Here is a 178,690-nt window from a genome sequence, read left to right as displayed (position 1 = left end):
CTCAAGCGCCTGAGCATCTTCTTCCATCTGTACGTTTATAGTATTGGATGCGCCCACAGTAATTTCAACTGTTTTTTGACCTATGTAGGAAAAAACCAATACGTCTCCAGAACTAGCCTGGATTGCATAATTTCCATCAAAATCAGATTGTGTTCCTGTGATTGTGCCCTTCACTAAAATGTTTACTCCAGGTAGTGGTAGTCCTTCAAAATCGGTTACAACACCCGTTACATTCTTTTGTTGTGCAAATACTGAGAAAATTCCCATTAAAAAGAGCAAGCACAACAATTTAGTCCTGTTTTTCATACTTAACTATAGTTTTGAGTTAGAATGCAGGTACAGCCCCGAAGTTTTGATGACTAATTCAAATAATTACTCTTGTAGAAAATGAGACCAAAGTCTAGTCTTTTCGTGTAAGTGCAAATGTCTCAGGGCTGCCTACATTTTTAAGTTATTAAATCAAATTAACAGAGTGGCAAGGGGTTTTCAGGAAATTCCTATAAACGTTTACCTATCCGATAAATGTTTACCGTCAATTTACGCTTGTAGTATGGGAGCTTTTCTTTGAAATTGACTTGGAGTAAGGTTTGTGTCTTTTTTAAAGGCTTTATTAAAGGTTACTTTATTGTTATAACCAACCTCATAAGCTACATCGATAATATTTAAATTACGTTGTTGATCATCAATCAATATTTTTTTGGCTTCTTCAATTCTATATTTGTTTACTAATTCATGAAAACTAAGATTAAAATGCTCATTAATAACTTGAGATGCATTATGTCTGGAAGTATTTAGTTTTTTAGCAATCATTTCAAGATTGATGTCATTTTCTTTATAAACCTTTTCGTTTTTAAAAAGGTATTCTAAATGATTCTTTAATTCAATTGACAAGCTATTTGTTAAGCCTGATTTTTCATATTTTGGAAATAAACGATTGGTATATGAAACTACCCCATTAAAAACATTTGGCTGAATATTTGCAGAATAACCTAAATAAAGAACCATTAGGGACATGCTTCCTATTTGTAAATGAATTAAAAATCCTGATGATATGGTATTTATTATGAGTATTCCATAGATAGCATAGGAGATAATGAATAGAAAATGGATATGATACACGTTTCGTTGCCACAATCTATTTGGTTTTGTAAGTGCATTTTTTCTGCTACTCTCTAAATATAATTTCCTAATAAAGAAACCATATATAACCAATGAACTTAGTTTTAAAAGAACGATTAAAATAAGCATTTGAAAATCAGATGCGCTGAGACCATTTTGAACCCTTGAAAGCATTAAATCTAATTTTTCAGTTGCACTAAGTGAATAGATTGGGGTTATATATAATAAAAGGAGCACAGTAGGAATCAAATGCAGTAGGTCACTGTATTTAAAAGAATGATTGCGAACCACTTTTTTGAAGTATAAAAAGAGCAACGGCCCATATAGAAAAGAGCAACAAGTCGTCATTAAGTATGTATGTGGGTATACATACTGATAGTTTGATATGATTAGGGCAATATGAAGAATAAAAAAAGAGTGAACAAAAATAAAACCACTTATTAAGCACCTAGCAAAAAGCCTAATTTTCTTATTGAAATTAAGGATTAAGGTAGTGTAAAAACCTACAAAAGCAATTAATAAGTAAAAAAAGGCCGAGAAACTCAGTTTAGGAGCATATTTTTTTTTTATACTTTTAAACTCCTCTGATTCCCTAATTTTGTCAAAGCCTTCATGATTTATAAAATCAGTATTAAAATCAGTAAGTAGATAAGATTCTAAGTAGGCAGTAGAATTTTCTACATTGCGTAAACCTGCTTCACTAAGCGCTAGTTTCTTAAGAAATTTTGGCTTGTCTACACCTTTTCGTTCTAATCCTTTTTCATATAATTTGATAGCTTCGTCATAACGTTGAATATTGTAAAAATAATCTGCCCAACGAATAGAGTCCTGCGGATAAGCCAATTTTTTAGATTCCCGTTCTAATATTGTATTTGTAGGTGTGATTGCACCAAATACAATTTTTGTGGCTAGCAGGAACAATAGAAACGTGTATGTTTTTAATGGTCCCATTTGATTGATGAATTAGCATTACTGAGTAGTACTACCAAACAAGTTAAAAAAAGTAAGGGATTGAAATCATAAAAAAACATTAAAAAAAGTAAACCCCGATAAGAAGTTACTTCTATGAAAGTAAATCAGCGATTTTTTCGTGGATTTGATTAAAATATTGAAGACCAGTTATTTAGTGTTGGTTGAATTAAAAAACCGGTGCGAACACCGGTTTCTAAACTAACTAACTCAAAAAAATGCTAACTCAAATAAGTTTTGTAAAATTCAATTATAACCTCTTGGGAGAGGTTAAATTAAGTTTAGCAATATGTTATAATTGCCTTATTCTGTTAAAGTTATAACGGCACTTTTTTTTAGTTATTGTTTTGTTCAAAATATTAATCTTGTAAAGCAAAAACCCTTTTTAACAAATCTGTGGTACGAGAAGAAACTTTGGTCCTGATTTCCTTTTCCTCAATTTCCACCATAGTGAATACACCAGATAAAGCCTCTTGAGTCACATAATCTGTTAAATCTGGGTTTACATCATTAGTCAAAGGCAGATTGTTATATTTGGTTATCAGGTTACTCCATATTTTATCAGCACCAACTTTTTCAAAAGAATTTTTTATAATTGGATTGAATTTATCATATAATTTAGTTTCAGTTCCTTGCTTTAAGTAAGTGGTCGCAGCGTTATCGCTACCAAGAAGTATGTTTTTGGCATCATTGAATGTTATTCCTTTCACGGCATCGACAAATATTGGTGTGGCTTCACTAACAGCATTCTCAGCTGCCCTGTTTAAAACTTTCAGACCTTCGTCCGCTAAATTTCCAAGACCAACACTCCGTAGCGTCTTATCTACTTTTTTTAGCTCTTCAGGCAGTAAAATTTTTACCAACTCATTTTTATAGAAACCATCCTTCAGTGTTAGTTTACTTACTTGTTTGTCAATACCAAAGTTCAAAGCTTCACGAAGACCTCTGGCTATCTCTTCATTACCTAAAGCTCCTCCTTGGGGTAACTGATTTACGACTTGTTGCAATTCCACACAACCTAAAAATTGAAAAACTATAATTAGAGCTACTATTCTTTTCATAAGAGAACTATTTAAGTGTAAAATTACTGTTTATCCGTTTAGACATTTGATTTTAACTAAAAACCACAGTCTTATTTTTACAGACCATTGTTTTACGGTCAATATGAAGTTTTACCGCGGTCGAAAGAATAATTTTTTCTAAGTCTCTTCCTTTGGTAATAAAATCATTAATGGTATGGGAATGGGAAACTGTGGTAACCCCTTGTTCAATAATTGGTCCTGCATCCAACTCTTCTGTTATATAGTGGCTAGTAGCGCCAATAATTTTAACCCCTCTTTTAAAAGCGGCATGATAAGGCTTTGCACCAACAAATGCAGGTAAAAATGAATGATGAATATTTATAATTTTATTTGGATAGACATTTATCAACTTAGAAGAGACAATTTGCATATACCTGGCCAGCACTATAAAGTTTATACCATGCTTTTGTAATAAGCGAAATTGTTCTTCTTCAGCTGCTACTTTAGACTCTTTGGAAACAGGAACATGGTAATACGGAATATTAAATTGTTTGGCAATGTATTCTAAGTCGTTGTGGTTACTTAAGATAAATGGTATTTCTACATCTAGCTCTCCAGAATTGTGCCTACTCAATAAATCATAAAGGCAGTGATTGTATTTTGAAACAAAAATTGCCATTCTTGGTTTTATATTATTTGAATGCGAACTCCATTCCATATTATAAGGAGTCCCAATTTCCGTTTCAAAATCTAAATCAAATTTTTTCTTCGAAAAATCCTGATTAAACTCACATTCCAATCGCATAAAAAACACGCTCGTTTCCTTGTCAACGTGTTGATCTAAATAGATTACGTTCCCGTCTTCTTTATGTAGAAATTGTGTTACAGCACTTATGATTCCAACTTGATCGGGACAATGTATTAAAATGGTAATTTTCAAAATAGCATATTTATTGTTTCAAAATTATGTTATTCTAAAAAGCGGACACTTGACATGGCATATTTTTATAAAATTCTAAATACAATCCTTTTTTCTTTGCATTTATCGTAAATTGCACTTAGAAAATTGACTCTTTTTTGCTAATGGAACAACAAGCACCATATCAACCAAAAAACAAAATAAGAATTGTTACTGCAGCTTCGCTATTCGATGGTCATGATGCGGCAATCAATATCATGCGTCGTATTATTCAGGCGACCGGAGTTGAAGTAATTCACTTGGGGCATGACCGTAGTGTTTCAGAAGTAGTTGATTGTGCCATTCAAGAAGATGCCAATGCCATTGCCATGACCTCATATCAAGGAGGACATAATGAGTATTTTAAGTATATGTATGATTTGTTAGAAGAACGAGACGCAGGTCATATTAAAATTTTTGGTGGAGGCGGAGGTGTAATACTTCCAGAGGAGATTAAGGATTTGATGGATTATGGGATTACCAAAATTTATTCCCCGGATGACGGCAGGAAAATGGGTCTCCAAGGAATGATAAATGATTTGGTGATGAAGTCGGATACGGCGGTCCCGGAATTACGATTGAAGAAGAAAGATAATTTAGAGCAACTTTTAAAGACAAAAGATTCTAACACTATTGCTAGAATGATATCATTGGCAGAAAATCGCCATGAGGAGTTTGAAGAACATTTTTCTAAAGCAAAAGCAATTGAAAATAAAGTGCCGGTATTAGGTATTACTGGAACTGGTGGTGCAGGAAAATCTAGCTTGGTAGATGAATTGGTAAGAAGGTTTTTAATAGATTTTCCAGATAAGAATTTGGGTATAATTTCAGTTGACCCATCAAAGCGAAAAACTGGTGGTGCTTTATTGGGAGACCGTATACGAATGAACGCTATAAATAATGAAAGGGTCTATATGCGTTCCTTGGCGACAAGACAATCCAATTTAGCACTTTCAAAATATGTTAGTGAAGCTGTTGATATTTTAAAAGTTTCAAATTTTGATTTGATTATTTTAGAGACTTCAGGTATAGGGCAATCTGATACTGAAATTCTGGAACACAGTGATGTTTCTCTTTACGTAATGACACCAGAATTCGGCGCGGCTACACAATTAGAAAAGATAGACATGCTAGACTTTGCTGATATTGTTGCTATCAATAAATTTGATAAAAGAGGTTCTTTGGACGCATTGCGTGATGTAAAAAAGCAATATATGCGCAATCATGGTCTTTGGGATGTTAATCAAAACGATTTACCAATATTTGGTACCATCGCCTCGCAATTTAACGACCCAGGCATGAATAGGTTGTATAAATCTATCATGAATATATTGGTTGAAAAGGCTGAAGCCAAGTTGGATTCTAGTTTTGAGGTCGGTAATGAAATGACGGAGAAAATTTTTGTAATCCCTCCCTCAAGAACAAGATATCTTTCTGAAATTTCTGAAAGTAATCGAGCTTACGATTTGCAAGTGGACCAACAGGTTAAAGTTGCCCAAAGATTGTATGGCATTTTTATGACCGTAATTTCAGTTTTAAATATAAAATCAGATAGCGAGCAATCCTTTTTGTCCAAATCAGGTTTGGATGAAGCTAAAATTACTGCCCAATCAAATACCGTAGATACTGATTTACTTAAATTATTATTGAAGGAATTTGATAAGGTAAAGATGGATTTAAATCCTCACAATTGGGATTTAATCCTAAACTGGTCAAGAAAATTGGAAAGTTATAAAGCCCCAGAATACTCATTTAAAGTTAGAGGTAAGGAAATAAAGATTGAAACGCATACGGAATCCTTGTCTCATTCAAAGATTCCTAAAGTTGCTTTGCCAAAATATAAGGCGTGGGGGGATTTACTGTGCTGGATGCTCCAGGAGAATGTGCCAGGAGACTTCCCTTACACTTCTGGATTATACCCTTTTAAAAGAACTGGTGAAGATCCCACAAGAATGTTTGCTGGGGAGGGTGGACCAGAAAGAACCAATAGAAGGTTCCATTACGTTAGTTTGGATATGGATGCCAAACGATTATCCACTGCTTTTGATTCTGTTACACTTTATGGTAATGACCCAGGACACCGACCAGATATTTATGGTAAAATTGGTAATGCTGGTGTTTCCATTTGCTGCTTGGATGATGCAAAAAAACTGTATTCAGGTTTTGATTTGAGCGACCCAATGACATCGGTGAGCATGACCATTAATGGTCCAGCTCCAATGCTTTTAGGATTTTTTATGAATGCCGCCATTGATCAGAATTGTGAAAAATATATTCTTGATAATGGGCTTGAAAAAGAAGTAGGGAAGAAAATAGAAAAAATATACAGGGACAGGGGAGTAGCAAGACCTATATATATTGGAGATTTACCAAAAGGGAATGATGGACTGGGACTTATGCTTTTAGGGGTAACCGGAGATCAAGTGTTGCCCAAAGAGGTATATGAAAAAATAAAACTACAAACTCTTGGTCAAGTTAGAGGAACAGTACAAGCAGATATATTAAAAGAAGACCAAGCACAGAATACATGCATCTTCTCTACCGAGTTTGCACTGCGTTTAATGGGTGATGTTCAAGAATATTTTATTCAAAAAAATGTAAGGAACTTTTATTCTGTCTCTATTTCTGGTTATCATATAGCCGAAGCTGGTGCAAACCCAATATCCCAATTAGCTTTCACACTGTCCAACGGATTTACTTATGTGGAGTATTATTTAAGTAGAGGAATGGATATTGATAAATTTGGACCTAACCTATCTTTCTTCTTTTCAAATGGCATAGATCCAGAATATGCTGTCATTGGTAGGGTAGCTCGTCGCATTTGGGCTAAGGCCATGAAAGAAAAGTACGGAGCAGGCCCACGAGCCCAAATGCTGAAATACCATATCCAAACCTCAGGTAGAAGCTTGCATGCCCAAGAAATAGACTTTAATGACATTAGGACCACTTTACAAGCTTTATACGCTATTTATGATAATTGTAATTCATTGCACACCAATGCTTATGATGAGGCAATAACGACCCCTACAGAAGAATCTGTAAGGCGGGCGATGGCAATACAATTGATTATTAATAAAGAACTTGGTCTGGCGAAAAATGAAAATCCTTTGCAAGGTTCTTTTATAATTGAAGAATTGACAGACCTAGTAGAAGAAGCTGTATTGCTAGAATTTGATAGAATTACCGAAAGGGGAGGAGTTCTTGGTGCAATGGAAACCATGTATCAAAGATCTAAGATTCAAGAAGAGAGTTTGCATTATGAAACTTTAAAACATTCTGGGGCATATCCAATTATAGGGGTCAATACTTTTTTAAGCTCAAAAGGGTCACCTACCATTCTTCCTGCAGAAGTAATAAGGGCTACAGAGAAAGAAAAACAAAATCAAATAACCACATTGGAAAATCTACAAAAAGGAAATCTGGAAATTGCAAACCAACTCTTAAAAGAACTACAGTTAGTGTCTATTAGGAACGAAAATATTTTTGAAAAGCTAATAGAAGTGACCAAATACTGCTCTTTAGGTCAAATAACCAATGCACTTTTTGAAGTAGGTGGACAATACCGTAGGAATATGTAGTTTTTTATTCAGAAAAAGTTATCATCGAAACTTTAGTTGAATGATTTTCTCCACTGTTTAAAGGACAGATGAAAAGACTTTAATTCCTTGCGTAATAGATTTACATATTCTTTTTCCTCAACACCATCATGTTCAAGGCCGTTGCAATAGGATAGAATATTACGGGTCATCACATTGATGAAACTTGCACTTTTTACACGAGTTTCATATGAATTACTGGTTTCTGCTTCCTCAATCTGCTTAGAAATTAGACTGGAATCAGTAAAAAGAGCACTTGCAATATGTTCTCTTAGACTAGCAGTTCGCTGTAAGTTAAAAAGGTTATTATCTTTTGAAAAATAGGTTGCAATGGCATTGCCTAAATCACGAAGCGCAAGAGATTTTTGGTATACAGGCAAAGAACTATAAGGCGTATTCTGCATCATTTTTCAATAACAATTTGTAATATAAAATTACATCTGAAAAATAAAAATTAAATTTGTAAAACAAATAGAAATAAGCTATTTGCTTAACAATAATAAAAAATAATAAATATTTGCCTTGGAATATAAAGTAGATAAATTAAATCAAAAAATTTTAGAGTGTTTACAACTAAACGCGCGCGAATCATTTGTAAGTATTGGAAAAAAAGTGGGATTAACTCCTCCAGCAGTAGCTGAGCGGGTAAAAAAGATGGAGGACCTGGGAATAATTGAAGGTTATAAAACGGTTGTCTCCCACTCCAAGATAGGGTTGCAATTAAGGGCAATAGTGGCGTTAAGGGCTTTTGTTGGTAAGCTAAGACCATTTTTAAATAAAGTGGATACTTTCGATGAAGTAGTTAATTGCTACCGCATAACTGGAAATGAAAATATAATAATGGAAGTAGTCTTAAAAGATCAATTTCATTTAGAGCAATTTATAGATAAGCTAATTACCTATGGCGAAACACGGACACATATTATTTTATCAAATGTGGTTTCTAATGTTCCTATTGCTAACGTGTTTAATAAATAAAAGCTTTAATTTTATAGCATACTCAATATCTGTTTGGCTAGATTTTTGATGTAATTGCCGTATGAAAAGAAAATGCTTTCCAATATTAATAACACTTTTTGTTTTCAATTTTTCCCTTTCTCAAAAACTCACATTACAAAAAGGAAAGATTTTAGATTCAATCTCTGTAACGGATTCAATTCAAGAAAGCTTTTCATTGTACTTGCCGTCTAAATTTGAGAACAAAGGTAAATGGCCAATACTTTTTGTTTTTGATACCAAAGGAAAGGGAAAACAAGCATTGGCAATGTTCCGTGAGATAGCGGAAAAAGAAAATTATATTCTTGCTGCCTCAAATAATATTAGTGATAGTATTCCAGTGTCAAAAAGTGTATTGATCACTGGTAGAATGATTTCAAAAGTGAATTCTATTCTACCTATTCATAAGAATCAAATTTATACCGCAGGTTTTGCTAGCGGAGGGCGTTTAGCAAATCTAATGCCCATCTTTTTTAAAGATATACAAGGGGTGATTTCTTGCGGTGCTGCTTTGGCCAATATGGAATTGCTCACAGTTAAAAATCCATTTCATTTTGTGGGAATTGTGGGAAAAGAAGATTTTAATTACACCTCATTATTGACGCATGAGAAGATTTTAAATCGACTAAAATTTCCAAATAATCTTTTGGTTTTTGATGGGGGAAGTGAGTGGCCAAGTAAGGAACAGCTTCAGAAAGCAGTGCGATTGTTTACGCTATCGGCTATGGCAAAAGGCTATGCCCCCAAAGATTCCATTTATGTGGTAAACGCTTATAAAGATGATTTAAAACAAATACACCTATTAAAAAAGGAAAAAAACCTTCTACTTGCGGATAGGGCTTTGTCCGAACTACTGAACGTTTACAGAACACACACCGATATAGATTCATTGAAAGTTATTCAGAAAGCACTTAGAAAAGATAAATTGTTTCGTAGTTTAAAGCGAAGCGAGAGCGCAACCTTATTTAAAGAAGAGCTTTTAAAGGAAGATTATGTTTATTACCTAGAAGAAGATTTGCTTACCTACAACTACAATAATTTAGGATGGTGGAATTATCAGATGATAGAGCTGAACAAGTTTATTTATGGTGATAAGAAAAGTGAGCGCCAAATGGGCAAACGTTTGTACAGTTTTGTGAATGCACTGATTGAGGATACTATTGGGGTCGTAAAAGCCGAAAAAACAGTTGATGATGAGGCACTTATTTTATTATCAATGCTAAAAACAATTACTGAATCAAAAAATTATAAGTATTATTTGGATGTAATTTCCTTAAGCTCTAAATATGAAGATTACGGAACTGCACTATTTTATTTAGAAGAAGCGTTTAAAAAAGGTTTTAAAGAAACCGAAAAACTCGACACTTTACCAAATACTGCTTTATTGCGAATAAATCCAGAATATAATAAGCTAGTGGATAAATATTTAGATGATGCCCGTTATCAAATTAATGACGAATAAAGCTAGGTACATCATCTAAATCCCAGTTAATTACCAAACCACCTGCTAAAGATTCAGCTATTTCTTTTCCATAAAGAAATTCGCACAGGTATAATGATGCTTCAAAGCTTTTTGCACCCCCCGCGGAAGTAATGTACTTTCCATCATGTACGAATAAGACGCTATCTTTTACATTTAGCTTTGGAAACAGATTCCTGTACTTGCCTATGTCGCTTGGAAAAGTTGTGGATGCAACATTGCCCAATAACCCCGCTTTTGCCAAAACAAAGGCACCATCGCAATGTGAAGTTATAAAAAGAGCATTTTTATCTATCTCTTTAACAAAATTGAGCATTACAGTATCATTTAAGTCGGTATCAAGATGATGTTCAGCGCTTGGAACAACCAGAATGTCAATTTTTGGGATAGAGTCTTGGGTATAATCAAAATCTGGTAAGATTCTAACACCTTCAAAAGATGTAATGGGATTTAAGGTATTGGCAACTGTAAAAGTGTTCATTGCTTTTATCCCTTCTCGGTATTGGGTGTGTTGAAAAATATCATAAGGAGCGGTAAACTCCGTATTGTAAACTCCATCCATAATTAGAAAAGCAACGTTATAATTTTTAGCATCTAATTTTGGGTAGTAACGAGCTGTTTTTTGGGTTAAATCATTCTTCTTTTCTTCGCATCCAAATAACAATGGAATTATTAGTAGGCCTAGAATTACATTTTTCATTTTTGAAATATTAAATAGTTTTTCAAGGTAAAAATTTAAAAAGGAAATCCTTAGTATTTTTGAATTATGAAATATATATGTTGCGTTGTTATAATCTGTAGTGTATTAGCCTGTGGTCAGGGAAAAAAATATCACGAGCCTGAAAATGAAACTGAATCGGTCAGTTCAAGTTCGGTTGCTGCAATACTAGAGTTTCAGACAGCATTAAATTTAGAATATAAAGATCCGGAAACCTCTCCTTTGCCAGACAGGTACAGAAAAGATTTTGAAGGTTTGGATTTTTTTGATCCTGATACCAATTATATTGTAAAGGCAAGGTTTGAGCGTACACCAGATGCAGTCCCATTTTTATTGGCAACTACGACGGATAGAAAAACAGAAGAACTTTTATACGGAATTGCACATTTTGAGCTTAATGGTAAAAAGCATCAATTGGAAATCTACCAAAGTTTGGGTTTATTAGACCAAGAAGAATATGAGAACTATTTGTTTCTGCCTTTTTTGGATGATACTAATGGAGAAGAAACTTATGGTGGAGGACGCTATATAGATTTAACAATTCCAGAAGGTGAAATCATCATCATCGATTTTAATAAGGCATATAACCCTTATTGCGTGTATAATAAAAAATACTCCTGCCCCTTAGTGCCAAGGCAAAATTATTTGAAAACTAAGGTGATGGCAGGAGTAAAAGATTTTGCCAAAAACTAAAAATCCCCCAACGCAATCGCTGGAGGACTTCTAAAATTTATATGCCCTCTTTAAATTAGAAAGTGTAAATAGCAGCTACTAGTAAGGAAGCTAAGCTATTTGTGAATTCTCCATCACTATCCAAAAATGGTTCGTTGTCATCACCAAAGCTATCCAAGCGAATTTCTGGCTTTATAATTAAATTGTCTTTTGTAAAACTTCCGGTAAGAGTTAGACCAAGTACTGGAACATCATCAAAACCATCAGCAGTTGCAACAAAATACTCACCTCTTAAACCAAGAGCGAAGCTATCAGAAGTAGTTATTTGTGGATACAATGCCGCACCATAGAAACCATTTCCCGCTTCAGAATTGTCATTATAGGCCGCATTGATTCCTAAGAAAAAAGTATCAGAAACATTAAAACCGCCGGTGTAGTCAATTTCAAAACCTAATCCACCGTTTCTACCGCTGTCATAATAAAGGTTTAGGTACTGGTCATAAAAACCTAACTGGCCACCTAAAGCATACTCTCCTGTGGCACTGGTATCATTAACATCCCAAGGATTGGTAATGGCAAGCATTAAACTTACATCATCAGATAAAGCAAAATCAGCTTTTACACCTAAATGTGAAAAAGGTCCGTTTGAGAACAGGTAAGACACGCTATAATTAAAATTTGCAGATGGTGCAATTACTTCATAACCTAAAAAAGTGTTGAAACGACCAACAGTTAATGTAGTTCCTTCAGATACATTCCAATATGCATATGCTTGGTTTATGATGCCATTCAAAACATCATTTTCAAAAGTCGCTTCTGTACCTCTTGGCCCAAAAACGAGATCAACCACTACACCAGTATCTCCCATTTCATAACTGCCGATTAAGTTTGCCATACCTAGGGCAAAACCAGTTTGGTTTGCAAATGAAGTTGGGGTTGCTGTTGTTGCATCACCTCCGTCACTTCCAGTGGTTCTCCAATAAGCATCAATACTACCAGATAAAGAAAATGGGCTTGATTCTTCCTCTTCTTGAGCGAAAACTCCAGTTGAAATCAAGGCTATAGCTGCAAGAGCTAAATTTTTTACGAACTTTGTATTTATAATCGTTTTCATATTTTCAATGTTTAGGCACTAAAAAAGTGCATTTTAATGTTGAGTTTAATTGTAACTGATTAAGAATTGAAAAGGTTATTTAACGGAGCGTTCTGCCAAACGCTCCGTTTCCTTTTAAAATTTTAGTGCTGATTCATCCTAAAATCTGAATAAGCATCCATTCCATGTTCATGTATGTCTAGACCTTCTAGCTCTTCTTCTTCAGAAACGCGTAGTCCAGCTACTTTCTTGATTGTAAATAGAATGATAAAGGCTGTTAGAGAGCAGAAAACTGCTGCGGCACCGACTCCAGCTAATTGTACCAAGAATTGGTCAAAACCAGCCATAGCTCCAAAAATGCCTACGGCTAAAGTTCCCCAAATACCACAAATTAAGTGAACTGCTACTGCACCTACTGGATCATCCAGTTTTAATTTATCTATAAGCGCTACGCCCAAGACAATAATAACACCAGCAAGAAGACCAATAATTACTGCTTCATTTGGAGACATTTGGTCTGCTCCAGCAGTAATGCCGACTAGACCTCCTAAAATACCGTTTAAAAACATGGTAAGATCATAATTTTTGTAAAGAACCGTTGAAGTCAAAAATGCCGCAACACCACCACCAGCTGCTGCTAGACATGTTGTGACAAGAACTAAAGAAGTTGCTGCCGGATCTGCTGACAAAACTGAACCACCGTTGAATCCAAACCATCCTAACCATAGAATAAGTACACCAGCTGCTGCTAGAGGAAGATTGTGCCCTGGTATCGCTTTTGGTTTTCCATCTTCACCAAACTTGCCAATTCTAGCACCAAGTAGATAAATGGCAATCAATGCTCCCCAGCCACCTACGGAGTGTACCAAGGTAGATCCTGCAAAATCATAAAAACCTTCTGCTTGACCGTAGGAAAGGGAAGATAAGAATCCGCCACCCCATTGCCATGATCCAACTATTGGGTATACCAAGCCTACATAAATAATGGTAAAAATCATAAAACCGCCAAGCTTAATTCTTTCTGCTACTGCTCCAGAAACAATTGTGGCTGCAGTTGCTGCAAACATACCTTGGAACAAGAAATCTGTCCACCAAGTATAACCACCATCTGCATAATCAGGAGTCATACCATTTTCTGGTGCGGCTATTCCAAATCCTGCGAATTTGAAAAATCCAGCAGCACCATCTTCAAAACCTGGGTACATTAAATTAAAACCCCCTATATAGTACAATAATAAACCTACGGTAATTATAAATACGTTCTTAAAAAGAATGTTTACCGTATTTTTTTGTCTTGTTAATCCTATTTCTAAAAAAGAAAATCCTAGATGCATGAAGAATACCAGAGCGGTACAAACCATCATCCATACGTTGTTTGCTGTAAATAATCCTGCTTCCATATTAAAATTGTTCGTTGGTTAGTTTTAGTTTATTCCTGCGTGACCGCTTTCTTTGGTTCGTATTCTGTAGGCTTCTGTAATCTCGGATACAAAAATCTTCCCATCACCAACATTACCGGTCATTGCTGATTCCAAAAGAGTGTTTACTGTTTTTTCTAAAAACTCATCAGATATCACAATGGATAGGTATCTTCTTTGAATATCTGTTGTACTGTAAGAAATGCCACGATACACATGGCCTTGTTTTTCATTACCAACTCCAGTTACATCCCAGTAACTAAAGAAGTTCACCTCAATTTCATGAAGCGCCTTTTTGACTTCATCAAATTTTGATTTTCGAATAATTGCCTCGACTTTTTTCATAATTGATTTTGTTAGTTAACGAGCCAAATATATATGATTATAAATGTATGGGTTATAAAAGAGGGGGTTTGAAATGTAATTTTTATGATATAAAAATATATACCCCTAGTTTTTTAGGGGTATGTTAATTTTTTGTTATGTAAAATGAAATATCGCTGATTTATTGATCAATCGTGATATCATTTATTTAGGATTATTGTAACAATAACTCGGGTTAAGTGTATTATTTATAACAATGGTGATGGAATAGTGTGAAAAATTGAATTAGTATAGTTTCGAAATCCAAACACCTATAAATACTGCTATAAGTCCGATAATGATACTTGAGAGTGTATAGAATGAAAAATGGAAGAATTCACCGGACTTTAATAAGGAATGTTTTTCAAATGCAAACGCGGAGAAGGTCGTAAATCCACCACAAAAACCTGTAGCTAAAAGAAGGGTGTAATTTTCGGATAGGACATTACTTCTTACTGAAAGCCCTAGGATAATGCCTATTAACAAACAACCAATACTATTGACCAGAAAAGTGCCAAGGAAGAAATGCTGAAAATAAGGGTTCAGTATTTTTGATAACATAAAACGAGCCACACTACCAAGACCGCCTCCTAAGAATACAAGGAATGCTTGTTTCATCTAATAAATTTTAGAAAATATGAATGGATAATGTAGTGATGATTAAGTAGCCAATATAAAATAGAAGACTTAACAGGCATAATTATTTGCTATGCCTTAAAGATATAAATTAAACGGCCTTTTTGTAATCTCTGTCTGAATATTGTTCTGAGAATAGTTTGGGAACAGAATTTCCCGTAAGCTTTTGTAATGGCCTTTTAACTTTTTTAGAAGGACCGTTAACACTAAAAATTAATAAGACAGCATTTATGGCAAGTAGGACAAAAAGAATACTAAAAAAGGTAGTCATAGATGAACTGTTGATTTTGTACTACAAAAGTACGTGTTTTCCTATATTATACGTTTAAAAGCATAATAATGTTGTGAAACTTACAATTTTTGTGGTGTAGGTAATTTTCTTGTTAATTTTTAAGAAAGTATTTAAATAAGAAAAGAAAAATTATGAATATGATGAAAGTAATCAGCACCCAAATGACACCCTTGTAATTCTTTAAATGCATTTTTTTGTCTTTTTTATAAGAAAAGTACATGATAACTATAAATGCTATAATAAAGAGTACTGCAAAAACTAATTGTCCAGTCGTGAACATAAATCATTTATTTTAGCGCAAATTTAATTGAATTAACTAATGAAAGATAAAATTGCAGCCGTAGAAAAATTTCATAATGCATTTGGTTTGGGAGTTAAGAATCAACCGACGGCAAACTTAGGAGAATCTAAGAATAGGCTTAGGTTTAATCTGATGGATGAAGAAAACAAAGAATATTTTGAAGCTGCTGAGAATAATGATTTAGTTGAAGTTGCTGATGCACTAGGAGATATGCTCTATATCCTTTGCGGGACAATCATAGAACATGGAATGCAATATAAGATAGAAGAAGTTTTCGAAGAAATCCAACGGAGCAATATGAGTAAGTTGGGTGCAGATGGCAAACCTATTTATAGAGAAGATGGTAAAGTTTTAAAAGGACCAAACTATTTTAAACCCAATATTGAGAGTATATTGAACAAATAAAAAAGCGCCAATGGCGCCTTTTTATTTTATAAAACCCTGTATCGCCAACCAAATTTGTCTTCGGCTCTATTATATTGTATATCGGTAATTCTCTTTTTCAATAACGATGCATAGTCGTTATCAATTTTTGGCAAATCGTAATCCTTATCTTGATAGCCAAATCCTGAAATTGGGGAAACAACTGCGGCAGTTCCAGCACCAAACATTTCTTTTAGAGAACCATTCGTTGCAGCTTCAACTACTTCGGTTACACTTATTTTTCGTACTTCTGTCTTAATACCTTCGTCCTTGGCAATATCTAGAATACTCTTTCGGGTAATACCGTCCAATATACGGTCGCTAGTGGGCCCAGTGATTAAAGTGTCATTGATTCGGACAAAAATGTTCATGGCACCTGCTTCCTCAATATACTCATGCGTATTGTCATCTGTCCAAATAACCTGTTGGTACCCTTTTTCTTTGGCCAGTTGGGTAGGGTAGAACTGACCTGCATAATTGCCTCCAGCTTTTGCAAAACCTACACCCCCATTGGCAGACCTGGAATATTTTTCTTCAATAAGTACTTTTACTTTACCAGAAAAATACGCGCCAGAAGGAGCTGTTGCTATTATGAACTTATATTCATCTGCAGGAGAGGCATGAAAACCATTGCCCGATGCGAAAATAAACGGTCTTATGTATAGTGAGCTTCCTGCTTGTGTTGGAATCCAGTCTTTATCCAATTGCAACAAAGTAGAAAGACCGTCCATAAAATGTTCTTCAGGCAATTCTGGAATTGCCATTCTTTTTGCTGAAATATTTAATCGTTTTTGGTTTTCCAAAGGTCTAAAAAGCCAAATTCCATCTTCATTGTCTTTATAGGCTTTCATTCCCTCAAAAATAGACTGTCCGTAATGAAAAATTTTTGCAGATGGGTCTAGAGTAATTGGCTGATAAGGAACAATCTTTGGAGTTTCCCATGCACCATTTTTATATGTGCATTCCAACATATGGTCAGAGAACACACTTCCAAAAGAAAGATTATTAAAATCTACGTCATGAATCTTAGAGGCTTTTACCTTTTCTACACTAATATTCTTTATTTGAACATCCATTCTAAAACTGATTATAAAAGTTAAAATTAGCTATTTATGATAAGTTTTATGCTTTTTCTTAATTTTAAATCCATTGTTTTGTTAACGTTTCACGAATTTTTAATTACTATGAAAAGATTTAACATTTTAGCTATCATTTTAATGATTGGTTTTTCCAATACTATTGTTTTTGCGCAACAGAATACTTCTTCAACTGATTACGAGTTATTTGGGGCTGATTTTGAGAAGGAAAAAGGCACTACTAAAGATGCTGAGGTTTATCAAAATATAAAGGCAAAAGATACTGTGATTACCCAATTAGTTGGTAACATTAATGAAGTATGCCAAGCAAAAGGATGTTGGATGAAAGTAAATTTGCCAAATAATGAAGAGGTTTTTGTAAAGTTTAAAGATTATGGATTTTTTGTGCCTTTGGATGCTTCTGGGAGACAGGTTGTGATGAACGGTAAAGCTTTTTTAGAAGAAGTTTCGGTTGATGAACAACGCCATTATGCAAAGGACAAAGGTGCTTCAGAAGATGAGATTTCTAGAATAACCGAGCCCAAGAAAACACTGCGGTTTGAAGCAGACGGGGTCTTAATCAAAAAATGATTTGAATCGTAAAATCATAATCACTGCAGATGGCTCCAAAACCATACAGTTAGAAGACTGGAATGAGCAATACCATTCTATCCACGGAGCTGTACAGGAAGCTTATCATGTTTTTATAAAACATGGCCTTCAACAATTTGAAAATCAAAATGTTTCCATTTTAGAAATAGGCTTTGGTACAGGATTAAATGCCCTAATAACCATGGTTGAAGCTCAAAAGCTTAGTTTGCGAGTTAATTATTGCGGTGTAGAAGCTTTTCCAGTAAGCATGGAAGAAATTAACCAACTTGATTATGTTAGGACTCTAAATTTTGAGGCACACGAAAACGAATTTTTAAATATGCATATCTCAGATTGGGGCAAAGAACAAAAAATCAACCCAAACTTCACATTACAGAAACACCAACTGGATTTTAGGGAAGTTAGTTATCAAAACTTGTTCAACCTCATTTATTTTGATGCTTTTGGACATAGGGTCCAACCAGAATTATGGTCGGAATCAATATTTAAAAAGATGTACGGTGCATTAAAGCTTGGTGGAGTATTGGTAACATATTCTGCGAAGGGGAGTGTTCGCAGGGCAATGCAAGAGGTAGGTTTTACTGTTGAACGTTTGCCGGGACCACCGGGCAAGCGTGAGATGTTAAGGGCGACCAAGTAGGAAGGAATATAAAGCTTTGTTAACGGTAACAAATCTTTTTAGATAATTTAACTTAAGGCTTAAACAATACTGTTAAACCTTTTTTAATCGTTCGTAATCAGTATTTTAAACCTATACATTTGTGAAAATTGATTGTATGAGAGTATTGATTACAGGCGCTACTGGTTTAGTGGGAAAAGCGATTGTAAAGGAGTTGCACAAGAAAGGTATCGGGATTAATTATTTAACCACTTCCAAGCAAAAATTGGTCGCTGAAGATAATTATCAAGGGTTCTATTGGAATCCAGCCGATAATGAAATTGATTTAAATTCCTTCAATGGGGTAACTGCTATTATAAATTTGGCAGGCGCAAGTATTTCAAAGCGTTGGAGTTCCGCTTATAAAGCTAAAGTGCTCGATAGTAGGATTGATAGTCTGCGAACGCTTCGCAACGGTATTAAAAAATCAGGAGTCAAAAATATTACTTCATTCGTTTCTGCATCGGCAATTGGAATTTATCCAAATTCACTTTCTTCTTTTTACTCAGTGGATGAAAAACAGGTAGATGATAGTTTTCTTGGTAAAGTCGTGGAGGCTTGGGAAAAGGAAATTGATGCATTTGAATCTTTTGATTTTAACGCGGCAAAAATTAGAATTGGGCTAGTGCTGTCGCAAGATGGTGGAGCATTACCGCAAATGGCAAAACCTATTAAAAATTACGTAGGGGCCGCATTTGGTTCTGGGGAGCAATGGCAATCATGGATTCACATAGAAGATTTAGCTAGAATGTTTGTTTACGTAATTACCAATGAACTTCAAGGAACTTACAATGGGGTAGCTCCCAACCCAGTTACAAATTCAAAATTGACAAAGGAGTTGGCCAAGGTCTTGGAACGACCTCTCTTATTACCAAACATTCCTGAATTTGTCATGAAAACAGTTTTAGGTGAGATGGCATATTTGCTTTTTGCTAGCCAAAGGGTAAGTAGTAAACGGATTGAAAAGAAAGGATTTAAGTTTAAGTTCCTAAATGTTTGTGCTGCATTGGAAGAAATATATCAAAAAGAACCAATAAAAGAAGACCCAGTTTCTTCTTACTCCAAAGAGTATGTCTAAAGACTAAATTTCTTTGAAAGTATTGATATCCGCCTTTGGGCGGATTTTTTTATAAATAGTAGTGACATTTTGACATTTTAAAGCAAATGGCAGTACTTTTGCCATCCTAAAACGAGAAATAAATTTAGAATCGCATGAGCAAGAAAAGTAAGGTTCAAGAAATGGACGAAGAAATGGAAAAATCCCAATCCGTTAATGAGACTGAACTTAACGAAGAAGTTGAAGTAGAAGAGATACAAGAAGATGAAGAGGTGTCTGAAATAGATCAACTTCGGGAAGACTTGGCAAAAGAAAAAGATAAATTTTTACGTCTTTTTGCAGAGTTTGAAAATTTTAAAAAGAGGACTTCAAAGGAACGTATGGATTTGTTTAAAACTGCAGGTCAAGATGTAATAGTTTCCTTACTGCCTGTTTTGGATGATTTTGATAGAGCCTTAAAAGAAATATCCAAATCAGATGACAAAGAGTTGTTCAAAGGAGTGGAATTAATCAATAATAAGTTTAGAGAGACTTTAAAGAATAAAGGTTTAGAAGAGGTGAAGGCTGGAGAAGGAGATGTTTTTGACGCGGAAATCCATGATGCAGTAACTCAGATACCAGCCCCAAACAAGAAAATGAAGGGCAAGATTATAGACGTGATTGAAAAAGGCTTTAAGCTAGGTGATAGAATAATTAGACATCCAAAAGTTGTTGTAGGTAATTAATACCATTGTATGAAGCAAGATTTTTATGAAATATTAGGTGTTTCCAAAAGCGCGTCTGCAGCGGAAATAAAGAAGGCTTATCGTAAAAAAGCTGTAGAGCACCATCCAGACAAAAATCCGGGCGATGAAAAGGCTGAAGAGATGTTTAAGAAAGCAGCTGAAGCTTATGAAGTTCTTGGAGACCCTGATAAACGTGCTAAATATGATCAATTTGGTCACCAAGCATTTGAAGGTGGTGGTTTTGGTGGCGGAGGTATGAATATGGATGATATATTCAGTCAGTTTGGAGATATTTTTGGTAGTCCTTTTGGCGGTGGCGGCTTTGGTGGCTTTGGCGGAGGTGGTCAAAGAAGGGTAAAAGGAAGCAACCTTCGTATTCGAGTAAAACTTACTTTGGAAGAAATTGTAAACGGGGTTGAAAAGAAAGTAAAAGTTCGCAGAAAAGTTCAAGCAGATGGTGTTACCTACAAAACATGCTCTACATGCAATGGTCAGGGACAGGTTACCAAAATTACCAACACTATTTTAGGGCGTATGCAGACTGCGGCCACTTGTAATACTTGTGGGGGAGCAGGACAAATGATAGATAAAAGACCTAGTGGTGCAGATGCACAAGGTTTAAAAGTTGTTGAAGAAACAGTATCCATAAAAATTCCTGCTGGCGTAGAAGAGGGAATGCAGTTAAAGGTTTCCGGGAAAGGAAATGGTGCCCCAGGTAATGGAATTTCAGGAGATTTATTGGTGGCAATAGAAACTGAAGAACATTCAACATTAAAGAGAGAAGGAGATAATTTGCACTATGATCTTTACATCAGTTTTTCCGAGGCTGTTTTAGGTAGCTCTAAAGAGATTGATGCCATTGGGGGGAAAGTGCGTATAAAATTAGAACCAGGAATACAATCTGGAAAGATTCTTCGACTAAGGGGAAAAGGGGTCTCCAGCATAAATGGTTATGGAAGTGGAGATCTCTTGGTACATGTAAATGTTTGGACGCCAAAAGAATTGAACAGGGAACAAAAAGAGTTTTTTGAGAAGATGCAGAATGATGATAATTTTATACCTAGACCAGAGAAATCTGACAAATCTTTTTTTGAAAAAGTAAAAGATATGTTCTCTTAACAGTTTTACTATTGCCAATTAAATAAAAAACGTATATTTGAGTCTGATACTGTTCAACAGTATCTAATTTTCTTTTTCATAGCAATTTTTTTCCCATCCTTGACTTGTTAAGGGTGGGTTTTGTTTTTATAGGGTTTGTAGACGCCTAATGTGATTTCAAAAAGCATACAATGGTTAAACAAAATTGCCCTTTTTAAAAACTACTGGTATACCTCACTAATTTGAACTATTGGTTGAATATTGGTGTAGTTTGGGATATCACCCACAATTTTTTCAGCATTTGGTCCAAAGGAATTTTCATAGTCGGAAAGCTTATCAAAATATAAATATCCAATAGCCAAATATGGAATTGGTTCGTTTGGTGTTCTTCCCGCTATTCCTTTGTCAATTTTTAAAAACTTTAATGAGCTTCCCATTAAATCTGAAAGCATGGGCATGTGTTTATTTGAATAGTAATCCATATCAAATGTTTTTCCTTCACTATTCGGATATAATATGGTTACCTTGACCATCCCTTTTTTTTCAGTGAATGTAGTTTGTTGGCAGCTAGATAAGAATATTAATAGGCCTAAGAATAAAATAGCTTTGATTTTCATTTTGTGATAGTTTATTGATTTGCTTAAAGTTACTACTTTCTCTAACTTCTAATGTGAGACATACACTATTGGAATACCCTCAATCTATTTGGAAAGTATAAATCACATCTTTATCAATATCTTTACCTTTGATAAAATTTACTGAATGAGTCATATACTTGTTGCTGATGGGGTTTCCAAAAAATTTGGGGAACACACTGCACTGAGCAACATTTCTCTCGAAATACCAAAAAACTGCATTTATGGTCTTCTTGGTCCTAACGGGGCAGGAAAGACTACTCTAATTCGTATTATAAATCAAATTTCCTTTCCAGATGCTGGTAAGGTATTTTTTGATGGAGAACCTTTGCAACCAAAGCATATTGCGGCTATAGGATATCTTCCAGAAGAACGTGGATTGTACAAAAGTATGAAGGTTGGAGAGCAGGCGTTGTATTTGGCTCAGCTAAAAGGCTTATCAAAACCTGAAGCAAAAAAACGTTTAAAATATTGGTTTGATCGTTTTGAGATTGGAGACTGGTGGAACAAAAAAATTCAAGAGCTTTCTAAGGGAATGGCACAGAAAATACAGTTTATTGTTACTGTACTGCACGAACCTAAACTATTGATTTTTGACGAACCTTTTAGTGGTTTTGATCCTATTAATGCCAATAAGATAAAAGATGAGATATTGGCTTTAAAAGAAAATGGTACTTCCATCATATTTTCCACACACCGTATGGAATCCGTAGAAGAGCTTTGCGAGTATATCACACTCATCCATGAATCTGAAAAACTATTGGATGGTAAACTATCTGATATTAAAAAGGCTTATAAAAACAATATCTTCAATATTGGATTGCAAACTAAAGAAGCTGAAGAAAGCGTACTAAATAAGTTGAACGGTAATTTTCAAATAGTACAGTCCAATTATTTGGCTACAGAAAACCAACTGAATTTTAGCATACAACTCCCTTCTACTAATACTAAAGCCATATTAAGTAAACTGTCTGCTTTGGGTAACATTAATCATTTTGAGGAAACCATTCCTTCAGCCAATGATATTTTCATACAAACCGTTAAGTCTAAAATCGTATGAGTAAGTTGAAACTTATTATAAAGCGGGAATATTTGGCAAAAGTGCGCAATAAATCTTTTGTTATCATGACTTTCTTAAGTCCTATCCTAATGGTAGGAATGATTGTATTGATTGCTTTTTTAACAGAAGTAAATGATAGCGAAAAACGTATTTTAGTTGTACTCAATGAAAGCGATTATTTTTCCAATGAGTTTAATTCTACAGAATCCATTTCCTATATAAAATTTAGAGATGTAACTCTTGGGCAAGCAAGAGATTCTACACTTTCTATGGGTTATTACGGCTTATTGCATATTCCAAAAGAAGATGGTCTTGAGAAAGTTGCAAGTGCCACTTTTTTATATACCAAAGAGAATCCTGCAAGTTATATTTTAGAACGTTTGGAACGTATTTTTGAAAATCGTTTGAGGCAGGAAAGATTACAGAAAATTGGGGTTTCTTCAAAGGAATTTGCAACCATTGAAAAAAGCTTTGAGATACATACAGCTACATTTGAAGGAGAAGAAAATGTTAAAGGCTTAAATATGATGAGGGCTTTTGTTGGTGGGGCTTTTGGATACCTTATCATGATGTTTATTATAATATACGGAGGTTTTGTTATGCGCAGTGTGATAGAAGAAAAAACCAGTAGAATCATTGAGGTCATCATATCTTCCGTTAAACCTTTTCAATTGATGTTGGGTAAGATTATTGGAACTTCATTGGCTGGGCTTACACAATTTGCTATCTGGATTTTTTCTGCTTCTTTATTATTGATAGTCGCATTATTGATATTGGATATAGATTTGGGCGTGATGGCTTCTAACCCAGCAATGACCAATAACCCAATGATGAGTATACCGGCTCCTCAAGAAAGCGAAATTGAGTTTTGGGCCAAAGAATTTTTTAATCTTCCCTTATTTTTAATGCTGGTAGGATTTGTAATCTATTTTGTTCTAGGATACTTGATATACAGCTCTATTTATGCAGCCATTGGAGCTGCAGTAGATAATGAGACTGATACACAGCAATTCATATTTCCAATTATACTACCATTAATGCTGGCTATTTACGTAGGTTTCTTTTCGGTTTTTAATAACCCTCATGGCCCAATAGCAGTAGGTTTTTCCTTATTTCCGCTAACGTCACCAATTGTGATGCTTATGCGACTACCGGGAGGGATAGGTGAGGGTGGTGTGCCTTTATGGCAATTATTGACCAGTATTTTATTTTTAATTGTTACCTTTTTGGGTATAGTATGGCTGGCGGCTAAAATATACAGAGTAGGCATTTTAATGTATGGAAAAAAACCTACTTACAAAGAATTGTTTAAGTGGTTAAGATACTGATACATGGTACTACAGGAGGAAGAAGGAATTAAAGAAATTCTAAAAGAAGATATCTGGGGCTCTATTAAAGATTTTTTAGGATGGGGTTTTCATTATGGGGAAGGTGAAAATTCTATTCATATCACGATAGGCCTCCTTTTGCTGCTCTTAGCAACAATGTTGCTGACCGGGTTTGTGCTAAAATGGATGCGCAAACTATTTACCCGAAAAATGGAAACCGAAGATAAACTTAAGTTTATCAGCATCTTTAAGTTTATCAAGTACGTTGTATATGTAGTGGTGATTCTTTTGACCATGAGCGCCGCAGGGATTAACGTAACAGTTATTCTTACAGCTTCTGCAGCTCTGTTTGTTGGATTGGGTCTTGCTTTGCAGGAGTTGTTTCAAGATATCATAGGTGGAATTTTCATTATAATTGATAAATCACTTCAGGTGGGTGACATTGTTGAGGTAAATGGTAAAGTGGGTAAGGTTTTTGAGATTAAATTGCGCACAACCAGAGCTATTACTAGAGATGACAAGGTAATAATTATTCCGAATCATCATTTTATTAGTGATATCATTTATAATTACACGCAGAATCATAAAAGTACTCGTGAAAAAGTCAGTGTTGGTGTTGCTTATGGCAGTGATGTGGAATTGGTAACACAATTGTTACTTGATACGGTCAAAGAGCAAAAAGGGGTGCTAAAAAATCCAAAACCATTTGTTCTCTTTGAAGATTTTGGTGACTCCGCATTACTTTTTTCCATCAACTTTTTTATTACTGATAGTTTTAGTGATCCTAGGACAAAAAGCGAAATACGTTATCGAATAGATAACAAGTTTAGGGCAAATAACGTTAGTATTCCATTCCCTCAACGTGATGTCCATATTTTTCAGCAGCAACCTAAGAAAGAGAATGAATAAAATTCAGGTATTTAGGCTAACATTAATAGGATTCCTATGTTTTGTTACAGCTACTTGTTTTTCTCAGAGCACTGATTTATTACGGATAGAAACTACGCATGTTCCCGAAAACGATAATGGAATTGAAACTACTAGATATAGGTTCCTAATTAACGTACCCATTAAACTAAAAAAAGACAAGTTTTTAGTTACAGGAGCAGAATTCAATCAATTTAACTTTGAGACTTCTAGGGAATTTCCATTTGACACAAGTGAATTAAATCGCTTATACGTAGTAGATTTAAATCTTGGGTATATTACAAAGTGGAATGATAACTGGCGTTTAATAACCCTTATTACACCTAGACTGGCATCAAATTTTACTGGTGAAATTTTAGCAGAAGACATGCGGTTAAATTTGACCGCGACACTATTAAAGGACGTAAAAGATGTTGAAAAACCCTTTCGTTTGGCTCTTGGTCTAGCCTATAACAGTAATGCTGGTTTACCCTTTCCACTTCCGTTGGTTAGCTATTATAAACGCTTTCATCCAAATTGGTCCTATACCCTTGGTATTCCGAGGATGAATTTTAAATATCACATTTCAAAAAGACATACGTTACAAACGGCACTATTATTGGATGGGTATTATATAAATATTCAAAATGATATTGTATTACCAGATGGCGAGTTAGGTAGTAATATTTCACTTTCTGCGTTGGTAGGAGCGTTTGGATATCAATTTAACATAACAAAGTATATATCGTTATATGGGCTTTTTGGGTATTCCATAACACAGAATGGGGTACTACGAGATGATAGAAGAAACCAAGTATTTCTCTTAAACAACGAGGGAAATATGTACTTTAGAGGAGGTTTTAAAATTGGAATTTTTTAAATAAGGAAGAATGTCAAAAATTTTGGTAATAGAGGATGAAGCAGCTATCCGAAGGGTTCTGGTAAAGATATTGAGCGAAGAAAGTGATACTTATAATGTTTCTGAAGCTGAGGACGGTTTAAAAGGTATTGAAACCATTAAAAAAGAAGATTTCGATTTAGTGCTTTGCGATATAAAAATGCCAAAAATGGATGGGGTTGAAGTTCTTGAAGCTGCCCGAAAAATAAAACCTGAGATTCCTTTTATAATGATATCTGGTCATGGAGATCTTGATACCGCCGTAAATACGATGCGATTAGGGGCTTTTGATTACATTTCAAAACCGCCAGATTTAAATAGATTGCTAACCACTGTCCGTAATGCACTGGATAGAAAAGAGCTAGTTGTAGAAAATAAAATTCTTAAGAAAAAGGTTAGTAAGAACTATGAAATGATTGGTGAAAGCAAAGAGATAGGTGCTATTCAAGATATTATAGAGAAAGTAGCTCCAACCGATGCTCGGGTATTAATTACAGGCTCCAATGGAACTGGTAAAGAACTGGTGGCTCACTGGATACATCAAAAAAGTCAGCGCTCATCTGCCCCATTTATAGAGGTAAATTGTGCCGCAATACCATCAGAACTTATAGAAAGTGAACTCTTTGGTCATGTAAAGGGTGCATTTACCTCTGCTGTAAAGGATAGAGCGGGTAAGTTTGAGGCTGCGAACAAAGGCACTATATTTTTAGATGAAATTGGGGATATGAGCCTATCCGCACAGGCAAAGGTTTTACGTGCACTGCAAGAAAATAAGATTTCCAGGGTGGGTACTGATAAAGATATTAAGGTGGATGTTAGGGTAGTTGCGGCCACCAACAAGAATTTAAAGAAAGAAATTGAAGAGGGTAAGTTTAGGGAAGATTTGTACCACCGTTTAGCTGTAATTTTAATCAAAGTACCGGCATTGAACGATCGTAGGGATGATATTCCCTTATTGATTTCTCATTTTTCAGAAAAGATTGCCTCAGAACAGGGCACAGCACCTAAAAGTTTTTCTAAAAAAGCGATAACCTTGCTAAAGGGATATGATTGGACAGGAAATGTACGGGAGTTAAGAAATGTGATTGAAAGATTGATAATTTTGGGAGGAAAGGAAGTTTCTGAGGAAGATGTTAAGCTATTTGCAAGTAAATAATACTATTTACAGTTTTCCAAATCTTTCAATGCATTGGCAGTTACCTCTTTAATTCGTTTATGATAATATCTTTTGCCAGGAGAAATTGTTTGATCTGCAGATTTTCTAACAGATAGTTCATGGGTAACCTGAACGTAGTTCAAGGCTGTAGCGCAATCATTGATTTCGATCATTCTGTCTAGCGAACTTTTAAATTTGGCTATACCAGACTCAATTTTTTCGGATAGCGTATTGCCTTCAAAATTTACAATATCATCTGTGATTAGGGCTTTGGAATTGGTATTCATGGTTAAAAAACCTTCCCCATAGGCACTATTCATGGTAGGTTCATAATCTTCCAGTGCAGCAATACTAAGATGTGTATTTTTTAAAGCAATTTTTACAAAGGTTTTGGCATCTTCCATAGTTGGTGCCTTTGTCGCACTCTTTAGATTCTCTTTAGTACGGTCAATGCTCTTGGTGGCCATATCACAACCACAGTCTTTAAAATTATCCTTTGCTCTTTCAATACCAGTTAATGCCTTGTAAGCATAATACTTTACCATCTTAAAATCACCCGCATCAAAAGCTAGTTCTGTTTGGTTTTTAATGTATACATTGTTGGTATTTGCAAATTCACAGGCGTTATAGGTAGTGAAAGAGGCCATGAGTATAAGACCAATAATACCTAATAGGGCAGCAATAAGAAGTATAATTCTTCTGTAGGTTTTCATTACTGTAAGTTTGGGATTCTAAAGTTAAATACGTATGGATGTAAAAATGGAAATGTATCGGTAGAAAGCCAGAATTTTCTTTATTCTGCACAAACACCTCTGCAAAAATCGATTAAAGACATATTTTTTGCGTGAAAAGAATTTTCAAAATTGTGTATCTTACCTCATATGGATAATATAAATGAAAATAGTTTTAAAGTTGAAGGAGAGATAAAGCTTTCAGAAGCTGCAAGAACTGAGAACTATGGTGTTACTGATAAAGAATTAAAGAAAGAACTTAAGAAGGTACGTCGCGAACTTGGAAAATTTCAAGATACTCTTTATGCGCATGGCAAGTATGCCGTGCTTATTTGTTTACAGGGGATGGATACTTCTGGTAAGGATAGCCTAATACGGGAAGTGTTTAAAGATTTTAATGTAAGGGGAGTAGAGGTTCATAGTTTTAAGGTGCCTACAGAGCTTGAGTTAAAGCATGATTACCTATGGCGCCATTATATCGCCTTGCCAGAGCGAGGCAAGTTCAGTGTTTTTAATAGAACACACTACGAAAACGTATTGGTCACCAAAGTACATCCAGAATATATTTTAGGAGAAAATATCCCTGGTATTGAATCTGTTGCAGATATTGATGCTAGCTTTTGGGAAAATAGATATCGCCAAATCAATGATTTTGAAAAACACATTGCAGAAAATGGCACCCTTATTTTTAAGTTCTTTTTAAACTTGTCAAAAGAGGAGCAACGGCAACGTTTATTGCGAAGGTTAGAGCTAAAAGAGAAAAACTGGAAGTTTTCCCCTGGAGATTTAAAAGAGCGTAAACTTTGGAATAAATACCAAGACTGTTACGAAGAGGCCATCAATAAAACATCTAAACCCCACGCACCGTGGTATGTTATTCCTGCTGATAATAAAAAAGCTGCACGTTTAACGGTAGCCAGCATTCTGTTGAAAGCGTTAAAAAAATACAAAGATGTACAAGAGCCAGAGTTGGAAGAAAAAATAAAAGCTAATTTAGAAAGCTTTAAAGAAGAATTGCAAAAAGAAAATAAATGAGAATTATAGTTCTACTGCTAGTTTTAGGCATTATTAACCCAATAATTGCCCAATCCGATGACGAAAAACAAATAAAAGCCATTTACGATAAGGCTTTGACCAAAGGTAAGGCATATGATTGGCTAAACTATCTGTCTAACCAAATAGGAGGTCGACTTTCAGGCTCGGTGGAAGCGCAGCAAGCGGTTGAATACACTAAGAGGCAATTGGATTCTTTGGGATTGGACCGTGTCTGGCTACAACCAGTCATGGTTCCTAAATGGACAAGGGGGACACCTGAATTTGCTTATATAGAGACCAAACCGGGATTAACGACCAATGTGCCAATATGTGCCTTGGGGGGATCTGTGGGAACACCTGATGGAGGTTTAAAAGGAAAGGTAATAGAAGTTCAAGGAATTGAAGACTTGGAAGCTTTGGGCAGGGATCAGATTAAAGGTAAGATTGTATTTTTTAATCGCCCAATGGATCCAACCAATATAAGTACATTTCAATCCTACTCGGGTTGTGTGGACCAACGTTACTCTGGGGCGGAAGTTGCCGGGAAATATGGAGCAGCGGGAGTAATAGTGAGATCTATGAATTTACGTTTGGATGATTATCCGCATACAGGCTCCATGAGTTATGGTGATACAGGAATCGCGGATAGGATCCCAGCTGCTGCTATAAGCACTAATGGAGCGGAATTATTGAGTACTACTTTAAAACTAAATCCAGATATAAAATTCTACTTTAAACAAAACTGTAAACAATATGCAGATGTAGAATCCTATAATGTTATTGGAGAAATAAGAGGGACTACCTATCCAAATGAAATTATGGTTGTTGGCGGACATCTGGATTCTTGGGATTTAGGTGACGGTTCACATGATGATGGAGCAGGAGTCGTACAAAGTATGGATGTACTACGTTTGATAAAGGCAAGTGGTTATAAGCCCAAACGAACTATTCGTGCTGTGCTGTTTATGAATGAAGAAAACGGTTTACGTGGAGGAAATAAATATGCTGAAGTAGCTAAAAGTAAAAATGAGAACCATGTTTTTGCTTTGGAAAGTGATGCTGGCGGATTTACACCACGTGGATTTTCCTTTGATTGTTCCGATGAGGATTTTGAAAAGGTCTTAGGTTGGAAAAAACTTTTTGAACCCTATTTAATACATATGTTTTTAAAAGGCGGAAGTGGTGCGGATATTGGCCCATTAAAAGATGAAGGTTTGGTCTTGGCAGGCTTACGCCCAGATTCACAGCGCTATTTTGACCATCATCATGCAGAGAACGACACTTTTGAGCATGTAAATAAGCGAGAATTAGAGTTGGGTGCCGCAACTATGGCTAGTTTGGTGTATTTGGTAGATAAATATGGCTTTTCTAAAGCGAAGAAAATTAAAGGATAGTAATCGCTAGTTTTTAATTCAATCAAAAATAGGTTGGTAAAATTTATATTTCATGTAAAATAGGATTTAATCTAGAATCTATGACTTCTCCTATTTTTGCACCGGGGCACCATGTTTCCCAATCATTTAATTGTCCATCGTTTTCAGGTTTTTTTAATTTCATATCCTTATCCATGTAAATAATGGTCATTACGTTTCTATTTTTTTTGGTAGTATTGGCTCCGGCTCTGTGGAAAATCCATCCTGAGTGAAAACTTACCTCACCAATATCAAATGGTTCGATGACATGGTTGAAATTATTGATCTTTAAATTTTTTCTAATTTTCTCTTCACTTTCATCACTTATGGATAATTCCCGTCCTGTAATAATTTCTTGGCTACCTTCGCTAAATTCTAAAGGTCCCATTTCAAGTGGAGTTTCTTGCAAAGGAATCCATGCGGTTATTGCTTTATCTGAAGATAAGGGCCAATAATATTGATCGGCGTGCCAAGGTGTTATTCCACCTCCAGCTTCCTTAAAAAGTGCTTGGTCGTGATAAATTCTAACACCATTAATTTGCATTAAATCTGTGGCAAGTTTTGCCAAACGTTTGCTAAAAACAAGTTGCTTAATTGTTTCGTCTTTTTCCCAAAGATTAAATAATTGCAAAAATGCCTTTCCGTAAGTGTCTCTTTTGTCTATTGGTACTTCTACATTATTTAATTCAGCAACTTTTTCTGAAATAACTGTGTTAAAGTGTTTTATTATATCGGGAGTTAAAACTTCTTTTAGCTTTATATATGCGTTTTTTTCGTAGAATTCTACTTGCGCTTTGTTTAATTGATAAGGCTCTTTTAGAAGGTTTAAATTCATTTCAAAAAGTTTTAACGGTTGAGCTATGAACAGTACGGGAGCAAAATGGGGTTTGCTTTCCGCCACGCACATGGCAAAATCTTTTTGTTTTGTTTTTTCTTTTCCTTGTTTAAAGCAAAATCCCAAAGATTTTGCGGACTTCATAAAAATACACAAACCTTTCGATTAAGCTCAAAGCCCATATTGTTTATAGGTTTTGTTACCTGCTGGCTTTTTTCAGAGTAGAAATCTATTCCATTGTGTATTTTTTTAACTGATATAAGGAAAATAGTCCAAGTAAAAGTTCCGCAATTATTCCAAAAATATAACCTCCAGTTGGAAATCCATCCATTATCATACTCAACCCTCGTCCAGTTGCCAGAGTAAGCATAAATAAAACATTCAATTGAGTGGCACTTTTCCAATATTTTGTTTTCCAGATTCCTAAAGCCCATATGAGCGAGATTCCGAGATATAAGCACATAAAAGCTTTCAGCATATTTGAAAGGTCAATAGTATCTACTTGAATATCTAAATGTTCGGGCAATACTGAAGGAGAGCCATAAATTATTGCCGTAGGAACTACTATTGATAAGGAAATGATAAGATGTGAATTTTTAAGAATCCACTTTAAATTGTTATTCATTCGTTAAGAATCAAATTGTCTTAAATGATGGTCGAAATGTTTCCATTGCGCAATTGCCCATTCATTTGGTGTTAAATTACCAAAAAATGGGTGAGGTTGTTTTGTGCATTGTTCAGGTCCATTTTCATAAAACTGCTTTATAAGTGACATAGCTTTATTTTTTTCCTCTTCAAAGTCTTTTTCACCTGTAAAAATATAATTTCTCCCTGTTGGTGAATTTTTAGAAAACTGTTTTTTACTTACATAACGTCCTTTAAAAAACCTGCCTAAAATTATGCCTATAAACATTCTTTCTTGAAAATTTATATTTAATGCGGTTTCAAGAAAAGCGTTTAAGTGAGCTAACATTTGAGCTACATTCATTTTTCCCCACTTTCTTTCTGCATTAGGAGTGAGTCTTTCTAATCTTTCTATTATTCCGTTTACATCGGATTGATTATATAAGTTATTCATGATTTTTGCAGGTCCAATTTTTAGCTTGCAGGTAACACAGTACCTATGGCAAGTAGGGCAGGCAAGGAAACTTTTCGTTTCCGTCTGGTCTGCTAGCCAGAGCTTTTTGTTTTGTAATTATTTTTTCTTTTTTAATTGCCAAACCCAAAAGATTTGGCGGACTTAGTAAATAAATGCAAGCCTTTAAACATCGAATTTTATGCCCTATTTGCTATAGGCATTGTTACATATCGTTTTTAATTTCTCTAAATTCCAAATTCGCCTCCTGATCTATTCGTTTAAACCAGATATCTCTTAGTTCATTCTTACTAAACTTTTCTAGCTGGTCTCCATAATGCTTGTTATCCGGGTTAGATGAATTTCCATAGGTCAGTAATCCCTTAGCTTTTAATTCTTCATCCATTTCAAGAACAAGAACGAAAGTATCACCAAAATAACCAATGAACTTGCCTTCTTCATTTGGATTTGCATATACAATTCTAAAAACGCCTAAATGCTGAGGACCTCCTGTTCCAGGATATTCTAAATCTCCCATTTTAAGTTTGTAATAATCTCCATAGGGAATTTCAAGTTTAGGATATTTAGCCAAATGATTTTCAGCGGACTTTTTTATAATTTTGATGACTTCGTTATTATTTACAAATCCGTCTGGCGTATTGATAGGGTTATTGTATTGCCATGTCTCTTTTAAAAGAGAACTCAATTGAAAAGGGCTTGTCTGCTTTTCAGATGCCCAAGTATTGGTAAAGGTCATAAAGAACATAGCACCTAAACTATTAGCATCAAATGAACCATCCCACTTGGTCATTACATCAATTGAGGCTAATACTAAAGAGTCTGTTGTTTCATCCTTTAAAGCAAGAAGGTCATCATGTAATCTTAATGCAAGTTCTGCTTTATTATCATGTTTTAACTCCACTAAACGGTTGAAAGAAATGCTATCCTCTTCATGCATTATCCTCGCGGCACGTTGTGGTCTGAACCTCATGTTATTTGGTGCAATGTGTGATGCGAAATCTTTAGGGTTCAAAACAGTTGGAATAGTATTGACATAAGGTGGGTCATTGGCATTTTGTAGCCAACCGGAAGGGGGATTCACAACAGTAGGCAGTTCATCACTTTCATAATAATCTGTCCAAATATCAACACTCGAATCACCCGATACTACACCTTGCCATTTGTCCCAATCGCCATTTTTTTCTGGTACAAGACCACCAAAATGATGCATTATATTCCCGTCTTGATCTGCATAGACTGTATTTAAAAAGGGCATTTGTCTCAAGGCAAGGGCATTTTTCATATCGTCTAAATTTTTCGCTTTAGACATTAAATCGTACTGCTCGACTAATGGTGATAAATCATTCATCTGAGCAAATCGAATCGCCAATGCCGTATCTTCTGTCTCCTTAATAATAATGCCATGCTTTGTACGCTTCCTTGTAAATTTATTGGTCTTTATAGAACCATCTTCCTGTAGTTCTTTAATGGAATAGTCTTGCTCTTTAAATGGAATATATTCACCATCTAGTAAATAGCTATTTCCTTGTTTTTTGATTTCGAATAAGTCGGTGTTATCTATAGTGTTTACTGTATGTGTCCACGACACATTATCATTGAAACCAAGTGTTATCGAAGGGTTTCCGATAAGGGTTGCACCGTACATATTGTATTCATTGGTAATAAATTGTTGCTCATGCCATAGGTATAAGTCTGACCAAGGTAAATGCGGATTTACCACCAACATCGCATTACCAGTAGCAGTTTTGCTTCCTGAAAGTGCCCATGAATTTGATCCGCCTTCTATTTTTTGATTGGATAAAAAAGTACCTCGAATAAGAAATTCATAGTTAACTACACGAAAACCATGAGCAATTATGTCATTTGCAGTTATGGGTAAAACCTTCTTGTATTTTTCATCTAACTCGTTGCTATTCTTCTCTGCATAGGAATTAATACCAGCTACAAATGATTGAAGCATTTCTTGATATTTAGGTGCTAAGTTGTCATAAGCAGGCTGTAATTGCTCATAAAGCCCTAAATGATGTAGTGCTTTGTTAGTTTCAAATCCTTCTCCCCATAATTCCGCACTTGTACCTCTAGCTTCTCCGTAGAGTTTTAAGATTAGATTTCCGTGGTTTTTCATCTGCCCCCAAGCAGACATGAAATACAAGTCATTATCAGAAGTGGCGTAGATATGAGGAACACCATAAGTATCCCAAAGGATTTCATTTTCGGTTATTGAAGTACTTTCTCGCTTACAAGAAGTCAAACATAATACTAGAATAAAGATTAGATAAAGGTTTTTCATAAGGTTGGTTTTAAATGATATGTAACGGTCTCGTATAACCGTCAGTTACGGGTTTATATGCGTTAGTATTCGGTTTAGCACTGATGCTCGCAATTCCGAGTGGATTCGGACGTAGTCGAATCCGCCGTAATTGCGGTTATACATTGTTGGCAACAGTTTTATTTTTTTTTAATATTAGCGAAATCCAATAGACAATAATTGTCAAAATTGAACCAATTCCGATTCCATAACTTAAGCGCCAAAACCATTTCATTGCATCCTGTCCACCTTGAAATGTTTCTTTTTCCGAAAATGAGAATGAGAGATTGCCAGCAAGTAAATATGATATTGGTACCCAAAGAATTCCCAAAATAATAATGATTTTAATGAATCCAGAGAGAATTCGGTTCTGTTTTTCCGATGGCTTTCGTAACTCTTTTATTCCCCAATATACAGATAATGGAAGTGCAATCATTCCAGCCCAAGTTATAAAAGTTCCAAGAGGAATAGAATTAGCATCATCCATTGCTATCATCAATAATGAAGAGCCCGTAACTAATAATATAATCGTGGAAAAAGTCACGATTAAAGAACTAAAAAACCAAATTTTTCTTCTATTCATTTTTTTAATTGTTGCCAACGTTGCGGCTAAGCGTAGTGCGGTAGTAAGGAAACTTTTCGTTTCCGTCTGCGCACGAAGCTAAAGCTTACTGTTTAGTTTTATTTTTTCATGTCCAAAGCTAAATCCATAAGATTTAGCGACTTCATAAATATACACAGACCTTTAGATTAAGCCCAAAAGTCCGCATTACGTTTAGGCATTGTTGTACGCAGTTTTTATTCCTCCTCGCTTATAGATTCATGATTTTCCTCCTCATAATAATGCTCTATGGTCGACTTTTTTCTTAGAAAATCTGCCACAATTTGATTTCCACAAATAAAATCAAAAAACACATTCATTTCTTTACAAAACCCTTCTGTGATTTTTTTGAGGTCAGGTACTTCTACAAATACTCTCTGGTTGTTTTCTAAAATTATTGGCGCTGGTTGTCGAGCGTTGTGGTAATGACTGAAAATAAAATCAGTATCTATTTTCACATCTTCATTTCCAATTTCAATTCCTTCATATCCTTCTATGAAATATGTCGGCCAATGTGTAAAAAGAAACTCTTTCGGATGTTTGATGAAATTAGCCCATTTATTAATTTTACGAAGAGTTTTAAAATTGTGATGTTGAAAATCATTAAAAAGTTTCGATTTACCGTCTTTATTAACAACTTCGAAAATCAAATCAACTCTTTCTACAAACAAATATAGTAGAAGGAAATAGTTCATAAAATAGAAGGAAAGATTAGTGGTTGGCGTAGAATTTTCAAACCAACCATCTTTAACGTTTTGAATTAATTGATTAAAATTTTCTCCGATACAATTGTCGCTACTATATTTCTCATCAGTTAATTTGTCATAAACTTTACATGCATTTGAGGGGCCGTATCCAAAAATCCCTGCCTCATTTGCGTTCTCCTCAAGGGGGATACTATAAAATCCATCGTGATAAATTTTACGACATTCTTTATGTATTTTTTCTAAATCCAATGTTTAAATTTTGTGAAATTGCGTACAACGGTCTCGTATATGAAACGTAGCGTGTAAAAAGACGCTAACTTTTCAGATTATGCACGAGCCAAATTTAAAAATTTGGCGTTCTTCGCAAATACACACAAACCTCTCGGAAAGCCTGTAATAGCTATGTTTTATATACATTGTTGTAAGTAGTGCTTTTTTCATTCACTTACTTAATTTCAAAATCCGAAACGCTCCTTGAATTACCAAAATAAAAACGATTGTTCCAATAATCAAATCAGGTTTGCTCGAACTTAACCAATTTACCAAAAGTCCAGCGATTATAACTCCTAAATTGATAATCACGTCATTTGAGGTGAAAATCATACTCGCTTTCATATGTGCCTCTTCTTTGCTCTTTGACTTTTGCAAAATGTAAAGACAAATTCCGTTTGCGATAAGTGCAAAAATCGAAACGATAATCATTGTCGAAAAATCGGGTAATTTCTCGTCTCCGAAAAATCTTCTTAAAACTTCCACAAATCCGATAATCGCAAGTGTAATTTGAAAATATCCAGCAAGTTTGGCAATCCGCTTTTTCTTAATCAACGTTCCGCCAACCGCAAACAAGCTAATTCCGTAAACGAAACTGTCCGCAAGCATATCCAAACTGTCGGCAACAAGTCCCATTGATTTTGAGATTATTCCCGTTGTCATTTCGATAATGAAAAAGGCAAAATTGATTGCAAGTACAGACCAAAGTAGCTTTTTTTGGTTTGCGTTTTCTTTAAATTCCGTTTGGTCGGTCTGTTCGGTCGAGATTTTTTTTCCACCTAAATTCAGTTCGATAACGGACTTTTCGATTTGGTCGGTTTCTCCGCTGTGAAAAACGGTCAGTTTTCGATTCGGAATGTCAAAGTCCAAATTCGCAATACTTGAAATTCCGTCCAATTTCATTCGGATTAGATTTTCCTCGGAAGGACAGTCCATTTTGGTAATTTCAAATATCGTTTTATTCACTCGGTTTCTGGGTTTTTCAGCATTACTTACAACGGTCTCGTGTATGTGGCGTTGCGAGCTTTTGCTCGCAATGAACATCATACACATTGTTATCATCTGGCTTCTTTTTATTCAACAATTATTTTTCCTGTCATATAGATAGTACTCCAAGTCGCAAATTGCATCTCCATTTTTTTTAGTTTACTTAAATCATCTGTTTCGTAATCTATCCTTAATCTATCTGAACCTAATGTTAGATTTTCCCTCCATTGTTTAGTTATGAATTGATAAACAGGTGCAAGGATATTTTCCTTTTTCTTTAATTTAATCGTCAGGATTTGTTTAGGATTTGATGATTCCAAAATCTCTAAACCTTCGAACAAATCTTCATTATCTAAAAAGTGGTCAAAATCTACTTTAAACCCCAAAATGTTATCTCCAAAATATGGTTTCAATTCTTTAGCTGTTGTTTCTTGAAATTTCTCTAAATTCCAATTTTCAAATTTTTGATTCAATATTTTAATTACTTGCCCTTCGGCTACAATTCTACTACCTTCTCTAATTTTTACTTCTTTTCCAATTTCAAATTTACCGAAGTGAATTTCTCTACTTGAAGTTATAAGTTTAAGTTCAACTTCTTCCCCTAGTTTAGCTTCTGATTTATCAATTATTTCATATGCCGCATCCCAATCAGAATCATTGTAATAAAATTGACCTCGATATCCATTGAAGAAAGGTGTCTTTCGTCCTCCTTCTTTTTCTGAAAGCACTTTCACCTTTATTATTAAATCGGGTCTTTTCATTTTTTGTTGAATTGTTTTTTTTTGCTTGATGATAACAATGTTATATATCGAAATTAACAAAAAACTTCTCATAACCATCTTTATTCGATGTTTATGAGTATAAATTAATGTAACTTTCGCATATACAAAGCTATTATGGTATATGAGCAGGTTTTATGATTTTGAACAACTCTTAAAAATTAAAAGATATAGTACCAATACGATAAATTCATATGTAGGTTTATTGGTAGCTTTTGACTCATTTATAGGAGAAAACCATGAGATTCATAGATTAGATAATTCTTTTTTGTTTCAAAAGTTAAGGGAAATTATTCTAAAAAGAAGTTACGCATATACAACTCAAAAACAATTATTAAGTGCTCTAAAATTATATATGCAAGAAATACATAGCGTAAACTTAGACTTAGATACGCTAAGGCCAAGAAAACCACAAAGAGTATTGCCAGACATTCTTTCGCTCAAAGAAGTTAAACTAATGTTCGATTTAACAAAGAATTTAAAGCACCGGGCAATGCTAACAACTATATATGCATTAGGGTTAAGGAGTGGGGAACTTCTTAATTTAAGAGTATCTCATATAGATAAGGATAGAGAAATCATAACTATAAAAGCAGGAAAAGGAAAGAGGGATAGACAGTTGCCATTTCCAGAATCATTGAGAATCATTTTACGTGAATATTATAAACAGTATAAACCTAAAAGTTACTTATTTGAGGGTCAGAAAAAACAATATTCATCAGCAAGCTTAAGAGCTGTATTCATCAATGCATGTAAAAGAGCAGATATAAAAAAAGACGTAACATTACATAGTCTCAGGCACGCTTATGCAACACATCTTTTAGAATCGGGAACAGATTTACGTTTAATCCAGGAACTTTTAGGACATAATAGTATAAAAACAACTATGCTATACACCCATGTGTCAAAAAGAAGTCTTTTACAAGTAAAAAGCCCGCTAGACTTTCTTCAATAATTTTAGAAGCTTCAACCTTTTACAGCAACTTATTTTCTTAAAGTGCAAAAACCCCTACCTTTGCCCCTCAATAAAAATGAGCAAGATGCAAGACGGTATTTACGCAAAATTTAATACTACAAAAGGAGAGGTTTTAGTAAAATTAACCCACGACAAAACACCAGGAACGGTTGGTAATTTTGTGGCCTTGGCGGAAGGTAATATGGAGAATAATGCCAAACCACAAGGGAAGCCTTATTATGATGGACTTAAATTTCACAGGGTGATTCCAGATTTTATGGTTCAAGGTGGATGCCCCCAGGGAACTGGAACAGGCAGTCCAGGTTATCAGTTTGATGATGAGTTCCATTCAGAATTGACACATGAAGGTCCAGGAGTGCTTTCTATGGCCAATGCTGGTCCAGGAACCAATGGCAGTCAATTTTTTATAACACATGTGGCAACGCCATGGTTAGATAATAAGCATACTGTTTTTGGTCATGTGGAACATGGACAAGAAGTTGTGGATGCCATTGCCCAAGATGATGCGATAGATACTTTAGAAATAGTTCGTGTGGGAACCGAAGCAGAAAACTGGAATGCGATTGAAGCTTTTAGAACTTTTGAAGGTTCTAGAGAAAAAAGACTTGCTGAAAAAAAAGCAAAGGCGGAAGCTGAGATGGAAAAACTTGCTGCAGGTTTTGAGAAAACTGCTTCTGGCTTACGCTATAAAATGATACAGACCGGTTCTGGTACAAAGGCTGAAAATGGAAAAACAGTATCTGTGCACTATGAAGGTAGTCTAACTAATGGACAAGTTTTTGATTCTTCTTTTAAGAGAAATCAACCCATAGATTTTCAGTTAGGTACAGGACAGGTAATTGCAGGTTGGGATGAAGGTATTGGTCTGTTAAAAGTTGGGGATAAGGCTCGTTTTGTAATTCCATCACAATTAGGCTATGGTAGTGCAGGGGCTGGAGGTGTTATTCCACCAGATGCTACCTTAATATTTGATGTGGAATTAATGGATGTCAAATAGCTACAAACTAAAAAGGCATTAAAAAAGAAAAGCTTCCAACAATGGGAGCTTTTTTATTTTGCACTGTTCACACTTATCAACAACAGGAATATGTTTATGACAAGCAAAAAAAGCAGGATTGTAAAAAATGTGTTCATTACGGTATTGGAGGTTATATTATTGAAATAACTATTTCTATTATAACAACTTAACGTAAAAATACCCTACTTATTTTTTAGACCCATTAACGCTTACAAATAATAAAAAGATATTTATTATCAATAATGTAGAAAGTATCCCGAAAAAGGTAATCATGGTTGTGTTTATTTATTGGGGTAACTTTAATTGTAATTGTTCAACCTTTAGATAGTTATTTTATGAATGGTTGCGTAAAAAGTTAAACAAAATTCAAATAAAAACCCCCGCCATTTGGCGGGGGTTTATCTTATAAAAAAGTGTGCTGTATACCTTAATCTATAACTTGTACATTTACGGCGTTCAATCCTTTTTTACCTTGTTGTAGTTCGAATTCTACAACATCACCTTCACGAATCTCATCGATTAAACCTGAAATGTGTACAAAGTGATCTGTGTTTGAACCGTCTTCAGTGATGAATCCATAACCTTTAGAATCGTTGAAGAATTTTACTGTTCCTTTACTCATAATAAATATTAAAAAAAATTAATTTGAGCGGCAAAAGTACAATTAATTTGTTGTTAATGAGGGATTTTGTCTTAATTATTTGTAATCTTTTTATTAATTAAATGGAAATTGTGTTTATCCGCTTATGATTTACACATTTACTTGTTATGTTTAATTGGACCAAAGAAGATTATTTTCACCAATGGTAACAAGCTAATTTACCTTAGGTTTACTACTTTTAATATATGGAAGAAAAGACTCTAGAACAGCTACGATATCCTATTGGCCATTATAAAATCCCTGAGAAAATTAGTGGCGAACAACTAAAAGAATGGATTTCAATTTTAGAACACTTGCCAGCCAGGTTGGAAGAAATGGTCAACACACTTTCACAACAGCAATTAGAAACTCCATACAGACCAGGAGGCTGGACAGTTAGACAACTAGTTCATCACATTTCAGATAGTCATCATCACAGTTATATACGTTTTAAGTGGGCTTTGACCGAGGATAACCCTACTATTAAACCCTATTTTGAAAAAGAATGGTCAAATCTATTTGACGCAAAAACTGCACCTATCCAAATGTCTCTGGACCATTTAAAGGCAGTACATGCCAAATTGGTGTATTTGCTAAAAGGTCTTTCAAAAGAAGACTTATTGAAAAAATTTACCCATCCAGAAGGTAATGAGGAAACCACATTGGAGGAAAACGTTGGCAGGTATGCTTGGCATGGCAGCCACCATTTTGCACATATAGAGAATCTGATAAAACGGGAAGGTTGGTAATTACAATTTTCGTTCCATTAACCACATTTCCTTTTCAGTTTCTAGAACATTAGGTAATTCTATATAGGATTCTTTGACAATTCTATATTTATGTTTTTTATAAAACCTTATAGGCTTTCCTTTTTTCATAGCATATAGCCATACAGAATCTTTTTCATGTCTTTTAGCTAATTCATGCACAAAACTTAAAGTTTTGCTGCCAATACCTTTTCCAGAATAAGATTGTAGGATATAAATCTTATTTAATAATAAATTCTTTTTAGGAATACATGGTTCCTTGTCTGAGTCTAGGGTTAGATTTAAAATACCTGCGTTAAACTCATTTGCCTTGATCAGGTAAAATAATTGTTTTGAATCATTTAGCGTTTGTACAACCGATTCTTTTGTGAGATGAGCATTTATAAAAGGAGAGGGGTCTTGGTTTTTCCAGAGGTGTAAATAATGCTCTTTATAAGATTGAATTCCTACGGAAATATAAAACTCAATATTAGATAATGTTACTGGTTCTAAGTTTACTTCCATTTTATATTGCAACCAATACTTGGTTTTTGACTTTCTACAATTGCGCCACTGGATAGTAAACTATCCATGGCATTTCTCAAATCCCAACCCGTTAACGGCAATCCATTTCCAGGCCTGGAATCATCCAATTGTCCACGATAAACCAATTTTAATTCTTCATCGAACAGATAAAAATCTGGTGTACACGCTGCATCATAAGCACGAGCAGTTTCTTGGGACTCATCATATAAATAAGGAAAAGAATACCCTTCTCGTTGAGCGACTTTTGTCATTAAATGTGGTGCATCTTGTGGATAATTGTCCACATCATTACTGGAGATTGCAATAAAACCAATTCCTTTCTTTTGATATTCCTCTCCAAGTCTTGCAATTTCTGGATTTACATGAATCACAAAAGGGCAATGATTGCAAATAAATAGTATTACAGTCCCTTTATTCCCCTTTAGTTCTTTTAGAGCTAATTTTTTATTGGTTACAGTATCCAGAAGCGTAAATTCTGGAGCTTTGGTTCCTAAGGGAAGCATATTACTGGGTGTCCTTGCCATAATAGAATACTTTTAATTCTCTGAGAAGAATTGTACATTTTATGCCACAAAGTTAAAGACTATGAGCGAAACTATACAATGGTCAGATTTTTCCAAAATTGATATGCGAGTAGGCACTATAATCCAAGTAGATGATTTTCCAAAAGCACGCAAACCCGCTTATCAAGTTAAAATTGATTTTGGATTGGGAATGGGAGTAAAAAAATCTTCTGCTCAAATTACAAAGCGTTACGCAAAAGAAGACTTGCTGGGCAAACAAATTGTTGCTGTAGTTAATTTCCCTAAAAAGCAAATTGCAGATTTTATGAGTGAATGCCTTATCTTGGGTGCTGTCGAGGATGATGATGTTATTTTATTGCAACCAAGCTTTGACATTCCTAACGGACTTAAAATCTCATAATATTTGGAACAAATCATAGATAACGTTCATATTAATTTTGATTCCAATACGCTTTGGACCTTAAACTTAGCTTTGGCTTTGGTAATGTTCGGTATCGCTTTAGAAATTTCCGTTAGTGACTTTAAACGGCTATTTCAAAAACCAAAAGCTGTACTTACTGGTGTTTTTAGTCAGTTTATACTGTTGCCCATAGTTACTTTTATATTGGTATTTATAATTGAGCCCTTACCGAGTATTGCATTGGGCATGTTTATGGTCGCTGCATGCCCAGGAGGTAATATTTCAAACTTTATTACGCACCTTGCCAAAGGTAATGCGGCACTTTCTATTACCTTAACTGCAATAGCTACACTGCTGGCAATAGTAATGACACCATTAAACCTACAGTTTTGGGGATCACTTTATGGACCAACGGCAGTTATACTCAGGGAAGTAGCGATTTCTCCATTAGAGATGATAAAATTGGTATCCTTATTGCTTGGTTTGCCCTTGGCCCTTGGGATGTTATTAAATTATATAAAGCCAAGCTTTGCTCTAAAGCTGGCAAAGTTTTTTAGGGTAGCATCTTTGATATTTTTTGTGGCACTTATATTCTTGGCACTTTATAAAAACAAAGAGATTTTTTTGGACTATGTTTTTTATGTTTTTTGGATTGTGCTACTGCATAATCTAATAGCTTTTTTAACTGGTTTTTCATTAGCAAAGGCTATGGGTTTTTCTAAGGAAAACATCAGAAGTATAACTATTGAAACTGGTATTCAAAACTCAGGATTGGGTCTTTTATTGATTTTTACTTTTTTTGATGGTCTTGGTGGCATGGCTTTATTGACTGCTTTTTGGGGCATTTGGCATTTGGTGTCCGGATTGCTTTTAGCCGGTTTCTGGGGGTATCAACCAATTAAAAAAGAAGAATTGGTTTGAAACAACTAGGGTACTATTTTTTTAAATATTGGATTTCTTTCGGACTCTTTTTTTACTTCAAAAAGATAATAGTTATTGGTTTGGAAGATATTCCCAAGAATAAGCCAATACTACTGCTTTCCAATCATCAAAATGCATTGTTGGATGTGCTGTTGATTGCCACTAGAAATAGTCTTAAGCCATGGTATTTGACACGCTCTGATGTTTTTAAAAGTAAGTTGTTTAGCCCATTATTTTATTTTTTACAAATGATTCCAATCTATCGGATGCGTGATGGAAAAGATACCTTGTCAAAAAACCAAGCAATTTTTAATCAATGTGGGGAATTATTAAATAATAATGAAACACTACTTATTTTTCCTGAAGCAGACCATAATTTAAAGCGAAGAGTCCGCCCATTGAGCAAGGGATTTACCCGTTTGCTATTTAATGCTCTAGAAGAGAACCCTAAGTTAGAAATACAACTTGTTCCTGTAGGGCATAACTATCTGAGGGCAACTAATTTCCCGGATAGTACAGCATTGTATTTTGGAAAACCCATAAGTGTTCAAGACTTTTTGAATGAGAATAAGAATGATACTGTTTCAAAAATAAAATATACTGTAGCCGAGCAGCTTAAACTTTTAACAACAAACATAGAGGATGAAGCTAACTATGACAGCATCTATAGTATTTTGGAAAATGAAGGCGTAAATTTTTTATACCCCAAAGAGGTAAACGCACGAATTAAAAGCGTTACACTCAATAGGGAGACTCAAAACCTTAAATCAAACAATGTTTTCCATAGAGGGATTATAAAATTCCTTTTTGTATTGCTAAATCTACCTATTTACCTTGTTTGGAGGGTAGTTGTTAAACCTACAGTTCCAGAACCAGAGTTCATGGGTACTTTTCGGTTTGTGTTTTCTATGCTTTTCTATCCTATTTTTTATCTTTTAATGGCAATAATAATTAGTAATAGTTATTCAATAAAAACGGCGTGCCTAGTAGTAGTTGGGCACGCCGTTTTGAATTTTATCTTTATTAAAATAGGGTTTACATCATCTGTCCAAAGAAAATAGCATTCATGAGAAGTTTGTTAGTTCCATACCAGAATGCCCTAAAATTGGTGTTGTCTGTAAATAGGATAACACGTCCTCTTCCCAACCGGCGAACTTTAAATGGAACACTATTTTTAATCAGTTCTTCATTTTCCTCAGAAATATAACCGCTTTGTAAAGGGTCGTTGGTGTATTGAATAGGGTTGTTGTAACTATTCTTGTCAGGTTTTATATAAATATTGGTATTTCTGAACAAGGATATTTTATCGTTTTTGTAACCAAAATTTATCGGATGCGAACGATCTTGTTTTGCCTCAAAAATAGCACCTCCAGTAACTTGTGCCCCTATAAAATTTCCTTTTTGGTCAAATGCTATGTTTTTGGCCACCATGGAATCTTTTTTCAACTCTAACTTCATCAACCCATTTTTCTTGTACCAATTAGCTACATTGCGATAACCAATTACAGTTCCGCCATCTTTGACCCATTCTTTTATTTTTTCAGCTCCTTTTTTATCTAGGATATTGCTCCCCCAACCACTTGGTAAAATCAAATCGGTATACTTATCCAAATCAACATTATTAAAATATTTGGTATCGATTTTTGTGATTTTCATGTTGTATCGGGTGTCAAATAAATGCCATATCTCTCCTGCATCATAGGAACGTACCCCATCGCCTACAAGGATAGCTATGTTTTGTTTTTTTATGGGGTCAAAATCATTACTTCCCAAGTCAATTCCCTTGGTGAGCCCTGTAGAAACCCCAGTAATTTGCAGTTGATTCTCTTTAGCTACCTCGTTCAAAAAAGTATATAATGCTTTAGAGTCTAATTTCTGATTTTGGACAGGAATCATTATAGTTCCGTAATCATAGTTCTTGCCTTCTAAGCTAAATGGAGACTTTGCGGTTTTTGCACGCAATCCTTTTTCTAGGATAGCATTTAAGGCACGTGGCGTATAATACTCATGCCATTCAAATAAATAGGCATAATTACTTTGTCCACTAACTGCACCTGATAATGGCTGGAAATTTGAAATTTCATTACCAGCATTTGATAATGAAGTTAACTCTGCATAATCTAAATTAAACGATAGTGGCAAAGTCCAAGCTGAAACGTCATAAAAAAGACTATCTGTAAATGTTGTTCTTTTTTCAAACATGGCGTTGATCAGCCTTGGATTTTTCTGATTTAGAGGAACTACATAGCTAGAACCTTTTTTGTATGCTTTTCCAGATATGGTAACATCTGAAGCCAATTCGTGAAATTTTATCTTATGACGATTTAATACCTCGGCCAAGTGCCAAGCTCTAGAAGCATCCTTGCTATCCCCAAAGACATAACCTTTTGTTCTACTTCTGGATGCTTCACTTTTAATATCACTATAGAATTTACGCTGGTAATCCAATATTTTTGAACGCATGTTTTGAGCTGCTTCAATAGTAGAAAGTGCAGTAGTAAATTGATTACGAATTGTAAAGGGAAAAGTTAGGATTCCATTTTCACTTTCTTGAATATGGCCACGAGAACTCCCTTGTTCAAAAAGAATACCGATACTTCCATTTACATCTGGAAAAGTGGAACCTTTACCATAATAGTAATCATCGTAATTCTCTTCAGAGTAGTACAAGGAACCAATTTTATCCAAAGCTTTGGCATGGTAAGTACCTATTTCTGCTGTTAATTCTTGATTAATTTTTGGAGTAAGTGGATTTACACGTGTAGGCTCACCTGGTTGAAAGAAAAAAGTAGAATTAGTACCCATCTCGTGATGGTCCGTTAAAATATTTGGTAACCATTTGTGAAAGGTTTTGATACGTGCTCTGCTCTCTGGTAATTGTACAGGTAGCCAATCCCTATTCATATCAAACCAATAATGGTTAGTTCGCCCACCAGGCCATACTTCGTGATATTCCCTCTCATTTCGGTCAGGGTTTAAGTTAATGCTCCTGTTCGTGTTTGCCCAATAAGCAAAACGTTGTAAACCATCTGGATTAAAACTCGGGTCTAGAAGAATAACCATGTTTTTAAGCTTTGCATCTATTTCTGGTCCTTGAGCAGCCGCTAAGTAATATGCATAGGCCAAAGCAGCGTTAGAACCACTAGGTTCATTACCATGGATAGAAAAGCCTTGGTATACCACAATTGGCATTTCTGAAGTATTTAAATTACCAGAACCACTTTCACTCAACGCTATATGGTCTTTTCGAATTTGTTCCAGATTTTGATGGTTCTCTGGAGAGGTGACAGTGAGCAATAAAATTGGTCTACCTTCAAAAGTTTCTCCTCTTGTTTCAATCGTCATTCTATCACTGGCTTTTGCCAAAGTTTGCATGTAAAAAACGAGCTTATCATGGGTAACATGCCATTCACCAACTTCATGACCAATAACATCTGCAGGTTTTGGTATTGCATCATCATAAGATACATTTTGGGGTAAATAATAATCCAAAGTGACATCATTTTGAGCCGATACAACAACAGTGATCGTAAAAAGTAAAAGGGTAAAAATTGCCTTCATGGTCTATATTTTAATTAGCTGTTCTAAAAATAAAAAACGACCTGAGGAAACAGGTCGTTTTAAACAATTTATTTTATCATTTTGAATTATATATCATCAAAGTCCACATCTGTAAAGTTACCAGTAGAAGTGTCATCTTCTTTTGGAGTACTATTTTCCTCCTCTTTTTTAAAGTCTTTTTGGTGACGTTCAGAAATTACTTCGTGCCCTTTTTCATCAATAATATAATCCATCATCTCTTCCATAATTTCCCTGAAAGAGGCGAAATCTTCTTTATATAGATAAATTTTGTGCTTTTTATAATGGAAAGAACCGTCGTCGTGCGTAAATTTTTTGCTTTCGGTGATTGTTAAATAGTAGTCTCCAGCCTTTGTGCTTCTTACGTCAAAAAAATAGGTCCTTCTTCCTGCCCTTAAGACTTTGGAGTAAATTTCCTCCTGATCCATCAAATCTTTATCTCCCATATGGTATAGTGTTCTTAGCGTGTAATGTTACTTAACTCTTTCAAAAATGTAAAAAAAAAAGCTAATCCAGCAACTTTTTGCATTAATCTTTATCTGACAACTGATCCAAGAAAAGTTCTTTGTAATAGCCTTCAGAATTATTGAGCTCTTCATGTGTACCCTCTTGTAGTATGCTGCCATTCTCCAATACAATGATTTTGTCCGTATTCTTTGCAGAAGATACCCGGTGACTAACAATAAGGGTTGTTTTATTACTGGAAGCGTTTTTTAGATTAGTCAATATTTCTTCTTCGGTCTCTGTGTCCACTGCAGAAAGACAGTCGTCAAAAAGATAAATTTCTGGGTCTTTTAACAACGCTCTTGCTATGGACACACGCTGTTTCTGTCCACCACTTAGTGTTATACCACGCTCGCCCAAAATGGTCTTGTACTGTTTCGAAAAACCCATAATATTATCATGAACTACCGCCTCTTTGGCAACTTCAATGATTTCATCTTTATTCGCATCTTCTTTGCCAAAACGAATGTTATTTTCAATGGTGTCCGAGAACAAGAAAGCATCTTGGGGAACTGCCCCGATAGCTGTACGTAAGCTGTTGAGATTTAATTTTTTTATTGGAACATCATCAATTAGGATTTCTCCTTCAGAAACATCATAAAGACGGGATACTAAATCTAAGATTGTGGATTTACCGGAACCTGTCTTTCCCAAAAAGGCAACACTTTGCCCAGCTTCAATAGTAAATGAAATATCTTTTAAGGCAGTGATATCCGTATCTTCATAAGTGAAACTTACGTTTTTGAACTCAATTTTACCCTTGATTGGAGTTGGTTGTTCTATTTCGTTTTTAATGGTTGGCTGTTCCCTTAAGAACTCATTTATACGTTTTTGTGATGCCTCAGCCCTTTGCACTATGGAAGTAAGCCAACCAACAACGGCCACTGGCCATGTCAACATATTCACGTAAAGTATAAACTCGGCTATAATCCCAATGGATTCAATTTCGCCCGCTATGTATTGCTTTCCCCCTATATAGATTACAAAAATGTTACTAATACCTATTAAAAGAATCATTAGTGGAAAAAACCAAGCATTTACTTTCGCCAAATCCATACTGGTGTTTTTTCCTTCTAAGGCTAAACCTCTAAGTTCTTCGTTAATTTGTGGCTCTAACCCATAGGCTTTGATCACAGGAACACCAGAAAAAGACTCTTGCGTAAAAGTGGAAAGTGTGGATAAGTATTCCTGAACCTTTGTACTCCTCTTATGTATTATTTTACTGATTTGATAAATAAGAACAGATAAAATAGGTAATGGAATTAGCGTATAAAAAGCAATTGTAGGTGCTTTTATAAACATCAAAGGAATTAAACATGCGAATAGTGTTAAAGTCTGGATGCCATACATAATTGCTGGGCCGGCGTACATTCTTACTTGGCCAACATCCTCACTAATTCGATTCATTAAATCACCAATACGGTTACGTTTATAAAAATTTAGATTTAGAAATTGGTAATGGTCAAAAACTTCATTTTTTAAATCGTATTCAATGTATCTGGATACATTGATGATGGTCTGTCTCATTAAAAAAGTAAAAAGTGCGGATAGCAATGCAGCACCAACAATAATTAGAATGTATTCCAAGAGAACTTCCTTAGCTTCTGATCTAGAGATAGAATTACCGATAAAGTCTTCGACTGCCTTAATGGATTTGTTCACATAGGAAGGCATGACCAATGAAAATATCCTAGCAATAACAGTAATGATAATGCCTACAAAAAGTTTAATCCAATATTTTTTGAGGTATTTATTGAGATATTTTAATTCTTTCATAGATTTAAAAAGGACAGGTCAGATAGGTAATCGGGCAAAGATATACGATTGTTGTAAAAACTAATGTTATAAAACTGATAAGATATTTTTTCATGTAGGTATGCTAAAAATATAGCCTTACTTTTGCGATGTGATACTGACCATATTTACTTTAAAGTTCTTTTAAATGCTCACAAGAAGGCACATTCGTGTAAAGGTAATGCAATGTATCTATGCATTGATACAATCCAAAGACGACTCTTTGGAAAAGCAGGAGAAATTCTTAAAATACAGTATAGATAACATGTATACGCTGTACTTGTTGATGTTCAGTTTGTTAACTGAAATACATCAACTTGCGGAAAAGCATGTTGAACATGCTTCAAAAAAATACATTGCTTCCGAAGATGATAACTTTCCAATACCCGAAAAGTTCCTAAAAAATAAGTTGTTGCAACAAATTGTTTCCAACAGTGCGTTGCAGAAAGAATTTTCTAAAAGAAAACTTCAAAACTGGTATTTAAACGATGAATATGTAAAACTTATATACAAAGAGCTTGTTGCAAGCGACATCTACAAAACCTACATGCTTTCCAATGATGGCAGTTATCAAAACGACAAAGCAGTAATCATAGAGCTTTACAAGGAAATAATTGCTCCTAACGAAAAGATATATGAGTACTTTGAAGACGATAAACTTACTTGGATAGACGATATTCCAATAGTGAACACTTTCATTGTTAAACAATTAAAAAAAGCGAAAGAAGATGCTCCAGAAAACTTTTTCTTGCCCCGATTGTTAAAAGATAAACAGGATATGGTCTTTGCCAATGAGTTGTTGACGAAAACCTTATTGAACAATGCAGAATGGGAGAAAGAGATTGAAGGTAAAACGCCCAATTGGGACAAGGACAGAATAGCTGAGATTGATTATATTTTATTAAAGATGGGTATCTGTGAATTGCTCAACTTTTCCTCTATTCCAGAAAAGGTGACCATAAATGAGTATTTGGAGATTGCTAAAGAATATTCTACGCCCAAAAGCAGTATTTTCATTAATGGTATTCTTGATAAATTGGTAAAAGAATACAAGTCCAATGGTAAGCTTCAAAAAATTGGTCGCGGACTGCTATAAGTATTATTTGATTATTTTTGCATAAATTAAAATTTTAAAAGATGAAAAGAATAGTAACAGCGCTAAGTGTTGTCACACTTTTATTTATTTCTACTTCTTGTAAAGACAAGGCAACGGCCAAAATTAATTCTGATAATGTTGAGGTCGCTTCAAACAGAGACGAAGCTCAAAAGAAAATTCCAGTAATGAGTTTTGACAAGTCAGAACATGACTTTGGGGCTATTGAGCAAGGGACTCCACAAGAGACTATTTTTAAATTTACAAACACAGGTGACGCACCTTTAATAATTACCGATGCCAAAAGTAGCTGTGGTTGTACAGTTCCAGAGTATCCAAAAAATACACCGATCGCACCGGGTGATTCTGGTGAACTATTGGTTAAATTCAATGGATCTGGACAAAATCAAGTAACAAAAACCATTACAGTTACTGCAAATACTGCAAAAGGTTCAGAATTATTAAGAATAAAGGCCTTTGTTAACCCTAAAGGTGCTGCCGTTGCAGGACCGGTAAAAAGCTAAATATAGTAGATGGAAGGATTAGGACAGTTTCCCTTTTTAATTGCAATTTTCGCGATTTTCTTTGTTTTTATGATTTTGCCTCAAATGCGTAGACAGAAGGCTGAGAAGAAGTTTGCAAAAGAGCTAAAAAAAGGAGATAAGGTAATGATGAAGAGTGGTCTTCATGGTAAAGTTTCAGAATTGAACGATAAGGATAATTCTTGTGTAATCGAAACCATGGCAGGACGCTTAAAGTTTGACAGAAGTGCAATTTCAATGGAGATGAGTAAGAAGTTAAATCCTGCTCCAGCAAAAAAATAGTTATCAATTTACTTTAACAAAAAACCCATGATTCTTATCATGGGTTTTTTTGTTTATCTGTATTTATCATTGAGCCCTGTGCCTTCCATAATCATTGGAAGTATTTTTCCCAATCTGCTTAACTTGGTCTTTTCTTGCTTGGCTGTCTCAATGTATTCATAGAATTCTTTTTGCTTATAAGTGCTAAATTCATCAAACGCCGATTTTAGTTTTTTATCATCAGCTAATTTTTTAGACAGCAATTTTGGAATTACTGTTTTTTTCGTTGATTTTGTTGGCGCTAAAACCCGACCATTTTTCTGATTTTCGATAGCCTCAATCATATATCCTCGAACAACATTTTTATCAATTTGGTCTTCGGCGGTAAACTTCCAATGCCGCATCGCTTTAGTCTTTCCTTCTTGGGCATTTTTAAGAACGTTTAAGGAGTCTTTTAGAAACACTCCATTAAAAAACCATATTCCAAAGTGATTTTTAAACTTACAGATGGCAAGTACGTTTTTACCATCTACGGTATAGGTTGGAAACATCCATTTAAAAGTTTCCTCCATTTTTGTTTTTAGAGCTATTTCCCTTAGAATACCAATAGCTTTTTTATAATGGTGCTCTTCCGCAAAATATGCTTCAATTTTTTCTGATTTATCCATACTTAGAACTTTTCACCAGTAAGTTCGCAAATTTTTATGATGGTTTCAACCGCTTTTTTCATACTCTCTAGTGGAATATATTCATACTTTCCATGAAAATTATGCCCTCCGGCAAAAATATTAGGGCAGGGGAGCCCCATAAAACTTAGTTGAGAACCATCGGTGCCTCCACGAATAGGTTTGATAATGGGCTCTATACCTACTTTCAACATTGCTTCCTCCGCTATTTCTATAATATGAAAAACAGGTTCTATTTTTTCCTTCATATTTTGATACTGGTCATTTATTTCTACGGTTACAATGTCGCCATATTTAGTGTTTATTTTTTCGGCAATAGAGCCTAACAAATCTTTTCTAGCCTGAAAATGCTCTTCATCATGGTCTCTGATAATTAACTCAAATTCTGCATGCTCAATATCTCCTTTGAAAGTATGGACATGGAAAAATCCTTCCCTGTCTTCAGTATGCTCTGGAACTTCTCTAGGTGGTAAAAGGCTCAAAAATTCATTGGCTATACCAATGGCATTCACCATTTTATTTTTTGCATACCCTGGATGGACACTTTTCCCTTTTACAATGACTTTAGCACCTGCAGCATTAAAATTTTCAAATTCAAGTTCTCCAACTTGACTTCCATCTATGGTATAAGCCCAATCTGCATTAAATTTTTTAATGTCAAATTTGTGGGCTCCCCTTCCAATTTCCTCATCAGGGGTAAATCCTATTCTAATTTTACCATGCTTAATTTCTGGGTGCTGCACTAAAAACTCCATAGCAGTAATTATTTCTGCAATCCCTGCTTTATCATCTGATCCTAGCAATGTTTTGCCATTAGTGGTAATTAGCGTCTGACCTTCATATTGCTTTAAATGTTCAAAATAATCCGGAGAAAGTATAGTATTGGAAGCCTCATCGAGTACAATATCGCCACCATCATAATTTTCTATAATCTTTGGTTTTATATTGGTCCCAGTAAAATCTGGAGTGGTATCAAAATGGGATATAAACCCAATGGTTGGCACTTTTTTTTCCAGATTACTTGGCAAAGTTGCCATGATGTAGGCATTTTCATCAATTGAGACTTCCTCTAAACCAATCCTAGAAAGTTCAAGCACTAGTTTTTTGGCTAATTTCCATTGCTTTTCTGTGCTTGGTGTAGTTTTGGAATAAGGGTCACTTTGTGTATCTATTGCAACATATTCCAAAAATCGTGGTAGTAGGTTTTCCATAAAACATGCTTTTCATCAAAAATAATGTTTATTAAATCGGAAATATGTTGAAAAAAGACCTATTGCAGCTATATTGTTGTGTTAACCTAGCTGATTTGATAAAAACACTACTCACTTTTTTTATTTTATTTTTTTGCTCTTTGATCTATTCTCAAGCGGATTGTTATTTGGGTATTGGCGGCAAGGATGACGAAACTATCCAGAAGGTTTTTAGGTTGGATTCTGTTCAAGTTGAAAAAATGAAGAACTGGGGGGCAGAGTTAAAATATCGAAATAGCTTTTTAATTAATAAAGCGAATAATTTATTAAAGCGACATGCAGAAAGTTCACCTGAGGTTCTTATGACAATGTCTTACCAATATAAAAAGTTGTTAGATAGTATGCAGGGTAATTTAAGGATGTTGGATAAGCGTATGCTTGGTATTTTTAATGAAGAACAATACAATCTGTATATGGTACTATGCAATCAAATATCCAATAGTCCACTGTATCCTACAGTTCCTGTTAACGAAAAATAGCGAAAGATGTTAAAATACATTCTCAGAGTTTCTATTTTTGCCCAAATTTAATTTTTGATGTACAAGTACTTTATTCGGCCGTTGTTGTTTTTGTTGGATGCCGAAACTGCCCATCACTTCTCTTTTTCTTCAATACGTATCCTTTCTAAACTAGGCTTTTCGTCATTATTTAGGTCAATGTACCTTATTGAAGATAAAAAGCTTGAGCGCGAAGTTTTTGGAATAAAATTTAAAAACCCCGTTGGTTTAGCTGCTGGGTTTGATAAGGATGCAAAACTCTATAACGAATTTTCGAACTTTGGTTTTGGTTTTATAGAAATAGGAACACTTACTCCTAAAGGACAATCCGGAAACCCTAAGCCTAGGTTGTTTCGCTTGTTAGATGACCAAGGAATTATCAACCGGATGGGTTTTAATAATGGTGGTGTTTATGATGCAGTTGAACGATTAAAGAAAGAGCATCGCGTTATCGTTGGAGGTAATATTGGAAAAAACAAATTGACCAAAAATGAGGATGCTGTCAAAGATTATTTAATCTGTTTTGACGCTCTTTTTGAGCATGTTGATTATTTTGTGGTCAATGTTAGCTCTCCCAATACTCCTGGGCTTAGAGAATTACAGGACAAAAAGCCATTGACTGATATTTTAAAGAAGCTCAAGCGGGAAAATGTCAAAATTGCAGCAAAACATAAATTGCAGGAGAAACCAATCCTTTTAAAGATAGCCCCAGATTTAACGGATAACCAGTTATTGGATATCATAAGTATTGTAAAAACCACAAAAATAGATGGGGTTATAGCAACAAATACTACCATAAGTAGAAAAGGGCTCAAGTCGCATCTAACCTTGGCCGAGGAAAAGGGTGGTCTTAGTGGCAAGCCTTTGACTAATCGAAGCACAGAAGTTATCCGTTTTTTAGCTGAAAAGAGCAATAAATCCTTTCCCATTATTGGAGTAGGGGGAATCCATTCTGCTAAAGATGCACTGGAAAAATTAGAGGCAGGCGCAGATTTAGTGCAGTTATATACTGGTTTTGTGTACGAAGGTCCTAGTTTGCTCAAACAAATCAATAAAGCTATATTGGAAAAGGAACAATAAGCCTTTTCAAATGAAGCAATTCGTAATAGTTTTAGTAGCATTATTTTCAACGAACCTTGGATTTAGTCAACAAGAAAGCGGACCAAAAACTAAGTTCACAAAAATGTATCTTCCTGTTTGGTTAGAGGCAAGATCACATTGTCTAGAGGTTGCAGAAGCCATGCCTGAAGATTTGTATAATTATAGGCCTACACCTGAAAGTAAATCCTTTGCTGAACAAATGGTACATATTGGTTATACCATTGAGCTATTGACCAAGCGTTATGTTCAGGGGATGGAGGTAAAACCAAACACACCAGATGCTTCAAAAATGAGCAAGAAAGAAATAATTTCTCTCTTAAGAAATGGATTTTCTTATACTACCAATGTAATAAAAACAGTTGAAAAAGCTAAACTGGATGAGACCTGTATAATGTACCACAGTGGGAATACTGTAAGCAGGGCTTTTGCATTTTTTTACGTGCAAGACCATTTGACGAACCATAGGGCAAAAGCAAACCTCTATTTGCGAATGAACAATATTAAACCGCCAGAATATACCTGGTAAAAAAGTTATTTGGTCCAGTAGTCCAACACCAATACATCATCAATATGAGGTGAAGCTATTTCCACAAATGCTTTATGGTCTGGATGAGGTAAATAAATTGCACGATCCTTCTCGCTCTTAAAGCTTACAAAAAAAGAATGGGTAAAACCTTTATCCAATCCTTCTGGGCTGTTGTTGGTACCCCACTCAAAATCTACAATCTCAGAAATTTTTGAAGGCAGTGCGGCAAAAGTTTTTTCGATTACTTGTAATTCTTCTTTTGTAGTTTCTTCTTTGAACTTAAAAAGTACGATATGACGTAGTAATTTATCTTGATTTATAGTTTCTTGAGAAGTCATTTTTGAATTTTCTTTTACATCAATGGAAACACATCCACAAAAAATAAATACTAGTATTAATATTACTATTTTTTGAAATCGGTAATTATTTTTCATTTCACGAAATTTTGATTGGTTGAAATATAAGTTTTTTAAATCGTAGAATTCGTATTTTAACCACTTAGATATCCAACTTTGAATTACGAAATACTACTAGGTTTTATTTTGGCAACAGCTGCACTTGGTATATCTCCAGGTCCTGATAATATTTATGTACTTACCCAGAGCATTGTCAATGGCAAAAAGTATGGTTTGGCAACAGTGGCTGGTTTAATGACGGGTTGTTTAATACATACAAGTCTGCTGGCCTTTGGGGTGTCTACCGTAATAAAGAATAATGATACTATTTTTTTAATGATTAAACTGTTTGGTGTGGGGTATCTATTATATCTATCCTACACGGTATATAAAGCAGGAAATGAAATTCATATCGAAAACAAATCCATTTCAAAGTCAAGCCTTTGGAGCCTTTTTAAAAAAGGTTTTATAATGAATGTACTTAACCCAAAAGTGACTATTTTTTTTCTTGCTTTCTTTCCAGGTTTTTTGTTCAGTAACTCCATGGGCACAGTACTACAGTTTTATGTACTAGGATTTGTTTTTATAGCTGTTTCATTCTTGATTTTTGGAACAATAGCCATTCTTGCAGGCACAATATCAGATTATATTTTAAGAACACCAAAAGCGGGACTATTTCTTAAATGGCTTCAGATTATCGTTTTCATAGGTATTGCTGTTTATCTATTGCTATCGGATAAATAATGGTAATTTTGAATTGGTATGTCAAAAGTTAAGCTCATAGAATGCCCAAGAGATGCTATGCAAGGCATTAAGGCTTTTATTCCCACGGAACTTAAGGTGAAATATATTCAATCACTTTTAGGTTGTGGATTTGATACCATAGATTTTGGAAGTTTTGTATCTCCCAAGGCTATTCCTCAAATGGTTGATACTGCTGAGGTGCTAAGTCAATTGGATTTGACCAAGACAAAAAGTAGATTATTGGCAATTGTTGCAAATGTCAGGGGAGCCACAGATGCAAGTAAGCATGATGAAATAGATTACTTGGGCTATCCGTTTTCAATTTCTGAAAACTTTCAAATGCGGAATACGCATAAAACTATAGACGAGTCTGTGGAAACCCTTAAAACGATTCTAGATATCGCAACAACCACAAACAAAGAAGTGGTAACTTATATTTCCATGGGGTTCGGAAATCCGTATGGTGACCCATGGAATGTTGAAATAGTAGGGGAGTGGACCGAAAAACTTGCAGAAATGGGAGTTAAGATTCTTTCCCTTTCTGATACGGTTGGCACTTCTGATCCTGAGACTATCGACTATTTGTTCTCCAACCTTATCCCTAAATATCCAGATATTGAATTTGGTGCCCATCTGCATACTACACCAACCAAATGGCACGAAAAGATAAATGCTGCCTATAAAGCTGGTTGCAGACGTTTTGATGGTGCTATACAAGGTTTTGGCGGATGTCCCATGGCTAAAGACGAGCTTACTGGTAATATGCCCACAGAGAAAATGCTTTCTTACTTCACATCAGAAAAAGTAGCTACCAATGTAAATGCAATGGTATTCGAGGCTGCGTTCAATAAGGCGACAGAATTGTTTTCAAAGTATCACTAAATAAAAGAAGCCCATGTTTAATGGGCTTCTTTAACATGACAAGTATTTTTTAATAACGTAATTCCAATCCTCCCAAAAGACTGAAAGGCATACCGGGTCTTAGTCCGGCGGGGACTCTAGCAACAGCATACGTTTCATCTAATAGATTCATCGTATTTAATGTTACTGCAATATGTGGGTTTAGACGGTATTTTCCTCCCAAATCTAAAACGAGGTTATCATCCACAATTTCATTTGCTGGTATTGGACCTGAACCAGCCTGTGTTCTAAATGCCCCATTATATCTTCCGCTAAAGTTTATCTCATACTTTTCATGCTCCAAAGATATGGTAGCGTTAAGTTGATGCTTGGAAAGATATGGGAGCTCATCTCCTGCAGTAACTTCTCCCCAGATGTCATTTTCACTTCCAAAACTGTTCAAGAACTCAGTATCTGTTAAGGTGTAGCCCACTGTTATTGGTAAAATATAATTTTCACTCTTTGGAAGTAAGTTATAATTTAATAGAATTTCCAACCCCTGAACTTTTACCTCACCTGCATTAAATTGGTCAAGGGAACCTGTACCTCCAGTAGCTGCTAAATCGCTGCCTAATAAGTTGCTGTAATCATTGTAAAATCCAATAATTTCACCTGTAAACCCTGCGTATGTAAAACGAGTACCCAGTTCAAAGTTTACACTTTCCTCAGGTTGTTCCCCAACTTGGTTGCTCGGAGGAGAAAAACCTTTATGAACTCCCCCAAAAAGTGAAATATTCTCAAAGTTGTAATTAAAACCTATGCCGGGAATAAATACATCTACTTTATTCTCACGTTCCGATAAGTCAATACCTGTTCTTTCCACATCATTGGTTCCATAATTTGAACGACCAAGGGTAATGTTTTCATATCTTATTCCTGGTGTAAGCGTAAGATTCTTGTACTTTAATTTGTATAGTGCATAGGATGAAAATGCTCTCGCATTACTAATTCTATTTGCATTTGTTCCTGGAATTCCAGCATTTGCTAGCTCCATAACGCCATTTGTGATGCTGTAGTCATCAACCCATTGGAAACGGTCTTCTTCATCGTAATGATAGCGTAGTCCTATCTCTAAATCATGAAAGGTATTTGCACCTGTCCAATGGTAATCAAGCTTTGTTTGTATTCCAGTGGAAAGATAATCTCTGTTGTTTGCTTTAACTCCTAGAAAATCAGAAGCTCCAGAGTTTGCTGTACCATTTACGATACCAAAATATGGGGCAAAACTGTTGGGGTCTTCAAGAACATTTGATATACCTTCTCGCTCCCCATCTACTTCAACATAATCTAGTTTATACCAATTTCTACTAAAATCATTTACATATCCTACTGTGGTGATTCTAAAATAATCATTGAATTTGAGAGTATGTGTACCCATGAACTGTAGATGTTCTGTGTCCATTCTATCAAATTGTGACCCAGCGTAACGTCTAAAAGGTGTAGCTTCAAAATCAGATTGGGTTAAGCCTAAATAGGTTTCGTTAGAAGTTTCGTCAGCATATTGAAATTTGACTTCAAACTCTTGACCTACTTTTGCATTAGGATTTGTATTTACTTTAAATTTTGCAACCAAATCGTTTTTATCAAAACCAGTATCGGCACCGTTATCTAATTCTTTGAATCCATTGGAATTATAATTTAGATACTCTACTGAGTATCCAAAGTTCTTTTTACTATCACCTAACTGTGCGTGTAGCCTACCGCTCTGAAAACTGCCATAACTTGTATTTACAAAAATCCCAAAGTTTTCTGGTACTTCTGTAGAGAGCATATTTATTGCACCTCCTGTGGTGTAAGGTCCGTATTGAACTTGACTGCTTCCTTTTAAAATCTCCACAGCTTGCATTCTAGCAATGGTTGGAAAGTAATAGGCAGATGGAGCACTATATGGTGCAGGAGCAATTAGAACCCCATCTTCCATTAATGTTATTTTAGCACTACGTTCAGGAGAAGTTCCGCGCAAACTGATATTTGGGCGTAAACCAAAGCCATCCTCTTCGTAAACATTAACTCCAGGGACAGACCTGAGCGTTCTGTTTACATCTGTATAATTAAATTTTTTAATCTCCTCGGATGATATATAATATGCGGAACCAGTTCTATTTTTTGCTTCGAACTTACTGCCTAATATTACTTTTGCAGAAAGAACTACTTCATTCAAACGAATAGAATCTATTTTTTGAGTTTTATTTTGTTGGGCTAAAGAAGAAAAAGTAACTACGAACGCTACTAAACTTAATTTCTTGTACATTTCTATTTATTTAGACTGATTTAAAATAACAATACAAATGTAAAATCAGTTTTTCAAATAACAAAGCTTATTTAGAATAAATAAAAATAACTTTACATTAAGTTTTCATTACTAGTGATTTAGGATAAAACTTTAACTTTTGAGACTATCTTATAGAGTTTATCTGTACCGAAAGAGCTAAGCAAAAAAGAGTATCTTTGCACGCAATTAATCCGTAATTGCAATGGAAGCTCACCTAAATAAAATTCTTGGAGAAGGTTTAACTTATGATGATGTGCTGCTCGTGCCAGCTTTTTCTGAGGTTCTCCCAAGAGAAGTAAATATCCAGTCCAAATTCACACGTAACATTACTATAAATGTACCCATAGTTTCAGCGGCCATGGATACGGTTACAGAGAGCCGAATGGCCATTGCCATTGCCCAAGAAGGAGGAATTGGGGTGTTGCATAAAAATATGACCATTGAGCAACAGGCCATGAAAGTCCGTAAGGTGAAACGTGCCGAGAGTGGAATGATATTGGATCCAGTCACCATGCCACTTAGCTCTAAAGTAAGTGACGCAAAAGCCAATATGAAAGAGCACAGTATTGGCGGAATCCCTATTGTAGATGATGCCGGAAAACTTATAGGTATTGTAACCAATCGTGATTTACGATTTGAAAAAAATAATGAAAGACCAATTGCTGAGGTTATGACCTCTGAAAATTTGGTGACAGCTGCGGAAGGGACTTCTCTTTCAGAGGCTGAAGATATTCTTCAAGAGCATAAGATTGAAAAGCTTCCAGTAGTTGATGATAACTACAAACTGGTTGGTTTGATAACTTTTAGGGATATTACAAAACTTACCCAAAAGCCTATTGCCAATAAGGATAAGTACGGACGACTTCGTGTTGCTGCTGCACTTGGAGTTACTGGTGATGCAGTAGATAGGGCAGAAGCCTTGGTCAAAGCTGGAGTAGATGCTATAGTAATTGATACTGCGCACGGACATACAAAAGGGGTGGTTACAGTTCTAAAAGAGGTCAAAAATAAGTTTCCTGAACTAGATGTTATCGTTGGTAATATTGCTACTGGAGAGGCCGCTAAATATCTGGTCGATGCAGGTGCTGATGCTGTAAAAGTTGGTATTGGACCAGGATCTATTTGTACTACCCGTGTTGTTGCCGGGGTTGGCTTTCCACAATTCTCTGCAGTTTTAGAAGTATCGGCTGCCATAAAAGGTTCTGGGGTACCTGTAATTGCAGATGGTGGAATACGGTATACAGGGGATATCCCCAAAGCGATTGCGGCGGGCGCGGATACCGTAATGTTAGGTTCTTTGTTAGCTGGAACCAAAGAATCACCTGGTGAGACCATTATTTATGAAGGAAGAAAGTTTAAAAGCTACCGTGGAATGGGCTCTGTTGAAGCCATGAAACAAGGTAGTAAAGACCGTTACTTCCAAGATGTAGAGGACGATATTAAAAAGTTGGTTCCAGAAGGCATTGTAGGCCGCGTTCCATACAAGGGAGATTTGTTTGAAAGTATCCACCAATTTGTTGGTGGGCTACGTGCAGGAATGGGCTATTGTGGAGCTAAGGATATTGAAACACTAAAAGAATCAGGTCGGTTTGTAAAGATTACGGCTAGTGGTATCAATGAGAGTCATCCACATGATGTGACCATTACCAAGGAGAGTCCTAATTATAGCAGATAACAATTCCGGCAGGTTAATTAAAAAAATTAAAGGCATAATATTGATGCCTTTTCTATTTACTTTTTTAAATGGAAACCTTTATTTACCTATTCCAGCATAGGTTTTCCAATCTTTTTCTTTATAAATATTTTCCCCAAAATAGCGTGCGATTTGCATAAAAGGCTCCACTTTCTGGTATCCAGGAACAGGGGATAGCATGCCTAAGTTTTCATCTAAGAAAACAACTGTTGGGTAACTCATTTTACCTTGTAAAAGGGCTGCTGCAAACTCATGATATCCACGTCTGCCCTGGGGAACAAATTTGAAAGTTTTACCGTTGTATGTAATATCTTTTTTTCCTTCAGCATTAAGCTTTACCATATAATAATTAGCTTGCATATAGGTAGCTACTTCAGGATTTTGAAAAGTATCCTTATCCATCTTTTTACACCATCCGCACCAGTCCGTGTAAACATCAACAAAAATCTTTTTAGGATTTTTATCGGTTTGCGAAAGCTGATAGGCTTCATCCCAAGAAAGCCAAATCACTTCTTGCGCTGTAATGGATGAGCTAAAAATTAATAATAAAACAAAAAGTATCGTTCGCATAAAACAGATTTGAGGTTTTAGTCTTGTAACTATATAAAACCTAACGAAAATTATGCCGTATTATTTCGCAATTGCTTTAGCTCGTTTGGTCTCAAATAGCTGTTTTGTATCTATTTGATTTTTGATGATATCATCAAAAGTTTCTCGTTTTCTAATTAAATGTGCCTCACCATTGTACCAAAGGACTTCTGCTGGACGGTAACGAGAGTTATAATTACTCGTCATAGTGAAACAGTAGGCTCCTGCATTTTTAAAGGCCAATATGTCTCCTTCGGAGATTTCATTGATTCTTCTATTACTACCAAAAGTATCGGTTTCGCAAATATATCCTACAACTGAATAATATCGCTCACGTCCTTTAGGGTTTGAAATATTTACAATTTCATGTTGAGAACCATAGAGCATAGGACGAATCAAATGATTAAAACCAGAATCTACACTCGCAAATACCGTAGAAGTAGTTTGTTTAACAACATTCACTTTTGCCAAAAAGAAACCGGCTTCACTTACTAGGAATTTCCCAGGTTCAAAAGCCAATGTTAGCTCTTTTCCATATTCCGCACAGAATTCATTAAACCGCTTTGTCAGTTTTTTTCCTAACTCTTCAACATTGGTTTCTATATCTCCAGTTTTGTAGGGGACTTTAAAGCCGCTTCCAAAATCAATAAAATCAAGATTTTTAAAATTTTTCGCTGTCTCAAAAAGAATTTCTGAAGCATATAGGAAAACATCAATATCTAGGATATCACTACCCGTATGCATGTGAATACCATTAACGTTCATTTGAGTTAATTCCACAATGCGTAAAATGTGAGGAATTTGATGTATACTAATACCAAACTTGGAATCTATATGCCCAACAGAAATATTAGAATTACCACCTGCCATTACATGAGGATTAATTCTAATACAAACGGGAACATCTGGACGTTTGCTACCGAACTGTTCTAGTATAGAAAGATTATCGATATTGATCTGTACGCCTAAAGCCGCAGCTTCTTCAATTTCTTCTAACGAAACCCCATTTGGAGTATAAATAATAGATTCGGGTTTAAAGCCAGCAATTAAACCTAATTGAACCTCTTGTATAGAAACAGTGTCGAGACCACTTTCCAAACTATTCATTAATCTTAAAACTGAGATGTTAGAAAGTGCTTTCGCAGCATAATTCAAGCGAAGGTTGCTAACTCCTTTAAATGCATCGGTCAACCTCTTAAACTGTGAGCTAATTTTATGGGCATCATAAACGTAAACCGGAGCACCAAATTCCTTGGCTATTTTAAGTAAATCATTACCTTTCATTAGATTTCAATTTTTGTAAAAATAAATTTAGTAGGGCTAAGGAACAAAAATTAAAAACAAAATTATATAAATACAACAAATTGTTATAAAAATAACAATGTATTGATTGTAGTTTTTATTACATGTCCTTATTTTTAGAGAAAAATCAAGCTATGCAATTACCACTTTTTCCTTTACAATCAGTTTTTTTTCCTGGGGAAACCGTACCGCTTCACATATTTGAAGATCGTTACAAGCAATTAATAAATGATTGTCGGGCAGAGGCAATGACCTTTGGAATACCGGTATACATCAATGATAAATTAGCCTATGGTACTGAAGTTCAACTTGTAGAGGTTGTAACAACTTATGAAGCTGGTGAAATGGATGTGGTCTGTGTGGCAAGGCAGGTTTTTAAGGTTTTAACTTTTGACAATGAAATGGAGGGAAAATCATATGCCGGTGGGGTAGTGGAGTTTTTAGAATCTGATAATGATGCTCCAGAGGACTTGCGACAAGATGTTTTGGGCAAGATTGAAGAATTGTACGAATTAATGGCAGTCCAGCTTCCACAAATAGAAGTGGATAAATTTAATAGTTATGCATTCGCACATAAAATGGGGCTCTCCTTTGAGCAAGAATATGAACTGCTACAGCTCACTAATGAGACAGAACGTTTAAATTACATTAAAAAGCACTTGGATACCACCATTACTGTTCTAAACCAAATTAATCGTACGAAAGCAGTAATTGAAATGAACGGACACTTTAAAAACTTTGATCCTTTGGACTTCGAGGATTTTAAGGTTAACTAGAATAACAATCTTTAAATACCCAATTTTAATTCTTAATTGTAACTGTGGTTTCCTATTTTTGTCCCTCAATAAAAACAGTACTAGTCTTATGAACCTTCACGAATATCAAGGAAAAGAAATTTTAGCAAGTTTTGGTGTTAGAATCCAACGTGGAATTGTAGCACATAATGCAAAGGAAGCTGTTGATGCAGCAAAACAATTAACACAAGAGACAGGTACTGGCTGGCATGTTATAAAAGCGCAAGTACATGCAGGTGGTCGCGGAAAAGGCGGTGGTGTTAAATTGGCTAAAAACCTAAAGGAAGTTGAAGAATTGGCTGGTAGTATAATAGGTATGAATTTAGTTACTCCGCAAACTTCTGCTGAAGGTAAAAAAGTACACCAAGTTTTAATTGCAGAGGATGTTTATTACCCTGGAGATAGTGAAACAAATGAGTTTTATATGTCGGTTTTATTAAACCGTGCAACAGGTAGAAATATGATCATGTATTCTACTGAAGGGGGTATGGATATTGAAGAAGTGGCTGAAAAGACACCCCATTTAATTTTTACTGAAGAGATTGACCCGGCCACAGGTCTTTTAGGATTTCAGGCTAGAAAGATTGCCTTTAATCTAGGTCTATCTGGAACTGCGTTTAAAGAAATGACAAAGTTTGTGGCTTCTTTGTATAAGGCATATGTTGAAAGTGATTCAAGTATGTTTGAAATAAACCCTGTACTAAAGACTTCGGATGATAAAATAATGGCTGTTGATGCAAAAGTATCGATAGATGATAACGCACTATACCGAAGAAAGCAGTATGCAGAAATGCGGGATTTACGTGAAGAAAACCCAATTGAGGTCGAAGCTCGAGCCGTAGGATTAAATTATGTCGATCTAGATGGTAATGTAGGCTGCATGGTAAATGGAGCAGGATTGGCCATGGCAACTATGGATTTAATCAAGATGGCAGGTGGTGAACCAGCGAATTTCCTAGATGTTGGTGGTACTGCAGATGCCAAAAGAGTGGAAGAGGCGTTTCGGATTATTTTAAAAGACCCTAATGTAAAAGCGATATTGATAAACATTTTTGGCGGAATCGTCCGTTGTGATAGGGTAGCCCAAGGTGTTGTAGATGCCTATAAAAACATGGGTGATTCTATTAAAGTTCCAATTATCGTTAGATTACAAGGAACCAATGCAGAATTGGCAAAAGAGATTATTGATAATTCTGGATTAGCGGTTCACTCAGCCGTTCAGTTTCAAGAAGCTGCTGACAAAGTGAAAGAAGTATTGGCATAACAATTTCATTTTAAATAATTTAGAAAAAGAGGGCTTTTTAGCTCTCTTTTTGTTTTCTACAACTAGAATAACTTAAGCCCAAGGGCCCATCTTTTCTTAAAATGTATTAAAAAATGGTAAAAGCAGGTTAAAGCCATGCATAAACTGTAACATTATCCAGCTTTAAGATGTCTTTTTTGTATTCATCAATTGTTTAATCATAAAATCGAAAAGGTCATGAGAAAATTAAAATTAATCGTAGCAATTGGGCTATTTGTTTTTTCAGGTTCGTTATCCGCGAATACACCTGAACCCAAAAAATTAAATAAGAATCTTTCAGCTCAAATTCAAGAACTATTGCAAGACAACGCAATAGATACTGAAGAAGAAAATATAACAGCGGCGGTATGGTTTATGCTGAATGAGGAAAGCGAAATTGTTGTTCTTGATATAGATTCAGATAGATTGGATCTAAAATGGTTTGTCAAAAGAAAATTAAAGGGTAAGAAATTGGCATCCACTACGGAACAAAGAGGCAAACAATTTGTGGTTAATGTTTTGGTTAAACCATAGGTAAGCAATTTTGAGGTTATAGAGAAGGTAATGTTTTTATAACATTGCCTTTTTTATTTAATGTACCCTTCTATTGAAATCTGCTATTAAATTTTAAGGATTTTGCTAATGGACTGAAGTTCTTTTAATGTATTGGGATAATTTAAGAAATATTGTTCGGTCTTTGATTTAGTTCCAATATGTTTCCTAATATTAGTATTTAGTTAGGCACTTTAAATAACTATTAAACAACCCACCCAATCTTTCTATTCTTATTTTGAAAATTTAATTTTACTCTTGAATAAGATGTTGGTTTAAAATTCTGTTAAAATTCAGTTTTGTTGTAACATTATCATTTCTGAAGAGTCTTTTAAATATATTCATCAATTATCATCAATCTTAAAAACGAAATTATCATGAGAAAAATTAGTTTAGTTTTAGTAGCAGCTTTGCTACTTACAGCAGGTAACGTTTTAGCTAACGATTACAAACCAGAAAATCCAGCAAAAAAATTAACGACACAAATCCACAAAATGTTGGAAGACAACACTTTTAATGAAAAAAATGATTTAACAGCTGATATACGTTTTATCATAAATGAGAATAGTGAAATGGTTGTGTTATCAGTATATACAACTAACAAAGCTTTAGAAAACTTTGTTAAAGGAAGGCTTAACTACAAAAAAGTAGATAACGCCCAAGAGGGTAGAGTCTATACAGTTGCTGTCAGAGTTGAAGCATAATGTATCGTAGTTATTTGAATTAGCTAGAAAATCCCAGGGAAACTTGGGATTTTTTTATACTAAACTGATACAGTTTAAAGTTATAGTTACACAAGTTGGCTTAACTATTATGAGTACCTACCAAGAAAAACTGAGTATACTTTCAGAAATGATTGCTTTTGCAAGGGTTGAGAACACCATTAAGGAATCTGAATATAATTTTTTAGTGAGTGTGTCCCAAAGCCTTGGTGTTGAAAAATATGCTTTCGATGAATTACTACAAAAAAGAGTAGAAAAGCAAGTACTTAAAAGCCAACCAGAAAGAATAGTACAATTTCACCGTTTATTACTTTTGATGAATATTGATCAGGTGCAGACTAGCGCTGAAATTAACAAGCTTCATAATATGGGATTAAAAATGGGGCTTCCCCCATCAGCAATTGACCAGGTTTTGGAAGTTATGCATCAATACCCTAACAATTTAGTTCCCACAGAAGTACTCCTTGGAATTTTTAGGGCGCATTATAATTAGTGACATTTAGTCAGTAATTATTTACAGAAAAACGCCAAAATGACACTTCATTGATGTTGGTATATATTTTGTCTTTTACTGTGTGAAGTTTAATCATAAAATTAATTCACCATGAGTATAGTTAAAAGAAACAATTTATTATTTCCATCACTAATGAACGATATTTTTAAGCCAGATTGGTTTGGAGGAATGGAAAACATGAACCACAAAATGCCTGCAGTCAATATTAGAGAAAATGAAAAAGATTTTGAACTAGAGTTTGCAATACCCGGTTTTAAAAAGGAAGATTTTAATATTGAAGTTGATAACGATGTTTTAACCGTTTCATCTGAGTTAAAAAATGAAAGTGAAGTAAAAGAGGAGAATTTTACTAGAAAAGAATTTTCATTTTCTTCTTTTAAACGTGCATTTACATTACCGGAAACAATTGATGAAGGTAAAATCAATGCAAATTATGAAGATGGAATTCTAAGGTTAACACTACCAAAAAGAGAAGAAGCTTTACCAAAACCAAAGCGTTTAATTGAGATAGCATAAAAATATTGTAAAACCAATTCTGGTTTTGCAATGGTTTGTTTAGTTGGTTAGTTATGAAAGTGCCGTTCTAATGAACGGCACTTTTGTTATTCTTGCTCCTGAAGCATTTTTATTTCATCTCGTAATTTTGCTGCTTCCATAAAATTAAGTTCTTTAGCTGCTTTTTCCATTGATTTTCGTTTTTCACGAATCAACTTTTCTTTTTGGTTAGGTGTCAAGTATTCTAAATCTGGTTCAGCAGCCCTTAACTCTTCTTTTTGAAAATGATATGTAGAAACCGAGTTTTTGGCCAAAGCATTGTCCAAACTCTTATTCAAGGCTTTGGGAACTATATTGTGCTCTGTGTTATATGCAATTTGTTTTTCACGACGATAGTTGGTTTCATCAATAGTTTTTTGCATACTTTCCGTGATTTTATCTGCATACATGATTGCAAGCCCGTTGAGGTTACGGGCTGCTCTACCAACTGTTTGAGTTAGGGAACGGTTGCTCCTGAGAAAACCTTCTTTATCAGCATCTAAGATGGCAACCAATGAAACTTCAGGTAAATCAAGCCCTTCTCTTAATAGGTTTACGCCAATTAGGACATCAAAAATCCCTTTTCTTAAATCCTGCATTATTTCTACGCGTTCCAAGGTATCTACATCACTATGTATGTAGCGACAGCGAACATCGATGCGGGAAAGGTATTTGGTCAATTCTTCAGCCATACGTTTGGTAAGTGTGGTTACCAATGTTCTTTCGTCCAGTTCAACACGCTTTTGGATTTCTTCAATTAAGTCATCAATCTGATTTAAACTGGGTCTAACTTCTATTATCGGATCTAATAGACCTGTAGGTCTAATAACTTGTTCCACATAAACACCTTCACTTAACTGTAACTCATAATCTGCTGGTGTCGCACTCACATAAACCACTTGATTTTGTAAGGCTTCAAATTCCTCAAATTTTAAAGGCCTATTGTCCATTGCTGCTGGAAGCCTAAAACCATATTCTACCAAGTTTTCTTTTCTTGAACGGTCACCACCGTACATAGCATGAACTTGGGGAATTGTTACATGGCTCTCATCAATCACCATTAAATAATCATCTGGGAAATAATCCAATAAACAGAAAGGTCTTGTACCTGGATCTCTACCATCTAGATATCTGGAATAATTTTCAATTCCAGAGCAATAACCCAATTCGCGAATCATTTCTAAATCAAAATTGGTTCTTTCCTCCAAACGCTTTGCTTCCAGAGGTCTACCAATTTCTTTAAAATAGTCTATTTGTTTTACCAAATCATCTTGGATGAGATGAATAGCATTTTGTAGTATATCCGGCGATGTTACAAACATATTGGCAGGATAGATATTCAGGTTTTCATAAATTTCAATGACTTTATTATTAAATGGGTCTAAGGCTTCAATTTCTTCAATTTCGTCTCCAAAAAAGTGAATTCTAAATGCGTAGTCTGCATAACCTGGAAAAACATCAACCACATCTCCTTTAACCCTAAAATTCCCGTTTCTAAAATCAGCTGTCGTTCTTGAGTATAAACTTTGAACTAACTGATGTAAAAACTTAGTTCGAGAAATTACTTGATTTCTATGTATTGAGATTACGTTTTTTTGAAATTCAATGGGATTTCCAATACCATACAAACAGGAAACGGAAGCAATTACCAATACATCACGTCTACCAGATAATAGGGATGAAGTAGTACTTAAGCGTAGTTTTTCTATGTCTTCATTGATTGATAAATCCTTCTCTATATAAGTTCCACTTGTTGGAATGTATGCTTCTGGTTGATAATAATCGTAGTAAGACACAAAATACTCAATAGCATTTTCTGGAAAAAACTGTTTAAACTCAGAGTATAATTGAGCAGCTAAAGTTTTATTATGCGCTAAGACCAAAGTAGGCCTTTGCACCTCTTGGACTAAATTGGCAACTGTGAATGTTTTTCCAGATCCGGTAACTCCTAATAAGGTCTGATGTTTGTCTCTTGCTAGAATTCCATCAGCAAGTTGTTTTATTGCTTGTGGTTGGTCTCCAGTTGGCTTAAAATCTGAAACTACTTTGAACTTCATATGGTAAAAATACTAAAGCGGCGTAGTAAAAAGAAAGAAGTATGGTTGATTATCTTTTTAGTGTAAAAAAGCCTTGTATTTCGCGCTGGGAATCGTCAATTGCCTTAAACCAATAACCACCAGTTGGTAATGGTCTCCCATTAAAATTACCATCCCAACCAACTGATTGAGGATCTATTTGAGCCAAAAGCTTGCCAAATCTATCATAGATTCTTATAATCTGCAGTGCCACTTCTTCAGTATTTGGTGGTTGTACAAATTGCCAAAAATCATTGGTGGAATCCCCATTTGGAGTGAAAAAATTTGGAAAACCTTCCCTTATGGAATCTGCTAGTATTTCTTTTGAAACAATACAATTCTGTTCCATAATATCCCTTACAAATACAATATTGTCTCCCAAAGGGGCATTTGTAAATATATTACTGTTCTGGTATGGACCATCTATATTGTTAAGAGAATATTCATATTGGCTGTTTCCTGTGACATTTACAATAAGTCTAAGATTATTATCATTTCTTTCTACATCGACAGATTCTATTATTGGCCCTTCCAAAACCTCTACCGCGAATTCTTTTGCTGTTGTGCATGGAATGTTATTTCCATTAGGATCTGCAAAGTTGCTGACTTCTAGTCTGTAAAAACCACCTTCTGAAATCTCTACTTCTTGGGTTTCTGATAAGGTAGCGATTTCTGTACCTATTGAAGTAGTCATAACCCACCTATAACTCTCAGCCTCCACATCTGTTGTAAGTAAAATGGTAGGAGAGTTTTCACAAGTAGTAAATGTGTCTGGAAAATCAAACTCTGGGAATAAGCTAATAAATTCGCCTGTCGTTCTATCTAAAAAAGGCCCACACCCAATTGCGGTTGAAAAGCTTTCTTGTTGGCAATTTATCGCCTCCCCTAATTCATTGAAGGGTATAATGGTAACGAATAGGGTACTGTTAGGTTCAAAATCTAATACTAAAGTTCTATTATTAGAAAAAATACCTTCATCTAGAATATCATTATTATCTGGTGTAGTACCTATAGACAAATTGTAACCCGTTGCTCCTGGTACATCTGTCCATTCTAAAATCGGGGTAAGAGGAACATTACTATCTCCGTTTCTTGGCGATATTAATGTGGCACATCCTAAATTGGATACTATTTCTGATGTAATAAATGACTGAGCAGTACAATTTACGGCCATACCAATTCCGTTTAAAGCAATGATTTCAACAAATATCTCAGTATTTGTTGGAAGATTTACGGGAGGATTATAGGTCAATACGTTTCCAACATTAATATTATTGGCAATATCTGTACCGCCTAGAACAGTACCCGCAGATAGTATATATGAAGTAGCTCTTGGACTATAATCCCAAGTAATATTGGTGCCTACATTTACATTAATTGCTCCGTCTTCTGGATTGTTTAAAATGGCACATTCCGGCACTTCCGATAAAGTTTCTGTTGTGAACGATATGCTTGAACAAACAACATCATCAAGATTATCAAAGAAAAACAAGGTGATTGTAACAAATATTTGTGTGTTTTCTGGCAATCCCAAAGGGGGATTAAAAAAAGTTGCACTACCGACCAGACGATTAGAAATAATATCATCTCCACCGGGTGTAGTACCTAAAGAAATTCGGTAGCCTGGTACTCCGGGAATTTCTTCCCAAACGATAGTGGATTCTACCGCTACATTAGTTTGACCAGACACTGGATTTAATAAATTAGGGCACGACTGACCATAGGTAAAATATGTATTACCTACCAATATGATAACAAATAGCAATTTTTTTAACATTTGATAAAAATCAAACAATTTAATTTACAAAAAATATTGAGTAATGTCATCTTTTTAACGTAAAGTGACCTTTAAACACTCTACCATCTTCTAAAATGGTTTTAAACCAGTAATCAGCTTCTGGTAAAACCGTATTGTTATAGGTACCGTCCCAACCAGATGAATTCATATCAAAAGCAGCAACTAAATTTCCATAACGATTAAAAATCGAAACAGTGCTATTGGGTTGAAACTCAGAATTTATGCCTATTAATTGCCAAGAATCATGAATTCCATCACCGTTTGGAGTAAAAAACTTCGGGTATCCCACTACAGAAATCAACTCCTCAGTTATTCCACATCCGTTCCTGTCATTTACATAAATTGAGAAAATACCTGGCGTAACGTTAGTAAAAATGTTTGAATCTTGATAGGTTAACCCATCTATTGAAAATTCATAGTCCCCGTCTCCAGAGACTAAAATTTCCACACTATTATTATCAGAGAAATCTCGTATATTAATATTATCAATAACAGCTCTATTTGAAGGTATAACCTCAAAACGTTCCGTACTTGTGCATGTATAGGTCTCTCCTTGTAAGATATAACTATAGCCTACTTCTAACTCATAAACACCAGTATTTGTTACTTCTAACTCATCAGTATCACTTAATTCTAAATTAGCGTTTGTATCTAATTGCGTCCAATGATATAAATCAAAGCCTTCTGGGGCTAATATTGTTATTGGTGGACCGTCTGTACAAAATAAAATTTCATCGGGATAATCCAATCTTGGTGTTGGATTAACAATTAAGTCTATTTCCAAAACATCTACACATTGATTTTCATTTTCAACTCTTGCATAAACTGTTGTTGGTTCCCTTGTAAGTACAGTTGAAAGTTCATCGATTTCAAGAGAAGCGTTTTGCCTATTGCCATAAAATGAAACTTCAAAATTTTCTAGAGTATCAGAGTCGACAGCTTCCAATAAATCAAAACTTCCACTTAGAATTAAATCGTTTGAATCTTCATCACAAACGTAAATTGTTTTTTTGCTACTATCACTAGTAAGAGTAGGCACTACTTGTAGATTAAGTTGACCTATACTTTCGCAATTATACTCATTTACTTTTTTATAATATATAGTGGTATTGAATGGTGAAGCGTTAATGTAGCCTATCGTTTCTTGTATAGAATTATCATTCGCTCTATCCACCATGGTTTCATAAAAAAAATAGGCATTATCATCAGTAATAATTTGCTCTAAGTTGAAAGCTGTAATCCCATCTTGGGAATCAGTTGCATCTATATCACATTGTGATAATGAAATAGTTGGGGTTTCTGGTAATTCGTTAACAGATATTAAAGCTTCGCCTATTATGGGGCAAGCATTTAGATTAGGTAAAATAATTTCTAGTCTATACCTACCGGCATCTGATAAAACCGCAGGATTTACCTCTAATATTGCACTTGAATTAGTAAGGCTTTCCCCATCTTTCTCCCAATTGTAAGTAGCTCCAGTAATTTCTTCTGCTTGTAGTGTAAAGCCTTCCCCGTTGCAGATGGTAAGCGTATTGCTTTTTGTACCATCAGGGTTTTGTACTAAAGAAGTTTTATCAAAGAAAGATTGTATAAAGGGAGGGAGGCCTTGAGTACCATTTCTGCCATTTAAACTTATAGCATTATGCTGATAGTTGGCATTTGTGCCAGCTTCATTTGGATTTTGTATAATCCCTAAAAATGGAGTGCCATTAAAATAATTGTTTGCAATGGTTCTATAAATTTTACCATCTGACCCTAATTGAAGTGCACCTCTATAAATTGCCCTTTCATCAATTATTATCTGCGAAGCTTCAATATCACTTGCCAAAACATCAAACTGTACCAAAGATGAGGTATGTACTCCTAATTGATCAGCAGGTGCATTATTAGTGGAGTGGATATAAAGAAATTGCTGGTTTGGTGAAAACTCTACTCCATAGGGAAAGATATTTTCTCCATTTATGGCTAACGATATTTGATTTGAAACTGCTCCAGTCTCCTTGTTAAAATCATAAAGGTACAATCCACCAAAAGAATTGGCACTTGCTAACTTGGTACCATCGGCATTAAACTTCATATAACCTCTGGCATCGTTTATCTCTAGTTCAAAGCCACTTTTAACAGCTGGTGTTTGTATGCCCAAGGTGTTTATTTCAAAAGCATGATAGGTATTATAAGGTCCTACACTACCATTTTGTGTAGAAAAAGCCATAACCCAAATGGATTGGTCAAAACAATCTTTAACTACTGCGGTTATTTTCTCTGAACAATGATTTAGAAGGCGTATGTTTTTTTCAATTACTACTCCATTACCTTCATTTAAATTCATGTCTACCAGCGAGTAATTAAGCCCGCGATTTGGATCCCCCTCAAATGAAGAAGTGTCGACAGTGAATATGTAAAGTTTTTCTGGGTCTTCAGGTTTTGGAACTATTATGGCAGATTGTGCGCTGGAAGGGTCTCCATATAGTCCATTTCCATTGGGCATCACTTGATGGTTTTTATCATATACCGTTATCCCATCGGTGTAAAACAAAAGGTTTCCAAAGCTATCAGATATTGAGGCGCAGCCTTCGTAGGTATCTATTTGGCCATCTGTCAACGGTGTGACCGTACCATCGTTTTGAAATTGTAAACCTGCTCTTTCCCCAAAATACCAATTGGAAGTTTCACCTTGTGCCAATAGAAGCAAAGGAGAAAAAAGGAATATACAAATCCACGTATATCTTTGTAGCATTTTTGAGTATAAGCAAAAAAGCAATATACTACAAATCTCTTTTCTTTAGTAAGGCATAGGATAAATAGATGAAAATTGCTGTCCAACCGAGCACAATTAATATTTCATACCAATGAACATGGTAATTTAAATTAATTGTCTCCCCAACTTGGTCCGCGACAGTTTGTACCGCTTCTAACCTTGTAATAGGCTCTTTTATGAGGTTGAACATAGATTGTAATGGAAAGAACCCCATAACAGTCTCAGTAGTTTCTCCATCAAATAATTTCCAACGTATAAGTCCTCTGGTAATTCCTTCTATAATTTGCCACAAAATCAAAAAGCCTAAGGCAAAAGCTGAACGTTTTACAAAAATTCCTAAGAATAGACAGAATGAAAAGAAACCTACGAGCTTAACAAAAAAGGCAAACACAAACTCCAAGTCTGAGAATATGATTGAAAGTTCATTGAAATCAGAATAAACCAACCCTAAAATCATGGACACAACAAACACAAATACTGTTGAAACAAGCGCAAATGAAATGACAGTTAAAAACTTAGATAGGATAAACTCTTTCTTGGAAAGACCATCTATTAAATTCTGTTTAATGGTCTTGTTACTATATTCATTTGCCATCATGGAGACAATCACTATGGCTAAAAACAATTTAAAAAATGCCGTAACAAAAGTGTTAAAGTGCCAGATGTAAGGAAAATTAAAAATGCCAATCTCGGCTAAATGAAACTTGACTGGACCAATATCAAATTTAATTGCAGCGATTAGTGCAATTGAAGTAAGCAATGCAAAATAAGAGATAACAAGTACTTTACTCGCCCTGTTATTCCAAAGTTTTATAAATTCTATTTGTAGCAGTCGTACCATGGTTAATTAGTTGTTTTTTGTTAATGCCAAAAATTGCTCTTCCAAACTTTCTTTTCGTTTCACAAGATGCGAAAGGACGATGCCTTTTTCAAATAATACCTTGTTCAATTCTTCGGCATTCATTTCTTCTTTTAGATAAGCGGTCAATGTTCCGTTGCTAGCATCAATTTTTCCAAAACTTGCATTCTTTTCAAGAAGGTTTTTTAAGGCATCCATATCACTGCTTCGTAATTCAAAAAAACCATGGCTCGCCATCATTTCATCTACACGACCAGAGTATAGTTTTTCGCCTTTTCTTAGAATAACCACATGGCTACATACTTTTTCCACTTCATCCAAAAGGTGGGATGCTAATAATATGGTTGTTCCTTGTGATGCAATCTTTTTTATGATTTCTCTGATTTGGTGTATTCCCTGTGGATCTAAACCGTTTGTGGGTTCATCTAATATTAGAATTTCAGGATCATTCAATAGGGCAGAGGCTATGGCCAAACGTTGTTTCATACCCAGCGAGTAGGTTTTAAACTTACTGTCCTTACGGTCTAGTAGTCCAACTAAATCCAATTTTTCTTGAATCTTATCTTCTCCAACCTCTTTTATTTTACAGACTAATTTCAGATTTTGAACGGCAGTCATATACGGATAAAAGTTTGGCCTCTCGATAATGGCACCTACTTTTTTGAGGGCTTCATGAGTTGATGCATTGCCATCGAACCAGCTGAAGTCGCCAGCAGTTCTATTAACAACATTTAGTATAATGCCTAAAGTTGTGGATTTACCACTGCCATTTGGTCCTAGGATACCATAGACATTTCCTTTTTCTATGGTAAAGGACAAATCTTTTACAGCAGTTAAATAGCCAAATTTTTTGGTAAGGTTGTTTACGGTCAGTATTGTATCCAAAGCGGAATCGTTTTTTGATTTGTTTATAGTAACTTGACGATGGTTAATAGATTTTGTTACAAATAAGCCAGAGAAATGTCTGAAGAAAAATTAATGTCGAAGAAAAAACCGGCATGTCCAGTTAAAAAAAAATTGGATGCTTACTTGAATAGGTATAATAGAAAAATTGAGATTCCCATTTTTTATGATGATTTATTACGTTTTTCTGGGTCAGTAGCGGTATATGATAATGATGATGTGGATACCCTGTGGGTTCGTGTTTTTTACTCGGATTTTGAACGAGAAGAAATAGATTTAAGTTTAAAAAAGGTCTATTCTATTTTACATTCTGATGGGAGCACTAGGATATTAGAGTACCTAAACATAGATGCTATCGACTTCTGTACGTTTGGAAACTCAAAACCTTTTCGTATAAAGGTCAGAAATATTCTAAATGATAATTACACTTACTTTTATGTAAAAAAAACCGATGCTTCCCGTATTTACGGATTAGAGTTAGAGCATATGCTCTCACCGTATAATCTAAACTTTTTGGTCTATAAGGATACACTTATAGAGGAGCATATTTCTGGAATCCCAGGAGATGTTTTTATAAAAGATATGTTGCCTAACTGTACAGAGTCTGAAAAAGCGCAATTGGCTAAAGAGTTTGTAAAATTTAATGAAAGGTGCATGATTCGTTTATTGGGAGATATGCGATCATACAATTATGTAATTGTACCTGTTCATGATTTTGACCATGTTGTTTACAGGATACGTGCCATTGATTTTGACCAGCAGTGTTTTGAAGGGAAATTTAAAGTGTATTTGCCCCAGTTCTTTAAGGAAAACCTTAATATGGTAGAACTTGTAAGTTCAAAACTGCAAGAGTATTCTGTAGACCAGTATAAGATTGAAGAACGCTCCATTGTGGCAAAACGCATTATCAGTTCTGGTAATAGAATAAAAAGACTAATTAGCGCTGTTAAGACAGACAAGATTTCCATGCCTGAAAATGTAGAGCGCTTAAAAGACGAATTACATGACTTTACCCTTGATGTCGAATTTAAAAAATGTAAGACAATGGGAGAAGTATTGGCCACTGCATTAGACTTTGTAAAACGTAATTATGAAGATGTGAGTATGAAACAGTTGATAGAAAAAAAGTTTTAACTCTTCTGTTCTTTGTTAAAATATACCAAGTAATAATACATTTGGCGTTCCTCATCCCAACCTTTTTCAACAAATTTTTGAGCTGACTCTGGATTTATAAAATCCATTTTAATCTGGATATTGGTGTCTAGGTTAATGACGTTCTTTATCTTCTTTCGAGCATCGGAAACAGCTTTATTGGCAATGTCAAAGTTGGATACATCTTCAATACTATACTTAGGACCTTTTTCAACTTTGTAGTGTTTAAACTCTGGGATCAATTCCGGGTTTTCCATAACCTCGTTTAAAAAACTACTCTCTTCAAAAGCATCATTTTTTGCAAAATGGTTAACTGCTCTGTTCATGAACAACACTTCTTGTTGCTTATCTTCGGCAGGTAAGACTACATCTTTCGCAAAGTTCTGACAGAATTTCAAGTAGTTTTTAGTGTAAAAATTTTCATCAGTAAGTGGTTCAAGGCCTAAGAAATTTTCTAACCAGTATTTGGCATCGTACCGATTACTGTCCACAGAGAGTACTTTGTAACCTTCTTCTTTATCAATATTGAAAACTAGGCAGCCTTTATCCAGTTTATTGGTATTTATGCCTTGTTGAATTAAAATGTCAAGATTTTGGCCTTTTTCTTCGAACTGTAAAAAGTCATGCTTTAACTCACTTTTAAAAATGCCAATAGCATCGGTTTTATTATTATCGATAACTACATCGGAAAAATGGACAATATAAACTTCACCACTTTTTATGTGTGGATGGTTGGATTGTTCGTATAAATAAGTAGTTATCTTTTTTGATTCTGCATGGACTTTAGAGGTGTCATCAAAGATTTCTGCAACGGATTTATAGATTTCATTGAACTCAACATCAACCTCATTGGAAAATTTAAAATAGTTTTCTTCCTTCTCTCGAAATGGCTTAAAAAAATATTCTTTTAATAGCCCAGCCATTTCATCATTCAATGTATGTGGTTCAGCAGATAAGAAAATAGCTTCATTTTTATTTTTGTTGCCCACCCGGTGTAGTGAGACACTTTCAATCTGTGCAGGATATAGGTTTAGCATTTTATAATTAAGAGTGTTTTAAGTGGTTAAAGTTTTAATAACTTTTTTAATTCCAATTTTCATCAAAATCCAAGTCATCGTAACTTTCAAAGTTGTCGTCAAAATCAATTGAAGGTTTTGACTCAAAGCTTTTTTCTGGAGGGGAATCAGGTAATTCACCAAAGCTAAAAAGGATATTTGGGTATGTTCTGCCGTCTTCTTTTTCAACAATATCAGCCAGCTCAACAAAAAACGTCCACATGCTTAAAAAATCATAAACATAAATGAGTTTTGGTTGTTTTTTAGTCAACACATCTTCCAAAGTTGTTTCATTCATCAATCGGACATCAGAGCCAGATTCGCTCATATCGAACAAAGCAATTTCTTCATCTTGGTTCCAATCTTGGTCACAAGTGTAAAAAGATGCCATTTCATTGCCCAAAAACCCAAAGGCTTGGGTAATCGCATTATGGAAGTCCTCAAGGGTATTAGATTGTTCTATTTCTAAATCCCTAAAAATATCCTCTTCAGTATCAAGAATTATCCTGATTTTATAAATCATCAATAAAATTTTGAGTGGGGTAAAGTTACAAAGTTTTGTGACTTTTAGAAGTTTTTGTGACTTCTAAAACCAAATAGAACTGCGCACCGAATAGAAGACTAGCTAATACTAAATGCAGTGGCTGACTACCAAAAGGAAAGTCTACATAATACATTAATATTCCTGTAAGGATTTCAAATAGTATGATGCCTACAATCCAATTAATTTTTTTAAAGCCTAAGTTGTTCTTTCTAATAGTGTATAATAAATATCCATTTAGAAGCACTACTAAAATTGAAAAAGAACGGTGTATATAAAATTGGAATGTTGGTTTTATAAGCCATAGTTCTTTGGCTTTTTCACCAACTATGTCTATTTGTTCGTCCACAAATTGACGTACCTGGGTCCCCAATATAATTTGAACTAATGTTAGTATCAAACAAGAAACTACTAATATTGGCAGGTATTTTTGAGATTTATGAATTTCGACCTGTTGATTTACTTGAAATATTAAATAAAGAATTAAAGCAACGATCAACAAAGCCATTACCATGTGCAAGGTTATTTTCACAGGCTCAAGTACTGAATACACCACTGTTGCCCCGAGCCATGCCTGAAAACCCATCCCAAACACAACCAACCAAGAAAGAATGGTGATTCTTTTGTTTTTATTCCAAAATTTAAATGAAAATATAGCTAAAGCCAATGTTGCCAGACCAGCTAAGGCTCCAAGAAGACGATTGATGTATTCTATCCAAGTATGCCAAACGTTAAAGGTGGAATAACTGTGTTTTGTATAAGGTTCCCAATTACCGGCATTAAATGTTTGGGTGGTAGTGAAATTTGATTTTGCAACTTGTAAAGCTTCATTTTGAATTATAACCTGACCTTTTTGAAACTTTCTTTCTGGTTTCCATTCCAGAGTTTCTATATCAGTTGGTGGAACATAGTATCCAAAACATTTGGGCCAATCAGGACAGCCCATTCCGCTCCCGGTCATCCTGACCACAGCACCAGCGATAATGACCAAATACACTAATACTAGCGAAATCTTTGCAAGTTTTCTAAAGTTCTTTTTCATGTGGCAACGCTAGTTAAGCCTAATTTTTTCCCTTCTTTAAGCATGTATTTAAAAGCTGCTTCATGTTCATTAGGTATTTCACCTTCTAAAATGGCTTCTTTTATGGCATCCTTAATAGTGCCAATTTCACGACATGGTTTTAAGTTGAAGGTTTTCATAATTTCTTCACCAGTTACTGGAGGTTGAAAATTACGGATATGATCGCGCTCTTCAACTTCCTTTATTTTTTGACGTACTATTTTAAAATTGTTTTTATACTTTTTTTGTTTTCTAGGGTTTTTGGTGGTGATATCTGCTTCGCACAATGTCATTAAATCATCGACATAATCACCTGCGTCAAACACCAGTCTGCGTACAGCGGAATCTGTAACGTGATTTTCTGAAAGAATTATAGGACGGGAACTCATCAATACCATTTTTTGGACAAACTTCATCTTGTCATTTAATGGCATATGTAGCCGTTTGAATAATTTGTACACCATTTTAGACCCTACAAACTCATGGGCATGAAAAGTCCATCCTATTTTTTTATGAAACTTTTTTGTGGGTGCCTTACCAATATCGTGTAGTAGGGCTGCCCATCTTAACCATAAATCATCTGTAGTTTTTGCAATATTATCTACAACTTCGAGCGTGTGCCAAAAATTATCCTTGTGCTTTTGACCTTCTATTTCTTCAATACCTTGTAGAGCGGTCAATTCAGGTAAAACTAGTTGAAGTAGACCAGCTTTATGCAGTAATGCAAAGCCTTTTGAAGGTTTTTTAGAAAGCAATATTTTATGTAGCTCATCAACAATACGTTCTTTAGAAATAATGCTTATACGATCTTTATTTTCAACAATGGCCTGTAAAGACTGCATTTCAATATTAAAATCCAGTTGTGTTGCAAAACGGATTGCCCGCATCATCCGTAATGGATCATCACAATACGTAATATCTGGCGATAAGGGAGTGCGTATTGTCTTTTCTTCCAAATCTCTAATTCCATTAAAAGGGTCTAACAGGGTTCCAAAATTATTTTTATTCAGTCCTAAAGCTAAAGCGTTAATAGTAAAATCTCTCCGGTTTTGATCATCTTCTAAAGACCCGTTTTCTACAATGGGTTTACGACTGTCACGAGAATAGCTTTCTTTCCGGGCACCAACGAATTCAAGTTCTATGTCTTGATTTTTTATCATTGCTGTACCAAAATTTTTAAAAACAGCAACTTCTGGTTTTCCTTTTAATTTTGAAGCAACTTTTTCGGCTAATTGAATGCCACTTCCTATTGCAACTACGTCAATGTCTTTTGCATTACCTCTTTTCAAAAAATGATCGCGTACAAAACCACCGATAACATAAGCTTCCATGTCAAGTTCATCGGCACTTTCACCAATAGTCTTAAAAATAGTATGTTGCAGCGCATGTTTATGGTTCATAAACCTTGTTCAATTATTCTCGGATTACTTTTACTGTTCCATCATTACTTAATTTGATGATGGATGATGGAGAAGAATTTTCTTTTTCTTGATGCAAATTTACCACATAGTCAACTCCTTTTAAAATTTCATTTGAAATAGCTGAGAAATTTTTAAGAGAAGGCATTCCAGATATGTTTGCCGAAGTAGAAACTATTGGTTTGCCAAATTTATTGATAAGGTACTGGCAAAACTTATCCGACGCTACCCTAATGGCAATAGTATTATCTGTAGCAATTAGGTTTTCTGCCAAGCCTTTTGGATTATCAAAAACTATAGTCGTTGGTTTATTAGCTAAATCAATAATATCATAGGCAACGTCGGGCACTTCTTTTACATGCCTTTCCAACATTGCTTGATTAGCTACCAAACAAATTAATGCCTTACTATCTTCTCTATTTTTTAATTGATACACTTTTTTTACCGCATCTTTGTTGGTGGCATCACATCCAATACCCCAAACAGTATCTGTAGGATAGAGGATAAGCCCTCCCTTTTTTAATGCTTCAATACAATTATTTATTTCTGTCGTCATGGCTATTTGACTAGTTCATGCAAGTTGTAGTAATCAGCAACATTTTGCCACTGAATTCTATTCTTGTCTTGTTTGATATTGCCTTTTTTTAAAGATACACCTTGTGAACCCCAAATTGGTATTGGTTCTTTTGTTGGGTATTCTGAAATCATAGAAATCGTGTTTTGCTTTAACGACATTGCTTTAAACCAAAGGTCATCTGTAGTTGGTGTTAATTTTAGAAATAGCTCAGAATTTGTTACATCCTCAAATAAAGAATTTGGAGGATAAAGTGTTCCACCGGCTCCAATTGGTAGTAGGGATTTTTCATTCTTGCAAAAACCGTCAGTTGCTCCCCATTCTTTGTATGCTACTACCTTATTGTCTTTATAGGTAATACAGCGCACCTGATTTGCAATAATTGTACTTGGATTTTTTTTATGAGCCTTGCAAATATTCTTTAACCAATCTTTTCTATAAATCATATCATCGTCACATGTGACAATGGCTTTGTTAGGATAAATTTTCAAAGCATTGACTAGTTTTCTATGCGAACAGGTAAGTTCAGAAAAATGAATCTCAAAAATTTCTCCTTCTAAAACAGATAATTTTTTTGGGACCTTATTTTTCAAATCTTTATGTAACCATAAAATGATTTTTTCTGGAAGTGTAGATTGATTTAGAATACTTCTAATAGTGAGGTGAACTATATTTAACCTTGAAGGTATTGTTGCCAGTGAAACTATCAATTTTGATTTCCCCCCATTCTTTACAAGAGCTTTTTTAGATAAAGCTGACAAACGTAGTGTGTTAAAAATAGAAATAGGAATCTCTTTAATTTTCATAAACGGCTTATTAAAGCAATTGCAAAATTAAAGATATAGATGAACAGTTTAATATTTATATTTTTGTCGGAATGGAATCACCTAAAATATCTGTAATCATAAGTACCTATAATGCCGAAGAATGGCTGGAGAAAGTACTTTGGGGATTTAATTGCCAAACCTTTAAAGATTTTGAGGTAGTTATTGCCGATGATGGCTCTGGACCAAAAACCAAGGAATTATTAGAAGAAATAAGTAAAAAGGTATTTTACAAAATTGTTCATGTTTGGCAAGAGGATGATGGCTTTCAAAAATCACGAATCTTGAATAAGTCTGTTGAAGCCTGCAATGCAGAATATATTATTATGACAGACGGTGATTGCATTCCTAGGGAGGACTTTGTTCATGTGCATTATATTAATAAAGAACAAGGATATTTTATTTCTGGTGGTTACTACATGTTGCCCATGAACATTTCTAAGATGATTACCTTAGATGATATTGAAAAACAAAAATGTTTTCAAATCAGTTGGTTAAAAGAGAAGGGTATTCCAAAGACCTTTAAGAACAATAAACTTACCGCTCGCGGAATTATTTCAAAACTTTTGAATACGGTAACACCTACGAATGCCAGTTGGAATGGTCATAATTCTTCTGGATGGAAGAAAGATATCCTCAATGTAAATGGGTTTGATGAACGTATGCAATATGGTGGACAGGATAGGGAGTTGGGGGAGCGCTTATTTAATTTTGGACTTAAATCAAAACAATTGCGGTACAGTGCAGTTTGCGTACATTTAGACCACAAAAGGGGTTATAAAACTCCAGAATCGATAGCAAAAAACAAAAAAATAAGAAAAGAGACAAAAACCGAAAAGATGGTTTGGACGCATTACGGCATAACCAAGTAGTAAGCCAATTCGTTTTTCTTTTCTAAACGTTTAAGCTCGCGATACCGCTCTAAAACACTTAAAGAATTTAAGTAACAAACTGTCACTCCTTTTTTACCATCTAAAAACCCTAAACGAAGGATATATTGATAGAAAAACTTCCATGAAGGTTTAAAGATTAATAAAAAATAATTGAAACTTTTCTCTTTATAAAATGCTTCCTTGGCTTTTAACCTACCATAATGTAGCATTTTAGACTTATAGTCTTCAAAGTTTTTATAGCAATAGTGCATCAATTTTTCTTGGAGAATACATGACGAACCATCTACTTCTAATGTTTCATGTACTAATTTGGCATCTGTAAATTTCACCTTACTTTTTCTAAAAAGGCGATGATTTTTATCTGTTTGCCAACCACTATAATTCAATCTCTTATTTTGAAACATAAAGGTTCTATAGAACCAATATGCTTCACAGGCTTTGGAATCATTTATAGTGTCTACTATTTCTAGTTCAAGATTTTTGGTGACTACCTCATCTGCATCCACAAAAAGAATCCAATCATTGGAAGCTTGTTCTAGAGCATGCGATTTTTGTGCAGTAAAGTTTGAAAAAGGGTTTTGAATTACCTTAACGTTAGGCTGTTCCAAGAGAAACTCATAAGTACCATCTGTACTGTAAGAATCAACGACTATAATTTCATCAGCAAATGAAATAGATTCAATACATCTTTCAATATATCCTAGCTCATTGTAGGTGATGATTAATGCCGATAGCTTTTGTCTTGGGGTACTAATTTCAGCCATAAATTGGTACTATTGGGGTTTGGTGCTGCAAAACTATAACAAAAAAAAGAAGATAAAATTGTATTGTGGAAGTATTTTTCCTACAATATAATTTTATTCAAACCTTTCAATGTTTATAGTATAGACTACAAAAAGCGTAAATGGTTGGCTTATATTTGAAAAAATATTTTTATGGAGTGGATATTATGGGTTTTGGCCCTAGGGATTTTTGGTTTTTTTCTAGGAAAATTTATCAAGCATAAATCATTATACCCTTTTATGCCTTTCAGACATGATTTTAGAAAAAGAAGGGACACTTTTCTAAAAGTAATGGATTTAATGAAGTCTATTGATGCGAAGACCATTATTGAAACCGGTACTTCAAGAGAAGGGCTCAGAGGAGCCAAAAGTAATGGTGCAGCGACTATAGTTTTTGGAAAATGGGCCAAGGAAAATAGCGCTTTTGTCCATTCTGTTGATATTAGCGAGGAATCATGTAGGAATGCACAGCAAGAGGTAGATAAGCAAAACTTAAATGAATATGTGAAAATTCATCATTCTGACTCTTTGGTCTTTTTAAAAGACTTCGATAAAAAAGTAGACTTATTGTATTTGGATAGTTATGATTATAGCAATGATATTGAGGTGCAAAAAAAAAGTCAGGAACATCATTTGCTGGAATTTAAGGCAATTGAAAATCGATTACATGAAAATAGCATCGTATTGATTGATGATTGTGATTTACCCAATGGTGGTAAAGGTAAGTTGGCTATTGCTTATATGCTCAAGAATGGTTGGAAGGTTATAATGGATGCATACCAAGTATTATTGGTTAGGGAAAACTTCGGTATTGATAAAGTCTAACAACTCTTCTTTAAAATATTCTGGTTTAAAAAGTTGATAAAGTTCCAAAGAATTTTTCTTTCTTTCTTTTTTTGTTATTTGAATCAAATTATTCTGTAAATAATCTGCTAAATGCACGGCTCTATTGGCAGTATTTTCATTAAAAGTCAACCAGGCAGTTTTAGAAATCCATGGAGAGAAAATAGAGAAATTAGGGATATCTAAAGCTTTGGACATATTAGTGGCGCCTCCTTCATTACCAATGTAAGCATCACAAATACTCAATAAGGCCAAAAAATCCCGTAGTGATGGACAAAATAGGTTTTCTTTAATACTATTTCTTGATTTTTCTGAGCATAGATAAAGTAATTTGTCAACTTCGACCTTTTGACTTGGAATATAATTGAAAAGTAGGGTTACATCATTCTTTTCAGTTATATAATCAATTGTCTTGGCCAAGTATTCCAGAGGGTAGCTTTTGATAGGGCTACTGCCTAAAACCCCTATCATGAGTAACTTTTCTGAAGCACCTATTTTATGTTGCTTGAGTAAGTCTTTGGCTTTAGCAATTTCTTCGCTGGACAAAAATATTTTTGGGGCTAATTCTGGTTTTTTGAGTTTATCAATAATGGGCGAAAGTAATAGTAGCCTATTTTCAATGGCCAACCCTAATTTAGTGCCTGGATTCTGAGAATAGGTAAACAAATGGTCATAAATGAATTTTGAGTACCATTTTTTGTAGGAAATTTTAATTGATGCCTTAGAAAAATAACTAATCAGATTACTTTCCAATTTACAATAGACATCGATTACCACATCGTAGTTTTCTTTTTTTACACTTTTAAGAAATTGATAAAATTTAGATTTATCCTTTTTAAAATTGTTTCTAAAAATTACAGTTTTGTCTATATAAGGGTTACCATCAACCACGGCTGTGGTATTCTCATTAATTAAAAAATGCACTTCAGAATCAGGAAAATGGATTTTTAAATGCTCACATAGAATAGTGCTTGCCAAAACATCACCAATCATTTTTTGTTGTATGACAAGAAATTTTCTCATGCTTAATTTTAAACAGCTACATCATATTCCCTAAGCGCATCGTTTAAAGAAGTTTTTTTGTTGGTACTTTCTTTTCGCTTTCCGATAATCAAAGCACAGGGAACTTGGTAATCTCCAGCATTAAATTTTTTAGTGTAGCTGCCCGGTATAACAACAGAACCAGCAGGAACAATCCCTTTTCTTTCAATCGGTTCGGAACCAGTTACATCAATAATTTTTGTAGAAGCTGTAAGTACCACATTTGCACCAAGGACCGCCTCTTTTTCTACTCTTACACCTTCTACCACAATACAACGTGAACCTATAAAAGCATTATCTTCAATAATTACTGGTGCAGCTTGTAAAGGCTCAAGAACACCACCAATACCTACTCCACCACTTAGGTGCACATTTTTACCTATTTGTGCACAACTCCCCACGGTTGCCCATGTGTCCACCATGGTACCTTCATCAACATAAGCCCCAATGTTTACATAACTGGGCATTAGAATTGTACCACTGGATATGTATGCACCATGCCTTGCAACAGCATGAGGAACTACTCGTATTCCTTTTTCTTGATAGCCTCTTTTTAAAGGAATTTTATCATGATACTCAAATATTCCAGCTTCAAGAACCTCCATTTTTTGAATTGGAAAATATAAAACGACTCCTTTTTTTACCCATTCATTTATTTGCCATCCATTGGGAGTAGGTTCTGCGCAACGTAATTTTCCATCATCAAGCAATGAGATTACCTTTCTGATGGCTTTTTGCGTTTCGTTATCTTTTAATAATTCTCGGTTATCCCAAGCTTGTTCTATTTGTGCTCTTAATTCTGTCATGATTCAAATTTGAGCAAATATAATTGTATCACCACAATATTAATGTCAAATTTAAGGGCATAACATTTTTAGGGTTATTTTTGCCAAAAATTCAACATTTGGCACGTCTATTGGCATTGGATTATGGAAAAGTACGCACTGGAATTGCCGTTACAGATGAAATTCAGTTAATAGCTTCTGGATTGACAACAGTGAAAACATCTGAGCTTTTTATTTTTTTGAAAACGTATTTTAAGGAGGAAGATGTGGAACGTGTAATTGTTGGTGAACCCAAACAAATGGATGGCTCAGCTTCTGAAGCTGAAAGTTTGATTCAAAAGTTTTTAAATAAATTTACCGAACAATTCCCTGACATTCCGTTAGATAGACAAGATGAAAGATTTACTTCAAAAATGGCTGTACAGAGTATGATTGCCTCTGGAGTAAAAAAGAAGCAAAGACTGAATAAAGCTTTGGTTGACGAAATAAGCGCCACTCTAATTTTACAAGCATATTTAGACAGAATATAATTTATGATTTTACCTATAATAGCCTACGGTGACCCAGTTTTGAGAAAAAAAGCAAAAGAGATTAGCCAAGAGCATTCAAAACTGAAAGAACTATTGATAAATATGTGGGAGACCATGTATAACGCCAATGGCGTTGGCTTGGCGGCTCCACAGGTTGGCCTACCAATTCGTTTATTTTTAGTGGATACTACACCTTTTTCAGATGATGAAGATTTGACGGAAGAAGAGCAAAAAGCGTTGAACGGCTTTAAAAAAGTATTCATAAATGCTAGGATTGAAGAGGAAAGTGGAGAAGAATGGGCATTCAATGAAGGTTGTTTGAGTATTCCTGACATTAGAGAAGACGTAAATAGAAAGGATACAATTAAGATTACCTATCAGGACGAAAATTTTAAATCCCATACCGAAACTTATGATGGTTTGTTAGCTAGGGTAATCCAACATGAATATGACCATATTGAGGGAATTCTTTTTACGGACAAGCTTTCATCCTTGAAGAAACGTTTATTGAAAAATAGGTTGGAAAAGATATCCAAGGGTAAAATTAATATAGAATATAAAATGCGTTTTCCTAATCCTAAAAAAGCACGTTAAAAAAATTTACTATCTCAACTAAAAGTATAATTTTGCGCGCATAAATTTTATAACTAATGGCATTAGACAAAATTCTTTCCATAGGTGGTAGACCAGGATTATTTAAGCTACTTACCCAGACGAGAAGTGGATTTGTTGGAGAATCACTTTTAGACGGTAAAAGAGTCACCGTAGGTATGCGAAGTAATGTGAGTGTGCTTTCTGAAATTGCTATTTACACTTTGGAAGAAGAAGTGCCATTAAGAGAAGTTTTCCAGAAAATAAAAGAAAAAGAAAACGGAGGAAAGACCTCAATCGGTCATAAGGAAGAAAAAATAAAGTTGGAAGAATACTTTTTTGAAATTCTACCTAATTACGATGAAGACCGAGTCTATGCCAGTGATATTAAGAAAATTATCCAGTGGTATAATATTCTTCACACTAACGGAATTAAAGATTTTAGCGAAGATTCCAAAGATGAAAAAAACTCATCCGAGGAAGAATAGATTTTTCGCAAATTGTTATTTCTAAGTTAATTTGCACTCTTATTTTCAGGTAGTTTGGTTATCTTACCAGACAACTAATTAATCAAACTACCAACATGCAAAATCGTATCTTGAGCATTTACATGATGCTTGTCGTGCTTTTTAACTTTACAAGCACTTTCTCACAAGAAAAAGAAAAAGACTCTACCAAAAAGGCAACCAAAGAGTTGCCATTAGAACCAGAACGTACCATTCAATTTTCCACTGATCAAGGCACTTGGATTTCAGTGGATGTAAGCCCAGATGGAAAAACTATTGTTTTTGATTTAATGGGAGATATTTATTCCATTCCAATTACAGGAGGTAAGGCTACACAAATAACATCAGGTATTGCTTACGATGTGCATCCAAGATATAGTCCTGATGGAGAATCATTGGTCTTTATTTCTGATAAAAGTGGCTCAGATAATATTTGGACTATGGATTTGGGCTCTAAAGAGGACAAACAGATAACAAAAGAGAAAAAACATAATTTCTTTTCTGCAGAATGGACTCCGGATGGAGAATATATTGTTGGTGTAAAAGGGAGAAGAAATATCAAACCTCATATCTATCACAAGGATGGAGGCTCTGGGAGTCAGTTGGTCAGTGAGCCAAAGAATATAAAATTGACTGACCCAGCTTTTTCTGCTGACGGTAAATTACTGTACTTCTCACAGCGGAGAAATTCTTGGAATTATAATGCACAACTACCACAATATCAAATAGGAACTTATGATATGGAGGATAGTGATATGGCAACAATTACTTCAAAATATGGTTCTGCGTTTACACCCACTTTATCTCCGGACGGGAATTGGTTAGTATTTGGTACTCGTTATGAGGCAGAAACGGGTTTGATCATACGTAACCTTAAAACGGGAGATGAAGACTGGTTGGCATATCCTGTTCAACGTGATGAACAAGAATCAATAGCCCCTTTAGGAGTATTACCTGCAATGTCATTTACACCAGACAGTAAAAATTTAATCGCTTCATATGGGGGTAAAATTTACTCAATTTCTATTACAGATAAAGTTGCGACCGAAATTCCATTTACCGTAGATGTTAAACTGGATATGGGCCCCTTATTACAATTTAAATATCCAATTACAGATGAATCAGAAGCCTTTGCAACCCAAATTAGAAATGCCAAACCATCTCCAGACGGGTCTAAACTGGCATTTACGGCATTGAATAGGTTGTATATAATGGACTACCCTAATGGTACGCCAAGTAGACTCACAAATAATGATTTTATAGAGGCGCATCCTTCTTGGTCTCCAGACGGAAAGTATCTGGTTTTTGCTACTTGGAGAAAAAGTGGTGGGGACTTATATAAAGTTAACGTAGATGGTAGAACTAGAGTAACCAAGCTAACCAATGTATCAGGAGTATATACCAACCCAGAATGGTCATACAATTCTAATAGAATAGCCTTCCATCGTGGTAGTGCACAGGTTTTTAAAGACTTGGTTGGACCTTTATCTGGCAGAACTGCCGAGGATTTGGTTTGGGTAAGTTCAGATGGAGGTGCTATTAACTTAATTGATAAAACTAAAGGTAGGAGAATGCCTCACTTTACCAAGGTTGATGATAGAATTTACCTTTATCAAGCCGGTAAGGGATTAATCTCCATACGCTGGGATGGTACAGATGTAAAAGAACATTTAAAATTAAAGGGAATTGTGACCTATGGTTCTCAAGATATATTTCATGATAAGTATGGGGGGCATGATATTTTATCTGGTAAGAATGGGTATGAAGAGCCAAATGACAAATCTTCCCAACCGCAGGAAATTAAAATTTCCCCAGATTGTAAATCTGCACTTGCTAAAATTAATAATGATGTATACAAAGTTACCATTCCCAGATATGGTAAAACTCCAACTATTTCTCTCGCAAAAGCAGAAAATGCTGCTTTTCCTGCTGTAAAACTAACGTTAATGGGAGGTGAGTTTCCTACATGGTCATCAAATAGTAATACGGTGCATTGGTCTTTGGGGGCTAGTTTTTTTAGTTATGATTTAGTAGCTGGCAAGCAATTTGCAGATAGTGTTGCTACGGTTAAAAAGAAGGAGAAAGAGCTTAAGAAAACCGAAAAAAAGTCAGATTCTACTAAAACGGATAAAGAAGATGAAGACGATAAAAAGAAAGAAGAGAAAAAATTTGAAGCAGATGAAATCCAAGTAAAAGTACCTTACAAAAAAGATATTCCACAAGGAACTTTATTGCTCAAGGGAGCTCGTCTAATTACCATGAAGGGTAAAGATATTATAGAAAACGGTGACATTTTAATCGAAAATAACCGTATCAAAGCAATTGGAGCTTCAGGGAGTTTATCGGTACCAAATGGTGCTAAAGAGATAGATGTTAATGGTAAAACAATAGTTCCCGGTTTTGTTGATGTGCATGCGCATATGCGCCCAGCATGGGGAATCCACAAAAATCAAGTATGGTCATATACTGCTAATTTGGCCTATGGCGTTACCACAACCAGAGATCCACAAACTGGAACTACGGATGTTTTGACCTATGCAGATATGGTAGAAGCAGGTCAGTTAGTCGGACCTAGGATTTATAGTACTGGTCCTGGGCTTGGCTTTTGGTTTTATAAGTTAAATAGTTTGGAACAAACCAAAGATGTACTAAAACAGTACAGTAACTATTTTGATACTAAGACCATCAAAATGTATTTGGTGGGGAACAGGCAGCAACGCCAGTGGGTTATTGAAGCATGTAAAGAGCTTAAATTAATGCCAACCACAGAAGGCGGATTAGATTTTAAATTGAATATGACCCAGCTTTTGGATGGGTACCCAGGGCATGAACATTCATTCCCCATTTATCCAATTTACGAGGATGTTTTAAAAACGGTGGCAGAATCTAAAATGGCGGTAACACCAACCTTATTGGTATCTTATGGTGGACCATGGGCAGAGAACTACTATTATTCACGTGAGAATGTATGGGGAGATAAAAAGATTCAACATTTTACCCCCTTATAGCGATTTAGCAAGGAAATCTAGAAGAAGACCGGGTTGGTTCATGGATGAAGAACATGTATTTAAAAAGCATGCAGAGTTCATGAAGGAATTAGTGGAAGCTGACGGTATTGGCGGAATTGGTAGCCATGGACAATTGCAAGGACTTGGTTTCCATTGGGAATTGTGGAGTGTTGCCAGTGGTGGTATGGATAATCATGATGCATTACGAGTTGCAACAATAATTGGGGCAGAGGCAATTGGCTTAGATGGTGATTTAGGGAGTTTAGAAGTTGGAAAACTAGCTGATATTATAATACTTGATAAAAACCCTCTTGAAAATTTGAGAAACACCAATACCATATCACATGTGGTTAAAAATGGAAAAGTATATGATGCTGATACTTTGGATGAGGTTTGGCCAAAGGAACAAAAAGCTGAACCATTCTCATGGCAAACGAAAAAACCTGAAGGCTTGCCAGGTCTAAAAAAGTAGCAAAACAAAAATAGCGGTAGTTGAATAAAACTATCGCTATTTTAAATTTAATCTGAATAGAATCTAATCTTTTTGAATTGTCTCCAAGGAATGTTCGCTTTTTTCCCAATCAATTAGTTTAGAGGGATAGTAATTAACATTCATTCGCTCTAAAAACGGAGCTTGTTTTGCAAGTCTTTCTTTATAATCTTCCCAATCTCTATTTTCCGCTGTGGACCAACTTAATTCTGAGTATCCTATAGCTCTGGGGAAAGCCAAGTATTCCAATTCCGAAATATTACTGATTGTTTCTGACCATAATGGGGCTTCTACCCCTAGAATATGTTCTTTAGGAATTCCGCTATACGTTTCAGGTGTCCAAACATAAGCGGTATCAACTGGAATGTAAGCGGCCCAATGTAGACCATGCTTAGAAAGCGGGTCATACTGCATATCTAAATAAGCTTTTTTTGCAGGTGACAATATCACTTTCATACCTTTTTCTACTGCAGTTGTTGCATTTTCTTTGCTGTTCCAAAACTGAATTATGGATGATGAATCTAAATTTGCCTTAGCTGCTTCATCCCAACCTATCATCTGCTTTCCATGCTTTTGCACTATTTTCTCTACACGTTCAATAAAGTAAATGAAATCTTTCTTTTTGGTAACATGGCTTTCATCACCTCCTATATGAAAATAAGGACTAGGACTCATCGCTGATATTTCCTTAACTACATCATCAATAAAGGCATAAACAGTATCCTTTCTGGTGTCAAAAGTGCTGAAACCAACATGTGTACCTTCATAAAGTTTTGGTGTCTTACCGTTTCCGTTTAAGAAAGGGTAAGAAACAGAGGCAGCATTTGTATGACCGGGCATATCAACTTCAGGAATTATCATCATATGATGCTTACGGGCATAATCAACAATTGCTTTATAATCTTCTTGTGTGTAAAATCCACCAGCTTCACCACCAACTTCTGTACTTCCTCCAATTTCAGTTAGTTTTGGCCAAGATTTTATTTCTATGCGCCATCCTTGGTCATCTGTTAAATGAAGATGAAGTGCATTTATTTTATAATAGACCAATAGATCAATATACTTTTTTACATCTTCAACGCTAAAAAAGTGCCTAGCTACGTCCAACATGGCGCCTCTATATTCGAAATTGGGTTGATCTAAAATCTTTCCTGTAGGAATGGGCCAAATAGGACGTTTATTTAAAGTATCATTGCTTTTTTCTGGAATCAATTGCCTTAAGGTTTGAATTCCCCTAAAAGCTCCCTCAACGGTTTTAACATTTAAAATGATGGAATCCTTTCTTATGTAAAGCTGATAGGATTCTTTTTCTAAATCTGGACCATTGACTTGATTGATATAAATAACACGATCAATAGTTTCGCCTTCTACGTCATTAACAGATAACCGTAAACCCGTTTTAGCATTAATTTTCTCAGAAAGAAAGTTGCCCACCTTACTTAGCCCTTCACTTCTTGGAGAAGTGTAAATTGCCGTAAATTGATCTAAGGCAAAAGCTGAATTTGTTGGGATTATTTTTAGTGGCATTGGAATAAGTGCCTCTTTAGTCAAATCTGTTTCAGGAAGAATAAGTTGTTCTTTTTTTTCAGTACAAGAAAGAATAACAACTATTACGCATACTATAAGAAGGCTTTTAAAAAAAACAGATTTTATCATAAGAATTATTTTAAGCTCAAAAAGTATTTATAAAGTTAAGTATCCAGATAACCAAAAATCAGTAATATCCAGTCAAAATAAGACATGTTTTGATTGATTAATCAACATGCTCTTTAATTTTTTTATACCAAAGCTCATAGCCAGCTGCGTTCATGTGCAGCCCATCTTCAATAAAAATATCCGTTCTAACTTTTCTCCCATCAAGCATAATGTCCCACACGTTAGCGTAAGATAAATTCATGTCTGACAGGGCTAATTTTTCCAACCTTCTATTTAAACGCCTGTATTTTCTTCGTAGCCGCCATCTTGCTATACTTGGTTTTGCAGATATTAAAATAATGCTCGTATTGGGATTTTTATTTTTTATTAGCTGAATGATACTTAGTGTTGTTTGAACAACCTCTTTTGGTCTCTTTTTGGCGAAAACATCATTATCTCCTTCGTAAATGAATACTTTTTTAGGACTGTATCGTAACACCAATTTTTCTAAATGATATAGTAAGTCACTTGCTTGTGAACCTCCAAATCCACTATTTAGAATATGTTGCTCAGGAAAACGTTCTTGTACGTCTTCCCAAAAACGGATACTGGAACTACCAGTAAATACAATAGTCTCTTTAGAATTGTCCCATAACGAATCATTGCGCTTAACAATGTTATCTACTTCTTCTTGAAACCCGTTTTGTGCTCGTATACTTATTAAAAAGAGAAAAGAAAGTAGGTATAAAAGAATTTTCATGGTATTAATGCTTAGGCTCTGTAATTCCTTGGGCAACGGACCATTCGTAAAAACGTTCTATCCATTTATCCGAAGGTAAGCCTTGTTCTCTCATCCCAAAACCATGACCACCTTTCGCGTACATGTGCAATGCTACTGATTTTCCAGCACCTTGTAAGGATTGATACAATTCTACAGAGCCTTTTGCGAGTCCTAAAGGATCATCCGTAGCACAAATAAGTAAAGTAGGGGGGACATCATTTTTTGGCTCTTTCACAGTAATGACATCCGTCCAAGCATAAATCGGGACCATAAAATCAGGTCTATTTTCCTTAGAATAATTATAACCAATGCCCATGGTTACAGCTCCTCCTGCTGAAAATCCCATAAAACCAATTTTTGAAGGATTTATGCCATATTTAGTAGCATTTTTCCGAACATGGGAAATTGCATTCAAGCCATCTTCAATAGAAAGTGGCAGCACTTTAGCAACCTCATCTATAATTTTCTGTGGATTTGTAGTTGATAATTCTGTAATTTCAGCTACTCCATCTTTATCTGTTGGCACCAATCGATACTTGAGCACAAATGCGGTAATTCCCTTTTCCGCGAGCCATTTGCCAACATCATTGCCCTCGCTATTAATACTATGGGCGTACAAACCGCCTCCAGGCGCTACAATAACGGCTGTTCCAGTATTCATGTCTTTGGAAGGCCGAAAAACTTCCATTGTTGGTTTGGAAACATTAGTGACAACTTGGGTCTGCCATATTTCCGAGTAATATTCTTTCTCTGGTCCTTTCCAACTGATTCCTTCAGCTACCTTATTTGGTAATTCAATTATTTCTTGGGAAAAACCAATGGTAAAACAAATCATAAAGGCAAATAGAATCAGGGGATTTTTCATAACAATAAGTTTAGTTGACCATGAACAGTGCATTGGCAAAGAACAATTTACCATTTTCCCAAAAACCCCTAAAAAGAGGATTGTCCACCATATAGATTACATTTCCAGAGCCATGGGATTCGACTCCAAAAACCAGAGAATTTCCTATTTTCTTTTGGGCTTCACTTCCCGCAAAACCGGAAATGGGTTTAGTGTTCGATTCTAAATAGACAGCATTCCCGCTATCTAAGTAATCATAGGAGTCATTACCTAATTTTAAAGTAAAATAATTTTTTCCATAACCATATGCCAAAGGATGCGTATTATCCACTTTTACTTTAAATATCGCTCCAGTAATAGCACTTTTAATACGTTCCCTCTGTGAGTTTTCATGAGGCATGGGATTTTTTGTTTCCGTACTATCCTTTTCAGCTTTCTTAGCTTTAATGCCAAATCCTTTTTCACCATCAATATCTTTTATAGCACCTCCCATGGCAATTAAGTTACCACCATTTTTGACCCAATCCTTTAGTCTTTTAAGTTGATTTTCATCAAAGAAGTTACCATATCTACCGCCAGGTAAAATCAAAGCATCGTACTTATCTAAATTTACCCTTTTAAAATAGTTTTCATCAACCACTGTAAGTGGGTAATGCAATTGTTGTTCAAAAAAGTACCAAATCTCGCCAAATCTTAGTGTTGATGTTGGTTCACCAGAAAGGATAGCTATTTTAGGTGGTTTTATCATTTGTACGTAAGATGAACCAAAATCCTTACCTGTGTCTACAAAGCCAGTTTTTACGGGAGTTAGATTTACTGATGGATTTTGTTCAAGTACTTTTTTTAAAGTGCTTATAAAATCTTTTTTGTTTTGGTTATCCGCTTTGGTAATTATTAAACTTCCACGTTCAAAAGAATTCCCTTCAATCTTAAATGGAGCATAAGCAGTTCTGACTTTTATACCTTTTTTTAATAAATCACTCAGAAATCGTGCATCTGTCATACTGCTCCAATCTGCCACATACGCATAAGTGTTATTATTCAAATTTTGATTGGAAATACTAGTAGCTTCAAAGTTAGACTGATTTATAGATGTAGTAGAAGCCACTGCATCCAAACCGTAGGCATACGGTAATGACCAAGCTGTAATGTCATAGGTTAACGAATCGCTCAACTTGGCGGTGGGTTCAAATAAAACCTTTACCATGGTGCCTTTTTTCTGATTGGTGGAAACTACAATGGAATTCTCGTCCATTTTTATGGAACCATAAGAGTTAGTGTTATAATTAAAACCTTTAACGGTACCACTACTACCTTTTCCATATTCAATTTCATGATGGCTTAATAACTTTGCAAGTGCATCAATTTTATCGCTATCACCATTCAAAACATAGCTTTTATACTTATAGTTTTTGTTTTGATAAAACTTTTTGAATTCGGCATTTAGCTTATCCACATTTTTTGCTGCGACTTCAACTGTAGAAAGTCCCGTGGTATGATGGTGTGCTATTCTGTCTTTTAAAGTAAGTGTATCACCAATACGTGTGGTAATTCCAAGCCCAGCTCTTCCACTGCCACCCTGCTCGTAGGTCATGCCAATAGCACCATTGTATGTTGGATAGGTATCACCATAACTTGGATAAAAAAGATCATAAATCTCTTTGGTAAAATAAAACCAACCCTTGTTATCAAAATATTTTGCATGATTTTTACCTATGGTTTTCTGAAAATCCCTTTGAAAATTTGTGACTACCTCATGATAAGGCTCAGCTGCGGGAGCAAAATAGTAGGGATTGTTAACTCCCATTTCATGAAAATCTACATGAACATGCGGCATCCATTTGTTGTAGAACTTAATACGTTGTTGACTTTCAACCTGTGTTAGCCAAGCCCAGTCCCGGTTTAAGTCAAACATATAGTGGTTGCTGCGACCGGTCCACCAGCCTTCATGGTGTTCCTTGCTATTTGGGTCTACTTGATGCGGACTGTTTTTATATTGATTGTACCAATTGCTGTACCTGTCCCGACCATCCGGATTAATACAAGGGTCCATAATAACTACGGTATTCTCTAAATAGTCACTTTTGCTGGTCAACAATTCATAAATGGTCTGCATGGAAGCCTCAGTACTTACGCTCTCATTACCATGAACATTATAACTTAACCAAACAATAGCTTTTGAGGCGTTACCTTCCCCGTTAGCAGATTTTAAATGTTCTTCTCTTATGGACTCTATATTTAAAATATTAGCAGCTGATGATACGTAAGCAAGCAATAATAGCCTACGTTCATTGGTTTGCCCATATTCCGTTAGTTGGACTCTGTCGCTAGCGACTTCGGCCAGATATTCGTAATAATCTACAACCTCATGGTGTCTGGTAAATTCAGTACCCAATTCATAACCTAAAAACTCTGAAGGTGATTTAATGTCTTGGGCAGTTAAGAATGTTGTGAAAAGTATAGTGATACAAAGTAAAAAACGATTCATATGCAGTTTGGTTTTTGCCTAAACTCAAAACTAACAATATTTGGCAATTAACGTATTTTTAGGAATGGAAAAATGCAAGTAGCTTATCTTTAACCCGTTTTTATGCTTTTTATGGAAGTAGACTGTATCGATTTCCGGGAGACTGGATATTTTTCTGATTTGATTTGTGACTATTTAGATAGAAAAGAGGGGCTAAAACCTTTTTACAATAGAATGCCAGAGCTTAGCAATTTTAAAGCTCAAATAGAAGAAAAGGCTAAAAACTTTACTCAAGAGAAAAGAAAAATCCTTAGAGATTCCTTAAAAAAGCAATATCAAAACATAATTACCTCCGAAGACACACTTGCTAATATTGATTTATTAGAGCAAAAAAACACCTTTACAATTGTTACTGGGCACCAATTAAACTTATTTACTGGACCATTATATTTTCTATATAAGATAATTTCCACCATCAATCTCACTGAACAACTTAAAGAAAAACATCCAGATTATAATTTTGTACCAGTATATTGGATGGCTACAGAAGATCATGATTTTGATGAAATCAACTATTTTAATTTTGACGGAAAGAAAATCCAGTGGAATACCAAAGCCTCTGGAGGGGTAGGGCGTTTATCGACCGAAGGTTTAGATGCAGTTTTTGAGGTAATTACCAAGACTTTCGGTGAGACCAACAATGCAAATGATTTAAAAGTATTGTTCCGCAAAGCATATTTAGAACACGAAATACTTACTGATGCTACTCGTTTTCTGGCCAATGAATTATTTGGTGCGTACGGATTGGTAATTGTAGATGGGGACGATGCTAATTTAAAACGCTTGCTTATCCCATATGCTAAAAAGGATATTTTTGAACGACTTCCGTATCAAGTAGTTTCAAAATCAATTGAAAATTTAACAGCTGTATCAGAGTGGTATAAGATTCAGGTAAATCCTAGAGAAATTAATTACTTCTATCTAAAAGATAATATTCGGGAACGTATTGTTGAGAAAGATGGAATCTACTTTATTAATGATACCGAAATTAAATTCACTCAAGAGGAATTACAAAAGGAGTTGGAAACCTATCCTGAACGTTTTTCACCTAATGTAATAGCACGCCCTTTATATCAAGAAGTGATTTTGCCCAATCTATGCTACATTGGCGGAGGTGGTGAATTGGCATATTGGTTAGAGCTTAAGGATTATTTTGAAGCTTTAAACGTTACTTTTCCAATGCTCTTGTTACGGAACTCTGCCTTGGTAATGACAGAGAAGCTAGCCCAAAAAGTTGACAAGCTAGATTTGTCTATAGCAGATTTGTTTTTAAAACAAAACCAGCTTATCAATAAGAAAATTAGAAAGATTTCAAACATAGATATAGACTTTGCTCCACAGAAAAAGTATCTGGAAGAGCAATTCTCAAAAATGTACGAGCTTGCAGAAAAAACCGATAAATCTTTTTTAGGTGCTGTGAAAGCACAGGAAGTAAAACAAAAGAAAGGATTGGATGCTCTTGAGAAACGATTGTTGAAAGCCCAAAAACGAAAATTAAAGGACCAAGTGGTTAGATTGACTGAGCTACAGAACCAACTTTTCCCAAATCAATCTTTACAAGAGAGACAACTTAATTTTTCAGAATTGTATTTGGAGTATGGCGCAGCATTAATTCCTATGCTTATTAAAGCACTGGAACCAATAAAAAACAAGTTTTTGGTCTTGCGAAATTAGGTATTATCAGTTCCGATTTTCAAGCTGAGCTTGTTGAAATGCTATGCAAAGGGTAGTTAAGGAACTAAAAAGTTTCCTTTCCATCTTGCATTTTCTTTTTTGAACAAAGCCCGTAAGTGATTAGGTTGCTTAAGCCTTAAATATTCTATTTGTTTAGGTATAATCCGAACAATGCAAAAATGATTCTCTTCATTTAAATAATCAATTTCATCTGGATTTTGTATTAAACTTCCCGGGGCAAATTGGGTAGTGTAATCCTTTCTGGATTTTAATGGTATACCACTCCAAAGGGATGCTATAATTTTTATATCGTTGACAATTTCAGCTGTTCCCTCAATCTTAAGTTGTAACATTTTTTTGGGATGGTAGAACAATGCAGAAACATTGTTATTTGCCAATAAGTGTTGAATTTTGCTGGTACGCCTATCAGTATAAAATAATAACTCAAGCTCAGAATTTACTTTTCTTAGGACAACGGTACGTTGTTGTGGAGTATTTGTTTCATCATTGGTGGCCAAGGTAAAATAACGGAACGGATGTCCCCTTTTTGAGTATCCATTTACCAGCTCACTTTTAAGTTGTTCAAAGAGTATTTTCTCCATTCCTTACTTTTTTCAAAAATAAATGAAAAAGTAGGTAGGGTTTTTTTAAAGAGGGTTGTTTTATATAAAAATTACTATGAAAAAGGTTTTTTAACCTTTAAAAAAATATGAATTGGTTAATTCATGTGTTTAGGTTGGTTTTGATTTTATTTTAAAAGCCTCGGAGTGGTTCCCGAGGCTTTTCATTTCTAACTAACTCAAAATAAAATTTAATTGCTACAAGCATCGACTATATCTCTGGTTTCAGTTGAGGCCTCGATAATTCTATCAATAATGGTATTGCCGCGCACTGTTACCTCAATATGATTGTCCGCAACCTCCGTGACAACTCCAGTAAAGCTGTTGAACGCAAATTGGGTCAAAATTTCTTGACCGGTCAAGGGCATATCGTTTTCTTGATAAGTTCCTTCAATCCTAAACTTTTGCACAAAAGGCACCCTGATATTTTGATACTGCTGATAAATATCTGCAACAGCAATAGCAGTTCCCGGTGGAACACCCACCTCTCTTGATACTGAAACTTCAACAGATTTTTCAGTACTTAAGCTACGAGATCTGGTATTGGTCTCTGTTGCGGTTTTCGAATATTCATAGCTGCCGGTTATTGAACCGGTGATTGATTTTTTGGTACCACTGCCAAAAAATTTGGCCTCGGCTTCGTAAGATACTTCTACACTAACTTCAACACCAGCGGTGTTTGTAGTGGAAATGGACATAGTTTCTTCGTAACCTGCAACTTGGGTTGTGCTAATCGAGGTGCTTTCTCCTACGGTTTGTGTCAAAGTCCCGCTACTACAGTTTCTCAAAGTACTGTTATAGGCACTATTGGTGGCTGAAGAAGGCATGATAGGTTTGGAAAATTGCGAATCAACCACTAGTATATCCCAGTCTATATCAAAAAGTAATATTCTAAAGTAACTAGGATTTGTAGGTGTACTGCTGTCGGCAACGACAAAATTACTGCTAGATAAAATCAAAGGATTTTCAGTACCTCGAGGTACAATTTTGAAAAGACCAGGTCCTTCTTTTTCTATTTTGAACCAATAAGCTTGAAAATCTTCAACGTTGGTGTTGCTCCCATTTACAACTAGATTTCCCTTACTTTGAATATTAAGTTGACCATTTAGCATATATAAATAATGAATATCGTCCCCGTTATGTGCAGCAATTGAGAAGTATTCTTCATTGTTAGGAACCTTATCAAAATGATAAGTCGTGAAAGTGTCAAGGAGCTCAGGTTCTTCGGAATAGTTCAAGGTCCCCCTCAGCCGTATATCAGTCGGTGGGGAGGTGCCAGTGGCAGGATAGCGTTGTGAAGATGGAGCACCTATTACATTATTGTCCTTATCCACTAACTGCACATAATATTTTAAATCTGGTCGCAGACTTACCTCGGCGTAGAGGTCGTCTAATCCCTCAGCATCAATTTCTTCATCTGCAGGACTCGCCGTGAAAGATAGTTTCGCAAAGTCTTGTGTGGCCAAAACTGCATCGTTTTCGTCACGCACACTAACTTGTACTGGTACCCCACCTTTCAATTCATTTTCAAGGGCATCTTCGAGTTCGTCATTTTCAAAGGAGAGAATGGCTAAATTGCTGAATTCATCAAAGGGCACAGTTTGGTCTTCAATACTTGAAGATGATTCTATAGAAATTACCGCAGTAACTGGATTATAGCCTCTTCTTGCAATTTCACGGGCACTAAGACTAATACCTATTTGACCTTCGTCCGTCTCAAATTCGCTAGTTGAAATGGTAGGGTCAATCTCTTCAATCTTAGCATCTGGGTCGGTTGTACCACCATTATCATCTTTACTACATGCTACTGCTAGAATAAACAGCAGCAACATAAAAAATCTACTTAGAAATTTAAAATTTGTTTTCATCATTTTTTGTTTTGTGGGTTAAACTGGATTAGTTGTTTTGCGTGACTCACTCGGTAACGGTCTGCAGCCCTTAGCCGAGCAAGACCACAAAACTGGTTGTATCAACTTAATGACAATACAAACCTAAAACGCTGGTTTTGAGGATAAAAAAAAGGAGGGTGGACAATAGGTGGACACCCTGAAAATAGTTTAAGGACAAATGGTGGACTACTCTGAGAAGTATTTATTTTAAAGGCTTAATACGAGGTCTTGCAAAGAATCCTCTGTGGTGATATCCAGTTTTTTACGGAGACGATAGCGCGCTTTTTTTATCCCTTCTGCCGAAATATTTAAGATGTTGGCAATCTCTTTTGACGATAAATTCATCTTTAAAAGTGCTAAAAGACGCAATTCGTTTGAAGTGACTTGTGGATATTTTGCTTTAACATTACTATTAAAATCTTTATGCACCTCTTCAAAATATCTAGAAAAGTTTTCCCAATTGTTATCATCTTGTAGGTCAAAGTTGATGGAACGAATTAATTGATTATACCCAGTTCCTATATTTTCTTTTTCTTTTAACTCTTGCGCTTTTAGCTTTAGGTTTTCCAAAGTTTCATTTTTACGTGCAAGGTTTAAGGCATGGGTGGTTAGCTCTTTCTTTTTAAATGCGAGTTCTGCATCTACCTTTTCTTTTTCTAATCGGTTGCGTTTCATTTTTTGACGAACTGCGTAGAAACCAATAAGCGATAAAAGCAAGCCAATACCCAAAATAAGTTTTTGAAGATTACCTATGGATGCTCTTTGTTCTAATACTGTTATTTCTTTTTCTTGAAGTGCAATTTGCTGTTCTTTTTTTTCGGTTTCGTAAATGGTTCGCAGTTCTTCTATCTGTTGCGAACTTTTTTCATTGAATATTGAATCATTTAATTTTTGGAACGACAATTGATCTTCAATGGCTTTGTTCAATTGCCCAAGTTTTCTATAGGAGTCAAACCGATATTTGTGGGCATTTTTCAGTTCATTGATTGGACCCTTACCGGTTGCACTTTGGATAGTTCTAGTCAAAAAGGGTATAGCTTTTTCTGATTGTCCCATTTGTATATAAGTATTTCCTATATCATTTTGAGTCCATAGGATGTTGACCTTATAATTGTTGGTAGAATGTATTTTTAAGGCTCTATTCAAATATTCAAGAGCCTTGCCATATTCTTCTTTTTGCGTAAAAACCTTTCCTAAAATGGAAAGCGAATTCCCCTCGTTTTCAGAAATCCCATTTTCTTCGGCCAGTGCTAGTCCAATTTGTAAATGGTGTATTGCGGAATCACTTTTTTTGAGATAGAAAAATGTATTTCCCATATCATTATGAATACTGGATAGATACACATTGTCTTTTTGCTCCTCGTAAACTTTGGCAGCTTTCCTGAAATAGTTCAAAGCGTTATCATATTTTTTTCTCAAAAATTCAATATATCCTACTTGTCGGCTGGCATCTGCTGCTCGCCATGGTTTGTCGTGTACCCTGTCTAGCACCTTTAGCGCCCCTAAAGTTTCCTGTAAAGCTATTTTATAATATCCTTTACTGATATAAATATTAGCGCGATCACCCTGAGTTATTGCATATTGATACATGTCGCTATCCCTATAGATATTGAGGGCTTCATCATATTTTTCTATTGCCTCATCATATTTACCTTCAGTATAATCAATGGTCGCAAGAGAATTAATAACACTTGCATAATTGATATGATTGCCCAATTCTTTATGAACGGATGATGATTTATGAAGGTAGTATCTTGCCGAATCGTTATTACTTGCATTTTGGAAATAAGCTCCTAGGTGATAGGTAGCCCATCCAATTCCCATTTTATAATCAATGGTTCTAGAAATCTCAAGTTCTTTTTTAGCAAACCGTTTTGCAAGTTCAGGAGTATTGTATAGAAAAGTATTGTAAAGCCTTGCTAGTGCTTCTACTTTTACAGTGTCATCATTTTTCTTTTGGGATATTTTTAAAAGGCTGTCTAATGATTTGTTTTTTTTGATATAATAGTTGAGAATACTATCAAGCTTTTGACTTTTCTGTGAATGAAGCGCTATAGCGAATAAAAGACATAGACAGATTGATAAATTAGTACGCTTCATATCAGTTGGTTCACCTAATAAAAATAAGGATTTAAAAACAACCTATTGAAAAAGAACTGTTTAGTCTTTTAAATTTCAAGCTTTTAAAAATCAATTGTACTTTTCGATAACTTGTTAGCAATTCCCTTAAAAACATACTTTTTAGATTAGGGCATTTTCCTATTTTTGCCCATGCAAAACAAAGTCCTAATTCTAGACTTCGGTTCGCAGTATACACAACTCATCGCTAGAAGAGTGCGCGAACTGAATATTTACTCAGAAATCAAACCATATAATAAATCACCTAAAGACTTATCCAACTATAAGGCGGTTATACTTTCGGGCTCTCCACATTCCGTAAGAGCTGAAGATGCTCCGCATCCAGATTTATCTGAAATAAAGGGTAAAAAGCCATTGTTGGGAATATGTTATGGAGCACAATATTTGGCACATTTTAATGGGGGGAGTGTAGAAAAATCCAACACAAGAGAATACGGAAGGGCTAATTTATCCGAGTTAGATTCCAGCAGCTCTTTTTTGAAGAATGTTGCAGCAAACAGTCAAGTTTGGATGAGCCATGCAGACACCATTAAAAAACTACCAGAGAACACCACTCTTCTAGCCAGTACCAATGATGTAGAAAATGCTGCTTTTAAATTTAATGGTGAAGAAACATATGGTATACAGTTTCACCCTGAAGTATATCATTCCACTGATGGAAAAACGGTATTGGAAAACTTTTTGGTGAACATAGCTGGGCTAAAACAAGATTGGACGCCAGATGCTTTCGTAGAAACTACGGTTACATCACTTAAAGAACAAATAGGTGAAGAGAAAGTAATTCTTGGATTATCTGGAGGGGTAGATTCCAGTGTTGCCGCAATGTTATTGCATAAGGCTATTGGGAGTCAGTTGCATTGCATCTTTGTAAATAATGGATTGTTACGTAAAAATGAGTTCACAAGTGTATTGGAACAGTACAAAGGAATGGGACTTAACGTAAAGGGTGTAGATGCTTCGGCACGTTTTTTGGATGCCTTGGCTGGGGAGTCGGACCCAGAAAAGAAACGAAAAGCAATTGGTCGCGTTTTTATAGAGGTTTTTGATGATGAAGCAAATCAGGTAGAAAATGCTACATGGTTGGCACAAGGTACTATTTATCCAGATGTGATTGAGTCCGTTTCGGTGACGGGTGGACCATCAGCAACCATAAAAAGCCATCATAATGTAGGCGGATTACCAGATTATATGAAGCTAAAAGTAGTAGAGCCTTTAAAAATGCTATTTAAAGATGAGGTAAGGAGAGTAGGAAAGAGTATGGGTATGGATGCTGTAATTTTAGGTAGGCACCCATTTCCAGGACCTGGGCTTGCGATTCGTATTTTGGGTGACATTACCCCGGAAAAGGTGTCTATATTACAAGAGGTAGATGCTATTTTTATTGATGGTTTGAAAAAAAATGGACTTTATGATAAGGTTTGGCAGGCCGGAGCCATGCTTTTGCCCGTAAATAGTGTAGGTGTAATGGGAGATGAACGAACCTATGAAAAATGTGTAGCTTTAAGGGCGGTTGAAAGCACTGATGGTATGACAGCAGATTGGGTAAATTTACCTTATGAGTTTTTGCAAAAAACGTCCAATGAGATTATTAACAAGGTTAAAGGGGTTAATCGCGTTGTTTATGATATTAGTTCTAAACCTCCTGCAACAATAGAATGGGAATAATGAAAAGATTAGTTTTTAAGACGCTGGGTCTATTGACCATAATATTTTTAATGAGCTGCAAGGTTACGGCCCAACAAAAATATGTGACGCATAACGTAAAGAAAGGTGAAACACTAACCAGTATAGCAAAGCAGTATAGAGTTACACCTTATTCCATACTTCAGCTGAATAAAGAACTGAAAAATTCGGACGACATCAAACCAAACACAATTTTGGTAATCCAAGTGGATGGAAAAACGGTTGTTGAAAAAGAAGAGCCGGAAGAAAAAACCAAAATTGAACAAGAGGCACCCATAGGATATAAGAGGCATAGAGTGAGAAAACGTGAGACCATGTTTGGACTTACACAACGCTATGGGGTCACAGAAGAACAAATAAAAAAATATAACACTGATTTGTATTCCCAACCTTTACAAAAAGGAATGGTTTTACAAATTCCAGAATACCCTGAAGTTGAAGAAGAGGAAGAGCTTGAAGTAGAGGTGTATACGGTTAAGGCTAAAGAAACCCGTTGGAGTATTGCCAATAAATACGGAATTACAGTTGATAGTTTGGAAGTATTGAATCCTGAATTGCCGAAGAATACAAGTTATCTGGCTGTGGGACAAGAATTAAAATTACCAAGACCAAAAGGAGATAGCCTTGACGAACAGGAAACGGTGATTTTTGAATCGTACACCGTGCCTAAGTCCATAGGAATCTTTAGAATAAGTCAAAACTATGGAATACCTATAGATTCAGTTATAAAATTGAACCCAGAGATTAATGAGGTAGGAGGTTTAAAAGAAGGTATGGTATTACGACTTCCCAAGCAAAAACCCGCTACAGAAATAGTTAATACGGACAACTATATTTTCTATGAGGTAAAGCCAAAGCAAAATATCTTTAGGTTAACGCAAAACCTTCAGATTTCGCGTGATTCCCTTTTTGCTTTAAATCCAGAACTAGAAAATGGCTTAAAAGCTGGGATGGTCTTAAAGCTGCCTAGAATAAAGGAAAAACAATTGGCGGTAAAAAATGCACTGGTATTGGATAATATTAATCTGATTGATAGTATCAATATTGATAATAGACCCAATCTTATATTTCTACTTCCATTTAGGTTGGACCGTGTCGACTTTAATGATAGAAAAAAGACAAAAAGTCAAGTTACGGGAAGAAGGGATATGAGTGCAGCCCTTGGACTTTACACGGGAGCACTGGTTGCATTGGATTCTGTGAAAAAGATGGGGCTTTCTGTTAATGTAAAAGCATTGGATACCGAATTAAGCTTTGAAAAGACTAAAAGTATACTACAGCAACAATCACTTGTTAATGTAGATGCAATAGTTGGACCTTTAAGTCCTAATTTGTTAGGTGAGGTTGCAGTACAGGCTTCCAATTATAGCGTTCCAGTTATAGCGCCTTATGCTTCAAAAAGTGAATTGAGTTTAAACAATGTCTTCTTTTCTATGCCAAGTGACGAGACATTAAGAGGTAGAATTTTGGATTATGTTGCCGAGAAAAAGACCAAAGAAAAGATTTTGGTCATTGCAGATGATGAACATCAGGCTGCGAAGGACTCTATACTTTCAAAGTTTCCTACTGCAAGGGTTGCTAAAATGAGTAAAGACGGTTCCTTGCACCTAGAAGACTTTCTTTTGATGCTGTCAGAAAATCAAGAGTATTGGGTATTTGTAGAGTCAAAGACCCCAAACCTTATTGCGAGTATAAGCTCTATTTTAAATGCTGCAAATTCTGAAGAGAACTACACGGTACGTATGTTCACGACAAATTACAACAGTGCTTTTGATGGAGATGAGATTTCCATGCCCCATTTGTCCAACTTAAAATTTACCTACCCTTCTGCATATAGGGAAACTTTTGGGGATAGTTTTTCGGAAGCATATTCTAAAAAGTTTGGAAACGAACCAGACCGCTACGCCACAAGAGGTTTTGACTTGACTTTCGACATACTTCTTAAACTAGCATATGAAAAGAACTTAGAAGCAACTTCACAGTTAATAGGTCTTACGGAATACAGCGGTAACAAATTTAATTACTATAATGAGTGGACCAAAGGATACTTTAACACGGCATCCTATTTGATGCAGTATGACAAGTTACAGGTAAAGCAGATAAAAGAATGACATCAAAAGTTACTTATACTGGAGGATTAAGGACAACATGCCAACATATACGTTCTGGCAATGAATTTATTACAGATGCACCAGTGGATAACAATGGTCTAGGAGAAGCATTTTCTCCAACTGATACTGTTGCAACTGGATTGGCAAGTTGTATGTTGACCATGATGGGAATAAAAGCCAGAGGAATAGAGGTGGATTTAAGAGGTGCTTCTGCTGAAGTTACTAAACATATGGCATCTGACCCTAGAAGAATCTCAAAAATTGAAGTGAACTTTGAGCTGCCTTTTTCTGTTTCAGAAAAAGACAGAACTATTTTAGAAAGAACAGCTAATACTTGCCCTGTTCACTACAGCTTACATCCAGATATTGAAAAAGTAGTAACATTCAATTGGACAAAAAAGTAATTATATCGTATGCTTTTCTTCTACTAGGGTTAAGTTGTTTTTCCCAAGAGATTGAAGATTCTTATCTATGGAATAAAGATTTCAGGTTAACTTGGGAAGATTTTAAAGGGGCTGTTCCTCCAGATGCTGTACCAGCTGCTACAACCGCCAGTGGAATTAGTTATAAATATTCAGCCAATCTAATACATCACGAGGTAAAGCTTGATTTTGAGGTAAATGCATTTTTCTATCCCAATGAATCATGGTATAAACCCGATGTATGCAATAACCTAATTTTAAGTCACGAGCAACTTCATTTTGATATATCAGAGCTTTTTGCCAGAAAAATGAGGAGACGTTTAAGTGAGACCTCTTTTTCCGATAACGTAAAATCAGAAATCAGAAAAATATATAAAGAAACTCTCGAGGAATTGTCAGATTTTCAAGACCGTTACGATTGGGAAACCAATTTTTCCAGAAACCGCGAGCAGCAATTACGTTGGAACAAACAAATTGCCGCAGCTTTAGATGAAACTAATTAAACATCACAACGTAAAAAAGCATCTTTTAAGGCTGCTATCTTATCTTCCCAAGTCACTATAAATTCTTGTGCTACGTAACCTTTAAAGCCAGTATCTAAAATAGCTTTCATAATGGCGGGATAATATAGTTCTTGGGTTTCATCAATTTCATGTCTGCCCGGTACTCCGGCGGTATGATAATGTCCAAAATAGGTATGGTAATTTTGAATACTCCTTATGATGTCTCCCTCTTGAATTTGCATGTGGTAAATATCAAAAAGCAATTTAAAGTTCTCACTTCCTAAATGTTTACAGAGTTCCACTCCCCAAAGCGAATTGTCACACATATAATCTGGATGGTTTACTTGATTAAACAACTCCATTTGAATAACAACCCCATGTTTTTCGGCCAGCGGTAAAATTTTGGATAAGCCATCCACACAGTTTTGTAAACCAACATAATCATTGATTCCTCTACGATTACCACTAAAACAAATGAGATTGGTATAACCCGCTTCGGCAACTTGTGGGATTATTTTTGTGTAGTTTTGAATTAATTCTTCATGATATTTTGGGTCGTTCCACCCCTCAGTAAGGCTTATTTCTGCACCATTGCACATAGAACAATGAATATCATACTCTTTTAGAAGTGGCCAATCTTTTGGTCCAATGAGATCCAGGGCCTTTATGCCCAATGCATTTAATTCTTTTAAAAACTGTTCCAATGGCAAATGTCCAAAACACCACTGGCAAACACTATGGTTAATGTTGTTTTTTAGTTTAAAATCTTGACTTGGATTTTTAGATTGGGCAATAGATCGTGTGGTGGCCAATCCAGCTGCGCCAATAGTAGCTGCTGTGACAAAATCTCTCCGTTTCATTATATATGTTTCTAAACAGAAAGATAGTATTTTTAGCTAATTAAATGGAAATAAAACCAGATAGACATAAACTACTGGAATTAGTGCATTACAAAATGCCCTTTGGCAAGTATAAGGATAGGTATTTGGTCGATTTGCCCATAGCCTACCTTGTATGGTTTAAGCAGAATGGATTTCCAAGTGGAAAATTAGGAGACTATTTACAAACAACTTTAGATATAAAGTCTAACGGATTAGAACCAATAGTTAGAAAATTAAGAAAAGAATTTCCGAAGGATTAACAAAAATATCAGGCTATAATACTTACCTTTATGCCCCGTAACATTAGATACAATCATGTCACAAACCAAGTACATTTTTGTTACGGGAGGCGTAACATCTTCATTAGGTAAAGGTATTATCGCCGCATCCCTTGCTAAATTGCTACAAGCAAGAGGTTACAAAACCACAATCCAAAAATTAGATCCGTACATTAATGTAGACCCTGGTACACTCAACCCATATGAACATGGAGAATGTTACGTTACGGATGATGGTGCTGAAACAGATTTGGATTTAGGACACTACGAACGTTTTTTAAATGTAAAAACATCTCAAGCCAATAATGTTACCACGGGAAGGATTTACCAAAGCGTAATTGAAAAAGAACGTAGGGGAGAATTTTTGGGTAAAACCGTACAAGTAGTTCCGCATATTACCAATGAGATTAAAGAACGAATCCAAATTCTGGGTAAAAGTGGTGAGTATGATATTGTAATTACCGAAATCGGGGGTACTGTTGGTGATATTGAATCCTTACCCTACATTGAAGCAGTACGCCAACTGCTTTGGGAACTTGGTGATAATAATGGAATCGTAATTCATTTAACGCTGGTGCCTTATCTATCTGCCGCTGGAGAACTTAAGACTAAGCCAACGCAACATTCTGTAAAGACATTGATGGAGAGCGGTATAAAAGCTGATATTTTGGTCTGTCGTACGGAACATGAAATTTCTGAGGATATTAAGAATAAGCTTGCACTTTTCTGTAATGTAAAAAAGGAGGCTGTCATCCAGTCTATTGATGCATCTACTATCTATGATGTACCTGTAATGATGCAGGAAGAGGGTCTGGATACTGTTGCGCTTCAAAAATTAGCATTGCCAGATACTACGGAAACTGATTTGACAAACTGGAATGAGTTTCTTAACAAACATAAAAACCCTAAAGGAGAAGTTACCATTGGTCTAATTGGGAAGTATGTAGAATTGCAAGATTCATACAAATCTATTTTAGAATCTTTTATACACGCTGGTGCTGCAAACGAGGTAAAAGTAAATGTACGTTCCATACATTCCGAACATATTACTTCTAAAGATGTGGATAAAAAGATGCGTGGATTGGATGGTATATTGGTAGCTCCTGGTTTTGGTGAGCGAGGTATAGAGGGTAAAATACTGGCAGTGCGTTATGCACGAGAGAATAAAGTTCCTTTTTTAGGAATCTGTCTGGGAATGCAAATGGCTGTAATTGAATATGCCCGAAATATTTTGGGTTATACCAATGCCAACTCTACTGAAATGGATGAAAACACGCCAACTCCTGTTATTAATTTAATGGAAGAGCAAAAAACGGTTACCAATAAAGGAGGCACAATGCGCTTAGGAGCTTGGGACTGCGAGTTGAAAGATGGCACATTGGTTAAAGAAGTTTATAATGGTAAATCAGAAATTTCTGAACGCCACCGTCACCGTTTTGAGTTTAATAATGATTATAAGAACGAGTTAGAAGCTGCTGGACTTATGGCTTCTGGTGTAAATAAGGAGACCAATCTAGTTGAAATTATTGAAATCCCTTCCCATCCTTGGTTTGTTGGGGTGCAATATCACCCAGAATATAAAAGTACGGTTGCCAACCCACATCCCTTATTCGTAGGTTTTGTAAAGGCTGTTTTGCAACAAAAACTACAACAAACTAATGCCAGTTTGGCATAAAAACCACATTTGGATATATATTTGCCAACTATTAGGTTCGCAGATAAGCAACACTAAATAACTTTCATGGAAGAAAAGAAGTTTGATATTAATACGGTCATTGGCTTTGTATTAATTTTTGCCGTAATGATAGCGATGTTCTATTTTAATCAGCCTACACCAGAAGAACTTGAAGCAAAAAAAGCAGAACAAGAACAGCTAGAAGTAGAGAGCAAGACTACCGAGGTTCAGAAAATAGTAGAACAAAAACCAGCTGTCATTAATGTAAATGATTCAACTGCCGTAGCAAATTATAAAAGCACAGTTGGAGCATTTGGTTTCACTAAAACTGCTAATGAGACTACCAAGTTGGAGAATGAAGTTCTTTACTTGGAAGTTTCCAATAAGGGAGGTCAAGTTGTTGAGGCCAAGATGAAAAACTTTGTTACCTACGACTCCATTCCAATTTATTTAGTGAAAGACAACAATGCAAATTTTGCGATTTCTTTCTCCACAAATGATAATCGAGTATTGAGTACTGCTGATCTGTTTTTTGAACCTGAATTAACCAATAGCGGGGACAATCAAATACTTTCCCTTAAGGCAAAAGTTTCTAACAATCAATTTCTGGAATATCGATATGAAATGAAACCAAATGATTATTTGGTGGATTTTACGATACGTTCACAAGGACTAAATGGGGTCTTAAATTCCTCAAGGCCTTTAGATTTAGAATGGAAATTAAAAGGTATTCGCCATAATAAAAGTGTCCAGTATGAGAACAGATATACTCGATTGACTTACAACCATGACGATGGAAAGATTAGCAAACTATCTGAAAGTAGTGATTTGGACGAAGAGACAGAGGTAGATGTTAAGTGGCTATCTTATCGACAACACTTTTTTAGCACTATTCTTGCAACGGATGACCATTTTGATACTGCTGAACTCACTTCCACTAATTTGGTAGAAGAAGAAAGTAAAGAAACCCTTTTTACCAAAGAGTTTTATACTAAAACACCTCTTCAATTAAAAGGAGGGGAATTAACGCAAAATATGCATTGGTATTATGGACCAACCGATGAGAACGTTTTAAGTAACTATGAAGATTTGGGTCTTGTGGATTCTATCCCATTTGGATGGGGGATCTTCGGGTGGATCAATAGACATGTCTTTACTCCATTTTATGGTTTTTTGAGTTCATTTTTACCTTATGGTATTGCAATTATTGTAATGACCATTATCGTTAGGTTGGCACTTTCTCCAGTAACCTATAAATCTTATCTCTCTCAAGCAAAGATGAAAGTCTTAAAACCAGAGATAACAGAGCTAAATGAGAAGTACAAGGACAATGCCATGAAAAAGCAACAAGAGACGATGAAGCTTTATGGAAAGGCAGGAGTGAGCCCTATGAGTGGTTGTATACCAGCACTATTACAATTGCCAATTTTCTATTCGCTGTTCATGTTCTTTCCCACATCATTCGCATTGCGACAAAAATCATTTTTATGGGCGGAAGATTTGAGTTCTTATGATACTATTTTTAATCTCCCATTTACGATCCCTTTTTATGGAGACCATGTTAGTTTATTTCCAATTTTAGCATCGGTTGCCATTTTCTTTTATATGATGATGACTACGGGTCAGAGTATGCAAATGCAACAACAGCCTGGTATGCCAAATATGAAGTTTATTATGTACCTATCCCCTTTAATGATGTTGTTTTTCTTTAACAACTATGCTAGTGGATTAAGTTTATATTATTTTATATCCAATTTGATTACCATAGGTATTATGTTGGTAATAAAGAATTATATCTTGGATAATGAAAAGATTCATGCTCAGATACAGGAGAACAAAAAGAAACCTAAAAAGGAAAACAAATTTCAGAAGAAAATGCGTGAGATGATGGAACAGGCTGAAGCTCAGAAGAAAGCTGGGAAAAGGTAGGGATTAAACCTTTTTGGGGCGATAAGGTCTAAGAGATGTATTAACCATTAGTTATATATATTATGAGACTTTTAATATTTATATTTTTTGCTTTATTTCTTGTTCCAACTTCAACCATTGAAGCCCAAACTTCTCGTCAAAATGAGATTCGAAAAGCCAGAAAAGAACGACGTGTAAAACGAAAGGTGGTACGTCGTGTGAACAGACGGGTAGCCCGAAGGACATTACGCCGTCTTCCAGCCAATACTAGACCTTTGGTTTACAGAAACGCTACTTTTTATCCTGTTGGCAGTATGTATTATGTGCGTAGAAATAGGGCCTATGTTAGGGCATTTCCACCTAGGGGATTCCGTTTAAGACGATTGCCCGCCGCTGCCATAGCCTTAACGGTTAGGGGAGTGCGTTACCGATATGCTGCCGGGGTTTTTTATAGGGCTCAGGAAAATGAGGAATTTGAGGTGGCCCAAGCGCCAATAGGTGCTGTTGTTCCGGAATTACCGGAAGATGCTTCGGAAATTGATTTTGAAGGAATCCCTGCTTACGAACTTAACGAAGCTGTCTATAAAGCCATAGAGGATGGATATGAAGTCATTGATGTTGTTCTTGAGGAAAAACCGTAAACTTTTTATTGGAATGGAATAAATGCAATAGCGTTGCAATAAAAACCGTTAGGGGAACTTTTTATAAAAAAGCTTCCTCCGCAAGGAGGAAGCCTTCGCCATAATAGGCATAGTTTGGAAAGATTCGGGACCTCAAAGATGCGACCTAATAGCTTCATATAAAATTAATAGTTGTCAAGGTGGGTTTTTTGTATGGTAAAAGATACCCTTTTGATGTCTCATCGACGAACGGTTAAAACCTTAGATGAAAAAAGCCTCTCTTAAACTAAAGAGAGGCTTTTTTGTAGTCGATAACTACACTTTATTAATGTAAGGCATCTAACACTTCTTGTGGTAATAATACTTTGTTAATAATATGTACTATACCATTACTAGCTACATTGTCGGCACCAGTAACTCGAGCATCTACATGGGTTTTGTCCCTAATGAAAACACCATGATTTAAAATGGCAAAAATTGATTCACCTTGTAAGGTTTCAAATTCTTGATGGTTACTTAAATCAGCAGATGCTACAGCATCACCAGCAACAACATGATAAGTCAATATTTTTGCTAAAAGCTCTTTTTCTTCTGGAGTATCAAAATCGGCTAAACTATTATAGTTGCTACCAAGTTGATGTAATAAGTTAGCAAAAGCATGATTTGTTGGCGCGAATACAGTGAAAGGACCTTCTCCACTTAAAGCTTCCACTAAACCTGCGTCAGCTTGTACCAAAGCATCGACTAAAAGGCTTAAATTATCAACAGATTGCGCAAGTTCAACAATGTTTGGAGTTGGCGGGAAGAGAATGTCCAATACTTCTTGAGGTAGTAATACCTTATTAATTACATGAACTACTCCATTACTAGCTTCCACATTTGGTATTACAACTTCAGCGTCTGTTTCCGTTGCATCTTGAATAAATACACCATGATTTAAGTTGACGGTAACATTTTCTCCCTGTAATGTTTCTATTTCCTGTCCATCAGATAAATCGTCAGAGAATGCGGCGACACCAGCTACCACATGATACTTAAGCACTTTGATTAAAATATCTATTTCTGCTTCAGTGTCAAAGTCTGATAAACTGTGAAAGTCATCACCTAAAATATCTAATAGATTTGCAAAAGCTTGGTTTGTTGGCGCAAATACTGTAAATGGACCATTTCCGCTTAAAGCTTCTACTAAACCTGCATCGGCAGCTATTAAAGCATCAACTAACAAACTTAAGTCATCTGTAGCAATTGCAATCTCCACTATGTTCTTTAATTGAAGACTGGCTACAAAATCAACGGCTGACTGTGGAAGCAATACTTTGTTGATAACATGTACAACCCCATTACTGGCCTCAACATCTGGAATAACAACTGTAGCATTATCATCAGTAGCATCAACTACATGTACAGTTCCATTCTTGAGATTTATGCCCACGGTATCTCCGTTTACGGTCCCAATGGTTTGTCCATTGGACAAATCTGTTGAGAAAGCTGCAGTTCCAGACACAACATGGTATGTAAGTATATCTATCAATAAATCCAATTCTTCTTGGGTATCAAAATCCGCTAGGGAATTGTAATCATCGCCCAATATTCCTAATAAGTCAATAAAGGCCTGGTTGGTTGGAGCGAATACGGTAAAAGGGCCATCTCCGCTTAAAGTTTCAACCAATCCAGCGTTGGCCGCAGTCAAGGCATCCACCAATAGACTTAAATCATCTGTTGCAATTGCAATCTCCACAATGTTCTTTAATTGAAGACTGGCTACAAAATCAACGGCAGATTGTGGAAGCAATACCTTATTGATAACATGTACAACCCCATTACTGGCCTCAACATCAGGAATAGCAACTGTAGCGTTATCATCAGTGGCATCAACTACATGCACCGTACCATCTTTCAGGTTAATACCTACAGCATCTCCGTTTACGGTCCCAATGGTTTGCCCATTGGACAAATCAGCTGAGAAGGCAGCAGTTCCGGACACTACATGGTACGTGAGTATATCTACCAATAAATCCAGTTCTTCCTGCGTATCAAAATCTGCAAGAGAATGGTAATCATCGCCTAATATCCCAAGCAAGTCAATAAAGGCTTGATTTGTTGGAGCAAATACGGTAAAAGGTCCATCTCCACTTAAAGTTTCAACCAATCCAGCATTTGCCGCAGTCAAGGCATCCACCAATAGACTTAAATCGTCTGTAGCAACAGCGATTTCAACTATGTTCTTGAGTTCAAGGCTAGCAACAAAATCAATAGCGGATTGAGGCAATAATACTTTATTTATGGTATGTGCGACACCATTGGTAGCCATTATATCTGTACCAGTGATTGTAGCATTTGTTTCTGTAGCATCTCCAATAACAAAAGTTTCACCTTCGGCAATAATTTCAATACTGTTTTCTGCCAATGCTGTCTCAACAGTACCAGCTGCTAAGTCAGCTTCGAGAACTTTTGCAGGGATTACATGGTATAATAGGATATCGCGAAGTAATGCTATCTCTTCTTCAGTATCAAAATCATCTAGTGAACTGTAATCATCTCCTAATGTCATTAATAAATTTACAAAAGCATCATTTGTAGGTGCAAAAACGGTAAAAGGTCCCTCGCTTTTCAGGGTTTCTACTAAATCTGCTTTGATTACAGCTGCTTCTAATATAGAAAGCGCTTCAGTGGCAACTACTAAATCAACCAAATCTTGCGGGGGATTTAATGCATTAAGTACTTCTTGTGGAAGTAATACTTTGTTTATTATGTGAACAATACCATTAGAAGTTTCAACATCTGCTCCTGTAACTTCTGCATCTGTATCCGTAGCATCACCAATAAATACACCACCTTCTAAACTAATTGATACGTTCTCTCCTTGGACCGTAGTAATTGTTTGGCCTTCAGATAAATCTGTTGAAGCAGCGGCTGTTCCAGCAACAACATGGTATTTAAGAATTGTTGCCAATAAACTTTTCTCTTCTTCAGTATCAAAATCTTCTAAAGAATCAAAACCTTCAAGGTTTTGTAACAAAGCTGTAAAAGCCTCATTAGTAGGTGCAAAAACGGTAAAAGGTCCATTTCCACTTAAAGTACCTACTAAATCTGAGTCTTCATTCTCATCTGCTTTTGCTAAAGCTGCCACTAGGGAACCTAAGGATTCTTCTCCTTGAGCTGTTTCAACAATATTATTTTGATTTTCCATTTCTTGCATTCCTTCTTCATCTTTATCACATGACAGAACAAATACAGACATGAATAGCAGGAGCATTAAGTTTTTGAGCGTGAGGATTTTTTTCATTTTCAGTGTTTTAGAATGTTAGTTAAAAGAATAGGGTCGCATGTTCTAAGTGCGACCCTATTTATTTAGTTTGTTGTATCTGGTAGTAAAACGGTATTTAAAACATGGATTACACCATTGTTTGCTTGAACATCTACTGCGATGATTCCTATACCATCATTTCCAGCACCATCCGTCACATCTGCGATATTATCTTCTGTTCCAGGCAGGGTTATCGATAAAATATCACCTTCGAGTGTAAGTACATTCGTAACGCCGTTAGGCATTAAATCTTCGGAGCGAACATTTATTCCAGCTAAAACATGATGTTGTAAGACAGGAATCAAGCCTGCTTCATCTGGTACTGTAATAGCAGCAAACGCATCATTTGTTGGAGCAAATACTGTGAAAGGGTCGTCACCATTTCCATCTTGTGCAGATAGTACTCCAGCAAAATCAACACTTGGAGTTAGCTCAGTAAGCGCTTGCACCAATGTAGAGAAGTTAGGGTCAGCTGTTGCAAATGTTACTACCGAAGGTAAATCAATGACCGCATCAACAGCATGAACAACCCCGTTGATTGCAACAACGTCAGCTACCGCTACATTGCTAGTACCATTAATGGTTACACCATCATCTGTATTTACATATTGACTTAAAGCATCACCGTCTGAGTTTGTGCCAGCTGTAGATACATACATATTCATTAAAGCATCAGAAAAGGCGGCAGTACCAGATAATACATGATAAGAAAGAATATTGTCAATATCATTACTGTTTGGGTTTGTAAATGTGGTAAATGCAGCATTAACAGGGGCAAATACAGTAAAGTTTGTTGCAGTATCTGAAAGTAAGTCTGTGAAAGTAGTATTGTTATTCGCAGTTAATGCACCAACAAGTTCTGAAAAGTCTGGATTGTTAACGGCATGGTCAACTATCGTAGGTAAACCAATAACTTCATCAACAATATGAATAACCCCATTTGAAGCATCCACATTAGGTTCACTGACTTCGGCATTATTTATGGAGACTGCTGAACCTATGCTTACAAAAAGGCTTAAGTTACGCCCATTAGGACCAGCAGTAGATAAGCTTGAGATGTATCCGGTTGTCAAATCATCTGAGAAATTTTCACCAGAAACTACATGATTGAGAAGAACTTGTGTTAAAACGTCTGTTGGGACATCATCTAAGGAGTCGAAATTATTAGCTGCTAGAAAAGAATCGAAAGCTGCATTAGTTGGGGCAAATACGGTAAAAGGCCCTGGACCTTGTAAAGTTGTCACTAATTGTGCCCTGTCAAGCGCTTGAACCAAGGTTGACAAATCAGAACTTAAGATGGCCAATTCTGCAATAGTGGGTTCGACCATGGTTTGTGTTCCATTGTCATCATCACTACATGAGGCAAGAAATAAAAAACATAGTGCAGATAATACTAGTACTTTCCTTAGATGTTTCATTTTTAGTAATTTTTAGGTTTAAAAGTAATGTTCATTAATTTTTAATAAAGATTGAACAAAAATGAATTGGTTGCTTTTGTTTAACTTTATTTATAAAATATTTAACAAAAACATTCATAATTCTAAAAATCATCTTAAAATAATAATAAAAATTGCTCATGATGGATTGAGCATCCATTCAGTATTTAATATTGTAATATGTCGGGCTTTCACTATTGTTTTATAAATACAATTTTATGTTAAACAATAAATAACGTTATCAAAATAAATATTTCTACTTTAGAAATGGTCCATTAAGGCTTTTGACAGGGTTATTTTGTATTTTTGCAATTGATTTTAATGGCGATGAAAAAGAAAGTAATTGTTGGTTTATCTGGGGGAGTAGATTCAAGTGTATCTGCATACTTGCTTAAGGAGCAGGGATATGAAGTCATAGGGCTTTTTATGAAGAATTGGCACGATGATTCCGTTACCATTTCTGATGAATGCCCCTGGCTTGAGGATAGCAACGATGCATTGATTGTAGCTGAAAAATTGGGAATACCTTTTCAAACGGTTGACCTAAGTGTGGAATACAAAGAACGCATTGTTGATTATATGTTCAATGAATATGAAAAAGGGCGCACGCCTAACCCTGATGTACTTTGCAATCGCGAAATTAAGTTTGATGTATTTTTGAAGATTGCCCTTGGATTGGGAGCGGATTTTGTGGCTACTGGTCATTACTGTAGGAAGGGGGTAATCAAGAATGAAGATGGAACAGAAACTTTTCGACTTTTAGCTGGTGTTGATGGAAACAAAGATCAATCCTATTTTTTATGCCAGCTTTCCCAAGAACAGCTAGCTAAAACTCTTTTTCCAATAGGAGAATTAATAAAGCCAGAGGTTAGAAAAATAGCATCAGAAAACAATTTGGTAACTGCCGATAAAAAGGATTCACAAGGATTATGTTTTATTGGTAAGGTTCGTTTACCAGATTTTTTACAACAGAAGTTAAAACCTAAAGAAGGGGTTATCGTAGAAGTTCCGGCTAATGCTGCTCATTACAACAATGGAGTCTCAGAATTTCAGGATAAAATTTCAGAATTAGAACACCACTCTGATAAGCCTAAATATTCCATTACCGATGGTAAAGTAGTGGGCAACCATCAAGGTGCACATTTTTTTACTATTGGACAACGAAAAGGATTGGATGTAGGTGGAACTAAAGAACCTTTATTTGTTTTAGAGACAGATGTTAATAATAACATCATATATACTGGTCAAGGAAAAGCCCATCCAGGTCTTTTCCGTAAAACACTTTTTGTAAAAGAGGATGAATTACACTGGGTTCGTGAAGATTTATCCTTAAAGCTAGATGATGCCATGAAAGTGTCGGCTAGAATTAGATATCGGCAACCATTGCAAGAAGCCACACTTTACAGAGTAAATGGTGGACTTTATGTGGATTTTACTGAAAAACAATCTGCAATAGCTGAAGGTCAATTTGTAGCATGGTATATTGAAGATGAGTTGATTGGTTCAGGTGTCATATCTTAGTCATATGCAAAACAAAATAACAGACCTTTTTAAGACACAATACCCTATAATTCAAGCAGGGATGATCTGGGCAAGCGGATGGCGTTTGGCCTCTGCCGTATCTAATGCTGGGGGACTAGGTTTAATTGGTGCTGGCAGCATGTATCCTGAAGTTTTGCTCGAGCATATTCAAAAATGTAAGAAAGCCACATCTAAGCCATTTGGAGTAAATATTCCGATGCTCTACCCAGATATAGATAAGTTGATGTCTATTATCGTTGACGAAGGGGTTAAAATTGTATTTACATCTGCCGGTAACCCAAAAACATGGACTTCCTTTTTAAAAGAAAAGGGTATAACGGTAGTGCACGTCGTTAGTAGTGTGAAGTTTGCCTTAAAAGCCCAAGAAGCTGGTGTAGACGCGATAGTGGCTGAAGGTTTTGAAGCAGGTGGGCATAATGGTCGTGATGAAACTACAACACTGGTTTTGATTCCTGCAGTAAAAGAAAAATTACAAATTCCTTTAATTGCTGCTGGAGGTATCGCTACTGGGCCTCAAATGTTGGCTGCTATGGTTTTAGGAGCTGATGGTGTTCAAGTTGGCAGTCGTTTTGTAGCTAGTATAGAAGCTTCTTCACATCAACTTTTTAAGGAGGAAGTTGTGAAAGCCAGTGAAGGGGATACACAATTGACACTAAAAGAATTAGCTCCCGTTAGGTTACTTAAGAACAAGTTTTACCAAGATGTACAGAAAGCCTATGCCAATGGTGCTTCTGTTGAAGAACTGAAACAAGTGCTGGGTAGAGCTAGAGCAAAGCGAGGCATGTTCGAGGGGGATTTACTAGAAGGCGAGCTAGAAATAGGTCAGGTTTCTGCTTTAATATATGATATTAAACCAGCCGCCCAAATTCTGGAAGAAATGGTTGCTGAATTTCAACTAGCAAAAAAGGAAATCACAAATTAGAGAACTGAACTGCTCAGTTCTAAATCAGAATGCTCCCACGCTTTTTCTAGTTCTAGTTTTACTTTTTTTGCCTCTTCATTTTTCCCTTGAGCTTCTAAGCTTTTGTATAGTCCAGTGAGTGACCAACCATTTTGTCTTAAATCCTTTAAGTCTTCACGATAAATTTCTTCAGCTTCCTCATACTTTTTTGCCTTCATTAAAACCGCTCCTAAATTTTGTCTTGGAGGAATGTACCAAGCAGAGGGTTCATTATAAACCAAGTTATCTTCTAGCTTAACAGCTTTTTTTAGATGTTTGATTGAAGTATCATTAAGACCTTCCAATGCAGCTATCTCACCTGCAACCACTTCATAAGCTAATTCTGCTATGGTATAACTAGAATCAAAACCTACCGCCATTAGTTCTTTCATTTTAGGGTCTTTTAGCATGGCTTTAATAGCATCTAATTCTTCCTTGGCTTCCTTTAGATTATTTTTTCTGGTGAATGCGACACCCCGTGCATAATGCCAAATCAATTTAAGATGTTTAATTTCTGAATTTGGACTTGGAATTGTTAAAATATCATTCCATTTACCAAACCTTACATATGCTAAAAGTGGAGTGGCTGCAAAATTTTGAAGAAAATGTAATTCTTTCATTTCCCCGACTGGGACTTTTTCAGCAGTTTTTTTAGCAGCATCGAGTGCAATTTCACTATTTCCAAGTAGGCTGGCAGCTGACCATAAAAAGTGAATATTATGCGGGTAATATCCTAATGGGTACATACCTTGGGAATAACATTGGGAAATGTAATCCTCATCAGCTAGTATAGCTTTTTGATTTGCTTTTACCGCATCCAGATAGCGTCCTACTCTAATATATATATGGGAAGGCATATGCACAATATGACCGGCAGCAGGCATTAATGTACCTAGTTTATCAGCGCTTGGTTCAGCTAAATCAGGTTTTGGAAGTTCTACCATGTGAATATAATAATGGTGCGCTCCTGGATTATTTGGATTTATTGCAATAGCATTTTCAAGTGCAGCTTTAGCTTCTTTTATGTTAGGCGAAGGATTTCCATCCTTGTCCCAATAATTCCATGGAACGGTGTTCATTACTGATGCAGCATACAAAGTTTTTACATCCGCATCTTTAGGAAATTGTAGGGCTACTTCTTCCATCGCTTCCATATAGGCCATGTTGAGCTCACCTATGTCAGCTGTGCTATCCTTTGAATATCTAGAAGAAAGCGCTTCAATTAAGGCTTGTTCTTTTGCAGTTGTTTTAGATTTATTTTTTTGTGCTTTTTCCAATGCCTCCCATGCTTTTTTTCTTCTTTCATTGTCTGGCATCGGGTCATTAATGTTTGGACCCAAAACATAAGCTTGGCCCCAATAAGACATAGCAGATTTGGAATCTAATCTAGCAGCTTCCATAAAAGAACGATGTGCTTCTGCATGGTTAAACGCGTAGGTTAATTTTAAACCTTGATTAAAGAAAGTTTGCGCATCTTTTACTGCTGTGGTTATTGGAAAACCATGATTCCCTAAGTTTTCAAACAAAGGAGATATCTGTTTTGTACTGTCAATATCATCCAATAAAAATTTAGCAGTGGTACATTTTATAAAATTCAAAGAAGCATATTGTGTATTTTTACTTTTATCCTCTTTAATTTCTTGTAATGAAATATAAAGTATGACACCAATAGCCAAAAATGCCAAGAGTATTTTTTGATAAGATTTCATGATATGGTGAATTAAATATTGGTTGAACTAGAACTGAAATAATCTAAAAACTGGAGGGAACTATTGTTATTAACTCGAAAATAGCAGATAAATATAATGATTTATTCTGTAGATAACTGATTGTTAGGATGTTATTTTTCACCTTCTTTAATTTTCTAGTATTGAATTACTAGTTTAAAACTTTTTTAAATGAAAGTGTTGCTTCGCTGAAGTAGATTGTATTTTTAAGCAAAACTTTTAAATGAACTCAAGAGAGAGTCAACTTAAGGCATTTGATAGGTTATTGACCATTATGGAAGAACTTAGGGCGCAATGTCCATGGGACAAGAAGCAAACCCTTCAAAGTCTTCGCCATCTAACTATTGAAGAAACCTATGAGCTTGGGGATGCTATTTTAGATAATGATTTACAAGAAGTAAAAAAAGAACTTGGCGATTTGTTGTTACACATAGTTTTTTATGCCAAGATTGGTTCTGAAACCAATGATTTTGATATTGCTGACGTAGCAAATGATATCTGTGAAAAATTGATTAATCGCCATCCGCATATTTATGGAGATGTAAAGGTAGAGAACGAAGAACAGGTAAAAGAAAATTGGGAAAACATCAAGTTAAAAGAAGGAAAGAAAAGTGTGTTGGAAGGGGTGCCAAACAGCTTGCCTGCTTTGGTCAAAGCAAATAGGATTCAGGAGAAAGTAGCTGGAGTTGGTTTCGATTGGGAAAAGCCCGAACAGGTTTTTGAAAAATTGAAAGAGGAGCTTGCAGAATTTCAAGATGAGATTAAAGTTAATGATACAGATAAAATGGAAGCTGAATTTGGAGACGTTCTTTTTTCTATGGTTAATTATGCTCGGTTTCTAAATATCAGTCCAGAAAATGCTTTGGAACGTACCAACAAAAAGTTTATCAAGCGCTTTCAGTATTTAGAAAAGAAATCTAAAGATCTAGGAAAATCCCTAAAAGAGATGACATTGGAAGAAATGGATGTTTTTTGGGAGCAGGCCAAACAGCTTCACTAATAGTTTTTTCAATTCTTTAAAAGTATCTTTAACACTACAAAAAGACTACTAGTTGTTTCAACAATACACTAAAGAATTCCGTTATAATTTAAAGTTATCTTACCCAGTTATTCTAGGTATGTTAGGGCATACATTTGTGGCCTTTGCGGACAATATTATGGTAGGTCAGTTAGGTACTGCCGAACTTGCCGCTGTTTCTTTGGGCAATAGCTTTGTTTTTATCGCAATGTCCTTGGGCATAGGTTTTTCTACTGCTATTACCCCTTTAGTTGCAGAAGCTGATGGCGCAGGTAATAAAGCAAATGGTAAAAGTGCTTTAAAGCATGGTTTGGTGCTATGTACCTTTTTAGGTTTTTCCCTTTTCGGGATTATTTTACTTTGTAAACCCTTAATGTATACTATGCAACAACCTGAAGAGGTTGTTGAGTTGGCCATACCTTACTTGGAATTGGTGGCATTTTCTTTGGTCCCCTTAATAATTTTTCAAGCATTTAAACAGTTTTCAGAAGGTTTGTCCCAAACCAAATATCCAATGTATGCTACTATCGTAGCTAACGTGGTAAATATTATTTTAAACTACTTACTGATTTTTGGTTCATTTGGCTTTCCAAAAATGGGTATTGTCGGTGCTGCTATTGGTACTTTGGTATCGAGAATAATAATGGTAGGATTTATTTGGTATTTACTAAGGAGTAAGAAGAAGTTCCATGACTATGTAACCGGTTTCAATTTTAAAAAAATTGAAAAAAAAGTTATCCAGAAGATAATAAGCTTAGGCTTCCCATCTGCACTACAAATGTTTTTTGAGGTTGCCATTTTCACTGCCGCAATATGGCTAAGTGGCGTGTTGGGAAAGAATGCGCAAGCTGCCAATCAAATAGCATTGAACTTAAGTAGTATGACCTTCATGGTTGGTATGGGATTAAGTGTTGCTGCGATGGTAAGGGTTGGAAATCAAAAAGGACTTAAAAATTTTAAGGAGTTAAGGCGAATAGCCCAATCCATTTTTTTTCTTACTTTTTTGCTGGAGATTGTTTTTGCTACCATATTCCTATTGGGTAGAAATTGGTTGCCAACCATTTATTTGGATGTTGATGATATCGCCAATCAAATTGATAATACGGAAGTGATAATTCTTGCTGCAAAGTTATTGCTTGTGGCAGCGGTATTTCAAATTTCAGATGGCATCCAAGTTGTTGTTTTAGGTGCGTTACGTGGATTACAGGATGTAAAAATCCCTACACTTATTACATTTATTGCTTATTGGTTAATTGGTTTTCCAGTAAGTTATTATTTAGGGTTATTTACAGATTTTAAGAGTACTGGAATTTGGATTGGTCTCTTGTTGGGCCTATCTGCATCTGCGGTAATGTTGTATCTTCGATTTAATTATTTAACAAAACGCTTGATTTTAAAACCATAAATGATGGATTTGCCAAAATTTCTTCTTGGAGATAATACTGATTATCCCAATGGTATCTATATAGTGCATACAGAATTTCCTCGGTTTATTATCAACTTAGAGAATGATGAGGTAGAATGGTTGGAAGAGTTTTCTAAAGAAGATGAAAAAGAACTGGAAGATGAAGCGCAAGCTTTGATTGAAGCTGCTACCAAATTTTATGATAGGGAAGTGGCTCGTTATGATGATTAGGCAATGTTAGATCAACTCATACAATTGGATAAAGAAGTTTTTCTGTTCCTAAATGGCCTGGGAGTGGAAAGTTGGGACGGCTTTTGGTTGTTTGTCACCAACAAATGGAATTCTATTCCTATTTATCTTATTCTTTTGGTACTATCCTTTAAATACCTGGGTTTAAAAAAAACAATTTTATTGCTGATGGCTGTTACATTATTGATTACAGTAACAGATCAGTTGGCCAACTTCTTTAAATACGGAGTACAACGTTTAAGACCATGCCACGATATAGAGGTAAATGGGGTTATGCGTTTGGTGAAAAGTTATTGTGGAGGCAATTATGGATATTTTTCTGCCCATGCAGCTAGTTCTTTTGCGTTGGCTACCTTTTTTAGTTTGCTTTTTAAAACAAAAGTGAGATTTATAGTACTGTTTCTTTTAATTTGGGCTTTTTTGGTTTCTTACAGTAGAATTTATATTGGCGTACACTTTCCTTTGGATATCCTTACTGGTATCATGGTCGGCATACTTTTTGGTTGGTTATTTAGCAAGTTATATATATTTGCAACTCTAAAAATTAAGGCTTGATTTCAACAACCAGATATTGGTTTTTAATTGCTTTGATTGTTCTGGTGTACCTCATTGGAATGTTCGCACCGCTTTTCGAATATGATTCGGCACAATTCGCGGTGATGGCCATGAGAATGGTCCAAGAAAACGATTTTATAAATTTATTCAAAGGTACCAACGAGTATTTGGACAAGCCACATATGCATTATTGGTTGGCCGCACTTTCCTATGAACTTTTTGGAATTTATGACTGGGCTTATCGTATTCCTGGGGTTCTAGCTACACTATTAGGGGCTTACAGCTGCTACGGACTTGCTAAACTCTTGTACAACCAAGATGTGGGTAAGTTTGCAGCTCTAATTTTTATGACTGCACAAACCATAGTGCTTTCAACTATTGATGTTAGGACAGATGCAGTTTTAACTGGTTTTACTATTTTTTCTGTATGGCAATTGGTGGTCTATATTGAGCATAATACCTTAAAAAGTATTGCCTTAGGGGCGTTTGGTGCTGGTATTGCCTTTTCAACAAAGGGACAAATTGCGTTATTGGTCATAGGTATCTGTATTTTGTGTCATTTAGCATATACCAGAAAATGGAAACAGCTGTTAAATTGGAAAATAATAATAGCACTGTTGGTTTTTATAGTAACCATTACACCAATGCTTTATGCTTATTATCTACAGTTTGACTTACATCCTGAAAAGGTAATTAGGGGTAAAAGTAATCGTAGTGGTATCTTTTTTATTTTTTGGGAACAAAGTTTTGAGCGCTTAAGCGGAGAGGGTCATGGCAAGAACAGTAGTGATTACTTTTTCTTTTTCCATACTTTTTTGTGGGTTTTTCTTCCGTGGACTGTTTTAGCATTGTTAGCCTACTGGTGGCGGGTAAAAACATTTATAAAATCAAACTTTCAGTATCATAAAAAGTTTGAATTTTTAACTGTAGGCGGTATAACTATAATCTTTTTTATTATAAGCTTTGCCCAATTTAAGTTACCGCATTATATGAATATTATGATGCCGTTGTATGCTGTCCTAACTGCTTCTTATGTGCACAGTTTGTATAAGCACACCAAAAAGGATACAATTAAAATATTGCTGGGGTTCCAATACTTTATATTAAGTCTTGTTTTTATTTTTTCTGTGCTGATATGCTTTTATGTGTTTAAGTTTCAAGATTGGTATAGCTATGGTATTTTAATATTGGTATTGCTTGTTATCACTTATTTCTGCTTAAAACGAGAAGAATATTACATGCGAATCATAACTCTATCTGTTTGTAGCTCACTACTTTTAAATGGTGTGCTGAACACGCATTTTTACCCTAACCTTTTAAAATACCAAGCAGGTTCCACTATCGCAGAAAAAGTAAAGGCAAATAATATTTCTGTAGATAAGATTTATAAGATTTCCGAAATGCCAACTTGGGCATTGGATTTTTATAATAGAAAACCTGTAATACCATCTACATTGACCGAGATTACAAACAAAGAAGATATTTGGGTGTATGTTGATGATGCAGGCTTGGAGAGTCTTAGAAAATCTGGTTTTGATTGGGACAGACAATTCACCGAAAACCAGTTTAGGATTACAAGATTACAAGCAAAATTCCTTGACCCCACTACACGAAAAAAAGTGCTGAATAAAATGCATTTGGTACACATTTATTAGAATGGGCCTATTTCTAATTTTGGTTTTTTAAAGTGGTAATAAATACCAGCAAAAGAGATAAAAGCAGTAATCAAAAAGAAAACAAAACTGATGCTAATAGACGTATCTGTATCTAAATTGAGCCATTTCGCCCCATATAAAAAAGTAAGTTCCCTACTTCCAATTCCCCCAATGGTCAAGGGTAAGACCGATACAATAGAAGAAACTAAAAAGACCAATAAATATGCTATGGTTGCCATTTTTATTGAGAGGGCTTTTAATATGAATATTACTGCAATCAATTGTGAAATTTGAACCAATGCAGAAAAGCCAAAGGATTTCCAAAATACTGCAAGAACATACTCAAAGAAATATTTGTTTATCAACCAAAATGCAAAAATACTCAGCGGTATCGAAATAATGAAAAGCCATTTTAAGGAGTTTAAAGAAGAATGATTTAATGCGATAGCTAAGATACAGGCAAGTAAAAAAAGTAAAAGCATACCACTTAAACGATCAAGGATTAAAACAGCTGCTGTTTTTTTTGCTCCTACTTGGTAATTTTTTTGAATAAGGTACCCTTTATAGGCATCACCGCCTATACCTCCAGGTAAAAAGAGGTTATAGAACATCCCTAGGAGATACAATTTTAGATTACTTTTTTGGGTGAGTAGTATCCCTAATTGATGAAAATATAAATTCAGTCTAAATGAAGCCATTATTTTGGAAAATACAACCAGAACAAAAGCAATTATTAAATAAAATGGATTGGATGTTTTTAGGGTAGTTAAAACAGCTGCCAAATTAATTTTGGTGAAAATAAAATAAATCAGTGCTGCACTAATCAGCAATTTTAAAAATGTGATTAGCCTTTTACGCTGCTTTTCGGTCACCTATGGATATTTTTTTGATGCGATAAGGTCTTTTTTGTTGAGACTCGTAATAGGTTCTAATCAATAGTTCCATTACTATACCAATAGTAAATAATTGGATACCGCCTAAAATGAACATCATTCCAAAAATGAGTAGTGGTCTGGTTCCAATATCTTGCCCAAATCCAAATTTCACTACCAAAAGATAGATTTCAATTAAAGAGCCCAAAATAATCAAGAGCACCCCAAAAATCCCAAATAAATGAATGGGACGTTGAAAATACTTCCGGATAAAAAGTAATAGCATCATATCCGCTACCACTTTAAATACCCGCTCCAAGCCATATTTGGAAACCCCAGCGTGGCGTGCATGGTGTTTTACCGGGACCTGTTTTATTTGTGCGCCTTCCAGATGTGCCAAAAGGGTTATAAAACGGTGCATTTCGCCATAAAGATTTAATCCTTTCGCAATATCTTTTGTAAAAACTTTGAGGGCACAACCATTGTCCTTTATATCTAATTTGGTAACCCTTCTAACTAAAAAGTTAGCAATCTTTGAGGGTATTTTCTTGACCAAGGAATCTTTTCTTTTTTGGCGGATACCAGTAATCAAATCATACTCTTCACTTTGGGCAAACTCAAGCATTTGTGGAATGTCAGATGGGTCATTTTGCAAATCTCCATCCATGGTGATGATATAATCACCCTCTGCATAATCAATTCCTGCGGCTAGAGCTAAACTTTGGCCATAGTTTTTTTTCAACTCGATCAAATGTACATTATTATCATTCATTTGCTTGACTACATTCCGAGTGTTGTCTGTTGAAAAATCATCAATGTAAATGATTTGATATGTATATCCAGTTAGACTTTCATGTATTTTTTGAGTTAAAAGGACTATATTCTCCTCTTCATTATAAAGAGGGACTACTATTGATAATAAAGTATTGGCTGGTAAACTCATTTATACGGAATAATACTTCGCAAATTTAGGCTTTTTATTTATGGTTATTTTTAAGCTCTAAGAGCTTTTTAGCGGCAAAAAAGGGGGATGTTTTGTTTTCTTTTATTGCAATCAATAAGGATTTCAATTTTTGTTTTACAGCTTTATCATTATAGAAATTTTGATACAATCGATCATTTACCGTTTCTAGAAACCAATTTTCGTTTTGTCTGGTTCTGTTTGAATCAAATGATGTATTGTTTTTGGTCAATTCTATAAAGTCTTCTATCATCTTCCAAACATTATCAATTCCTTCATTGTTTAAAGCAGAGCAAGTAAGCACTTTTGGACTCCAATTGTTCTCTTTGGCTGGATATAAATGAAGCGCACCTTTAAACTCTAATTTGGCCTTGTCCGCTTCTTTTTTATTGGTACCATCAGCTTTGTTTATTACAACAGCATCAGCCATTTCCATAATTCCCCTTTTTATACCCTGTAGCTCATCACCCGCGCCGGCTAACTTTAAAAGCAGAAAGAAATCCACCATACCGTGCACAACGGTTTCGCTTTGCCCAACTCCAACGGTTTCTACCAGTATTACATTATAACCGGCTGCTTCGCATAAAATAATACTTTCACGTGTCTTTCTTGCCACACCACCTAGTGATTCGCTGGAAGGAGAAGGTCTAATAAAAGCTTTTGGGTCTTTTGCCAAAAGTTCCATTCGCGTTTTATCACCAAGAATACTTCCCTTACTTAAAGTGCTGGAAGGATCTACTGCAAGTACCGCAACCTTTTTGCCAAGACCAGTAAGCATTTTGCCAAAAACTTCAATGAACGTACTTTTTCCTACTCCAGGAACTCCGGTGATACCTATTCTTATACTATCAGTTTTTGATAGAAGGCATCCTTCAATGATTTCATTTGCTTTTTTAGAATGTTTTTGGTTTGAACTTTCAACTAGGGTAATTGATTTGGCCAAATGGGCTTTGTCACCTTCTACAATACCTTTGATCAATTCTTTGGCTGAGGGCTCTTGCTTTCTAAGCCGTTTAATTTTGCTTATATGCTTTAAGCTACTGCTTTGTTTTTTTTGTGAGGTCATAAAAATCCAACTACCTACTAAGGTAATATGTTTTATTTTATAATTGTGAGCGAAGAATGGTCTGGGATAATATTCCTTGAAAACCACTATAATTTCACAGAAGTTTAATAATTGTTTTTATGTTGTATAGAATACAAATATTATATTTTGTGAAATTAATTAAAACAATGAAGACTATATTCAAGACAAGTGCAACAAACTCCGGAGGAAGAAGCGGACATGTGAAAAGTGATGATGGTGTAATAGATTTTGGAATTCAGATGCCAGACAATAATGGTAAAGGGGATTATAAATCTACAAACCCAGAGCAATTGTTTGCAGCAGCTTATTCAACATGTTTTGCCGGGGCATTACAGGTAGTGGCTGAACAGCATAATATAAAGGATTTAGGGAATTTTAACGTTATGGCAACAATTGCGTTCAATAAAGAAGAAGATGGCTTCTTTTTAGAGGCAACATTAGATTCTTATTTGCCAACTGTTGATAAAGCAACTGGAGAAAAATTGATTAACGAGGCACATGAAATTTGTCCATACAGTAAAGCCACAAGGGATAATATTACAGTAAACCTTAATCTTTTGTTGGAAGTCTAAATGATTGATAAATAGAATATTAAAAAATCCTGCTACTTTTTAGCAGGATTTTTTTGTTTAAAAATCCTATTATTTTGCCACATCCATCTTTTTAAATCGTCCTTTAAGCAATAACTAGAATACTAAACCAAAACTGACCGTATTGCAATTAGAACTGGTAGAACAATGTAAGTTGAACGACCGTACAGCACAAATGAAGCTTTATAAGCAATATTGTGATGGTATGTTCTATGTTGCAATGCGTTTTTTAAAAAACACAGATGATGCGGAGGATGTTTTACAAGAATCATTTATAAAGGCATTCCAACGTATTCATCAATTTAAAGGTGAAGTAACTTTTGGGGCTTGGTTAAAAAGAATTGTGGTAAATGGGAGTATTGATTTTTTGAAATCAAAACACCAAAGAACCGTTGAACTTGATGAAGGATATATGCATATAGCAGAAGATGATAATTGGGAAGTGGATAATGAAGTAGCTATAGATGAGGTAAAGCAAAAGATAGAGGAACTTCCCAAAAAATATAGGTTTGTAGTACAGCTCTATTTAGTTGAGGGATATGATCACAAGGAGATTTCCGAAATATTGGATATTTCTGAGACAGCAAGCAGAACTAGGCTGTTAAGAGGAAAAAATTATTTAAAAGAATCGCTAAGAGAATTAAAATATGGCACAAGATCTTAGAAAACTGTTCGAGGAACAACGTAAAAAAGAAAGTTATCCAATGAAGGATGGGCATGAAGAACGCTTTTTTACTAGGCTGGAGGAAGAGCTTCCAGAAACGAAAAGTCTTTCATCATATTTATGGCTAAAAATAGCAGCATCGGTTATTCTTTTAGTTGGCCTTGCTAGTTATTTCTTTATGAACACTAATGATGTTATAGATCAAAAGACAACAATTGTGGAAAAAACCAATTCTGAAGAATTTAAAACTAGTATATCACTAGGAGATCTTTCTCCTGACCTAAAAAAAGTGGAAAACTATTATGTGGCGAACATTAGCTTGGAATTAGCAGGTCTTGAAGTGTCCGATGAGAACAAAGATATTGTAGATGGTTACATGGAACAACTAGCACAACTTGATGCTGAATACAAAAGATTGAATAAAGAACTGAATGAAATTGGTCCTAATGACCAAACTATTGAGGCTTTGATCCAAAACCTACAATTGCGATTGCAATTATTGAAAAAGCTAAAGGAAAAATTAAATCAATTAAAATTATCAAAAAATGAACAAGAACAGACAACTATTATTTAGTGCAGTAACCTCGGTGTTCATCACCACCGGGGCATTTGCCCAAGAAAAATCCAAAACATTCAAAGAAACCTTTAATGTTGGTGATAACACCGTGTTAAATATAAATACCAGTAACACGGATATTGAATTTGAAACTTGGAACAAAGATCAAGTAGAAATAGTAGCAACCATAGAATTGGATGGTGCTTCTAGCGAAGAGGCAGAACGTTATTTTGAAAAGGGAGGTATTGAGATAAAAGGGAATAGTAAAGAAATAGAGATTTCTACTGGTAGAGAAAATCACTTCCTTTTTAATAACTCCGTAAGTCATTGGACAGACTCTAATATTGATTTCGATTTTAATTTTGAACCACTTTTTGAAGACTTAAAGTTTCCTGAATTGGCGGAATTATCTGAATTATCAGAATTGTCGGAGCTTACAGAGTTAGCAGTTATTCCAAAAATGTCGGTAATTCCAAATCTACCTCCAATTCCCAACATTGACTTTGACTATGAAGCCTATCAAAAAGATGGTGAAAAGTATATGAAAGAATGGAAAAAACAGTTTGACAAAGGTTTTGATGAAGAGTTTAAAAAGAACTTTGAGGAATGGGGAGAAGAGTTTAAAAGACTAAATGAAGAGCGCAATAAAAGTGTTAAGGAAATGCTTGAGAAAAGAGAGGAAGAACGTAAAATAAGACGCAAAGAACTAGAAAAGGCAAAAGAAGCTAGAAATTTGCAACGAGAAGCACTGCGTTTACATAGGGATTCCTTGATAAAAAATAGAGATTTATTCTTTGCTAAAAGAGATTCTTTACGGGGTTCCTATCCTAATATTTTTTATCTCTCAAAAGATGGTAACAGTAAGCGCTACAAAGTAAAAAAAACCATCAAGATAAAGATGCCAAAATCGGTCAAATTAAAAATGAATGTGCGGCATGGCGAGGTAAAGTTAGCTGAGACTACAAAAAATATGGACGCAAGCTTACAGTACGTAAGCTTGCTTGCCTCTACTATAGACGGTAATGCAACCAATATTAGGGTATCTTACTCTCCAGTACAGGTCCAAAAATGGAATTATGGGCAATTAAAGACAGACTATTCCGATAGAGTAAACCTAAAAGAAGTTGGGGAATTAAGATTGAATTCAGTCTCTTCAAATGTGGTTATCGATAGGTTAAACAAAAGTGTATTGCTTACCAATAACTTGGGGGCAGTTCAAATTAATTCGGTATCAGATAATTTTACAGATATAGACGTGTCCCTAAAAAATGGCGAGTTTAACTGTAGAGTACCCAAAACTCCAGTATCATTTTATTTAAATGGAACAAAGTCTAGAATAACTTACCCAGCCGAGTGGACCATGGAGCGTACTAAAAACTTTGATAATGTAGTCTGCAAAGGATTCCAAGAAAATAGCAACTCTGGCAAATCTATTCGTGTAAACTCAAAATACAGCGAGGTTTCGTTGCAAAATTAATTTACAATCCCAAATTATTCCCTACCCATCGCTAACTTATAGCCTAATGAGCATCTTCCTTTAAAAAATCCCCAAAATTCTTTTTGAAACGATTTAACCTAGGTATGGAAACTGCTTTAATGTAGGAGCTGTTCGGGTTTTTTCTTTCATAATCTTGATGATAATCCTCAGCATCATAGAAAATCTCAAATTTAGTTACCTCAGTCACAATAGGTCTATCATAAGCACCTTCAGAAACTAATAGTGTTATATAATCATTTATAATCTTCTTTTCTTTATCATTTTTATAAAAGGCAATAGAGCGGTATTGTGCACCTCTATCTGGACCTTGTCTATTTAAGGAAGTTGGATCATGGGAACCAAAAAATACTTGTACAAGTTTTTGAAAAGAAATTACCTTAGGGTCATAATAGACTTTAACAGCTTCTGCATGTCTTGTTCTACCATAAGCGACTTTTTCATATGTTGGGTTCTTTTCTGGTCCACCAGAGTATCCAGAAATAACCTCTTTAACCCCTTTTACACTTTCAAAAATAGCCTCTACACACCAAAAGCATCCACTGGCAAAATATGCAGTTTCATATTCTTGTAGTTCTTGAGCTGTAAGAGCTACTTTTTCTGATATGGCTTCAGCGGTAACTTCTTTTGAAGTTTTTGATTTTGGTTGACAACTAAATGATACAAGTAAAAGAGCTATTAGAAGTGTATTTTTTGATAATTTCATGGTCAATTTTTTTCTTTAGTAGTCGCAAGATAATAACCCTTACGAATTAGTTTACTAAAAAATGTTAATACCGTTAGTCAATATTGGTGATGAATTTACCCACTATTTTAAAAAAATGTTCAAAACAAAGTATTCAAATACTTGATAAAAAAATAAGTTTAGCGAAATACTCAGCCATTGACTTATCTACAAATAATAATGATTTAAGCACAATTGAAATTACTGACCCAGAGGAATGCCAAAAATATATTGACAAGGTTTTAAAAAAGAACAATGCCAAAGTAGGTTATGGGGGTTATCTTGAAAAGCGGAACTTGTATGCTACATCAAATCGTTTTTCTGATGGTAAAAAAAGAAATGTCCATTTAGGACTGGATTTTTGGTGTAGTGCAGGTACAAAAGTTATAACGCCAATAAGTGGAATTGTGCATAGCTTCAATAATAATGCTGATAAAGGTAATTATGGGCCTACCATCATTTTAAAACATACAATCGAAGTTTTTTCATTTTATACCTTATATGGACATTTATCTTTAGAGTCACTGAATGGATTATATGTAGGCAAGAAATTTTCTAAAGGAGAAACTCTTGCCACTTTAGGTACTCCTGACATAAATGTCAACTATGCTCCACATCTTCATTTTCAACTGATAAAGGATATTGGAAATTTCGAGGGTGATTACCCTGGTGTTTGCAGTAAAGATGATTTAGATTTTTACGTAAACAATTGTCCGAACCCAAATCTCTTACTAAAGTTATATTAAGCAATCATCGACGAAATACACTCCAAATCGATGTGCTGTTCGTCAGATCAAAAACGCTTGTCGATACTTTTCAGCACTTTATCTAAGTATTGGTTTTTAGGCGAAAAATTAGTGCTCTGGACCGAGTTATAACTGTCTTGGGTTTCATGTCAGGCTACTTTTACATTGTAAAGAATAGGGAACATGAAAACAATTTTAACTCTTACCGCAATAATCTTCTTGGGAACTTTTGGAGTGGCTCAAACCTCTACTAAAGAAGTAAAGGTTGAAACTATCACTAAAAGCGTTGTTTTAAATGTAGAAATTAAACAAATAATTAAAGAAGATAATAAGGTTGCTAGATTATATATGTTTAAAAATTCTAGAATTAAAAAAGAGTTGGCATTCAAAACAAAGAGGAATCGCTCTAAACTAGCTTAATTATGATGATATTGTTAACTGGATTATTACTATTTACAAGTTCAACATTTATTTTGGGCGTTGCACTACTTAGTTATAAACTGGTTCGTAAACCTATAAGAAAGTAATATTTGAAAGTGAATTTTGTTTTTATGGGTTAGATACTGTTTGATAGTACACATTTCTTAGTGAGTTATCGATTAAATGCACTTCATATCGATGAGGTGTTTTTGGGGTTGCAAACGTTTGTCGAGGATAAAACACACTTTATCCCAATAAATGTTTTATAGCGAAAATTTTGTGCCGTAGAGCGACCAAAATCTTCTTCCGCTTTCATGTTGGGGTAAATTTACATCGTAATAAAAACCCAAATCATGAAAGCAGTTTTAACTTTAATCTTTATCATCTTCCTAGGGACAGCAGCAATGGCTCAGTCTACTGCTGAGGAAGTAAAGGTTGAAACTAAAACCGCTACTGTTGAGTTGAACATAAAAATTGAAAAGTCTAACAAACTTGAAAAAGAGGTAGCTAGACTATATCTGTTCAAAAATCTTAGGATTATAAAGGAATTAAAATTTAAGACTAAGAGAAACAGCTCTAAATTAGCCTAATATGTTAGTATCAGTAATCTTTTTACCAATTATCTTAAGTATTGTTACTCCAGTTTTAACCAAAACCAGATTGAAGACGGTTACAATATCTTCTGAGTAACGCATAATTTTAGCACCCGAGCGATGCTTCTCAAACTATGTATTGATGATTTTCGGCATTAGAAAGACGTTGAAATACTTCTTAGTTCGTTAAAGTGTACCCCATGTTTGGGCATGTTGTCGGCTAATTAAGTCATTTTATCGGACAATTTCACGTAGAACTAAAAATCGATGCTTTTCAACGAATGAAACCATATTTAGGTAGTTGTGCTGCGTTCTAATAACAACAAAGCCCAATATCATGAAAACAATCTTAACCTTAACATTTGTACTTTTCTTCGGAGCAACTGCATTAGCTCAAAATGTAAAGACGGATACTAAAGTAACTACTATTGAAATGGGAGTTGTATTATCAACTGAAATTAAAGTTGAAGACAAAAAAGAGATCACAAAAGAGAATACACTAGCTAGAGTATATAAATTCAAAAATACTAGAGTAAAGAAAGCCTTGGTTTTTGAAACTAAAAGCGAAGCAAAAATTGCTTAATACATCTTAATCTTTTACGCCTGGTTGCTTAATAGTATAATTTAACTTTTGTTTTTCCTGCTCTACCATGGTCTTTACATCTTCCAGAAGGGCCTTTGAATTATAAATAATACCATCTTTAATAGTATATTTTACTCCGCCAACCCTTACTACTTCATTATCCTCTGTTAATTTAACCGCACCAGTACCGTAAAGTACTTTTAGATTTTTAAGTGGATTTTCTTCAATAATAGCAAAGTCTGCCAATTTGCCGACAGCTACCGTACCAATCTTATCTGATATTCCCAAAGCTTCAGCACCATTGAGTGTAGCGGAACGAACGACCTCTAAAGGGTGAAAACCAGCTTCTCTAAGCAACTCTAATTCTCTTACATAAGCAAATCCATATAATTGAAATATAAAGCCAGAATCAGAACCAGTAGTTACTCGCCCTCCACGATTTTTATATTCATTGATGAATGTCATCCATAGTTTGTAGTTTTCTCGCCAAGCTACTTCCTGCTCTGTACCCCAATCATGCCAATATGAACCGTGGCTTATTTTACTAGGTTGATAAAATTCCCATAGAGAAGGTAAAGTATAATCTTCATGCCACTCTGCACGTCTGGCTCTTTGCAAATCCCTACTGGCCTCATATATGTTAAGAGTTGGGTCTAGAGTAAAATCCAAGCTTATTAATTCGTTCATAACATTATTCCAATGTTCAGAATAGGGTTTGGCAGCTTGTTTCCATAATTTTCCTGCTTCCTCAAAGCGATTTTGTTCATTTTGGTAATTATAATCCAGAGGATAGTTCTGTACAGTTCTATTTTCAAAAAGTGCTTCTGGAAGCCCATACCAGTGCTCCATACTTGTTAAACCTGCTCTAGCTGAATTAAGAACATTCCATCTTGCAACATCCAACTGTGCATGATGGCATGCTGAACGAAGTCCTAGTTTTTTGTTCTCATCTAATGCGGCAGCCATAATTTCTGGTGGAGCTCCAAAGAATTTAATGCCATCTGCGCCACGTTCTGCATTTGCCCTAACCCACTTCCGTGCTTGTTCGGGAGTGGAAATTGGAGCATCATTCAGTGGATTAAAATCCTTGGTTTGCTGCCCAAAACCAGTGTAAGCAAATATTCTTGGAGCAATTATTTGATTCTTTTCACTTTTTCTTTTTAAATCCAAGGTCCAATCGATACTACGTCCGCTTGGTTCCCTTATAGTGGTGATACCATGCGCCATCCATAGCTTAAAGACATAATCGTAATCAGCACCTTGTGCGATTCCGCCTATATGACCATGCATATCAACAAAACCCGGCAGCAAATACATGCCAGAACAGTCCAATTCCTTCCCTCCTTCTTTTAATTTTGGTCTTTTGGAATCATCTATGTCAACACCGGGATAACCTACCACTTGAATTTTTACAATCTTATTGTTTTCAACAACAATATCTATCGGGCCCCTTGGAGGAGCTCCATTCCCATTTATCAATGTAACACCACGTATTATCAATTGATTAAAGGGTCCTTCTTGTAATTTTTCTTGGGAAAAGGATACTATTCCATACAATAGAAACAGTGCAAAAAGTAATTTTTTCATCTATTTAAAAATTTTGTTTGCGCTCATTTCGCAGTTGATTATTCTGGAACTCTAATTTTATCACCTAAAAAGAGTGCATTTAGAAACAATCTATTGGTGCCGTACCAAGAACCTCTAAAATTAGGATTGTCTGCAAATAATACCACTCTACCTGAGCCTACTTTACTTACCAATAAGGATGCTGAAGGCTTTAAAAATTCTTCTTTGTTCTTTTCAGTTATAAACCCATCTATATGTGAGTTTTTAGCATATTTTGCAACCGTAGCATACTCGTTCTTGCTAGGTGATAACCAGATAGAATTATTTTTGTAAACGGGAATTTGAGAATCGCGATACCCAAATGCAAGGGGATGGGTAACGTCTAAATCGACTCTAAAAATAGCTCCTCCAACACTTTCTTTGCCTAAATTTTCTGGAGCATCCACATATGGTTTTCTATCTACTATGGCAGTGGAATCCTTATCAACAGATTTAATTAATTTTTCTTTTACCAGGTTTTTATCAATTGCCCATTTAGAGGCCGAGCCTATAGTTATCAAGGTATTTCCTTTACTTATCCAATCTTTAATTCTATTTTGTTGCTTAATGGTCAAGTTATATCTTCCAGAGACCATGACAAAAGTGTTGTATTTGTCAAAATCGATACGATTAAAATTACGCACTGGAATTTTTGTGATGGGCATATGTACACGAGTGTCCAATAGATGCCAAACTTCACCAGCTTCATAGGAACGCACTCCATTACCTATTAACATAGCTGCTTTTGGTTTGGTAATGGGAGAAACATACCTGCTGCCTAAATCTATTCCTTTTAAACTATAACCAGTAGCAACCGCATAAGTTGGTATTTCGTATTTCTTTTGCGCTCTTTGAATCAAAGCATAAATTTCGTTTGAATCTTTTTTCTGAAGACTAACAGGAACAACCAACGCACCGTAATTAAATGAAACTGTCCCATTAGTGGTCTTTACTGTAAATGGTTTAAATGCAGATGAGACTTTAACACCGTTGGTTTGAAGGTGGTTTAGTACGGCAGTAGCATTGTAATCATCATAATCAATAATATATGCGTAGTCTGATTTTTGAACTGTATTTAATTTGACTAGGCCCTTGGTTGTGGTAATTTTAGTTCCTAAATTTAGATTTGTTACCGGTTTATATTTCATGTTATAGAAGTTGGCTACAGACCATGCAGAAGCATCATAGTAAACACTGTCTTGATATTTACTGTAAGTCTCAAACATAGTTTGCACCATTCTGTATTGCGGTTGTTTAGTGGGTACTATATAACTATCTCCAGATTCATACACATCTATTTTATGCAACAAAAGCTTATCTATAAAGGCTTTCACTCTGTTTTTATCATAATCATCTTTAAAAGAATATCCCCTTATTTTTGATTTTGTAGAATTACTCAAAGCACTCTTAAAGAATTTTTGTTGATACTCTCTTAGGTAAGCTTTATTTTCTACTGCAGCTTTTACAGTAGTGATGCTTGAGATATATTGGTTTCTGATGGTGAAAGGAAATGTAATCTCTCCAAACGCCGTTGTTTGCTTATGCCCTCTAGAGCTAGCCTGTTCAAAAAGAAGCCCTAAACCACCTTGTAAATCTGGATAGGAAGAACCATATCCGGGATATGTGCCATCAAACACTTCTTTTGTAAAATAAAAAGAGCCGATACTATCCAGTGCTTTTGAAAAATAATCGCCAAAAAGATTATTCAAATCTTCATAGTTTTCCTTTGGCATAATAGGGTTTAGAGAACCGTTGGTTTTCATGGGTTCAAAAAAATACGAGCTTTGAGTACCCATTTCATGAAAATCAGTCACAACGTTAGGATACCATTCGTGGTACCAAGTTAATTTTCCTCTACTTTCTGGATTTATACCCAACAACCAATCACGGTTTAAGTCAAACCAATAATGATTGGTCCGTCCCATGGGCCAGTACTCATTATGTTCAGCATCTTGAGGATCGGCAACCAGAGGATTGCCTTGGTACATATTTGCCCATTGTGTATGTCTATCACGACCATCAGGATTTATGGTTGGATCTATAAAAATGACTGAATTCTTTAAATAGTTAAGAATCTCTGGATTTTCGGATGCAACCAAAGTATAAGTGGTTAATAATGCAGCTTCTGAACTTGAAGGCTCATTACCATGAACATTATAACCTAGATTAATGAATATTGGTACATCATTATAATTTGTAGGCGATTTTGAAGGGTCTGTAAAAGCTAGATGTTGTTCTTTGAGAGTGTCAAGATTTCTACTGTTCTCTGGAGTCGAAACCGTTAGGATAACCAGCTTTCTACCTTCATGGGTTTTTCCGTATTCGTAAATACTGGCTCGATCAGAAATTTCTGCTAGCTTGGTCAGGTAATTTACTATTAAATCGTGCCTTGTGTGATGTTCTCCAATGCCATAACCTAAAAAGGCTTCGGGGGTTGGAATATCTTTATTAAAGGGATGGAATTTTTCGAAAAAGTAATCTTGAGCTGAAATTGTACCACTAAAACATAGTGCTACAAGAAGAAGTTTCTTGAACATTTGGTTGGTCCCATTTTTAGTTATCCTTTAAAGATAAAAAAACAAAACCAGTTAGTCCACGGAATTAAACTCTTCTATAATTTCTTCAAAAACGATACGGTAATAAGTGCCTTTTGAGACAGAATCACGCTCAATGGTACCCCTAAGTTGGCGGGATAAATTGTGAATGAGCTTCAAACCAAGAGATTTAGAGTTTTCAGGGTTTACATTCTCTGGAAAACCTACTCCATTATCACCAAGATACAATTCGTACTTATTTCCACTGGTTTCATTTAACTTAACAAGTATCTCTCCTTTGGCATCTTCAGTAATACCATATTTTAAGGCATTTGTGACCGTCTCGTTTATAATAAGACCTAGAGGAATAACGGTATCTATACTCAACTTGATATCTGCAATATCTAGTTTTAAGCCTATATTGTTACTGTTGCCTTTGATAGAGCGAATCAAGTATTCACATAATTCTTCAACATAAGGCTTTAGTTCTATTTTCGAAAGGTAATCATCTCTTTTGTAGAGCATTTCATGTACCATTGCCATTGAAACCACCCTATTTTGACTACTCTTAATGATACTGCTAATTTTTTGGTCTTCGATGGACCTAGATTGAAGACTTAAAAGACTAGAGACCGTTTGAAGGTTATTTTTGACTCTATGGTGTACCTCCTTTAATAAGGTTTCTTTTTCTTCAATACGAGCTTGAACTTCTCTTCTCGATTTGTATAGTTTATGGTGCGCCTTAAGCAGGTTACGTCCAAAAACTCCACCCAACAGATAAACAGCAAATAGGATACTCAGAAAGGCGAACCAATCTTTGGCCCACTCAGGAATTGTATCGTGTGTATGGTTAAGACCACTTACATCGTGCAAAAAAATAAGTGCTACTAAAAGTAAGTTTATAATGAGGTATATTTTGCCATAGACTTTTGTGGTCACATAGCCTGCAAAAACAACAATTGCCAAAACAAAAATGAACGGACTTCTAATCCCACCACTAAATAAGGTGATGATTATACTACACACCATGGCCAAAATAGAAGTGATGTTGTAGGTAAGTGTGAGGCTGTTATGTGTTTTGAGTAAAAGGGTATTAATAAGGTTGAGAACGGCAAACGCAAAAAATGAATATGGAACTACACCTCTTACATCTAGCAAGATGTAACAGATAAGCCCAAAAACTAAGGAAAAAAGGCAAGCGAAGTAATTTACTTTCAAAACCAACTGGGTCTTGTCTTGCAATCGATAACTGTCCTTAGTTGGAATGTTCATGCTAAATTGGTTATTTTCATTAGGTTCAAAAAAGAACCATAACTATAGGTTTGGGGGTATATTGGTAATGTAAATCTAAATATGTTTTACTACATAATCAAAAACGACAACCTAAATTTGGTTGCCGTAATTTAACATTCTTTCTAATTTGAGGCTACTTAATCTTCAATTAAGACCCATTCCCCTTTATCAATCAGGGGCTCTGCCTGTTTGTACTTTACTGTTTTGCTTTCACCAGACATAACATTTTTAATCGTAACACGCTCGTTTCTGCCAATTTTTGGTCTTTCCCGGACAATAGTTTCAGTTTTTTGAGGTCTTTGGCCTTGATTTTGACCTGCAGCCCGATTTTGAGCGGCCAACTCATCGCTATTGGGAATTTCTTCTTTTGAAATCTGTAATTTTTCTTTAGGTCTTCTTACGTTTCTAGCTTCTTGAATTTGATTGGTGTTTTCAGTGGGCAGTTCTCCTTTAAATAGAAAAGAGATTACTTCTTTATTCACCTTATCAATCATATTTTTAAAAAGCTCGAAAGCTTCAAACTTGTATATGAGCAATGGGTCTTTCTGTTCATGTACTGCCAACTGCACGGATTGCTTTAACTCGTCCATTTTACGCAAATGGGTTTTCCAAGAGTCATCTATTATGGCAAGTGTAATATTCTTTTCAAAGTCTGTTACCAACTGCTTCCCATTACTTTCGTAAGCATCTTTTAGGTTGGTAACAACATTTAGAGATTTGATACCATCCGTGAATGGTACAACGATTCTTTCAAATTTATTGGTTTGATCTTCATATACTTTTTTGATGACTTGGAAGGCAGTCGTAGCGCTACGCTCCATCTTTTGTTTATAATGCTCATAAGCTTCTTTATAAACCCTATTTGCAATTTCTTGGAAGCCCATGCTACCAAACTCCCCCTCTGATACTGGTGAAGTGATAGAAAAATATTTGATGAGTTCAAACTCAAAATTCTTGAAATCGTCCGCCATTTTATTGGTTTCAGAGATAACCTCACAAGTATCGTAAACCATATTTGCGATATCTACTTTAAGGCGTTCCCCTTGCAAGGCGTGGCGTCTTCTTTTGTAGACCACTTCACGTTGGGCATTCATCACATCATCATATTCCAATAAACGCTTACGAATACCAAAGTTGTTTTCCTCTACTTTCTTTTGTGCCCGCTCAATGGATTTGGTCATCATGGAATGTTGTATTACCTCACCTTCTTCTAGCCCCATTCTATCCATCATCTTAGCAACTCTATCCGAACCGAACAAACGCATTAAGTTGTCTTCTAAGGAAACATAGAATTGTGAGCTTCCAGGGTCTCCTTGACGCCCAGAACGACCACGTAACTGTCTATCCACACGCCTAGAATCATGTCTTTCTGTACCAACAATTGCTAAACCACCTGCGGCTTTAACCTCGGGAGAAAGCTTAATATCTGTACCACGACCTGCCATATTGGTTGCAATGGTAACAATACCTCCTTGACCAGCTTCCGCAACGACATCTGCTTCTTTTTTATGAAGTTTCGCATTTAATACATTATGGGGAATCTTACGAACACTCAATAATTTAGAGAGCAGTTCGGAGATTTCTACTGATGTTGTGCCTATCAATACAGGTCTTCCAGCTTTAGATAGTTCTGTTACTTCATCGATAATAGCGTTATATTTTTCACGCTTAGTCTTATAAATTAAATCGTTTCTATCGTCACGGGCAATAGGACGATTTGTTGGGATTTCTACTACGTCCAATTTATAGATTTCCCAGAATTCACCAGCTTCGGTTACAGCAGTACCTGTCATACCCGAAAGCTTGTTGTACATTCTAAAGTAGTTTTGGAGTGTTACCGTAGCAAAAGTTTGGGTCAATGCCTCAATTTTTACATTTTCCTTAGCTTCGATTGCTTGGTGCAGTCCGTCAGAATAGCGACGACCATCCATTATACGTCCTGTTTGCTCATCAACAATCATTACCTTATTGTCCATAACCACGTATTCCACATCTTTTTCAAACAGGGTATAAGCCTTTAACAGTTGGCTCATGGTATGTATACGCTCACTTTTTACAGCAAACTCCTTAAAAAGCTCTTCTTTTAGTTCGGCCTCTTTTTCAATTTCTAAATCTTGGTTTTCAATTTTTGCAATCTCACCACCAATATCTGGCATAACAAAGAATTCTTTGTCCATATCGCCTGAAATATAATCGATACCCTTATCGGTAAGTTCAATTTGGTTGTTCTTTTCTTCAATAGTGAACAACAGGTCTTCATCAACCTTGGGCATTTCACGGTTGTTATCCTGCATGTAGAAATTCTCAGTTTTCTGCAGCAACTGTTTTACGCCTTCTTCACTCAAAAACTTGATAAGTGCTTTGTTTTTTGGTAGCCCCCGATGTACTCGTAACAATAAAAAACCTCCTTCTTTGGTGTCACCAGCTGCAATTAATTTTTTGGCTTCGGCTAGAACTCCAGTTAAATGTTGACGTTGTCTCTGGACAATGTCAGCAACTTTTGGTTTTAGTTCGTTAAACTCATGTCTATCGCCTTCAGGAACTGGGCCAGAAATAATCAATGGAGTACGGGCATCATCTATCAAAACTGAATCTACCTCATCCACAATGGCGTAGTGATGTGGTCTTTGTACCAAATCTCCTGGTGTATGCGCCATATTATCCCTTAGGTAATCAAAACCAAACTCGTTATTTGTACCGTAAGTGATATCCGCATTATATGCTTTTCTTCTTCCATCAGAGTTTGGCTGATGCTTATCTATACAATCGATAGTTAGTCCGTGGAATTGAAAAATTGGTGCCATCCAAGCACTATCACGTTTTGCCAAGTAATCGTTTACAGTTACCAAGTGAGCACCTTTACCTGAAAGTGCATTTAAATATAAAGGTAGTGTGGCAACTAAGGTTTTACCCTCACCTGTTTGCATCTCTGCAATTTTACCTTGATGTAGTGCAATACCTCCAATAAGTTGTACATCATAATGAATCATGTCCCAAGTGACTTCTTTGCCAGCTGCATCCCAAGAGTTTTTCCAAATTGCATTATCGCCTTCTAAAGTCACATAATCTGCCTCGCCAGAAAGAGATCTATCATATTCACTGGCAGTGACAGTAAGTGTATCATTACTGGCGAAACGTTTTGCGGTTTCTTTTACAACGGCAAATGCTTCGGGGAGAATTTCATTTAGTGTGTCCTCAGAAATTTTATAGGCATCTTCATTAAGTTTATCAATCTCCGCATAAATGTCTTCGTTTCTATCAATATCTGTAGATGCGTCTACCTCTTCTTTTAACTTCGTAATTTTATCATTTATGTCTTTGCAATTTTCTTGAATCCTTGCTTTGAAAGAAATTGTTTTTTGACGAAGTTCATCATTACTTATAGCTTCTAATTCTTGCTCAAATGATTTTATCTTTTTGACCAAGGGCTGCATAGATTTTACATCTTTCTCCGATTTATCTCCTACAAAAACCTTTAATACAGAATTTAAAATACTCATTAGGTGATTTTTTTGTTTAATTGAGCAAAAGCTATTCCATAGTTTGGAACGGCTAAAACTTAATAGTAAGGCTGCCAAAATTACATAAAAAAAGCCTCAAAATGAGGCTTTTCTATAGGGTTTTGTTTGTTTTGAAATTAATACTCATCCTCATTCCAGAGGTAGTCTTCCTCGGTGGGATAGTCGGGCCAAATTTCCTCTATGGACTCATAAATTTCACCACCTTCTTCCTCCATGGATTGTAAGTTTTCTACAACTTCCAATGGAGCTCCAGTTCTAATGGCATAATCTATTAATTCGTCTTTGGTGGCTGGCCAAGGCGCATCACTTAAATATGAAGCTAATTCTAATGTCCAGTACATAGTAATGGTTTGATTTTAAATTTTTTGCAAAAATAATTTTTAAACCCAAATAGCCAAGCAATTTTCTATTTATTTAAAAAAATATTTTCAATTCGTTATTCTGTAACGCAGAAAAAAGCTTTTTATTAGTCCAATTTTTCAGGGACCCACTTGACTTCTTTGACTTTTAAATCTTTTGACAACTTTCGTGCCAATACGAAAAGGTAGTCCGAAAGCCTATTTATATAGGAAAGTACGGTATCTGATACAGGCTCGTTTTCGTTCAAATACGATATCATTCGCTCGGCGCGCCTACAAGTGGTACGTGCTACATGACAGTATGACACTGTAGTATGACCGCCAGGAAGTATAAAATGAGTCATTTCAGGGAGTTCTTCATTCATTTTATCAATTTCACTCTCCAAAAGCTCAATGTCCTTGATAGCAATTCTCGGTATTTTTAAACGATTGTCTTTTTTTGGTTCTGTGGCCAATATTGCTCCTAAGGTGAAGAGCTTATCTTGAATCGTGGCCAAGACCTCTTTTGAATTTGAATCCATTTCTTGGTCTCTTAATAAACCTAAAAAAGAATTTAATTCGTCTAGGGTGCCATAACTTTCTATGCGAATATGGTGCTTTGGTACTCTAGTGCCTGTAAAAAGGGATGTAGTGGCCTTATCGCCGGTTTTGGTGTAAATTTTCATGTCTTTCAAAAGTCAATTAGCAGTTGTAAATAATCAGCGCTATTTTTTATTGTCGTGTTTTCTCTTTCCATCCATAAATTTTCGAGACTTTCGTTCTCGCTTGCTCCGCCTATTTTTGGCCAGAATCGCCAAATATATAATAGCTAAAACTCCCAGAATATAATAGATTAAATTCCCTTCCATTAAAGAATACTTTGTCTTAAAATTACTGCATTATATCCGGATGGTGAAATGTTGCTTTTGTTGTTCTTTTCGAATAAATAATGCCCCACAATAAAACATATCTATACTGACCGTAACTTTTTCTGATTTAATGAGATTGCACCAATTGGAGTATTCCAGTGGACTACCATGAATGTTCTTGACAAGAATTAGACTGCTATTGTGTAGTTGATATTCTGAGAAAAAAGAAGATGATTTTATTTTTTTGGCACTATTGTAAAGTATTAAGTCTGTCTTAGTAGGATTTGATGTTAGGTTTGGAAAGTTTTCTAACATAGCTTCTTTGTATAAAGAATTATCATCTATAACTACATTTTTAAACTGAAAGTAAGCTATGCTTTTAAGTAATATATCAAGGGTTTTATCTGTTGATTTTCTTGGTTTTTTGTAAAGACAATTTGTTAGATACTTAAAAATAAAAGGGGAGTGTATACCATGTTCATTAGTGGATTTCAATAGGAATTTGAAATATGATTTTAGTCTAAAAAACATACTTTAATTCTCTGCAATTGAACCCAATTCAAACCAACGTTCTGTTTTTTCTTCAATCTTGGCATCCAACTCACCAAGTTCAATAGAAAGGGTGTTGATTTCTTCACCAGAAAGATCTTCCTCAGTAAATTTTCTTTGAATTTTAACCTTTTGTTCTTCTAATTTCTGGATTTCTTTTTCAAGTTTGTTATACTCTTTTTGTTCATTATAGGATAGTTTGTTTGAAGTTTCTTTTTCTTTCCAGTTGGTCTTCTCTACTTTTTCTGTATTGGCTTTTTCCTCTCTTTCTTCAAGTATCTTACTATTTTCATAAGTTCTATAATCTGAATAATTACCCGGAAAATTTTCTATAACACCATCGCCTTTAAATATAAAAAGATGGTCCACAATCTTGTCCATAAAATACCTGTCGTGAGAGACCACAATAAGGCATCCAGGGAAATCCAATAGAAAGCTTTCTAGAACATTAAGTGTAACAATGTCCAGATCATTAGTTGGCTCATCCAAGATTAGAAAATTTGGGTTCTGAATAAGCACTGTGCATAAATACAATCGTTTACGTTCACCACCACTCAGTTTTTCCACAAAATCATACTGTTTTTTTCTGTCGAATAGGAAACGTTCTAAAAGTTGTTGTGCAGAGATTTGTCGTCCTTTTTTCAATGGAATAAAATCACCAAATTCCTTAATCACTTCAATGACTTTTTGTCCTTCCTTTGGCTGAATTCCCTTTTGGGTATAGTAGCCAAACTTTATGGTATCCCCAATAACAATTTTCCCTGAATCTATAGATTCACCACCAGTTAAAACATTTAGAAAGGTTGATTTGCCTGTTCCATTTTTCCCTATGATGCCAATACGTTCTCCTTTGGTAAAACTATAATCGAACTTGTGGAGCATTGTTTTATCTCCATAGGCTTTTGAGATATTATGGAGTTCTACAATTTTACTTCCCAATCGCTCCATATTAAGTTCTAATTGGACTTCATGGTCAGTTCTACGTTTATTGGCCCTTGCTTTTATCTCATGAAAACCATCAATTCTTGACTTTGATTTTGTGGTACGGGCTTTAGGTTGGCGGCGCATCCAATCCAATTCTTTTTTGAACAAGATTTTGTTTTTATGCTGCTCAACAGCCTCACGTTCCAATCTCGCATCCCTTTTCTCTAAATAGTAGGAATAGTTTCCTTTATAGCTGTAAAGTTGATTGTTGTCCAATTCTATAATTTCATTGCACACCCGTTCCAAAAAATAACGATCATGTGTAACCATAAAAAGGGTAATGCTTTCTCTTTTAAAAAATTCTTCCAACCATTCAATCATTTCCAAATCCAAGTGGTTGGTAGGTTCGTCTAAAATCAACAAATCTGGTTTGTTGATTAAAGCATTGGCAAGTGCCAAACGTTTTTTTTGCCCTCCTGATAATACACCAACTTTTGAATTTAATTCGGTCAGATTTAGTTTAAAGAGTATCTGTTTGTATTGTGTTTCAAAATCCCAAGCATTTAGACGTTCCATTGCTTCAAAAGCATTTTGATAGGCATCTTGATCATTTGGATTTTGAACTGCTTTTTCATACTTAGAAATTACTCCAAGAACTTCATTTCCAGAATCAAAAATAGTTTCTTCAACCGTCAATTTTGGATTTAAATCCGGCTCCTGTTCTAGAAAAGAAATTTTAATCCCTTTTCTTGAGGTAATTTGACCAGTTTCAGTTGTGTCTTTCCTTGAAATTATGTTTAAAATAGATGTTTTTCCACTCCCATTTTTGGCAATCAAAGCAATTTTTTGTCCCTTATTGATTCCGAAGGATATATCAGAAAATAATACCAACTCACCATATGATTTTGAAATATTTTCTACAGTAAGTAGGTTCATAAAAGGTTATTATATGATTGAATAACTAAATTTTCTTTAGCAAGAACAAATAGCGTACTGCTAAAGCAAGCATTAAAGGAACGTTTAAAGGTGATAACACCTGAATTTTAAAAATCCATATAATAAGAACAACAACTAGAGATGCTAGTGCAAACCATAAATACTTGGAAAGCCAAACAGGCATTTCTTTTTTTGAAAGAAGCTTGAATGCAACAAAAAGGTTGAAAGGCATTAGCCATAAAAAATTAAAGTTCTTACCAGTAACTACGTGGTCCGTAGCTAGCCATAATAATAGAATTAACAAACCCGCAGCACCTGAAATAAAGAAGAGGACAAAATCCAACCAAGTATTATGCCCTTTGTGCTTATAATCTAAAATTGTGATGGAAATTACAAAGGCTAACAATAACATAAACCAAAATAGGGGAGATGTCAGTAAGGAGTCTTGGTCATTTCCAGAATCTTCAGGATAATTTAAAATTGTACGTGTTCTTTCTACAAGTGGCTCTCCCGCTTTTGAAGTATTTTCCAGCTGGTACATAGCATAGTATGGAAGAAACATGTGTTCCCTAAGCGTTGCTTTTCTATCCGTAACACCTCCAAAAGCTAAATCAATACCAAATGCTCCCCAAGAATTTAAGGGTAGATACTGTCTTACCATCTCTCTAAAAGTATATTTCTTTTTTAGATGGGAATCGCTAAATACAATTTGCCCCTCAAATTCTTTCTCCAATATATCCCCAACAATAGTTGAACAGTTATTGAATAATGGATCATAAAAATAATCTCTATTTTCTGGCAAGTAGTTTTCTTCTAAAAATCGGAAAAGTTGGTTTACTTCTCCATTGGTTAAGCTTAAAATCTGTTCTTTTACCCATCGTCTTTCTAATTCATAATCAAAAAGAAAATTTTCAAATCGTCTTCTTGAGAGGGAGTAAATTAATTTGCCCTTTGCAAAATTCAGATAGAAATTTGGCTTGTTAAAATCAAAAGTTCCATAGTTGTATACTACGTCAACACCCAGAGCAGCATCTTGTACCCTTATTGCCGTATGCCCAAATGAGGAAAACAATTCATTTCCGGTGGCACAGGTTAGAATACTGATTTGAGCTTTTTCTGTTAATTGTGGAGTTTGTGAAAATAACCCATGGGCTATATTCAAAACAAAAAACACTAAAAATGATTTTAATTTCATAGTGAGATATGCAATGGCAAATATCAAAATAAAAACCTGTACACGTATAAATAGCAAATAGAAAATTGGATTTTTAGCTTATTTTTACGAAAACAGATTTTACATGAAGCAACATATTCCAAACTTTATTACGTTACTCAATGTTTTTAGCGGATGTGTTGCCACTGTATTTGCTGTTTTAAATCAACTGGAATTTGCTGCTGTTTTTGTTTTTTTAGGGATTTTTTTTGATTTTTTTGATGGCTTAGCAGCTCGTTTATTGGACGTTAGAAGTGAACTGGGCGTACAATTGGACTCCTTGGCCGATATGATTACAAGTGGGTTAGTACCTGGTATCGTTATGTTTCAGTTATTAAACATGTCCAGAAGAGGTGGTTGGAATCTTGACTTATTGGGTACTCATACAGAAGTTGGGATTCTCCCGCTTTTTGGGTTTATAATTACCATGGCTTCTGCCTATAGGTTGGCAAAGTTTAATGTAGATGAAAATCAGGTGTCTTCTTTCATAGGACTCCCTACTCCCGCTAATGCACTTTTAATACTATCGCTTCCTTTGATTTTACTCTACCAAAACAATGATTTTTTGAATGAAATCATTCTGAATCAATGGTTTTTAATTGGATTAACATTGTTAAGTGCCTTTTTATTAAACTCTAGGATTGAATTGTTTTCTTTTAAGTTTAAAAACTACGGTTTTAAAGAAAATGGAATTAAATATCTATTTCTTGTCGCGAGTCTGGTTTTATTGTTGACTGTGAAGTTTTTAGCAATACCGTTGGTAATAGCCTTATATATTTTCGCATCATTGACTTCTTCTAAAAGGGTTTAACATTTTATTTTATCAAAGAACCATGCTGTTTTCAAATAAAAAAAAGGCTTTGATTGTTATAATTTTATTAGTTCTTACAAACTCTATTTGTGCCCAAAAGAATTTTTTTTTGGATAATGAGATTAAGCAAAACTTTAGCAGTTATTTTGGACTGCCTAGGGAATCTGTTTACTTACATTTAAATAAAAGCGATTATGTGGTTGGGGAGAATATATGGTTTAAGGGATATATCTACAATCGACAAAAAAGAAAGCCTTTCCTTCTTACATCTAATATACATGTGGGAATTTATGATTCAAAAGGAATACTGAAAGAAAAAAAACTTTTTTTAGCAAAAAATGGCCAAACACAGGGCATGATTGAACTCGATTCAACTTATTCTGCTGGAGAATATTACATCAAAGCTGGAACGAATTGGATGAGGAATTTTAAAGAAGATGATTCGTTTGTTCAAATGATTTCGGTACTCGATAATACCCACAAGCTTGTAAGACCAAAAAAACTATGGGATTATGATATTCAGTTTCTTCCAGAAGGTGGTCATTTGGTTGCAGGAATTAGAAATGTTTTAGGTGTTAAAGTATTAAATGGAATGGGTATGGGTGTTGAAGGAGTAACGGCTATAATTAGAAATAAAAATGGTGATTCAATCACCAAAATTGAAACAAAAAGATTTGGCCATGCTAAAGTAGAACTAACTCCTGAATTAGGTAATGAATATTACGCAGAAATAGTTTCTGGCGATAAGATTAAAAGAGAGTTTTTACTTCCAATAGCTAATGGAAGAGGAATAAACATTACCATTAGTCATATTAAAAAAGAAAGATTATTAATTGTTCTAGGAGCTAATGAATCTTTTAAGAGAGAATACTCAAATAAACTTTTTCATCTATACATCCATCGTGATGGTCTTTTGAAAAAGTTGGAGGTGACTTTTCCTGCTAATAAAAATTATACCTCTATTTTGTTGGATAAGCATGAATTAACAGATGGGGTAAACATTCTTACACTACTTGACGAAAATGGTAGACCGATGTTAGAAAGAATGCTGTTTAATATGAACGGATTGAACAAAGATAGAATAAGACTTTTTAAACTATCTTCTGATAAAGATTCAATAGCGTTTGTTTTAAAATCTATGAGTAAGAACACGGATAATAATTTTAGTGTCTCTGTACTACCGAAAAATACTAAGAGTTATAATCACGAAGACAATATTTTAAGTGCTTTTTTACTAAAACCCTATCTAAAAGGGCATATTGAAAACCCTTCATATTATTTTAGGGATTTTTCGAAAAAGAAAGAAAATGAACTCGATTTATTATTGTTGACTCAAGGATGGTCTAAGTATGAATGGCAAGATATGATGAAAAACCCACCAAAGAAAAAGTTTGCTTTTGAAAGGGGAATTTCAGCAGTTGGTACAGTAAATTCGAAATTGAGAAAAAAAAGTAAACTGATTTACTTTCAAGATGAGTTGAATAATTCTCCATTTGTTGTTGATTTACCAGACAATAAACAAAACTTTAATCTACAAAGTTATTTCGTAGAAAAAGGCACAAAACTTAGTTTTTCGTTATTTGATGGTTTTGGAGAATTAAGTAGGCCACAAATAAATTTAGTTGTTAAAGATGGGAATTTTGTGGATAGTATTGATACAGAAATAAGACAAAAAATCCATAAACTACCCAAAACTTATGAAAATTTTATTGTTAAAGACCTTTTAGTACCTGATAACACAATAAAACTTGATGAGGTAGTAGTGACCGAAAGTTATAAAAGAAGAGAATTCTCTTCTAAGACAATTTTTGATAATAAGTTGAAAAAAGTGACTAAAGCTACAACAAAAATGTATCCAAATTTTGTTGATATCGTTCGTTCAAGAGGATTTAAAGTTATTGTTTACCCGACATCACCTCCTCCTCAAGTTTCTATTTCAACAAAAATACCATTAAGCTTTGATAATAAATTTCCTCCCCCTGTTTTATATGTTGATGATGTCCAACAACCTGACTTTGACATTTTAAATGATATCGGCACGGCCAATATAGAAAGTTATTACATAGATAGGTCTGGTAATGGGGGTGCTGGCGCTGGTGGTGGAGTGATTAGAATCTATACAAAGGCAAGATATAATGACTTGGGCGGTCAGGAGTTGGATTTTTCTAATAAAAAGTTTTATGAATATATTTTTAAGAAAGGATTTGAGCCTTACAAAGAGTTTTATTCGCCTACCTATCTGACCACTCAAAACTCTTCTTTTAGGGATTATGGAGTTATTCACTGGGAATCTAATTTATCAACCCATACATCTTCAGAGGTTATTTTTAAAATACCTAAAACAGGTCTTAGTGAAGCCACTTTTTTTGTTGAAGGAATGGGGTTGGATGGCAGATTGTTTTCTGCAATAAGAACAATTAATTTAGATTAATGATGTTATCTAAAAAACGAGGGTTGTTTTAATCAGTCTGTTCGGATGATACTATTAAAAATCCAACTTCTTTTTGCGAAGCTCAAAATTCTGCCCTAAATAAACCTGGCGTACCATTTCGTCCTGTGCTAAATCTTCTGGGATACCAGCTTTTAAGATTCCACCTTCAAACATCAGATAAGAACGCTCAGTAATTGCTAAAGTTTCTTGTACGTTATGATCCGTAATTAAGATTCCTATGTTCTTGTCTTTTAACTGCGCTACAATACGCTGTATATCTTCCACAGCAACAGGGTCTACACCAGCAAAAGGCTCATCTAAAAGAATAAATTTAGGGTCAGTGGCCAATGCTCTTGCAATTTCTGTACGTCTTCGTTCACCGCCAGAAAGTAAGTCACCACGACTTTTACGAATATGCCCCAATCCAAATTCATCTATAAGGGATTCCATTTTCATGTGCTGCTCTTTTTTGGAAAGCCTGGTAGTTTGTAACACACTCAAAATATTTTTTTCAATACTCAGCTTTCTAAAAACAGAAGCTTCTTGTGCCAAATAACCTATTCCATTTTGCGCTCTTTTGTACATAGGGAAATTGGTAATTTCCATATCATCCAAATAGATATTACCACCATTTGGTTTAATAAGCCCAACAATCATATAGAAAGAAGTGGTTTTACCAGCTCCGTTTGGACCAAGAAGCCCAACAATTTCCCCTTGGTTTACTTCTAAAGAAATTCCTTTGACCACTTTTCGACCCCTATAGGACTTCATTATGTTTTCAGCGCGTAGTTTCATTAGGAGCCAAATCTAAACATAATCTGTTTTAACAAATGAGTCTTTGTGATTTTTTTATGCGTTCATATTTTCCAATTCTTCCCAGTACTCATATGCTCTTCTTAAATGGGGAATTACAATGGTGCCTCCAATTAATGTGGCTATACTTAAGGTTTCCATAACCTCATCTTTATTTGCACCTTGTTCTTTGGAGCTTTCTAAATGATATTTTACACAATCATCACAACGCATAACTGCAGATGCTACCAAGCCTAAAAGCTCTTTTGTCTTTACATCTAAAGCTCCCGGCATAAACGCATTAGTATCTAAGTTAAAGATGCGTTTAATTACTTTATTATTTTCTGATAGTAACTTATCGTTCATTTTAGCCCTGTAGGCATTGAACTCTTCTACTTTATTTGGCATTTTTTAATTCTTTTTCTTTTTTGGCTTCTCTTTTTACAACTAATTTGGAAATGTAGATACTTACCTGGTATAATAGTAATACAGGAATTGCTACTACAATTTGACTAGTAACATCTGGTGGTGTGATAACTGCCGATAGAATTAAGACAATCACCAAAGCAATTTTTCGATATTTTTTTAATACTTCTGGCGTTACCAAACCAACCTTTGTTAAAAAGAAGATAATTATGGGAAGCTCAAACATGATACCACATGCAATAACAGAAGCTCTTACATTTGCAATAAAGGAGCCAATATCTATTTCATTGGAGACTTCTTGACTAACCTGATACGTACCTAAAAAGTTTATGGAAAGGGGCGCAACCACATAGTAACCAAAAAGCACACCAAGGAAAAACAGGCAAGATGCCACAAAAATAAACCCTTTGGAATATTTTCTTTCATTATCACGAAGCCCTGGACTTATAAAACGCCAAAGTTCCCATAAAACATAGGGGAATCCAACAATAAAACCAGACCAAATAGAAGTCCAGATATGTGCAGAAAACTGACCTGCCATTGTTCTATTTTGAATAGAAAATGGTAGTTCATCTCCGCAAAATTCTGAATCAATTCCAAAAAAAGTAGCTATTCTACAAAAGAATCTGTAGGTGGGAAAATCCATTTTTTTTGGGCCAAAAATAACGGTGTCAAAAATGAAGTCCTTCATTACAAAAGCAACACAGCCTATAATAACAATAGCCAAGGTAGACCTAATCAAGTGCCATCTTAGTTCTTCTAAATGGTCCAAAAAAGACATTTCATCTGGACTCTTTGTAACCTTTGCCATTATAAAATACCTTCTTTTATGAGATTATGAATATGTACCACACCTGCATATTCTTGGTCTTTTAGTACTAAAAGTTGCGATATGCCTAAATCTTGCATAGTTTCTAGAGCTTTTACAGCTAATACATCCGCTTCAATAATTTTTGGGTTGGAAGTCATGATGTCTTTTGCGGTAAGACCACCTATATTTTCATATTTGTTAAGCATTCTCCGAATATCACCATCAGTCACCACTCCTACTACCTTATTGTTTTCAATAACAGCAGTTACACCTAACATTTTCTCTGAGATTTCGACAATTACTCTCTTAACATCAGCATTAATATCTACCTCTGGTTTAAGGTTGGTCCCAACAATATCATCAACTCTCAGATATAATTTTTTGCCTAAAGAACCACCAGGATGGTATTTGGCAAAATCAGAACTGCTAAAACCCCTTAATTCCAATAGGGAAATAGCCAAAGCGTCACCCATAACCAATTGAGCAGTTGTACTGGTTGTTGGTGCAAGGTTATTTGGACAAGCTTCCTTATGGACAAATGTATTAAGTACAAAATCTGCTTGTTTGGCAAGTACAGATTCCATATTCCCGGTAATACCTATTAATTTATTATTTCCTCTTTTGATAAGAGGAATCAACATTTTTATTTCTTCCGTATTTCCACTTTTAGAAATACAAATAACAACATCATCCTTAAGCACAGTGCCTAAATCACCATGTATGGCATCAGCAGCATGCATGAAAATTGCAGGAGTTCCGGTCGAATTAAATGTTGCAGAGATTTTAGTGGCAATTATTGCACTCTTGCCTACACCAGAAACAATAACCCTTCCTTTAGACTCTAGAATACATTTTGTAGCTTCTTCAAAATGAGAGTCAAGTTGTGAAATCAAATTTTTGATTGCGTCAGCTTCGTTTTCAATTGTTCTCTTTGCAATCGATAAAATTGACTTGTTGTTTTTCAAGGTAATATTGGGCTTATCTAATTGTATTACTCAAAGAATATCTTATCTTTAAGAATACAAAATTAAACAAACTATATTTTATAAATCGTGATGTAGGGGGCAATTATGAATCCTGCAATTAGAATTCTTTAAAAACATATAGCCTTTTAAGTCTGTACATTAATTGGCCGATTTGACAAATATTGGAACCCTCGTAATGAGTCTCACAACTTTGGATTTACATTCTTCATTAAAAAAATATTTTGGTTTTTCTCAATTTAAGGGATTACAGGAACAGGTAATTCAGAACATTCTAGCTCAGAAAGATACTTTTGTCATCATGCCAACTGGTGGTGGGAAATCTTTATGTTATCAGCTCCCCGCCTTGATGCAAGATGGCACTGCAATTGTGGTTTCTCCTTTAATTGCATTGATGAAGAACCAAGTGGATGCTATAAGAGGGGTTTCTTCGCAACATGGCATAGCTCACGTTTTAAATTCTTCGCTGACAAAAACTGAGGTTAGACAAGTGATGGAAGATATGACCAATGGTGTAACAAAGCTACTCTATGTTGCACCAGAGTCATTGACCAAAGCAGAATACGTAGAATTTTTAAGAACAGTAAAAATTTCCTTTGTTGCAGTAGATGAAGCACATTGTATTTCTGAATGGGGGCATGACTTTAGACCGGAGTACCGGAATCTAAAAAGCATAATTGACCGTTTGGGAGAAAACATTCCAATCATAGGACTGACTGCTACGGCAACTCCCAAGGTTCAGGAAGATATTATTAAGAATTTAGGCATGACAAATGCTAAAGTTTTTAAAGCGTCGTTTAACAGGCCTAATCTGTTTTATGAAGTACGCCCTAAAACAGCTAATGTAGATGCAGATATTATCCGTTTCGTAAAACAAAATCAAGGTAAGTCGGGTATCGTCTACTGCTTAAGCCGTAAACGTGTTGAAGAATTAGCACAGACACTTCAAGTAAATGGTGTTAGTGCAGTTCCATATCACGCTGGTTTTGATGCTAAAACACGCTCTAAATATCAAGATATGTTTTTGATGGAAGACGTGGATGTGGTTGTTGCCACAATTGCATTTGGTATGGGCATTGATAAACCTGATGTGCGTTTTGTGATTCATCATGACATTCCCAAGAGTATTGAAAGTTATTATCAAGAAACTGGAAGGGCAGGTCGCGATGGAGGAGAAGGGCATTGTCTTGCATTTTATGCATACAAGGATGTGGAAAAGTTGGAAAAGTTCATGTCCGGAAAACCAGTTGCAGAACAAGAAATAGGTAATGCTTTATTACAAGAAATTGTAGCCTATGCAGAGACTTCAATGTCTAGAAGAAAATTTATCCTTCATTATTTTGGTGAGGAATATGATGGCGAGAATGGTGAAGGAGCGGATATGGATGATAATGCCCGTAATCCCAAGAAAAAAGAAGAAGCCAAAAGTGAGGTGACCAAACTGTTGAGTGTGGTGAAGGGAACCAATGAAAAGTTTAAGACCAAGGAGATTGTAAAGGCTTTGGTAGGTAAAACCAATGCATTGATTTCTTCCCATAAAACAGATGAAAAAGAGTTTTTTGGTTGTGGTGCTGATAAAGATGAAAACTATTGGATGGCATTAACACGCCAAGTATTGGTTGCAGGACTTTTAAAAAAGGAAATTGAACAATATGGAGTACTTCACGTAACGGATTCTGGGGACGTATTTTTAAAGCAACCAGTATCTTTTATGATGACACAAGACCATGTGTATAGTGAAGAGAATAATGATGCCATTGTGACCGCAGCTAAGTCCAGTGGTGCTGTGGCAGATGAAAACCTCCTAAAGCTCTTGAAAGACCTAAGGAAGCGAGAAGCTAAAAAACATGAAGTCCCCCCATTTGTGGTTTTTCAAGACCCATCACTGGACGATATGGCCTTGAAGTATCCAATTTCCATGGAAGAACTTTTAAATATTCACGGGGTAGGCGAGGGTAAAGCAAAAAAGTATGGAAAGCCATTTTTGTCCCTTATAGATAGTTATGTTGAAGAGAACGAAATTACACGACCAGACGATTTGGTCGTAAAAAGTACGGGCGCTAATTCTGGTCTAAAACTTTATATAATTCAAAATGTAGATAGAAAGCTCCCCTTGGATGATATTGCCGCAGCAAAAGGTCTAGAGATTCCGCAGCTTATCAAAGAAATGGAGCAGATAGTATTTAGCGGCACAAAATTAAACCTAGCCTATTGGGTCGATGAAGTTTTAGATGAAGATCAGCAAGAAGAAATCCATGATTATTTTCTAGAAGCAGAATCTGATTCTATTGATGATGCTATAGAAGAATTTGAAGGCGAGTACGAAGACGAAGAATTAAGGTTATACCGCCTCAAATTTATAAATGAGGTAGCCAATTAATAAAAAAGACGAAGTGAAGACTTCGTCTTTTTTATTGTTTAATACTACATTAATAATTATTAAACTCTCCTGATGATACCATTGCTATTATAACTCCAAAGTAAATAATGATTAGAACTAAGGAAATCAGCGAAAGAGCCAAACCTATGTAGGATAATATCCTACCTGTTTTTACATTGCTGTAGTCTGTGTACTGGTCAGGATTTTCATTATATATTCTTTCAGCTGTTTTTGCTTTTGAAAGCCCTATGATACTAAAAATAGCAGCAAAGGGACCACAACAAACGAGCGACCCTACAATAGAGATAATGCCCAAGGTCATTACAGTACTTGCACCTGGCAAAGGTTGTTGATTCATATCATAAATATTAAAAAATTATAAAAAAACAGGCCCAATTTTTATTTGAGCCTGTAACCCTAGTAAAATTACAAAGTTTATTGTCCAAACAATTCTTCCATTGCTTCTCTTAAAGCATCTGGGTCCTGCATTGTCTCCCAACCAAAAGTGCTATAAATCCATATGATGTAAATTATGAATAAAATATTCAGCACAATACCAATAATTGCGAGTATTCGACCAGTTTTAACATTACTGAATCCAGTATAAAGCTCTGGACTTTCTTTGTATAGCGTCGTTGCTTTACCAGCCAAAACTATTGCGATTATACCAAAAATTAAGCCTATGATACCGTAGCAGCAACATGTAACTATTGATATTATACCAAATACGAGTATTAACGTTGAGTTTGGTAATTTTTGTTGTTCCATAATTAAAATATTTAGTTTAAAAGGTTATTCATTTTTAATATATAACTAATGACAATGATTACTACGTTAGCTATAAGAAGTCCAACTTTTATAGGGAATGCATTTTTGAATTTAAATATAAGATTACTACCCAAAAAAATGAGCAATAAAAATAAAGTATATATAGCTGGATACATTTGAAATGCAGCTACAAATTCTCCCTTAAAAAGCAATAAAACTGATCTTTGGAGCCCACATCCGGGACAATCTATGCCAAATAACTGTTTGTTTAAGCAGGGTAACATGTAGTCTTTAGCTGCTAAAAAGTATATGGCTATTTGATTGGTCATCCAAATTATGGCTATTAGAGCTCAAAATACTATTATTTTTGAAAATGGAATTGCCCATACTACTTATTTTTTCAAAAATCGATTATGAATACTTTTAAAATTGGAGATAGAATCGAAGTTTTAGATGAAGCAATAAAAGGTAAAGTCATAAAAGTTACTTCACCACTTATCAAAATACAAACTGATCATGGTTTTGAAATGGAGTTTCAGCCATCAGAGTTATTGCTGATTGGAGGGGAAATAGAAGTCACAAACTTTGAGGTTGCTCAAATCAAAAACAAAAAAGATGTTCCAAATAAGAATAAAAAAGCAGTTATAAAACCAAAAAATCGCAATGCTCCAAAAATGGAAGTGGATCTCCATATTAATCAATTAACGAATTCCATAAAAGGAATGAGTAATTATGATATGCTTAATCTACAACTGGAAACCGCAAAGCGACAATTAGAATTTGCCATGCGAAAACGTATTCAAAAAGTGGTGTTTATCCATGGGGTAGGGGAAGGTGTTTTAAAAGAGGAACTTATATACCTTTTTAATAGGTATGAAACTGTAAAATATTACGATGCAGAATACAAAAAATATGGATTAGGTGCTACTGAGGTCTATATTTATCAAACTCTTTAGTTGGAAGGGATATTTAACTCCCCAAATTCGTTTATAGAAAGATCGGTAATACGTTCTCCATTACTGTTTATTAACGTAATACCACTTAATTCAATAATGTGATTTATAGCAGTGGAATCAGAATTTGCAATTGATTTGATAATAACCAAGCCTTCTTGAGCATCAATTTCTTCAATTACTGTAGGAGTAGAAGGAGGAATGTCGTCACAGAAATAACTGCTTGATACATTATCAGAAAAAATGCGATAGGTTAGTTGCGATTGACTAGGTATTGTGCTTTCAGTTGTGGTAGTATCTGTTACCGAATTTCCATTATTTAAATCACCACTTGGTAAATCTAAAATGAGCGCTTCATCGCCATTTATTTTAAAGAAAATTTCTGTGCTTGAGTTCAAGGTGCCGCAATTTTGTACGTTTACACTATCAAAATCCAAAGTTTCAATTTGTAGGTCACCATCGCTGCAAGCCAAGAAAACAATGGAGAAGATTAAAAAAATATTTCTTTTCATTGTTCAAATTTAATCGAATTCAATTTTAATAATATATGTTTACCGATGTTTTTAATTTAATTAACTATTTGAATTAGTTAATATAGTTAACTATTTTTGTGCATCACTAGAATCCTCTTATGGAAAAAGTATATTTAGATAATGCGGCAACAACGCAGGTAAGGGAAGAAGTAATCTCAAAGATGCAAGATGCATTGTGCTGTTTTTATGGTAATCCATCTTCAACACATAGTTTTGGAAGATCTGCCAAGACTGGTATTGAAAAAGCAAGGAAGACCATTGCAAAATATTTAAATGCTCATCCTTCAGAGATTATTTTTACCTCGGGCGGAACAGAGGCTGATAACATGATTTTAAGGTGTGCAGTACGTGATTTAGGGGTCAAGACCATTATTACTTCCAGAATTGAACATCATGCCGTTTTATATACTGCTGAGGAGCTTGAAAAAGATAATGGAATTGCATTGTTGTTTGTGGATTTGGATTCTGATGGAAATATTAAAACTGACCATTTAGAGCAACTGCTTAAAAAAGATGATTCTAAAAAACTAGTGAGTTTAATGCATGTTAACAATGAAATAGGCAATTTGTTGGATATTGATAACGTAGCAAAACTCTGTAAAGAAAACAATGCATTATTCCATTCAGACACAGTGCAATCTGTAGGTCATTTTGAATGGAATCTCCAAAACACACAAGTTGATTTCTTGACTGCAGCAGCACATAAATTCCATGGGCCAAAAGGAATTGGTTTTGCTTTTATCAGAAAGAATTCTGGGCTTAGACCGCTTATTTTTGGGGGAGCGCAAGAACGTGGTTTTAGGGCGGGTACCGAACCTTTTCATAACATTATTGGTTTAGAACAAGCGTTTATTGCTGCGTATGATAACCTAGACGCAGAAAAGAAATATGTTAGTGGTTTAAAACAATATTTCATCAAGAGAATCAAACAGGAAATACCTAACGCAAAATTCAACGGACTATCCGGCAGTATGGATGATAGTACTTATACCCTAGTTAATGTTTGCTTGCCTTTTGACAATGAAAAAGCAATGATGTTGCTTTTTCATTTGGACCTTAAAGGTATTGCATGTTCAAAGGGGAGTGCATGTCAGTCTGGAAGTACAAAAGGTTCACACGTGCTCACTCAAATTCTTTCAGATGATGACTTGGATAAACCTTCGTTAAGGTTTTCGTTTTCAAAGTATAACACTAAAGAGGAGCTAGATTATACGATAGACGTATTAAAAGAGTTTTCCGCTAGTTAATTTTTACGTTTTTTTCGCTTTTTTTCTTTATCGTATGGAAATTTTCGAGAAGCTAATTTCATCATTCGGTCAATAAGTTCAGTAGTATTTTTTCCGGTTTTTTTAGTGATTTCTTTTTCATACTTCCATAATAATTTCCCAGTGGAACCATCACTTATTTTAACTCCAATACGCCCATAATTAGCATCACCACTGAAATAATCTAAAAAATTAAATTCTGTTGGTACTCCTTTAGAAAGTAATATGTTCAAATCCAGATTTCCACTAATTACACCATCAACCCCTAAAATATCCGATAACTGTTTTACTGTGTAAATATCAATATTCTCATAAGTAATATTATTTTGTGCTAGAATAGCGTTGGTGTTTTTTATATTTTGAAACTCAACATTAAATTTTTTGCGTTTTTTTCTCCTGGAAAAATAGGTTTCAAATGCATCTTGTACAGCATATCCTTCTCTTTCCGCTAATTTAATTTTCTCCTCTTTAGAAAGTTTTTGTTCCAGTTCTAACTTTGCCAAAAACGGTACTATTGCTAAAACTTCGTGGTCTTGGCTTAACTCGTCAAACCTACTGTTCTCGTAAATATTCTTTTGTGAATAGCTTTGCACCCACAGTATAATCGATAAAAAAAAGAAAGTTTTTTTCATAACTATTTTAAAAACGCATATTGAATTTAAGATTCAAAATACGTGAGGTCAAAAAATTTGGCACGGCAAACTGCTGTTGGGTGTCCGCGTCCCTTACCCATGTATTGGTGATGGAATTTTGATTATTGAATAGATTAAATATCTCAAACCCCATGCTTAATTCTTTGAACTTATGCAACCAATGCCCTTCTGGATGGGTATTTGTATTATCCACAAAAATATATGAAATTCCTAAATCTGCCCTTCTATAATCTCTTAATCTATTCTGAAAATTATAAGGGTCAGCATTATTTGGAGACCCACCGGGCACACCCGTATTATAGACCAAATTCAGGTATAATTTAAGGTTTGGTATAGTAGGCATGTAATCTTGAAACAACAAACCAAACTTAAAACGCTGATCGGTTGGTCTAGAAATGTAACCACGATTATCAATATTTTCTTCCGTACGTAAATAACCCAAACTTAACCATGACTCTGCGCCTGGCACAAATGCTCCATTTAAACGAAAATCAAAACCATAGGCGAAGGCTTCTGCATTATTATTGGCGCTGTAACGCAATCTTACATCTTCAATAGTAAATGTGTTAACATCGGTCAAATTTTTATAATATACCTCGCTAATTAAAGTAAATGGTCGATTGGATATATTGAAACTATATTCATGTCCAAACACATAATGAATGGATTTTTGAGCTTTAACATTAGAATTTACTTGCCCATTAATATCTCTTAACTCCCTATAGAACGGGGGTTGTTGGTAATTGCCCAGTGCTAATCTAAACAGCATATCTTTTTTCCAGTTAGGTTTGATTGCAAACTGGGCACGAGGACTAAAAATAAACTGATTGCTTTTTGGGGAATTGTCAGGTTTTATAGTGTATTGCTGAGCCCTTACTCCAACATTATAATAAATGTCATTCCCTTTCCATTTTCCTTGACCACTGTATTGAAAGAACCCAGACAGTCTATTTGTTTTAACAAAATTTGTAGCTCTAGCACTTTCAAAAGAAATAATATCTCCTTCAAAAGGCTCTTCAGGCTGGTTGTTTATTACTGGAGGTTCCGATGGGCGAATAAAAAAACCTGCTGAATCTATAAATTCTGATTCTCGTAATTGATCTCTAAAATCCTCATGCGTAAATTTCAGTCCCCATTCTAACGAAACATTACTTTTTTTGACTCGTCCTCTATGGGCAATATTTAAAATTAAAGCGTCAAGTTGATTTCTTGCCCTATTCTGTTGTGCACCTATACCTCTTGAGTTTGTTGCTTCCCCTATGTTTTCACCCCCTAAATTAGTATCTACATTACCAAGCTCATATCTGGCTATAATATCTGAAAATTCTTCTTCTAAAGTATGGTAGATGGAAGTTGTAAACTCAAGTTTTGTTTTATCGTTTACTAAATAATTCGCTTTTAAAGCACCAAATTCGGTTTGATAACGACTATTTTCTTGGCCTTCATAAAATACCAATAAAGCTCTTGGTTCTGCAATTGTACCAAAATTTGTCTGTCTGTTTAAAGGTTTGTTCTCGTAGTTATTTACTCCCAAATTACCTAAAAAGTTTAGTTTAAATTTCTCTGAAAATCTATAATTGAGGTATGTCTGTACATCTATAAAGGTGGGGTTTACATTGGTTTGAGTTTGTTGACTGTTAATAAATAAACTATTGTCTCTAAAGCGTGCCCCAGTTAAACTGGTAAAATTTTTGTCTTTTGAAATTGTTTCTAAAGAAACGTTTGCGCCTAGAAGACTACCTGCTACTTGAAGTGAAAAAGTAGTAGGAACCTTATAAGTGATATCTAAAACAGAAGACAGTTTATCACCATATTTAGCTTGGAAACCACCAGCTGAAAACTTTAAATCTTCAACAAGATCACTATTTATAAAGCTTAGGCCTTCTTGTTGCGCGGAGCGGATTAAGAAAGGGCGGTAAACCTCAATCCCATTTACGTAGACCAAATTTTCATCAAAACTGCCACCCCTAACATTATACTGGGTACTAAGTTCATTGTTAAAACTTACTCCGGGCAGTAACTTTAATACATTTTCTACCCCTGTATTAACCCCAGGTATTTTTCTCACTAGCTCCGGAGATACCGTTACAATACCCTCAACATTTTTTCTACCTGAAGGTGAGACAATAATTTCAGCCATCTGTATAGTGCCTGTCTTCATTATTGGGTTAAATTCAAAAGTTTCGTTGGTGGTCAATATTATCTTTTGAAGAATAATATTTTTATGACCAATGTGGGAGAAGGTTATAGTGTTCTCTTGGTCTGCAACTATTTGTAAAATATAAGCACCGTTTGTATCAGTAGTAGTGCCAGCATTTATTGAGGTTATGTTTACGCCTGTAATTGGATTGCTGTTTTCATCAAGGACAATCCCCGAAATAGTTGCTGTTTGGGAAACAGCAGCTGAGAATATGAATAGAAATGCAAAAAATAGCGATTTTGCTAGGCTCAAAACATTATTTTCTGAAAAAAGTATGTTCAAAGGTAGTTGAATTACCTACATTATCGGTCACAACAACTTTTAAATCACATTGTGTCTTTCCAGCTATTTTATCATCAAAATTATAGGTGATAGTTTTTGTTTTAGGTTCGTACTCCATTAAAATCCATTCACCATTTAAAGTAGCATCATAGGTTTTTATACCACTTAAGTCATCTGAAATACTTAAGCTGAGATACCGATAGTTGCTCAACCACTGTTTTTCTTTAAAGTTTCTTGGCTTCACAGTTGGGGCAATAGTATCCTTAGATAGGGTATAAGTACCGAACGTTTTGCTGCGTGCAGAGAACGTATTGTTTCTTTTGTACGTTTTATAATGTCTTGGTTCCATTTTTTTATCCAGCCTTGCTATAAACAATTGCTTTTGCTCTGGTTTAGAATATTTGGAGACATCAAAAGTTAGTGTAAAATTACGATGCGCAGCTATGGTTTCATTATGTATGGTAACCGTATCCGTGCCTTTTTTTAAATCGATATAAAAGTCTGTATAGAATGTACTTTGGGGAAAGTAAACTTTAGCAGCATCCAAGTCAAAACTATTTGGTTTGTTTGCCTTTATAAAATAATCGGTCTTTGCATTTTCTTTTTCAATCTTTAGTTCGGTTTTTTTACCCTCAACAGGAATTACCACTTTAATGTCATTTCCTTTTATGTCAGAAATCAAAAGCTCCACGTTATAACTTAGTCCTTCAACTACTGGAATTTTACCATCTAAATGCAAAGAGTTGTATATGTTTAATTTGTTGGATTCATCTTTGAAGCACTTCTGGATACGTTGCCTGTATTTGCCAAAATGGGCATAATCTATTAGGGTGTTTATGTATCTAGTTTCACCAAAAGAAAAGGTTTCAAAATCGTATTCTGAATATACTTTGCCATTTACCGTTTGTTTTACGGAATAGACTCCATTTTTATTAGCGGCAAGGTCCTGCCGATCAAAACCATTAAATCCAAAGCCAATAGTACCGAATGCTGTTACTTTGTCAGCTAAAAAGGAACCATCTTTTTGTTGCGTAAAGTTTAGCTGTGTTTTTTTTGCACTTTTATTTATTTGGGCACCTTCAGATAGTGGATATCCAAAAAGACCCACTAGTGTCGGGTTTGTAGCGTCTCTAACCTCATATCCGTAAAGTAAAGGATTGGTTGGTTTTTCTGTGACGCTGCTCCTAATTTCAAAATGCAAATGGGGTCCGCTGGAACCCCCAGTATTACCTGAATAGGCAATAATCTCTTCTTTTTTTACTTCGAGCTCCCCATAATCGGGAAACACTTCTACCTCATAAGTTTTTTTCCGATATTGCTCTTTCTTGATGTACTCCTCTATTTCCGGACTAAACTTTTTAAGATGCGCGTAAACAGAAGTAAATCCATTTGGATGGGCTATGTACAATGCTTTACCATATCCCCACAAAGAAACTTTTATGCGAGTAACGGTCCCATCTTGTATGGCATAAATAGGCAAGCCTTGCCTCTTCTGAGTTTTAATATCTATTCCTGAATGGAAATGATTTGACCGCAGTTCCCCAAATGTGCCAGATAGGATCAAAGGAATATCGAGCGGAGAACGAAAGCTGTCTTTTGGATATTTTTCTTGACAAATTAAGATGGAAATACTGAAAAGAAATACACTAGTAACAAGCGTGCGCATAGTAAAAGTAAAGATTTGTATGCTAAAGTAACCATTAACTGGCAGATGAAAAAAACAGGAATATAAATGAACAGGGTTTTAAAGTTAAGCCCAGATATTAAATGATAAAACTGTTGTCTGGTTGGTTTACGTTGGTTAACTTTGTTAGATAGGCATCGTTATTTGTATATGGGTGAATTGGTTGAAATTGTTGATTCCTTAGAAAATAAAGTAAGTAAGCTCCTTCATAAATTAGAAGTGCTACAACTGGCAAATTCAAAGTTAAAAGAAGAATTATCCAGTATAAAGGAAGAAAAACATACAGTCCAAAATTCCATAGTAGATTGGGAAGAGAAATATAACTCTCTCAAACTAGCGAATTCGATGTTGGGTAGTAAAACAGATAAAACAGAAGCTAAGCTCAAAATAAACACACTAATTCGCGAATTGGACCTTTGTATTGCCCATCTTGCGGAGTAGCGTTACAGTAAAATATGGAGGAAAAGCTCAAAATCAAGCTTTCAATTGCAGACAGGGTATATCCATTAACGATTGACCCAAAGCAAGAAGAAGGTTTGCGAAAAGCGGCCAAAAATATTGATCAATTGGCCAAAAAATTTGAGCAGAACTATGCAGTACGTGACAAACAAGATGTTTTGGCCATGTGCGCGTTACAATTCGCCTCCAAAATTGAGCAAAGCGGAATAAATGAATCTGAAAATGTGAAAGCTGCGACCGAGCGCATAAAAGTGCTTGATGAGTTAATAAAAGCTAAACTAGTTTCAGAATAAGTTCTTTAAAATAAATATTGTTACTGCCCACATTGGTAATTATTTTTTGACAAACTCAACATTATTAAGTTTAAAAAGGGTGAGTTTAAGTTGTAAAAGCGGGCCCTACTCGTATAGGGATTATTGAGCAGCTTGTTAGCCCTAAACCTGTTTTTAGGAGTTTGTACAAAACTTCGGCCAATGTGGGCTTTTTTTATAACCAAACGTTACCATATGGATAATACAACAATCATAATAATTGCGGCGATAGTCGGCATACTTGTCGGATTTATAATCGCTAAAGTACTTGAGAAAGGTAAAGCAAGTAAGACTTTATCAAGTGCTAAAAGAGAAGCTTCAACCATTTTAAAAGAGGCAAAAAAGGAAGGAGAAAATATAAAAAAGGATAAGATTTTTCAAGCAAAAGAAAAGTTCTTGGAACTTAAAGCTGAGCACGAAAAGGTCATAATTAACAAGGATAAAAAAATTGCAGAGGCTGAAAAACGTACCCGAGATAAAGAATCTCAAATCAGCAGTGAACTTGCAAAAGGGAAGCGTTTGAACGAACAGCTCGAAGCCAAGATAAAAGATACAGAACATAAGCAAAGTATTTTTGAGAAGAAGCAAGCAGAGGTTGAGAAGCTTCATAAAAGTCAAGTCCAACAATTAGAGGTGATTTCGGGACTTTCTGCCGAAGAGGCCAAAAGCCAATTATTGGAATCGCTCAAGGAGACTGCAAAGACAGATGCCATGGCGTATCTACAAACTACATTAGAAGAGGCCAAATTAACCGCGCAACAAGAAGCCAGAAAAATTGTAATTAATACAATCCAACGTATAGGTACTGAGGAGGCAGTTGAAAATTGTGTTTCTGTATTCAATTTGGAATCTGATGATGTGAAGGGACGAATTATAGGAAGAGAAGGGCGTAACATTAGAGCCATAGAAGCAGCAACAGGTGTAGAAATTATAGTAGATGATACACCAGAGGCTATTATACTTTCCTGTTTTGACTCTGTCCGTAGAGAGATTGCGAGGCTTTCTTTACATCGTTTAGTAACAGATGGTCGTATTCACCCTGCTCGTATCGAAGAGATTGTAAAAAAGACCGAGAAGCAAATTAATGAGGAAATCGTTGAAATTGGTAAACGTACTGTTATAGACTTAGGAATCCATGGTCTACACCCAGAATTGATTAAGGCAGTGGGTCGGATGAAGTATCGCTCCTCTTATGGTCAAAACCTATTACAACACTCACGTGAAGTAGCTAAACTTTGTGGTGTAATGGCAGCAGAACTTGGTCTAAATCCAAAAATTGCAAAGCGTGCCGGATTACTTCATGATATTGGAAAAGTACCAAATACTGAGGTAGAAGTAGAAACTCCACATGCTATCCTAGGAATGCAGTGGGCAGAAAAGTTTGGGGAGAAGAAAGAAGTTTGTAATGCAATTGGAGCTCACCATGATGAAATTGAGATGACAACCTTGATTTCACCAATAGTTCAAGTTTGTGATGCAATAAGTGGAGCACGACCAGGGGCAAGGCGTCAAGTATTGGATTCCTACATCCAACGACTAAAAGATTTGGAAGATGTTGCTTTTGGGTTCACGGGTGTGCAGAAAGCGTATGCGATACAAGCTGGACGTGAACTTCGAGTAATTGTGGAGAGCGAAAAAGTAAATGATGATAAGGCTGCTGAACTTTCTTTTGAGATTTCACAAAAAATACAAACGGACATGACCTATCCTGGCCAAGTTAAAGTAACTGTAATAAGGGAAACAAGGTCTGTTAATGTGGCGAAGTAAATAAAACCATAGTACAAAAAGCAAAAAAGCTGTTCGAATAGAACATCTTTTTTGCTGTAAGAAATAGATTACCTATTCTTCTTCATTACTTTTTTCCGCATCAGTAGCTTCGATCTCTTTATTTATCTTGTTTTCCATAATATTAAGATTCTTCAGCTTGTTCTTCCAAGTTTCCAAAGCCTCTTTATGGCGATTAATGTCTTTAATAACATTTTGTACCACAGGACTATCTTCCGAGGCATTGGAGAAAAATTGAAGGTTGTTTTCTAGCTGGCGCAATTCGTTTTTGCTCTCATCTATCTTTCTACGGATAAATACCCTTTCGTTGCTGATTGCCCTATCATTATCCGAATTGGCCAACTGCTTAATCTTATCTCCATATTTTAATAATTCAGCCTCTTGGCGGGAGATATCCAACTTTTTAAAGAGTGCATCTATAATTTTGTTGAACTTACCGTTGATGTGTTTTTTGTTGTAGGGAATACGACCGTATGACTTCCATTCGGCTATAAATTCTTTAATTTTTGGAAGATCTTTTTTTCTATCCCCACTCAATTGGAAAGCCTTTAAACGCTCTAAGCAAGCACTTTTTTGCTTAAAATTGTCAAACTCCTCTTTTTGTGAGGCATTTTTTTCTGCATGTAATTTGTTAAAATAATGATTGCAAGCGTCTTTGAACTCGTTCCAAATTTTATCAGAATATTTTCGAGGAACATGACCAATTTTTTTCCACTCGCTTTGTATACGCTTCATTTCTGGAGTAGCCATTTCTTGGTCTTCACTATCTTTTAATGATAAGGCTAATTCAAGCAATGCTCTTTTTTTCTCTAGGTTCTCGTGTTGTTCTTTTTTAAGGTTTTTGTAAAAACTGTTTTTCTTTCGGTTAAATGTTCGTACTGCATCCTTAAATCTAGACCAAGTCTGCTCATTTACTTTTTGTGGGACTTTCCCAGCTTTGAAAAAAGCATCCCGTAGTGCTTCGATTTCTTTTATCTGCTGTTGTAGCTCACGATGGTTATCCGCAGTTTTTTCACCAATTGTGGTAATTGCTGCTATAAGCTCATTCTTTTTCTCTAAATTCTTTTCATAAGATGCATCTAATTGGGCATAATGTTCTTGCCTACGGGCATGCATAGTCTTGGTGGCATTACTAAACCTTCCCCATATTTCTTCACGTTTTTCCTTGGAAACTGGTCCGATATCCTCTTTCCAGATTTTGTGTAAGGTCTGTAGTTCCCTAAACGCTTTGTTCAAATCAGGCTCGTTGGCCAATGCTTCTGCCTTTAGGACTAACTTTTCTTTTTCCTCTAGATTATGTTTAAAATCAAGGTCCCTAAGTTCCCTATTCAGATGCAGAAAATCATAAAATATTTCAATATGATGGTGGTAGGTGCGCCATACATCGTTGTAGTTGTTTCTTGGTATAGGTCCAGAATTTCGCCATCTTTCTTGAATATCTTTAAAATTTTTATAGGTCGTATTAATGTCCTCTTCAACATTGACCAACCCCTTAAGCTCTTCAATAATTTTTAAGCGACTTTCAAGATTTTGTTTTAGATTTTGCTCTAGATTTTTATAGTATTGATTTCGTTTCTCGCGGTATTCGCCGTAAACCTCGTTAAATTGTCTTTTAGTGACCGAATTGTATCTGAAATCTATTTCGTTACCACCACCAGCAACAAATTCCTCTTTTTTGTGCTCTAAAAATTCTTGGAATTTTAAATCAAACTCATGTTTAATCCCACTAACATGTTTGTTGATCGCTTGTACTTTTTCGTTTTTCACCAATCGCTGTAGCTCACCCACTAAATTTTCCATGCTCATGGCATGATAGTCCGGCATAGGAATATGATGTCGTTTTTCATTTTCCTTATCTTCAGCGTCTTCTGCGTTCTCTTGATCTATCTCTTCTTGAACATCTTCGTCACTGGATTGTTCTGTTTTTTTATTCCCAGGATTTGGTTCATCAGTTTCTGATACAGTTTCAACTTCTTCTGTAGAAACGCTGTCTTCGGCAGTTTGTTCCACTACATTCTCTTCCTGCGTTTCAGGCACTGATTTTTCTGAAATGTTCTCCTCCCCTCCAGAAGTCTCTGGCGGTTTCTTTTCGTTCTCGTCCATCACGATGTTATTTATTGGTTTTTTGGATTGATGGCATTAATTGGTAAGTTACTAACTATACCCAGCAATGGCAAAAATACGCATTACTTCTTTACAGGTTTCTAAACCGAAAGCTGGATTGATTTTGATTAGAAATTTCAAGAATTCCAGATTTCCCAAGATTTTTCTGCCTGAAACTCCAACATTGGTAATCCATTTTGAATGATTGCCCCTTTTGCATCTCCCTCCTTTAAAAAAACAGTTTTTGAAGGATTATATATCAAATCGAAAAGCAAATGGTTTTTTGTTAGGTATTTATAAGGAATCTCAGGCTTTTGATGAATATTAGGATACGTTCCCACTGGGCTACAATTCACTATAATCTGATGGTCTTCAATGATTTTTTTATTGAGTTCTTGATAGCGTAATTGTTGTTTTTTTGGATTTCTGGATACAAATTGAAAAGGAATATCCAATTCGTCAAACACATGGGCAATTGCTTTTGAAGCCCCCCCTGTACCTAGTATTAGTGCATTCTTATGATGCCCTTTTAAGTGAACGGATAGCGATTCCTTAAATCCATAAGCATCTGTATTGTACCCCATAAGTTTATCATTTTTAAAACGAATGGTGTTAACTGCTCCTATTCTTTCAGCAGTTGTGTCCAATTCGTCCAAAAATGGAATAATCAATTCTTTGTAAGGGATGGTTACATTTAAGCCAGATAAATGGTTTTGATTAACTATATCCTTAAATTCTGAGATATTTGCTAAATCAAAGTTTTCATAGCTGTGGTCTAACAAATTTGATTTGGTAAATTTTTCAGAAAAATACCCTCTAGAAAACGAATAAGAAATATCCTTACCTATTAGCCCGTACCTTTTTTCTTTCCTTTCTGTTTTTTCCATACCAATCTAAACTCAATAGAACAAAGATGCCAAATATTATAAAGAAAACTGCTCCCCAAGTTTCCATTTTAAAGACATCTGGTAAATAGCGCTGATAGTTTAGTATAATTTCATCACCGTTGGAATCATACATAATCTGACCCAATGCATCTTTTTTAAACACACTTTTTTTCCATGGCCATATTACCCCAAGCGACCCAGTGATAAAACCAATAATTACGGCTGTTGTGATTTCTTTGTACCGTTTTAGCACATATCCCAATAAGTGGGACAAAGTAACCAATCCGGTTGCTGAACCTAAAGTAAAAACACCGAGTATGGACAAGGTTTCCATCCTCTCTTTGTGATGAACAAAACTAAAATCACCTCTAAAAATTTCTGAAAATGTAACGTACAGGGCATTCACAGAATCTACCAGTAGCAATACATAATTTCCCAAAAGAATTAAAATAAAAGAGCCGGATAGTCCAGGTAAAGTCATCCCAGAGACACTAATAATACCACAAAAAAAGATAAAAATAAGATTATCATTTTCTTTTGCGGGGCTTAAAAAACTAATGGAGATTCCAACCAGCAAACCTATAATTCCTGCTGAAATTGTTTTACGGTTCCAATGTTCATAATCTTTTGAAATGTAATAGATAGAACCTAGCACCATACCAAAAAAAGCAGCCCATACGAAGAGTTCCTTTTTTTCTAAAAAATAATCCAAAAGTCGGGCAACACTAAAATAGCTGATAAGCATTCCCAATATGAGAAGAACAAGAAAGGACCCGTTTGTGTACCTGTAGAAGCTCTTGAATCTCCCATTTAACAGCAATCTGAATGCTTTTGCATTAATTTTTTGCAAGGAGTAGATGAATTCTTCATAAAAACCACCAACAAAAGCCACAATACCACCAGAGACACCAGGTACTTTATTTGCGGCGCCCATAAAAAGACCTTTTATGACCAAGAAAATATTATCGAGCAGTGTTCGTTTCTGATGCATGTTTTAGTTAGGTCCCTATTTTTTGGAAGCTATCCTTTCAAGGATAAAAATAAGGGAAAAACCTATGATTGCTAAACCTATGGCAAGTATTAATTGTGAATCACCTTCAAAGGCATTGGGCAACACATTTTTTTCATCAATAACAACTATCTTTTCACCAAAAGCTTTCGTTGCCAATACTTTTTTCCAAGGCCATATTTTGTTTAAAGAGCCCAAAATAAAACCGGTCAACAACGCCAAAGTAGTGCTGCGATAATTTTTGAACATCCATTTTAGTATTCGCGCAAAGCTCAATAAGCCAAAAACTGCCCCTAGGGCAACAGTAGCTACCACTTTTATGTCTCGCTCATGGACCGCATCAAGTATTGTTTTATACGATCCTAATAGCACAAGGATAAAGGCACCGGAAATACCAGGTAAAATCATGGCACATACCGCCAATGCACCCGAAAGAAAAAGATATGGAAGGCTGTCTACGTTTTCATTGGGCGGTAAAGTGGTAATAAAATAGGCTATTGCCGATCCAATCAATAAAAATAAAACCTTTGCAAAATCCCATTTCTTAATTTCTTTGCCAACTAAAAAAATACTCGCCAAAACCAATCCAAAGAAAAAAGACCACAGCAGAATAGGTTTGTTTTCTAGCAACCAACTTAAAAATTTTGCTAAAGAAAATAGGCTTATAAAAATCCCCAGAAATAAGGCTGTTAAAAAGTTGCCATTTAGTTTTTTCCAAAAAGGTTTTATACCTTCTTTTCTGAGTACGGTAAATAGGTTAAAATTAATGGCATTTATAGAACTAATCAGCTCCTCATAAATTCCAGATATAAATGCAATGGTCCCTCCTGAAACACCTGGTACTACATCTGCGGCACCCATGGCCATACCTTTTAAGGTGATTACAAGGTAATCCACCATTTTTCTTGCGCTCATCGTATTCTTTTTAGGTAGAAGCCTTTTTATGGATTTTAAATGTGTCCTTTATCCAAGGGAGTTTGGCAAATTCTGGAAACTGCTCTTCAAATAGGTCAATCTTTTTTGTATCCAATTGCAGAGCTGTTATAAAGTTTTCTTTAGCTTTTTCTTTTTCTTGCAAATTCAAGTACATCCCAGCTAGTTGAAAATTAAGTTCGGCACTTTCTGGGTAGAACTCAATTCCTTGTAATAGTACTTGGACAGCCGAATTATAATCGGTCATTTTGGATAAAACCTCTGCCCAATCCAACCAGGTTTTAAGTTCATAATTACCCAAGTCAACCGCTTGTTTAAAAGCAAAATCTGCTTCGTCAAAATTTTGTAAAGCAGTATAAATTTGCGCACTCCTTTGCCAATACATAGGATTATCACCATCAATATTAATGGCTTTATTGATGTATTTTAATGCTTTTGGGTATTCTTCCCTTCTAAGGTAGAATTCCGTAATTGCCAACCAACCCTTATCTAATAGTGGGTCTTCGTGCACTGTATTGTAATAATAGTATTTGGCCAAGTCATCATTCCCCAACTTTTCATGGCATTTGCCAATCCTTAGATAGGCGTGTGAAGTAGGGTCGTCAATATTCAAAGTGGTTTCGTAGCTTTCAATAGCTTCGTTGTACTTTCCAAGTTTTTCAAGAACTTTTCCTTTTTCAAAATATGCCCCTAAGAAAGAATCGTCTGAAATAATTGCAAAGTCAAAAGCCGCCAATGCTTCTTTATCCATTCCCTTTGAAACGTACATTTTACCCAGTTGATGCCAAGCTACTTCAGAATAGGGATTGCGTTCCAAATATTCATTCAGGTATTTGATACCACCATCATAATCCTCTAAGAACTCAAAACAGTATACTACGTTATAAAGTGATGAATAATCTGCATCGTCTACCTCAACACATCTGATAAAATTCTTTTTAGCACTTTCAAAATCATCCATAAACAGGTACTCCATGCCCAATAATGAATAAATATCAAAGCTATTATCCGATATCTGCAAGGCTTCTAAAAGCATATTTACCGCTCCTTGGTGGTCGTCCTGCTTGGATAAAATGTTTGCACGTTGAATAAAGATTTCCTCATTGTTGGAGTCAATCGTTTGCAGTTCGTCAAGAATGTTTTCCGCCGTTTCAAATTGGTCTTCAAAAACCAATACTTCAACACGTAAAAGCTTTATTTCCATTGAATTAGGATGTTGCTGCAATCCAATTTGTATTGCTTTTTTGCCCAATGAAACTTTACCGGCATTTAAATAATGATGTATGATTTCCTCAAAGTCTTCTGCATCAAAGAAATAGACATCATCTGTCTTGAGCATTGACTCGAACTTATGTATGGAATTGTCAGGTTTCTCGTTAGGTTCTAACGCCATAGGAACGCTTTTGTTTAACTATGGACTTAAAATTAGCCTTTTAATGACTAGTTCTTCATCCAAGATTTGGGTTTGTTATCAACAAATTAGTTAACAGTGTCTGATTTATAATCATTCAACAAATCAATAATTTGAGTGCAACCTTTCTTAATTTCTTCTTCAGAAATGGTCAGAGGAGGTGATATTCGAACCGCTTTTGGCTCAAATAATAACCAGAACAAAATAAGCCTTTTCTTTGCTGCCGACAACACCAAATAGTTAACAATTTCAGATGTTTTAAACAACAAGGCCAGCATTAGTCCTTTTCCTCTAATTTCTTTAATCAAAGGATGTACCAAAAGAGAGCGAAACAACTTTTCTTTTTGTAACGTGTCTTTAATTATCTGACTACCAGTAATTTCCTTTAGGGTTGCCAAACTTGCTGCTGCAATGACAGGGTTGCCGCCAAAAGTGGTAATATGCCCTAATTTAGGATTACCTTGTAGGGATGCCATTATCTTTTGGGAAGCTATAAATGCTCCAACAGGTAGACCAGAAGCCATACCTTTTCCCACAACCAAAATGTCTGGACTTATACCAAAATGTTCAAAAGCAAATAGCTTTCCCGTTCTTCCAAAGCCGGGCTGAATTTCATCTAAAATAAGTAAGGCTCCTACTTCATCACATCTATTTCTAATCTTTTTTAGATAGTCGCTTTTTGGAAGTATAAAACCTGCACCACCCTGGATAGTTTCCAAAATTACCGCTGCAGTTTTTTCTGTAATCTTTGTGATATCTGCCTCGTCATTGAATTCAATGAATTTTACATCTGGAATTAAAGGTCTAAACGCTCTTTTCCGTTCTTCATAGCCAGTTACACTTAAACTGCCCATAGTATTGCCGTGATAGGCATTTTTTGCGGCTATAAGTTGAGAACGACCAGTAAATCTTCTCGCTAGTTTTAGTGAGCCCTCTATAGCTTCGGTGCCGGAATTGACCAAGTAGGTGGTCTCTAAATTTTCGGGTAGGTAAGAAGCTAATAATTTGGTGTAAGAAACGGCTGGTTCTTGAACATATTCCCCATACACCATTACATGCATATAACTATCTGTTTGCTTCTTTATAGCTTGCACTACTTTTGAATGGCAATGTCCCAAGCTACATGCAGAAACCCCAGCAACAAAGTCTAGATGGGCATTTCCTTCAACATCATAAATATAACTTCCCTTGGCATGGGAGATTTCCAAGGCTAATGGATGTGGAGTTGTTTGTGCTTGATATTTGAAGAAATCATTCTTCATAGTTAACTACCAACTTTTTTTAAAACGGGGCGTTTCGGTTTAGTTGCTTTAGA

168 protein-coding genes and 1 other RNA gene (1 of these 169 running past the window's edge) are annotated in these 178,690 nt (G+C 35.3%); 79 read left to right on the top strand and 90 right to left on the bottom strand.

Annotated elements, in window-relative coordinates:
- The 4 genes from AACP56_RS04335 to purU all read right to left on the bottom strand — a co-directional run.
- Positions 1–306: carboxypeptidase-like regulatory domain-containing protein (locus AACP56_RS04335; protein ID WP_339333051.1), on the bottom strand; the 306-nt coding region annotated here is incomplete at its 3' end.
- Positions 307–537: 231 nt separating this feature from the next.
- A complete protein-coding gene (locus tag AACP56_RS04330; RefSeq protein ID WP_339333053.1) occupies positions 538–2,070 on the bottom strand; it encodes a helix-turn-helix domain-containing protein in 1,533 nt (510 codons plus the stop codon).
- Positions 2,071–2,447: 377 nt separating this feature from the next.
- Positions 2,448–3,149: a DUF4197 domain-containing protein gene (locus AACP56_RS04325; RefSeq protein ID WP_339333055.1), complete on the bottom strand. Its 702-nt coding sequence runs from the start codon at positions 3,147–3,149 to the stop codon at positions 2,448–2,450.
- A gap of 52 nt (positions 3,150–3,201) precedes the next feature.
- Positions 3,202–4,053 carry a formyltetrahydrofolate deformylase gene (gene purU, locus AACP56_RS04320; protein ID WP_339335466.1) on the bottom strand — a complete coding sequence of 284 codons (852 nt, stop codon included), beginning with the start codon at positions 4,051–4,053 and terminating at the stop codon, positions 3,202–3,204.
- Positions 4,054–4,193: 140 nt separating this feature from the next.
- Here purU and AACP56_RS04315 point away from each other — a divergent pair, with 140 nt between their 5' ends.
- The gene (locus AACP56_RS04315) at positions 4,194–7,646 is read left to right on the top strand and encodes a methylmalonyl-CoA mutase family protein (protein WP_339333057.1); all 3,453 of its coding nucleotides are present in this window, start codon (positions 4,194–4,196) and stop codon (positions 7,644–7,646) included.
- A gap of 32 nt (positions 7,647–7,678) precedes the next feature.
- Here AACP56_RS04315 and AACP56_RS04310 read toward each other — a convergent pair whose 3' ends face one another.
- Complete coding sequence (locus tag AACP56_RS04310; RefSeq protein WP_339333059.1) at positions 7,679–8,071, bottom strand: hypothetical protein; 393 nt, start codon at positions 8,069–8,071, stop codon at positions 7,679–7,681.
- A 115-nt stretch (positions 8,072–8,186) separates the two neighbouring features.
- Here AACP56_RS04310 and AACP56_RS04305 point away from each other — a divergent pair, with 115 nt between their 5' ends.
- Positions 8,187–8,642: an Lrp/AsnC family transcriptional regulator gene (locus AACP56_RS04305; protein ID WP_339333061.1), complete on the top strand. Its 456-nt coding sequence runs from the start codon at positions 8,187–8,189 to the stop codon at positions 8,640–8,642.
- 61 nt (positions 8,643–8,703) lie between these two features.
- Positions 8,704–10,122 carry an alpha/beta hydrolase gene (locus AACP56_RS04300; protein WP_339333063.1) on the top strand — a complete coding sequence of 473 codons (1,419 nt, stop codon included), beginning with the start codon at positions 8,704–8,706 and terminating at the stop codon, positions 10,120–10,122.
- Here AACP56_RS04300 and AACP56_RS04295 read toward each other — a convergent pair.
- Positions 10,109–10,840 carry a DJ-1/PfpI family protein gene (locus AACP56_RS04295; protein ID WP_339333065.1) on the bottom strand — a complete coding sequence of 244 codons (732 nt, stop codon included), beginning with the start codon at positions 10,838–10,840 and terminating at the stop codon, positions 10,109–10,111. The two genes, AACP56_RS04300 and AACP56_RS04295, sit on opposite strands and share 14 nt — an antisense overlap.
- A gap of 66 nt (positions 10,841–10,906) precedes the next feature.
- Between AACP56_RS04295 and AACP56_RS04290 the strand changes: the two genes are divergently transcribed.
- Positions 10,907–11,551: a DUF1684 domain-containing protein gene (locus AACP56_RS04290; protein ID WP_339333067.1), complete on the top strand. Its 645-nt coding sequence runs from the start codon at positions 10,907–10,909 to the stop codon at positions 11,549–11,551.
- A 55-nt stretch (positions 11,552–11,606) separates the two neighbouring features.
- Here the strand turns inward: AACP56_RS04290 and AACP56_RS04285 are convergent, their stop codons facing one another.
- The 5 genes from AACP56_RS04285 to AACP56_RS04265 form a co-directional block, all read right to left on the bottom strand.
- Positions 11,607–12,644 (bottom strand): outer membrane beta-barrel protein, encoded by a 1,038-nt coding sequence (locus tag AACP56_RS04285; protein WP_339333069.1) that lies wholly within the window; start codon positions 12,642–12,644, stop codon positions 11,607–11,609.
- Between the two features lie 122 nt (positions 12,645–12,766).
- The gene (locus AACP56_RS04280; protein WP_339333071.1) at positions 12,767–14,023 is read right to left on the bottom strand and encodes an ammonium transporter; all 1,257 of its coding nucleotides are present in this window, start codon (positions 14,021–14,023) and stop codon (positions 12,767–12,769) included.
- Positions 14,024–14,047: 24 nt separating this feature from the next.
- Positions 14,048–14,386 carry a P-II family nitrogen regulator gene (locus AACP56_RS04275; RefSeq protein ID WP_339333073.1) on the bottom strand — a complete coding sequence of 113 codons (339 nt, stop codon included), beginning with the start codon at positions 14,384–14,386 and terminating at the stop codon, positions 14,048–14,050.
- Positions 14,387–14,650: 264 nt separating this feature from the next.
- On the bottom strand, positions 14,651–15,022 hold the full coding sequence (crcB, locus tag AACP56_RS04270; protein ID WP_339333075.1) for a fluoride efflux transporter CrcB: 372 nt from the start codon (positions 15,020–15,022) through the stop codon (positions 14,651–14,653).
- A 109-nt stretch (positions 15,023–15,131) separates the two neighbouring features.
- Positions 15,132–15,311: a hypothetical protein gene (locus tag AACP56_RS04265; RefSeq protein ID WP_339333077.1), complete on the bottom strand. Its 180-nt coding sequence runs from the start codon at positions 15,309–15,311 to the stop codon at positions 15,132–15,134.
- Between the two features lie 340 nt (positions 15,312–15,651).
- On the opposite strand from AACP56_RS04265, the gene AACP56_RS04260 reads away from it, so the two are divergent.
- Positions 15,652–16,038, top strand: a complete 387-nt coding sequence (locus AACP56_RS04260) for a nucleoside triphosphate pyrophosphohydrolase family protein (RefSeq protein WP_339333079.1) — start codon at positions 15,652–15,654, stop codon at positions 16,036–16,038.
- A gap of 26 nt (positions 16,039–16,064) precedes the next feature.
- Here the strand turns inward: AACP56_RS04260 and AACP56_RS04255 are convergent, their stop codons facing one another.
- A complete protein-coding gene (locus AACP56_RS04255) occupies positions 16,065–17,132 on the bottom strand; it encodes a branched-chain amino acid aminotransferase (protein WP_339333081.1) in 1,068 nt (355 codons plus the stop codon).
- Positions 17,133–17,240: 108 nt separating this feature from the next.
- Between AACP56_RS04255 and AACP56_RS04250 the strand changes: the two genes are divergently transcribed.
- The 5 genes from AACP56_RS04250 to dnaJ all read left to right on the top strand — a co-directional run bounded on the left by AACP56_RS04250 (position 17,241) and on the right by dnaJ (position 21,303).
- Positions 17,241–17,723, top strand: a complete 483-nt coding sequence (locus AACP56_RS04250; protein ID WP_339333083.1) for a DUF4920 domain-containing protein — start codon at positions 17,241–17,243, stop codon at positions 17,721–17,723.
- Position 17,724: 1 nt separating this feature from the next.
- On the top strand, positions 17,725–18,384 hold the full coding sequence (gene mnmD / locus AACP56_RS04245) for a tRNA (5-methylaminomethyl-2-thiouridine)(34)-methyltransferase MnmD (protein WP_339333085.1): 660 nt from the start codon (positions 17,725–17,727) through the stop codon (positions 18,382–18,384).
- A 136-nt stretch (positions 18,385–18,520) separates the two neighbouring features.
- Positions 18,521–19,480: a TIGR01777 family oxidoreductase gene (locus AACP56_RS04240; RefSeq protein WP_339333087.1), complete on the top strand. Its 960-nt coding sequence runs from the start codon at positions 18,521–18,523 to the stop codon at positions 19,478–19,480.
- Between the two features lie 134 nt (positions 19,481–19,614).
- Positions 19,615–20,184: a nucleotide exchange factor GrpE gene (locus tag AACP56_RS04235; protein WP_339333089.1), complete on the top strand. Its 570-nt coding sequence runs from the start codon at positions 19,615–19,617 to the stop codon at positions 20,182–20,184.
- Between the two features lie 9 nt (positions 20,185–20,193).
- A complete protein-coding gene (gene dnaJ / locus AACP56_RS04230; RefSeq protein WP_339333091.1) occupies positions 20,194–21,303 on the top strand; it encodes a molecular chaperone DnaJ in 1,110 nt (369 codons plus the stop codon).
- Between the two features lie 200 nt (positions 21,304–21,503).
- On the opposite strand, the gene AACP56_RS04225 is transcribed toward dnaJ, so the two are convergent.
- Positions 21,504–21,899: an EthD family reductase gene (locus AACP56_RS04225; RefSeq protein ID WP_339333093.1), complete on the bottom strand. Its 396-nt coding sequence runs from the start codon at positions 21,897–21,899 to the stop codon at positions 21,504–21,506.
- Positions 21,900–22,044: 145 nt separating this feature from the next.
- On the opposite strand from AACP56_RS04225, the gene AACP56_RS04220 reads away from it, so the two are divergent.
- The 5 genes from AACP56_RS04220 to AACP56_RS04200 are packed head-to-tail and all read left to right on the top strand — an operon-like array spanning position 22,045 to position 27,265.
- Positions 22,045–22,977, top strand: a complete 933-nt coding sequence (locus tag AACP56_RS04220) for an ABC transporter ATP-binding protein (protein WP_339333095.1) — start codon at positions 22,045–22,047, stop codon at positions 22,975–22,977.
- On the top strand, positions 22,974–24,305 hold the full coding sequence (locus AACP56_RS04215; protein WP_339333097.1) for an ABC transporter permease: 1,332 nt from the start codon (positions 22,974–22,976) through the stop codon (positions 24,303–24,305). The genes AACP56_RS04220 and AACP56_RS04215 overlap by 4 nt, the downstream gene beginning before the upstream one ends.
- A gap of 3 nt (positions 24,306–24,308) precedes the next feature.
- Complete coding sequence (locus tag AACP56_RS04210) at positions 24,309–25,214, top strand: mechanosensitive ion channel family protein (protein ID WP_339333099.1); 906 nt, start codon at positions 24,309–24,311, stop codon at positions 25,212–25,214.
- Complete coding sequence (locus AACP56_RS04205) at positions 25,207–26,091, top strand: DUF6268 family outer membrane beta-barrel protein (RefSeq protein WP_339333102.1); 885 nt, start codon at positions 25,207–25,209, stop codon at positions 26,089–26,091. Before AACP56_RS04210 ends, AACP56_RS04205 begins: the two co-directional genes overlap by 8 nt.
- Positions 26,092–26,101: 10 nt before the next feature.
- A complete protein-coding gene (locus AACP56_RS04200) occupies positions 26,102–27,265 on the top strand; it encodes a sigma-54-dependent transcriptional regulator (protein WP_339333104.1) in 1,164 nt (387 codons plus the stop codon).
- A gap of 2 nt (positions 27,266–27,267) precedes the next feature.
- Here the strand turns inward: AACP56_RS04200 and AACP56_RS04195 are convergent, their stop codons facing one another.
- Positions 27,268–27,978: a hypothetical protein gene (locus AACP56_RS04195; protein ID WP_339333106.1), complete on the bottom strand. Its 711-nt coding sequence runs from the start codon at positions 27,976–27,978 to the stop codon at positions 27,268–27,270.
- A gap of 168 nt (positions 27,979–28,146) precedes the next feature.
- On the opposite strand from AACP56_RS04195, the gene AACP56_RS04190 reads away from it, so the two are divergent.
- The gene (locus tag AACP56_RS04190; protein WP_339333108.1) at positions 28,147–29,031 is read left to right on the top strand and encodes a PPK2 family polyphosphate kinase; all 885 of its coding nucleotides are present in this window, start codon (positions 28,147–28,149) and stop codon (positions 29,029–29,031) included.
- Positions 29,028–30,425, top strand: a complete 1,398-nt coding sequence (locus tag AACP56_RS04185; protein ID WP_339333110.1) for a M28 family peptidase — start codon at positions 29,028–29,030, stop codon at positions 30,423–30,425. The genes AACP56_RS04190 and AACP56_RS04185 overlap by 4 nt, the downstream gene beginning before the upstream one ends.
- 43 nt (positions 30,426–30,468) lie before the next feature.
- Here AACP56_RS04185 and AACP56_RS04180 read toward each other — a convergent pair whose 3' ends face one another.
- The 8 genes from AACP56_RS04180 to AACP56_RS04145 all read right to left on the bottom strand — a co-directional run bounded on the left by AACP56_RS04180 (position 30,469) and on the right by AACP56_RS04145 (position 38,008).
- Positions 30,469–31,278 (bottom strand): phytanoyl-CoA dioxygenase family protein, encoded by an 810-nt coding sequence (locus AACP56_RS04180; RefSeq protein ID WP_339333112.1) that lies wholly within the window; start codon positions 31,276–31,278, stop codon positions 30,469–30,471.
- A gap of 229 nt (positions 31,279–31,507) precedes the next feature.
- Positions 31,508–31,903, bottom strand: coding sequence for a DUF4345 domain-containing protein (locus AACP56_RS04175; protein ID WP_339333114.1), 396 nt, complete (start codon positions 31,901–31,903; stop codon positions 31,508–31,510).
- 3 nt (positions 31,904–31,906) lie between these two features.
- On the bottom strand, positions 31,907–32,356 hold the full coding sequence (locus AACP56_RS04170) for a DUF1569 domain-containing protein (RefSeq protein WP_339333116.1): 450 nt from the start codon (positions 32,354–32,356) through the stop codon (positions 31,907–31,909).
- Between the two features lie 223 nt (positions 32,357–32,579).
- On the bottom strand, positions 32,580–34,664 hold the full coding sequence (locus AACP56_RS04165) for a penicillin acylase family protein (RefSeq protein ID WP_339333118.1): 2,085 nt from the start codon (positions 34,662–34,664) through the stop codon (positions 32,580–32,582).
- Between the two features lie 136 nt (positions 34,665–34,800).
- The gene (locus tag AACP56_RS04160; protein ID WP_339333120.1) at positions 34,801–35,265 is read right to left on the bottom strand and encodes a hypothetical protein; all 465 of its coding nucleotides are present in this window, start codon (positions 35,263–35,265) and stop codon (positions 34,801–34,803) included.
- 215 nt (positions 35,266–35,480) lie between these two features.
- Complete coding sequence (locus AACP56_RS04155) at positions 35,481–36,239, bottom strand: hypothetical protein (RefSeq protein ID WP_339333122.1); 759 nt, start codon at positions 36,237–36,239, stop codon at positions 35,481–35,483.
- Between the two features lie 192 nt (positions 36,240–36,431).
- On the bottom strand, positions 36,432–37,226 hold the full coding sequence (locus AACP56_RS04150; RefSeq protein ID WP_293162893.1) for a cation transporter: 795 nt from the start codon (positions 37,224–37,226) through the stop codon (positions 36,432–36,434).
- Between the two features lie 107 nt (positions 37,227–37,333).
- Positions 37,334–38,008, bottom strand: a complete 675-nt coding sequence (locus AACP56_RS04145; RefSeq protein WP_339333124.1) for an EF-Tu C-terminal domain-related protein — start codon at positions 38,006–38,008, stop codon at positions 37,334–37,336.
- Between the two features lie 142 nt (positions 38,009–38,150).
- On the opposite strand from AACP56_RS04145, the gene AACP56_RS04140 reads away from it, so the two are divergent.
- Together AACP56_RS04140 and AACP56_RS04135 are read left to right on the top strand one after the other, a co-directional pair.
- Positions 38,151–38,981: a tyrosine-type recombinase/integrase gene (locus AACP56_RS04140; protein ID WP_339333126.1), complete on the top strand. Its 831-nt coding sequence runs from the start codon at positions 38,151–38,153 to the stop codon at positions 38,979–38,981.
- An 85-nt stretch (positions 38,982–39,066) separates the two neighbouring features.
- A complete protein-coding gene (locus AACP56_RS04135) occupies positions 39,067–39,999 on the top strand; it encodes a peptidylprolyl isomerase (RefSeq protein WP_339333128.1) in 933 nt (310 codons plus the stop codon).
- A gap of 448 nt (positions 40,000–40,447) precedes the next feature.
- Here AACP56_RS04135 and AACP56_RS04130 read toward each other — a convergent pair whose 3' ends face one another.
- Complete coding sequence (locus tag AACP56_RS04130; RefSeq protein ID WP_275648494.1) at positions 40,448–40,642, bottom strand: cold-shock protein; 195 nt, start codon at positions 40,640–40,642, stop codon at positions 40,448–40,450.
- 224 nt (positions 40,643–40,866) lie between these two features.
- On the opposite strand from AACP56_RS04130, the gene AACP56_RS04125 reads away from it, so the two are divergent.
- On the top strand, positions 40,867–41,409 hold the full coding sequence (locus tag AACP56_RS04125; RefSeq protein ID WP_339333130.1) for a YfiT family bacillithiol transferase: 543 nt from the start codon (positions 40,867–40,869) through the stop codon (positions 41,407–41,409).
- Here AACP56_RS04125 and AACP56_RS04120 read toward each other — a convergent pair whose 3' ends face one another.
- The gene (locus AACP56_RS04120; protein WP_339333132.1) at positions 41,410–41,931 is read right to left on the bottom strand and encodes a GNAT family N-acetyltransferase; all 522 of its coding nucleotides are present in this window, start codon (positions 41,929–41,931) and stop codon (positions 41,410–41,412) included.
- Positions 41,922–42,476: a thioredoxin family protein gene (locus AACP56_RS04115; RefSeq protein ID WP_339333134.1), complete on the bottom strand. Its 555-nt coding sequence runs from the start codon at positions 42,474–42,476 to the stop codon at positions 41,922–41,924. The genes AACP56_RS04120 and AACP56_RS04115 overlap by 10 nt, the downstream gene beginning before the upstream one ends.
- A 61-nt stretch (positions 42,477–42,537) precedes the next feature.
- Here AACP56_RS04115 and AACP56_RS04110 point away from each other — a divergent pair, with 61 nt between their 5' ends.
- From AACP56_RS04110 to AACP56_RS04100, 3 genes are read left to right on the top strand one after another with little or no spacing between them, the layout of a single operon-like run.
- The gene (locus AACP56_RS04110) at positions 42,538–42,876 is read left to right on the top strand and encodes a tRNA-binding protein (RefSeq protein WP_339333136.1); all 339 of its coding nucleotides are present in this window, start codon (positions 42,538–42,540) and stop codon (positions 42,874–42,876) included.
- A 3-nt stretch (positions 42,877–42,879) separates the two neighbouring features.
- Positions 42,880–43,797 (top strand): bile acid:sodium symporter family protein, encoded by a 918-nt coding sequence (locus AACP56_RS04105; RefSeq protein ID WP_339333138.1) that lies wholly within the window; start codon positions 42,880–42,882, stop codon positions 43,795–43,797.
- Complete coding sequence (locus tag AACP56_RS04100; RefSeq protein ID WP_339333140.1) at positions 43,794–44,858, top strand: lysophospholipid acyltransferase family protein; 1,065 nt, start codon at positions 43,794–43,796, stop codon at positions 44,856–44,858. The genes AACP56_RS04105 and AACP56_RS04100 overlap by 4 nt, the downstream gene beginning before the upstream one ends.
- On the opposite strand, the gene AACP56_RS04095 is transcribed toward AACP56_RS04100, so the two are convergent.
- From AACP56_RS04095 to AACP56_RS04085, 3 genes are all read right to left on the bottom strand, one after another.
- Entirely contained in the window at positions 44,833–47,358 is a 2,526-nt protein-coding gene (locus tag AACP56_RS04095; protein WP_339333142.1) for a M14 family zinc carboxypeptidase, read from the bottom strand. The genes AACP56_RS04100 and AACP56_RS04095 overlap by 26 nt on opposite strands.
- A gap of 86 nt (positions 47,359–47,444) precedes the next feature.
- On the bottom strand, positions 47,445–47,822 hold the full coding sequence (locus AACP56_RS04090) for a PUR family DNA/RNA-binding protein (RefSeq protein WP_339333144.1): 378 nt from the start codon (positions 47,820–47,822) through the stop codon (positions 47,445–47,447).
- A gap of 82 nt (positions 47,823–47,904) precedes the next feature.
- Positions 47,905–49,656, bottom strand: a complete 1,752-nt coding sequence (locus AACP56_RS04085) for an ABC transporter ATP-binding protein (protein ID WP_339333146.1) — start codon at positions 49,654–49,656, stop codon at positions 47,905–47,907.
- Between the two features lie 166 nt (positions 49,657–49,822).
- Here AACP56_RS04085 and nusB point away from each other — a divergent pair, with 166 nt between their 5' ends.
- The 3 genes from nusB to yajC are packed head-to-tail and all read left to right on the top strand — an operon-like array spanning position 49,823 to position 51,591.
- Positions 49,823–50,770 (top strand): transcription antitermination factor NusB, encoded by a 948-nt coding sequence (gene nusB / locus AACP56_RS04080; protein WP_339333148.1) that lies wholly within the window; start codon positions 49,823–49,825, stop codon positions 50,768–50,770.
- Between the two features lie 41 nt (positions 50,771–50,811).
- The gene (locus AACP56_RS04075; protein WP_339333150.1) at positions 50,812–51,291 is read left to right on the top strand and encodes a DUF1573 domain-containing protein; all 480 of its coding nucleotides are present in this window, start codon (positions 50,812–50,814) and stop codon (positions 51,289–51,291) included.
- 9 nt (positions 51,292–51,300) lie between these two features.
- Positions 51,301–51,591, top strand: coding sequence for a preprotein translocase subunit YajC (yajC, locus tag AACP56_RS04070; RefSeq protein WP_339333152.1), 291 nt, complete (start codon positions 51,301–51,303; stop codon positions 51,589–51,591).
- Positions 51,592–51,644: 53 nt separating this feature from the next.
- Here yajC and AACP56_RS04065 read toward each other — a convergent pair whose 3' ends face one another.
- Both AACP56_RS04065 and pepT read right to left on the bottom strand, forming a co-directional pair.
- Positions 51,645–52,238: a YdeI/OmpD-associated family protein gene (locus AACP56_RS04065; protein ID WP_339333154.1), complete on the bottom strand. Its 594-nt coding sequence runs from the start codon at positions 52,236–52,238 to the stop codon at positions 51,645–51,647.
- Positions 52,239–52,240: 2 nt separating this feature from the next.
- Positions 52,241–53,467: a peptidase T gene (pepT, locus tag AACP56_RS04060; RefSeq protein ID WP_339333156.1), complete on the bottom strand. Its 1,227-nt coding sequence runs from the start codon at positions 53,465–53,467 to the stop codon at positions 52,241–52,243.
- A 44-nt stretch (positions 53,468–53,511) separates the two neighbouring features.
- Between pepT and AACP56_RS04055 the strand changes: the two genes are divergently transcribed.
- From AACP56_RS04055 to AACP56_RS04045, 3 genes are read left to right on the top strand one after another with little or no spacing between them, the layout of a single operon-like run.
- Positions 53,512–53,985: a hypothetical protein gene (locus AACP56_RS04055; protein ID WP_339333158.1), complete on the top strand. Its 474-nt coding sequence runs from the start codon at positions 53,512–53,514 to the stop codon at positions 53,983–53,985.
- A gap of 57 nt (positions 53,986–54,042) precedes the next feature.
- On the top strand, positions 54,043–55,083 hold the full coding sequence (locus AACP56_RS04050) for a quinone-dependent dihydroorotate dehydrogenase (protein ID WP_339333160.1): 1,041 nt from the start codon (positions 54,043–54,045) through the stop codon (positions 55,081–55,083).
- Positions 55,084–55,093: 10 nt separating this feature from the next.
- Positions 55,094–55,630, top strand: a complete 537-nt coding sequence (locus tag AACP56_RS04045) for a DinB family protein (protein WP_339333162.1) — start codon at positions 55,094–55,096, stop codon at positions 55,628–55,630.
- A 5-nt stretch (positions 55,631–55,635) separates the two neighbouring features.
- Here AACP56_RS04045 and AACP56_RS04040 read toward each other — a convergent pair whose 3' ends face one another.
- Complete coding sequence (locus AACP56_RS04040; protein WP_339333164.1) at positions 55,636–56,064, bottom strand: Dabb family protein; 429 nt, start codon at positions 56,062–56,064, stop codon at positions 55,636–55,638.
- 78 nt (positions 56,065–56,142) lie between these two features.
- Between AACP56_RS04040 and AACP56_RS04035 the strand changes: the two genes are divergently transcribed.
- Positions 56,143–56,769 carry a LysE family translocator gene (locus AACP56_RS04035; RefSeq protein WP_339333166.1) on the top strand — a complete coding sequence of 209 codons (627 nt, stop codon included), beginning with the start codon at positions 56,143–56,145 and terminating at the stop codon, positions 56,767–56,769.
- A gap of 18 nt (positions 56,770–56,787) precedes the next feature.
- On the top strand, positions 56,788–57,651 hold the full coding sequence (locus AACP56_RS04030; RefSeq protein ID WP_339333168.1) for a hydroxymethylglutaryl-CoA lyase: 864 nt from the start codon (positions 56,788–56,790) through the stop codon (positions 57,649–57,651).
- A 49-nt stretch (positions 57,652–57,700) separates the two neighbouring features.
- Here the strand turns inward: AACP56_RS04030 and AACP56_RS04025 are convergent, their stop codons facing one another.
- Positions 57,701–59,920, bottom strand: coding sequence for a TonB-dependent receptor family protein (locus AACP56_RS04025; protein ID WP_339333170.1), 2,220 nt, complete (start codon positions 59,918–59,920; stop codon positions 57,701–57,703).
- A gap of 223 nt (positions 59,921–60,143) precedes the next feature.
- Between AACP56_RS04025 and guaB the strand changes: the two genes are divergently transcribed.
- Positions 60,144–61,616, top strand: a complete 1,473-nt coding sequence (gene guaB / locus AACP56_RS04020) for an IMP dehydrogenase (RefSeq protein ID WP_339333172.1) — start codon at positions 60,144–60,146, stop codon at positions 61,614–61,616.
- Between the two features lie 78 nt (positions 61,617–61,694).
- Here guaB and AACP56_RS04015 read toward each other — a convergent pair whose 3' ends face one another.
- Positions 61,695–62,204: a thioredoxin family protein gene (locus AACP56_RS04015; RefSeq protein WP_339333174.1), complete on the bottom strand. Its 510-nt coding sequence runs from the start codon at positions 62,202–62,204 to the stop codon at positions 61,695–61,697.
- Between the two features lie 60 nt (positions 62,205–62,264).
- Positions 62,265–63,506, bottom strand: a complete 1,242-nt coding sequence (gene lysA, locus AACP56_RS04010; RefSeq protein WP_339333176.1) for a diaminopimelate decarboxylase — start codon at positions 63,504–63,506, stop codon at positions 62,265–62,267.
- A 152-nt stretch (positions 63,507–63,658) separates the two neighbouring features.
- Here lysA and AACP56_RS04005 point away from each other — a divergent pair, with 152 nt between their 5' ends.
- The 6 genes from AACP56_RS04005 to AACP56_RS03980 all read left to right on the top strand — a co-directional run bounded on the left by AACP56_RS04005 (position 63,659) and on the right by AACP56_RS03980 (position 67,904).
- Positions 63,659–64,300, top strand: a complete 642-nt coding sequence (locus AACP56_RS04005) for an LON peptidase substrate-binding domain-containing protein (protein ID WP_339333178.1) — start codon at positions 63,659–63,661, stop codon at positions 64,298–64,300.
- A gap of 88 nt (positions 64,301–64,388) precedes the next feature.
- Positions 64,389–65,582: an ADP-forming succinate--CoA ligase subunit beta gene (sucC, locus tag AACP56_RS04000; protein ID WP_339333180.1), complete on the top strand. Its 1,194-nt coding sequence runs from the start codon at positions 64,389–64,391 to the stop codon at positions 65,580–65,582.
- Between the two features lie 216 nt (positions 65,583–65,798).
- Positions 65,799–66,134: a hypothetical protein gene (locus AACP56_RS03995; protein WP_339333182.1), complete on the top strand. Its 336-nt coding sequence runs from the start codon at positions 65,799–65,801 to the stop codon at positions 66,132–66,134.
- 395 nt (positions 66,135–66,529) lie between these two features.
- The gene (locus AACP56_RS03990; RefSeq protein WP_339333185.1) at positions 66,530–66,856 is read left to right on the top strand and encodes a hypothetical protein; all 327 of its coding nucleotides are present in this window, start codon (positions 66,530–66,532) and stop codon (positions 66,854–66,856) included.
- A gap of 109 nt (positions 66,857–66,965) precedes the next feature.
- Positions 66,966–67,367: a TerB family tellurite resistance protein gene (locus AACP56_RS03985; RefSeq protein ID WP_339333187.1), complete on the top strand. Its 402-nt coding sequence runs from the start codon at positions 66,966–66,968 to the stop codon at positions 67,365–67,367.
- A 111-nt stretch (positions 67,368–67,478) separates the two neighbouring features.
- On the top strand, positions 67,479–67,904 hold the full coding sequence (locus tag AACP56_RS03980) for an Hsp20/alpha crystallin family protein (RefSeq protein WP_339333189.1): 426 nt from the start codon (positions 67,479–67,481) through the stop codon (positions 67,902–67,904).
- A gap of 86 nt (positions 67,905–67,990) precedes the next feature.
- On the opposite strand, the gene uvrB is transcribed toward AACP56_RS03980, so the two are convergent.
- Genes uvrB through AACP56_RS03955 form a run of 5 tightly spaced genes read right to left on the bottom strand, consistent with a single transcriptional unit; the run spans position 67,991 to position 76,297 of the window.
- Entirely contained in the window at positions 67,991–69,979 is a 1,989-nt protein-coding gene (uvrB, locus tag AACP56_RS03975; RefSeq protein WP_339333191.1) for an excinuclease ABC subunit UvrB, read from the bottom strand.
- A 49-nt stretch (positions 69,980–70,028) separates the two neighbouring features.
- On the bottom strand, positions 70,029–71,774 hold the full coding sequence (locus AACP56_RS03970) for a T9SS type B sorting domain-containing protein (RefSeq protein ID WP_339333194.1): 1,746 nt from the start codon (positions 71,772–71,774) through the stop codon (positions 70,029–70,031).
- A 46-nt stretch (positions 71,775–71,820) separates the two neighbouring features.
- The gene (locus AACP56_RS03965) at positions 71,821–74,532 is read right to left on the bottom strand and encodes a T9SS type B sorting domain-containing protein (protein ID WP_339333196.1); all 2,712 of its coding nucleotides are present in this window, start codon (positions 74,530–74,532) and stop codon (positions 71,821–71,823) included.
- Between the two features lie 28 nt (positions 74,533–74,560).
- The gene (locus AACP56_RS03960; RefSeq protein WP_339333198.1) at positions 74,561–75,394 is read right to left on the bottom strand and encodes an ABC transporter permease; all 834 of its coding nucleotides are present in this window, start codon (positions 75,392–75,394) and stop codon (positions 74,561–74,563) included.
- Between the two features lie 6 nt (positions 75,395–75,400).
- The gene (locus AACP56_RS03955; protein ID WP_339333200.1) at positions 75,401–76,297 is read right to left on the bottom strand and encodes an ABC transporter ATP-binding protein; all 897 of its coding nucleotides are present in this window, start codon (positions 76,295–76,297) and stop codon (positions 75,401–75,403) included.
- A 75-nt stretch (positions 76,298–76,372) separates the two neighbouring features.
- Here AACP56_RS03955 and AACP56_RS03950 point away from each other — a divergent pair, with 75 nt between their 5' ends.
- On the top strand, positions 76,373–77,449 hold the full coding sequence (locus AACP56_RS03950; RefSeq protein WP_339333202.1) for a hypothetical protein: 1,077 nt from the start codon (positions 76,373–76,375) through the stop codon (positions 77,447–77,449).
- Here the strand turns inward: AACP56_RS03950 and AACP56_RS03945 are convergent.
- Genes AACP56_RS03945 through AACP56_RS03920 form a run of 6 tightly spaced genes read right to left on the bottom strand, consistent with a single transcriptional unit; the run spans position 77,446 to position 82,921 of the window.
- Positions 77,446–78,504 (bottom strand): nucleoid-associated protein, encoded by a 1,059-nt coding sequence (locus AACP56_RS03945; protein WP_339333204.1) that lies wholly within the window; start codon positions 78,502–78,504, stop codon positions 77,446–77,448. The two genes, AACP56_RS03950 and AACP56_RS03945, sit on opposite strands and share 4 nt — an antisense overlap.
- 46 nt (positions 78,505–78,550) lie before the next feature.
- Positions 78,551–79,045, bottom strand: a complete 495-nt coding sequence (locus AACP56_RS03940) for an IS1096 element passenger TnpR family protein (RefSeq protein WP_339333206.1) — start codon at positions 79,043–79,045, stop codon at positions 78,551–78,553.
- A gap of 25 nt (positions 79,046–79,070) precedes the next feature.
- On the bottom strand, positions 79,071–80,105 hold the full coding sequence (locus AACP56_RS03935) for a COX15/CtaA family protein (RefSeq protein WP_339333208.1): 1,035 nt from the start codon (positions 80,103–80,105) through the stop codon (positions 79,071–79,073).
- On the bottom strand, positions 80,102–81,523 hold the full coding sequence (locus tag AACP56_RS03930; RefSeq protein WP_339333210.1) for a CCA tRNA nucleotidyltransferase: 1,422 nt from the start codon (positions 81,521–81,523) through the stop codon (positions 80,102–80,104). Before AACP56_RS03930 ends, AACP56_RS03935 begins: the two co-directional genes overlap by 4 nt.
- Before the next feature lie 13 nt (positions 81,524–81,536).
- Complete coding sequence (locus tag AACP56_RS03925; RefSeq protein ID WP_339333212.1) at positions 81,537–82,097, bottom strand: L-threonylcarbamoyladenylate synthase; 561 nt, start codon at positions 82,095–82,097, stop codon at positions 81,537–81,539.
- Positions 82,098–82,099: 2 nt separating this feature from the next.
- Positions 82,100–82,921 (bottom strand): zinc-binding alcohol dehydrogenase, encoded by an 822-nt coding sequence (locus AACP56_RS03920; protein ID WP_339333214.1) that lies wholly within the window; start codon positions 82,919–82,921, stop codon positions 82,100–82,102.
- Between the two features lie 71 nt (positions 82,922–82,992).
- On the opposite strand from AACP56_RS03920, the gene AACP56_RS03915 reads away from it, so the two are divergent.
- Positions 82,993–83,811: a glycosyltransferase family 2 protein gene (locus AACP56_RS03915; protein ID WP_339333216.1), complete on the top strand. Its 819-nt coding sequence runs from the start codon at positions 82,993–82,995 to the stop codon at positions 83,809–83,811.
- Here AACP56_RS03915 and AACP56_RS03910 read toward each other — a convergent pair.
- Positions 83,793–84,596, bottom strand: coding sequence for a glycosyltransferase family 2 protein (locus AACP56_RS03910; RefSeq protein WP_339333218.1), 804 nt, complete (start codon positions 84,594–84,596; stop codon positions 83,793–83,795). The genes AACP56_RS03915 and AACP56_RS03910 overlap by 19 nt on opposite strands.
- A gap of 171 nt (positions 84,597–84,767) precedes the next feature.
- On the opposite strand from AACP56_RS03910, the gene AACP56_RS03905 reads away from it, so the two are divergent.
- Entirely contained in the window at positions 84,768–85,439 is a 672-nt protein-coding gene (locus AACP56_RS03905; RefSeq protein WP_339333220.1) for a class I SAM-dependent methyltransferase, read from the top strand.
- On the opposite strand, the gene AACP56_RS03900 is transcribed toward AACP56_RS03905, so the two are convergent.
- Both AACP56_RS03900 and AACP56_RS03895 read right to left on the bottom strand, forming a co-directional pair.
- Positions 85,401–86,480, bottom strand: coding sequence for a glycosyltransferase family 9 protein (locus AACP56_RS03900; protein ID WP_339333222.1), 1,080 nt, complete (start codon positions 86,478–86,480; stop codon positions 85,401–85,403). The two genes, AACP56_RS03905 and AACP56_RS03900, sit on opposite strands and share 39 nt — an antisense overlap.
- Positions 86,481–86,488: 8 nt before the next feature.
- Positions 86,489–87,304, bottom strand: coding sequence for a 2,3,4,5-tetrahydropyridine-2,6-dicarboxylate N-succinyltransferase (locus tag AACP56_RS03895; RefSeq protein WP_339333224.1), 816 nt, complete (start codon positions 87,302–87,304; stop codon positions 86,489–86,491).
- A gap of 98 nt (positions 87,305–87,402) precedes the next feature.
- Here AACP56_RS03895 and ruvX point away from each other — a divergent pair, with 98 nt between their 5' ends.
- From ruvX to AACP56_RS03870, 5 genes are all read left to right on the top strand, one after another.
- The gene (gene ruvX / locus AACP56_RS03890) at positions 87,403–87,813 is read left to right on the top strand and encodes a Holliday junction resolvase RuvX (protein ID WP_339333226.1); all 411 of its coding nucleotides are present in this window, start codon (positions 87,403–87,405) and stop codon (positions 87,811–87,813) included.
- Positions 87,814–87,816: 3 nt separating this feature from the next.
- Positions 87,817–88,407: a peptide deformylase gene (gene def, locus AACP56_RS03885; RefSeq protein ID WP_339333228.1), complete on the top strand. Its 591-nt coding sequence runs from the start codon at positions 87,817–87,819 to the stop codon at positions 88,405–88,407.
- Positions 88,408–88,463: 56 nt separating this feature from the next.
- Positions 88,464–88,892 (top strand): DUF5606 family protein, encoded by a 429-nt coding sequence (locus AACP56_RS03880; protein ID WP_339333230.1) that lies wholly within the window; start codon positions 88,464–88,466, stop codon positions 88,890–88,892.
- A gap of 95 nt (positions 88,893–88,987) precedes the next feature.
- A complete protein-coding gene (locus AACP56_RS03875) occupies positions 88,988–91,918 on the top strand; it encodes an amidohydrolase (RefSeq protein ID WP_339333232.1) in 2,931 nt (976 codons plus the stop codon).
- 40 nt (positions 91,919–91,958) lie between these two features.
- Positions 91,959–92,390, top strand: coding sequence for an amidohydrolase family protein (locus AACP56_RS03870; RefSeq protein ID WP_339333234.1), 432 nt, complete (start codon positions 91,959–91,961; stop codon positions 92,388–92,390).
- Between the two features lie 63 nt (positions 92,391–92,453).
- Here the strand turns inward: AACP56_RS03870 and AACP56_RS03865 are convergent, their stop codons facing one another.
- The 4 genes from AACP56_RS03865 to AACP56_RS03850 all read right to left on the bottom strand — a co-directional run bounded on the left by AACP56_RS03865 (position 92,454) and on the right by AACP56_RS03850 (position 98,156).
- The gene (locus AACP56_RS03865; protein WP_339333236.1) at positions 92,454–94,064 is read right to left on the bottom strand and encodes a family 20 glycosylhydrolase; all 1,611 of its coding nucleotides are present in this window, start codon (positions 94,062–94,064) and stop codon (positions 92,454–92,456) included.
- 97 nt (positions 94,065–94,161) lie between these two features.
- Positions 94,162–94,803, bottom strand: coding sequence for a GDSL-type esterase/lipase family protein (locus AACP56_RS03860; protein WP_339333238.1), 642 nt, complete (start codon positions 94,801–94,803; stop codon positions 94,162–94,164).
- Between the two features lie 4 nt (positions 94,804–94,807).
- Positions 94,808–95,689: an alpha/beta hydrolase gene (locus AACP56_RS03855; RefSeq protein WP_339333241.1), complete on the bottom strand. Its 882-nt coding sequence runs from the start codon at positions 95,687–95,689 to the stop codon at positions 94,808–94,810.
- 10 nt (positions 95,690–95,699) lie between these two features.
- On the bottom strand, positions 95,700–98,156 hold the full coding sequence (locus tag AACP56_RS03850) for a M14 family metallopeptidase (protein WP_339333243.1): 2,457 nt from the start codon (positions 98,154–98,156) through the stop codon (positions 95,700–95,702).
- A 111-nt stretch (positions 98,157–98,267) separates the two neighbouring features.
- Here AACP56_RS03850 and bshC point away from each other — a divergent pair, with 111 nt between their 5' ends.
- Positions 98,268–99,869: a bacillithiol biosynthesis cysteine-adding enzyme BshC gene (gene bshC, locus AACP56_RS03845; protein ID WP_339335468.1), complete on the top strand. Its 1,602-nt coding sequence runs from the start codon at positions 98,268–98,270 to the stop codon at positions 99,867–99,869.
- A 56-nt stretch (positions 99,870–99,925) separates the two neighbouring features.
- Here the strand turns inward: bshC and AACP56_RS03840 are convergent, their stop codons facing one another.
- The 3 genes from AACP56_RS03840 to AACP56_RS03830 form a co-directional block, all read right to left on the bottom strand.
- Positions 99,926–100,471: a pyridoxamine 5'-phosphate oxidase family protein gene (locus AACP56_RS03840; protein ID WP_339333245.1), complete on the bottom strand. Its 546-nt coding sequence runs from the start codon at positions 100,469–100,471 to the stop codon at positions 99,926–99,928.
- Between the two features lie 209 nt (positions 100,472–100,680).
- A complete protein-coding gene (locus tag AACP56_RS03835; protein ID WP_339333247.1) occupies positions 100,681–102,357 on the bottom strand; it encodes a hypothetical protein in 1,677 nt (558 codons plus the stop codon).
- A gap of 228 nt (positions 102,358–102,585) precedes the next feature.
- Complete coding sequence (locus tag AACP56_RS03830) at positions 102,586–104,478, bottom strand: tetratricopeptide repeat protein (protein ID WP_339333249.1); 1,893 nt, start codon at positions 104,476–104,478, stop codon at positions 102,586–102,588.
- Positions 104,479–104,649: 171 nt separating this feature from the next.
- On the opposite strand from AACP56_RS03830, the gene guaA reads away from it, so the two are divergent.
- The 4 genes from guaA to AACP56_RS03810 are packed head-to-tail and all read left to right on the top strand — an operon-like array spanning position 104,650 to position 109,236.
- Positions 104,650–106,182 carry a glutamine-hydrolyzing GMP synthase gene (gene guaA / locus AACP56_RS03825; protein WP_339333251.1) on the top strand — a complete coding sequence of 511 codons (1,533 nt, stop codon included), beginning with the start codon at positions 104,650–104,652 and terminating at the stop codon, positions 106,180–106,182.
- Positions 106,182–108,311: a PBP1 and LysM peptidoglycan-binding domain-containing protein gene (locus AACP56_RS03820; RefSeq protein WP_339333253.1), complete on the top strand. Its 2,130-nt coding sequence runs from the start codon at positions 106,182–106,184 to the stop codon at positions 108,309–108,311. Before guaA ends, AACP56_RS03820 begins: the two co-directional genes overlap by 1 nt.
- Positions 108,308–108,715: an OsmC family protein gene (locus tag AACP56_RS03815; protein WP_339333255.1), complete on the top strand. Its 408-nt coding sequence runs from the start codon at positions 108,308–108,310 to the stop codon at positions 108,713–108,715. Before AACP56_RS03820 ends, AACP56_RS03815 begins: the two co-directional genes overlap by 4 nt.
- A complete protein-coding gene (locus AACP56_RS03810) occupies positions 108,700–109,236 on the top strand; it encodes a DUF922 domain-containing protein (RefSeq protein WP_339333257.1) in 537 nt (178 codons plus the stop codon). Before AACP56_RS03815 ends, AACP56_RS03810 begins: the two co-directional genes overlap by 16 nt.
- On the opposite strand, the gene AACP56_RS03805 is transcribed toward AACP56_RS03810, so the two are convergent.
- Entirely contained in the window at positions 109,233–110,096 is an 864-nt protein-coding gene (locus AACP56_RS03805; protein ID WP_339333259.1) for a hydroxypyruvate isomerase family protein, read from the bottom strand. The two genes, AACP56_RS03810 and AACP56_RS03805, sit on opposite strands and share 4 nt — an antisense overlap.
- Positions 110,097–110,140: 44 nt before the next feature.
- Here AACP56_RS03805 and AACP56_RS03800 point away from each other — a divergent pair, with 44 nt between their 5' ends.
- The 4 genes from AACP56_RS03800 (at position 110,141) to AACP56_RS03785 (ending at position 114,619) form a co-directional block, all read left to right on the top strand.
- A complete protein-coding gene (locus AACP56_RS03800; protein WP_339333261.1) occupies positions 110,141–110,377 on the top strand; it encodes a DUF3820 family protein in 237 nt (78 codons plus the stop codon).
- Between the two features lie 55 nt (positions 110,378–110,432).
- Complete coding sequence (locus AACP56_RS03795) at positions 110,433–112,070, top strand: CTP synthase (RefSeq protein WP_339333263.1); 1,638 nt, start codon at positions 110,433–110,435, stop codon at positions 112,068–112,070.
- Positions 112,071–112,136: 66 nt separating this feature from the next.
- Positions 112,137–113,999 (top strand): membrane protein insertase YidC, encoded by a 1,863-nt coding sequence (yidC, locus tag AACP56_RS03790; protein ID WP_339333265.1) that lies wholly within the window; start codon positions 112,137–112,139, stop codon positions 113,997–113,999.
- A gap of 62 nt (positions 114,000–114,061) precedes the next feature.
- Complete coding sequence (locus tag AACP56_RS03785; RefSeq protein ID WP_339333267.1) at positions 114,062–114,619, top strand: DUF6515 family protein; 558 nt, start codon at positions 114,062–114,064, stop codon at positions 114,617–114,619.
- 304 nt (positions 114,620–114,923) lie between these two features.
- Here the strand turns inward: AACP56_RS03785 and AACP56_RS03780 are convergent, their stop codons facing one another.
- The gene (locus AACP56_RS03780; RefSeq protein ID WP_339333269.1) at positions 114,924–117,884 is read right to left on the bottom strand and encodes a fasciclin domain-containing protein; all 2,961 of its coding nucleotides are present in this window, start codon (positions 117,882–117,884) and stop codon (positions 114,924–114,926) included.
- 65 nt (positions 117,885–117,949) lie between these two features.
- A complete protein-coding gene (locus tag AACP56_RS03775; protein WP_339333271.1) occupies positions 117,950–119,323 on the bottom strand; it encodes a fasciclin domain-containing protein in 1,374 nt (457 codons plus the stop codon).
- A 345-nt stretch (positions 119,324–119,668) separates the two neighbouring features.
- On the opposite strand from AACP56_RS03775, the gene mnmA reads away from it, so the two are divergent.
- Complete coding sequence (gene mnmA / locus AACP56_RS03770) at positions 119,669–120,862, top strand: tRNA 2-thiouridine(34) synthase MnmA (RefSeq protein ID WP_339333273.1); 1,194 nt, start codon at positions 119,669–119,671, stop codon at positions 120,860–120,862.
- Between the two features lie 4 nt (positions 120,863–120,866).
- Positions 120,867–121,805: an NAD(P)H-dependent flavin oxidoreductase gene (locus AACP56_RS03765; RefSeq protein ID WP_339333275.1), complete on the top strand. Its 939-nt coding sequence runs from the start codon at positions 120,867–120,869 to the stop codon at positions 121,803–121,805.
- Here AACP56_RS03765 and AACP56_RS03760 read toward each other — a convergent pair.
- Positions 121,802–123,532, bottom strand: coding sequence for a tetratricopeptide repeat protein (locus AACP56_RS03760; RefSeq protein WP_339333277.1), 1,731 nt, complete (start codon positions 123,530–123,532; stop codon positions 121,802–121,804). The genes AACP56_RS03765 and AACP56_RS03760 overlap by 4 nt on opposite strands.
- 241 nt (positions 123,533–123,773) lie before the next feature.
- On the opposite strand from AACP56_RS03760, the gene mazG reads away from it, so the two are divergent.
- The 5 genes from mazG to AACP56_RS03735 are packed head-to-tail and all read left to right on the top strand — an operon-like array spanning position 123,774 to position 128,432.
- The gene (mazG, locus tag AACP56_RS03755; protein ID WP_339333279.1) at positions 123,774–124,550 is read left to right on the top strand and encodes a nucleoside triphosphate pyrophosphohydrolase; all 777 of its coding nucleotides are present in this window, start codon (positions 123,774–123,776) and stop codon (positions 124,548–124,550) included.
- A gap of 52 nt (positions 124,551–124,602) precedes the next feature.
- Positions 124,603–125,973, top strand: coding sequence for an MATE family efflux transporter (locus AACP56_RS03750; protein WP_339333281.1), 1,371 nt, complete (start codon positions 124,603–124,605; stop codon positions 125,971–125,973).
- Positions 125,974–125,976: 3 nt separating this feature from the next.
- A complete protein-coding gene (locus tag AACP56_RS03745) occupies positions 125,977–126,204 on the top strand; it encodes a hypothetical protein (protein ID WP_339333283.1) in 228 nt (75 codons plus the stop codon).
- Positions 126,205–126,207: 3 nt separating this feature from the next.
- The gene (locus AACP56_RS03740; protein ID WP_339333285.1) at positions 126,208–126,777 is read left to right on the top strand and encodes a phosphatase PAP2 family protein; all 570 of its coding nucleotides are present in this window, start codon (positions 126,208–126,210) and stop codon (positions 126,775–126,777) included.
- Entirely contained in the window at positions 126,774–128,432 is a 1,659-nt protein-coding gene (locus AACP56_RS03735; RefSeq protein WP_339333287.1) for an ArnT family glycosyltransferase, read from the top strand. Before AACP56_RS03740 ends, AACP56_RS03735 begins: the two co-directional genes overlap by 4 nt.
- Here the strand turns inward: AACP56_RS03735 and AACP56_RS03730 are convergent.
- The 3 genes from AACP56_RS03730 to meaB are packed head-to-tail and all read right to left on the bottom strand — an operon-like array spanning position 128,429 to position 131,331.
- Positions 128,429–129,304 (bottom strand): lysylphosphatidylglycerol synthase transmembrane domain-containing protein, encoded by an 876-nt coding sequence (locus tag AACP56_RS03730; RefSeq protein WP_339333289.1) that lies wholly within the window; start codon positions 129,302–129,304, stop codon positions 128,429–128,431. The genes AACP56_RS03735 and AACP56_RS03730 overlap by 4 nt on opposite strands.
- Positions 129,285–130,247, bottom strand: coding sequence for a glycosyltransferase family 2 protein (locus tag AACP56_RS03725; protein ID WP_339333291.1), 963 nt, complete (start codon positions 130,245–130,247; stop codon positions 129,285–129,287). The genes AACP56_RS03730 and AACP56_RS03725 overlap by 20 nt, the downstream gene beginning before the upstream one ends.
- A 34-nt stretch (positions 130,248–130,281) precedes the next feature.
- Positions 130,282–131,331 (bottom strand): methylmalonyl Co-A mutase-associated GTPase MeaB, encoded by a 1,050-nt coding sequence (gene meaB / locus AACP56_RS03720; RefSeq protein WP_339333293.1) that lies wholly within the window; start codon positions 131,329–131,331, stop codon positions 130,282–130,284.
- A gap of 167 nt (positions 131,332–131,498) precedes the next feature.
- Here meaB and AACP56_RS03715 point away from each other — a divergent pair, with 167 nt between their 5' ends.
- The 4 genes from AACP56_RS03715 to AACP56_RS03700 all read left to right on the top strand — a co-directional run bounded on the left by AACP56_RS03715 (position 131,499) and on the right by AACP56_RS03700 (position 134,639).
- A complete protein-coding gene (locus tag AACP56_RS03715; RefSeq protein ID WP_339333295.1) occupies positions 131,499–131,924 on the top strand; it encodes an organic hydroperoxide resistance protein in 426 nt (141 codons plus the stop codon).
- A gap of 142 nt (positions 131,925–132,066) precedes the next feature.
- On the top strand, positions 132,067–132,606 hold the full coding sequence (locus AACP56_RS03710) for an RNA polymerase sigma factor (protein WP_339333297.1): 540 nt from the start codon (positions 132,067–132,069) through the stop codon (positions 132,604–132,606).
- On the top strand, positions 132,590–133,180 hold the full coding sequence (locus AACP56_RS03705) for a hypothetical protein (RefSeq protein ID WP_339333299.1): 591 nt from the start codon (positions 132,590–132,592) through the stop codon (positions 133,178–133,180). The genes AACP56_RS03710 and AACP56_RS03705 overlap by 17 nt, the downstream gene beginning before the upstream one ends.
- On the top strand, positions 133,152–134,639 hold the full coding sequence (locus tag AACP56_RS03700) for a hypothetical protein (protein ID WP_339333301.1): 1,488 nt from the start codon (positions 133,152–133,154) through the stop codon (positions 134,637–134,639). The genes AACP56_RS03705 and AACP56_RS03700 overlap by 29 nt, the downstream gene beginning before the upstream one ends.
- Before the next feature lie 43 nt (positions 134,640–134,682).
- On the opposite strand, the gene msrA is transcribed toward AACP56_RS03700, so the two are convergent.
- Positions 134,683–135,363, bottom strand: a complete 681-nt coding sequence (msrA, locus tag AACP56_RS03695; protein WP_339333303.1) for a peptide-methionine (S)-S-oxide reductase MsrA — start codon at positions 135,361–135,363, stop codon at positions 134,683–134,685.
- Positions 135,364–135,452: 89 nt separating this feature from the next.
- Between msrA and AACP56_RS03690 the strand changes: the two genes are divergently transcribed.
- From AACP56_RS03690 to AACP56_RS03675, 4 genes are all read left to right on the top strand, one after another.
- A complete protein-coding gene (locus AACP56_RS03690; protein ID WP_339333305.1) occupies positions 135,453–136,127 on the top strand; it encodes a peptidoglycan DD-metalloendopeptidase family protein in 675 nt (224 codons plus the stop codon).
- A 183-nt stretch (positions 136,128–136,310) separates the two neighbouring features.
- On the top strand, positions 136,311–136,547 hold the full coding sequence (locus AACP56_RS03685; RefSeq protein ID WP_339333307.1) for a hypothetical protein: 237 nt from the start codon (positions 136,311–136,313) through the stop codon (positions 136,545–136,547).
- A 353-nt stretch (positions 136,548–136,900) separates the two neighbouring features.
- Entirely contained in the window at positions 136,901–137,137 is a 237-nt protein-coding gene (locus AACP56_RS03680; protein ID WP_339333309.1) for a hypothetical protein, read from the top strand.
- Positions 137,138–137,477: 340 nt separating this feature from the next.
- Positions 137,478–137,723 (top strand): hypothetical protein, encoded by a 246-nt coding sequence (locus tag AACP56_RS03675; RefSeq protein ID WP_339333311.1) that lies wholly within the window; start codon positions 137,478–137,480, stop codon positions 137,721–137,723.
- Positions 137,724–137,729: 6 nt separating this feature from the next.
- Here AACP56_RS03675 and AACP56_RS03670 read toward each other — a convergent pair whose 3' ends face one another.
- The 9 genes from AACP56_RS03670 to AACP56_RS03630 all read right to left on the bottom strand — a co-directional run bounded on the left by AACP56_RS03670 (position 137,730) and on the right by AACP56_RS03630 (position 151,487).
- Positions 137,730–139,310, bottom strand: a complete 1,581-nt coding sequence (locus tag AACP56_RS03670; protein ID WP_339333313.1) for an amidohydrolase family protein — start codon at positions 139,308–139,310, stop codon at positions 137,730–137,732.
- Positions 139,311–139,348: 38 nt separating this feature from the next.
- A complete protein-coding gene (locus AACP56_RS03665; protein WP_339333315.1) occupies positions 139,349–141,865 on the bottom strand; it encodes a M14 metallopeptidase family protein in 2,517 nt (838 codons plus the stop codon).
- A 51-nt stretch (positions 141,866–141,916) separates the two neighbouring features.
- Positions 141,917–143,134, bottom strand: a complete 1,218-nt coding sequence (locus tag AACP56_RS03660; protein WP_339333317.1) for a sensor histidine kinase — start codon at positions 143,132–143,134, stop codon at positions 141,917–141,919.
- Positions 143,135–143,292: 158 nt separating this feature from the next.
- Positions 143,293–146,655 (bottom strand): preprotein translocase subunit SecA, encoded by a 3,363-nt coding sequence (secA, locus tag AACP56_RS03655; RefSeq protein ID WP_339333319.1) that lies wholly within the window; start codon positions 146,653–146,655, stop codon positions 143,293–143,295.
- 137 nt (positions 146,656–146,792) lie between these two features.
- A complete protein-coding gene (locus AACP56_RS03650) occupies positions 146,793–147,017 on the bottom strand; it encodes a DUF2795 domain-containing protein (RefSeq protein WP_013551418.1) in 225 nt (74 codons plus the stop codon).
- A gap of 125 nt (positions 147,018–147,142) precedes the next feature.
- Positions 147,143–147,700 carry a cob(I)yrinic acid a,c-diamide adenosyltransferase gene (locus tag AACP56_RS03645; RefSeq protein WP_339333321.1) on the bottom strand — a complete coding sequence of 186 codons (558 nt, stop codon included), beginning with the start codon at positions 147,698–147,700 and terminating at the stop codon, positions 147,143–147,145.
- Between the two features lie 213 nt (positions 147,701–147,913).
- Complete coding sequence (locus AACP56_RS03640) at positions 147,914–148,414, bottom strand: hypothetical protein (RefSeq protein WP_339339830.1); 501 nt, start codon at positions 148,412–148,414, stop codon at positions 147,914–147,916.
- Positions 148,415–148,417: 3 nt separating this feature from the next.
- On the bottom strand, positions 148,418–150,292 hold the full coding sequence (locus AACP56_RS03635; RefSeq protein ID WP_339333325.1) for an ABC-F family ATP-binding cassette domain-containing protein: 1,875 nt from the start codon (positions 150,290–150,292) through the stop codon (positions 148,418–148,420).
- Positions 150,293–150,317: 25 nt separating this feature from the next.
- The gene (locus tag AACP56_RS03630) at positions 150,318–151,487 is read right to left on the bottom strand and encodes a lipoprotein N-acyltransferase Lnb domain-containing protein (protein ID WP_339333327.1); all 1,170 of its coding nucleotides are present in this window, start codon (positions 151,485–151,487) and stop codon (positions 150,318–150,320) included.
- Between the two features lie 103 nt (positions 151,488–151,590).
- On the opposite strand from AACP56_RS03630, the gene AACP56_RS03625 reads away from it, so the two are divergent.
- Positions 151,591–152,316 (top strand): CDP-alcohol phosphatidyltransferase family protein, encoded by a 726-nt coding sequence (locus AACP56_RS03625; RefSeq protein ID WP_339333329.1) that lies wholly within the window; start codon positions 151,591–151,593, stop codon positions 152,314–152,316.
- Between the two features lie 544 nt (positions 152,317–152,860).
- On the top strand, positions 152,861–154,747 hold the full coding sequence (locus AACP56_RS03620; protein ID WP_339333331.1) for a hypothetical protein: 1,887 nt from the start codon (positions 152,861–152,863) through the stop codon (positions 154,745–154,747).
- Between the two features lie 54 nt (positions 154,748–154,801).
- On the opposite strand, the gene lptB is transcribed toward AACP56_RS03620, so the two are convergent.
- From lptB to AACP56_RS03600, 4 genes are read right to left on the bottom strand one after another with little or no spacing between them, the layout of a single operon-like run.
- Entirely contained in the window at positions 154,802–155,542 is a 741-nt protein-coding gene (gene lptB, locus AACP56_RS03615; protein ID WP_339333334.1) for an LPS export ABC transporter ATP-binding protein, read from the bottom strand.
- Positions 155,543–155,596: 54 nt separating this feature from the next.
- Positions 155,597–155,947: a carboxymuconolactone decarboxylase family protein gene (locus AACP56_RS03610; protein WP_339333336.1), complete on the bottom strand. Its 351-nt coding sequence runs from the start codon at positions 155,945–155,947 to the stop codon at positions 155,597–155,599.
- The gene (tatC, locus tag AACP56_RS03605) at positions 155,937–156,776 is read right to left on the bottom strand and encodes a twin-arginine translocase subunit TatC (protein ID WP_339333338.1); all 840 of its coding nucleotides are present in this window, start codon (positions 156,774–156,776) and stop codon (positions 155,937–155,939) included. Before tatC ends, AACP56_RS03610 begins: the two co-directional genes overlap by 11 nt.
- On the bottom strand, positions 156,776–157,741 hold the full coding sequence (locus tag AACP56_RS03600) for a KpsF/GutQ family sugar-phosphate isomerase (RefSeq protein WP_339333340.1): 966 nt from the start codon (positions 157,739–157,741) through the stop codon (positions 156,776–156,778). The genes tatC and AACP56_RS03600 overlap by 1 nt, the downstream gene beginning before the upstream one ends.
- Positions 157,742–157,937: 196 nt before the next feature.
- On the opposite strand from AACP56_RS03600, the gene recQ reads away from it, so the two are divergent.
- Positions 157,938–160,139, top strand: coding sequence for a DNA helicase RecQ (recQ, locus tag AACP56_RS03595; protein ID WP_339333342.1), 2,202 nt, complete (start codon positions 157,938–157,940; stop codon positions 160,137–160,139).
- A 49-nt stretch (positions 160,140–160,188) separates the two neighbouring features.
- On the opposite strand, the gene AACP56_RS03590 is transcribed toward recQ, so the two are convergent.
- The 3 genes from AACP56_RS03590 to AACP56_RS03580 form a co-directional block, all read right to left on the bottom strand.
- The gene (locus AACP56_RS03590) at positions 160,189–160,497 is read right to left on the bottom strand and encodes a CCC motif membrane protein (RefSeq protein WP_339333344.1); all 309 of its coding nucleotides are present in this window, start codon (positions 160,495–160,497) and stop codon (positions 160,189–160,191) included.
- Positions 160,498–160,574: 77 nt separating this feature from the next.
- Positions 160,575–160,907, bottom strand: coding sequence for a CCC motif membrane protein (locus AACP56_RS03585; protein WP_339333347.1), 333 nt, complete (start codon positions 160,905–160,907; stop codon positions 160,575–160,577).
- Between the two features lie 11 nt (positions 160,908–160,918).
- Positions 160,919–161,191: a DUF2752 domain-containing protein gene (locus AACP56_RS03580; RefSeq protein WP_339339835.1), complete on the bottom strand. Its 273-nt coding sequence runs from the start codon at positions 161,189–161,191 to the stop codon at positions 160,919–160,921.
- Positions 161,192–161,320: 129 nt separating this feature from the next.
- Between AACP56_RS03580 and AACP56_RS03575 the strand changes: the two genes are divergently transcribed.
- Positions 161,321–161,863, top strand: coding sequence for a Smr/MutS family protein (locus tag AACP56_RS03575; RefSeq protein WP_339333351.1), 543 nt, complete (start codon positions 161,321–161,323; stop codon positions 161,861–161,863).
- On the opposite strand, the gene AACP56_RS03570 is transcribed toward AACP56_RS03575, so the two are convergent.
- The gene (locus AACP56_RS03570; RefSeq protein ID WP_339333353.1) at positions 161,860–162,372 is read right to left on the bottom strand and encodes a hypothetical protein; all 513 of its coding nucleotides are present in this window, start codon (positions 162,370–162,372) and stop codon (positions 161,860–161,862) included. The genes AACP56_RS03575 and AACP56_RS03570 overlap by 4 nt on opposite strands.
- 119 nt (positions 162,373–162,491) lie before the next feature.
- Here AACP56_RS03570 and AACP56_RS03565 point away from each other — a divergent pair, with 119 nt between their 5' ends.
- Positions 162,492–163,640, top strand: a complete 1,149-nt coding sequence (locus AACP56_RS03565; RefSeq protein ID WP_339333355.1) for a cysteine desulfurase family protein — start codon at positions 162,492–162,494, stop codon at positions 163,638–163,640.
- Here AACP56_RS03565 and AACP56_RS03560 read toward each other — a convergent pair.
- The 3 genes from AACP56_RS03560 to AACP56_RS03550 all read right to left on the bottom strand — a co-directional run bounded on the left by AACP56_RS03560 (position 163,637) and on the right by AACP56_RS03550 (position 168,459).
- Positions 163,637–164,161 (bottom strand): hypothetical protein, encoded by a 525-nt coding sequence (locus AACP56_RS03560; protein ID WP_445227691.1) that lies wholly within the window; start codon positions 164,159–164,161, stop codon positions 163,637–163,639. The genes AACP56_RS03565 and AACP56_RS03560 overlap by 4 nt on opposite strands.
- 136 nt (positions 164,162–164,297) lie before the next feature.
- The gene (locus tag AACP56_RS03555) at positions 164,298–166,787 is read right to left on the bottom strand and encodes a TonB-dependent receptor (protein WP_445227694.1); all 2,490 of its coding nucleotides are present in this window, start codon (positions 166,785–166,787) and stop codon (positions 164,298–164,300) included.
- On the bottom strand, positions 166,768–168,459 hold the full coding sequence (locus AACP56_RS03550; protein WP_339333359.1) for a M23 family metallopeptidase: 1,692 nt from the start codon (positions 168,457–168,459) through the stop codon (positions 166,768–166,770). Before AACP56_RS03550 ends, AACP56_RS03555 begins: the two co-directional genes overlap by 20 nt.
- A 168-nt stretch (positions 168,460–168,627) precedes the next feature.
- Here AACP56_RS03550 and AACP56_RS03545 point away from each other — a divergent pair, with 168 nt between their 5' ends.
- The 4 genes from AACP56_RS03545 (at position 168,628) to rny (ending at position 171,014) form a co-directional block, all read left to right on the top strand.
- A complete protein-coding gene (locus tag AACP56_RS03545) occupies positions 168,628–168,918 on the top strand; it encodes a hypothetical protein (RefSeq protein ID WP_339333361.1) in 291 nt (96 codons plus the stop codon).
- A gap of 14 nt (positions 168,919–168,932) precedes the next feature.
- Positions 168,933–169,229, top strand: coding sequence for a cell division protein ZapA (locus AACP56_RS03540; RefSeq protein ID WP_339333363.1), 297 nt, complete (start codon positions 168,933–168,935; stop codon positions 169,227–169,229).
- A 53-nt stretch (positions 169,230–169,282) separates the two neighbouring features.
- Positions 169,283–169,392, top strand: a non-coding RNA gene (gene ssrS / locus AACP56_RS03535) — 6S RNA.
- A 50-nt stretch (positions 169,393–169,442) separates the two neighbouring features.
- The gene (gene rny / locus AACP56_RS03530; protein WP_339333365.1) at positions 169,443–171,014 is read left to right on the top strand and encodes a ribonuclease Y; all 1,572 of its coding nucleotides are present in this window, start codon (positions 169,443–169,445) and stop codon (positions 171,012–171,014) included.
- A gap of 72 nt (positions 171,015–171,086) precedes the next feature.
- On the opposite strand, the gene AACP56_RS03525 is transcribed toward rny, so the two are convergent.
- The 7 genes from AACP56_RS03525 to AACP56_RS03495 all read right to left on the bottom strand — a co-directional run.
- Positions 171,087–173,135, bottom strand: coding sequence for a DUF349 domain-containing protein (locus AACP56_RS03525; protein WP_339333367.1), 2,049 nt, complete (start codon positions 173,133–173,135; stop codon positions 171,087–171,089).
- Positions 173,136–173,272: 137 nt separating this feature from the next.
- A complete protein-coding gene (locus AACP56_RS03520; RefSeq protein ID WP_339333370.1) occupies positions 173,273–174,022 on the bottom strand; it encodes a shikimate dehydrogenase family protein in 750 nt (249 codons plus the stop codon).
- Positions 173,976–175,013 carry a DUF368 domain-containing protein gene (locus AACP56_RS03515; protein ID WP_339333372.1) on the bottom strand — a complete coding sequence of 346 codons (1,038 nt, stop codon included), beginning with the start codon at positions 175,011–175,013 and terminating at the stop codon, positions 173,976–173,978. Before AACP56_RS03515 ends, AACP56_RS03520 begins: the two co-directional genes overlap by 47 nt.
- Positions 175,014–175,028: 15 nt before the next feature.
- Positions 175,029–175,946, bottom strand: a complete 918-nt coding sequence (locus tag AACP56_RS03510; RefSeq protein ID WP_339333374.1) for a DUF368 domain-containing protein — start codon at positions 175,944–175,946, stop codon at positions 175,029–175,031.
- Positions 175,947–175,956: 10 nt separating this feature from the next.
- Positions 175,957–177,357: a tetratricopeptide repeat protein gene (locus AACP56_RS03505; protein WP_339333376.1), complete on the bottom strand. Its 1,401-nt coding sequence runs from the start codon at positions 177,355–177,357 to the stop codon at positions 175,957–175,959.
- A gap of 86 nt (positions 177,358–177,443) precedes the next feature.
- Positions 177,444–178,637 carry an aspartate aminotransferase family protein gene (locus tag AACP56_RS03500; RefSeq protein ID WP_339333378.1) on the bottom strand — a complete coding sequence of 398 codons (1,194 nt, stop codon included), beginning with the start codon at positions 178,635–178,637 and terminating at the stop codon, positions 177,444–177,446.
- A gap of 2 nt (positions 178,638–178,639) precedes the next feature.
- On the bottom strand, positions 178,640–178,690 hold the 3' portion of the coding sequence (locus AACP56_RS03495; RefSeq protein WP_339333380.1) for an OstA-like protein. It continues 1,671 nt past the right edge of the window; only the last 51 of its 1,722 coding nucleotides appear in the window; its start codon lies off the right edge, out of view; the stop codon is at positions 178,640–178,642.

This window comes from Croceitalea sp. MTPC6 (genome assembly GCF_036985525.1).
Taxonomy (GTDB): domain Bacteria; phylum Bacteroidota; class Bacteroidia; order Flavobacteriales; family Flavobacteriaceae; genus Croceitalea.
This window is presented reverse-complemented; position numbering and strand designations above follow the sequence as displayed.

Coding starts and splice junctions, on each gene's coding strand:
- AACP56_RS04330 (WP_339333053.1), bottom strand. CDS start 2,070: ATGGGACCATTAAAAACATACACGTTTCTATTGTTCCTGCTAGCCACA.
- AACP56_RS04325 (WP_339333055.1), bottom strand. CDS start 3,149: ATGAAAAGAATAGTAGCTCTAATTATAGTTTTTCAATTTTTAGGTTGT.
- AACP56_RS04315 (WP_339333057.1), top strand. CDS start 4,194: ATGGAACAACAAGCACCATATCAACCAAAAAACAAAATAAGAATTGTT.
- AACP56_RS04310 (WP_339333059.1), bottom strand. CDS start 8,071: ATGATGCAGAATACGCCTTATAGTTCTTTGCCTGTATACCAAAAATCT.
- AACP56_RS04300 (WP_339333063.1), top strand. CDS start 8,704: ATGAAAAGAAAATGCTTTCCAATATTAATAACACTTTTTGTTTTCAAT.
- AACP56_RS04295 (WP_339333065.1), bottom strand. CDS start 10,840: ATGAAAAATGTAATTCTAGGCCTACTAATAATTCCATTGTTATTTGGA.
- AACP56_RS04290 (WP_339333067.1), top strand. CDS start 10,907: ATGAAATATATATGTTGCGTTGTTATAATCTGTAGTGTATTAGCCTGT.
- AACP56_RS04285 (WP_339333069.1), bottom strand. CDS start 12,644: ATGAAAACGATTATAAATACAAAGTTCGTAAAAAATTTAGCTCTTGCA.
- AACP56_RS04280 (WP_339333071.1), bottom strand. CDS start 14,023: ATGGAAGCAGGATTATTTACAGCAAACAACGTATGGATGATGGTTTGT.
- AACP56_RS04275 (WP_339333073.1), bottom strand. CDS start 14,386: ATGAAAAAAGTCGAGGCAATTATTCGAAAATCAAAATTTGATGAAGTC.
- crcB (WP_339333075.1), bottom strand. CDS start 15,022: ATGAAACAAGCATTCCTTGTATTCTTAGGAGGCGGTCTTGGTAGTGTG.
- AACP56_RS04265 (WP_339333077.1), bottom strand. CDS start 15,311: ATGACTACCTTTTTTAGTATTCTTTTTGTCCTACTTGCCATAAATGCT.
- AACP56_RS04260 (WP_339333079.1), top strand. CDS start 15,652: ATGAAAGATAAAATTGCAGCCGTAGAAAAATTTCATAATGCATTTGGT.
- AACP56_RS04255 (WP_339333081.1), bottom strand. CDS start 17,132: ATGGATGTTCAAATAAAGAATATTAGTGTAGAAAAGGTAAAAGCCTCT.
- AACP56_RS04250 (WP_339333083.1), top strand. CDS start 17,241: ATGAAAAGATTTAACATTTTAGCTATCATTTTAATGATTGGTTTTTCC.
- AACP56_RS04240 (WP_339333087.1), top strand. CDS start 18,521: ATGAGAGTATTGATTACAGGCGCTACTGGTTTAGTGGGAAAAGCGATT.
- AACP56_RS04235 (WP_339333089.1), top strand. CDS start 19,615: ATGAGCAAGAAAAGTAAGGTTCAAGAAATGGACGAAGAAATGGAAAAA.
- dnaJ (WP_339333091.1), top strand. CDS start 20,194: ATGAAGCAAGATTTTTATGAAATATTAGGTGTTTCCAAAAGCGCGTCT.
- AACP56_RS04225 (WP_339333093.1), bottom strand. CDS start 21,899: ATGAAAATCAAAGCTATTTTATTCTTAGGCCTATTAATATTCTTATCT.
- AACP56_RS04220 (WP_339333095.1), top strand. CDS start 22,045: ATGAGTCATATACTTGTTGCTGATGGGGTTTCCAAAAAATTTGGGGAA.
- AACP56_RS04215 (WP_339333097.1), top strand. CDS start 22,974: ATGAGTAAGTTGAAACTTATTATAAAGCGGGAATATTTGGCAAAAGTG.
- AACP56_RS04210 (WP_339333099.1), top strand. CDS start 24,309: ATGGTACTACAGGAGGAAGAAGGAATTAAAGAAATTCTAAAAGAAGAT.
- AACP56_RS04205 (WP_339333102.1), top strand. CDS start 25,207: ATGAATAAAATTCAGGTATTTAGGCTAACATTAATAGGATTCCTATGT.
- AACP56_RS04200 (WP_339333104.1), top strand. CDS start 26,102: ATGTCAAAAATTTTGGTAATAGAGGATGAAGCAGCTATCCGAAGGGTT.
- AACP56_RS04195 (WP_339333106.1), bottom strand. CDS start 27,978: ATGAAAACCTACAGAAGAATTATACTTCTTATTGCTGCCCTATTAGGT.
- AACP56_RS04190 (WP_339333108.1), top strand. CDS start 28,147: ATGGATAATATAAATGAAAATAGTTTTAAAGTTGAAGGAGAGATAAAG.
- AACP56_RS04185 (WP_339333110.1), top strand. CDS start 29,028: ATGAGAATTATAGTTCTACTGCTAGTTTTAGGCATTATTAACCCAATA.
- AACP56_RS04180 (WP_339333112.1), bottom strand. CDS start 31,278: ATGAATTTAAACCTTCTAAAAGAGCCTTATCAATTAAACAAAGCGCAA.
- AACP56_RS04175 (WP_339333114.1), bottom strand. CDS start 31,903: ATGAATAACAATTTAAAGTGGATTCTTAAAAATTCACATCTTATCATT.
- AACP56_RS04170 (WP_339333116.1), bottom strand. CDS start 32,356: ATGAATAACTTATATAATCAATCCGATGTAAACGGAATAATAGAAAGA.
- AACP56_RS04165 (WP_339333118.1), bottom strand. CDS start 34,664: ATGAAAAACCTTTATCTAATCTTTATTCTAGTATTATGTTTGACTTCT.
- AACP56_RS04160 (WP_339333120.1), bottom strand. CDS start 35,265: ATGAATAGAAGAAAAATTTGGTTTTTTAGTTCTTTAATCGTGACTTTT.
- AACP56_RS04145 (WP_339333124.1), bottom strand. CDS start 38,008: ATGAAAAGACCCGATTTAATAATAAAGGTGAAAGTGCTTTCAGAAAAA.
- AACP56_RS04140 (WP_339333126.1), top strand. CDS start 38,151: ATGAGCAGGTTTTATGATTTTGAACAACTCTTAAAAATTAAAAGATAT.
- AACP56_RS04135 (WP_339333128.1), top strand. CDS start 39,067: ATGCAAGACGGTATTTACGCAAAATTTAATACTACAAAAGGAGAGGTT.
- AACP56_RS04130 (WP_275648494.1), bottom strand. CDS start 40,642: ATGAGTAAAGGAACAGTAAAATTCTTCAACGATTCTAAAGGTTATGGA.
- AACP56_RS04125 (WP_339333130.1), top strand. CDS start 40,867: ATGGAAGAAAAGACTCTAGAACAGCTACGATATCCTATTGGCCATTAT.
- AACP56_RS04120 (WP_339333132.1), bottom strand. CDS start 41,931: ATGGAAGTAAACTTAGAACCAGTAACATTATCTAATATTGAGTTTTAT.
- AACP56_RS04115 (WP_339333134.1), bottom strand. CDS start 42,476: ATGGCAAGGACACCCAGTAATATGCTTCCCTTAGGAACCAAAGCTCCA.
- AACP56_RS04110 (WP_339333136.1), top strand. CDS start 42,538: ATGAGCGAAACTATACAATGGTCAGATTTTTCCAAAATTGATATGCGA.
- AACP56_RS04095 (WP_339333142.1), bottom strand. CDS start 47,358: ATGAAGGCAATTTTTACCCTTTTACTTTTTACGATCACTGTTGTTGTA.
- AACP56_RS04090 (WP_339333144.1), bottom strand. CDS start 47,822: ATGGGAGATAAAGATTTGATGGATCAGGAGGAAATTTACTCCAAAGTC.
- AACP56_RS04085 (WP_339333146.1), bottom strand. CDS start 49,656: ATGAAAGAATTAAAATATCTCAATAAATACCTCAAAAAATATTGGATT.
- nusB (WP_339333148.1), top strand. CDS start 49,823: ATGCTCACAAGAAGGCACATTCGTGTAAAGGTAATGCAATGTATCTAT.
- AACP56_RS04075 (WP_339333150.1), top strand. CDS start 50,812: ATGAAAAGAATAGTAACAGCGCTAAGTGTTGTCACACTTTTATTTATT.
- yajC (WP_339333152.1), top strand. CDS start 51,301: ATGGAAGGATTAGGACAGTTTCCCTTTTTAATTGCAATTTTCGCGATT.
- AACP56_RS04065 (WP_339333154.1), bottom strand. CDS start 52,238: ATGGATAAATCAGAAAAAATTGAAGCATATTTTGCGGAAGAGCACCAT.
- pepT (WP_339333156.1), bottom strand. CDS start 53,467: ATGGAAAACCTACTACCACGATTTTTGGAATATGTTGCAATAGATACA.
- AACP56_RS04055 (WP_339333158.1), top strand. CDS start 53,512: ATGTTGAAAAAAGACCTATTGCAGCTATATTGTTGTGTTAACCTAGCT.
- AACP56_RS04050 (WP_339333160.1), top strand. CDS start 54,043: ATGTACAAGTACTTTATTCGGCCGTTGTTGTTTTTGTTGGATGCCGAA.
- AACP56_RS04045 (WP_339333162.1), top strand. CDS start 55,094: ATGAAGCAATTCGTAATAGTTTTAGTAGCATTATTTTCAACGAACCTT.
- AACP56_RS04040 (WP_339333164.1), bottom strand. CDS start 56,064: ATGAAAAATAATTACCGATTTCAAAAAATAGTAATATTAATACTAGTA.
- AACP56_RS04030 (WP_339333168.1), top strand. CDS start 56,788: ATGTCAAAAGTTAAGCTCATAGAATGCCCAAGAGATGCTATGCAAGGC.
- AACP56_RS04025 (WP_339333170.1), bottom strand. CDS start 59,920: ATGTACAAGAAATTAAGTTTAGTAGCGTTCGTAGTTACTTTTTCTTCT.
- guaB (WP_339333172.1), top strand. CDS start 60,144: ATGGAAGCTCACCTAAATAAAATTCTTGGAGAAGGTTTAACTTATGAT.
- AACP56_RS04015 (WP_339333174.1), bottom strand. CDS start 62,204: ATGCGAACGATACTTTTTGTTTTATTATTAATTTTTAGCTCATCCATT.
- lysA (WP_339333176.1), bottom strand. CDS start 63,506: ATGAAAGGTAATGATTTACTTAAAATAGCCAAGGAATTTGGTGCTCCG.
- AACP56_RS04005 (WP_339333178.1), top strand. CDS start 63,659: ATGCAATTACCACTTTTTCCTTTACAATCAGTTTTTTTTCCTGGGGAA.
- sucC (WP_339333180.1), top strand. CDS start 64,389: ATGAACCTTCACGAATATCAAGGAAAAGAAATTTTAGCAAGTTTTGGT.
- AACP56_RS03995 (WP_339333182.1), top strand. CDS start 65,799: ATGAGAAAATTAAAATTAATCGTAGCAATTGGGCTATTTGTTTTTTCA.
- AACP56_RS03990 (WP_339333185.1), top strand. CDS start 66,530: ATGAGAAAAATTAGTTTAGTTTTAGTAGCAGCTTTGCTACTTACAGCA.
- AACP56_RS03985 (WP_339333187.1), top strand. CDS start 66,966: ATGAGTACCTACCAAGAAAAACTGAGTATACTTTCAGAAATGATTGCT.
- AACP56_RS03980 (WP_339333189.1), top strand. CDS start 67,479: ATGAGTATAGTTAAAAGAAACAATTTATTATTTCCATCACTAATGAAC.
- uvrB (WP_339333191.1), bottom strand. CDS start 69,979: ATGAAGTTCAAAGTAGTTTCAGATTTTAAGCCAACTGGAGACCAACCA.
- AACP56_RS03970 (WP_339333194.1), bottom strand. CDS start 71,774: ATGTTAAAAAAATTGCTATTTGTTATCATATTGGTAGGTAATACATAT.
- AACP56_RS03965 (WP_339333196.1), bottom strand. CDS start 74,532: ATGCTACAAAGATATACGTGGATTTGTATATTCCTTTTTTCTCCTTTG.
- AACP56_RS03960 (WP_339333198.1), bottom strand. CDS start 75,394: ATGGTACGACTGCTACAAATAGAATTTATAAAACTTTGGAATAACAGG.
- AACP56_RS03950 (WP_339333202.1), top strand. CDS start 76,373: ATGTCTGAAGAAAAATTAATGTCGAAGAAAAAACCGGCATGTCCAGTT.
- AACP56_RS03945 (WP_339333204.1), bottom strand. CDS start 78,504: ATGCTAAACCTATATCCTGCACAGATTGAAAGTGTCTCACTACACCGG.
- AACP56_RS03940 (WP_339333206.1), bottom strand. CDS start 79,045: ATGATTTATAAAATCAGGATAATTCTTGATACTGAAGAGGATATTTTT.
- AACP56_RS03935 (WP_339333208.1), bottom strand. CDS start 80,105: ATGAAAAAGAACTTTAGAAAACTTGCAAAGATTTCGCTAGTATTAGTG.
- AACP56_RS03930 (WP_339333210.1), bottom strand. CDS start 81,523: ATGAACCATAAACATGCGCTGCAACATACTATTTTTAAGACTATTGGT.
- AACP56_RS03925 (WP_339333212.1), bottom strand. CDS start 82,097: ATGACGACAGAAATAAATAATTGTATTGAAGCATTAAAAAAGGGAGGG.
- AACP56_RS03920 (WP_339333214.1), bottom strand. CDS start 82,921: ATGAAAATTAAAGAGATTCCTATTTCTATTTTTAACACACTACGTTTG.
- AACP56_RS03915 (WP_339333216.1), top strand. CDS start 82,993: ATGGAATCACCTAAAATATCTGTAATCATAAGTACCTATAATGCCGAA.
- AACP56_RS03910 (WP_339333218.1), bottom strand. CDS start 84,596: ATGGCTGAAATTAGTACCCCAAGACAAAAGCTATCGGCATTAATCATC.
- AACP56_RS03905 (WP_339333220.1), top strand. CDS start 84,768: ATGGAGTGGATATTATGGGTTTTGGCCCTAGGGATTTTTGGTTTTTTT.
- AACP56_RS03900 (WP_339333222.1), bottom strand. CDS start 86,480: ATGAGAAAATTTCTTGTCATACAACAAAAAATGATTGGTGATGTTTTG.
- AACP56_RS03895 (WP_339333224.1), bottom strand. CDS start 87,304: ATGACAGAATTAAGAGCACAAATAGAACAAGCTTGGGATAACCGAGAA.
- def (WP_339333228.1), top strand. CDS start 87,817: ATGATTTTACCTATAATAGCCTACGGTGACCCAGTTTTGAGAAAAAAA.
- AACP56_RS03880 (WP_339333230.1), top strand. CDS start 88,464: ATGGCATTAGACAAAATTCTTTCCATAGGTGGTAGACCAGGATTATTT.
- AACP56_RS03875 (WP_339333232.1), top strand. CDS start 88,988: ATGCAAAATCGTATCTTGAGCATTTACATGATGCTTGTCGTGCTTTTT.
- AACP56_RS03870 (WP_339333234.1), top strand. CDS start 91,959: ATGGATGAAGAACATGTATTTAAAAAGCATGCAGAGTTCATGAAGGAA.
- AACP56_RS03865 (WP_339333236.1), bottom strand. CDS start 94,064: ATGATAAAATCTGTTTTTTTTAAAAGCCTTCTTATAGTATGCGTAATA.
- AACP56_RS03860 (WP_339333238.1), bottom strand. CDS start 94,803: ATGAAAATTCTTTTATACCTACTTTCTTTTCTCTTTTTAATAAGTATA.
- AACP56_RS03855 (WP_339333241.1), bottom strand. CDS start 95,689: ATGAAAAATCCCCTGATTCTATTTGCCTTTATGATTTGTTTTACCATT.
- AACP56_RS03850 (WP_339333243.1), bottom strand. CDS start 98,156: ATGAATCGTTTTTTACTTTGTATCACTATACTTTTCACAACATTCTTA.
- bshC (WP_339335468.1), top strand. CDS start 98,268: ATGGAAGTAGACTGTATCGATTTCCGGGAGACTGGATATTTTTCTGAT.
- AACP56_RS03840 (WP_339333245.1), bottom strand. CDS start 100,471: ATGGAGAAAATACTCTTTGAACAACTTAAAAGTGAGCTGGTAAATGGA.
- AACP56_RS03835 (WP_339333247.1), bottom strand. CDS start 102,357: ATGAAAACAAATTTTAAATTTCTAAGTAGATTTTTTATGTTGCTGCTG.
- AACP56_RS03830 (WP_339333249.1), bottom strand. CDS start 104,478: ATGAAGCGTACTAATTTATCAATCTGTCTATGTCTTTTATTCGCTATA.
- guaA (WP_339333251.1), top strand. CDS start 104,650: ATGCAAAACAAAGTCCTAATTCTAGACTTCGGTTCGCAGTATACACAA.
- AACP56_RS03820 (WP_339333253.1), top strand. CDS start 106,182: ATGAAAAGATTAGTTTTTAAGACGCTGGGTCTATTGACCATAATATTT.
- AACP56_RS03815 (WP_339333255.1), top strand. CDS start 108,308: ATGACATCAAAAGTTACTTATACTGGAGGATTAAGGACAACATGCCAA.
- AACP56_RS03805 (WP_339333259.1), bottom strand. CDS start 110,096: ATGAAACGGAGAGATTTTGTCACAGCAGCTACTATTGGCGCAGCTGGA.
- AACP56_RS03800 (WP_339333261.1), top strand. CDS start 110,141: ATGGAAATAAAACCAGATAGACATAAACTACTGGAATTAGTGCATTAC.
- AACP56_RS03795 (WP_339333263.1), top strand. CDS start 110,433: ATGTCACAAACCAAGTACATTTTTGTTACGGGAGGCGTAACATCTTCA.
- yidC (WP_339333265.1), top strand. CDS start 112,137: ATGGAAGAAAAGAAGTTTGATATTAATACGGTCATTGGCTTTGTATTA.
- AACP56_RS03785 (WP_339333267.1), top strand. CDS start 114,062: ATGAGACTTTTAATATTTATATTTTTTGCTTTATTTCTTGTTCCAACT.
- AACP56_RS03780 (WP_339333269.1), bottom strand. CDS start 117,884: ATGAAAAAAATCCTCACGCTCAAAAACTTAATGCTCCTGCTATTCATG.
- AACP56_RS03775 (WP_339333271.1), bottom strand. CDS start 119,323: ATGAAACATCTAAGGAAAGTACTAGTATTATCTGCACTATGTTTTTTA.
- mnmA (WP_339333273.1), top strand. CDS start 119,669: ATGAAAAAGAAAGTAATTGTTGGTTTATCTGGGGGAGTAGATTCAAGT.
- AACP56_RS03765 (WP_339333275.1), top strand. CDS start 120,867: ATGCAAAACAAAATAACAGACCTTTTTAAGACACAATACCCTATAATT.
- AACP56_RS03760 (WP_339333277.1), bottom strand. CDS start 123,532: ATGAAATCTTATCAAAAAATACTCTTGGCATTTTTGGCTATTGGTGTC.
- mazG (WP_339333279.1), top strand. CDS start 123,774: ATGAACTCAAGAGAGAGTCAACTTAAGGCATTTGATAGGTTATTGACC.
- AACP56_RS03745 (WP_339333283.1), top strand. CDS start 125,977: ATGGATTTGCCAAAATTTCTTCTTGGAGATAATACTGATTATCCCAAT.
- AACP56_RS03740 (WP_339333285.1), top strand. CDS start 126,208: ATGTTAGATCAACTCATACAATTGGATAAAGAAGTTTTTCTGTTCCTA.
- AACP56_RS03725 (WP_339333291.1), bottom strand. CDS start 130,247: ATGAGTTTACCAGCCAATACTTTATTATCAATAGTAGTCCCTCTTTAT.
- meaB (WP_339333293.1), bottom strand. CDS start 131,331: ATGACCTCACAAAAAAAACAAAGCAGTAGCTTAAAGCATATAAGCAAA.
- AACP56_RS03715 (WP_339333295.1), top strand. CDS start 131,499: ATGAAGACTATATTCAAGACAAGTGCAACAAACTCCGGAGGAAGAAGC.
- AACP56_RS03705 (WP_339333299.1), top strand. CDS start 132,590: ATGGCACAAGATCTTAGAAAACTGTTCGAGGAACAACGTAAAAAAGAA.
- AACP56_RS03700 (WP_339333301.1), top strand. CDS start 133,152: ATGAACAAGAACAGACAACTATTATTTAGTGCAGTAACCTCGGTGTTC.
- msrA (WP_339333303.1), bottom strand. CDS start 135,363: ATGAAATTATCAAAAAATACACTTCTAATAGCTCTTTTACTTGTATCA.
- AACP56_RS03690 (WP_339333305.1), top strand. CDS start 135,453: ATGAATTTACCCACTATTTTAAAAAAATGTTCAAAACAAAGTATTCAA.
- AACP56_RS03685 (WP_339333307.1), top strand. CDS start 136,311: ATGAAAACAATTTTAACTCTTACCGCAATAATCTTCTTGGGAACTTTT.
- AACP56_RS03680 (WP_339333309.1), top strand. CDS start 136,901: ATGAAAGCAGTTTTAACTTTAATCTTTATCATCTTCCTAGGGACAGCA.
- AACP56_RS03675 (WP_339333311.1), top strand. CDS start 137,478: ATGAAAACAATCTTAACCTTAACATTTGTACTTTTCTTCGGAGCAACT.
- AACP56_RS03670 (WP_339333313.1), bottom strand. CDS start 139,310: ATGAAAAAATTACTTTTTGCACTGTTTCTATTGTATGGAATAGTATCC.
- AACP56_RS03665 (WP_339333315.1), bottom strand. CDS start 141,865: ATGTTCAAGAAACTTCTTCTTGTAGCACTATGTTTTAGTGGTACAATT.
- AACP56_RS03660 (WP_339333317.1), bottom strand. CDS start 143,134: ATGAACATTCCAACTAAGGACAGTTATCGATTGCAAGACAAGACCCAG.
- secA (WP_339333319.1), bottom strand. CDS start 146,655: ATGAGTATTTTAAATTCTGTATTAAAGGTTTTTGTAGGAGATAAATCG.
- AACP56_RS03650 (WP_013551418.1), bottom strand. CDS start 147,017: ATGTACTGGACATTAGAATTAGCTTCATATTTAAGTGATGCGCCTTGG.
- AACP56_RS03645 (WP_339333321.1), bottom strand. CDS start 147,700: ATGAAAATTTACACCAAAACCGGCGATAAGGCCACTACATCCCTTTTT.
- AACP56_RS03640 (WP_339339830.1), bottom strand. CDS start 148,414: ATGTTTTTTAGACTAAAATCATATTTCAAATTCCTATTGAAATCCACT.
- AACP56_RS03635 (WP_339333325.1), bottom strand. CDS start 150,292: ATGAACCTACTTACTGTAGAAAATATTTCAAAATCATATGGTGAGTTG.
- AACP56_RS03630 (WP_339333327.1), bottom strand. CDS start 151,487: ATGAAATTAAAATCATTTTTAGTGTTTTTTGTTTTGAATATAGCCCAT.
- AACP56_RS03625 (WP_339333329.1), top strand. CDS start 151,591: ATGAAGCAACATATTCCAAACTTTATTACGTTACTCAATGTTTTTAGC.
- lptB (WP_339333334.1), bottom strand. CDS start 155,542: ATGAAACTACGCGCTGAAAACATAATGAAGTCCTATAGGGGTCGAAAA.
- AACP56_RS03610 (WP_339333336.1), bottom strand. CDS start 155,947: ATGCCAAATAAAGTAGAAGAGTTCAATGCCTACAGGGCTAAAATGAAC.
- tatC (WP_339333338.1), bottom strand. CDS start 156,776: ATGGCAAAGGTTACAAAGAGTCCAGATGAAATGTCTTTTTTGGACCAT.
- recQ (WP_339333342.1), top strand. CDS start 157,938: ATGAGTCTCACAACTTTGGATTTACATTCTTCATTAAAAAAATATTTT.
- AACP56_RS03590 (WP_339333344.1), bottom strand. CDS start 160,497: ATGAATCAACAACCTTTGCCAGGTGCAAGTACTGTAATGACCTTGGGC.
- AACP56_RS03585 (WP_339333347.1), bottom strand. CDS start 160,907: ATGGAACAACAAAAATTACCAAACTCAACGTTAATACTCGTATTTGGT.
- AACP56_RS03580 (WP_339339835.1), bottom strand. CDS start 161,191: ATGTTACCCTGCTTAAACAAACAGTTATTTGGCATAGATTGTCCCGGA.
- AACP56_RS03575 (WP_339333351.1), top strand. CDS start 161,321: ATGAATACTTTTAAAATTGGAGATAGAATCGAAGTTTTAGATGAAGCA.
- AACP56_RS03570 (WP_339333353.1), bottom strand. CDS start 162,372: ATGAAAAGAAATATTTTTTTAATCTTCTCCATTGTTTTCTTGGCTTGC.
- AACP56_RS03565 (WP_339333355.1), top strand. CDS start 162,492: ATGGAAAAAGTATATTTAGATAATGCGGCAACAACGCAGGTAAGGGAA.
- AACP56_RS03550 (WP_339333359.1), bottom strand. CDS start 168,459: ATGCGCACGCTTGTTACTAGTGTATTTCTTTTCAGTATTTCCATCTTA.
- AACP56_RS03545 (WP_339333361.1), top strand. CDS start 168,628: ATGGGTGAATTGGTTGAAATTGTTGATTCCTTAGAAAATAAAGTAAGT.
- AACP56_RS03540 (WP_339333363.1), top strand. CDS start 168,933: ATGGAGGAAAAGCTCAAAATCAAGCTTTCAATTGCAGACAGGGTATAT.
- rny (WP_339333365.1), top strand. CDS start 169,443: ATGGATAATACAACAATCATAATAATTGCGGCGATAGTCGGCATACTT.
- AACP56_RS03525 (WP_339333367.1), bottom strand. CDS start 173,135: ATGGACGAGAACGAAAAGAAACCGCCAGAGACTTCTGGAGGGGAGGAG.
- AACP56_RS03520 (WP_339333370.1), bottom strand. CDS start 174,022: ATGGAAAAAACAGAAAGGAAAGAAAAAAGGTACGGGCTAATAGGTAAG.
- AACP56_RS03515 (WP_339333372.1), bottom strand. CDS start 175,013: ATGCATCAGAAACGAACACTGCTCGATAATATTTTCTTGGTCATAAAA.
- AACP56_RS03510 (WP_339333374.1), bottom strand. CDS start 175,946: ATGAGCGCAAGAAAAATGGTGGATTACCTTGTAATCACCTTAAAAGGT.
- AACP56_RS03505 (WP_339333376.1), bottom strand. CDS start 177,357: ATGGCGTTAGAACCTAACGAGAAACCTGACAATTCCATACATAAGTTC.
- AACP56_RS03500 (WP_339333378.1), bottom strand. CDS start 178,637: ATGAAGAATGATTTCTTCAAATATCAAGCACAAACAACTCCACATCCA.